This window comes from Pseudomonas poae (genome assembly GCA_028869255.1).
GTDB classification, from domain to species: domain Bacteria; phylum Pseudomonadota; class Gammaproteobacteria; order Pseudomonadales; family Pseudomonadaceae; genus Aquipseudomonas; species Aquipseudomonas poae_C.
This window is the reverse complement of sequence record CP110972.1, coordinates 4,431,602-4,662,287: the sequence shown is the minus strand read 5'-3', so window position 1 is coordinate 4,662,287 and position 230,686 is coordinate 4,431,602. Positions and strand designations below refer to the sequence as shown.

Here is a 230,686-nt window from a genome sequence, read left to right as displayed (position 1 = left end):
CCAACACACCCGCTTCGTCACCAGCACCACCGCCGCGGGCGACCCCTCGCCCCACGCCGCCATGGGGGTATTTGCCGGCATCCGCACCACTGCCATGGCCCGCCTGGGCAGCGACAACCTCGAAGGCTTGCGCGTGGCGGTTCAGGGCCTGGGCAACGTCGGTTATGCCCTGGCCGAACAACTGCACGCGGCCGGTGCCGAATTGCTGGTGAGCGATATCGACCACGGCAAGGTGCAACTGGCCATGGAGCAACTCGGCGCCCACCCCATCGCCAACGACGCCTTGCTCAGCACCCCGTGCGACATCCTTGCACCGTGCGGCGTCGGCTCAGTGTTCAATCGCCAGAGCGTCGGCCAACTGCGCTGCGCCGCCGTCGCCGGTTCCGCCAGTGCGCAATTGACCAACCTGCAAGTGGCCGACCAACTCGAAGGGCGTGGCATCCTTTATGCACCGGACTACGTAATCAACTCTGGTGGCCTGATCTACGTCGCCCTTAAGCACGGCGGCGCCGAGCTGCCGACCATCACCGCGCACCTGTCGAACATCGGCACGCGCCTGACTGAAATCTTCGCCCACGCCCAAGCCGAAAAACGCTCCCCCGCACGGGTTGCGGATGAACTGGCCGAGCGCCTGCTCTACAAATAGACCCGCTATTAAAAAGGCCCTGAATCAATGATTCAGGGCCTGTTCAATTCGGGCTTTATTCCGCGGGTGCATTCAGCAACTCGGACAACGCGTCCGGCTGGCTCTTGAACGCCTTGGCAAATACATCGCGATTCTTCGCCATGTAAATCCCGGCTTCCTCCACCTGCTGCTCGCTCAGGGACGGCACGGCTTTTTGCAACACTTCTGCCAGCAACTCAGCGAGTTCAAGCATCTTGTCATGACGGTCAGCTTCGGCTTTATCCATGAACAAACGCTCCAGATCTCGGCTGCTGCGGTATACCACTTCGACGGCCATTCACCACCTCACATGCCTTCACGATAGTTGTCTTTTGCGACTACTGTATTTATATACAGCAAAAAGAGTAAGCCAAACCGTGGGGTTTGGGTAGCAGTTTTTTAATGTAGCCGGGAAATAGGGGTTTGCTACACCAAATTACACACCGGCTTCATATCCATGAAGAGCGTGGCGAGCGAGCTTGCTCGCGTTGGGCTGCGCAGCAGCCCCAATTCCCCCAGATCAATCCAGGTGCCAGGTTAAGCAGGCGACGGGAAGAATCTGTGCCTCATATCACGCGGCCACCATCTCACTTCCCAGCCTCTGGCCTTTTTTCTGCATGCAGAACAACCGTCACGTCCAACCCGCATTATCCGGTCGAGTCGACCTAAGGAAACATCATCGTGAAAATCAACTGGGCCGAAAGGCTGCGCCAGAATGTCCATGGGCTGGCCGAGTCGCTGGGTAACCTGTTTGTCGAGTCGTTTCACTACCTGGCGCTGTTCGCCATTGGTGCGGTGACCGCGTGGGCGGCGGTCATGGAATTTCTGGGGATGCTGGAGAACGGGCATATCAAGATCGATGACATCTTGCTGCTGTTCATCTACCTGGAATTGGGCGCCATGGTCGGGATTTATTTCAAGACCAACCACATGCCAGTGCGCTTCCTGATCTACGTGGCGATCACGGCGCTGACGCGTCTGCTGATTTCCAACGTGTCGCACCACAACCCGCCAGATGTGGGAATCATCTACCTGTGTGGTGGGATTCTGCTGTTGGCGTTCGCGATTCTGGTGGTGCGGTATGCGTCGTCGGCTTTCCCCTCGGTGAAGGTCGAAGGCCCGCGTCGCAAGGGCGAGGCGAGCCTGGAAACCGAGAAGGGCGAGCTTTAAAGCCCGACGCTGAAGGGCAGGGTAGGGGCCGGCGGGCGCTGCAATATTTTGTGGCTGTCGCCGTCGGTCATCACCGCGAGGATTTCCATGGCGCTGTGGCCCTGCTCGATGGCAATGCCGAATTGAATGCTTTGCACCAGCCTTTTAAGCCGTTGCGGGTCGTTGCGTTGCTCGGCGCTGATCATGCGTTTGGCCACTACGCCCGTCTCATCCGAGAGGGTGAGCATGATGCTGCCGTCGAGCCGTTGAATGCTCAGGTTGACGCGGTATTTTGGGGTGAAGGTGTCGGTGATGATCTGAAAAGGATTGTCCATGGTGCGTTACCGCCTGATAAGAACATGCAGTCATTGACGACCGGTGTCTGGATTAGTTCGCATTGCCTGACCACCGGCCACTCCGTCGCTGAGGGTTTACAAGCTCCGTTTGCCTCATGGGCTGTACAGCAAGGGTCGTGCCGTACAGCCATCCATCTGGCAGTGATCATCCAATGTGGGAGGGGCTTGCCCCCGATAGCGGTGTGTCAGCCAATGAACGTTCAGCTGATACACCGCTATCGGGGCAAGCCCCTCCCACATTTGTTCCAGGGTGTGCTTGGGGCGGTGAGCTATTTCAGGGCAATACCGAGAAAACGATCGCAGACAGCGCAATCAAGCCGATCACCACCACAAACACGTTCGACACCTGGCCCGAATACTGGCGCAGCGATGGCACGCGGCGGATCGCGTACATCGGCATCAGGAACAGCAGGCACGCGATAATCGGGCCGCCCAGGGTCTCGATCATCCCCAGGATGCTCGGGTTGAAGGTGGCCACGGCCCAGCAGGTGAGCACCATGAACAGCGCGGTGCAGCGTTCCAGCCCTTTGGACGACATCGAGCGATTGCGCCCGCGCAGGGATTTGACGATCAGGCCCTGGAAGCCCTCGCTCGCGCCGATGTAATGGCCGAGGAAGGATTTGGTAATCGCCACCAGTGCGATCAGCGGTGCGGCGTAGGCGATCACCGGGGTCTGGAAGTGGTTGGCCAGGTACGACAGGATCGAAATGTTCTGGGCCTTGGCCGCTGCCAGGTCCGCCGGCGACAGTGCCAGTACGCAACTGAAGCAGAAGAACATCACCGTCAGCACCATCATGCCGTGGGCGGTGGCGAGGATGCCGCTGCTTTTGCGCTCGGCCTGAGCGCCGTACACGCGTTTCTGGTCAACCGCGAAGGCGGAAATGATCGGCGAGTGGTTGAACGAAAACACCATCACCGGGATCGCCAGCCACAGGGTCTTGAAGAACAGTGGCAGCGGCATGCCCTCGCCGGCGGAGGCGAAAAACGCGCCGTTCCAGTTGGGGATCAAGCTCACGGCCAGCAACAGCAGGGCGGCGACGAACGGGTACACCAGCACGCTCATGGCCTTGACGATCACGCCCTGGCCGCAATGCACAATGGCCATCAGGCCGAGGATCAGCACCAGTGACAGGATTGCCCGGGGCGGCGGCGTCATGTGCAGTTGGTGTTCCATAAAGCTGCCCAGGGTGTTGGTCAGCGCCACGCTGTACACCAGCAGGATCGGGAAGATCGCAAAGAAATACAGCAGGGTGATCAGCTTGCCTGCGCCGACGCCAAAATGCTCTTCGACCACTTCGGTAATGTCGCCGGATTTGCCCGACAGCACAAAGCGCGTCAGCCCACGGTGGGCGAAGAAGGTCATCGGGAAGGCCAGCAATGCCAGCACGATCAGCGGCCAGAAGCCACCGACCCCGGCATTGATCGGCAGGAACAGAGTGCCGGCGCCGATGGCGGTGCCGTAGAGGCCGAGCATCCAGGTGGTGTCGTGTTGGGTCCAGCCGGTTGTTTCGGTTGTTGCTACAGCAGGATTTTCGGCAGCAGGTGTACGTACATCAGTCATCGGTATTGCCTCGTTATTATTTTTGCGCGGGCTCACGTTGGGGCGGGCAGCAGTGCTCCGATCAGCACTCCACCCAGCTGACCGCCAGGCCGCCCCGTGAAGTTTCTTTGTATTTGTCATGCATATCGGCGCCGGTATCGCGCATGGTGCGGATCACCCGGTCGAGTGAAATAAAGTGTTTGCCATCACCGCGCAGGGCCATTTGCGTGGCGTTGATTGCCTTGACGGCGGCGATGGCGTTGCGCTCGATACAGGGCACCTGCACCAGGCCGCCGACCGGGTCGCAGGTCAGGCCGAGGTTGTGTTCCAGGCCGATTTCGGCGGCGTTTTCCAGCTGTTCCGGGGTGGCGCCGAGGATATCGGCCAGGCCGGCGGCGGCCATGGCGCAGGCTGAGCCGACTTCGCCCTGGCAGCCGACTTCGGCGCCGGAGATCGAGGCGTTTTTCTTGCAGAGAATGCCGACGGCGGCGGCGGCCAGGAAGAAATTGACGACATCATCGTCTGACGCGTCGGCATTGAACTTCATGTAGTAATGCAGCACCGCCGGGATGATCCCCGCCGCGCCATTGGTCGGCGCCGTGACCATGCGCCCGCCGGCGGCGTTTTCTTCGTTGACGGCGAGGGCGAACAGGTTGACCCACTCCATGGCCGACAAGGTTGAGGTGATCACGTTCGGTTTGCCGATTTCCAGCAGGCTGCGGTGCAATTTCGCGGCGCGGCGCGGCACATCCAGGCCACCGGGCAAGATGCCTTCATCGCGCAAGCCTTGCTCCACGCATTCGCGCATCACTGACCAGATATGCAAAAGGCCGCTGCGGATGTCTTCATCGCTGCGCCATGCGCGTTCGTTGGCCATCATCAGTTCGGAAACCCGCAGACCGTGCTTGTTGCACAAGGCCAGCAGCTCGGCTGCGCTGGAAAAGTCGTAGGGCAATTCAACATCGCTGGTCGGCGCGATGCCGGAGGCCGCTTCCGCTGCTTCGATGATGAAACCGCCGCCCACCGAGTAATACGTCTGCTCGCTCAGCAGGCCGTTTTCGCCATAGGCGTGCAGGGACATGGCATTGGGATGGTAGGGCAGGCTTTCGTCCAGCAGCAGGAGGTCGGTGTGCCAGTTGAAGGCAATTTCCTGGGTGCCTGCGAGCAGCAGTCGGCCGGATTCGCGCAGTTGTTGGATGCGTGCGTTGATCGAGGTGGGGTCGACCGTGTCCGGCCACTCGCCCATCAGGCCCATCACGCAGGCGCGGTCGGTGGCGTGGCCGATGCCGGTGGCGGACAGCGAACCGTACAGACGCACTTCGACACGTCGGGTTTGGCTGAGCAATTGGTGGTCGGCCAGGGCCTGGGCAAGGTTGCCGCCGCCCGCATAGGGCCGACGGTATGGGAGCTGGAGGGGCCGATGCCCACCTTGAATAGATCGAAAACACTGATAGCCATGCTAAAGCCTTACAAGCAATGGAGTAAAAATCGCTGCCATGTTTTGTAGGACAAGCGGAATTGGCGCGATACTGAGCCTCTGGAACGGCACTGACCAACGAATTATCCTAAGACACCCTTTAGCAGGACTAAACCCTATGACCCGGCCCCTCCATGGCCAGACGTATGTCTGGCTGCACGTTTTTTCCTGTGCTGCGCGGCATTTGTCGTTCACCCGCTGCGCCGAAGAACTGCACATCACACCCGGGGCGGTGAGCCAACAGATTCGCCAGTTGGAGGAGCGTTTGGGCTTTCGGCTGTTCCATCGACGCGCACGGGGCGTGGAGCTGAGTGCGGAGGGGCAACGGCTGGCGACCACGGTCGGGGAGGCTTACGGCAGCATCGATGCCGAATTGCAGCGGTTGGACGCGGGAATGATCAGCGGCACCCTGCGTTTGCGCTCGATTCCGTCGTTTCTGGGCAAATGGCTGACCCCGCGATTGCCGCGTTTGCAGCAACGTTTCCCGGATATCCAGCTGCGCATGGTCGCCGAAGACAGCAGCATCGCGCTGCACGAGGGGGACTTTGACCTGGCCATCGACTTGAATGACGGCAGCTACCCCGGCCTGTTATCCACAGCCTTGCTCGACGAACAGATTTTCCCGGTGTGTGCCCCCAGCCTGCTGCGCGGTCGGCCGCCGTTGCATGGCCCGGCCGACCTGGTGCATTTCCCGTTGCTGCACGACATCACCGCCTGGCGTGGGAGTTATGAGTATGCCGAGTGGGAGTTTTACCTGAATGCCATCGGCTACCACGATGCCGATGTGCGGCGCGGCCACACCTTCAACCGTAATCACCTGACCATCGAAGCCGCCATTGCCGGCATGGGCGTGGCCATCGCACGGCGGACCTTGCTCAACGATGAGCTGGAGCGCGGCACCTTGATCGTGCCATTCGGCCTGGCCGTACCCAACCACAAACGCTATGTGCTGCTGTATGCGCCGGGCGCTCTGAGCCATCCGGGCGTGCGTGTGGTGCATGACTGGCTGGTAGAGGAAGCGGGGATTTTTCGCGGCTTGCACCCGTTGGGGGAGGGGCAATTGTAAGGATTGTGGGACGTAAGAAGATGTAACTAACTCCCCACCCTAACAGCGTTTTTGCTTGTCGTCAGGGTTAATTTGTAATGTGGGATTTATCTTTGCAAAGGGGTTGAATTGTTCTTCCGAGTGCTCAATTGTGTAATCAAGAGGTCATGGTTTCACCACACCGGTGTTGCAGTTGTGACCTCTCGCGAGCTAGCTGAAATAAGGGAAGAACTATGCAAATCCAAGTCAATAGCGATAACCATATTGAAAGCAGCATCCGACTGGAGGAGTGGGTACGTAATACCATTGAAAGCACGCTCGAACGTTATGAAGAGGACCTGACCCGTGTGGAGGTCTACCTGCGGGATGAGAACGGCGACAAGCCCGGTCCCCACGATTTAAGTTGCCGTCTGGAAGCGCGGCCAAAAGGCCATCAACCGGTTTCGGTGCTGCACAAGGCCGATACCCTGGAGCAGGCGATCGACGGCGCCGCGACCAAGCTGGATCACGCGTTGGAACATCTGTTCGGCAGACTGCAAGGCAAGCCCCGCGCTGCTGCGAAAAATGTGCCGGCCAACAAAGTGAATGATGACGCGCTGGAAGAGGAATTCCTGGAAAACGAAAACGCTGCACTTAATAGCTGACAGTTTTTCAAACCCCACTCAAAACGGGCCTGCATCTGCAGGCCCGTTTTCGTTCAGCGGCGCTGCCTGAAGAAATACCCGCTCAATATCGCCAACCCGCCAGCGCCCACACCCGCAAACAGCATCGCCCAACCGGCGCCGTGGCGCAGAGTCGCCTGGGCCTGTGTGGGGGTCAAGCCCGGTGCGTCCAGCTTGCCTGCCGCAAGGTGTTGGCTGATCGCCGGCCAGTCCAGGGCTGTGGTGGCGGGTAGCAGACTGGCGAGGTGATGGCTGATCCCCAGCAACAGCACCAGGCCCATCAGCGCAATATTCAGTGCCAGGGTGATCAACCGCGCACTGAAGTCGATGCCGGAGGCCATGCCGGCGCGGTCGGCCGAAACCGAGCCGGTGGTGGTGTTGGTGGTGGGTGAGTTGGTCAGTGCCAGGCCCACGCCAGCGATCACACAGCTGAAGAGCACAAAGACGATGCTCGGTTGCTCAACGCTATTGGCTGCCGCCATGGCCATGAACCCCGTACCCATCAGGCCCAGGCCCACCGGGATAATGCGCTCGGCGCCATAGCGCAGGGCCAGGCGTTCGGCCAGCGGCGGCACCAGCAAGGTGGGCAAGGTATAGGCGAGCAGGGCGCCGCCGGTGGTCAGTGTGTCGTAGCCCAGGCCCGCCTGGAAATACAGCGGCAGGTAAATCATGAACGGCCAGAAGCTGAAGTTCATGCCGATCGAGCCCATCAGCGCGCCGTTGAAGCGCGGGATGCGGAACACCGAAAAATCGAACATCGGGTGGGCGCTGCGCCGCTCAATCAGGATAAACAGCAGCATGGCAGCCAGCGACACGCCTGCCCAGCCGAGCATGGCCAGTGTGCCAAAACCGTTTTCGCTGCCTTGGGTGATGAAGTACACCAACGCAAACACCGACAGCGTGAGGGTGAGCATGCCGGCGATGTCGAGGCGATGGCTGGCCGGATCGCGGGATTCCTGCACGCTCAGGCGCAGTAATACCAGGGTGATCAGCGTGAGCGGCACGTGCACGAGGAACACCCAGCGCCAGTCGGCGACGGCCAGAATCAGCGCGCCCACCATCGGCCCGAAGCCCAGGCCCACGCCTGCGATCACGCCCCAAATCGCGAAGGCTCGTGCACGCGCCGCCGGTTCGCGGAACTGGTGCGAAAGAATCGCGAACTGGCAGATCATCATCGCCCCGGCGCCCACGCCCTGAACGAAGCGTGCCGCAATCAGCCAGGAGGCATCGTTTGCCAGGCCACAGGCCAGCGAGGCCAAGCCAAACAGCCACAAGCACACCACCAGCACGCGCCGGCGACCAAAGCGGTCGGCCAGTGTACCTGCGGCCATTAACACGCTGGTGCAGGCCAGGGTGTAGGCGTTCATGATCCATTGCGCATCCTGGAACCCCGTGCCCAGTTGCTGTTCCAGTGTGGGCAGGATCACCGGCACGCTGGAGATTTCCAGGCCGAACATCAGGGCCACGAGGCAGACGGCGGTGAGGGCCATAGCATCTCTGGCGGTGCGAGCGGGGCTGGCGGCCGATAAGGTGGCGGCGGGTGGCATGGGGAATCTCCTGTGAATGGGGGGATCGGTTTATTCTCAGGGGAATCTGGTTCTTGATTCGTGATAAGTTTTCCGCTTATCCGGGAATAAAGAGCGACAATCGCCCCATGACCACTCCGCGTTTTGATGGCGTTGAGCTGTTTTTGCACATCGTCGAAAGCGGCAGCCTGACCGAGGCCGCCGAGCGGCTGAACCTCACGCGCTCCGCCGTCGGCAAGGGGCTGGCGCGCCTGGAGGCACGTTTGGGCACCTGCCTGCTGCAGCGTTCTACCCGGCGCCAGCGGTTGACCGAGGACGGCCAGGCCTACTACGAGCATTGCTTGCGGGCGCTGGCGGAACTGGAAGCCGCCGAGTCGGTGCTGGAAAGCGGGCGCCAACAGCCACGCGGCCGCTTGCGCGCCAGCCTGCCATTGGCCTTCGGCCACCACTACGCGGCGCCGGCGTTGTGGGGGTTGATGGAGCGCTATCCGGGGCTGGAAATCGAGATCAGCTTCGCCGATCGGCTGGTGGACCTGGCACAGGAGGGCTTTGATATTGCCGTGCGGATCGGCCCGCTGCCCGACACTGATCGGCTCAGTGCACGGCGCCTGGGCGAGCAGTCCGTGGGGCTGGCGGCTTCACCGGCGTACGTGCAGCGCACGGGGCCGATTGAATCCATCGAGGACCTCGCCGGCCATCGCGGCATTGCCTACCGCAGCAATACCCCGCACCGTTCCCGCGTGACCTCGCCGTTGCTGATGGACGACCTCCAGGCCGTGGCCGATGCCGCAATTGCGGGCGTGGGCCTGGCCTGGTTGCCGAGTTGGTTGATTGCGCACTATGTGCTGCGCGGGCAATTGCTGGCGGTATTGCCCGAGTTCCGCGAGCAGCCCGCGCCGATCCATGTGATCTGGCCCACGGCGGCACATATGCCGGCCAAGACGCGTTGTGCCATCGACGCGTTGGTGGCCGGCACGCCTTCGTGCCTGGCGGGCAGTTGATCAGAACGCGAGGGAGGTTTGCACGTACACCGTGCGGGGTTCACCGACGTATTTGCCACTGTTGTTGTCGTTGAATGAACGGGTGAAGTACTGCGTATTGAAGATGTTTTTCACCCCGACGGCAACATTCAGGTCCGACAGCTGTGGGCCGAAATCGTACGCGGCGCGGCTGCTGAACAGCATGTAGCCCGGGATGCGTCCGTTGGCACCGTTCGCGGTTTCTTGCACGGTGTTGGCGTTATCGGCGAACTGGCTGCTTTGGTAGCTGCTGTCCAGGTTGAGTTTCCAGCGACCCTCGGTGTAACCCACGCCGAGGGTGCCTTTATGCTTGGACGAGAAGGGCACGCGGTTGCCTTTGTTCGGGCCGTCTTCGCGAATGGTTGCGTCCACATAGGCGTAGGTGGCGTACACATCAAAACCTGCCAGCGCCGGGCTCAGGCCGTCGAGGGCGTAGTTGATGCTGGTCTCGATACCCTGGTGGCGGGTTTCGCCACGGGCGATCACCGAGTCGTCGGTCTGGTTGCTTTCATACTGGTTGTCGAAGTTGATCAGGAACGCGCCGATCTCCGCACGCAAGGTGCCGTCGTCATAGCGGGTGCCCAGCTCCCAGGTGCGGGCTTTTTCCGGTTTGACTTCGCCGCTGGTCACACGGTTTGGCATCTGGCTGTACTGCACGCTGCCGAACGAGCCTTCGGTATTGGCATACAGGTTCCAACTGTCGGAGAGGTGGTAGAGCACGTTGAGCGCCGGCAGTGCGGTGTTGTAGTCGCCTTTGTATTTGACGTTGGTCAGGTTATTGGTCTGTTGGGACTCGATCATCTCGTAGCGGATGCCCGGCGTGATGGTCCACTTGCCGATATCGATCCGGTCATCCACGAAGAACGCGTTGGCTTCAGTGCCGCCACGGGTATCACGGTCGTTGCGGCTGTCGGTGCTGGGGATCTGCTGGTTGGCGCTGATCGGCGTGCGGTAGCGCAGTTCGTGGCCGGCTTCGTTGATGTAGCGATAGCCCACGCCGACTTCATGGCTGGTTGGGCCGAGGTCGAAGCCCTGGGCGAAACGGGTTTCCAGGCCGCGTACCCAATATTCGCGAGGGGACAGCGAGAGGAAGTTGCCCTGATCCAGGTAACCGCTGCGCAGGGTTTTGGTGAAGAAGCTGTTGACGGTGAATTCGCGGCGGTCCTGCTCGTAGCGGTAGCCGACGTTGAACATCGTGCGGCGGCCCCAGAATTTGTCGTAGGGGCGGGTGGACTGATACGGGTTGGCCTTGTAGTCCTTGACGTTCAAACCGCCCGGCATATCGGCCTGGCCTTCGTAGTACTGCGCCATGGCGTTGAAGCTGTTGGCGTCGTCGAGCTGGTATTTACCCTTGAGGATCAGGTCGTCGATGTGTGTATTGCTGTTTTCGCGCCAGTCGCCGCCACGGGTGCCGGAGTACAAAATTGCACCGCCCAGGCCATTCTCGGCGGTGCCGCCGGCCAGCAGGTTGCCGGTGGTCTTGAAGCCGTCATGGCTGGACGACGGGCTGGTTTCGGTCTGCAAGCCGCCTTTGACGGTGGGTGCGTCCGGAATCGCCCGGGTCACGAAGTTGACCACGCCGCCGACGTTCTGCGGGCCATAGCGCACGGCGCCGCCACCGCGTACCACGTCCACCGCGTCCATGTTGCCCATGCTGATCGGCGCGAAGGACAGTTGCGGCTGACCATACGGCGCGAACGGCACGGGGATGCCGTCCATCAGCACCGTGGAGCGCGACGCCAGGCGCGGGTTGAGGCCGCGAATGCCGAAGTTCAGCGCCATGTCGTGGCTGCCGGTGCCGTTGTTTTCCGGCGCGTTGACCCCGGGGATGCGGTTAAGCACGTCGCGGGCCTGGGTGGCGCCCTGGCGTTCGAATTCCTCGCGACGGATCACGTCACGCGCACCGGGGTGCTCGAACACGTTGGTTTGCGCCGCGTCGCCGAGCCAGTCGCCCACCACGCTGGAGGTTGCCAGCTCCACGCTCGCCGGTGCACCCGTCGGTTGCAGGCTGAAGGCGTTGTCACCTTCGGCGCGGGCTTGCAGGCCGGTGCCTTCCAGCAGTTTCTGCAAGCCTTCGGCGGCGCCGTAGTTGCCGGACAAGCCCCGGCTCTGCATGCCCGCCGTGACCTCGGAGCCAAACGAAATCAACACGCCGGCTTCGCGGCCAAACTGGTTGAGTGCCGCTTCCAGCGAGCTGGGGGCGATGTGATACGGCTTGGTGTCGGCCGCCATCACATACGGCAATGCCGTGAAACTGAGGCTGGCGCCCAGTAACAGTTGGCGCAAGGTGCGGGTCAGAAGGGTCGGTTGCTGGGGCATGAAGAGCGGTCCTGAGAAGGAAGGATCAAGGTGGCTTTCCTTCTCTGTCACGCGAGGTTTGGAAAACGGCTCACGGTTATCCAAATTATTTTCAGGCGCGTGCCTGGACGGTCACCCAATAGCGGGTAAAGCGCCGCACTTTCACCGCCAGGCTGACTTCCAGCAGGTCGAGAATGCGCTCGCTGTCATCCAGCGGATAGCTGCCGGAGATCAGCAAGTTGGCGACCTGCGGGTCGCAGTTGAGCTGCCCGCGACGGTAACGGCCGAGTTCGGCGAGGAAGTCTTCCAGGCGCATATGGGCGGCCACCAGCATGCCGTCAGCCCAGGCGCCGCTGTTGGCGTCGGTGGGGCGCGGGGTGTCCCAGCCTTTGCGGGTGAAATTGACCTGGCGCGCCGCTTCGACCGTCAAGGGCAGGCCGCTGTAGGTGTTGGGCATTACGTCCACACGCCCCTCGAATACCGCCAACTGCGTGTGATCGTTGAACTGGCGCACATTCAAGCGCGCCGCGTGGCTGGTGAGCAGGCCCTGGCCGGTCAGCACCTGCAGCGGGGTTGCGCCGGCGCTGCTGGTCAGCAAGATTTCACCCTCGAGCAGGCGGATCAGCCGTTGGCCGCCATCGAACTGCACATCCACCGCGCTGCCAGTGTTGAGCTGCAACTGGCTGCCGTCGGCCAATTGCACCTTGCGCCGCTGGCCCACGGGGCTGCGATAGTCGGCGGTCAGTGGCGGCAGGATATGCTGCTGGCGCAGGCTCCAGGCGGCGGCCGAGCCGGCGCCCAGAATCAACAGCAACTTCAGGGCCTGGCGACGGCTGTTGGATTTCGGTGCGTTCAACGCCGCATGGGCCAGGGGCGAGGGCATGCCGCGCAGGCGCTGGTTGACGCGCTGGATATGCTCCCACGCACGCTGATGCTCACTGTGGGCGTTCAGCCAGTGCTGCCACGCCGCTTGCTGGCGCGGGTTAAGGGCGCCTTGCTGCATTTCCAGCAGCCAATGCACCGCCTGCTCGGCGACCTGGGTCGAGAAATTCATAAGGCAAAGTAGCAGCGCATGGCTGCTTTATTCAGGTGGCGTTTGACGGTGGCGATGGAGATGCCCAGTTCAGCGCCGATTTGTGCGTAGGTCAGACCGTCGAGTTGAGCCAGCAGGAAGGCGCGTTTGACCTGCACCGGCAGGCCGTCGAGCAGTTGGTCCAGCTCGACCAGGGTTTGCAGGATGATGGCGCGTTCTTCTTCCGACGGCGCCACGTGTTCAGGCATTTGCGCGAGGGCGTCGAGGTAGGCGCGCTCCAGGTCCTGGCGGCGATAGAAGTTGAACAGCACGCGCTTGGCGACGGTGGTGAGGAAGGCGCGGGGCTCGACCAGCGTCGGGGCTTCGCGGGCGGTGAGTACGCGGATGAAGGTGTCTTGCGCCAGGTCGGCGGCGCTTTCCGGGCAGCCGAGCTTGCGCCGCAACCAGCCGGTGAGCCAGTGATGATGGTCGTTGTACAGCACTTCGACGGTGTTGGACGGGCTCAACGGGGACACTCCACAAGCATCGCCATGCTTTAGAGAACAAGAATTGTTCGCATTGTAGGGCGCGGCAAGGGCTTCGGCAATCCATCCGGGCAGGCGATTCATCCGTTCTCTTTTGCTTATGAGAATATTTATCATTAATATTGCGTGCTGATGAACCTGGCGCCTCCCGCATGAAAAGCAAAACCTCGCTGCCTGTCTCCTATCGTCTCGCCGTGACCTCACGGGTCCTGGCTGCCGTGGTGGGCGGCTATCTGATGGCTTCCCTGGCCAGTATCTGCCTGGCGCTGTGGCTGCCCACCGCCCGCGCCGATGCGGTGATCACCGGGATGATGAGTTCATTTGTGTTCTATCTGCTGGCCGTTATCTGGTGTTTCGCCTGCCGCAGTGCCGCCCGTGCCTGGTTCGGCGTGATGCTGCCCAGTGCGCTGTTTGCGACCCTGGCAGGCGTGGGATTCTGGATGGTGCGCACATGAAAGAGGGCTTTCGCCAGGCCATGGCATGGTTGCATACCTGGGCCGGGTTGACCTTTGGCTGGCTGCTGTTTGCGATTTTCCTGACAGGCACCCTGTCGTATTTCAAAGACGAAATCAGCCACTGGATGCAGCCCGAAGTGCAGGCCCATGCTCTGGACGATGCGCGCAGCCTGACCGTCGCCCAAACCTATCTGCAGCAAGTGGCGCCGAGCGCCGCCCGCTGGTTTATCACCCTGCCGGACAGTCGCGATCCCGGCCTGTCGGTGATGTGGCAAGACAAGATCGACCCCGGCAAGCGCGGGAACTTCATCCAGAAAACCCTCGACCCGGTCAGCGGCCAGGCCGTGCAGGCCCGTGAAAGCATGGGCGGCGAGTTCTTCTACCGTTTCCACTTCCAACTGCAAATGCCTCATCCGTGGGGCCGCTGGCTGTCGACCATTGCCGCCATGGTGATGTTTGTCGCGTTGATCACCGGCATCATCACCCACAAGAAAATCTTCAAGGACTTCTTCACCTTCCGCCCCCGCAAAGGCCAGCGTTCCTGGCTGGACGGGCACAACGCGGTGGGGGTGCTGGTGCTGCCCTTCCACTTGATGATCACCTACAGCAGCCTGGTGATTTTCATGAGCATGGTCATGCCGGCGCCGATCCTGGCCTCCTATGGCAACGACAGCCGTGCGTTTTTCAATGAAGTGTTTCCGGCGTCCAACAACGCGCCGGCCCTGGGCCAGGCCGCGCCGTTGAAGGCGCTGGTGCCGATGTACGAACAGGCGCGGGCGCAGTGGGCGGGCGGCCATGTCGGGCGGATTGCCGTGAATAACCCGGGCGATGTGAATGCGTCGGTGAATGTGTTCCGCGCCGGTTCCGATCGGGTGGTGCATGATTTCGGCAGCACCGTCTCGTTTAACGGTGCCACCGGTGAGCTGCTGCGGGTGAGTGGCGAGCAGTCGTTGCCGGCGGTGGTCGGCGGCAGTTTCTACGGCCTGCACATGGGCCATTTCGCCGGCCCGGTGTTGCGCTGGTTGTACTTTATCTGTGGCCTGGCGGGCACGGCGATGATCGGCACGGGGCTGGTGATCTGGCTCGGCAAGCGCCAGCTCAAACACGCCAAAAGCGCGGCGATGCCGTTTGAGCTGCGGCTGGTGGAAGTGTTGAATATCGCCAGTATGTCCGGGCTGATGATCGCGATTGGCGGGTTTTTCTGGGCCAACCGTTTATTACCAGTGAGCTTCGCCCAGCGCTCCGACTGGGAGGTGCAAACCTTCTTTATCGCCTGGGGCCTGAGCCTGTTGCACGCCATCTTGCGGCGTGGCCGCCAGGGCTGGGTCGAGCAATTGAGCTTCGGCGCGCTGCTGTTTGTCGCGATTCCCCTGCTCAACGCGCTGACCACCTCCAGCCATCTGGGCGTGTCCCTGGCAACGGGCGACTGGGCCATGGCCGGTTTCGACCTGACCTGCCTGGCCAGCGGCGTGTTTCTCGCCTGGGCAGCCTGGAAGATGCAGCACCGCAGCGTGCCTGTGCCCAAGGCTGAGCGCGCACGGCCCTTGACCCTCAAACGCGAGGCCCACTGAATGCTGCTGGCGCTGTTGATGTGTTACGCAGGCTTCACCGCATTGTGCCTGTCCACCGACCGTCACCATGGCGAATTGCTGCACAGCAAACCCTCGCCACGTCGGCGTTTGGGCCTGCGAGGGCTCGGCTGGTTACTGCTGAGCGTGTCGATCTGGCCGGCCGTGAGCGTTGCCGGGTGGGGCCAGGGCCTGGTGCAGTGGTGCGCGGTATTGATGCTCAGCGCACTGCTGTTGGTGCTGTTGTTGCCGTATCGGCCAAGGCTGGCCTTGATCCTGGCGGGCGTTGGCCTGCTGGCCAGCCCTGTTGCGGCCTTCGCCACCCTCTGAGCCCTCGCCATGATGATCAGCACCCCGCCCGAATCCCAGGACAGCCAGCACGCTGATGCGGCAGGCGGGCGTGCGCATTTTTTGCAGGTGTTCCTGTCCCAGCGTTCGCAGATGGAGGCCCTGGTCAGCCGGCGCGTGGGCTGCCGCGCGACGGCGGCCGACCTGGTACAGGATTTGTTCCTGCGCTTCTGGCGGCGGCCGTTGGTGCAGGTCGAGGAGCTCAGTACTTACCTGTTGCGCTGTGCCGGCAATATCGCCATCGACCACTTGCGCAGTGAAGGTGCGCGGGTGCGCAGCAGCGAAGGCTGGCTGCCCGAACAGCAGGACCATCAGGGCTCCGAACCCCAGGCGGCACTGGAAGCGGGCAATGACCTGCGCCATGTCGAGGCCGCCCTGCGCAGCCTGCCTGAGCGCACCCGGCAGATTTTCCTGCTTAACCGCATCCACGGCCGCAAGTACGCACAAATCGCCAAAGCGATGGGCTTGTCCCAAAGTGCCGTGGAAAAACATATGATGCGTGCCCTCGAAGCCTGCAAAGCCAGCCTTCGCGACCCATCACCCGCACGTAAGCCAGGGACAGCACCGTGAACCGCACCCCAACGCCCGACCAGGAACAAGCAGCACTGGCCTGGCTGAGCCTGCTGCATGACCAGCCGAGCGCCGGCGACCAGGCCACGTTCAGCCGCTGGTTGCGCGCCGACCCCGCACACGTCGAGGCCTATTCCCAGGCCCAGGTGCTGTGGGAGTTGAGCGAGGTGCCTGCGCGCACGCTGGCGGCCGAAGACGCCTTGGCGTTGCAGGGTTACCTCAATGCGATGAACCGCTCGAAACGCTCACGGGTGGTGCGCTGGTCCGGCGCCCTGGCCATGGCCGCGTGCTTGCTGGTGATGGTGTCGATGGGCGCCGGCTGGCAGCCCTCGCGCTGGGTCGATGAATTGGGCGCGGACTACGTGACGGCCCCGGGCGAGGTGAAGACCTTTACCCTGGCTGACCAGTCCCAGGTCACCCTGGATGCCGACAGTGCCATCGCCGTGGATTTCAGCCAGGGCGAGCGGCATATCCAGCTGCGGCGCGGCGCGGGCTTTTTTCACGTGACCCACACCGGCGAGTCGTTTGTGGTGGAGGCGGGCAGTGGCGAAGCACGGGTGCTGGGTACGCAGTTTGAAGTGCGCCTGCAACCGGCAGGGGCACAGGTGACGGTATTGTCAGGGCGGGTTGGCGTGACGCCTTCCCGGCAGGGTACTCAGCAGATTCTTACAGCCGGCCAGCAAGTGGCCTACGCCGATGGTGTGGCAGACCCGCTGCATGCGGTCGACAGCGAATCCCGCCTGGCCTGGCGTGACGGCTGGCTTAATTACTATAAAGCGCCGCTGGCGGAGGTGGTCCAGGACCTGGGCCGCTACTACCCGGGCCGCATCCTGTTGCTTAACGAGGAGATGGGCGCCAGGCGCGTCAGCGGCAGCTTCCCGAGCAAGGACCCGCAGGCGGTACTGAATGCCCTGCAGGCGGTGCTGGGCTTCGAGCAGCACAGTGTGCTGGGGCGGATGATCGTGGTGCGCTGATTACTTCGTCAGCGCCGCCATGATCTTCTCGGGGTCAAAGTCGCGAATCAACGTCCCGTTCACGTCCACAAATGGAATCCCGCCACCGCCCAACGCCTCGTAGGCCTTGCGCCCCTTGGCGTCCTTCTCGATATCAACCACCCCATACGGAATGGCTTTCTGGTCCAGAAAGCGGCGTATCTGCTTGCAGTAGCCACACCATTCGGTGGAATACAGCGTCACCCGCGCCGCGGCGCGGATTTCGATAGGCGCCACTTGCGACGGGTTGAACAGCCGCTCGATCTTGCCCCAGTTCTGGATGACCACCACCACCAGCAATACCAGCAGGACTTTCTTAAAGACCCCGCCGAGCATCAGTTACGGCGCTTGAGCTGGTCGGTCAGCTGGGTCGGCAGGCCCTTGATGATCAAGGTGCCGGCGGCTTCGTCGTACTCGATCTTGTCGCCCAGCAGGTGTGCTTCAAAGCTGATCGACAGCCCTTCGGCGCGCCCGGTGAAGCGACGGAACTGGTTGAGGGTGCGCTTATCCGCCGGGATTTCCGGCGACAGGCCGTAATCCTTGTTGCGGATATGGTCGTAGAACGCTTTTGGCCGATCTTCATCGATCAAACCCGACAGTTCTTCCAGGCCCATGGGCTCGCCGAGCTTGGCCTGGCTGCTGGCGTAGTCCACCAGGGTTTTGGTTTTTTCGCGGGCGGACTCGTCCGGCAAGTCTTCGCTTTCAACAAAGTCGCTGAACGCCTTGAGCAAGGTGCGGGTCTCGCCCGGGCCGTCGACGCCTTCCTGGCAGCCGATAAAGTCGCGGAAGTATTCCGAAACCTTTTTGCCATTCTTGCCTTTGATAAAGGAGATGTACTGCTTGGACTGCTTGTTGTTCTGCCACTCGGAGACGTTGATCCGCGCCGCCAGGTGCAGTTGGCCCAGGTCCAGGTGGCGCGAGGGGGTCACGTCCAGCTCATCGGTCACCGCCACGCCTTCGCTGTGGTGCAGCAGGGCGATGGCCAGGTAATCGGTCATGCCTTGCTGGTAGTGGGCGAAGAGCACGTGGCCGCCGGTGGAGAGGTTGGACTCCTCCATCAGCTTTTGCAGGTGCTCCACGGCCGTGCGGCTGAAGGTGGTGAAATCCTGGCCACCGTCGAAATATTCCTTCAACCAGCCGCTGAACGGGTGCGCGCCGGACTCGGCATGGAAAAACCCCCAGGCCTTGCCTTGTTTGGCGTTGTAGCTCTCGTTGAGGTCGGCAAGCATGTTCTCTATCGCGGCCGACTCGGCAAGTTCGGAGTCACGGGCGTGGAGAACTGCGGGTGTGCCGTCGGGTTTTTTGTCGATCAGGTGGACGATGCAGTGACGGATCGGCATAGGCTTCTCGGCTGGTTGAAGGGGAGCGGTGGGCCTCCCAAAAAGTCGCCCAGTGTACCGCACCCATTGGCCAAGACACGCGTCCAAGGCCATATTGAAGGCTCTCCGACAGGCCATATGCCTTTTTTTCACGGTTTAGAGCGATAAAGCTGACCAAATGGGTAGGTAGAAGCGGATATTTCCCCGTCTCTGTGCTAGTTTTGCCCCGTCTTACGCCAAGACTCGGCGTTAAGCGTGCATTCAGCATCTGTCAGGTCGAACCAATCCCTGTTTCAAGCATCTATAACCCCGATCTCCGTGGTTATAGCCGGGGGTGCCAGGCCATGACGGTCGGGCTCGACGGCTGACACTGCACTCTGCAATCCATATGAATTTGATAGGGAAGGAACACCACAATGGCTATTACTAAAGACCAACTGATCGCTGACCTGGCTGAAGCAGTAGACGCACCGAAAACTACCGTGCGCGCTCTGCTGGACCAACTGAGCCAAGTTGTTGCTGACCAGCTGGAAAACGGCGGCGAAATCACTCTGCCAGGCGTTGGCAAACTGAAAGTGACCGAGCGTCCTGCCCGTACTGGCCGTAACCCTTCGACTGGCGCTGCCATCGAAATCGCTGCCAAGAAAGTTATCAAGCTGGTTGTGGCCAAAGGCCTGACCGACGCTGTTAACAAGTAAGACGCAGCAAAAAAAAACCGTGCTCCGGAGCGATCCGGGCACGGTTTTTTGTTGCCTGCGATTTGTCAGTCGCGAACCCAGCGCTGGCGCCAGATCTGCTGCTCGTTCTTGGTCTGGAAGGTCCAGGCCACGAAACGGCTTTGTTTCTGACCCTGGGACATCTCAACCACCCGGCTTTCCAGCACACCGGCTTTTTTCAGGGCTGTCTCGATTGCGGGCAAGTTCGACGCTTTGGACACCAGGGTGCTGAACCACAACACCTTGTGGGCAAAGTGCGCACTCTCGGCGATAAGCTGCGTCACAAAGCGCGCTTCGCCGCCTTCACACCACAACTCAGCCGATTGGCCGCCGAAATTCAGCACCGGCAATTTGCGCTTGGGATCGGCCTTGCCCAGGGCGCGCCATTTGCGCTCGCTGCCCTTGGTGGCTTCGTCCATGGAGGCATGGAACGGCGGGTTGCACATGGTCAGGTCAAAGCGCTCGCCCGGCTCCAGCAGACCCAACAGGATCTGCTTGGGGTTGCTTTGCTGACGCAGCTGGATGACCTTGCTCAGGTCATTGGACTGCACGATGGCCTTGGCCGCAGCCACGGCGATGGGGTCGACCTCGGAGCCGAGGAAATTCCAGCGGTACTCCATATAGCCAATCAGCGGATAGACGCAGTTGGCGCCCATGCCGATATCCAGCACCTTGACGATGGAACCACGCGGGATCTTGCCGTCGTTGACCTCGGCCAGCAGGTCGGCGAGAAAGTGCACGTAGTCCGCACGCCCCGGTACCGGTGGGCACAGGTAATCGGCCGGAATGTCCCAGTGCTGGATGCCATAGAAGGCTTTGAGCAACGCACGGTTGAACACGCGCACCGCATCCGGGCTGGCGAAGTCGATACTTTCCTTGCCGTACGGATTGATGATCACGAATTGCGCCAGTTCCGGCGTGGTCTTGATCAGCGCCGGGAAGTCGTAGCGGCCGGTGTGGCGGTTGCGCGGATGCAGGGTGGCCTCTTTGCGCGGCACCACGGGTTTGGCTGTGGCTGCGGTTTTAGGCTTCTTGCGCGGAGGTTTTGGCGTGCTGGGGGCGGTCATGATGATTCTGGGGTTGGCTCAAAGTGGTGGGCATTGTCCCACATCCTGAGCCCAATTCGGTCAACTGTGGGAGCTGGCTTGCCTGCGATGGCATCACCGCGGTCTCGCGGGGGTACCGAGTTGTCTGCATCGCAGGCAAGCCAGCTCCTACATTGATCGGGTTTTCAGGCAAAAAAAAGAGGCCCGAAGGCCTCTTTTTTCACACGGCTTACACCTTACAGGCTGGAAATCCGCGCATGTTGCTCCGCCAGCTTGCCCAGGGCCTGTTCCGCCTCGGCCAGTTTGGCGCGTTCTTTGTCGATCACTTCGGCCGGCGCCTTGTCGACGAACGCCGCGTTGGACAGCTTGCCGCCCACTCGTTGCACTTCGCCTTGCAGGCGCAGGATTTCCTTGTCGAGACGGGCCAGTTCCGCGCCCTTGTCGATCAGGCCGGCCATCGGTACCAGCACTTCCATGTCGCCGACCAGTGCAGTTGCCGACAGCGGTGCTTCGGCGCTTGCCGCCAATACGGTGATCGACTCCAGCTTCGCCAGCTTCTTGAGCAGCGCATCGTTCTCGGTGAGGCGACGCTGATCGTCGGCACTGGCGTTTTTCACGAACACCGCCAGTGGCTTGCCCGGGCCGATGTTCATCTCGGCGCGGATGTTGCGCGTGCCGAGCATCAGGGTCTTGAGCCATTCGATATCGCTTTCGGCCGCCTCATCGATGCGTGCTTCGTTGGCCACCGGCCAAGGTTGCAGCATGATGGTCTTGCCTTCGATACCGGCCAGCGGCGCGAGGCGCTGCCAGATTTCTTCGGTGATGAACGGCATGAACGGGTGCGCCAGGCGCAACGCCACTTCCAGTACGCGTACCAGGGTGCGGCGGGTGCCGCGCTGGCGTTCGATTGGCGCGTTTTCGTCCCACAGCACGGGCTTGGACAGCTCCAGGTACCAGTCGCAATACTGGTTCCAGATGAACTCGTACAGGGCTTGCGCGGCCAGGTCGAAGCGGAACTGGTCGAGCTGGCGGGTCACTTCGGCTTCGGTGCGTTGCAGCTGCGAGATGATCCAGCGGTCGGCCAGGCTCAGCTCATAGGCTTCGCCGTTCTGGCCGCAGTCTTCACCTTTATCCAGCACGTAGCGCGCCGCGTTCCAGATCTTGTTGCAGAAGTTGCGATAGCCTTCGACGCGGCCCATGTCGAACTTGATGTCGCGACCGGTGGACGCCAGCGAGCAGAAGGTGAAGCGCAGGGCGTCGGTGCCGTAGCTGGCGATGCCGTCCGCGAACTCGTCACGGGTCTGCTTCTCGATCTTCTTCGCCAGTTTCGGCTGCATCAGACCCGAGGTGCGTTTTTGCACCAGGGTTTCCAGGTCGATGCCGTCGATGATGTCCAACGGGTCCAGGACGTTGCCCTTGGACTTGGACATCTTCTGGCCCTGGCCATCACGCACAAGGCCGTGCACGTACACGGTCTTGAACGGTACTTGCGGGGTGCCGTCCTCGTTCTTCACCAGGTGCATGGTCAGCATGATCATCCGGGCAACCCAGAAGAAAATGATGTCGAAACCGGTGACCAGCACGTCGGTGGAGTGGAATTTCTTGAGGAATTCGGTCTGTTGCGGCCAACCCAGGGTGGAGAAGGTCCACAGGCCGGAGCTGAACCAGGTATCGAGTACGTCGTTGTCCTGCTGCAGCGCAACGTCAGCGCCGAGGTTGTGCTTGGCACGCACTTCGGCTTCGTCACGGCCAACGTAGACCTTGCCCGACTCGTCGTACCAGGCCGGGATGCGGTGGCCCCACCACAGTTGACGGCTGATGCACCAATCCTGGATGTCGCGCATCCACGAGAAGTACATGTTTTCGTATTGTTTCGGCACGAACTGGATACGGCCGTCTTCCACCGCGGCAATGGCAGGTTCTGCCAGCGGCTTGGTGGACACGTACCACTGGTCGGTCAGCCACGGCTCGATCACGGTGCCGGAGCGGTCGCCTTTCGGCACTTTCAGGCCGTGGTCGTCAACGCTGACCAGCAGGCCGGCGGCGTCGAAGGCAGCAACGATTTGCTTGCGCGCTTCAAAACGGTCGAGGCCGGCGTATTCCGCCGGGATCTTGCCATCGATGCTTTCATTCAGCGTACCGTCCAGGTTGAACACCTGGCAGGCCGGCAGCACGGCGGCATTTTTGTCGAAGATGTTCAGCAGCGGCAGGTTGTGACGCTTGCCGACTTCATAGTCGTTGAAATCGTGGGCCGGGGTGATTTTCACGCAGCCGGTGCCGAATTCAGGGTCGCAATAGTCGTCCGCGATGATCGGGATACGGCGGCCCACCAGCGGCAGCTCAACGAACTTGCCGATCAGCGCCTGGTAACGTTCATCGTTCGGGTTAACGGCCACGGCGGCGTCGCCGAGCATGGTTTCCGGACGGGTGGTGGCGACGATCAGGTAGTCGTTGCCTTCGGCGGTCTTGGCGCCATCGGCCAGCGGGTACTTGAGGTTCCACAGGAAGCCTTTCTCGTCGTGGTTTTCCACTTCGAGGTCGGAAATCGCCGTGTGTAACTTGGTGTCCCAGTTGACCAGGCGCTTGCCGCGGTAGATAAGGCCGTCTTCATGCAGGCGCACGAAGGCTTCTTTCACGGCTTCCGACAGGCCATCGTCCATGGTGAAGCGCTCGCGGCTCCAGTCTACGGACGAACCCAGGCGACGGATCTGACGGCTGATATTGCCGCCGGACTGGTCTTTCCATTCCCAGATCTTTTCCAGAAACTTCTCGCGACCCAGGTCATGGCGGTTCTGGCCGGTGGCTTCGAGTTGGCGTTCCACCAGCATCTGCGTGGCGATACCGGCGTGGTCGGTGCCCGGCTGCCACAGGGTGTTGCGGCCCTGCATGCGGCGGAAACGGATCAACGCATCCATGATCGCATTGTTGAAGCCATGGCCCATGTGCAGGCTGCCAGTGACATTCGGTGGCGGAATCATGATGGTGTAGGAATCACCCGCGCCTTGCGGAGCGAAATAATTCTCGGACTCCCAGGTCTCGTACCAGGAAGTTTCAATAGCGTGCGGCTGGTAGGTCTTATCCATGCGCGGCGGGACCCTAGTTGGCATTTATTCAGGAAAGCCGGCAAGTATAACGGGGGAGGGCGTGGAGGGCGAGTTGTAGACGGGCTTAAGGTTGGCGCTGAGCAAATGTGGGAGCGGGCTTGCTCGCGAATGCGGAGTAACAGTCACCGGGTGGATTGACTGAACCACTGCATTCGCGAGCAAGCCCTCTCCCACACGGGATGTGTGTCGGCTTCAGGACTGGTATTGGCTGAGCAACCGCTCCATCCGCGCATCCAGCCGGCGCTTGATCTCGGTTTCGATATGCGGGGCAAAGTCGTCGATCACGTCTTGCATGATCAATTGCGCGGCGGCGCGCAGTTCGTTGTCCAGGTGCAGCAGCAGGGCGTCGGCGGACTTCTCGGCGACAGGTTCTGCGACAGGGGCTGCGGCTGCAGCAACCGGCTGCGTCGCGGCAGGCTTGCCGCCGACCATGTCGAACAACAGTGGAATCTGTACTTCGCCATTGACCGGCTCGGTCAACAGCGGCGGTTGCAAGTCATCATCACCCAGCAACTGGCGGATCGACTCAAGGTCGTCCAGCAGGTGGTCGTCTTTTTTTATAGGGTTGGGAGTGTCCATCATGTACTCAAAGTCGTTGTAGCCGGTGATCCTGCAAAGGATAGCCCTGTTCGCGGTAGAAGCGGAAACTCTCACGCGCGGCCTGACGAATAGCCGGGTCTTCCACCACCACTTCCGCCACACGGGCGAAGGCCTTGGCGAAGGGTGGTACTTTCAGGTCCAGGTTGACCAGCAGGTCATGGTGATCGCCGCAGTTGTCGCCCAAACCCAACACAATCAGGCTGTCGGGTTCAGATTCGGCGGGGCCGTGGGGCACGAAGCTTTCGCCCTTGAAGCGCCACAGGCGTGCATCGAGGTCGTCGCGTTGGGCGGCGTCGCTGCAATGCAGGTAGATGCGGTGGCCCATGCGCCAGGCTTTTTCGGTGAGTTTGCAGGCAAAGTCCAGGCGCGCAGAGGGATCGGCACTGGGCAATATATAGAAGTCAACTTGGGTCATTGCGGTTCCTGAGGCCGGGGCGGCGAGTTCATCACCGCCCCGGCGTCTTCAGTTTCAGGCTTTGGCGCGATCCAGCAGGTACTGGGTCAACAGTGGCACCGGACGGCCAGTGGCGCCCTTGTCCTTGCCGCCGCTGGTCCAGGCCGTGCCGGCGATGTCCAGGTGCGCCCAGTTGAAGTTCTTGGCAAAGCGCGACAGGAAGCACGCCGCGGTGATGGTCCCGGCTTTCGGCCCGCCGATGTTGGCGATGTCGGCGAAGGGGCTGTCCAGTTGCTCCTGGTATTCATCGAACAGCGGCAATTGCCAGGCGCGGTCGTCGGCAGCCTTGCCGGCGCTGAGCAGTTGCTCGATCAGTTCGTCGCTGTTGCCCAGCAGGCCCGAGGTGTGGGAACCCAGGGCGACGATGCAGGCACCGGTCAGGGTAGCGATGTCGATCACGGCTTGCGGCTTGAAACGCTCGGCGTAGGTCAGCGCATCGCACAGCACCAGGCGGCCCTCGGCGTCGGTGTTGAGGATCTCTACGGTCTGGCCGCTGAGGGTGGTGACGATATCGCCAGGACGGGTCGCGCCGCCGCTCGGCATGTTCTCGGCACAGGCCAGGATGCACACCAGGTTGATCGGCAGTTTCAGCTCCAGCACGGCACGCAGGGTGCCGAACACGCTGGCGGCGCCGCCCATGTCGTACTTCATCTCGTCCATGCCCAGGCCCGGCTTGAGGCTGATGCCGCCGGTGTCGAAGGTGATGCCTTTACCTACCAGGGCGTAAGGCTTCTCGGACTTCTTGCCGCCGTTGTATTGCATCACGATCAGGCGTGGCGGCTGGTCGCTGCCCTGGCCCACGGCATAGAACGAGCCCATGCCCAGTTCCTTGATCTTCTTCTCGTCCAGCACTTCAACTTTGAGGCTCTTGAACTCTTTGCCCAGCGCCTTGGCTTGCTCGCCCAGGTAGGTCGGGTGGCAGATGTTCGGCGGCAGGTTGCCCAGGTCACGGGTGAACGACATGCCGTTAGCGATGGCCTGGGCGTGGGTTACGGCGCGCTCGACTTCAGCCTGCGCGGCCTTGATGGTCAGCAGGGTGATTTTCTTGATGGCGCGTGGTTCGGCTTTCTGGCTCTTGAACTGGTCGAAGATATAGCCACCGTCCACCAGGGTTTCGGCCAGCAGGCGGGTCTTGCCGTAGCTGTCACGGCCTTTGACCACGATTTCGTCGAGTGCCAGTGCCGCGTCGCTGCCGCCCAGGCCCTTGAGGGTGCTGAGGATGCCGCTGATGATTTTGCGGAACGGGCGGTCGCCCAGTTCGGTGTCCTTGCCCACGCCCACCAGCAATACGCGGTCGGCTTTAAGGTTAGGCAGGCTTTGCAGCAGCAGGCTCTGGCCGACTTTGCCGGCCAGGTCGCCGCGCTTGAGTACGGCGCTGATGGCGCCGCCGCTCAGTTCGTCGAGTTGCTTGGCGGCGACGCCGAGCTTGCGGCCTTCGCCGATGGCGACCACGAGGGTGGCGGTTTTCAACGTTTCGGGGCTAACGCTTTTTACAACCAATTCCATTTTCGGGTCCCTTATAAAGGTCTGAGAGCCTTGCGTCTGTACGCAGGCTTTAAAGCTTGGCAGCCGTGTAAACCGCCAGCGACAAAGGCCGCAGTTTGAACCTCGCAGGCGAAGCCTGACAACCCTTGGCGCACCCTTTGTGCATGTGCAAGAGGTTGCGCAGTGACAGGCGCGGTCAATCACAGGATAATGCGCCATCTTTTTAGCCGGCCCAGTGCAAACGGGCTGACTCGGTATGCTTGCTTGTTTGGCCGCCTTAGCCTGACAACCCTGGAGTGTCTGGTTTGATTGTCTTCCGTTATCTGTCCCGCGAAGTCCTGTTGACCCTGAGTGCCGTGAGTGCGGTATTGCTGGTCATCATCATGAGTGGTCGTTTCGTCAAATACCTGGCCCAGGCTGCCTCAGGCGCCCTGGACCCGGGCTCGCTGTTCCTGATCATGGGCTTCCGTCTGCCGGGGTTCCTGCAGCTGATCCTGCCATTGGGCCTGTTCCTCGGGATCCTGCTGGCTTACGGCCGCCTGTACCTCGAAAGCGAAATGACCGTGCTCTCGGCCACCGGCATGAGCCAGCAGCGCTTGCTGGGCATGACCATGATCCCGGCCGCCGGCGTCGCGCTGATCGTGGCCTGGCTGAGCCTGAGCCTGGCCCCACAGGGTGCCATGCAGTTCCAGCTGGTACTGAACAAGCAGGACGCGATGACCGAGTTCGACACCCTTGAGCCCGGCCGTTTCCAGGCGCTCAACGACGGCTCACGGGTGACCTATACCGAAACCCTGACCGACGACCGTGCCAATTTGGGCGGGGTGTTTATCTCCGAGAAGCGTCTGGGCCAAGACAAGAAAGACCGTGGCATTTCGGTACTGGTGGCCGATTCAGGGCGCCAGGAAGTGCGTCCGGACGGCAGCCGCTACCTGATCCTGGAAAACGGCTATCGCTATGACGGCAGCCCGGGCCAGGCCGATTACCGTGCGATCAAATACGACACCTATGGCGTGATGCTGGCTCGACCGGATATCAGTGACGAAGTCACCGACCGCGACGCCATCCCGACCACCGATCTGTTCGGCAGCAAGGAACTGCGTTCCATCGCCGAACTGCAATGGCGTATTTCCCTGCCGCTGCTGGTGTTTATCGTGACCCTGATGGCCGTGCCGCTGTCACGCGTCAACCCGCGCCAGGGCCGTTTCCTCAAACTGTTGCCGGCCATCCTGCTGTATATGGCTTACCTGACCATCCTGATTTCCGCCCGTGGCTCCCTGGAGAAAGGCAAGCTGTCGCCGGTCCTGGGGTTGTGGTGGGTGCACGGGATGTTCCTGTTGATCGGCCTGGGGCTGCTTTATTGGGAGCCTATACGCTTGAAAATGATGAGCCGTCGTGGCCAGAAGGAGTTGGCTCGTGGCTAAGCTCGATCGCTACATTGGTAGCAGCGTACTGATCGCCATCCTGGCGGTATTGGGCATCATCCTCGGTTTGGCGTCGTTGTTCGCCTTCATCGATGAAGTGGGCAACGTCAGCGACACCTACACCGTGTGGGACGTGCTGAGCTACGTGGCCCTTACCGCGCCGCGTCGTCTCTACGACATGATGCCGATGGCCGCGCTGATCGGTTGCCTGATCGGCCTGGGCAGCCTGGCCAGCAACAGTGAGCTGACCATCATGCGGGCCGCCGGGGTGTCCATCGGGCGTATTGTCTGGGCGGTGATGAAGCCGATGCTGCTGCTGATGGCTTGCAGCGTGCTGATCGGCGAATACGTCGCGCCACCGGCCGAAACCACGGCCCAGGCCAACCGCGCCCTGGCCCAGGGGTCGGGTGATGCGCAAAGCTCCAAGCATGGCCTGTGGCACCGTCAGGGCGATGAGTTCATCCATATCAACGCCGTGCAGCCAGGCGGCCTGTTGATTGGTGTGACACGCTATACCTTTGACAAAGAGCGTCACCTGCTGGAGTCGAGCTTCGCCAAACGTGCGCAGTACAGCAACGAAAAGTGGCAACTGACCGATATCACCACAACTTACTTCCGCAATATCGGCCAAGGCACCAAGGCCAGCACCGAAGTGATCAATGTGCCGAGCGAAGAGTGGGATATCGCCCTCAAGCCGCAGTTGCTCAATACCGTGGTGATGATCCCGGAAAGCCTGCCGATCTCCGGGTTGTGGGGCTATATCCACTACCTCAAGGATCAGGGCTTGAATAACGGCCGCTACTGGCTGGCATTTTGGGTCAAAGTGTTGCAGCCGGTGGTGACCGCCGCGCTGGTGCTGATGGCGATTTCGTTCATCTTCGGCCCGTTGCGTTCCGTCACCCTGGGCCAGCGTGTGTTTACCGGTGTGCTGGTGGGGTTTACCTTCCGTATCGCCCAGGACCTGCTCGGCCCGTCGAGCCTGGTGTTCGGTTTCTCGCCGCTGTTTGCGGTGCTGGTACCCACCGCCATCTGCGCCCTGGCCGGGTTCTGGCTGTTGCGCCGGGCCGGTTGATGCTGCACTTATGAACAAAAAATGCCCCGGTCGAGAGATCGGGGCATTTTTGTTCTGGTCAGCAAAGATGACGTCTGGCCTGAGCATCAGGTACAATTCCCGGCTATTTTTCAGCGGGCAATCTGCCTGCAGCCTTTTTGAGTGTTGATCCGTGAGTGATTTGAGTCATATCCGCAATTTCTCCATCATCGCCCACATTGACCATGGCAAGTCGACGCTGGCCGATCGGTTCATCCAGATGTGCGGCGGCCTTGCCGAGCGTGAAATGGAAGCCCAGGTCCTGGACTCCATGGACCTTGAGCGCGAACGCGGGATCACCATCAAGGCCCACAGCGTTACTCTGTACTACACCGCCAAAGACGGCATCAAGTACCAGCTGAACTTCATTGACACCCCCGGCCACGTTGACTTCACCTACGAAGTCAGCCGCTCGCTGGCAGCCTGTGAAGGCGCCTTGCTGGTGGTCGATGCCGGCCAGGGCGTTGAAGCTCAATCCGTAGCCAACTGCTACACCGCGATCGAGCAGGGCCTTGAGGTCATGCCGGTACTGAACAAGATCGACCTGCCCCAGGCCGATCCTGACCGCGTGAAAGAAGAAATCGAAAAAATCATCGGCATTGACGCCACCGACGCCGTCGAGTGCAGCGCCAAGACCGGCCTGGGCGTCGACGAAGTGCTCGAGCGCCTGGTCAAGACCATCCCTGCACCTACCGGCAACTACGAAGATCCGCTGCAAGCGTTGATCATCGACTCCTGGTTCGACAACTACCTGGGCGTTGTTTCCCTGGTGCGTGTGCGCCACGGCCGGGTGAAGAAGGGCGACAAGATCCTGGTCAAATCCACCGGCAAGATCCACCTGGTGGACAGCGTTGGTGTATTCAACCCGAAACACACCGCCACCACCGACCTCAAGGCCGGCGAAGTAGGCTTCATCATCGCTGGTATCAAGGACATTCACGGTGCACCGGTCGGTGACACCCTGACCTTGAGCTCCACCCCTGATGTAGACGTGCTGCCGGGCTTCAAACGCATCCAGCCGCAGGTTTACGCCGGTCTGTTCCCGGTCAGCTCCGACGACTTCGAAGACTTCCGCGAGGCGCTGCAGAAGCTGACCCTCAACGACTCGTCGTTGCAGTACACCCCGGAAAGCTCCGACGCCCTGGGCTTCGGCTTCCGCTGCGGGTTCCTGGGCATGCTGCACATGGAGATCATCCAGGAGCGCCTGGAGCGCGAATACGACCTGGACCTGATCACCACTGCGCCGACGGTTATTTTTGAGCTGGCGCTGAAAACCGGTGAAACGATTTACGTCGACAACCCGTCCAAGCTTCCAGACCTGTCCTCCATCGAGGACATGCGCGAGCCGATCGTGCGGGCCAATATCCTGGTACCGCAGGAGCACCTGGGCAACGTCATTACCCTGTGTATCGAAAAGCGTGGCGTGCAGCACGACATGTTGTTCCTCGGGACCCAGGTACAAGTGACCTACGATTTGCCGATGAACGAAGTGGTCCTGGACTTCTTCGACCGTCTCAAATCCACCAGCCGCGGCTATGCTTCGCTGGATTACCATTTCGACCGTTACCAATCGGCTAATCTGGTGAAACTGGATGTGCTGATCAACGGCGACAAGGTTGATGCCCTGGCACTGATCGTGCACAAGGACAATGCGCACTACAAAGGTCGCCAGTTGACCGAGAAGATGAAAGAACTGATTCCGCGCCAGATGTTCGACGTCGCGATCCAGGCCGCCATTGGCGGGCAGATCATTGCGCGAACCTCCGTCAAGGCACTCAGAAAGAACGTACTGGCCAAATGCTACGGCGGTGACGTAAGCCGTAAGCGCAAACTGCTTGAGAAGCAAAAGGCCGGTAAAAAACGCATGAAGCAAGTGGGCAACGTGGAAATTCCACAAGAAGCCTTCCTTGCGGTGCTCAGGTTGGATAGTTAGGTCCTATGTCGCTAAATTTCCCGCTGTTGCTGGTCATTGCCGTAGCCGTTTGCGGCCTGCTGGCGTTGCTCGATCTGGTGTTCTTCGCCCCGCGTCGGCGGGCGGCTATCGCCTCTTATCAGGGCAGCGTCAGCCAGCCCGATACGGTGGTGGTCGAGAAGCTGAACAAAGAGCCTTTGCTGGTTGAATACGGCAAGTCGTTCTTCCCGGTATTGTTCATCGTGCTGGTGCTGCGTTCGTTCCTGGTGGAGCCGTTCCAGATCCCTTCGGGGTCGATGATCCCTACCCTGGACGTGGGCGACTTCATCCTGGTGAACAAGTTTTCCTACGGGATTCGCCTGCCGGTGATCGACAAGAAGGTCATCGAAGTCGGTGACCCGCAGCGTGGCGATGTCATGGTGTTTCGCTTCCCAAGCGACCCGAACGTCAATTACATCAAGCGTGTGATTGGCCTGCCGGGCGATGTGATTCGCTACACCGGCGACAAGCGCCTGTTCATCAACGGTGAGTCGGTGGCCGAGAAGTTGATCGGTTCCGAACCGAACAGCCTGGGCAGCGCCGAGTTGTACCAGGAAAAACTCGGTACGGTAGAGCACCAAATCCGCAAGCAAATGAGCAACTACCGTGCTCAGCCTGATGGCGAATGGAAAGTGCCGGCCGGGCACTATTTCATGATGGGCGACAACCGTGACAACTCCAATGACAGCCGTTACTGGGATGACCCCAACATTCCCAAGGATCTGCTGGGCATGGTTCCCGACCAGAATATCGTCGGCAAGGCGTTTGCGGTCTGGATGAGCTGGCCGGAATCCAAATTCAGCCACCTGCCGAACTTCTCGCGGGTCGGGCTGATCAAGTAATACAAGCGGCGCTGTGAACACAGCGCCGAATGCTTTTCTGGGGCTGGGACAAATCTGTCCTGCCTCATGCGGCACCAACCAGGATTTGAATTTGAACACTGCGTCAATCGTCGATGGCCGCCGGTGCCACCAACTAGAAATGGGTAAACCGTGAGCGTTTCTCTAAGTCGTCTCGAGCGTCAGCTCGGCTACACCTTCAAGGATCAGGAATTGATGGTCCTTGCCCTCACACACCGCAGTTTTGCCGGGCGTAATAACGAACGCCTGGAATTCCTCGGTGACGCCATCCTCAACTTCGTCGCCGGTGAAGCCCTGTTCGAGCGCTTCCCTCAAGCCCGTGAAGGTCAACTGTCGCGCTTGCGTGCGCGGCTGGTGAAGGGCGAGACCCTGGCCGTGCTGGCCCGTGGCTTTGGCCTGGGCGAGTACCTGCGGCTGGGTTCCGGCGAGCTGAAGAGCGGCGGTTTTCGTCGCGAATCGATCCTGGCCGACGCCCTTGAAGCGTTGATCGGTGCCATCTACCTCGATGCAGGCATGGACGCGGCCAAGGAGCGGGTGACCGCCTGGCTGACCTCCGAGATCGAAAGCCTGACGCTGGTCGACACCAACAAAGACCCCAAGACCCGCCTGCAGGAATTCCTGCAGTCGCGTGGTTGCGAACTGCCACGCTACGAAGTGGTGGATATCCAGGGTGAGCCGCATTGCCGCGTGTTCTTCGTGGAATGTGAAATCACCTTACTGAATGAAAAAAGCCGAGGTCAGGGTGTGAGCCGCCGTATTGCCGAACAGGTAGCGGCCGCCGCAGCACTGATTGCCCTGGGCGTGGAGAATGGCCATGACTGATTCAACCGCAACACGCTGTGGCTATGTTGCCATCGTCGGCCGCCCGAACGTGGGCAAGTCCACGCTGCTGAACCACATCCTCGGCCAGAAACTCGCGATCACCTCGCGCAAGCCGCAGACCACCCGCCACAACATGCTGGGTATCAAGACCGAAGGCAGCGTGCAAGCGGTCTACGTCGACACCCCGGGCATGCACAAAGGCGGCGAGAAAGCCCTCAACCGCTACATGAACAAGACCGCTTCGGCGGCGTTGAAAGACGTCGACGTGGTGATCTTCGTGGTCGACCGCACCAAATGGACCGACGAAGACCAGATGGTTCTGGAGCGTGTGCAGTATGTCACCGGCCCGTTGATCGTCGCGCTGAACAAGACCGACCGCATCGAAGACAAAGCCGAACTGATGCCGCACCTGACCTGGCTGCAGGAACAACTGCCGAACGCCCAGATCATGCCGATCTCGGCCCAGCACGGGCATAACCTCGAAGCCCTGGAGCGTGTGATCGCCGGCTACCTGCCGGAGAACGAGCACTTCTTCCCGGAAGACCAGATCACTGACCGCAGCAGCCGTTTCCTTGCCGCTGAACTGGTCCGCGAGAAAATCATGCGCCAGATGGGCGCCGAGCTGCCGTACCAGATCACCGTCGAAATCGAAGAGTTCAAGCAGCAGGGCAAGACCCTGCATATCCACGCGCTGATCCTCGTGGAACGTGACGGCCAGAAGAAAATCATCATTGGCGACAAGGGCGAGCGCATCAAGCGCATCGGCACCGAGGCGCGCAAGGACATGGAATTGCTGTTTGATTCCAAGATCATGCTTAACCTGTGGGTGAAGGTTAAGGGTGGCTGGTCCGATGATGAGCGCGCGTTGCGTTCCCTCGGCTACGGCGACCTGTAAACACCGCAGTATCTCTGTGGGAGCCGGCTTGTGTGGGAGCTGGCTTGCCTGCGATAGCATCACCTCGGTGCAACTGAAAGACCGAGTTGCCTGCATCGCGGGCAAGCCCGCTCCCACATTGGTTTATCGCTGTTCTTAAGTTCTGCGAAGAGACTTCCATGTCCCAATCCCCACCTCCCAGCCAACTCGCCTACGTCCTGCACAGCCGCGCCTACCGCGAGACCAGCGCCCTGGTGGACTTCCTTACGCCTCAAGGTCGCCTGCGTGCCGTATTGCGCAGTGCACGGGGCAAGGCGGGCACATTGGCCCGGCCGTTCGTGGCGCTGGATGTGGAGTTTCGGGGCAAGGGTGAGTTGAAGAACGTCGGTCGCCTGGAAAGCGTCGGCACCTCCGCCTGGCTGAATGGCGAAGCCCTGTTCAGCGGCCTCTACCTCAACGAATTGCTGATTCGTCTGCTGCCCGCCGAAGACCCGCATCCGGCGGTCTTCGATCACTACGCCGCCACCCTGCTGGCCCTGGCCGAAGGCCGCCCCCTGGAGCCGCTGTTGCGTGCCTTCGAATGGCGCCTGCTTGACGACCTGGGCTACGGTTTCGAACTGAGCAACGACCTGAACGGCGATCCCGTCGCCGAAGACGGCATGTACCGGCTACAAGTGGACGCGGGCCTGGAGCGCGTGTACCTGCTGCAACCGGGCCTGTTCCAGGGCTCTGAGCTGTTGGCCATGAGCGAAGCCGACTGGACGGCCCCCGGCGCCTTGTCCGCTGCCAAGCGCCTGATGCGCCAGGCGCTGGCTGTGCATTTGGGCGGAAGGCCGCTGGTCAGTCGCGAGTTGTTTCGAAAGCCCTGACATCCCCGTGTATGCTGTGCAGCGTTTCTTTCCCTTTTCAGGAGCGCTTCCGTGAGCACCAGCAATCGCATTCTTCTTGGCGTCAACATCGACCACGTCGCTACCCTGCGCCAGGCCCGGGGCACCCGTTACCCTGACCCGGTCAAGGCTGCGCTGGACGCCGAAGAAGCGGGCGCCGACGGCATCACCGTGCACCTGCGCGAAGACCGTCGCCACATCCAGGAGCGCGATGTGTTGCTGCTCAAGGATGTGCTGCAAACCCGCATGAACTTCGAGATGGGCGTCACCGAAGAAATGATGGCGTTCGCCGAGCGCATCCGCCCGGCGCATATCTGCCTGGTGCCGGAAACCCGCCAGGAACTGACCACCGAAGGCGGGCTCGACGTGGCCGGCCAGGAAGCGCGGATCAAGGCCGCCGTGGAGCGCCTGTCGAAAATCGGCAGCGAAGTGTCGCTGTTCATCGACGCCGACGAGCGCCAGATCGAAGCCTCGCGCCGAGTTGGCGCGCCGGCCATCGAACTGCACACCGGGCGTTATGCCGATGCCACTACCCCCACCGAAGTGGCTGACGAACTGCAGCGCATTATCGACGGCGTGAAGTGCGGCCTGAATGAAGGGCTGATCGTCAACGCCGGCCATGGCCTGCACTACCACAACGTCGAAGCCGTGGCTGCGATCCAGGGCATCAACGAGCTGAACATCGGCCACGCATTGGTGGCGCATGCGCTGTTTGTCGGTTTCAAAGGTGCGGTGGCCGAGATGAAGGCTTTGATTCTGGCTGCTGCCAAGCACTGAGAAACCAGCAGAAATCCAATTTGGGAGGGGGCTTGCTCCCGAAAGCGGTGGGCCAGTCACCCGATGTATCGGCTGACACTCCGCATTCGGGAGCAAGCCCCCTCCCACATGCGAAGCCTTACTGTTTAGCCGATGCAGGTGTATCGTATCTGCCCTTTGCAGGCCCCGAGCCTGCGGCAGATACGTGAGGTTGTTGTGTCCCGATCCTTTTCCCGTCGACAAATCCTGGGTGGTCTTGCAGGCCTGGCCGTAGTGGGGGTCGGTGCCGGTGGTGCCTATCGCTATTGGCTGGGGAAAGTCGCCGAGGCCGAAGCGGGTCACGATTACGAGCTGATTGCCGCGCCGCTCGACGTGGAACTGGTGCCGGGGCACAAGACCCCGGCCTGGGCATTCGGCCCGTCGGCACCGGGTACCGAATTGCGCGTGCGCCAGGGCGAATGGCTGCGGGTGCGTTTTATCAACCACCTGCCGGTCGCCACCACCATTCACTGGCATGGCATCCGCCTGCCGCTGGAAATGGACGGCGTGCCGTACGTCTCGCAATTGCCGGTGTTGCCTGGCGAATACTTCGATTACAAATTCCGCGTGCCGGATGCCGGCAGCTACTGGTATCACCCCCACGTGAACAGCAGCGAAGAACTCGGCCGTGGCCTGGTCGGCCCGCTGATCATCGAGGAGCGCGAGCCCACGGGTTTCAAGCACGAACGCACCCTCAGCCTGAAAAGCTGGCACGTGGACGAAGAGGGCGCTTTCGTGGCGTTCAGCATTCCCCGTGAGGCCGCACGTGGCGGTACGGCCGGGCGCCTGTCGACGATCAACGGCGTGTCCCAGGCGGTGATCGATCTGCCCGCCGGGCAGATCACCCGCGTGCGCTTGCTCAACCTCGACAACACCCTGACCTATCGCCTCAACATCCCGGACGTCGAAGCGCAGATCTATGCGCTGGACGGCAACCCCATCGAGCCGCGCCCGCTGGGCAAGGAATACTGGCTGGGCCCGGGCATGCGCATCTGCCTGGCGATCAAGGCCCCGCCGGCCGGTGAAGAACTGTCGATCCGCAATGGCCCGGTGCGCCTGGGCACCTTCCGCTCGGTCGCCAATACCGACGCGCCGACCGAATGGCCACCGGCGCTGCCGGCCAACCCGGTTGCCGAGCCGGACCTGGCCAATGCGGAAAAACTCAACTTCAATTTCGAGTGGGTCGGCAGCGTGTCGGTGGATGATGGCAAGCCGCCGAGCCTGTGGCAGATCAACGGCAAAGCCTGGGACATCACCGACAAGACCTGCGCCGACCGCCCGATCGCCAAGCTGGAGAAGGGCAAGAGCTACATTTTTGAACTGAAGAACATGACCCAGTACCAGCACCCGATCCACCTGCATGGCATGAGCTTCAAGGTGATCGCCTCGAACCGCCACAAGGTGATTCCGTACTTCACCGACACCTACCTGCTGGGCAAGAACGAGCGCGCCCGCGTGGCATTGGTGGCCGATAACCCCGGGGTGTGGATGTTCCATTGCCACGTGATCGACCATATGGAAACCGGCCTGATGGCCGCCATCGAGGTGGCGTAATGCGCCAGTTTCGCCCCGCAGCAATTATCGACCGCAGCCGCGACCAGGACTTTATGCGCGAAGCCCTGGCCCTCGCCGCCCAGGGCGCCGCGCTGGGCGAAGTGCCGGTGGGCGCGGTGCTGGTGCAGGACGGTGAAATCATCGGCCGTGGCTTCAACTGCCCGATCAGCGGCAACGACCCCAGCGCCCATGCCGAAATGGTCGCCATCCGCGCCGCCGCGCAAGCCATCAGCAACTATCGCCTGGTCGGCAGCACGCTGTATGTGACGCTGGAACCGTGCAGCATGTGCGCGGGCCTGATCGTGCATTCGCGTGTGGCGCGTGTGGTGTATGGCGCGTTGGAGCCCAAGGCCGGGATCGTGCAAAGCCAGGGGCAGTTTTTTACCCAGGGCTTTCTTAACCATCGGGTGTTGTATGAAGGTGGGGTGTTGGCGGAGGAATGCGGGGCTGTTCTGAGTGAGTTCTTCAAGGCCAGACGAGCCAAGCCAACACTTTAAAGAACACTGAGGGCCAAAATGTGGGAGCGGGCTTGCTCGCGAAGGCGCAGTGTCAGTCACTGCATGTGTTTCTGATACACCGCCTTCGCGAGCAAGCCCGCTCCCACATTTGATCTGCGTTTCCAGGGAGATGGAATTATTTTTTGGCGATGATCACCGCCCGCATCGGCGCCGGCAGCCCTTCGATGGTTTTGCTGTGATCCTGCGGATCGAGGAAATCACTCAGCGACTGATACTTCATCCACTCTGTCCCACGCTGTTCCTCGACCGTGGTGACGCTCACATCCACACACCGCACGTCGCTGAAACCGGCGCGGCGCAGCCACAGCATCAACGCCGGCACCGACGGCAGGAACCACACGTTGCGCATCTGCGCGTAGCGATCTTCCGGCACCAGCACCTGTTGCTGATCGCCTTCCACCACCAGGGTTTCCAATACCAGCTCGCCGCCTTTGACCAGGGTGTCTTTGAGCGCCAGCAGATGCTCGATAGGGGAGCGGCGGTGGTAGAACACACCCATGGAAAACACCGTGTCGAAGCCTTCCAGGTTCGCCGGCAGGTCTTCGAAGGGGAAGGGCAGGTGCCAGGCTTTCGGCTCGGACAGGTAACGCTGCACTGCCTGGAACTGGCAAAAAAACAGCCAGTTCGGGTCCACGCCGATCACGCTGTCGGCACCCGCGCCGAGCATGCGCCACATGTAGTAACCGTTGCCGCAGCCCACATCGAGGATGCGTTTGCCTTTCAAGTTCAGGTGCGGCGCCACCCGTGACCACTTCCAGTCCGAGCGCCATTCGGTGTCCACATGCACGCCGAACAGGTGGAACGGCCCTTTGCGCCAAGGGCTCAGGCCCATCAGCGCGGTGTGCATCTGCGCGCGCGTGGCCTCGTCGCAATCGGTATCGAGGGTCAAGCCGTTGAGCAAGTCGACTTCGCTGGGCTGAATCTTCGGCAGCGCATCCAGCGCGCTCTGCCAACGCTCCAGGTCGCCATGGCCCTTTTCCATCTTGCTGTCGAGTTGCGCTTGCAGGCCCTGGGCCCACACGGCCAGGGGGTGCCGACCAAGTGGCGGGCGAGGGGGGACAAATCAATCATGGCAAGGCAATCAACGAGGCAAAGTTAAGACACTGGAACCACGGCACGACTTTCGAGAACCCGGCCGCCAGCAGGCGTTCGCGGTGTTCTTGGAGGCTGTCGGGCTTCATGACGTTTTCGATGGCGCTGCGCTTCTGGGCGATTTCCAGTTCGCTGTAGCCGTTGGCGCGTTTGAACGCGATATGCAGGTCGGTCAGCAGTGCGTGTTCTTCAAGGTCATTGAAGCGCAGCTTTTCCGAGAGGATCAATGCACCGCCCGGCAGCAGGGCCTGGCGGATGCGCCCGAGCAACGCCAGGCGCTCATCGGGGGCGATAAATTGCAGGGTGAAGTTCAGCGCCACCACCGAGGCCGGTGCAAATTGCAGCGCGAGGATATCGCCCTCGATCACCTCAACCGGCAGCAGCTCCTGGAACATCGAGTCCTGGCCATTGAGGTATTCACGGCAGCGCTCGACCATGGCTGCCGAGTTATCCACCGCGATCACCCGGCAGCCGTCAGTGCGCACATGGCGGCGCAAGGCTTGAGTGACCGCCCCGAGGGACGAGCCCAGGTCGTAGAGCACACTGTTGGGTTGGGCAAACTGCGCCGCGAGCACGCCGAGGTTCTCAACGATGGTCGGGTAACCCGGTACCGAGCGCTTGATCATGTCCGGGAACACCCGCACCACGTCCTCGTTAAAGGCGAAGTCCGGCACCTGGGGCAAGGGCTGGGCGAATAGGCGATCGGGTTCTTTGCTCACGGCTGTTCCGGCGACGATGGGGGAAAGGCCGGCATTTTAGCCAAGTTGGCCCTCGTGTGCGCGGGTTGTCTGATGGAAAGCCGAGGCCGTGATGCCCCACTGGCCGAGCCAGTACATGGTGATCAACAAATACGGCGCCGCTTCGAACGCCAGCACAAACCGATTGATCCCGATCAGCGTGTCGGAAAACACAAACGACACCGCCCCCGCCGCCGCCAGCAGCGCCGACTGCCGGGGTACATCAGTGCCCAGCCGCGCCAGCGCCCGCCAAAGCATCGCGCTGATCACCAGCGCGTAAACCACCACCGGAATCAGCAGGTCGCCCAGGCCGTGGGCAATCAGGATGCTCAGCAGCACCGCGCCCACCCCCAGCGCCAGTACCAGTGGCAGCAACGCCCGGCGTCGGCAGTCGCTGAAATAGGCTTTCAAATACGCCAGGTGCGCAAACAGGAAAGCGCCGAGGCCAAAGATAAACAGGTCGCCCGGCCAGGCGAGCAATACATCACCGACCAGGGAGAAAATCAGCCCCAGGCTGATCCAGCGTCGATATTCGGTGGGCGGCGCATCATGCAGCCAGCCCAGCAGCGCCAGCACCGGCAGCGGCTTGACCAACAGGCACAGCAAGCTGGCATGGGTGGTCAGGCCGTAGATAAAAGTGCCGGCGCCCATCAACGCAAGAATCAGCCATGGCATATCAGTTCACCGTGATGGCGCAGTCGAAGGTTTCGGCGGGTTCGGCTTCCGGCTCCCAGGGTTGCTGGGAGGTCAGGCGCAAACGGCCCTGGCCCGCCGCGAACGCCTGGAAGCGCCAGGTGGATTGGCCACCACCACCGATCACACCCGATTCGGAACTGCTGTAGACCTCGGGACTCAGGGCGCGCAGCACGCCGCCGGCTGAATCCTGGATGGCCCAGCGGTAACCGGTGGTGGGGTTGCTCGGCAGGCTGAGGATCAGGTTTTGCCCGGCTTTAAGCTGAAGCGGGCAGGCGCTCTGGTTTTCCACGGTGATGTTTTGCTTCGGTGCACTGGCGCACGCGGCCAGCAGGGCAAGGCTCAGGGGGAGAAGCAGGCGGGCAGCGGTCATGGGGGCTCCGTTGTTTGACGACGAAGGGCGAGCATAACCGAAGATGAGACAAGGTGTGACAAGAGGGGGGTGTGGTGAATGGTCTGGCCCCATCGCAGGCAAGCCCGCTCCCACATTTTGACCGCATACTCGGTCAGTGTGGGAGCGGGCTTGCCCGCGATGAGGCCAGACCAGGCACTACATAAGGATCAGAACAGCACCTTAGCCACATCCGCAAAGCGCTTGGCAAAATGAACCGTCATGCCTTCTTTCAGGTACTCCGGCAATTCCTCGAAACTGCCACGATTCGGCTCCGGCAGGATCAGCTCGTGAATCTTCTGGCGCCGCGCCGCGATCACCTTCTCGCGCACCCCGCCAATCGGCAGCACATGCCCGGTCAATGTCAGCTCACCGGTCATCGCCACGCCTTTTTTCGGCGGCTGGTTGCGCGCCAGCGACAGCAGCGCGCTGGCCATGGTCACGCCGGCACTCGGGCCGTCTTTCGGCGTGGCACCTTCCGGCACGTGCAAGTGCACAAAGGCTTCATCGAAAAACTTCGGATCGCCGCCGAACGACTTCAGATTCGAGCTGATGTAGCTGTAGGCGATTTCAGCGGATTCCTTCATCACTTCACCCAACTGCCCGGTGAGCTTGAAGCCGCGGTTGAGCGTGTGGATGCGCGTCGCCTCGATCGGCAAGGTCGCGCCGCCCATGCTGGTCCAGGCCAGGCCGGTGATTACGCCGGTGCCGGACAGCACTTGCTCATTGCGGAACACCGGCATGCCCAGGGAGCTTTCCAGGTCCTTGGTGCCGAGTTTGATCACCGAGTCCGGCTCATCCAGCAGCTTGACCACCGCCTTGCGCACCAGTTTGCCCAGCTGTTTCTCCAGCTGGCGCACCCCGGCTTCCCGCGCATAACCGTCGATCAATGCGCGCAGGGCGCCGTCGCTGATGGTCAGGCTGGTTTTTGCCACGCCGGCTTTTTCCAGCTGTTTCGGCCACAGGTGGCGTTTGGCAATGGCGACTTTTTCTTCGGTGATATAGCCCGACAGGCGAATCACTTCCATCCGGTCCAGCAGTGGGCCGGGGATCGAGTCCAGGGTGTTGGCGGTGCACACGAACAGCACTTTGGACAGGTCCAGGCGCAGGTCCAGGTAGTGGTCGAGGAATTCGACGTTCTGCTCAGGGTCGAGGGTTTCGAGCAAGGCCGAGGCCGGGTCGCCCTGGAAGCTCTGGCCCATCTTGTCGATCTCGTCGAGCATGATCACCGGGTTCATCACTTCCACATCTTTAAGCGCCTGCACCAGCTTGCCCGGCAGGGCGCCGATGTAGGTGCGGCGATGGCCCTTGATCTCGGCCTCGTCACGCATGCCGCCGACGCTGAAACGGTAGAACGGCCGGCCCAGGGATTCGGCGATGGATTTACCCACACTGGTCTTGCCCACACCCGGCGGGCCTACCAGCAGCACGATGGAGCCGGCGACTTCGCCTTTGTAAGCGCCCACCGCCAGGAACTCGAGGATACGACTCTTGATGTCGTCGAGCCCCGCGTGGTGTTTATCCAGCACTTTGCGCGCATGTTTGAGGTCGAGTTTGTCCTCGCCAAACACGCCCCACGGCACCGAGGTGGCCCAGTCCAGGTAATTGCGCGTAACCGCATACTCCGGCGAACCCGTTTCCAGGATCGACAGCTTGTTCAATTCTTCATCAATGCGTTTTTTCGCCTGGGCCGGCAGCACCTTGCCTTCCAGGCGCTGCTCGAACTGCTCGACGTCCGCGCTGCGGTCGTCCTTGGTCAAGCCCAGTTCCTGCTGGATCACCTTGAGCTGTTCCTTGAGGAAGAACTCGCGCTGGTGCTCGCCGATCTTGCGGTTCACCTCGGCGGAGAGTTCTTTTTGCAGGCGCGCAACTTCCACCTCTTTGCGCAGCATCGGCAGCACTTTTTCCATGCGTTTGAGCATGGGCACGCAGTCCAGCACTTCCTGCAACTCGTTACCGGTGGCCGAGGTCAGCGCGGCGGCGAAGTCGGTGAGCGGCGACGGGTCGTTGGGGCTGAAGCGGTTGAGGTAATTCTTCAGTTCTTCGCTGTACAGCGGGTTGAGCGGCAACAGCTCTTTGATCGCGTTGATCAGCGCCATGCCGTAGGCCTTGACCTCGTCGGTCGGCTCGGTGGGCTGGTGCGGGTATTCGACTTCCACCAGGTATGGCGGGCGATGGTGCTTGAGCCAGGTCTTGATGCGTACGCGGGTCAGGCCCTGGGCGACAAATTGCAGTTTGCCGTTCTCGCGGCTGGCGTGGTGCACCTTCACCAGCGTGCCGTACAGCGGCAGGCTGGAGGTGTCGAAGTGCCGTGGGTCTTCCGGCGGGGTGTCCATGAAGAACAGGGCCAGGGAGTGGTGGTCGGATTTGCTCACCAGCTCCAGCGTTTCGGCCCACGGCTCTTCATTGACGATCACCGGCAGCACTTGCGCCGGGAAGAACGGCCGATTGTGGATCGGGATGATGTAGACCTTGTCCGGCAGGTTTTGCCCAGGCAGCGCCAGGCCGGTGTTGGACGAAGCCGCATGCTCGGCGTTTTCGGGGTCGGCGTAGTCGTTCAGGTCGTAATCAGGGAATTCTTGCTGGTCGCTCATGGGGCACCTGCATAAGGAAGTATGGAGGTTAGATGGGGCGGCGCAGCGGTGGTTTCAATGGTGGGAGGCAGTTAGCAACAAATTGCATAAAATTATCAGTGTGGGAGCGGGCTTGCTCGCGAATGCGCTGGGTCAGCCAATACATCGCTGACTGACCCAGCGCATTCGCGAGCAAGCCCGCTCCCACATTCTGCACCGCATGGGGTCAGCTGATTTTGTGCAGGTAGGCGGGCAGGGGTTGTTCTGGCAGGACTGAGAGCACCTTCAGCCTCTGCAGCATCCGTTGCCGAGCCCGCTGCAAATGCTCACGCAGGTTCAGCGCCGCGGCATCGAATGCTCCATGTAGCAACAGCTCCAGAATCAGGCGATGTTCGGCAAGCATGGCCGGATCAGCACCGATCCCCAGCAAACGGTAGAAAATCCGACTGATGATCATCGGGCTCTGGCCTTGGCGGATCAGCGCGGCGATCTTGCGGTTTTGCAGACCGGCCAGGCAGCGCTGGTGCAAATCCTCTTCGATCTGCTCGATGGCTTCCAGGCTGCAATGGGGGCTGTCCTGGGCCTCCAGCACGCGCTGTAACATGGCTTCGAGCAGTTCGCGGTCGAGGTTGGGCGCGCTCTGGCGCAAGGCTTCGGGCTCAAGGCAGGCGCGCAGTTCGTAGTCTTCGGTGACTTCCCGCGCCGTCAAAGGCCCGGCCAACCATTGGGAGTAGGGCTCTTTTTCCACCAGGCCACGGTCGCGCAGGCGCATCAGCGCTTCGCGCACCACGGCGCGGCTGACGCCGTAGTGGTCGGCGGCGGCTTGTTCATCCAGACGGTAATGGCCGAAAGCAATGCAGGTGGACAACGCCGCGCCGATTTCCTCGACGATCCGCTCGCCCAGCGGCCGCGTGTCCACCAGCTCATCCTCGCCGTTCAGGCCCAGGTGCGCATGGCTCAGGGGCAGGCGCAGCGGCTCCATGGCCAGGCCGTCGGGGTTGATCAGGTAACCCCGGCCGTTGAAGCGGCAGATCAAGCCTTCTGCGTGCAACAGGTCCAGCGCCTTGCGCACCGGTACGCGACTGGTGCCGAACAATTCGGCCAGCGGCGCTTCCAGCAGCACCAGCCCGTGGCGGGCGGTGCCGTTGACGATCGCGTCACGCAACAGCTGGTGAATCATCGCGTAACGGGAGGCCGAGGCGGACACTGCTTTCATCGGTTTCTCTGAGCGGGGTTGGACGATGGCCGGGGATTCTCTCATAGATGCGCCTGTCACTCTGCGCCACATCGGCGGCACTTTTTTGGGGCCTCAACTACCGGAATGTTACTTTTCTGCACCAAAATGTACTTATTAATAAAAGATACATTATTTCATTGGAGGCTCATGGCCCACGCTGTGCAAGCTTTTTTTCTCAACCTTCAGACCATCTATCCCGTAGCTCTGCGCGCTATCGCTGAAACCCACACATGGGCGCGCTGACAGACTGGCACGAAACCTGCCTTTGTAAAATGTACATTTTATTAATATGTACGTTTTATGAGGATCAACCCGATGTCAGACGCCACTTCAATGGCCGAGGATTTCGCCAGCGGTCGCAGCGACCCGGTGCAAGCCCTCGAACAGGCGCTCGATAAGGCCAGCCAGGTCCCGGCGGTATTTATCAGCCTGACCGCCGAGCGCGCCCGCCGTGAAGCTGAAGCGGCTGCCGCCCGCTGGCGTGCCGGCCAGCCCTTGAGCGTGTTCGATGGCGTGCCCCTGGCCTGGAAAGACCTGTTCGACGTGGCCGGCAGCATCACCACCGCCGGCGCCGCCTACCGCCGCAACGCGCCAGCCGCCCTGCTGGATGCGCCGAGCGTGGGCCTGTTGTGCCGCGCCGGGATGGTCAGCGTCGGCAAGACCAACCTCAGCGAACTGGCCTATTCCGGGTTGGGCCTGAACCCGCATTTCGGTACGCCGCACAACCCGCATGGCACTGACCAACCGCGTATTCCCGGTGGCTCGTCGTCCGGTTCGGCGGTGGCGGTGGCTGCCGATATCGTCCCCATCGCCATGGGCACCGACACCGCCGGTTCCATCCGCATCCCCGCCGCCCTCAACGGTCTGGTGGGGTACCGCAGCAGCAGCCGACGCTACAGCCGCGACGGTGTATTCCCGCTGGCCCGCACCCTCGATAGCCTCGGCCCACTCAGCCGCAGTGTGCGCGATGCGCTGGCCATCGACGACTTGCTCCACGGCCGCACGCAAACCCATAGCGCACGCAGCCTGAAGGGTCAGCGCCTGGTGCTTGAGCAAGGCGCGCTGGAAGATATCGAACCGGCCGTGCGCAACAATTTGCTGCGAGCCATGGAGCAACTCAAGGCCGCTGGCGCGCTGGTCGAGGTGCGCCCGTGCGCGGCCTTCCAGGCCACTCTGGACCTGATCAAGCAGCAGGGCTGGCTCGGTTCCTTCGAGGCTTTCGCCTTGCACGAAGCCTTGCTCGACAGCCGCGATGCGGAGCAACTCGACCCGCGGGTGCGCCGCCGCCTTGAGGCAGCGCGCTCGCTGCCGGCCAGCCAGCTTATCGCCCTGACCGATGCGCGCCGCCGTCTGCAACAACAACTGATCGATGACCTGGATGGCGCGATTCTGATCACCCCCACCGTCGCCCATGTCGCGCCGGCCCTGGCACCGCTGGAAGCCGACGACGGGCTGTTCGTCAGCACCAACCTCGCCACCCTGCGCCTGACCATGCCCGGCAGTTTGCTCGACATGCCCGGCGTCAGCCTGCCCAGCGGCCGCGATGCCCTGGGTTTACCGACCGGCCTGCTGCTCAGCGCCCCCAGTGGTGAAGACGCACGCTTGCTCAGGGCCGCGCTGTCGGTCGAAACCGCACTTATTCTTTAAGGAGAACACCCCATGGCTAAAGACATCCTCTGTGCATTTGGCGTCGACGTAGACGCCGTCGCCGGCTGGCTCGGTTCCTACGGCGGCGAAGACTCGCCCGATGACATCTCCCGCGGCCTGTTCGCCGGTGAAATCGGCGCGCCGCGCTTGCTCAAACTCTTCGAGCGCTATGGCCTGCGCACCACCTGGTTTATCCCCGGCCACTCGATGGAAACCTTCCCCGAGCAAATGAAGGCCGTCGCCGACGCCGGCCACGAGATCGGTGTGCACGGCTATAGCCACGAAAACCCGATTGCGATGACGGCCGAGCAGGAAGAAATCGTCCTCGACAAGTCCATCGAACTGATCACCCAGGTCACCGGCAAACGCCCCACCGGCTACGTCGCGCCGTGGTGGGAATTCAGCAAGGTCACCAACGAGCTGCTGCTGAAAAAAGGCATCAAGTACGACCACAGCCTGATGCACAACGACTTCCACCCCTACTACGTGCGCAAGGGTGATAGCTGGACCAAGATCGACTACAGCCAGCACCCCGACACCTGGATGAAACCCCTGGTGCGCGGCGAAGAAACCGACCTGGTGGAGATCCCGGCCAACTGGTACCTCGACGACCTGCCGCCGATGATGTTCATCAAGAAAGCCCCCAACAGCCACGGCTTCGTCAACCCGCGTCACCTCGAAGAAATGTGGCGCGACCAGTTCGACTGGGTCTACCGCGAGCACGAACATGCGGTGTTCACCATGACTATCCACCCCGACGTGTCCGGCCGCCCGCAAGTGCTGTTGATGCTTGAGCGCCTGATTGAACACATCCAGAGCCATGCCGGCGTGCGCTTCGTCACCTTCGACGAAATCGCCGACGACTTTATCCGCCGCCAACCGCGTACCTGACACTCACCCACCCCCGAGGCGCGATTTATGTCCATCTACAACAAGCTTGACCTGACTGGCTGGAAACCCCGGCAATTGACCTCCCAGGAAGTGCGCTTTGCCACCTGGATCGCGTTTTTCGCCTGGGTGTTTGCGGTGTATGACTTCATTCTGTTCGGCACCTTGCTGCCGGAGATCGGCCGGCATTTTGGCTGGGGTGAGGTGGAGCAAGCTGAGATCGCGACCTGGGTGGCGGTGGGCACGGCGGTGGTCGCGTTTGCCATTGGCCCTGTCGTCGACAAGTTGGGGCGTCGCAAAGGCATTATCTTCACCGTGGCCGGCTCCGCGCTGTGCTCGGCACTGACCGCGATTGGCGGGGCGTGGGGCAAGTCGCCGCTGATTCTGATCCGTTCGTTGGGTGGCCTGGGTTATGCCGAAGAAACCGTCAACGCCACGTATTTGAGCGAACTGTATGGCGCCTCGGAAGATCCGCGCCTGACCAAACGCCGTGGGTTTATCTATAGCCTGGTGCAGGGCGGCTGGCCGGTCGGTGCATTGATCGCCGCCGGTTTGACCGCACTGCTGCTGCCGATCATCGGCTGGCAGGGCTGCTTCATCTTCGCCGCGATCCCGGCGGTGGTGATCGCGATCATGGCGCGCAAGCTCAAGGAGAGCCCGCAATTCCAGATTCACCAGCGCATCAGCCAACTGCGTAAAAGCGGCGCGGTGAAAGAAGCGCAAAACGTCGCCGTGACTTATGGCGTGGACTACGACGAGCACAGCAAGGCCGGTCTCAAAGCTGCCTTCCGTGGCCCGGCCCGCCGCGCCACGCTGGTGATCGGCGCCGCGCTGTTGCTCAACTGGGCGGCGATCCAGGTGTTCAGCGTGCTGGGTACCTCGGTGATCGTCAGCGTGCACCACATCTCGTTCGAGAACTCGCTGATCATTCTGGTGCTGTCGAACCTGGTGGGCTACTGCGGCTACCTGACACACGGCTGGATGGGCGACAAGATTGGCCGTCGCAATGTCATCGGCCTGGGCTGGATGCTTGGCGGGCTGTCGTTTGCCGGGATGCTGTTCGGCCCGAGCAATATGCCGATGGTGGTCGGGCTGTACAGCCTGGGCCTGTTTTTTCTGATCGGGCCGTACTCGGCGGCGCTGTTCTTTATCAGCGAGAGTTTCCCCACCAGCATCCGCGCCACCGGTGGCGCGATCATCCATGCCATGGGCCCGATTGGTGCGGTTGTCGCAGGTTTTGGCGCGACCCAGGTGTTGTCCGCCGGCAGCGACTGGCAGACCGCCGCGCTGTGGTTCGGCGCGCTGCCGTGCTTCCTGTCCGGCGCCCTGATGTTTGCCGCACGCCATGTGCGTCCGGAAACCGTTCAGTAAGGAGTTACCGATGAGCCGTAAAGTTGCCTTGATTACCGGTGCCGCCAGCGGCATCGGCCAGGCCCTCGCCGTGGCCTATGCCAAGGTTGGCGTGGCGGTGGTGGGCGGGTATTACCCGGCCGATCCGCATGACCCGCAAACCACCGTTGCCTTGGTGGAAGAAGCCGGCGGCGAGTGCCTGATGCTGGCGCTGGACGTGGGCGATACCGCCTCGGTAGACGCCTTGGCCGCCCAGGCCGTGGAGCATTTCGGCCGCCTCGATTACGCGGTGGCCAACGCCGGCCTGCTGCGGCGTGCGCCGTTGCTGGAGATGACCGATGAGCTGTGGAACGAGATGCTCAATGTCGACCTGACGGGGGTGATGCGCACCTTCCGGGCGGCGGCTCGGCATATGGGCGAGGGCGGCGCGCTGGTGGCGATTTCATCGATTGCCGGTGGCGTATATGGCTGGCAGGAACACAGCCATTACGCGGCGGCCAAGGCCGGTGTGCCGGGGTTGTGCCGTTCTTTGGCGGTGGAACTGGCGGCCCAGGGAATCCGCTGCAACGCAGTGATTCCCGGGTTGATCGAGACGCCGCAGTCATTGGATGCGAAGAACTCGCTGGGGCCTGAAGGCTTGGCGAAAGCCGCGCGGGCCATTCCATTGGGGCGGGTAGGGCGGGCCGATGAAGTGGCGTCGCTGGTGCAGTTTTTGACCAGTGAGGCGTCGAGTTATCTGACCGGGCAGAGCATCGTGATCGACGGCGGCCTGACCGTGCGCTGGCCAGACTGACTGTACTCAGTCTGAAAATGTGGGAGCTGGCTTGCCTGCGATAGCGGTGGGTCAGCCCCAACTGTATTTACCGACACACCGCTATCGCAGGCAAGCCAGCTCCCACATGGGCGGTGTTTGTTTCAGGAGTTTTTGTATGCCCCAACTCACCCACCGCCGCGCCGTCATCACCGGCGCCGGCAGCGGCATCGGTGCCGCCATCGCCCGGGCGTATGCCGCTGAAGGTGCGCGCCTGCTATTGGCCGACCGCAACGCCGTGAGCCTGGCCGAAACCGCGATCACCTGCCGCAACCTCGGCGCCGAGGTGGTCGAGTGCCTGGCGGATGTAGGCACCGTTGAAGGCGCCCAGGCCAGTGTCGACCGTTGCGTCGAGCACTTCGGCGGCATCGACATTCTGGTCAATAATGCCGGCATGTTGACCCAGGCGCGCTGCGTCGACCTGACCATCGAGATGTGGAACGACATGCTGCGCGTCGACCTCACCAGTGTGTTCGTCGCCAGCCAGCGCGCCCTGCCGCATATGCTGGCGCAGCGCTGGGGGCGGATCATCAACGTCGCCTCGCAACTGGGCATCAAGGGCGGTGCCGAGCTGACCCACTACGCCGCCGCCAAGGCCGGGGTGATCGGCTTTACCAAATCCCTGGCGCTGGAGGTGGCCAAGGACAATGTGCTGGTCAACGCCATCGCCCCCGGCCCGATTGAAACGCCATTGGTGGGCGGGATCAGCGACGACTGGAAACGTGCCAAGGCCGCTGAACTGCCGCTGGGCCGCTTCGGCCTGGCCGATGAAGTGGCGCCCACCGCCGTGCTGCTCGCCAGTGAGCCTGGCGGCAACCTGTTTGTCGGCCAGACGTTGGGCCCGAACTCCGGCGATGTCATGCCATGAGTGAGGTATAGCCATGTGCGGACTCTGCGGATTGCTCGGCGAAGACCTGCACTGGAGCGACCCCCTGGGCGATGAGCTGCCCAGGCGCCGTGAACGCCTGCGCCGGATCGCCGCCATCAACCAGGTGCTGGCGGTGTTCCGGCTCAAGGTCGAAGACTTCCAGGGCGCGTCCTACCTGCTGTTGGGCGCCACCGGCAAACAAGCACTGGCGAGCGGCCTGGATCAACTCTGGCAGGCGGCTGAAAGCATGTTGGGTCGGCCGTTGGATCCTCTCGATCCCCAACTACTCGACCATCTTGAACGGTAAACCCGCCCCCTGTGGAGAGGAAGCACGCGCCCTCGCCACACAAGCAGGTATGGAGCACCACTATGAGCATCGCCCTCAATGTCATCACCGGGTTTCTCGGCAGCGGCAAAACCACGTTGCTCAAGCGCCTGCTGCAAGGCGAAAGCCTCGGCGATACGGCTTTGCTGATCAATGAATTCGGCGATGTCGGCATTGACCATCTGTTGGTGGAGGAAGTGGCGCCGAACACCGTACTGCTGCCCAGCGGCTGCATCTGCTGCTCGATCCGTGGCGAGCTGAAAGACGCGCTGCTCGGCCTGCTGCAACGCCGCGAGCGCGGTGAAATCCCGGCGTTCAAACGGGTGATCCTGGAGACCACCGGCCTGGCCGACCCGGCGCCGATCCTCGCCACGCTGAACAACGACGTGCAACTGCGCGGGCGTTTCCATATCGGCCTGGTGATCACGCTGGTCGACGCCAGCCACGCCGCCCTGCAAGAACGCCTGCACCCGGAATGGCTGGCGCAGGTGGCGGCGGCGGATCGCTTGCTGCTGAGCAAGACCGACCTTGAGGGCGATTGCCCTGAGCTGCGCGCACACTTGCAAGCGCTGAATGCCGGTACGCCGATCCTTGATACCCACGACATCCACAGCGGCGATCAACTGTTGCTCGGCGAAGGCTTGCGCAGCGCGGAACCTGCCGTGGAAGTCAGCCGCTGGCAACTGCATCAAGCCACCAGCGTGACTCACGGCGCCGCGCAGGTGTGCAGCCTGACCTTCGACCAGCCGCTCGACTGGGTGGGTTTCGGGGTGTGGCTGTCGATGCTGTTAAGATGCCACGGCGAACGAATCCTTCGTGTCAAAGGGCTGCTCAACGTGAATGCCAGTAACGCCCCCATCGTCATTCATGGCGTGCAGCATTGCCTGCATGCCCCGGTGCACTTGCCTGCGTGGCCGGGCAACGATCGGCAGTCGCGCCTGGTCTTCATCCTGCGCGGTCTTGACCCTGCCTTGCTGCGGCGCTCCTTTGAAGTGTTCTCACGGCGGTTCGCGGCATGATCACACTGCGCGTTCTCGGTACTTCGGTGACCTTGCTGGAAAGCCTGCGCGTACGCGCCGAACAGGAACTGGGTATCCGCCTGGTGTACCAGGTGCACGACGTTGAACAGGCCCAGCGCATCGCGGTGATGCAGCCCGACAGCTACGACCTGTATGACCAGTGGTTCCACAACGTCGACTTTGTGTGGCCGGCGCGGGCGATCCAGCCTATCGATACGCGGCGCATTGCGCTGTGGCACGAGATCAACGACCTGCCCAAGCGTGGGCGCCTGTCGCCCGATGACCGGTTGGGCAGCGGCAGCGTGCCCAGCGAACGGCTGTTCGTGCAGCACGATGGCAGCCTCGGCAGCACAGTGACCGAGCGCATCAGCATGCTGCCTCTGACCCACAATGCCGACAGTTTTGCCTACCGCCCCGAGCGCTTGCCTGAGGGTTTTTGCCACGGCAATGAAAGCTGGGGGTGGTTGCTGGACCCGGCATGGGGTGCGCGCACCGCCCTGCAGAGCGATGCCGCCATCGGTGCCCTGGACGCCGCGCTGGCGGTGCAGGGGGCGGGGCTGGCGAGCTTCAAGGATATCGGCAATATGAGCATCGAAGAGATCGATACCCTGGCTGACATTCTGGTGCGCAAGCAGAAGCAAGGGCACTTTGCGGCGTTCTGGTCTGATGATGAAGAGGCGGCGCAATTGATGCTCAGCCCGAGCATTGATATTCAGAGTTTGTGGTCGCCGACCTTGATGCGGCTGCATCGTGCGGGGGTGAAGTATCGTCTGGCGGTGCCACGTGAGGGGTATCGCGCCTGGTTTGGTGGGTTGTCCTTGTCGCGCCATGCTCGAGGGCCTGTGTTGGATGCTGCTTATGCGTATTTGAATTGGTGGTTGTCTGGTTGGCCGGGGGCGGTGATGGCGCGTCAGGGGTATTACATCGGCAATCCGGCGCGTAGTCGTGATCATTTGAGCAGTGCTGAGTGGGATTACTGGTATGCCGGGAAGCCTGCGCGGGAGGAGTTGCTTGGGAGTGATGGGTTGCCGTTGATCGATATCGGCGAGGTGCGGGATGGGGGGTCTTATGAGGAGCGCATGGGGCATATTGCGGTTTGGAATTCGGTGATGGATGAGCATAATTATCTGGTGCGTAGGTGGGGGGGATTTTATGCGGGCTCGCTGTGTTTGATTTGGGTGTATATCCGTTGCTGCGGTAACGGCTGAGTAGGGTTCCGCTCTTACAGCGGGTCACTTTTGGAAGGACCCAAAAGTAACCAAAAGGTCCTCGCCCCATCACTCGGCACCTCGCTTAGGCTCGGTGTGCCCTCACTCCGGCTTGAATCCGTGGGCCGCCGCGATGGGCCATCCATGGCCCAGCGCGGCTAACCCGGCGTCCTGCCGGGTTGCCCACGGATTCAAGCCTGCGTTCGGCCATCGTGATTGACGGGGCGTCTCAGATCACGATCAAAAGCCCTGGATCAAAAGATCGCTGACTTCGTCAGCGGTAAGGATGTAAGGGCCACGGCAAAAACAAAGCAAAGCGAGGCGGCCTGACAGCCGACCTGAGCATTGAAGCCTTCCTCGGTTCAAATGTGGGAGCTGGCTTGCCTGCGATGGCATCGACTTGGTTTGCCTGATGCACCGAGGTGTCTGCATCGCAGGCAAGCCAGCTCCCACAGAAAAGCCAATCCACTGCAAGCCCGCTTTTGATCTACACCACTCAGGTCGGCTACTAGGCCGCCGTGCTCTGCTTTTGACTTTGATCTGAGGCGCCCCATTAACCACGCTGGCCGCACGCAGGCTTGAATCCGTGGGTAACCCGGCAGGACGCCGGGTTAGCCGCGCTGGGCCAAGGATGGCCCATCGCGGCGGCCCACGGATTCAAGTCTGCGTGCGGGCACACCGAGCCGGAGGCGAGGTGCCGAGTGGTGGGGCAAGAGCCCTTTGGTTACTTTTGGGGCTCTTTTCCAAAAGTGACTCGCTGTAAGAGCGAAACCAATAGCCGCCATCACCGCAGCAACGGATATGCACACCCACCCACCCACAACCCCAGCCAACCCTCTGTCGCCAATAAACCGCCACCAAAATCCCCGTATTTATTGAATGCGCTCAACCCAACTCCCAGCTAATCTCCTCAAACCAAACTCCCCACAAAAATAGATATTTTTTTGACGCCAGTCCGCAGTTGCCAGGAAAGCATATGACCAAGGGACGTACCGGCAGAGAGAGGCGAACGCTGCCAGAGGGCACTGCAATGAGGTGGCGCCATACGTTTCAAACCCGCATCGCCGGGGTGCTGGCGCTGTTGCTGTTGGTGGTAGTCGCCGCCACATACTTCGCCGTCAAGGCCGCCACCTCCCGCGCCGTGGAAAACCAGGCACAAGTCCAACTGAAAACCGGTAGCCAAGTGTTCGAACGCCTGCTGGACCTGCGCGGGCGCCGCCTGCAATACGGCCTCGACTGGCTGACCGTCGACGGCCCGTTCAAACAGGCCGTGGCCGAAGGCCACACCGTGCCGATCCTGGCCGCCCTGCGTCGGCATGGCACCGGTATTCGCTCCAGTGAAGTGTTTGTGCTGGGCCTGGATGGCAAGGTCATAGTCAGCACCTTGCCCCTGCTCACACGCGGCCAACCGTTTCCTTATGACGCGGCGCTGCGCCACGCACGGCGCAGCGGCCTGCAGATGCTGATTGTGGCCATGGACGGTCGGCCCTATTTGCTGGTGCAGGACGAAGTGCTCGACCCGCTGCCCGTCGCGCGCGTGGTCATGGGCTTTCCCATGGACAAGCTGTTCGCCAATGAACTGCGCTCCATGAGCAACCTTGAAGTGTCGTTCCTCAGCGTGCAAAACGGCCAGCCCGGCCCGTTGTTGAGCACCCAGCCCGACGCCTATCAGGCCGCCACCCTCAGCCTGTTGCGCGAGGGGCACCTGAACCCCGAGCCGCAGATCCAGCAGTTCTATGGCGAGCGCGTGCTCAGCCAGGTAATGCCGCTGGCCAACACCGGTGACGGCGATGAAGTGCGGGTGTTGCTGCAAAGCCCGCTGGACCACGCGCTGGAATCCTTTGCGCCGCTGGACCGGCAGTTCCTCGGGATTGCCCTGGCCGTGCTGGTGGTGTCGTTGGCCGGCGCGTTGTTCCTGGCGCGCCGTGTATCGCGCCCGCTTAACGCACTGGTTGAGGCCGCCGGGCGTATTGGTGCCGGTGATTACCGCACCCCGGTCCGGGTGCGCAGCCATGATGAGTTCGGTTTGCTGGCCCGCGCCTTCAATGCCATGCAAAGCGGCATCGCCGTGCGCGAACGGCAGTTGGCGCACAACGCCCTGCATGATCCGCTCACCGGCCTGCCGAATCGCGCCCTGGCCATGGAGCGCCTGGGCAGCGCGATCAGTGCGCAACGGCCCGTGGTGCTGCTGTACCTGGGGATCGAAAACTATCGGGTCATCAACGAAGGCTTTGGCCCTCAGGGCGTCGAGGAAATGCTGCGTGAGGCCAGCCGCTGTCTGTCCATGAGCCTGTTGGCCAGCGACACGGCAGCGCGCATTACCGGCAGTGAATTCCTGCTGTTGCTGGAAAACACCGAGATCGACCGCGCCGTGGCTCGCGCCGACCGCCTCTACGCGCTGCTCACCGAACCCCAGCGCATCGGCAATGATGAAGTGCGTCATGAAGTGAGCATCGGGATCGCGGCGTACCCCGCCGACGGCCAGCAGGTTGAAGAACTGATCAACCGCGCCGCCATCGCGCGGCACGATGCGGCGACGCTGCCCGGTTATCTGCAGATCTACCAGCAAGACCGCGACTTGGCCCACCAGCGCCAGATCACCCTGATCCGCGACTTGCGCCGCGCCGCCGTCGAGGGCGAGTTGCACCTGTGCTACCAGCCCAAGCTCGACCTCAAGCACGGCCATGTGCGTCAGGCCGAAGCCTTGCTGCGCTGGCAGCATCCGACATTGGGGCTGGTGTCGCCCGCCGAATTCATCCCCCTGGCCGAGCGCACGGGCAGCATGAGCGGCCTGACGCAATGGGTGATCGAAGAAGCCATCCGCCAGATCGGCGAGTGGGCGCAGCGCGGGATGCATATCCAGTTGTCGGTGAATATTTCGGTGGACGACCTGGCCGATGATGACCTGGCGATTCGCGTCACCACCTTGCTGATGGAGTACGGCGTGCTGGCCCAGCAGCTTATTTTTGAAATCACCGAAAGCGCAATCATGCACAACCCCCAGCAGGCCCTGAGCGTGCTGGAGCAACTGCGCGGGTGCGGCATCAGCCTGTCAGTGGATGACTTTGGCACCGGCTATTCGTCGCTGGCGCAACTGCAGCGCCTGCCGGTGCAGGAGCTGAAGATCGACCAGTCGTTTGTGCGCAACCTCGACAGCACCAGTGGCGACGCAGTGATCGTGCGTTCCACCATCGAGATGAGCCACAACCTGGGGCTCAGGGTGGTGGCTGAAGGGGTCGAGTTCGAGCCCAGCCTCAAACTGCTCAAGCAGTGGAACTGCGACACCGCCCAGGGCTATCTGATCAGCCGCCCGCTGAGCGCCATGGCCTTCGAAATGTGGATGCGCCGGGCGGGTGTGCAGGTTTAAGCGCGTTTTTGTCGCCTATAGGTTTCTCCCTTCCGGCCGATAAGCTCTACATCTCCTGACCATTTGCATAGGTTTTTGCCGACCGGCGGTCAGGGCTCAGTGCACTTTAAATGATGGCAATTAGCCTTATTTGCGGCATCATCAGTACTGCTCGTTGCCCCGATTTTGTGCCAAGGCAGGCCGCTCTTTTTCTCTTTTTGCGGACTTTTCATGGTCAGGATTTTCCAGCGGTTTTTCTTTGTCGTGCTGTGGCTGACAATGGCCGGCCCCGCCGCGGCGGCAACGCTTGAGGTGCTGCTGCGCCAGGCCGATGGCAGCCCGGTGGCCGACGCGGTGGTCACCCTGCAAGGTCCCGCCAGCCTGCCGGCCGGTGCGCTCAAGGCCGATATGGACCAGCGCGGCCAGCGCTTCGCACCCCATGTGCTGGCGGTGCATACCGGCACTCAAGTGCGCTTTCCCAACAGCGACAATATCCGTCACCAGGTTTATTCCTTCTCCACCGCCAAGCGCTTCGAACTGCGGCTTTACGAAGGTACGCCTGCCGCTCCGTTGCTGTTCGACAAACCCGGGGTGGTGGTGCTGGGGTGCAATATCCATGACTGGATGCTCGGCTATATCTACGTCACCGACGACCCACGCTACGGCGTCAGCAATACCCAGGGCCGGGTACGCCTGGAGGAACTGCCCCCGGCGACTACCACGCCACCCTGTGGCACCCGCAACTGGTGGGTATGCAGCCGCTGGATGGCGGTACCTTGCACGTGCCGGCTGCCGGCCTCAGCCATTCGGTGGTGCTGAGCCTGGAACCTGCGCCCGCAGACCTGCCACCGGCCCCGACCGCCTTTGGCGACACGTTCAATCGAGCGGCCCATGAAACTGCGCAATAGCTTTCAGGCGCGGGTCGCCTGCGTGCTGATCCTGCTGTCGCTGGTGGTGATCGGCGCGCTGTATTTCAGCGTCAAGGCCGCGACCCGCTCGGCGGTGCACGGCCAGGCCCTGGCCCAGTTGGAGGTGGGCACGCGGGTGTTCGAGCGCTTGCTCGACGTGCGCGGCCGGCGCCTGGCCGATGGCGTGCAACTGCTGGCCGCCGACTTCGGTTTTCGCGATGCGGTGGCCAGTGGTGATTCGGCAACCATGCGCTCGGTGCTGCTCAACCACGGCAAGCGCATCAACGCGAGTGACATGATCCTGCTGGGCATGGACGGCAAGGTCCTGGCCAGCACCCTCGACGAAGTCCCCGAAGGCTCGACCTTTCGCTATGACCCGGCGCTGCGCGAAGCCCGGCGCAACCGCCAGGCCATGCTGATGGTGCCGCTGCAAGGCAAGCCGCACTTGCTGGTGGAGGCTTCGGTGCTGGCGCCGTTGCCGATTGCGCGGGTGGTGATGGGCTTCAGCATGGACGGCGCGTTTGCCGATGAATTGCGGTCGTTGAGCAACCTGGAAGTCTCGTTCCTGGCGATTGATCACGAGCGGCCCGGCGAGTTGGTCAGCACTCAGCCGCAGGTACTGAGGGACAGTATCAGCGCACTGATGCAAGGCGATTCGACGCGTCGCGGGGTCTCAACCACCGATCATCTTGAGCGCAGTTTCCTCAGCCAATCCCTGGTCCTGGCCAGTGATGAAAACGGCAAAGTCCTGGCCCTGTTGCAAAGCCCGCTGGATGCGGCGATGCAGGCGTTTGTGCCGTTGGATGAAAAGATCCTCGGCATCGCGCTGGTCGCGCTGATTGCCTCGTTGATCGGCGCCTTGCTGCTGGCGCGCACCGTGTCGCGGCCGGTGCAGGCGTTGGCGCTGGCGGCCGAACGCATCGGCCAGGGCGACTACCAGACCCCAGTGGTGCTGGCGCGCAGCGATGAACTGGGGCGGCTGGCGCATGCGGTCAATTCCATGCAAAGCGGGATCGCCGAGCGCGAACAACAGCTGGCGCACAATGCCCTGCATGATCGCCTCACCGGCCTGCCGAACCGTGCGTTGGCCATGGAACGCCTGGGCAGTGCGATTGCCCTGAACCGGCCGATGGCGCTGATCTACCTGGGCATCGATAACCTGCGCGCCGTCAGCGAAACCGCCGGGCCCGATGCGGTGGACCAACTTATGTTGGGCGTGAGTCAGCGCCTGCAAGCGACGTTGCGCCCCGGCGACACCCTGGCGCACCTGATCGCCGATGAATTCCTGCTGCTGCTCGAAGGTGCAGGCAGCGACGAAGCGGTGGGCATGGCCGACAAGCTGCAACAACTGCTGCTGCGCCCTCAGCGCTTCAACGGCCATGACCTGGCGCTGGATTGCCGCCTGGGCATTGCGACGTATCCGGCCGATGGCGAAAGCCCGCACACCTTGCTTGAGCGTGCGGCGATTGCGATGAGAGACGCCGCGCAACTGCCTGGCCGCCTGCAAATCTATGAACACGGCCGCGACCTCGCGCACCACCGCCAGATCACCTTGATTCGCGACCTGCGCCACGCGCCCAACCAGGGCCAATTGCTGCTGCATTACCAACCCAAACTGGATATTCGCCAGGGCCATGTGCGCCAGGCCGAAGCCCTGTTGCGCTGGCAGCATCCGCAGTTCGGCATGGTCTCGCCGGCGGAGTTCATCCCCCTGGCCGAGCGCACCGGCAGTATTCGGTTGCTGACCCAATGGGTGATCGAGGAGGGCATTCGCCAGCTGTGCGAATGGAACCGGCGCGGCTTGTATCTGCAGCTGTCGCTGAATATCTCGGCAGACGATTTGCTCGGCGATGAACTGGCCCATCGGGTCTCGGCCTTGTTGCGGCGCTATGGCCTGCCGGCGGAGCAACTGGTGTTCGAGATCACCGAGAGCGCGGTGATGCGCGAGCCGGAAAAAGCCCTCAAGGTCCTGCACCTGCTGCGCGACTGTGGCATCAGCCTGTCGGTGGATGATTTTGGTACGGGGTACTCCTCGCTCGCGCACCTCAAGCGTCTGCCGGTGCAGGAGCTGAAGATCGACCAGTCGTTTGTGCGCAACCTCGATGAAACCAGTGAGGACGCGGTGATCGTGCGTTCTACTATCGAGATGAGCCACAACCTGGGCCTCAAGGTGGTCGCCGAGGGCGTTGAATACGCCCACAGCCTGCGTCTTTTGGAACGCTGGCAGTGCGACACGGCTCAGGGTTACCTGATCAGCCGGCCCCTGGGGGCCGACGCTTTCGAAGCCTGGGTGGCGTTGCCCCTCAGTGCACAAACTTCCATGGTTCATTGAGTGGCATGACGGTGCGTGTTTCTTTTTTGATCGGTTGCCTTGGTGCATTGGCCTTGCAAACGGCGTTGGCCGATAACGGCCGGTTGCTCGCTACCGGCGGCGCCAGCAGCCTTGAGGGCGCGGCAGGTGGCGGCATTACGCCGTGGGCGGTGCTAGCCGGGTATGGCGAGCAGCACGAATGGGGCGCTACGGCGTTCGCCACCACGGTCAACCTGCCGGACTATCGGCTGGATGTGGCTGGGCTGGCGCTGGCCTATGACAATCGGGTCGAGCTGTCTTTCGCCCGCCAGCGCTTTGACCTCGGCACGCTGGTGCATAGGCTCAATCTGCCGCAAGACAACCTCGGGCAGGACGTGCTGGGCCTCAAGGTACGGTTGTTTGGCGATGTGATCTACGACGCGTTGCCGCAGGTGTCCCTGGGGGTGGAATACAAGCACCAGACCAATTTTGATATCCCCAAGCTCGTGGGCGCGAAGCGTGACAGCGACGTCGAGGGCTACCTTGCCGCCAGCCGTTTGTTCATGGGGGCGGCGTTTGGCTACAACGTGTTGGTCAATGGCAGCTTGCGCTACAGCCGGGCCAATGAAACCGGGTTGCTTGGTTTTGGTGGCGACCGTCGTGACAGTCGTAGCTTGCTCAAGGAGGGCTCGGTGGCGCTGCTGTTCAACCCGCGCTGGGCGCTGGGGGTGGAGTATCGCGAGAAGCCCGACAACTTGTCCTTTGCGGGTGAAAGTGACTGGGCGGATGTGTTTGTCGGCTACTTTCCCAATAAGCATGTGTCGTTTGTATTGGCTTATGCGCGACTGGGTGAGATTGCCACGCTGGATAACCAGAACGGCACTTATCTGTCGGTGCAGGGGAGTTTTTGATGCGCTTTTTAGAGGGGGTTCTGGTGTTGCTGCTGAGTGCTTGTGCGCAGCAACCGGTTAAGGATGACAGCCTGTATCGTGACCTTGGTGCGATGCCTGGTATTACGCGCATTGTCGAGGGCATGTTGCTTAACATTGCTCGGGATGAGCGGATTGTTGAACGCTTCCGGCGTGTTGATATTCAGCGCTTGCGTAACAAGCTGATCGAGCAGTTTTGTGTGGAGGCGGGGGGGCCTTGTACTTATACCGGGGATAGCATGGCGGAGAGTCACAAGGGGCAGAATGTGAGCCGCAGTGATTTTAATGCGTTGGTGGAGGATTTGATTAAGGCGATGGACAGCGAGGGGGTTGCGGTTCCGGTGCAGAATCGGTTGATTGGTAGGTTGGCGGTGATGCGGGGGGAGGTGATTGAGCGCTGATTTTGTGGTTGGGGTTGGGGTACATATCCGTTGTTTGGGTAACGGCTGAGTATGGTTCCGCTCTTACAGCGGGTCACTTTTTGAAGAGCGCAAAAAGTAACCAAAAACGCTTCGCCCCATCACTCGGCACCTCGCCTCCGGCTCGGTGTGCCCTCACGCAGGCTTGAATCCGTGGGCCGCCGCGATGGGCCATCCTTGGCCCAGCGCGGCTAACCCGGCGTCCTGCCGGGTTGCCCACGCTCCAAAGCCTGCGTTCGGCCAGCGTGATTGACGGGGCGCCTCAGATCAAAAGCGCAGATCAAAAGATCGCTGACTTCGTCAGCGCAAAGGATGTAAGGGCCAGATCAAAAACAAAGCAAAGCGAGGCGGCCTGACAGCCGACCTGAGCCTTGAAGCCTTCCTCGGTTCAAATGTGGGAGCTGGCTTGCCTGCGATGGCATCAACTGGGTGCCACTGATAGACCGAGTTGCCTGCATCGCAGGCAAGCCAGCTCCCACAGAAAAGCCCCCCACTGCTCACGCCGACCCGCTCTTGATCTACACCACTCAGGTCGGCTACCAGGCCGCCGTGCTCTGCTTTTGACTTTGATCTGAGGCGCCCCATTAACCACGCTGGCCGCACGCAGGCTTGAATCCGTGGGTAACCCGGCAGGACGCCGGGTTAGCCGCGCTGGGCCAAGGATGGCCCATCGCGGCGGCCCACGGATTCAAGTCTGCGTGCGGGCACACCGAGCCGGAGGCGAGGTGCCGAGTGGTGGGGCAAGAGCCTTTTGGTTACTTTTGGGCTCTTTCTGTATAGACCGGACACATGGTTGACGGGTGTGCGGGGACATGGTGGACACTTTTCGGCGAGCCAATTTCGCCGGAAAGCCATCATGCCCTGGGACACGAGAGATGCCATGAGCCTGAAAGAAGAGTTTGTTGCCTTAGCAGGGCAACCCGGCAGCAACAAACGAGAACTGTGCCGACGGTTCGGTATCAGTCCGCAGACGGCCTACAAGTGGCTTAACCGCTACGCGACGCTCGGCCATTCGGGGCTGCAAGATAAATCCCGAAAACCGGCTACCAGCCCCAAGCTGACCACGCCGGCCCTGGAAGCGCAGGTCATATCGCTCAGACAAGACCATCCAGCATGGGGTGGGCGCACGATCAGCAGCCTCTTGAAAAAGCAGATTGCTCCCAGCACCGTTACCAATGTCCTGCACCGGCACGGGCTGATTCAGCCGGCTACGAAGGAGCAAGAGGCAAAGCTGAGATTTGAACACGACGCGCCCAACAATCTTTGGCAGATGGATTTCAAAGGGCATTTCCCGACGCAAGAAGGCAGATGCCATCCCCTGACTTTGCTGGACGACCATTCACGTTTCAGTTTGGCTATTCACGCTTGTGATAATGAGCGTGGAGCCACGGTGAAGGAAAGGTTGACCGAGGTATTCCAGCGCTTCGGATTACCGGCTCGCATCAACGTTGATAACGGACCGCCTTGGGGCTCTCCACGTAACCCTGGTGAAATCACAGAGCTGAGTATCTGGTTGATTCGTCTGGGTATTCGGATCAGTTTCAGCCGTCCTTACCACCCACAAACCAATGGAAAGATTGAGCGTTTCCATCGCTCACTCAAGGCCGAAGTACTTGAAGGGCGTCAGTTTTCCACGCTCAAGGAAGCTCAAGCAGCATTTGATCGGTGGCGTGATGTTTATAACCTGCAACGGCCCCATCAGGCGCTGGACTACAAGGTGCCTATGGACCGGTATAGGGCCAGCCCATGGGCTTATCCGCAACAGTTACCAACCTTTGAGTACGGACCGGACGACGTATTAGCCAAGGCTTATCACAGCCGTTTTCGTTTTCAGAAACGCTACTTCAGCATCGCCAAAGGTTTGGCTGGGCATCACATCGCAATACGGCCCAACACTGAAGGTGATGGACTGTTTGACGTGTTTTTCTGCCATCACTTCCTACGAACGATCGACGTGAGCAAACCTGACTATGGTCCATAATGTGTCAACCATGTCCCCGCACATGTGTCCACCATGTGTCCGGTCTATACAGGCTCTTTCCAAAAGTGACTCGCTGTAAGAGCGAAACCAATATCCGCCACAACAAAAAAACCGGATATACACCCAATCCCCCCCCACAGATCAACACACAACAGACATAAAAAAGGCAGCTACCCAGTGAAGGGAGCCGCCTTTCTCATACCACCAGCAAAGCTTAATCCGGCAGTTTAAACGCCATCACATAGTCACCCTGCTTGGTCCCCAACGACCCATGACCACCCGCCATGACCAGCACATACTGCTTGCCATCCTTGCCGGTATAGGTCATCGGCGTGGTCTGCGCACCTGCTGGCAGGCGGCCTTCCCACAACTGCTTGCCGTTTTTCACATCGTAGGCACGCAGGTACTGGTCAAGGGTCCCGCTGAGAAACGCCACACCCCCCGCCGTGGTAAAGGTCCCGCCCAGGCTAGGCACGCCCATGGTCAGCGGGATCGGCACCGGCGAGCTGTCACGCACGGTGCCGTTCTTGTGCATCCAGATGGTTTGATGGTTGGTCAAGTCGACCGCCGCCACATAACCCCACGCTGGTGCCTGGCACGGCAGGCCCATTGGCGACAGCATGGCTTCGAGGATCACACCGTACGGCGCGCCTTTGTTCGGCTGCACACCTTCGGTTTCGCTGACACGCGGGCCTTGCTTGGCAATGTCGGCCGCCGGGATCAGCTTGGATTTGAACGCCATGTAGCTCGGGTTCACAAAGGCGATCTGGCGTACCGGGTCGACGGAAATGCCGCCCCAGTCGAACACGCCAAAGTTACCTGGGTAAACGATCGAACCTTGCAGCGATGGCGGGGTGAACGGACCGTCGTAGCGCAAGGATTTGAAGTCAATCCGGCACAGCATCTGGTCGAACGGCGTCACGCCCCACATGTCACGCTCTTTGAGGGGCGGTGGCATGAAGTTCAGGTCGGACTTGGGTTGAGTCGGCGAAGTATGGTCGCCGGCGACGGCGCCTTGTGGCACGGCCACTTCGTGGATCGGCACTACCGGCTGGCCGGTTGCACGGTCGAGCACGTAGATGCTGCCTTGCTTGGTCGACGCCATCACCGCTTGCTTCACGCCGGCTTCGGTCTTGATGTCGATCAGCGAAGGCTGGCCGCCCACGTCCATGTCCCACAGGTCGTGGTGAGTGAACTGGAAGGTCCACTTCACGTGGCCGCTGTCGATGTCCAGGGCGGTCAGGCCGGCGCTGTATTTTTCCGAATCTTCGGTACGGTCGCCGCCGTATTGGTCGGGCATCTGGTTGCCCATCGGCAGGTACAGCATGCCGAGTTTTTCGTCCACGGCGAACATGGACCACATGTTCGGCGAGTTGCGGGTGTAGGTCTTGCCCTCGGCCAACGGGGTGGTGTCGTCCGGGTTGCCGCTGTCCCAGTTCCACACCAGCTTGCCGGTGTGCACGTCGAACGCGCGGATCACGCCGCTTGGCTCGTCGGTGGAGACGTTGTCGGTCACGTGGCCGCCGATCACCACCAGGTTTTTGGTCACAGCCGGTGGCGAAGTGGAGTAGTAACCGCCTGGGGCGAAGCTGCCGATATTGGCGCGCAGGTCGATCTGGCCCTTGTCACCGAAGTCTTCACACATCTTGCCGGTGTCGGCGTTCAGTGCGATCAGACGGGTGTCGGCGGTTGGTACGAAGATACGTTTCGGGCAGGCATTCGGCGCGGCGGCCGGGCTGGCGCTGCCGGTAGGGCTCTGTTCGGAAGCGTAGGCGGCGTCATCGTGATACGACACGCCACGGCAGGTCATGTGCGCCCAACCCTTGAAGTTCTCGGCACCTTCGGTGCTGATCTTCGGGTCGAAACGCCAGATTTCCTTGCCGGTGTCCGGGTCCAGCGCAATTACTTGGCTGTGCGGCGTGCACACGTAGAGCATGCCGTTGACTTTCAGCGGGGTGTTTTCCGCGGTGGTTTCACCCGGGTCGCCTGCGCCAGGAATGTCGCCGGTACGGAAGGTCCACGCCGGCACCAGCTTGTGGGCGTTTTCCGGGGTGATCTGCGCCAGTGGCGAGTAGCGATCACCATGCGCGGAACGGCCATAGGAGTTCCAGTCGCCATCGGCCTGGGCCGGGGCTGAGCTGGCCATGCCGGGTACCGCGTCGCGGTCCAGTTGGCCGGTCTTGACCATTTCACCTGGGTGGGTGAATTGGCTGGCAATGGCGGCAGCACCGGCCAGCACCACGGCCACGCTCAGTGCGCCAGTGCCCAACGGGGCAGGCTGGCCGCGCAGTAACGGGCGGCGAAACCACGGGAGCAGCATGACGATGCCCAAGGCGAACAGCAGCGCCAGGCGCGGCACCAACTGCCACCAGTCCAGGCCGACTTCCCACAGGGCCCACACGGTACTGGCGAACAGCACCAGTGCGTACAGGCCCAGCGCGGCGCGGCGGGTGGCCAGCAGCAGAATGCCGGTCAGGGTGATGCCGATACCGGCCAGCAGGTAGTACAGCGACCCGCCGAGCAGGCTCAACTTGATACCACCGGCCAGCAAGGCCAGGCCCATGATCAGCAGCAAGATCCCCAGCAGCCTGGGCAGCAGGCGGCTTGGGCTTGAGGCCCCATCAGTGCTCATAGTGTGTTTCTCCGTTACGTAGGAATTTTGTAACCCCGTGCTTCACTGTAGATGACGATTCGGCGCGGGCTTGGTTCAGCGTTAATTCGGTTTTTCTGGGGATAGCGAGGGTTATCCACAGGCGGGCGATTTATCCCCAGGCGCGGTTGGGTGTAAGACAGCGCTGTCTTTGCAGGCAGGAATAATCAGCAAGATGGGGTCGACCGGGGAGTGAAACGTTTCAGGTTGTTGCGAAGGATAAAGTGCTGAGGCGTTTAGAGAAAGGGCAAATCGCGATATGCATCTTTTCAGATCTGGTAACAGTGACTAAATGTCGCTGCAAAGAGTGTGGGAGCGGGCTTGCTCGCGAATGCGGTAGATCAGTCAGCATCCTCAGTGACTGACACGCCGCATTCGCGAGCAAGCCCGCTCCCACAGGGGATTTGCGGTGTGGGTTAGAAGGTGGTGCGCAGCCCGACCTGCACACTGCGCCCCGGTGCCGGCGCGATATCGCGCAGGATCGAGCTGGCGTAACGCACGGTCTGGTTGGTCAGGTTTTCACCGTTCACAAAGGCCAGCCACTGGCTGCCACCCATGTTGAAGCGGTAGCCCGCGCTTGCGCCCAGGGTGGTATAGCCATCGGTGCCGCTCTCGTTATCCGGTACGCGACCTTGCCCGGCGGCGTGTTCCAGGTCGATGCGCGCCTGCCAGCGGTCAAGTTCCCACAGCAAACCGCTGTTCAAGCGCAGCGGGGCAATGCGCGGCAGGGCTTCACCGGTGTCCAGGTTGGTGGCGCGGGTGTAGTCGCCCGACAGTTCCAGCGCGAACTTGCCGTAGGCGCTTTCTCCGAGCTTCCAGTGATCCTGGGCTTCAAAGCCTGCGAAACGCGCACGCACCCCGGAATATTCGTACTCAGGGATGCCGCCTGCGTCTTCTTCCCCTTCGTCGTTCAATGTACGGCCGGTGCCCAACAAGCCGATGTAGTTGGAGAAGTGGCTGTAGAACACGCCGAAGCTGCCCTTGTGGGTGCCATTGTCAAAGCGTAGGGCCAGGTCGCTGGACACGGCTTTTTCTTTCTTCAGGTTGGCGTTGCCCAACTCGTAGGTGCCGGTGGCGACGTGGGCGCCGTTGGCGTACAGCTCGTAAAAGGTCGGCGCACGCTCGGTGTAGCCCAGGGTTGCTGCCAGCGACCAGATGGGCGTGAGGGTATACACCGCGCCCGACGACAGGCTGCCGGCGGTAAAGTCATTGCGCTTGTCGGCACCGGCAAAACGCGCGTTGCCCTTGGCGTCCGGGTCGACGCTGGTGTGCTCCAGGCGCCCGCCAAGGCTGAGTTTCAGGCGCTCGGTGGCCTGCATTTCTTCGAGCACAAACAGCGCGCCGGCGTTGGTGTCGGTCTGCGGCACAAAGGCCTCTTCACCCAGCGCCGAGAATTCGTTGCGGGTCACTTGGGCGCCGACTACGCCGTCGAACGGGCCGATCGGTTGGTGACGCGCTTCAACCCGCGCCTCATAACCCTTGTTCTTGAAAACGGTGCCGGTTTCGCCGCCTTCGATTTCGCGGTGCTCGTAGTCGGTGTAGCCCGCGTCGAGTTTGACCGAGGTAAACGGGCCCTGCAGGTTGCGAATCTCGGACGCGAAGGCGTAGTGATCCTGCTTCATGCGGATGCGCACATCCTGCTCGGCGGGGGAGCCGTAGTTGGCGTCGTAGTTGCTGTAGGACAACCCGGCATAGCCGTCATCCCAGGTGTAGGACCCGCCCACCGCGCCGCCGTCCTGGCGCCCGTCGCTGTTGCCCAGGCGGCCATTTTTGCCGGGGCCGTCGTCGCTTTCCGCTGCGTGGCGGCTGCGGGCCTGGCCGGGTATTTTCAGGTCGTTGAATTCCCGCGCATTGGCGTCCAGGTGCAAGGCGAAGGTGCCGTTGCCGGCTTCGAGTTTGCCCGCGCTGCTGCGGGTGGTGTCGGCGCCGCCGTAGCGCAATTCGCCCGCGCCGTGGATGCCTTCGATGGCTTCGGTGGGGATGCGGTTGTCGAAAGTGTTGACCACACCGCCGATGGCGCTGCCGCCGTATAGCAGCGCGGCCGGGCCGCGTACGATTTCAATGCGGTCGACGTTGACCGGGTCCAGCGGTACCGCATGGTCGTAGGAGAGCGAGGAGGCATCCAGCGCGCCTACGCCATTACGCAGGATGCGAATGCGGTCGCCATCCTGGCCCCGAATGATCGGCCGACTGGCGCCTGGGCCAAAGTACGAAGACGACACGCCTGGCTGTTTGTTCAGGGTTTCGCCGAGGCTGCCTTTTTGTTGCAGGGTGAGGTCGTCGCCTTCCAGCACGGTGGTCGGCGAGGCGAGTTGCTCGCTGCCCAGCGGGTTGCCGGTGATGACTTGCGGTTGTAGCTCAAGCGCATAAGCTTCGGAGCTGATCAATAGGGCGGCGGCCAGTGGGGTCAAGCGCCACAGAGAGGAGAGGGACATCGGTCATTCCTTGGCAAAACAGCAAAAAGAGAAGGCTTAAGACGGTATCGAACGGATCACTTTGATAAGTATCGTTACAATATAACATCTCTTTTTTCGCTGAGAAGGGGAACTTTATTGCAGGGTCTATATTCAATGCAGTGCTTCCACCGTTAAGCCCCGTGGGCTAAGGTGCGCGGCTGTATTTCCTCCTATTGCAAAAGGCCCGGCATGACCGCGACAAGTAACGACCCCCTCCACGGCGTGACCCTGCAACACGTCCTCACCACCCTGGTGGAGCATTACGAATGGGAAGGCCTGGCCGAGCGTATCGATATCCGCTGCTTCAAGAGCGACCCCAGCATCAAGTCGAGCCTGACGTTCCTGCGCAAAACGCCTTGGGCGCGGGAAAAAGTCGAAGGGTTGTACGTGAAGCTGATGCGCACCAAACGTCCGCTGGGCTGAGCCCATGAAGCGGTATGTGGCAACGGCGGCGCTGGCCGCCTGGGCAGGGTTGGGGATTCAGCAATACCTGATTTTCTATTCGCGCTGGGAAGCCGGCGCCAGCCTGCTGGGCGGGCTGATCAATTTTTTCAGTTTCTTCACGGTGCTGACCAACACGTTGGCGGCGGTGGTGCTCAGTTATGCGCTGATCAACCGGGACTGCGCCGCGAAGCGGGTGTTTCTCGCGCCCGTTGTCAGCAGCGGCATTGCGGTGAGCATCGTGGTGGTCGGCCTGGCCTACAGCCTGTTGCTGCGCCATTTATGGCAGCCCGAGGGCTTTCAGTTGATTGCCGACGAATTGCTGCACGACGTGATGCCGGTGCTGTTTGTCGTGTACTGGTGGCGGTGGGTGCCTAAGGGCCAGCTGCGGCTCAAGCACATTGGGCTGTGGGTGATCTACCCGCTGGTGTATTTCGCTTATGCGCTGCTGCGTGGGGATTTGCTGGGGCAGTATCAATACCCCTTCATTGATGTCGGCACCCTGGGTTATCCACAAGTGTTTGTGAATGCAGGGGGGATTCTGGCGGGGTTTGTGCTGGTTGCGCTGGTGGTGGTGGGGCTGGACAGGCTGCTTTCGGCTCAGCGCTGATCCGTTGTGGCGAGCAGGGTTGTGGTGGCTTCAGGCTTGTGTGGTGAGCAGGCTTGTGTGGCGAGCGGGCTTGCCCGCGTTGGGGCGCGAAGCGGCCCTGAAATCAGGCAGCGCGGCTTGTTCAGAAAAAACGCGGTGGCTTTATTGAGGGCTGCTTCGCATTCCAACGCAGGTTTTGCGTTGTGGCGGATATTGGTTTCGCTCTTACAGCGAGTCACTTTGGAAAAGCCCCAAAGTAACCAAAGGGCTCTTGCCCCACCACTCGGCACCTCGCCTCCGGCTCGGTGTGCCCGCACGCAGACTTGAATCCGTGGGCCGCCGCGATGGGCCATCCTTGGCCCAGCGCGGCTAACCCGGCGTCCTGCCGGGTTACCCACGGATTCAAGCCCGCGTGCGGCCAGCGTGGTTAATGGGGCGCCTAGGATCAAGATCAAGATCAAAAGCAGAGCACGGCGGCCTGGTAGCCGACCTGAGTGGTGTAGATCAAGAGCGGTTCGGCGTGCGCAGTGGGGTGCTTTTCTGTGGGAGCTGGCTTGCCTGCGAAAGCATCAACTCGGTGTGCCTTACAGGTCGAGGTGTCTGCATCGCAGGCAAGCCAGCTCCCACATTTGAACCGAGTGCGTCTTTAATGATTAGGTCGGCTGTCAGGCCGCCTCGCTTTGTTGTTGATCTGCGCTTTTGATCGTGATCTGAGACGCTCCGTCAATCACGATGGCCGGAGTGAGGGCATGCCGAGCCTAGGCGAGGCACCGAGTGATGGGGCGAAGCGTTTTTGGTTGCTTTTGGCTGGGCCGCATTCGGACTCTTCCAAAAGTGACCCGCTGTAAGAGCGGAACCATAAGCTGCGATTGCCGGCTTGTCAGAAAAAGCGCGGTGGTTTTATTGGGGGCTGCTTCGCAGCCCAACGCGGGCAAGCCCGCTTGCCACATAAGCCCGCAAGCCATACAAGCTCGCTCGCCACAACAAGCCCACTTGCCAAATGGGCTTGAGGCTCACTCTTCTTCGCTGCCCTCGGCGCGCCAGTAACCCACGGCCTTGAGGAACTCCTCATTGACCTTGTGCGTGTCCAGCAATACACGCCGCACCTGGCGCGACAGTTTGGTTTCGGTCGCGACAAAGCTGTACAGCGTGCCGCCTGGCAGCGTCAGGTTCTGCACGGTTTGCAGCAGGTCATCCTGGCCACGCACTACCCAGATCACTTGCACATTGGCAGCGCTTTGCAGCGCCTGCTGTTCCGCTGCATTTTCGATTTCGATCACCGCCAATACCTGGCGCCCGGCAGGTAACTCTTCCAGGCGTCGGCCGATGGCCGGCAGGGCGGTTTCGTCGCCGATCAACAGGTAGCTGTCGAAGATGTCCGGCACGATCATCGAGCCGCGTGGGCCGCCGATGTACAGATACTGGCCGACCTTGGCCTGGTCCGCCCAGGTGGAGGCGGGGCCATCGCCGTGCAATACGAAGTCGATATCCAGTTCGCCGATGTCCAGGTCGTACCTGCGGGGTGTGTAGTCGCGCATTGCCGGTTGCGGGCCGTCGCCCTTGATGCTGAAGCTGGGGCTTTCCAGTGCCGCTTGCTCGGCGGCGTTCTGCGGGAACAGCAGCTTGATGTGATCGTCGCTGCCCAGGCTGACAAACCCCGCCAGTTCCGGCCCGCCCAAGGTGATGCGGCGCATGCGCGGGGTAATGTCGACCACGCGCAACACCTGCAGGCGGCGGCGTTTGATTTCGTGGGTAACGCGATGGATGGCTTGAGTATTCATTGAGTTTTCCCGTCGGCAATGGCTTGGGCGGTGCCGTTGAGCAGCGCGGCGACACGCGTGATTTCTTCCGGGCTCCAGCGCCCATGGTGCGAATGCAAGGCGTGGCGCAGGTTGTGCACCGCCTCGTGGATTTGTGGCGGGCGCTCATGGCCGCGCAGCGAACGCTTGCTCACTTCCATGCGCAGGCGAATGCCTTCGAGGGCCACTGCCTGTTCGCTTAAGAAGAGACGACCGGCGTCGGTGATTGTGTAACGTTTTTTTCCGCCCTCGGCGTCGCCGCTGATCAATTCGCTTTCTTCCAGAAAGGTCAACGTGGGGTAGATCACCCCGGGGCTGGGGCTGTAGGCGCCGTCGAACAGGGTTTCGATCTGGCGGATCAGGTCGTAGCCGTGGCACGGCTGTTCGGCGATGAGTGCCGGCAGCAGCAGTTTCAAGTCGCCGGGGGCAAAGACCCGTGGGCCACGGCCGCCGCGCCCGGGGCCTGGGCGTTTTTCGAAGCCGTCGCGGTCGTCACCGTGGTCTCGGTGGGAATGATGGTCTCTCATTTTCAGGGTGCTCTCGTTTGGTTTAGATACAACTTAAGATATATCTTTAATGGAGGGCAACCGGACCAGACGAACGGTCGATCCTGCACCTTCGGCACAGCGAGCATTGCCTCGCTGCCCTCAGACCGCACATGCACTCGACATATTTTTCAACTTACTAGTTGGTTTTACCAAGTAATTGCTGTTGTTTTTTAGAGTCTGTAATCCTATTCTTACGGACTTCTCCTGCTGCAAATCATTCTCATTAGTTGGCGTGTAGTCCTGTTCTTACAGTCCATTTCAAAGTTTTGGCAAAGTGCCATAATTTTCCTATGCATCCTGATGTAACAGGGCTACGCAACTAAGCGAATCGGACGGCTTTCGTATTCACTATCGCCATGGATAATTGCCAGGCGTCGAACGGTTTGCTGAATTGCAATGCAAGTAGTTGGAAAAAACCAAGCACTTCAATGCTGTCAGTAAAGCGTTTAATGCCTAACAAGTCCCGCGCATAACTGCGAACGGGATTCCGTTGTGATTTTAATATTATGTGAGCGTCTGCTAATGAAATCTAAAGTGAAAACTGCACTGTTGACTATCGGCCTGTTGGCGGGTTCGGTATCTGTTGCTCAAGCGGCTGATGGGACCATTACGTTCCTGGGGTCGGTCCACTCGGGTGCTTGCTCCATCAAGCCTGAATCCGTAGATCAGTCGGTTCACCTTGGCGCCATCGCAAAGCATCAGCTGGAAACCGGCGGCCGTTCTGAATCCCGCCCGGTGCGTATCGAGCTCGAAGGTTGCGACCTGACCGGCCTCACCGATAACACCGTGACCACTACCTTTACCGGCGCGCCGTCGGGCTCCGTTCCAGGTGCGATCGGCACCGTCGGCAGCGCGGGTGGTGTGGGCGTCATGATGACCCACGGCGGTCGCCCCGTCGTACTGGGTACGCCTACTGCACCGCAGCTTATTGCCACCGGCAATAACACCCTGGAGTTCGGCGCCTACGTACAAGGCCAGGCTGCGGGCGCAATCGTGCCTGGTGAGTTCAGCGCAGTCACCAACTTCACCTTGGCTTATCAGTAAGGGTTTCCCCCGCCACTCAGGGGTGGCGGGGGGAAACTGGCGGGAGGTTCAGGTGAAAACATTCATAAGTCTCGCTGTTGCCTCTTCTTTGACGATGTTCATCAGCCCTTGGGCATTCGCGCAGGCGCAACCGCAAGGTGATGGCGTCGTCACGCTGGGAGGCACGGTCATTGATTCCGCTTGCGGGCTGGAATCGAGCTCCGTCGATCAAACCATCGAAATGGCTTCAGAACCCATAGGCCGGCTTTTGCGTGACGGGCAGGGGCAGGCACAGTCCTTCCAGTTGCGCTTGATCAATTGCTCACTGAGCCGTCCCGACCCCATGCGCCCCGGTGAAAGCCTGCCGGATTGGGAGCATTTGCGCGTGACGTTCGACGGCGCTACTGATCGGGGAGGGCGCTCATTTGCAGCCTTTGGTGGTTCACAGGGGGTCGCCTTCCACATTGAGGATGCTGCCGGTGAGGCGTGCATGCCAGGTAAGCAACTGGGCCTGTACCCGATCGTTGAGGGGGAGTATGACGCTCAACTACACGGTTCGCTTAATGGGCAACGGAGTGCCGCTGTTAGCCGGCGATCACACTGCCGCAGTGCGGTTCAAGTTGGAATACTTTTGAAGATGATGGGTTGCTTGCATGTGGAATGCCTCGAAAGTCATACATACACTTCGTCCGGGCCTGTTGGGTGGGTTGATAACACTGGCGGGAACTGTAACAGGCGCCGGAGAAATTGAATTCAATACCGACGTTCTTGATCTGACTGATCGCACTAATATTGACTTGTCTCGGTTCGCACGCAGTGGCTTTATTTTGCCCGGCAACTATTCAATGGTCGTGCAAATAAATACTCAGGCCATTTCTGAACACGCCGTGGCGTTCTATCCTCCCGATGACGATCCCAAAGGCAGTCAGGCCTGTTTAACCGCTGAACTGGTAGAGCTGTTGGGCCTGAAAAAGGCCAGCCTTGAAAAACTGCTGTGGTGGAAAGGCGGACAGTGCCTGGACCCTCAGGGTTTGCCAGGCATGGAGGTGAGCGCAGACCTGGCCACTTCCACGCTGAATATCAGCCTGCCCCAAGCCTACCTCGAATACAGCGCCATCAACTGGGACCCACCTTCGCGTTGGGATGAAGGGGTGCCAGGACTGCTGGTGGACTACAACATGACGGCCCAGTCCAGCTACCGTCGGCATAACGGTACTCGCAATGACCTCAGTGGTAACGGCACCGTTGGCGCCAATGCCGGTGCCTGGCGCTTGCGGGCGGATTGGCAGGGACGAGTCGAAAAAGACCGCGAGTCGGCGAACAACCAGCAAAAACTGGAGTGGAGCCGTTACTACGCTTATCGCGCCATTCCCGAGCTGAAAGCGCGCTTGGTCGTGGGTGAGGACTACTTGTATTCCGACCTGTTTGACAGCTTTCGCTTTACTGGCGCGGCGCTCAAGTCGGACGAAAGCCAGCTGCCGCCCAACTTGCGCGGTTACGCGCCGGAAGTGGTTGGCGTGGCCAAGACCAATGCCAAAGTCATCATCAGCCAACAGGGGCGTGTGCTCTATGAAACGCTGGTGGCTGCAGGGCCGTTTCGTATTCAGGATCTGAATGACGCAGTGTCCGGCATGCTGGATGTGCGGGTAGAGGAGCAGGACGGTACGGAACACAAGTTCCAGGTCTATACCGCAGGCGTTCCTTACCTGACTCGCCCAGGGCAAGTGCGTTACAAAGTGTCTGCCGGGCGACCGTCGAATCTTCAGTACCACGCTGACGGTGCATTTTTCGGCACCGGCGAGTTTTCCTGGGGGTCAGTAATGGTTGGTCGCTATTGGGCGGCGCGATAACGGATAACAATTACCGTGCGCTGTCGCTCGGGGTCGGGCGCGATTTGCTGGCGTTTGGGGCCATCTCCGTGGATGTCACGCAGTCCCAGGCAACGCTGTGGAACGACACACTCTCGGGTAAATCCTACCGCCTTCAATACTCCAAGAACTTTGAACAATACGACAGCCAAGTGACCTTCGCCGGTTACCGGTTTTCCGAGAAAAACTTCTTGAGCATGAGCCAATACCTGGATGCCCAGCATTACGGGCTGAACGGCGAGCTGGGCGGGCGCGGCGTATACGACGAGAACGGCGACTACGTTGAGCACTGGAACCCCATCGGCGGCAACAAGGCGCTTTATACGATAACGGTGAACAAGCAGTTCCGTGACCTGGGCGCCACCGTCTACGCAAGCTACAACAAGCAAACCTATTGGAACCGACCAGAGACGCAACGCTGGAACCTGTCGGCTTCGCGCTACTTCAATATCGGCACCGTAAAAAACCTGAACATGGCCCTGAATGTCTATCGCACGCGGGAGTACCACTACAAGGATAACGGCCTGTCGCTGACGGTCAGTCTGCCGTTGGGGCCTAGCGGCACGCTATCGATGGACGCTAACAGAGCCGCCGGCAAAAACAGCTTTTCAACGCGCTTCAACGATCGCATTGATGAGCGCAACAGCTACCAACTCAGTGCCAGCGACGACTCCGCCAGTGGTTACCTGAGCCATATCGGCGACCAGGCCGACATCGACCTGAGCGCCAGTGCACGCGAAGGCAATAACCGCACCCTCAGTGCGTCCGTGCGCGGCGGCGGTACGCTCACGCCTTACGGTGGGGCACTGCACCGTACGATGAGCACGGGCGGCACCCGGTTGATGGTCGACACCGGCGGTGTACCCGATGTGCCCGTACGCGGTTATGGCACACCGACCCGCAGTAACGCCTTCGGCAAGGCGGTCATCGCCGACATCGGCAGCTATCAGCGTACGGCGGCCAGCGTGGACCTGGAGCGCCTGCCGAGCGATGTCGAAGCCACGCAGTCCGTCACCCAACTGACGCTCACCGAAGGGGCTATCGGCTATCGGTCGCTGGAAGTGATTTCCGGTCACAAAGCCATGGCTGTTCTTCGCCTGATGGATGGCAGCTCACCGCCCTTCGGCGCGACGGTGAGGAACATGAAGCAGCAAGACACCGGGGTTGTGAACGATGGCGGGGACGTCTACCTCAGCGGCATTCAGGCCGGCGAGCAGATGGTCGTCAGTTGGGGCGGGACCGAGCGTTGCATCCTCACGCTGCCTGTCGTGTTGCCTGCTGATGGCTTGACCGACGCCCTGCAACTGAGCTGCCAGCCAATGGTCGCCACCGATCAATCCTTACCCGAGCCAGCAGGGCTGACCGGGCAGCGTAACGATATGGAGAACACATCCTCATGATGCTGAATATGCGCCTCACCCCCCCAGGTCTTCGCATTGCTGGCCCTGGCCTTCAGCCAGAGCGCCAACGCTGCGGTGGCGCTGGATCGAACCCGCGTGATTTTCGATGGCGGCAAAGATGCCACCAGCGTGAACATCACCAATAACAACACCCAGCTGCCCTATTTGGCCCAGGGTTGGATCGAGGACGAATCAGGCAAGAAAATCACCTCGCCGTTGATCGTGCTGCCACCCCTGCAACGCCTGGAGCCTGGCAAACAAAGCCAGGTGAAAGTCCAGGCACTGCCGGCGGCCAAGTCACTGCCGCAGGATCGAGAGACGGTCTTCTACTTCAACTTGCGGGAAATCCCGCCGCGCAGCGACAAGGCCAACACCCTGCAAATCGCGCTGCAAACCCGGATCAAATTGTTCTACCGGCCGCAAGCCATTACCCCCAGCCAGCAAGACCTGTCCACCCCTTGGCAGCAGAAGCTGACATTGACCCGCCAAGGCGACAGCTATCAGGTCAATAACCCTACGCCGTACTACGTGACCCTGGTGGATGCGCGCAGCAGCAAGGACGGCAAGACCCTGGAAGGCTTCGAGCCCCTGATGGTTGCGCCCAAAGGTTCACAGGCCTTGGGGCTGACGGTAAAGGCGCTCGGTACAACCCCCTATCTGGCCTACGTGAATGATTACGGCGGCCGACCGGTACTGGCCTTCACCTGCAGTGGCGAAACCTGCACGGTGAATGTGAACGCCTCCGCACCCAATCAGTAGTGCCTGCCGCCGGAGAACATCATGAAGTTGTACAAAGTGAAGGTCTGGGGCTGCCTGTTACTGGCCCTGATGGGGCGGGCACACGCCCAGGATGTCGAAGGCATGATGGGAATGCTGAACATACGGGGGGCCATGCATGAAATGCCGTGCGGCCTGGAGATGACCTCCCTCCATCAAACGATTGACCTGGGGGCGATATCGGCTGGCCAGTTGCAACGGCCCGGCGATCAGGCCACTGCCCTGCCATTTCTGCTGCGCTTTCAGGATTGCCAGCGTACCGCCGGCAAGATCACCAGTGAGCGCACCGGGAACCTGACCTGGAGTGCCCATCAGCCAGTGCTGTCGGTGATGTTTATCGCACCCGCCGATGCCGATGATCCACGCCTGGTCAAAGTGCAGGGCATCACCGGCATGGGCTTGCGATTGACCGACCCCGAGGGGCGGGATGTACAGCTGGGCTCACGGGGCGAGCCGTTGTTTTTGCCCTTGGGCAGCAACACGCAAACCTGGAATGTCCAGCCCACGCGTACCTCCGCGCCATTGACCAGCGGGGCATTCAGGGCCGTGGTGGATTTCAGGCTCAATTATGAGTAAGGGCAGAGCAATGGCTAAGTTAACCGGCTCACGGGCCATTTTAATCATTGGGGGGCTGCTATGGGCGGTCAGCCAGGGCGCGCAGGCCAATGTGAACCTGACGATCCGCGCAGTCATCATTGCGCCGCCACCCTGTGTGATCAACGGCGGCAGCACGCTCAATGTGCCGTTCGGCAACGACCTGCATACCACGCGCATCGACGGCGTCACGTATCGCCGCGATGTGCCGTATACGGTCAGCTGCAGCCCCCCTGTCTACAGCAATGCGATGACCCTGGAGCTGCAGGGCACAGGGGCTTCGTTTGACAGCGGCGTGCTCTCCACCCGCAAGACCGACCTTGGGGTGAAGCTGTTCGTCAATGGCGCCGACTGGCCGCTGAATACGCCCGTCAGGTTCACTCATCCCAACTTTCCAGCCGTGCAGGCGGTGCCGGTCAAGCGCGTGGGCAGCACGCTGACGGGCGGGGCATTCGATGCCTCCGCGACCCTTGTGATCGAGTACCAATGATGAGGAATGATCAATGACTTTTTGGCCGCAGCGAGTCCTGCTCGCCTTGTGTTCAATCGGCTTGTGCAGCGCGGCGTCGGCCAACCTGACGTTCAACGGAACGCTGAACGAGCCGCCACCCTGCACTATAGATTCCGGGCGCAACATTGAAGTCGATTTTGGCGATGTCGGCACCAAGCGCGTCGACGGCGTGAAGTACCGCAGGGCAGTGGGCTACACCATCAACTGCGGCACCTCCCCGCTGCCGTGGTTGCTCAAGTTGAGCATCAACGGCACCGCAACCACGTTTGATGGCGCGGCGTTACAGACCACTGCGCCGGACCTGGGCATTCGCCTGCTGCAAAACAACGTGCCGTTTCTACTCAATACGCCATTGGATATCACCATCGCTGCACCCCCGACATTGGAAGTCGTCCCCGTCAAACGGCCAGGCGCGGTTCTGGCCCCGGCACGGTTTACCGCGGTGGCCACGCTGTTGGCCGAATACCAGTAGGAGTCAGTGTATGCGACATGAAAGCGTTCATAAGGGCTGGTCATGTGCCGGGTTGGCAATGCTGCTCAGCGTTGGCCTGGCGCCTACCGGGCAGGCCGCGGACAACCTGCGGTTCATGGGCAATCTGGTCGAACAGGCCTGCAGCATCCGCCCCGGCGATGAGGCCCTTACGGTGGAACTCTGGGACGTTACCAGCACCCACCTCTACATCAACACGCGCACCGTGGGTAAGGGGTTCAGGCTGCACCTGGACGACTGCAACACCACAATCAGCGAATCGGTTTCCATCACCTTCGCCGGTCGGGAAAACGCCGCGCTGCCTGGGTTGTTCGCCCTGGATGGCGGCAGTGGTGCCAGCGGTATCGGGCTCGGTATCGAGACGCCGAGTAAAAAGCTGGTGCCCGTGAACACCGCCAGCGACGAACAGCGTTTGACCCCTGGCAACAACGTGATCGAGCTCAAAGCCTTTGTGCAGGGCGAGCCGAATGCTATTCGGGATCAGACCATAGGAGAGGGTGCTTACAGGGTGACCTCAATTTTTACGCTGGATTATCCATAGTAGAGATCAACATGAAACGACTATATGCAGCCATTGGGCTTTTCGCTCTGATGGGCATGACAACCACCGTGAGAGCAGCGGATTGCAGTGTCAACGGCGGGCCGTGGCAAAGGATAGGCGCTGGCACGACGTTAACCCTGCAGGTCCCAGTCAATGTCCGGCCGGAAGTGAATACACCGCGTATCCTCCTAGAAGGTGTGAGGCTGAGTTGCCGATTCGAACCTGATAGCTACCCCGGGTATGGGCGGCAAGATTATTGGGCAACCGGAACCAGGGTCGGCCCGGCGTGGACACCGGGCCCAAAATTCACCAACCAAAGCGCTGGCTTGCGAATCAATGGGACGTATCGGGATGTTCCGATCCCGTCAGGTATTCGGATTGCGACCATGACGGATAGTGGCTTCGCCCCTATGCCGATCGAGGTAATACCTTATATTTTACAGCGCAACAATCCGGTGACGCCGATTGATATTCGAGTAGGCGACACCCTTGGCACCTTACGGCTCGATCAGACAAACAATTATGATTCCCTCTCGACGAGCCTCAGCCTTGTATACATCGCCAACAACAACTTCACCGTTTCCCCATCAACCTGCACCATCAGCAATAACAACCCGCTCGAGATCAACTTCAACGACGTGCACCAGCGTGCAATCGGCACCGACCCGCTGACCACGGCCATCCGCACCAACCGCAGGCTTAACTATTCCTGCCCTGGCCCTGGAAGCGTTACCACGCCTATTACCATTACCTACCAAGGCACGCCTTCGTCGTTCAACTCGAACCTGCTGACGATGAGCAATCCGGATGTGGGAACGGGCCTTGTCCGTGGGGGGACGGCGGTACGGGTAAACGGTTCGTTCCTCACCCAGATCACCAACAATGCAGGCGGCGACGACGTGACATTTACCCTTGTCAAACGCGCGGGTACCCTCCCTGCCGCCGGCCCCATCAGCGGCAGCGGTGTGCTCGTGATGGGCGTCCCCTGACCCCCTTCTAACCGTGGCGAGCGGGCTTGCCCGCGTTGGGCTGCGCAGCAGCCCCTCTGCTTGCATGCCGGTTCTGCCTGGCCCGGCGCATCCGGCTTTCCTGGGCCGCTTCGCGCCCCAACGCGGGCAAGCCCGCTCGCCACAAAAGTGTTGTTCAGTCTTCGGCGATGTGTGGTGACCGGAACATCCGTGGCGAGCGGGCTTGCCCGCGTTGGGCTGCGCAGCAGCCCCTCTGCTTGCATGCCGGTTCTGCCTGGCCCGGCGCATCCGGCTTTCCGGGGCCGCTTCGCGCCGCAACGCGGGCAAGCCTGCTCGCCACAAAAGTGTTGTTCAGTCTTCGGCGATGTGTGGTGGCCGGAACATCCGTGGCGAGCGGGCTTGCCCGCGTTGGGCTGCGCAGCAGCCCCTCTGCTTGCATGCCGGTTCTGCCTGGCCCGGCGCATCCGGCTTTCCGGGGCCGCTACGCGCCCCAACGCGGGCAAGCCCGCTCGCCACAAAAGTGTTGTTCAGTCTTCGGCGATGTGTGGTGGCCGGAATATCCGTGGCGAGCGGGCTTGCCCGCGTTGGGCTGCGCAGCAGCCCCTCTGCTTGCATGCCGGTTCTGCCTGGCCCGGCGCATCCGGCTTTCCGGGGCCGCTTCGCGCCCCAACGCGGGCAAGCCCGCTCGCCACAAAGGTGTTGTTCAGTCTTCGGCGATGTGTGGTGGCCGGAATATCCGTGGCGAGCGGGCTTGCCCGCGTTGGGCTGCGCAGCAGCCCCTCTGCTTGCATGCCGGTTCTGCCTGGCCCGACGCATCCGGCTTTCCGGGGCCGCTTCGCGCCGCAACGCGGGCAAGCCCGCTCGCCACAAGAGCGTTGTTTATGGCACTGTGCCTCCTACAAATCTTCATGCTTGAAAAACTTCTCCGTGTAGCGCTGCTCGTTGGATAAGTTCGAATAATGGCTGGAAACCCGAGGCGAATCAGCGGAAAAGTGCGCCTATAAAGCGCATACCTAACACCCGGTTTTCAGCGTGTAGCGCTCGTGGGAAGTGCCAGGCACAGGGTGCTGTCGCCCGGTTGCAGATACGGCGTGAGAATCGGCGCCATGCCCTTGAGCACCTGCACCGGCAGCGCCGAGGTGAACCTGAAACCTTGCGCCGAAGCCCCAGGGACAAACGCGGTCAGCGTGCCGAAATGATGCTCGCCGATATAGAACACGAAGGTCGCCGTGCGGTTGATCGCCTTGGAACTCAGGACCCGCCCACCGGCGCCGATGGCTTCGATGCGGTTGTCGCCGGTACCGGTCTTGCCGCCCATGGCCAACGGTGTGCCGTCTGCCAGTTTGAAACTGCCGGACACGCGGCGTGCGGTGCCGGCGTCGACCACTTGCGACAGGGCTTCACGCAGTGCGGTGGCGACCTCGGCCGGCATCACCCGTTTGCCACGATTAGGGTCGTTGGTCAGCTGGGTTTCATAGGGCGTTTCGGCGGCAAAGCGCAGGCTGTCGATGCGCAAGGTGGGTTGGCGTACGCCGTCGTTGAGGATGATCCCCACCAGCTCGGCCAGCGCGGCGGGGCGGTCGCCGGAACTGCCGATAGCCGTGGCCAGCGACGGCACCAAATGGTCAAAGGGGTAACCGACTTTCTGCCAGCGTTGGTGAATATCCAGGAAGGCTTCGATTTCCAGCATGGTGCGGATGCGGCTGTCGCGGGCGCTTTGATGGCGGCTCTTGAACAGCCAGCTGTAGACCTCCTGGCGTTCGTGTTCACTGGCGACGGTGGCTTGGGTGAAGGTGGCGTCGGGGTGGTTGAGCAGGTAACCCATCAGCCACAGGTCCAGTGGGTGGACCTTGGCGATATAGCCTTGGTCGGGCAAGTCATAGGCGCCGGGGCCGTAGTTCTGGTAGAGCTTGGCCAGGCGCTCGTCGGTGAGTTTTTCGCTGCTTTTTACACTGCTCAGGTGCGACCGCACGAAGCTGTTGAAACTGGTCTGGCTGGCGTTGGGCAACAGGTAGCGATGCACTGCAGCCAGGCGTTGGGCGGTGGGGTGCATGCTGTCAAGGAAGGTGTCGAGCCGCGCCTGGGTGTCTTTGTTGCGGTATTTTTTCCAGAACTTGAGGAGGAAGGTGGTGCCTTCGCGGTCGGCGAATTTGGCCAGGTATTCCTGGCGGCGCGGGTCGTTGTCGTCCTTGAGCAATTGGGCGCTGTTGTTGGGTGCCTGGTAGGTGCTGTAGCGCACCAGATCGCGCATCAGGCGAATGAACGGCAGGTTGATCGATTCACGCAGGGCTTCGCGCAGGGTCGGGTTGCGGCCGTTGTCCTCATTGCGAAAGTTATGGAAGCGATGAATGCCGCCGCCGGTGAAAAAGCTCTCACCGGGGCTGGCGGAGTATTGCCGGTCCAGGGCCGCGCCGAGCATCCTGGGCAGGCTGCGGTCGCTGTTTTGCATCAGGTAATCCAGGGCCCAGCGGGTCAGGCGGTCCTGGTCGTCGACCTGGACCTTTTTCAGCTCGGGGGTGGTTTGGGCGCCGTAGCGCTCGTGCAGTTCGCTGATGATTTGCAGGTAGGTGGTGAGCACCCGCAGCTTGGCGGTGGAGCCCAGCTCCAGCTTGCTGCCTTCATTGATGTCGAAGGGCTGGTCGGTGCTGTCGGTCTGCACGCGCACGCGGGCGCCGTCGGCGGTCATTTCGTAGAGGGTGAAACTGTAGCGCACCTGGGCGGTGCTGGCCGGGGTCAGCAGGCGTTCGCCGAGCAGGCCGATCTGGCCGGCGAAGGCGGGGTCGGCGAGGTGCTTGAGGTAGGCGGAAGCCTGGGCTTGCAGGTCACTTTGCAAGGTGCTGGTGGCCGCCAGGTCGAGGCGGTCCAGGTCGTACAGCGGCCGGTTGAGCAGGGCGGCCAGGCGGCTACGGGCGACGCTGATGCCCTTGTTGGTTTCGATCGGCTGCACCGTCGGCTGTTGCTGCCAGTCGCGGTAAGTGACTTGGCTGGCGAGGGCGGCCTTGGCGAGCGCTGGGTCGATCACGCCGTTCTGTGCCAGCAAGCGCAGGTGGCTGTCGGTGAGGTCGGCCAGTTCCGCGTGACCCTTGGTCAGGTAGTGGGAGGGGCGGCGCTGGGCAATCATCAGCGACAACACCTCGCGCAGGGCCAGGCCTTTTTGCGGCAACTGTGCGGGGTCGGTACTGGTGAGCAGGGTGTTGGTCTGGCTGAAGTCGGCGCCGTACCACACACGCAAGCCTTCGGCCATGCCATGCACTTCGCCATGGCCCGGTACGGCGGACAGCGGCACGCTGTTGAGGTAATCGCGCACGATGTTCTGGCGGGCGGCAAGCGTGTCGGGCCCATCGTGGTAGGCGCGCACGCTGGCGGAAATCATCTGGCGGATTTTTTCGCCGCCCGACAGCGTCAGGCCGTCGGGCGAGTGGCGGTATTTTTCCAGCTGGGTCGCCAGCGTACTGCCGCCGGCGCTTTGGCCTGGCAGGTGCAACACCTTGGCCGCCTGAGACCACGCGGCTTTGGCGAAGCGTGGCCAATCCACGGCGGGGTTGGCCTGGGGAAGGGCCGGGTCGAGCAGGTCACGGTTTTCGATAAACAGCAGGCTGTTTACGACCACCGGTGGGATGGCGGTGAAGCTGGGGTAAAGCTGCTGTGGGTAAGTGAAGGTGTAGAGCGGTTGTGCGCGGCAATCCGTGATGGTCAGGCCGGCCTGGATTTTCTCGTCATAGGGGACGAACAGGCCGTGATCGGTGTAGTCCATCAGCGCGGGTGAGAAGCGCACCTGGCGCTGTATCAGGTAGTCGCGCTTGAGCAGGCGCGGCAGGAACGTGTCGAGGTCGCTATAGCCCAAGCGTTTATCAAAAGGACCGTCGCCGGGATACACCATGGCATCGCTGGGCCCGGGTTGCAGGCGGTAAGTCAGCTGCGCCGCCCAGCGACTGAACTGCTGCGCCTGCCAGGCAGACGTGAGGGTTTCGCGGTGAGCCGCATACGTTACGGCAATCAGCCCCAGCAGCACTACCAGCCCTGCCAGCCGCCACCCGCGCCGCTTGCGGCGTGGGCGTTGTGGCAATGGCGGTTCATCCGGGCTGTCAGTGGGAACTGCAGCCCTGGTGGTACCGGTTTGCCATAAAGCGCCCATAGTCGATTGATCCATTTACTGCGCAGATTGATCGGACTTGGTTGAAGCTTAGACGGTGGTGGGAGCGCCAGCGATTTTGTTGGATTTTTATTGCACTGTGGCGAGCGGGGTCTGTGGCGATCGGGCTTGTGTGGCGAGCGGGCTTGCCCGCGTTGGGCTGCGTAGCAGCCCCCAAAACCTGCGACCCGGTTTTACCTGACATACCGCGTTAACCTTTTTGGGGCCGCTTCGCGCCCCAACGCGGGCAAGCCCGCTCGCCACATAAGCCCGCTCGCCACACAAGCCTGCTCTCCACACAAGTCGGATTGCTACACAGGCCTGTTTGCCAGGCAGGGCCGTCTTCAGAGCACGCAATCGTCCCGCAGCCAGGCTGCATCCCATAGCGGGTAGTCGCCGATATGCTCCACTAAACCCGCACGTAAAGGGTTGGCGATGATGTAGCGGGCAATTCTGCGCAGGTCTTCTTCCGCTCGGACCGCTCGGTCGTGGTAACCCCTCTGCCAGAAAGCACCGCCGCTTTGGCACGCCCTGTTGATGCTCAGCGTGCTGCGCGATTTTGTTCGCCCTATGACCTCGGGGAGGGTGCCATTTCGTAATTCGAGCAGCCAGTGAAAATGGTCCGGCATTACCACCCAGGCCAGGGAGTTGACCCATCCCTGGTCGTGGGTTCTCTTGAGTTCCGCGACCAGCAGCCTGCCGATGTGGAAATCCGCGAAGAGCGGTTTTCGTTGATGAACCACCGCCGTAACAAGGTAGGCGTGACCCACACCCGAGTATCTGCCGCGCCGTAGAAGATGAGAGTTGGGCTGGGGAGGCAATCCTTTGCTCCTTTTGAAATTGATGAAGTGACAAGCTCACGCTAGCAGCAGGCAGGGCTGGTGCTCGGCAGATCAATATCCGGATGTAACCATCATGCTTACGTGGCAAACAGGCTTGTGTGGCGAGCGGGCTTGCCCGCGTTGGGCTGCGCAGCAGCCCCTCTTATTGCCTACCGGTTTTGCCTGACACACCGCGTCAACCTTTTTGGGGCCGCTTCGCGACCCAACGCGGGCAAGCCCGCTCGCCACACAAGCCCGCATGACGATGCACCATTACCGTGCAATACTCGCCGCCCTTACACCCCGCTGATCTGGCTCGGCCAGACGGGTTTGCCCAAAAGGCAGGCCCGCCATCAGGGCGTCGCGGCTTACCCGCTGTGGCCTCCGAGACTCGGTGGCTCATCTCCAATAACAAGACGAGGTTGTACTCTATGCCCGCTGGCAATCACCTGCCCCACGGCGACACCGCTCAAGGCGGCCCGCTGAAACGCGAACTCGGCGAACGGCATATTCGCCTGATGGCCCTCGGCGCCTGTATCGGTGTCGGTCTGTTCCTCGGCTCGGCCAAGGCCATTGAAATGGCCGGCCCGGCGATCATGCTGTCCTACATCATCGGCGGCCTGGCGATCCTGGTGATCATGCGCGCCCTTGGTGAGATGGCCGTGCACAACCCGGTCGCCGGCTCCTTCAGCCGCTATGCCCAGGATTACCTCGGCCCGTTGGCGGGTTTTCTCACTGGCTGGAACTACTGGTTCCTGTGGCTGGTGACTTGCGTCGCGGAAATTACCGCCGTGGCCGTGTACATGGGCGTGTGGTTCCTCGAGACGCCCCGCTGGATCTGGGCCCTGGCGGCGCTGATCAGCATGGGCACCATCAACCTGATCGCGGTCAAGGCGTTCGGTGAGTTCGAGTTCTGGTTTGCGTTGATCAAGATCGTCACCATCATTGCCATGGTGATCGGCGGCGTGGGCATCATCGCGTTCGGTTTCGGCAATGACGGGGTCGCGCTGGGGATCTCCAACCTGTGGGCCCACGGCGGTTTTATGCCTAATGGCGTGCAGGGCGTGTTGATGTCCCTGCAAATGGTGATGTTCGCCTACCTGGGCGTCGAGATGATCGGCCTCACCGCCGGTGAAGCGAAGAACCCGCAGAAGACCATCCCCCGCGCCATCGGCTCGGTGTTCTGGCGCATCCTGCTGTTCTACGTCGGTGCGTTGTTCGTGATTCTGTCGATCTACCCATGGAATGAAATCGGCACCCAGGGCAGCCCCTTTGTGATGACCTTCGAGCGCCTGGGCATCAAGACCGCCGCCGGGATCATCAACTTCGTGGTGATCACAGCGGCGTTGTCCTCGTGCAACGGCGGTATTTTCAGCACCGGCCGCATGCTCTACAGCTTGGCGCAAAACGGCCAGGCCCCGGCGACTTTCGGCACCACCTCCAGCAATGGGGTGCCACGCAAGGCACTGCTGCTGTCGATTTTCGCGCTGTTGCTCGGCGTGTTGCTCAACTATCTGGTGCCGGAAAAAGTCTTCGTCTGGGTCACCTCCATCGCCACCTTCGGCGCGATCTGGACTTGGGTGATGATCCTGCTGGCCCAGCTCAAGTTCCGTCGCGGCCTGAGCCCTGCTGAACGGGCCGGGCTCAAATACCGCATGTGGTTGTACCCGGTCAGCTCGTACCTGGCGCTGGCGTTCCTGGTGCTGGTGGTGGGCCTGATGGCGTACTTTCCGGACACCCGGATTGCGCTGTACGTGGGCCCGGTGTTCCTGGTGCTGCTGACGGTGCTGTTCTACACCTTCAAGCTGCAGCCGACTCAGGCTGGCCAAGGTGAAACGCACGTCGCGTGATACGTTGCCGGTACTGGCCTGTGCCAATACCGGCTACCTTCAAGTGTGGCTCTGGCCGACTTGCTCGGCCTGAGTCAATTGGCGGATCAGGCGTTGGTGCTCAGCCAATTGATGATCGACAAACCATTGGCGCCGCTCCAGGGCTAACTATTTAAGCCGGGTTTACTGAGCCTGGCGGCCTGTGCCGCGTCCAGCCGCTTGTTGAATTCGAGCCACGCCGCGAGCCCGGCCATCAAGGCTGCGCCGATGATCGCCGTCAGCAATTGCATGGCCACGGCATCTTCCGCCAGGGCGTTGACCATGTCCGCCAGCGGCGCGAGCAGCACGCCGAGGCAAAACACCTCCAGGGAATAACGACCCATGCGGCAGGTTTGCTGCCCCAACCAGTTTTTTGTCCAACCGCTGCTGGGCAACAGCTTGGCGGTGACATAGGCCAGGGCCAGAAAATGCAACAGGCGCACCGGCGACAGGTCGGTCTTGCTGATTGGGTACAGCAGGTCGCTGGCCAGCGACGGCATCAGCGCGTCGTGCACCTCGGGCCAGCGCCACGAGAGCGTCAGCACTCCCGCCAGCAGCGTGTACAGCGCCGCCGCCACGAACAACGGTTGGCGCGTCAGTGGCCGGTTTTCCTCCGGGCGCGCCTGCCCGGCATGGATCGCCGCCGCACCACCGAGGATAAACAGAAACTGCCAGGTCACCGGGTTGAAGTACCACACGCCATCGGCAATCGCCCGCAGGTTCCAGCCCATCCAGGGCGCCAGGAAATACACCGTGGCCGATACGGCCACCACCGGCCAGGCCTTGCGCAGCATCAGCGGCAACACCAGCGGCAGGCCTGCCAGCAGCACGATATACAGGGGCAATGGGTCCATCAGGTTAGGTTTGAAGCGTAGCAGCAGCTCGTCGGTGAGGGCTTGTTGCGGGTGGGTGACGAAGTGCGTCAGGCCCATTTCTTCGACCAGGTCGCGGGTTTCCACATGGCTGTTGGCGAAGAACACGATCCCCATCAGCATCGCCAGCAAGAAGATATGCACCACGTAGAGCACCCAGGCGCGGCGCAGGATTTTCAGCGAAGCCATCCAGTAACCGTCGCGTTGCATGACCTTGCCGTAGGCCAGCACCGAGGCGTAACCGGCGAGGAACACAAACACCTCCGCCGCATCGCTGAAACCGAAGTTGCGCAGGGTGATCTGGCCGAGGGGGTTGTGGGGGACGTGATCCCAGAAAATGAAGATCAACGCCAGGCCCCGAAAAAAATCGATGCGCGGGTCGCGTCCGTTCAGCATGGCAGCGGGCTCTTGTACAAAAGGTTTAGTAATGACAGGCGAACGGGCACGTAGTCGTACGCCGCACGTCGGGCGGGCGCAGGTTGGCGGTATTTGTGAGCAATTGCAAAGGTTGGGTATTACTGAATGTCTCTAAACGTCAATGATCACAAGAGTACCTTGGCTACCGGCGAGCACAGCATGTGCGATGCCGGCTTGCACAAGGTACATCTGGCCCGCCTCCACGCGGATTTCACTGCCGCCGATGCTCAGGCGCAAGCATCCGTTGATCACCAGCAGCCCTTCGTTGTAGTCATGGGTTTCTTCTGCATACGCCTGCTCATCCATGCGCAGCACCTTGACCCGCGCCGGGCCGACCTGGCCCAGGCAGGTGGATTTCCAAGTGGCGGGCAGTTGCCCTGCGATGTCGGCGAAGTCCAGTAACGGCATGTGAATCTCCTTGTTTGATCAATGCCGTCGGTGGTCCGGTTCAGCGCGGTGTGGGTATTTTCAAAACGCATCCATCAATAAAAACCGGCAAGGTTTAGCCTGGTATGCGTTGATCTGCGGCACCAGCCGGGTGAAGTGTTCCGTCTGGCAGTGCGCATCCAGCGCGGCCTGATCAGGCCACAGCTCGATAAAAATAAAGTGGCCTGGGTCTTTTTGATCGACAAACAGATCGTAGGCGATACACAGCGGTTCCAGGCGGGTTTTTTCCACCAGTTCGGCGTACCACGGGCGCACGGTTTCCAGGTGTTCGGGCTTGATAAAGTCTTCGGCGATAACTTTCAGCATGGCAACATCCTTTTAGGCGGCAACGGGTTCATGCGGCTCAAAACTGTCCGCCCGCGCCATTTGCCACATGCGCGAATAGAACGCGCCGTTCACTTCGCCGGTGAGCAATTCCCCAGGCTTCAAGAACACATGCAGCTGCGAGAACAGCTTGATCTCGGTCGCCGACATGCGCCGCACCAGGTGTTTGGCCGACAGCTGCGAGGGGTGATCCAGGCCCGCCGCCGCGAGCATCTCGGCCAGGGCCTTGAGGGTGTTGCGGTGGAAGTTGAACACGCGCTGGGCTTTGTCCGGCACCACGAGGGCGCGTTGGCGCAGCGGGTCCTGGGTGGCGACACCGGTCGGGCATTTGTTGGTGTGGCAACTTTGCGACTGGATGCAGCCGATGGCGAACATAAAGCCACGCGCCGAGTTGGCCCAGTCGGCACCGATGGCCAGGACGCTGGCGATATCGAACGCGCTGACGATCTTGCCGCTGGCGCCCAGCTTGATTTTGTCGCGCAGGTTCAGGCCCACCAGGGTGTTGTGCACAAACAGCAGGCCCTCACGCAGCGGCACGCCGATATGGTCGGTGAACTCCACGGGCGCGGCGCCGGTGCCGCCTTCCTTGCCGTCGACCACGATAAAGTCCGGGAGGATGCCGGTTTCCAGCATGGCCTTGGCGATGCCCATGAACTCCCACGGATGACCCAGGCAGAACTTGAAACCTACCGGCTTGCCGCCAGACAGTTCGCGCAGTTGCGCGATGAACTGCATCAGTTCGATCGGCGTGGAAAACGCGCTGTGGCGCGACGGCGAGATGCAGTCTTCGCCCATCATGATGCCGCGGGTTTCGGCAATTTCCCGGGTGACTTTGTGCTTGGGCAGGATCCCGCCGTGTCCGGGTTTGGCGCCCTGGCTCATCTTGATTTCGATCATCCGCACTTGCGGGTTCTGTGCCTGCACGGCAAAGCGTTCCGGGTCGAAACGGCCGTCACTGGTGCGGCAACCGAAGTAGCCGCTGCCCAGCTCCCACGTCAGGTCGCCGCCGTTTTCACGGTGGTAGGGGCTGATGCTGCCTTCACCGGTGTCGTGGGCGAAATTGCCGAGCTTGGCGCCCTGGTTAAGGGCGCGGATGGCGTTGGCACTCAGTGAGCCGAAGCTCATCGCCGAGATATTGAACACCGAGGCCGAGTACGGCTGTGTGCACTGCGGGCCGCCGACCATGACACGGAAGGCGCTCGGGTCACTCAACGGCGCCGGGCGCATGGAGTGGCCGATAAATTCGAAGCCCGACCGGTACACGTCGATCAGCGTGCCGAAAGGTTTGTCGGCGGATTCGTTTTTGGCGCGTGAGTAAACCAGCGAACGCTGGGCCCGGGAAAAGGGCAGGGCGTCGCTGTCGGACTCCAGCAGGTATTGGCGGATTTCCGGGCGGATGCCTTCCACCAGGTAACGTATATTGCCCAGGATCGGGTAGTTGCGGCGTACCGCGTGGGGGCTCTGCAACAGGTCGAACAGGCCTATCAGGCTTAATACGCCGGTGACCAGGGTGATGGGCCGCAGCCATTCATGTTCGATAAACGGCAGGCTGGCGAGGGTGAAAATGACGCACACGGCAAAGAAGGCGTAACGGCTTAGTAACGACAGGCTCATACGGGTTTCCTTGGGTTCACTCATCGGCTAGGCGTTTTGCGCCTGAAGAAAAATCGAGAACAGCTCCGACTGGGATTTGATCCCTAGCTTGCTGTACATGTGTTTCTTATGGACTTTCACGGTTTCAACAGAGATTTCCAGCTTACGAGCGATTTCCTTGCTGGAGCAACCGCTGAGCATCAAGCGGCCTACGTCCAGCTCGCGGGCGGTGAGCTGCGCGCCCCAGCCGTCGTTTTGAATCGGTGGTTGCGGGGCGCTGACCTGGTTGACTTCATAGGGCAGGCGCTGGCGCAGCAAGCTCAGCACCCAGGGCTGGATCAGCGACAGCAGGGCGATCTGCTGCGGGTCAAAACGCTGTTTCGAGCCCAGGGACAGGCATAGCGTACGCCCATCCGGCAGTTGGCAATTAAATTGGATTTCATCCGCCACCACGTTCAGGCGGAAGTAGCGCTGGTAGTACTCGGTGAGTTCAAAATGCTCCGGCGCGACGTCCGCCAGGCGAAACAGGCCGGTGCGCGAGTGTTCGCGGCTGGCGATGTAGAAGGGGTCGAGCAGGTACAGGCCGTTGAGGTAGTCCTGGAACAAGCTGTCCGGGGTGCCGTCGGCGCCCGGGCACTCGGCGAATACCAGCGGGCGGTGTTCGCTGCTGAAGAGCAATACCACCCAACTGTCGAAGGGCACGTACTGGCCCAGCAGCCGCACCAGTTGGGTCCAGAAATTGGCCTGGTCGAGGGCGTCTATCATTTGCCCCACCGAACGGTGCCAGGCGATGTCTTGCAGCGAAACGGTCATTCGTCTACCCCCATAGGGTTACCCCGGCGGCGTGATTTCCCCAGCGGGTGCGCCTGCGCATACTGCGCCACAGATAAAACCACAGGATGTCCCATGAAGGTCGAATTTGCCCAATTGGCGGGTCGCGATAACGACACAGCTTACAACCTTGAGCGGGCTTTGGCGGCGATTGCTGCAACGGCTGCCGATACGCAACTGGTCGTCTTCCCGGAAACCCACCTCACTGGTTTCCCATCGGCCGAGACCGTCGCCGCCATCGCCGAGCCGCTGGATGGCCCTACCGTGCAGGCCATTATCCAGGCTGCACGTGCGCGCAATATCGCCGTGGTGATCGGCATGGCCGAGCACGACGGCGGCCAATTCTATAACAGCACCTTGCTGATCACGCCCGAGGGCATCGCCCTGCGCTATCGCAAGACCCACCTGTGGCCTCTGGAGCGCGGCGTGTTCACCCCGGGTGATCGCTACGCCACCTGCGAGTGGAATGGGCTGCGCGTCGGCCTGTTGATCTGCTACGACATCGAGTTCCCGGAAACTGCCCGCGCTTTGGCGCAATTGGGCGCCGAACTGCTGATCGTCACCAACGGCAACATGGACCCCTACGGCCCCACGCATCGCACCGCGATCATGGCGCGAGCCCAGGAAAACCAGGCGTTTGCGCTGATGGTCAACCGCGTGGAGGAGGGCGATGGCGAGCTGGTGTTTGCCGGCGGCAGCGCCTTGGTCGACCCGTTTGGCACGTTGCTGTTCGAGGCCGGGCGTGAGGAAGGGCAATTCACGGTCGAGCTGGAACTCGAGCAACTGGCAGCGGCTCGCAAAGACTACCGCTACCTGGACGACCAGCGCATGAAGTTGCCGGGTGAGGTGCTTGAGCACAGCAACGGCACGCGCGAGTTGCTGATCCCCAAAGGTTGAAATCGATTCTTTTTGGCTGGCAGGCTTGGTGGTGATCAGGCTTGTGTGGCGAGCGGGCTTGCCCGCGTTGGGGCGCGCAGCGGCCCTGAAACCTGCCACCCCGTTTTGTCTGGAGAAACGCGGTGACTGTATTGGAGCTGCTTCGCAGCCCAACGCGGGCAAGCCCGCTCGCCACAACAAGCCCGCTCGCCATAGCCATAAAAGTGTTTTGACCATAAGAAAAATGACACCAGCTTCACCGACTTCAGTTCTGCCATAAATCTAATAATTGCGCGGAGAATCACTCATGGCTCGTTTGCAACGCACCCTGTCATTAGGGTCGGTGGTGCTGTTTGGCATCGCCTATATGACGCCGATCATTGTGCTCGGCACCTTCGGCATCCTGGCGCAATCCACCGCCGGCATGGTCCCCGCCGCTTACCTCGCCGCGCTGGTAGCGATGTTCTTCACCGCCATGAGTTACGGGCGTATGGCCTCGGCCTTCCCGGTGGCCGGTTCCGCCTACAGCTATGTGCGCAAGGCCATCAGCCCCAAGCTGGGGTTTATCGCCGGTTGGGCGGTGTTGCTCGATTACCTGTTCTTGCCCATGGCCATCTGGCTGATCGGGGCTGCTTATCTTAATTCGGCGTTTCCAGCGGTACCGCAGTGGGTCTGGGTATTGGCGTTTATCGGTGTGACCAGCGCCATCAATATCGTTGGCCTCAAGCTGGCCAACGGCATCAATGCCTTGCTGATGCTGGTGCAGTTTCTGGTGCTGATCGCGTTTGTCGCGCTGTGCATCCACTACATCGGTGGTGATGCGAGCAAACCCCTGTGGACCATCGCCCCCTTCTTCAACGGCCAGATGCACATGCCGCTGATCATGAGCGGCGCGGCCATCGCCTGCTACTCCTTCCTGGGCTTTGACGCGGTCAGTACCTTGACCGAAGAAACCCGCGACCCACGCCGCACCATTCCACGGGCGATCATGCTGATCACCCTGATCGGCGGGCTGATCTTCGTGGCAGTCTCCTACTTTGTGCAGATCGCCCATCCGTCGTTCGAATTCGCCAATGTGGATTCGGCAGCCTATGAAATTGCGCGCAATATCGGTGGCGACCTGTTCGTATCGATCTTCCTGATCGGCCTGATCGTCGGCCAGTTCGCCTCGGGGTTGTCGGCCCAGGCCAGTGGGTCGCGCCTGCTGTTTGCGATGGGCCGCGATGGGGTGTTGCCCAAGTCGTTTTTCGGCACCTTGCATGCGCGGTTTGGTACGCCGGTCAACAGCATCCTGTTGTGCGCAGCGGTGGCGTTGCTGGCGTTGAAGCTGGACGTGACCACCTCCACCTCGTTCATCAACTTCGGCGCATTCCTGGCATTCAGCCTGGTGAACCTGTCGGTGATCTTTCACTACTGGATCGGCGCCAAGCAGCGTGGCGTGCGTGAATTGATCCTGTTCCTGATCTTCCCGGCCATTGGCTTGTTGGCTGATTTGTGGCTGATGGTCAGCCTCGATCACCTGGCGATCTACCTGGGCCTGGTGTGGTTGGCGATTGGCCTGGTTTACCTCGGCGTGCTCACGCGTGGCTTCTCGCAACAACCGCCGGAGATGGACTTCCAGGAAAGCGCATAGAAGCAGCGAGTCTATTCTTATTGCAATCGGTTCTCGTTTGGGCGCATGATTTGTGTTACTGTATAACACTTGTAACGCACCCAGACGCCCCGGAGGCCCTATGAAAGCTGGTATCCATCCCGACTACCGCACCGTGCTGTTCCACGACACTGCCGCCGACGTGTTTTTCCTGATCGGCTCCACCGCCGACAGCGACCGCACGCATCAGCACAGCGACGGCAACACCTACCCTTACATCCCCCTGGACGTGTCCAGCGCTTCGCATCCGATCTACACCGGCCAACAGCGCAAGACCCAGGTCGAAGGCCGCATTGCCGGGTTCAACAAGCGTTTTGCCGCGTTTGGCTCCAGCCCGAAACAAGCCGAGGCGTGAGCACGGCTACAGTGTTTGGCGAATGGGCAGCACCACCCGGAACGTGGTGCCTTTGCCCAATTCGCTGCTGACGGAGATCGCGCCACGGTGTTTTTTGACGATGCCGTAGGAGAGTGACAGCCCCAGCCCCGTCCCTTCGCCCACCGGCTTGGTGGTGAAGAATGGATCGAAGATTTTCTGCACGCTGTCCGGGGCAATCCCGCAGCCGTTGTCTGCGACTTCCAGCCAGATGTTTTCGCCTTCCACCCCGTTGCTGATCGTGATGGTGCCGCGTTCCGGACCCATGGCTTGCGCGGCGTTGATCACCAGGTTCATCACCACTTGGTTGAGCTGTGATGCCAGGCATTCGATGTCGGGCAGCGGCGTGTAGTGCTTGATCACATCGGCCTTGTACTTGAGTTCGCTGGCGACGATGTTCAAGGTCGAGTCGATGCCCTGTTGCAGGTTGGCCCATTGCCAGGTCTGGTCGTTGTCCACTCGCGAAAAGTCTTTCAAATCCTTGACGATCTGCGCTACGCGGCCAATCCCATCCCTGGATTCACGCAGCAGCGTGGGGATGTCTTCCTTGAGGAAGTCCAGGTCCAGGCGCCGCCGCAAGGCTTCTAAATGATCACCGCCCACTGCGGTTTCCGCTTGCCGATAGGCGTCGAGCATTTCCTGCAACTGGTTGAAGTAGCCGCCCAGGGTGCCGAGGTTGGAGGAAATAAACCCTACCGGGTTGTTGATTTCGTGGGCCACGCCGGCCGCCAGTTGGCCCAGGGAGGCGAGTTTTTCTGATTGCACCAACTGGCTTTCCAGTTGTTTGCGCTCGTCGATTTCCAGCTGCAACGCTTGGCCGGCCTGGGTAAGGGCCAGGGTGCGCTGTTCCACTAGGTGTTCCAGGTGGCTGGTTTGCAACGAGGCACGCCGCGCCATATCCCATTTGGCGGCCAGGGTATTGGCCATCTGCTGCACTTCAATATTGTCGAACGGTTTTTTCAGGATCAGCAGTCGGTCATGGGCGTGCAGGCGAAACAGCAACTCTTCCCAGGAATAGTCCGAGTACGCCGTACACACCACCACTTGCAGGTTCGGGTCGACTTTCCAGAGTTCTTCGATGGTCTGGGCGCCGTCCCAGCCCTGAGGCATGCGCATGTCGACGAAGGCCAAGGCATACGGCCTGAGTTCGGCCATGGCCACTTCAAGCAACTTCAACCCTTCTTGGCCGCCGTAAGCCGAGTCCAGCTCGAACGCTGGACCCTGCGGCGCGTCGCAGGTACCGAACAGCGCCGTTTCCATCTCGTCCAGGGCCTGGTTCTGTTCCGGGGGCGGCGTGAGGATTTTGCGGAAGTCTTCGTGGATCGATGGCGTGTCGTCGATCAGCAGAATGCGCCGGTTCGAAGGTTGGTTCATGCTGGGCCTGCCGCATCGTTGAGGGGGATTTGCAAGGTGAACACGGCGCCTTTGCCCGGCCCATCGCTATGGGCGGTGAGGCGGCCATTCATTTCAATGGCGGCCAGCGCACAGCTGTGCAGGCCGAAGCCATGGCCTTCCTTGCGGGTGGTGAAACCGTGGGTGAAGATTCGCGTCATGTTTTCTGCGGGGATGCCTTCGCCTTCGTCCTTGACGCTGATTTGCAGGAGGCTGTCCTCCACGGTCTTGATCGACAAGGTGATCTGCCGCGGGCGGTCGGTGAGGTTCGACATGGCGTACTTGGCGTTGCTGATCAGGTTGACCATGATCAACAGCAGCCGGTGTTTGTCTGCCATTAGTTGCGGTACTTGGGCGTACTCCTTGACCACCGTCACGTGGTGGCGATTCAGCGCCCCGGAGTTCATGCGCAGGGCATCCTCCATCAAGGCACTGATCTGCACGGGCTCCAACAGGCTGGAAACGCCGGCGTAGGATTGCTGGGTGGAGACGATGTCTTTGATGTGGTCCACGCTTTTGCTCAACTGCGCCAGTTCTTCGGTCAGGCCCTGTTGCTCGGTGGCAATCGCGGCCACCAGTTGGTTGAGGTAGCCAGGCAGCAGTTTGCCTTTTTCGTCTTCGCGCAGGTAAGCCCCCAGGTCGTCAGGGTGCTCGTTGATCAATTGCATGGCCTTGCCGAGCCCCAAAGCCTTGCTGGAACGCAGTTTGCGTGTCACCAGTTCGGCGGAAATATTCACGCTGTTGAGTACGTTGCCGACATTGTGCAGCACGTTGGTGGCGATCTCCGCCATGCCGGCCTGGCGAGCGCTGTCGAGCAGTTCGCTCTGGGCATCCTTGAGTTCCTGTGTGCGCGCTTCAACGCGCTGTTCCAGGCTCTCATTCACCGCCTGCAAGGCGCGGTTGACCCGGTTGATCTCGGCAAAACTGCGCAACAGGCGTACCGCCAGGTACACCAGCAGCACCACCAACAGTGTGGAAAACACCAGCAGGTAGCGGTGGTATTTCTGATCGATCAAATCGGCAGCGGTCTGGTCCTGGTTGAGCTGGGTGGTCATGGCGTCCAGCTGGTCGGACAAGGGGATTGCGGCGATACGATCCAGCAGGTCGTTGACCAGCGGTTGTTCGCGCAGAATCAGCGAAATGTGATTGCTGAGAATTTCCACCGGCAACTGAAACGCCTCAGGCAGGCTTTCCTTGTTGATCGCCAGCTTGTTCAGGCCCACGAGGATGTCCGCAGCCTTGTCGTCGCTGGTCACTTGGGCAAACTCCAGCGCGCTGAGCAGCAAGTCGTAAGTGTCGGTGGCGATGTCTTGCAGTTGCAGTTTGTCGGCATCTTTCAGGCGCAGGAAATGCGCCTGTATGTCGTCCTCGGCGGTCGGCAAAAAGGCCAGGGAGTTGCGCAGCACCGCATTGTGCGACTTGAACTGTTCCACCAGCCGGGCCTTTTCCTGGATCGACTGGCGATAAGCTTGCTGCGCGGCCTGCCAATCGGCCGGGCGATCGTGGCGGTGTTGCCCTTCACGGCTTTCCAGCGTGGTCCACAACGTGTGCATCTGTTCGAGCGGCGCCACCAGCGGGTCATAGTTGTGGGTGAGGGCGATCCGCGCCTTGAGCACCTCGACGTCCCATTGGGAGTTGAGTTGCTTGATCTGGCGGATCAGGTCGCGGGACTCGGTGTAGGTGGTGGACTGGTCGCCGAGCGACTTGAGGTACAAAAACACCAACACCGAGGCCAGTACCAGGGCGATGCCGCTGAGCGTAAGCAGGCTGGCGAGACGGGATGATTTCATAGCGGCTTGCCCGCCCATTCACCGGTCAGCGTCTTGAGGAATTGGATGATCAGCGTCTTGTCCTCAGCCGAGGGGATGCGCCCCAGCTGGTACTTGAACATCACATCGACCGCCTCCTCGAGGGTCTTGGCCGAGCCATCGTGAAAGTACGGGGCGGTCACCGCAACATTGCGCAGGCTCGGTACCTTGAACACGTTGCGGTCTTCTTCGTCCTGGGTCAGCAGGTAGCGGCCCAGGTCGGCTTCGGTAGGGTTGCCACGGGCCTTGAAGTAGTCGCCCATCACACCGAATTTCTGGTACATGTTGCCGCCGATATTGGCGCCCTGATGGCAGGCGATGCAGCCATAGTCCTTGAACCGCTGGTAGCCGTATTTCTCTTGGGTGGTGAGGATATCGGTGTTGCCTTGCAAGTACTGGTCGAAGCGCGAATGGGGGGTGAGCAGGGTGCGTTCATAGGTGGCGAGGGCATTTTGCACGTTGGCGGCTGTCACGCCGTCGGCATAGATCTGCCGGAACGCCGCCTGGTAGTTGGGCAGGGCCTGCAAGGTCTGGGTCACGGTCTGCCAGGTGTTGCCCATTTCCATGGGGCTGGTGACCACCTGCTCAACCTGCGCTTGCAGGGTGTCGACCCGGGCGTTCCAGAATTGTTTGAAGTTCAGGCTGGCATTGAACACCGTCGGGGTGTTGAGCCCGACGGGCTTACCCTCGAAGCCCAGGGAAAACGGCCGGTTATCCGCACCGCCCGTTTCCAACTGATGGCAGCTGGCACAGGATTTGGTGTTATTGACTGACAGCCGCGTCTCATTGAACAACTGGCGCCCCAGCTCCACGGTGGCCGCATCCAGCGTCGGCACCGGCGGCAGCGGTTTGAGGGGCTCATCCAGCGGCGCGGCCGCAGTGGGCAGGCAGGCGCCATACCCCAGGGCGACGGCCAGGCCCAGTGCCTGAGGCGACAGGTGAGAAGAACGTTGCGTAGTGCTGCTCAAACGGTCGCTCCTTGGGGCAAAGGGTCAGGGGGCGGGCATCAGGCTGGATTGCCCGGGTTGCAGCAGCCGGGCGAAATCGTCGGCCGCAACGGCTTTGCTGAACAGGAAACCCTGGCCCTCTTCACACTGGTGGGCCTTGAGGAACGCCAACTGTTCAAGCGTCTCCACGCCCTCGGCGATGATGTTCAAGTCCAGGCTTTTACCCAGGCTGATGATTGCGCTGATCAACTGCGCGTCCTGGGTGTTGCTGCTCAAGCCGCGAATGAACGACTGATCGATTTTCAGCACATCAATCGGGAAGCGTCGCAAGTAGCTGAGGCTGGAATACCCGGTGCCGAAATCATCGATGGACAGCCGCACGCCCAGGGTCTTGATCCCGCGCAGAGTGGTCAGCGTGTCTTCGACGTTTTGCATCAGCACCCTCTCGGTGATTTCCAGCTCCAGCAAACGCGGCGCCAGGCCCGTATGCTCAAGGATCGCCGCCAGGTTGGTGACGAAGTTACGCTGGCGAAAATCCAGCGCCGAGATATTCACCGAGATGCAGATGGGGGGTAGGCCGGCGGCCTGCCAGGCGCGTGCTTGCGCGCAGGCCTGGCGCAGCACCCATTGGCTCAACGGCACGATCAGGCCGCTGTCCTCGGCCACGGGAATGAAGGCTGACGGGTAGATCCAGCCATGGTCGGGCTGGTGCCAGCGAATCAGGGCTTCGGCGCCGACGATCTGCCCGCTGTTCAGGTCCAGCTTCGGCTGGTAGTGCAGGATAAATTCGTCGCGCTGCAGGGCCAGGCGGATGGCGCTTTCCAGGCTTTGCTGTTCCTGGGCGCGCAGGTTCATTTCGTCGATGAAAAAACTGAAATCGTTGGGGCCGTGGTCTTTGATGGTACGCATGGCGGTTTCGGCTTTTTTGATCAGCTCCACGGCGCTGTTGCTGTCATTGGGGTAGACACTGATGCCCAGACTGGCGGTGACGCTAAGGTCGTGGCCGGCCACATAGCGGGAAGTGCTCACGGCCGCGAGGAGCTTTTCTGCAAGGTACTGGGTTTGCTGCGGGTGCTTGATGTCGTTGAGGATCAGTACGAACTCATCGGAGCCGTAGCGGAACACGGCGTCCGACTCGCGGACCGTGGCCACCAGGCTCTGGCTGACCCGCTTGAGCATTTCATCGCCGACCGGGTGGCCCAGCGCGTTGTTGATGCGCTTGAAGCGGTCCAGGCCGATAAATATCACGGCCAACTGGGTGTCATGGCGCCGGCACACGGCAATGGCTTGCGTCAGGCGGTCGCCCAGCAGTGTGCTGTTGGGCAGTTCGGTCAGGGCGTCATATTGCAGCAGGTGCGAGACCTTGAGCAGCTCCTGCACGCGTTCCTCAATCGTGCGCTCAAGCCCGATCAATTTGAGTGCCGCGTCCTGTGCCAACTGCCATTTCCAGGTCAGGGCGGTGGCCATCTGGCGGATTTCCAGGTCGTCGAATGGCTTCTTCAGGATCAGCAGTTGGTCGTCGTACTGCAGGCGCGCTTCAATGGCTTCGAAGGAGTAGTCGGAATAGGCGGTGCAGAGGGCAATTTGCAGGTGCGGGTCGACCTTCCACAGATGCTCGATGGTCTCCAGGCCGTCCCAGCCCGGCGGCATGCGCATGTCGATGAATACCAGGGCATACGGGGCGTTGTCGGCCAGGGCTTTGGTCACCAGTACCAGGGCTTCCTCGCCCTGATAGGCGGAGTCCAGCACGAAGGTCTGGCGCAGCGCCGGAGCGCTGCCGAACAGGGTTTCTTCGATGCTGTCCAGGGACTGCTCGCCGTTGGCGTCGGCGCACAGGATCTTGCGAAAATCCGCGTGGATCGAGGCCGTGTCATCGACGATCAGAATGCGTCGATTGGCCCGCTCGGAGCGCGGCGTCATAGCTGATTCTGCGGGGTGCGCAACGGCGATTTCTGGCGCATACGGCTTCCTTACCTTGAATGCTTCGTTAAACAGGAGCGGTCACCAGCTTGTTGCCACAAGCATAGTCGGCTCCCTTGAATAAGTCGGCCAGTTGGCGTCAAATCAACGCCAGTTACCTCGGTGATCATCTAGCGCTCAATGCTGTAGCAAGTACAGCAATGGATTGCACCGGGTCGCAATGAAGCAATTGTGTGTCATTGCCAGGAGGTGTCGCCATGGATGAACAAAGTGCTACGACGTCCGCTTACACCCCCACGATTTTGCTGGTCGACGACGAAGAATCGATCCTCAACAGCCTGCGCCGCCTGCTGCGTGGCCAACCCTATGCAGTGCTGCTGGCCGGCAGTGGGGCCCAGGCCCTGGAAATCATGGCGGCCCAGCCCATTGACCTGGTGATGACCGACGCGCGCATGCCGACGATGGACGGTGCGATGCTGCTCGCCGAGACCCACCGCCTGTATCCGGCCACCACCCGCATCCTGCTGACCGGCTATGCCGACATGAGCATGATGATAAAGGCGATCAACGAAGGTCAGATCCACCGCTACATCAGCAAACCCTGGAACGATGAAGAAATGCTCCTGACGTTGCGTCAGTCCCTGGAGCACCAGCATTCCGAACGCGAACGGCTGCGCCTTGAGCAGTTGATCCGCGAGCAGAACGACCAGTTGAAGGCCCTCAACGCCACCCTGGAAAAACGCGTGATTGCCCGCACCAGCGAGCTGCAGCAAACCGCCGACATGCTCGACCTGGCCTACGATGAACTCAAGCGCAGCTACGTGACCGGCACCGAAGTGTTTTCTCTGCTGGCCAACTTGCGGTTGCCCAAGCAGAAGCAGACCAACCGCCAGTTGATCGAGCTGATACGCGTGTACTGCAAGGCCCAGGTGATGGACGAAGCCAGCGCCCGTGACCTGACCATGGCCGCCGCGCTGTATAACATCGGCAAGCTGAGCTGGAGCGACAGCATGATGGTCGCGCCCTCCGACCTGCTGCACAGCACGGACCGCGAGCGCTATCGGGACTACCCGACCCAGAGCGAATCGCTGCTGATGACCCTGGAGCCGATGAAAGACGCCGCACGCTTGATCCGCCATCACCAGGAGCGCTGGGATGGCAGTGGTTTTCCGGATCACCTCAAGGGCGATTTGATCCCCTCCGGCGCGCGCTTATTGAAGCTTGCCGTGGACTTTATCGAGCTGCAAAAGGGCTTGATCCTCGAGCGCCAGATGAACAGCGATGAAGCGCTGCTCTACATCCGCAAATACGCAGGCAGGCTCTACGACCCGGATATGGTCGAAGACTTCGTGCAGGCGTGCGCCGCGTTCCTCAGTGACGTGACCTTGGGTGACCCGAGCGTGAAGGTGTTGACTACCCGCGAACTGGCCGAGGGCATGGTGCTGGCGCGCAACCTGAATGCGGATAACGGCATGCTGCTGCTCAACGCCGGCAAGGTGCTTAACCTGCCGCTGGTGGATAAGTTGATTGCGTTCGAGGCGATGGAAGGGGCCAAGTATTCCGTGTTTATCAAAGAACCTGATGAGGCGCAGCTTTGCGATTAAGGTGCTTTCTGTGATCCTTGCGTCTTTACCTTCAAGGAAGACCTGTTCATGACCTCGACCATCCGCATCGCCGCCGCGTTCCTGATCGGCAATGACGGCCAGACCCTGTTGGTGCGCAAGCGCGGCACCCAGGCGTTCATGCAGCCCGGCGGCAAGATCGACGCCGGCGAACACCCTGCGCAGGCTCTGGCCCGCGAGCTGCATGAAGAACTCAACCTGCGTATCGACCCGAGCGATGCGATCTACCTCGGCACATTTTCAGCCCCGGCCGCCAATGAACCGGGGTTCACCGTGGAGGCGCAGCTGTTCCAGGTGCAGATCGACGTAGCGGTCAGCCCCGCCGCCGAGATTGAAGAGGTGCGCTGGATCGACCCGGCCGGTGATGGCGGTTTGCACTTGGCGCCGTTGACCCGTGACCTGATCCTGCCGTTTTACCGCGCTTCGCTGACCGCAACGGCCTGACGATGATCCGTGCACTGGGGGCCAACGACGCCGAGGCTTATCGGGCGTTGATGCTTGAGGCTTACGGCGCCTATCCCCAGGCGTTTACCTCCAGCGTGGCGGAGCGCGCCGCGATGCCGTTGAGCTGGTGGGAAAAGCGCCTGGACAACCCGCTGGACCGGTTGCTCGGCGCTTTTGAAGGGCCAACTCTGGCCGGCATTGTCGGCCTGGCGTTCGAACCCCGTGAGAAGGCACGGCACAAAGTGACCTTGTTCGGTATGTACGTGAACGCGGCTTTTCAACGCAAGGGCCTGGGGCATCAGTTGGTGGAGGCAGCCCTGGCCGAAGCGCGCCGGCACTCGCGCCTCAAGGTGATCCAACTGACCGTCACCGCCGGCAACTACGCCGCCATTGCGCTGTACCAGCGTTGCGGGTTCGCCCAGTACGGCCTGGAGCCGCTGGCGGTGCGGGTCGGCGTCGATTACTTCGACAAGCTCCACATGTGGCGCGAGTTGCGAGACGTGTGATGGCCAATGTGGGAGCGGGCTTGCTCGCGAAAGCGGGGGTTCAGTCAGCACATGTGTTGACTGACACAACGCCTTCGCGAGCAAGCCCGCTCCCACATGTTCACCTGCGGCGCTTAACGCACTGCGCTGACCCCATCCAGCGTCGAAAACGAAGTGTCCTTGGCCGTGAGCAAGAAGTCGCGCATATACGGCGCATCCAGCATGTCGGCACGAATCCCCGCATACAACGTCGCAAACAAGCCTTTCTCGCCCAGGCGCTTGGCCTTCACATAACCGCGTGAGCTGTATTCATGCAGCGCCCAATGGGGCATGCCGCAGACGCCACGGCCGCTGGCCACCAGTTGCATCATCATCACCGTCAGCTCCGAGGTGCGCACCTGCGCCGGTTCCACATCGGCCGGTTCCAAAAAGCGCGTGAAGATGTCCAGGCGGTCGCGCTCCACCGGGTAGGTGATCAGGGTTTCGCTCAGCAAGTCTTCCGGCACGATATAGGACTTGTTCGCCAGCGCATGCTGGTTGGCCACGGCCAGCATGGCCTCGTAGGTGAACAGGGGCACATAGGTAATGCCCGGCAGCTCCTGCGGGTCGGACGTCACTACCAGGTCCAGGTCGCCACGGGCCAGGGCCGGCAGCGGCGCGAAGGCAAAACCCGAGGCCAGGTCCAGTTCGACTTCCGGCCAGGCATCGCGGAACTGATCGATGGTCGGCATCAGCCACTGGAAGCAGCTGTGGCACTCGATTGCCATGTGCAAACGCCCGGCGGTGCCGCCGGCCAACCGTGCGATATCGCGCTCGGCCCCGCGCAGCAGCGGCAGGGTCGCGTCGGCCAGTTGCAGCAGGCGCAGGCCGGCGCTGGTGAAGCGCAGCGGTTTGGTCTTGCGCACGAACAACTGCATGCCCAGGCGCTCTTCCAGTTCCTTGAACTGGTGGGACAGTGCCGATTGCGTCAGGTGCAGGCGCTCGGCGGCTTCCACCAGGCTGTCGGCTTCGCGCAGGGCGTGCAGGGTCTTGAGGTGACGGATTTCGAGCACAGGCTCTCCATGAAAACAATTTGTGATGAAGTCGTATAGCGTGAGTTTGTCTCATGTTATAGGTCGTGTCGACCATGACCGCCGGGCACTCTTCATCAAACTGTCACGTAACTGTGGCAGCGCGCTTGAACAAACTTCATCAGACTCGCGCTCTACTGGGGTTCTGCGTTTCGGTGTTTTTCATGCGCGTGTTGCTTTTACTGGCCGCTCTATTGTTCGGCCTGCCGTCTTTTGCGGCTTCTCGATGTGATGTCAATGTCCCGACCCAAACGGTCGACCTGGCTCAGGTGAGCATCGCCTACCAGAGCATCGGCCGTGCGTCCGACCCGGCGTTGCTGCTGGTGATGGGCCTGGGTGGGCAACTGATCCACTGGCCCGATGAGGTGGTGGTTGCCCTGTGCCAACAGGGGTTCCGGGTGATCCGCTATGACAATCGCGATGTCGGCCTGTCCAGTTGGCGCCAGGCGCCGGCCAGCGCCAACCTGACCTTTGAAGTGCTGCGCTACAAGCTCGGCCTGCCGGTATCCGCGCCGTACACCTTGACCGATATGGCCGATGACGCCCTGGGCTTGATGGATGCGTTGCAGGTCCGCCAATTCCACGTGCTGGGCGCGAGCATGGGCGGGATGATCGCCCAGCACCTGGCGGCCATGGCGCCGCAGCGTGTGGAAAGCCTCACGCTGGTCATGACCAGCTCCGGCGCCGAGGGCTTGCCGGCGCCAAGTGCGGCGCTGGTGCAGTTGTTATCGCGGCGCAGCGCGCCCAATCGCGAAGTGGCGCTGGAGCAACAGGCCGATTTGCTCGCTGCGCTGGGCAGCCCCACGGTGAAGGATGATCGCCAGGCGCTGCTGCACCAGGCGGCGCTGTCGTATGACCGCGCGTTCAACCCGGACGGCGTGAAACGCCAGATCATGGCGATCCTCGCCGAGCCGAGCCGCGTGCGGCTGCTCAATCAACTGCGCGTGCCGACCCTGGTGGTGCACGGCACCGCCGACCCGTTGCTGCCGGTGATGCACGGCGTGCACCTGGCGGCGCATATCCAGGGCAGCCAATTGAAGCTGATTCCCGGCATGGCCCATCGTTTCCAGGAGGCATTCAAGGACCCCTTGCTCACGGCGGTGCTGCCGTACCTGCAAGCCCATCGTGAAGATGCAGCGCATTGGGCGCAGATTGACCCGGTCGCGCCTTCGAAGCTGTTGTGACATTGGTGTATCGTGCAACCTTTGCGGCGCATTTTACTGCCAGCGAGGTTGCCTGCCATGAGTACTCCCCTGAAAATCGATTTCGTCAGCGACGTGTCCTGCCCCTGGTGCATCATCGGCCTGCGCGGCCTGACCGAAGCCCTCGACCAGCTCGGCGCCGAAGTCCAGGCCGAGATTCATTTTCAGCCGTTCGAGCTGAACCCGAACATGCCCGCCGACGGGCAGAATATCGTCGAGCACATCACTGAAAAATACGGCTCCAGCGCCGAAGAATCCCAGGCCAACCGTGCGCGCATTCGCGATATGGGCGCCGAGTTGGGCTTTGCTTTCCGTACCGATGGCCAGAGCCGTATCTACAACACGTTCGACGCGCACCGCCTGTTGCATTGGGCCGGGCTGGAGGGCTTGCAGTACAACCTCAAGGAGGCGCTGTTCAAGGCGTATTTCACCGATGGGCAAGACCCTTCCGATCACGCGACCCTGGCAATCATCGCCGAAAGCGTAGGCCTGGATATCAAGCGTGCTGCCGAGATTCTCGCCAGCGATGAATACGCCGCCGATGTCCGCGAGCAAGAGCAGCTGTGGATCTCCCGGGGCGTAAGCTCGGTGCCGACCATTGTGTTCAACGACCAGTACGCGGTGAGCGGTGGCCAGCCGGCCGAAGCCTTTGTGGGCGCGATTCGGCAGATCATCAACGAAGCCCGATCCTGACACTGCTCTAGTGTGGGAGCTGGCTTGCCTGCGATGACGGTGGTAACTGACAGTCCGCCATCGCAGGCAAGCCAGCTCCCACATTTACTTAGCACTGCCCTCAGGACAAACGCTGGCCCGTCCCTTGCATTGCCCCCCTAAAGCCAGCCATTAGGGGGCGTACTGCCTTGAACATTCTTGACCTCGACCACAGCCTCACCGGCCAGGCACCGATTGCCCGGCGTTTGGCCAGCGGCCGTGCAACGCGCATCGACCTGCTGGACCTGGGCCCGAAGCTGCGCCTGTGGTCCACCGAAAAAACCTGGAAACGCTTTGCCGAGCGCCTGGCCAAACGGCCCCGGCCGGTGGATGCGCGCCCGGAAATCCTGTTTGTCGGCTCCGGTGATTATCATCACCTGACACCGGCGTTTCTCGCCGACCTGAAAGAGCCGATCAGCCTGATTCACTTCGACAACCACCCCGACTGGGTGCGCTTCGCGCCCAAGCGCCACTGTGGTTCGTGGGTCAACCGGGCGCTGAAAATGCCGGCGATCAAGCGCATCGTCACCCTCGGCCCGTGCAGCGATGACCTGCATAACCCGCAACTGCGCGGCGGCAACCTCGGCGCCCTCAAGCGCGGGCACTTGCAGTTGTTTCCCTGGCAGCACGCGCCGTCGAAAGTCTGGGGCAGGGTGGGCGATGGTGCCGGCCACCAGCAGCAGGAAAACCACCTGCACTGGCGCAACCTGGCCGAGCTGGACTGGGCCGCGTTTCTTGAGCAGATGATCGGCAGCCTGCCCACTGAAGCGATCTGGATCACCCTCGACAAAGACGTGCTCGCCATCGAAGACGCGGCCACCAACTGGGACCAGGGCGGCATGCGCCTGACCCACTTGCTGCAGGCGCTACGGGCCTTGGCGGCGCGCAAGCGGATTATCGGCATCGATGTGTGCGGCGAATTCGCCCAGCCGGCGTTCAGCAACGCATTCAAACGCTGGGAGGCCAAGTCCGACCAGCCACCGCCCGAACGTTGGAGCGCGCAGGACTTGCAGCGCAACGCGGCCACCAATGAAGCCCTGATCGACCTGTTTGAGGAGCTGTTCCCGTGACCCTGACTGTGGTGTTGCTGGTGGCGTTTTCCATCGTGCTCGATGTGATCGGCCAGCTGTGTTTCAAGATCGGCCTGGACCGCCTGCCGGAGCTGGAGGGCGGCTTTCGCCTGAGTGCGTTCTGGGGCCAGGTGTTCAATGCGCCGTTGCTATGGGCCGGGATCGGCGCGTACGTGATTGAGTTTTTCGTATGGCTCGAAGCCTTGTCCCGTGCACCGTTGAGCCTGTTGTTTCCGGCGGCGGCACTGGCTTATTGCGGGGTGGTGCTGGCGGGCAAGGTGGTGCTGGGCGAGACGGTCAGCCGCCGACGCTGGCTGGGCACTCTGGTGATTACCTTGGGGGTGATGTTGGTGGCGATTGCAGGGAGTCAGGCATGAGTTCGCAAACTTTGAATACGGGGTGGCTGCACGGGCGTCTGGGCACCGTGGTGCTGTGGGCCTTGCTGATTTGCACCGAGAGCGCCGGGCAGTTGTTTACCAAGGTGGCCGGGGATCAACTGGGGCAGATGGATTTCAACTGGCAGTGGCTGGGTGAAGTGGCGCGTAACCCTGGGATCCTGGCGGCGATTGCCAGCTATATCGGCGCGTTTTTCGTGTGGATGCTGATTCTGCGGCGCAGTAGTTTGTCTCTGGCCTTCCCCTTGAGTTCGCTGGTGTTTGTGGTGGTGTTGCTGGGGTCGTGGCTGGGGCTTGGGGAGCATATCAGCCCGCTGCACTGGGTGGGGGTCGCGGTGATTATTGGTGGGATTGCGCTGTTGGCGGAGGGGGAGGAAAACTGAAGCGCGGGGCGGTGGGGGATTGCGGGATTGTCTGTGGGAGTACATATCCGTTTTTTTGGTGATGGCTGAAATGGGTTCCGCTCTTACAGCGGGTCACTTTTGGAAAAGCGCCAAAAGTAACCAAAAACGCTTCGCCCCATCACTCGGCACCTCGCCTCCGGCTCGGTGTGCCCTCACTCCGGCTTGAATCCGTGGGCCGCCGCGATGGGCCATCCATGGCCCAGCGCGGCTAACCCGGCGTCCTGCCGGGTTGCCCACGGATTCAAGCCTGCGTTCGGCCAGCGTGATTGACGGGGCGCCTGGGATCAAAAGCGCAGATCAAAAGATCGCTGACTTCGTCAGCGGTAAGGATGTAAGGGCCAGATCAAAAACAAAGCGAGGCGGCCTGACAGCCGACCTGAGCATTGAAGCTGTACTCGGTTCAAATGTGGGAGCTGGCTTGCCTGCGAAAGCATCAACTCGGTGTGCCTGATGTACCGAGGTGCCTGCATCGCAGCGATGCGGCGACCCGACAAGCCAGCTCCCACAGAGAAGCAGACCACTGCGCACGCCGAACCGCTCTTGATCTACACCACTCAGGTCGGCTACTAGGCCGCCGTGCTCTGCTTTTGATCTTGATCTTGATCTAGGCGCCCCGTTAACCACGCTGGCCGCACGCAGGCTTGAATCCGTGGGTAACCCGGCAGGACGCCGGGTTAGCCGCGCTGGGCCATGGATGGCCCATCGCGGCGGCCCACGGATTCAAGTCTGCGTGCGGGCACACCGAGCCGGAGGCGAGGTGCCGAGTGGTGGGGCAAGAGCCCTTTGGTTACTTTGGGGCTCTTTTCCAAAGTGACTCGCTGTAAAAGCGAAACCAATTCCCGCCCCCACCCAAACAACGGATATTCACCCAACAACCAGACGCAAGAGTGTATCCACCGGTAAGTCAGTCAAACGTATAGCTGATCGCCGTCTGCACCTGGCCCTGGTTCACGTCGCCGGTCTCCTTGACGATGCTGCTGTTGGCCGCCGAGCCCACCAGGTGCACCCAGCTGGCGCTGGTCAGCAGTGACCATTTTGGAGCCAGGGGAAACTCGAAACTCTGTGTCAGCGTCATGTTCTGAAAGCCCCCGCTGGCGTTATACGGGCGAATGCCGGAAGCCTCGGATTCATTGGCGTCCACACCGAAATAAGTCTGGGTTTGGCGGGCATCGGCGAAGTTCGCTGCGAGGCCGCTGCTGCCGATAATCCCACCGCCCAGCGGGTATCCAAGTTCACCGCCGACCTTGCCCAGCGTGCCGCTCTGCGAATGCCCACCGCCCACAGCCTGGCCCAGCCGCGCATACACGCGCCAGAAGTCGGCCGGGGCGTACTGAACGAAACCGCCGATCTCGGCCATGTCCGACACATTGCGCAGCCCCTGAAGCGAGCCGTTGGACGTGCGCCCCTGCAGGTAATTGATATAGGGCCCGGCGGTAAAACCGTTGGTATTCAGGGCGCTCCAGGTCAGGCCGTCATCGGTGCTCAGGCTGACATTGCCCCAGTCCAGGTCCACGTAGGGCACGGGGCGCGTTTCGTAGCGGCTGCCGGTGGGGTCGTGGGGTTGGTAGCTGACGCCCGCGCCGACTTCGCCAGTGATCGGGTCCGCCAGGGCGCTGCCGGCAACCCCCCACAGCCCCAGCAAACCGGCGAATACAGCAGAACTGAGCTTGAGCATGAAGCGGTTTCCTTATCTGGACATGCGCGCATGAACGCGCGAAGAGCCTTCCTCGCGCAAGCACTCATCTTGTTTGTAGCAAGCTACAAAAATTGTAGCTCCCACGACACAAAACCCCGCATATACCCGGCAAAGCCCCAGCCCCGCTGGGCGTCGGCCAGTTGGCACAGTCCCTGCTCTACCCCTTGTGCAAGCGCATACAGCGCGCTCCTTTTAGGTAAACACAGATGATCCACTGGCATATCGTGTGTGACTTCGACGGGACCATTACCCCCACCGATGTCATCGACAACGTCCTCCAACGCTTCGCCGGCCCCGAGTGGGAAACCATCGAACAGGAATGGCTGGACGGGCATATCGGTTCACGCGAATGCCTGAGCCGCCAACTGGCGCTGATCAAGGCCACCCCCTCCGAACTGCTGGCGTATTTCGACAGCGTCGAGATCGACCCGGACTTCCCCGATTTCGTCGATCACGTGATCGGCCTGGGCGCGTCCATCGAAGTGGTCAGCGACGGCATCGAGCAAGGCATCGCACGGATTCTGTCGCGCAACTACGTGACCTTGCTGCCGATCCTTGCCAACCGCCTGCGTCAGGTCGACCAGAACAGCTGGCGCATCGACTTCCCCTACGCCAGCGATGCCTGCCGCGCCGCCTCCGGCAACTGCAAGTGCAAATCCACTCCGCGCAACAAACGCGTGCTGGTGATCGGCGACGGCAAGTCCGACATGTGCGTGGCTTCGACCGCCGATTTCGTGTTCGCCAAGGGCAGCCTCGCCGACTACTGCGTCGCCAACCAGATCCCTCACGCGCGCTTCGACACCTTCGCCGAAGTGCCTGCATTGCTGGCCCAACTGCCTCAGGGCATCGCTGCCAACGCCACCTCCTTTACTGCTGCCGACAATCAGGAACTCTTCCACCATGTCTGATATCCGTATCGCTACCGCCGAAGACCAGGTCCTTCTGGATAAAGAAGCCAAGTATTGCTCCTACGGCGACACCGTTCATTACATCGAGCCGCCGCGCATTTTCAGCCGCTGCGAAGGCTCCTATGTGTGGGACACCGAAGACCAGGCCTACCTCGACCTGCAAATGTGGTACTCGGCGGTCAACTTCGGCTACGCCAACCCGCGCCTGAACAACGCGCTGAAACAACAGATCGACACCCTGCCGCAAATCGCCAGCCAATACCTGCACAAAGGCAAGATCGAGCTGTCGGAAATGATCGCGGTCGACGCCAAGAACAAGTTCGGCCTCGACGGTCGCGTGCACTTCAACGTCGGCGGTTCGCAGTCCATCGAAGACTCCCTGAAAGTGGTGCGTAACGCCACCAACGGCAAGAGCCTGATGTTTGCCTTCGAAGGCGGCTACCACGGCCGTACCCTCGGCGCCTCGTCGATCACTTCCAGCTACCGCTACCGTCGTCGCTACGGCCACTTCGGCGAGCGTGCGCAATTTATCCCGTTCCCGTATCACTTCCGCGGCCCCAAAGGCATGACCAAGGAGGAGTACGGCAGCCACTGCGTGCAGCAATTCGCGCGTTTGTTCGAGACCGAATACAACGGCGTGTGGGACCCGAAAGTCGGCCAGAGCGAATACGCCGCGTTCTACGTGGAGCCGATCCAGGGCACCGGCGGCTACGTGATCCCGCCGATGAACTTCTACCGCGAACTCAAGCAGGTGCTGGACCAGCACGGCATCCTGATGGTGTCCGACGAAATCCAGATGGGCTTCTACCGCACCGGCAAACTCTGGTCGATCGAGCACTTCGATGTGCAACCGGACGTGATCGTGTTCGGCAAGGCGCTGACCAACGGCCTCAACCCACTGGGCGGCATCTGGGCCCGTGAAGAGTTGATCAACCCGAAGGTGTTCCCGCCAGGTTCGACTCACTCCACCTTCGCCTCCAACCCGTTGGGCACGGCGGTGGGCCTGGAAATGTTCAAGATGACCAACGAAGTCGACTATGGCGCGATGGTCATGGCCAAGGGCAAATACTTCCTTGAAGGTTTGCAGGACCTGCAGAAACGTTTCCCGATCATCGGCGACGTCGACGGCCTGGGCCTGGCCCTGCGCTGTGAAATCTGCGGCCCGGATGGCTTCACGCCGGACAAGGCGACCCTGGATTACATGGTCGAAGAGGGCATGAAAGGCGACATGGTGGTGGACGGTCAGAAACTCGGCCTGATCCTCGACGTGGGCGGTTACTACAAAAACGTGATCACCCTGGCACCGTCCCTGGAAATCAGCTACCCGGAAATCGACCTGGGCCTGAAGCTGCTTGAGCAACTGCTGGTGCGGGCGACCAAACGGTGAATAGCCACGAGATCGACCTCGGTGAAGGTACCGCCGGCTTCGTTCTCGGTGAAGGTCCGGTCGGGATCCTGTTGATCCACGGCCTGACCGGCACCCCGACGGAATTGCGCCAGGTCGCCAAGGGCCTGGCCAAAGCGGGCAACTGCACGGTGTACGTGCCTACCCTGGCCGGGCACTGTGGCGACAACAGCGACTTGCAGGCCACCGGCTGGCGCGACTGGTACGAAGGCGTGCGCAAGACCTTCGTACAGGTCAAGCAACGGCACGCGCAGGTGTTTGTCGGTGGCTTGTCCATGGGCGCGGTGATGTCGATGTACGTGGCCGCCGAACATCCGGGGCAAGTCGCCGGGCTGCTGATGTATTCCACCACCTTGAAGTACGACGGCTGGAGCATCAACAAGCTGGCGTTCTTGACGCCGTTGCTGATGACGATTCCATTCGGTGTGCACCTTTGCAGCTTCGAAGAAAAACCGCCCTACGGCATCAAGAATGAACGCCTGCGAGCCATCGTCGAGCGGCAGATGAAGGAAGGGGAGAGCAGCGAGGCCGGCTTGCTGACCATGGAGGGTATCACCGTGCGCGAATTGCACCGGATGAACGCCGTGGTCAAGAAATGCATGCCGCAGGTCAAGGTGCCGGCGCTGGTGTTGCACTCCATCGAAGACGACATCACCAGCCGCTGGAATGCCGATTACGTGGAACGCCACCTCGGCGGGCCGGTGACCAAGATCCTGTTGGACAACTGTTACCACATGATCACCGTCGACCTGCAATACCGTCGGGTGATCGAGTTGAGTGCCGAGTTCGTCGAGCAGCACACCTCTAGCGCTCGCACCGAACCCCTTAGTGGCGAGCGGGCTTGCCCGCGTTGGGTGGCGCAGCCGCCCCAAAACCTGCCGACTGCGGTTTAACCGGGAGACTTTGAGGGGGGCTGCTTCGCAGCCCAACGCGGGCAAGCCCGCTCGCCACAGGGGCCGCTTGCGACCGCCATGAACTTGCTTACGCGTAAGGGATATATGTGATCACCACCCAAGCCTTCCCGACTATCCGGGGCATCCAGCGCAGTGCCTGGAACGACTGCTTTCCCGGTGCCCTGGAGGACTGGGACTATTACATCGCCGTGGAAAACGCCGCCATCGCTGATTTCAAGTGGCGTTACCTGGCGGTTTACCAGGATGGAACGCTGGTGGCCGTGGCCGCCGCGTTCATCACCCATTATCGGCTCGACACCACCGTGTCGGGTGCCGGCAAGCGCTTGACCGAGCGCCTGGAGCGGCTGTGGCCGGGTGTTTTGCAGCTGGGCCTGTATGCCATCGGCTCGCCGGTGGCCGAACGCTGCGACGCCGGGGTGGCCAGCCACGTACCTGCGTCGCGCCGTGCGCTGTTGCTCAAGCACTTGCTGGCGGCCGCACGCCAGGACGCGGATGACTTCGGCATCGGCCTGCTAGCGGTCAAGGACGCTCCTTCTCAAGACCCGCACTGGCTCGACAGCTGCCGGGCGGCAGGCTTTCAAAGCATGCCGAGTTTGCCCACGGGCGTGTTGCCGCTGCCTTACGGTTCGGTGGATGCCTACCTCGGCTCGCTGGGCAAGTCCACGCGCAAGGACCTGCGCCGCAAACTGCGCGCACCGGGGCCTCGGGTAGAATGGCGGCGCAATATCGACGACGTACTGCCCGACGTCATGCGCCTGTACGAAGCCACCCTGACGCGGGCCGAGTTGCAGTTCGAGCGCCTGCCCGCCGGTTACTTCACCGGTGTGCTCGAACGTCTTGAACAGCGCGCCGTTTGTGTTCTTTACTGGGTGGACGAGCAGTTGGTGGCGTTCAACCCGGTCCTGGTGGACGAACACCGGCTGGTCGACAAGTTTTTCGGGCATGACGTGGCATTCACCCGCGACTACAACCTGTACTTCCGCAGTTGGCTGACCAATGTCGACTACTGTATCCAGCACAATATTGCGGTGTATGAGTGCGGGCAGGCCGGGTATGCCAGTAAGCTGCGCCTGGGCTGCGAGTTCCAGGGCAACAGTGTGTTTTTCCGCCACCGCAACCGGCTGGTCAACGGCCTGCTCAAGCTTGTAAAACTGTTTATTCGACCGGATCGTTCCGACCCTGCCATGGCTGCTGCGATAAGCGAAACCTGATGATCACCAAGACCCGCCAGAAAGCCCGTCCCTTTGCCATTTCGCGCTGGAGCGTCCAGCGCAAGCTGGTGCTGGCGTTCTGGTTGGTCAGCGTGATCCCCACCATGATCGCGGCGGAACTGGCCGCCACCACGCTGTCGCAGATTTTCGACAGCAACGTGCGTATCTGGCTGCAAGAGTCGACCAAGATCGTCAAGGACGAGATCGGCGACATCCTTCACGACAATGCACGCATGGCCAAACTGTTCCTGCGCTACACCAGCCCGCCCTCGAGCCGGCAAGCCGCCAAGCACGACCGCCTGACCGCCGACATCGCCGATGCCACCGACATCGACGTGGTGGCACTGATCCGCACCAGCGATAAAAAAGTGGTGTTCAGCACCGCGTCCGATGACATCGTCAAGCAGATCAGCCTGACCAGCAACGCGGTGTTGCAGACCGTTCAGGTGGCGGGCGTGAGCACGGGCATCGTGGTCTCGACCTTCGAAACTACCCAGGACGGCGTCGACTACCTGTTGCTGGTGGCGACCTACCTGGACAGCAGCTTCCTGACCAGCGTGGCCGATGTGCATTCCCTCGACCTGCGTCTTTACCTGGCCAACCCCGACGGCTTCTCGGAGATATTCTCGACCCAGCGCTTTGAAGATCACCCGTCGCGTATTCCAAAAATGTCGAAGCCGCGATGCGCAGCACCAAGCAGCCCAGCGAGCAGTTCACCAATAATTACAGCGGTTTGTACTGGCCGATTTTCAGTGATGCCGGCGACTTGCAAGGCGTGATCTTCAGCGGCCTGCTGCGCCATACCAGCCTGGTGGGGCTGGTGAACCAGAGCAATCTGTTTGTGCTGATTTTCCTGCTCAGTTCGGCGCTGTCGCTGGCGGCCGGAGTGTTGGTGTCGCGGCGCCTGACCAGCCGCTGCGCGACTTGTCCCAAGGCGTGGGCGCGGTGATTTCCGGCAATTACGAGCACCGCGTGCGGGTCACCGGCGGCGATGAACTGGCGCAATTGAGCAGCACCTTCAACCACATGACCGAGCGCCTGGGCGAGCTGCATCACCTCGAAGCCCAGTTGCGTCGGCGTGACCGCCTGCATGCCCTGGGCGAAGTCGCCATGGGCCTGGCCCACGAGATCCGCAACCCGCTGGGCATCATCAAGACCGCCACCCAATTGCTGCACCGCCGCGCCGACCTGCCCGAAGCCGACAAGCGCCACCTGGAATACGTGATCAGTGAAGTCAGCCGCATCAACGACCTGATCACCGAGTTCCTCGACTTCGCCAAGCCCAACCCGCCCTTGCGCGTGCTGCAACCGGCGCGCCCGCTGGTGGAAGAAATCCTCGGCTTCTGCGCGCCGGAACTCGCGACCCATAACATCGACGCCCAGATAGACGACCAGGCGCCGGGCGCGACGATTTACGCGGACGCCAAGCAACTCAAGCAGGCTTGCCTGAACCTGATTCTCAACGCCATCGACGCCATGCCCGAAGGCGGCCGCCTGACCCTGGGCATCCGCAGCCTGGGCGACAACACCCTGATCAGCATCGCCGATACCGGCCAGGGCATTCCGGCGGAGATGATCGAGCGCATCTTCACGCCATTTGTCACCACCAAGGCTTCCGGTACTGGCCTGGGTCTGGCCAAAGTCTATTCGATCATGGAAAGTCACGACGGCAGCATCGAATGTGCCAGCGAGAAAGATGCCGGCGCCACGTTCAGCCTGTACATTCCGGCGATTGGCGAAGACGACGAGGACAGTCATGACGCATAACATTCTGGTAGTCGACGACGAACCCAAGCTCTGCGACCTGCTGGCGTCGGCCCTGGGCCAGAACGGCGTGCAGGTATTTATTGCCGGCAACGGCCTGCACGCGCTCAAGGTGCTGGAGCAGGAAGACATCGACCTGGTGATCAGCGACTGGCGCATGCCCGGCATGGACGGGCCGGCGCTGCTGGCTGAGATCAAAGTGCGTTACCCGCAGGTGCCGGTGATCGTGATGACCGCCTACAGCACGGTGAAAAACGCCGTGCAGTCGATGCGCAACGGCGCCTATGACTACATTGCCAAGCCGTTCGATATCGACGAACTGGACATCACCGTGGCCAAGGCGCTGCAGTTTCGCGACATCATGCGCGACAACGCCCGCATGCGCGCCGAGCTGGATGAACACGCGCAGTTCGACAGCCTGGTCGGCGACAGCCCGGCCTTTCGCAAAGTCCTGCAAGCGGTGGATTCGGTGCGCGACAGCAGCGCCACGATCCTGCTGACCGGCGAAAGCGGCACCGGCAAGGAAATGGTCGCCCGCGCCATCCACAAGCACGGCAGCCGTGCCGACAAGCCGTTTGTGGCGGTCAACTGCGCGGCGATCCCTGAAGGCCTGCTGGAAAGCGAAATGTTCGGCCACCGCAAAGGCGCGTTTACCGGCGCTGTGGCCGACCGGGTCGGGCGCTTTATGCAGGCCGACAAGGGCACGCTGTTTCTCGACGAAGTAGGCGATATGCCGCTGGCACTGCAAGCCAAGATTCTACGGGCGCTGCAGGAGCGGGTGATCGAGCCAGTAGGCGACCCTCGGGAGCGCAAGGTGGATGTGCGGGTCATCGCCGCCACCAACAAGAACCTGCTGGACGCGGTGGCCAACAAGGAGTTTCGCGAAGACCTGTATTACCGTCTCAACGTCTTCCCGATCCCATTGCCGGCCCTGCGTGAACGCGTGGAAGACATCGCGCCTCTGGCTCGCCACTTTGCCCAGACCCTCAGCGCCACCGCCGGCAAACGCATCACCGGCTTCAGCCCGGAGGCGTTGCAGGCCATGGCGGCTTACCACTGGCCGGGCAATATCCGCGAGCTGCAAAACTGCGTGGAGCGTGCGACCATCGTGGCCGCAACGCCTGTGATCGAAGATATCGACCTGCCGGGGTATCTGTTCGCTTCCAGGCCGAGCGAGAGCGGGGTAACGGCTATTCTCAGCGACGGGCCGGGCATTCCCCAGGACCTTGATGCGGCGCTGGCGGAGGTGGAGAAAGCCTACATCCTGGCGGCGTTGCAGGAGAGCAACGGCGTGCAGGCGGCAGCGGCGGCGAAGATCGGGATTTCCGAGAGGAGCTTTTGGTATCGCCTGAAGAAGCTCGGCATCCAGGTCGACAAGATCGTCCGCTGATTTATCTGTCTGTCACCGATCCAAATGTGGGAGCGGGCGTGCTCGCGAAAGCGGTCGGTCAGCCAATATTTAAGTGCCTGATACAGCGCATTCGCGAGCAAGCCCGCTCCCACATGTTTGACCGAGTTGGGTCAGGTATGAACGCGTACCCAAATGCTCACCAAGAGGGTCGCCGCCATCAACCACGCCACCGCCGCCACGGCGAGCGACGCTTCCAGTCGCATCCGATCGACCATCACATACAACGTCGCCAGGTATACAAAGTACGGAATGATCGACCACATCCCAAACACGATAGTGGTCTTCAGGTCGTCTACCGAGCGCCCCTTGCCGACGATGTAGTGCGCGATCAACGCAAAGGTCGGAAACAGCGGTACCAATCCGGCGATGTAATAGTTTTTGGTCTTGGCCAGTGCGGCCAAAATCAACACCACTGCCGCGCCAAGGGCGGCCTTCACTATAAGATCCATCAGTGGTTCAACCCATATTTCTTGACCTTGTCGAACAGCGTGGTCTTGGCCATCCCCAGTTCCTGGCTGGCCTGGGTCAGGTTGCCGCCGCTACGTTGCAGGGCATCCACCAGCAGGTTGCGTTCGAAGGCTTCCACCGCCTCGGTGAAGGCCAGGCCATGGTTGGCGTTGCCGGTGCCGCTTTTCTTGAAGGCCGGCAAGCCCAAGGCAAAACGCTCGGCCACGTTGCGCAGTTCACGCACATTGCCTGGCCAGTCGTGGCTCATCAGGCTCGACACGGTCTGGTTGTCCAGTTCCGGCACGGCGCGGTCGAAGCGTAGCGACGACTGCTGCAGGAAGTGTTCGAACAGTTGCAGGATATCTTCGCGGCGTTCGCGCAGGGGCGGCAGTTCCAGGGTCACCACGTTGAGGCGGTAGTACAGGTCGCTGCGGAACTGATTGGCGCGGCTCAGTTCGTCGAGGTCGGACTTGGTGGCGGCGATCACTCGGCAATCCACCGCCACGCTCTGGTTCGAACCCAGGCGTTCGAGGGTGCGCTCCTGCAAGACCCGCAGCAGTTTGATCTGCAGGTTAATCGGCATGCTTTCCACCTCATCGAGGAACAGCGTGCCTTCGTGGGCGTGTTCGATCTTGCCGATGCGGCGCTTGCCGGCGCCGGTAAACGCGTTGGCTTCATGGCCGAAAATCTCGCTTTCGAAGAGATTTTCCGGCAGGCCGCCGCAGTTCAGGGCGACGAATTGATGCGAATGGCGCCGACTGAAATCATGCAGGCAGCGCGCAACCAGTTCCTTGCCGGTGCCGGTCTCGCCTTCGATCAGCACGTTGGCCGAGGTGTCGGCCACATTGGCGATCAGCTCGCGCAAGTTCTGCATGGCCGGCGAGCGGCCGATGATGCGGCCTTCCAAAGAGTCGCGCTCGGCCAACTGGCGGCGCAGCGACCAGACTTCCCGCGCCAGCCCGCGCTGCTCCAGAGCGCGGCGGGCGACGTCGACCAGGCGCTCGGGGGAGAAGGGTTTTTCCATGAAATCATAGGCGCCGTTGCGCATGGCGCCGACGGCCATCGAGATATCGCCATGCCCGGTAATCAGCACCACCGGCAGGCTTTTATCCAGCGCCTTGAGGCGGGTCAGCAGCTCCAGTCCGTCGATGCCCGGCAGGCGAATATCACTGATGACGATACCGGCAAAATTCTCGCCGATACGCTTGAGGGCTTCTTCGGCACTGGCTACGCCCACGCTGGGAATGTCTTCCAGCGCCAGCGCCTGCTGGCAGCCGAGCAGCACATGCGGGTCATCTTCGACGATCAGCACGGTAAGGTCGTCTTTTGCGGCTGTGGTGTCTGTATTCATGTCGACTCAGCTTTCTGAGTGCCCGCCAGCGGCAGGCACAAGACAAAGGCCGTACCACCACTGGCCGGGTGCTCCACGGCGAGGTTGCCGCCGGTGGCCGCCGCGAGGCTGGCGGACAGGGTCAGGCCCAGGCCCAGCCCTTGTTCGCCGGGTTTGGTGGTGAAGAACGGTTCGAATAGATGTTTGCGCGCCTCGGGGTCGATACCGTGGCCGTTGTCGCGCACGTGCAGGCGGTACTTGCCGTCGGTGCTGTGGCCTTCCAGCCACAGTTCGGGGGCCGGTTGCGCCTGCATCGCATCGAGGGCGTTGCCGATCAGGTTGACCAGGATTTGCTCCAGGCGCGTTTGGTCGATCTGCAACTGCGCATTGTTGAACTCGCGGTGCAGGGTCAGCGGCAGGCCGTCCAGGCGCGCGCCCAGCACCTGGAACGCCGCGTCCACGGCCTTGGCAAGGTTGGCTTCGCCCTGGTTATCGCCGCGCCGGGCAAACGAACGCAGGCTGGCGGTGATACGGCCCATGCGGTCTATCAGCTCGTTGATGGTTTTGAGATTGGCGCTGGCGGTGTCCAGGGCGCCCCGTTCGAGGAAGCGCACGGTGTTACCCGACAGAGTGCGCAACGCGGCCAACGGCTGGTTCAATTCATGGGCGATGCTGGTGGACATCTGGCCGATGGCCGCCAGTTTGCCGGCCTGCACCAGTTCATCCTGGGCGCGGCGCAGGGTTTCTTCGGCCTGGCGCCGTTCGCGGATCTGGCCTTTGAGCCGTTCGTTGCTGGCCCGCAGGTCGGCGGTGCGTTCGGCAATCCGACGCTCCAGCTGGCTGTTGGCTTCCTGCAAGGCTTCGCGGGCGGCGAGGCGGGTGGCGATGACCTTGCGGCGTTCGTTCCAGGCGATCAGCAGGAAGGCCACCAGACCAAAGGCGACGGCCACCAGAATGCCCTGGTTGATCGCAGCGCGGCGCAAGTCATTGAGTGGCGTAAGCAGGGTGAAATTCCACGGGGTGTCGTTGAGTGGGCGGGTTTGCGCCAGGTAGCTCACTTCATGCTCGTCGTTAACCACTTCACTGTTGGCCGGGAAGGTCAGTTTTTCGGTGCCTTCGTTCAAGCGTTCGCGGGCCAGCGGCTCCAGCTCGTTCAGGGTCGCCCAGTAATATTGCAGGCTGTGGGCCAGGCGTTCCTTGGTGTCATCGCTCAAAGGGCGTACGGCCTTGAGGCGGCGGGCCGGGTCGCTGGAGAGGATGATGATGCCGTTTTCATCGCTGACAAACGCTTCGAGACGGGCGCGCTGCCAGCGTTCTTCCAGCGCTTCGAGGCGCACCTTGACCACGGCCACGCCGATGATCTTGCCGTGCTCTTCCAGGCCGTGGGCCAAGTAGTAGCCAGGTTCGCCGTTGGTGCTGCCGATGCCGTAGAAACGCCCGGGCTGGCCGCGCACGGCATTTTGGAAATAGGCACGGAAGGACAGGTCTTCACCCTGATAACTGTCGGCATCGCGCCAGTTACTGGTGGCCAGCACACGGCCGGTGGTGTCCATCACGTAAATGGCCCGACTGCGACTGCGTCGGTTCAGGCCCTCGAGGTAATCGTTGACCGTTTGCCGGGTTTCCTGGTTCGGGTCGGCCAGCAGCGCGGAAACGCTGGACTCCAACTCCAGCAGGCTGGGCAGGTAGGTGTATTTGCTCAGTTCGCTTTCGACGGTGCGGGCGTGCAGTTCCAGCTGGCGTTCGCCAGTGTCGCTGAGGGTGCGGATGCCATAGTACTCACTGACCCAGAAGCCGATATAACCCAGGCCGATCATCAAGGCGATGATCAACGGCGGCAGGAACAGTTGGCGAATCAGACGAGGTTTCACGGCAAGTGATGGCGGTGCGGCGCGAAATTGGTTGGGGTCGCATTTCATCACAGATGCCTTGGGTCAACCAGAGCTTGCCAGCCTGCGCGGTCCAATGTGGGAGCGGGCTTGCTCGCGAAAGCGGTCTGCCAGTTACTGATGTATCAACTGACAGATAGCTTTCGCGAGCAAGCCCGCTCCCACAATGGATCCGGTTTTCACAGTGGAAGCGCTGTAGGGCTTAGTGCTGCAGGATCTTCTCAAGGAAGTGCTGCGCACGCTCGGAGCGGGCGCTGATATCGCCGAAGAACTCCTCTTTCGGGCAGTCTTCGATGATCTTGCCGGCGTCCATGAAGATCACGCGGTCGGCCACTTTGCGGGCGAAGCCCATTTCGTGGGTCACGCACATCATGGTCATGCCTTCGTGGGCCAGTTGCACCATCACGTCGAGCACTTCGTTGACCATCTCCGGGTCGAGGGCGGAGGTCGGTTCGTCGAACAGCATCACGATCGGGTCCATGGCCAGGGCGCGGGCAATTGCCACACGTTGTTGCTGGCCGCCGGAGAGCTGGCCCGGGTGCTTGTGGGCGTGTGCCGACAGGCCTACGCGCTCAAGCAGTTGCAGGCCCTTTTTGGTGGCTTCTTCCTTGCTGCGGCCAAGCACCTTGATCTGCGCGATGGTCAGGTTTTCGGTGATGGTCAGGTGCGGGAACAGCTCGAAGTGCTGAAACACCATGCCCACCCGTGAACGCAGTTGCGGGAGGTTGGTCTTCGGGTCGGCGATGGAGGTGCCGTCGACGACCACATCGCCCTTCTGGAACGGCTCCAGCGCGTTGACGCACTTGATCAGCGTGGATTTGCCCGAGCCGGACGGCCCGCACACCACGATCACTTCGCCTTTTTTAACCTCGGTGCTGCAATCGGTCAGCACCTGGAAGTCGCCATACCACTTGTTGATGTTCTTGATAGAGATCATACGGCAAACCTTTTTTGCAGACGCTTGACCAGCAGCGAGGCGGAAAAGCTGATGATGAAGTAGACGACACCGGCAAAGATCAGGAACTCATTGGAGCGGCCGATGATATCGCCGTTGGAGCGGGCGGAGTTGAGGAAATCCACCAGGCCTACGGTGTAGACCAGCGAAGTGTCCTGGAACAGGATGATCGACTGTTGCAGCAGCAACGGGGTCATCTTGCGGAACGCCTGGGGCAGGATGATCAGGCGCATGGTCTGGCCGTAGGTCATGCCCATCGCTTGTGCCGCCGCCATCTGGCCCTTGGGGATCGACTGCACGCCGGCCCGCACGATTTCACAGAAGTACGCGGCTTCAAACATCATGAAGGCCACGACGCAGGAGGTGAACGCGCCGATCGGCGTGTCTTCGCCGGTGATCCAGCGCAGCACGAACGGCACCGCCAGGTAGAACCAGGTGATCACCAGCAGCAGCGGGATTGAACGGAAATAGTTCACATAGGCGCCGGCCAGGCGTGACAGCAGTTTGCTGGACGACAGGCGCATCAGTGCGAGGAGGGTACCCAGCACGATGCCGCCGACCACGCCCATGACCATCAACTGCAAGGTCATGACCATGCCGTTCCACAGGCCCGGAATGGCGGGGATGATGCCGCTGAAATCGAATTCCATTATTTACCCCCCACGGAGATCAGGCCGGGCACGGCGACTTTCTTCTCGACCACGCGCATGAGCAGCATCAGGCTCATGTTCAGGGTGAAGTAGATCAGCGTAGCCAGGGTGAAGGCTTCAAACAGGTTGGCCGAGAACTCGGCGGTCTGCTTGGTTTGCGCCAGCAATTCCATCAGGCCGATCAAGGACGCCACGGAGGAGTTCTTGAACACGTTGAGGAATTCCGAGGTAAGCGGCGGAATGATGATCCGATAGGCCTGGGGCAGCAGCACGTTCCAGTAGATCTGCGGCAGCTTGAAACCCATGGCGCGTGCAGCGGATTCCTGGCCACGTGGCAGCGCCTGGATACCGGTACGCACTTGTTCACACACACGGGCGGCGGTGAACAGGCCCAGGCACACGACAACGCTCAGGTAAGCCGAGGTGGTCGGGTTGAGGTCCTGTTTGTACCAGTCCTGCAGGTTTTGCGGGAGCATATCGGGTACGAGGAAGTACCAGATAAACAGCTGCACCAGCAGCGGTACGTTACGAAACAGTTCCACGTAGCAGGTCGCGATGCCCGATACGATGCGGTTCGGCACGGTGCGCATGACGCCCAGCACGGACCCCAGCAACAAGGCGATAATCCATGCCACGACAGCGATGGCGATGGTCCAGCCCAAGCCGGCGATATACCAGTCGAGATAAGTCTCGCTGCCAACGCCGGTGGACTTGAAGAACACGCCCCAGTCCCAGTTGTAATTCATTAGGGTCTCCCCTCGAGATCGATCGATGTACAAGCACCCGCTTGGGGAAGATCCTTTCCCGCCCGACGTTGAACGTCAGGCACACGCGATCGGCTCGGAATCCGCCAGGTCGAGTGTTCCAAATTAAAGCCAGCAGGTAGTAACAGACGCCTGAGGGAGTTTGGCTCCCTCAGGACATAAGCTTAGTCAGGTATCAGATTTTTACGTCAGGCGCTGGCTTGTCGCTTGGGTTGGCGATCAGCTCCTTCACCTTGTCGCTCATCGGGAAGTTCAGGTTCAGGCCTTTTGGTGGAATCGGGCTCTCGAACCACTTGCTGTAGATCTTGTTGATTTCGCCGGATTTGAACAGGGCGACGATGGCGCCATCCACGGCTTTCTTGAACGCAGGGTCGTCTTTACGAACCATGCACGCGTAGGCTTCAAAGGATTGTGGAGTACCGGTAATGACCCAGTCATCCGGCTTCTTGGCCTTGGCTTCTTCACCGGCCAGCAGGGCGTCGTCCATCATGAAAGCCACGGCGCGGCCGCTTTCCAGCATTTGGAAGGATTCGCCGTGGTCTTTGGCGGAGATGACGTTCATGCCCATCTGCTTGTCGGCGTTCATCGCCTTGATGATGCGCTCGGACGTGGTGCCGGCGGTGGTCACGACGTTTTTGCCTTTCAGGTCGGCAAAGTCGGTGTAGGACGGCTTGCCATCCTTGTCTTTCTTGACCAGCAGACGGGTGCCGATTTCGAAGATGTTGACGGTGAAATCAACTTGCTGGGCGCGTTCGGTGTTGTTGGTGGTGGAGCCGCATTCCACGTCCGCGGTGCCGTTTTGGATCAACGGGATACGGGTTTGCGAGGTCACCAGGTTGTATTTGACCTTCAGGTCGGGCTTGTTCAGGTCTTTTTTCAGTTGTTCGACGATAGCCAACTGGATGTCGTGGGAGTAGCCCACTGGTTTGCCCGAACCATCCGCGATGTAGGAAAACGGAATGGAGCTGTCGCGGTGAGCGAGAGTGATGGTGCCGGAGTCGTTGATTTTCTTCAGTGTGCCGGTGAGTTCGGCGGCGAAAACTGGAGTGCTGATCAGAGCAGCAGCGATAGCTGCGCCCAGGATATGGGGAACGATGCGCATCAATACTTCCTCGACATTTGTTTTTTTTATGAAGCCGGTTAGACGGCTCTCTTGTACAGCGAATGCCCGTGACGGCTCCTGAGGCGTCTCAGGCAATCGTCAAGGAGTGTAGAGCATGAGTCGTGCCACACCTGGGGTTAAAGGTTAACTGTATGATTTATATAGGTATTAATTTTTTGTGAAGGGAGGGTTTTGGGTGTTGGGTCCGGCTAACCGAATGATATGGGGTGGGGCGTTCGGAAAACCGAATGGGCTGGGGGTGGGGGTATATCCGTTGGTGGGGTAACGGCGGCTTATGGTTCCGCTCTTACAGCGGGTCACTTTTTGAAGAGCGCAAAAAGTAACCAAAAACGCTTCGCCCCATCACTCGGTGCCTCGCTTAGGCTCGGCATGCCCTCACTCCGGCTTGAATCCGTGGGCCGCCGCGATGGGCCATCCATGGCCCAGCGCGGCTAACCCGGCGTCCTGCCGGGTTGCCCACGGATTCAAGCCTGCGTTCGGCCATCGTGATTGACGGGGCGCCTCAGATCACGATCAAGAGCGCAGATCAAAAGATCGCTGACTTCGTCAGCGGTAAGGATGTAAGGGCCAGATCAAAAACAAAGCGAGGCGGCCTGGCAGCCGACCTGAGCATTGAAGCTTTCCTCGGTTCAAATGTGGGAGCTGGCTTGCCTGCGAAAGCATCAACTGGATTTGCCTGATGTACCGAGGTGTCTGCATCGCAGCGATGCGGCGACCCGACAAGCCAGCTCCCACAGAAAGGCACCCCACTGCGCACGCCGACCCGCTCTTGATCTACACCACTCAGGTCGGCTACTAGGCCGCCGTGCTCTGCTTTTGATCTTGATCTTGATCCTAGGCGCCCCATTAACCACGCTGGCCGCACGCGGGCTTGAATCCGTGGGTAACCCGGCAGGACGCCGGGTTAGCCGCGCTGGGCCATGGATGGCCCATCGCGGCGGCCCACGGATTCAAGTCTGCGTGCGGGCACACCGAGCCGGAGGCGAGGTGCCGAGTGGTGGGGCAAGAGCCCTTTTGGTTACTTTTGGGGCTCTTTTCCAAAAGTGACCCGCCGTAAGGGCGGAACCATAAGCCGCCGTCACCCCAATAACGGATATGCCCCCCAAAACCCCACCCCATCAAAACGTCTAATCAGCCGACACAACCCCCGCCCGCTGCCCCGTCGACATTGTCGGCGCAGGTGAAGTTGAAGGGCCCGGCCCCGTAGTACCTCAGGTCACTAAAGCTGACCGGTAGCGGGGTAATCATCAAATGGGGCTGCGCTATCAGCGCCAGTCCCTTGAGATATAAAAAAGCCCCTGAGCCTTACGGCGCAGGGGCTTTTGCAGCGGCGGTCTGATCAGGCCGCTTCGATCTTGCGGTTCTGCTCGACCTTGGACAGGTAACGCTGCACGTTGTCCTGCTCTTCCTGGGTGGTGAACAGCCCGAGCTTGGTGCGACGCCACAGCACGTCCTGCGGTTGAGTCGCCCATTCTTCGGTGCACAGGTAATCGACTTCGCGGGTGTACAGGCCGCCCCCCAGGTGGTCGCCCAGGTCTGCCAGCGATTGCACGCCTTCCAGCAAGCGCCAGGTACGGCTGCCGTAAGTGGTGGACCAGCGACGGGCGATTCCCTCAGGCACCCAGTTGAACTTGGCGCGAATCGCTTCGGCCAACGCTTCTGGCGTGCTCATATCTTCGCCGCCCGGCAGGCTGGCGGTGGCGGTCCAGCTTGGGCGCATCTGCGTGAAGTACGGCGCCAGTTGGGCCATCGCCGACTCGGCGAGTTTGCGGTAGGTGGTCAGCTTGCCGCCGAACACCGACAGGATCGGCGCCTCGCCAGTGCCGCCCGACAGCGACAGTGTGTAGTCGCGAGTGATCGCCGACGGGTTATCCGACTCGTCGTTGCACAGTGGGCGCACGCCGGAATAGGTGTGCACGATATCTTCGCGACTCAGCTGTTTCTTGAAGTGCGCATTCACCACTTTCAGCATGTAGTCGGTTTCACCTTCGGTAATCGCCACTTTCGCCGGGTCGCCGGTGTATTCGCGGTCGGTGGTGCCGATGATGGTCAGGTGGTTCAGGTACGGAATGGTGAAGACGATGCGTTGGTCTTCGTTCTGCAGGATGTGCGCGTGGGCGCCTTCGTACAGCTTCGGCACGATCAGGTGGCTGCCCTGGATCAGGCGGATGCCGTAAGGCGAGTCCAGCTTCAGGTCTTCCTTGATGAACTTGGCGACCCACGGGCCTGCCGCGTTCACCAGGGCACGGGCACGAATCGAGAACAGGCTGCCGTCATCGCGTTCCATGTTCATTTCCCACATGCCGTTGCTGCGGTGCGCGCTGATGCAACGGGTCTGGGTGTGGATATGCGCGCCTTTTTCGCGGGCGGCCATGGCGTTGAGCACCACCAGGCGGGCATCGTCGACCCAGCAATCTGAGTATTCGAAGCCTTTGGTGATTTCGCTTTTGAGCGGGCTGTCGGCGCCGAACTTCAGGCTTTTCGACCCGGCGAGCTTCTCGCGCTTGCCCAGGTGGTCGTACAGGAACAGGCCGGCGCGAATCATCCACGCCGGGCGCAGGTGCGGGCGGTGCGGCAACACAAAGCGCATTTGCTTGACGATGTGCGGGGCCTTGGCCAGCAACACTTCACGTTCAGCCAGGGCTTCGCGCACCAGACGGAATTCGTAATGTTCAAGGTAGCGCAGGCCGCCGTGGATCAGCTTGCTGCTGGCGGAAGACGTGTGGCTGGCCAGGTCGTCCTTTTCGCAAAGGAAAACCGACAACCCACGCCCGGCTGCGTCTGCTGCAATGCCGACGCCATTGATCCCGCCACCGATAACGGCAACGTCATAGACTTCGGCAAGCGGTGGAGCAGGCAAGGTAGAAGGGTTCATCGGCTGGCCTCGCGATCTTTTTCGTATTGGAATTCGAACATTAATGTTCATTTGCGAAAATGGTAGCTGATAAACGCGCGCGCAGCCACCCAAGTTCGATTGAAAAAACTCATCGAAGGGCGGGGAAAGGAAAATTTGTGAACATAAGCCTGGCAAGGCTCAAGGGAAGGGTGCTGGATAAATCGCTTTCGCGGGCAAGCCCGCTCCCACCCTTGACCGAGTTCCAGCATGGGAATGCAGTCGAATGTGGAAGCGGGCTTGCCCGCGAAGGCGGCAGTGCAGACGCTAAACCACTTCCAGCCGAACCTTGTGCTGATTCAACAACTGCACCAGCGCCGGCACCGGTTGCTGATCCGTCACCAAACAGTCCACCAAACTGATCGGCCCCAGGCGAATCATGGCATTGCGCCCGAATTTGCTGGAGTCGGCTGCCAGAATCACTTGGCGCGCATTCGCAATAATCGCCTGGGAAACCCGGACTTCCTGGTAATCGAAGTCCAGCAAACTGCCGTCTTCGTCGATACCGCTGATGCCCACCAGCGCAAAGTCGACCTTGAACTGGTTGATGAAGTCGACACTGGCCTGACCGACCACCCCTCCATCACGGCGCACGTTACCGCCGGTCAGCAACACATCGAAGTCGTCCTTGGCGCTGAGCATCGTGGCGACGTTGAGGTTGTTGGTGATGATCTTCAGGTGATTGTGATTCAGCAGCGCACGCGCAATCGATTCCGTGGTGGTGCCGATATTGATAAACAGCGAGGCGTGATCGGGAATTTGCGCCGCAATGGCTTCACCGATGCGCTGTTTCTCGTCGCGCATCTGGTCGGCACGCATGGCGTACGCGGTGTTCTCGACACTGGAATCATAGGCCGCGCCGCCGTGGTAGCGGCGCAACAGGTTGGCGTCCGCCAGCTGGTTGATATCGCGGCGGATGGTTTGCGGGGTCACAACGAATAACTGCGCCATTTCCTCGATACTGACGTAACCGCGTTCGCGGACCAGTTCGAGGATTTGTTGCTGGCGGGGAGGCAGATTCATGGGGCGTCCTTTGGGCTGCCATACAAAAGTGGCCCATGATGACGCAGCAAGCGGCTCCCCGCCAGTTACAACCCTATAGGGGTCCGGCGCTTGGCTTATTCAGCGCCTTCGTGCGGTTCCCAGTCGCGGGTACGGCTGACTGCTTTTTGCCAGCCGGCGTAGAGCTTCTCCTTCGCCACCTCGTCCAGTTGCGGTTCGAACTCGCGCTCGATCACGGCCTTGCCGCGCAGCTCGTCCAGGCTGCCCCAGAAGCCGCACGCCAGACCCGCCAGGTAGGCGGCGCCGAGTGCGGTGGTTTCGCGCATTTGCGGGCGCTCAACCTGGGTGCCGAGGATATCGGCCTGGAATTGCATCAGGAAGTTGTTGGCTACCGCGCCGCCGTCCACACGCAGGGCCTTGAGGCGTTCGCCGGAATCCTGCTGCATGGCGTCCAGTACGTCGCGGGTCTGGTAGGCAATCGACTCCAGCGCTGCACGAATAATGTGATCCACGCGTACGCCACGGGTCAGGCCGAACAGCGCGCCACGCGCATACGGGTCCCAGTACGGGGCGCCCAGGCCGGTGAAGGCTGGCACCAGGTACACGCCGTTGCTGTCCTTGACCTTGCCGGCGAAGTATTCGGTGTCGGTGGCGTCGGCGATGATTTTCAGCTCGTCACGCAGCCATTGCACGGTAGAACCGCCGTTGAATACCGCGCCTTCCAGCGCGTAAGCCACTTCGCCACGCGGGCCGCAGGCGATGGTGGTGAGCATGCCGTGCTTGGATTTGACTGCCTTGTCGCCGGTGTTCATCAGCAGGAAGCAGCCGGTGCCGTAGGTGTTCTTGGCCTGGCCGGCTTCCACGCACATCTGGCCGAACAGCGCCGCTTGCTGGTCGCCGGCGATACCGCCGATGGCGATGCCGCTTTTGGTGCGACCGTAGATTTCCGAGGAGGACTTCACTTCCGGCAGCATTTCACGCGGCACGTCCAGAATCTCCAGCATCTTCGCATCCCACTCCAGGGTGTGGATGTTGAAGAGCATGGTGCGCGAGGCGTTGGTGTAGTCGGTGACGTGGGTTTTGCCGCCGGTAAATTTCCAGATCAGCCAGCTGTCGATGGTGCCGAACAGCAGTTCGCCATTGCGCGCACGCTCACGGCTGCCTTCGACGTTGTCGAGGATCCACTTGAGTTTGGTGCCCGAGAAGTACGGGTCGGTGACCAGGCCGGTAGCATCGTTGATGTACTGCTCATGGCCATCACGCTTGAGCTGCTGGCAGATCTCGGTGCTGCGGCGGCACTGCCAGACGATCGCGTTGTAGATCGGGCGGCCAGTGACTTTGTCCCATACCACGGTGGTTTCACGCTGGTTGGTGATACCAATGGCGGCGACCTGGTCATGGTGCAGGCCGGCTTGTGCCAGGGCCTCGACCATCACCGCGCTCTGGGTGGCGAAAATTTCCATCGGGTCATGCTCGACCCAGCCGGCCTGCGGGTAATGCTGGGTGAATTCACGCTGGGCGGTGCAAACCACGTTGGCGTCACGATCAAAGATGATGGCGCGGGAACTGGTGGTGCCCTGATCAAGGGCAATGATGTAGTTCTTATTCTGAATGTCGGTCATGTCAATTGCCTTGGACGAAATAAGGAAGTCGGAAATCAGCCTGGGCCACGAAGGGCAGGGGACCAGGCCGGCGCGTTCAGGAAATACGAGTCTTGCCGTTGACAGCCGTGTCAGTGGTTTCATCCGTTGTGGCAGGTACGGCGCTCGGCAGATGACGGGCAATCAGCCCGCGATAGGCCGCAGCACCGAGGCATGCGCCGACAATCGGCGCGAAAATCGGAACCAGGAAGTAAGGAATATCGCGACCGCCAGTAAAGGCTATTTCACCCCAGCCGGCGAAAAAGGTCATCAGCTTGGGCCCGAAATCCCGCGCCGGGTTCATCGCAAAGCCGGTCAACGGGCCCATGGCGCTGCCGATCACGGCGATCAACAGGCCGATCAGCAGCGGCGCCAGCGGGCCACGAGGCAGGCCATTGTTGTCGTCGGTAAGGGCCATGATCACGCCCATCAGGATCGCGGTGATGACCATTTCCACCAGGAACGCCTGCGCGGTGCTCAGCAGTGCATGGGGGTAGGTGGAGAACACCGACGCCAATTCCAGGCTGGCCTGCGAGCCGCGCACCATATGGTGGGTTTGTTCGTAATCGAAAAAAAGATTGCTGTAGAGCGTGTACACCAAGGCCGCCGAGCAGAAGGCGCCGGCGATCTGGGCGAGGATATAGAAGGGCAGTTTGCGTTTTTCGAAATCGGCGAAGATACACAGCGCGATACTGACTGCCGGGTTGAGGTGGGCCCCGGAAATACCGGCGCTCAGGTAGATCGCCATGCTGACGCCAACCCCCCAGATGATGCTGATTTCCCATAAGCCAAAGCTGGCACCCGCGACCTTGAGCGCAGCGACACAGCCTGTACCGAAGAAGATCAGAAGCGCAGTCCCCAGAAATTCGGCCATGCATTGGCTCGAAAGTGAAGGCTGTTGAAGAGCAGTTGTCATGGAAAACCTCAATTGTTGTTCTTGTCTGGCGATTGGCCTCAACGGGCCATGCGCGATTTTCACCGTGAAAAAGATCCCCATCTCTTAAACGGCTTACTGCTACGAATCCGCAGGTCTATTCCTACAGTATTCGGAAACGAAAAAATATAGACAAGAATGACTGCTGTCAAAGGTCGAAAGTGAACCATTAGTCACTTTCAAACTATTGGTCTGGTGAATGATCACGCTGGCGCCATCCGGGCTGGGTTGCGGTAGCGTGCGCACTAGAGCGTTTTGCGTGGGCTTGGCCTAGAATTGGCCATCTGTTTGCTACGCCCGGAGACTCTATGACCCCCGCTTTGGACCTGTTGAAAAAAGTTCGCGCCGAACATCGCATCCACAGCTACGAGCACGACCCCAAGGCGGCTTCGTATGGCCTGGAGGCCGCGGAAAAATTGGGCCTCGACCCGGCGCAAGTCTTCAAGACCCTGCTGGCCAGCAGTGAAAAGGGCGAATTGTTAGTGGCGGTGGTGCCGGTCGTCGGAAGTCTGGACTTGAAAGCCCTGGCGCACGCGGCGGGCGTCAAAAAAGTCGAAATGGCCGACCCGGCTGCAGCGCAGCGTTCAACCGGTTACCTGTTGGGTGGCATCAGCCCCTTGGGGCAGAAGAAGCGTTTGCGCACATTTATCGACGTGACGGCGCAGCCGTTCGCAACAATTTTTGTGAGCGCCGGGAGGAGGGGGTTGGAAGTTGAATTGCCAGCAGCGGTACTGGCGGAGCATACCCAGGCCAAATTCGCGCCGATTGGCCGGGCTTGACCGCATCATCTTGAAGTGCATGAAGATCAAAATGTGGGAGCGGGCTTGCTCGCGAAAGCGGAGTGTCAGGCATCCGATTCGTTGCTGAAAAACCGCATTCGCGAGCAAGCCAGCTCCCACCTGTTTTGATCCGGTTTCGTCAGGTGGCGTGGCTGTAGCGCCGCACACCAGAATCGGATTGAGGAATATGCGCCGCGACGCTGCCCGAAGCCTGGAACAGCACCAGATGTTCGGCGGCCACGCGAATGCCCACCTCCGCTCCGACCGGATGGTCGGCATGGCTGGGGAAAATCGACTCCAGCTGTGCACCCGTTGGCAGTTGCAGGCGATACAGGGTCGAAGCGCCCAGGAAGGTTTTGCCGACAATCCGCGCTTTCAACGCGCTGTCCGGCGCGTAGACAATATCGTCGGGGCGCAGCAACACATCCACCGCGCCGCCCGTAGGCCAGTTGTAGGCGCGATTACCCCGCAGGTCGCCCAGCTCGGTACTGACCGATTCCGGCGAGCTCAGTTGGCCACGGATGAAATAACCCTGGCCGATAAAGCTGGCGACATATGGCGTTTGCGGTTCGTGGTAGAGGTTGTAGGGCGTGTCCCACTGTTCAAGCCGGCCTTCCTTGAACACACCCACCTGATCACTCACGGCGAATGCCTCTTCCTGATCATGGGTCACCAGGATCGCACTGGTGCCGCGAGCCTTGAGAATCTCACGCACTTCGTGGCTGAGCTTGCGCCGCAGTTCGCCGTCGAGGTTGGAGAAAGGTTCATCCAGCAGCAACAGTTGCGGCTCCGGCGCCAGGGCACGGGCCAGGGCCACACGCTGCTGTTGGCCGCCCGAAAGCTCGTGGGGAAAGCGCTTGCCAAGGTTTTTCAGGTTGACCAGCTCCAGCAGCTCAGCGACCACCCGGTCTTTTTGCGGGTGCTTGCGAATGCCGAACGCAATGTTGTCGGCCACGCTGAGGTGGGGAAACAGCGCGTAGTCCTGGAACACCATGCCGATTCGACGTTTCTCCGGTGCCAGGGTGAATCCGGCGGTGGAGATTACTTCGCCGGCCAGGCTGATTTCACCTTCATGCACCGGCTCAAACCCGGCGATTGCACGCAAGGTGGTGGTTTTGCCGCAGCCCGAGGAGCCCAGCAGGCAACCGATGTCGCCGGCGTTGAGGTGCAGGTTGAGGTTCTGCACCACGCGTTGATCTTGATAGCCGCATGCCAGATTGCGCAGGTTCAGCAGGAAGGGCTGGCTCATGCGTGGTGGTACGACGGCGGGACGAGGAATTCGAGCAGGGCCTTCTGCGCGTGCAGGCGGTTTTCAGCCTGGTCCCAGGCCACCGAGCGTTCATCGTCGAGCAGGTCGAGGCTGATTTCCTCGCCACGGTGCGCGGGCAGGCAGTGCATGAACAGCACGTCCGGCGCGGCCAGGTCGAGCAGGGCGCGGGTCACTTGGAACGGCGCGAACAGGGCCAGGCGCTTCGCGGTTTCTTCTTCCTGGCCCATGGAGGTCCACACGTCGGTGCTCACCAGGTGCGCACCGATCACCGCGTCACGCGGGTCGCGCACGATGGTCACGCGATCACCGGCCTGTGCCAGGAAACGCGCATCCGGCTCGTAGCCTTCCGGGCAGGCAACGCGCAGTTGGAAGTCGAACTGGATCGCCGCTTCTATATAGCTGTTGCACATGTTATTGCCGTCGCCGATCCAGGCCACGGTCTTGCCTTGGATCGAACCACGGTGCTCCAGGAACGTTTGCATATCGGCCAGCAACTGGCACGGGTGCAGGTCATCGGACAGGCCGTTGATCACCGGTACCCGGGAGTTGGCGGAAAATTCGGTCACGGTGCTGTGGGCAAAGGTACGGATCATCACCGCATCGAGCATGCGCGACATCACGCGTGCAGCATCGGCGATCGGTTCGCCACGGCCCAGTTGGGTATCACGCGATGACAGGAAGATGGCCTGGCCACCCAGTTGGATCATGCCGGCTTCGAAGGACACGCGGGTGCGGGTCGACGACTTCTCGAAAATCATCCCGAGCACGCGGTTTTTCAAAGGCTCGAACAGTACGCCGCGGTTACGCAGGTCTTTAAGCTCAATGCCTCGACGGATCACGCTGACCAGCTCTTCGGGCGTGCAATCCATCAGGGAGAGAAAGTGCCTTGCGCTCATCATTAACTACCTTTTTGCAACAGACCGCAGATACTCAAAGCCTTGTTTATTGTGACAACGGGCGAGACCTGCGGCGAAAGCCGCACGGGGCGACGAAATAGGGGAAGGCGCGATCTTATAATTAAATGTCGCGTCTTACCAATAGGGCTACGGTTTTTAAGGGTGTTCAAGCAGGGCGCCGGAGCGCTTTTGAAGACGGATTCCAGACAGCAGCGGCCCATTTGTACACTGGCCCCGAGACCTTTTGCAATGTGTGAGGGCGGGCCCAGGCCAGGCTGCGTCGGTTTCAGAGGCCGTGTGCAAGGTTTTGAAACATTTGCACATGGTCTGGCCTATGCCCCTCGATTCACAGGGCTGACGTTGCTGGTGCGCATCCCGGTCGGGGGCCATAGTTGGGCCAAAGCCCATAACAGAGACTGGCCATGACCAAGACTCTCCACCACCGTGCCTGCCATCTGTGTGAGGCCATCTGTGGCCTGACGCTTGAAACCACCCAAGCCGACGACGGCAGCCTGGCGATCACCTCGATCAAGGGCGACCCGCTGGACACCTTCAGCCGTGGGCATATCTGCCCCAAGGCCGTGGCCCTGCAGGATATCCAGAACGACCCGGACCGCCTGCACCAGCCCATGTTGCGCGTCGGCAGCGAATGGCAACCCATCCCGTGGGAAGACGCCTTTGCGCTGGTAGCCGAACGGCTGGCGGGCATCCAGGCGCGCCATGGGCAGAATGCGGTCGCGGTGTATCAAGGCAACCCCAGCGTGCACAACTACGGGCTGATGACCCACAGCAACTACTTCCTCGGCCAGCTCAAGACGCGCAATCGGTTTTCCGCGACCTCGGTTGACCAGTTGCCGCATCACCTCAGCAGCCACCTCATGTACGGCCATGGCCTGTTGTTGCCGATACCGGACATCGATCACACCGATTTCATGCTGATCCTGGGCGGCAACCCGTTGGCGTCCAACGGCAGCATCATGACCGTGCCAGACGTGGAAAAGCGCCTCAAGGCGATTCAGGCGCGGGGCGGCAAAGTGGTGGTGGTCGACCCGCGGCGCAGTGAAACGGCGGCGATCGCCGATCAGCATCTGTTCGTGCGGCCCGGCGGCGATGCGGCGCTGTTGTTCGGCGTGCTCAACACTCTGTTTAGCGAAAATCTGACCCGCGACAGCCATTTGCCGATCGAGGGCCTGGAAGACGTGCGCCTGGCGATTGCCGGATTTACCGCCGAGGCCATGAGCCGCCAGTGTGCGGTGCCTGCCGAGCAGATCCGCCAGCTGGCGCGGGATTTTGCGGCGGCGGACAAGGCGGTGTGTTATGGGCGCATGGGCGTATCGACCCAGGCGTTTGGCACGCTGTGTCATTGGTTGGTGCAGTTGATCAACCTGGTGACCGGCAACCTCGACCGTGTCGGTGGCGCCTTGTGCACCACGCCGGCGGTGGACCTGGTGGCCTCGACCGGCGGCGGGCATTTCAATCGCTGGCAGAGCCGGGTTTCCGGGCGTCCAGAGTACGGCGGCGAATTACCGGTGTCCGCCCTGGCGGAAGAAATGCTCACCGAAGGCGAAGGGCAAATCCGCGCCTTGGTGACCGTGGCGGGTAACCCTGTTCTCTCGACACCGAACGGGCGGCAGCTGGAGCAGGCGCTGGATGGGTTGGAGTTCATGGTCAGCATTGACTTGTACATCAACGAGACCACGCGCTACGCCGACCTGATCCTGCCCTCCACCTCGGCGTTGGAAAATGACCACTACGACACCACGTTCAATATGTTCGCCGTGCGGAACATCACGCGCTTCAATCGCGCCATTTTGCCCAAACCGACGGGGGCGCTGCACGACTGGGAGATTTTCGTCGGCCTGGCCAAGGCGTTTGCCGCGCAGACTGGCGTCGCGCTCAAGCCGACAATGCCTCCGGCGCAGATGATCGACTTCGGGCTTCGCGCAGGCGTGTACGGTGATGCCTCCACGCATAAGCTGTCGGTCGCGATGCTGGCGGATCATCCGCATGGCGTGGACCTGGGGCCGCTCAAGCCCAACCTGGCCGCCCGTTTGAAAACCGCAGACGGCAAGGTGCAGGCCGCACCGGCAGTAATCCTTGCGGACCTGGCGCGGTTCGCGGCGCAGCCGATGCCGGTGGCCGACGAACTGCTGCTGATCGGCCGTCGCCATGTGCGCAGCAATAATTCCTGGATGCACAACTATCACCGGCTGGTGAAGGGCAAGCCTCGGCACCAGTTGCTGATGCATCCCGACGACCTGAGCAGTCGTCAGTTGAGTGATGGCCAGCGGGTGCGTGTGAGTTCGCGCATCGGCATGATTGAGGTGGAAGTCGTCGCCAGCGTGGACATGATGCCCGGCGTGGTCAGCCTGCCCCATGGCTGGGGGCATGGGCGCCCGGGCGTGCAGATGAGCATCGCCAGCGGGCAGCCAGGGGCGAGTGCGAATGACTTGACCGACGAGCGGCAGTTGGATGAATTGTCGGGCAACGCCGCGCTGAACGGGGTGCCGGTGCAGGTGGCCGCTGCATAAGGTGCCCGAGCACCACGCTGGGATTTTGCGTTACAATGCGCCACCGTGCCGACCTGTGAGTCGCAAAGTTCCAGCCGAGGTGTTCCATGGATATCATCGAAACGATCAAAGAGCAGATTGCCAACAACACCATTCTGCTTTACATGAAGGGCGCTCCGAACGCTCCTCAGTGCGGTTTCTCCGCGAAGGCGTCCCAGGCCATCATGGCGTGTGGCGAGAAATTCGCTTACGTGGATATCCTGCAAAACCCGGAAATCCGCGCCAACCTGCCAAAGTACGCCAACTGGCCAACCTTCCCACAATTGTGGGTGGCCGGTGAGCTGGTCGGCGGTAGCGACATCATCACTGAAATGGCAGCTGACGGTTCGTTGCAGGCGCTGATCAAGGATGCAGCGGCAAACGCGGCAGCCAAGACTGACGCGTGATGCACTTGTAAAAAGCCATGCAATAAAAAGCCCCGCTTCTCCAAGGAGAGCGGGGCTTTTTTGTGACTGTTGAACTACGGGTTATTCACCCATCTGCGATTGCAGGTAGTTCTCCAGGCTGACCTTGTCGATCAGGCCCAGTTGGGTTTCCAGCCAGTCGATATGCTCTTCCTGATCTTCCAGGATGTCTTCCAGCAGTTCACGGCTGCCGAAGTCGCCCTTGGTTTCGCAGTGTGCGATGGCGGCCTTGAGGTCGCTGTGGCTCTTGCGTTCAAAACCCAGGTCGCTGCTGATCATTTCCTGGGTGTGCTCGCCGATGTTCAGCTTGCCCAGGTCCTGCACGTTTGGCAGACCTTCCAGGAACAAGATGCGCTTGATCAGCGCGTCCGCGTCCTTCATGGCTTTGATGGATTCTTTGTATTCACGCTTGCCGAGCTTTTCCAGGCCCCAATCGTCATACATGCGTGCATGCAGAAAGTACTGATTGATCGCGACCAGTTCATTGGCAAGGATTTTGTTGAGTTGCTGGATGACTGAGATGTCGCCTTTCATGACTGGGGTCCTGCCCTGTAATAGCTGTGTATAAGGCGGAGTTTGAGCGGCGAAATCCCTAGTGTCAAACCTAAGTTATTGAATAATAAATGAAAATTAATCGGAATAAGAATGTTTGTGTTCCGCGTCTTGGCGCTAACTAATTGAATTGCTGGCATAAAAAAACCGGACACTAAGTCCGGTTCTTTAAAACACGCTGATTTAAGCGTGTGTAAATTCTGCTGAATAGGGTAGCGCGGCCTGGGCTGTCTGCAGCTGCGTCAGGGTTTCGCGTACCACTTGCTTGGCCAGGCAAGCACATTTCCCGCACTGGCTGGCAACGCCGGTGGTTTCACGCACTTCCTTGTAGCTGCAGCAACCTTCATAGATTGCTTCGCGGATTTGTCCGTCGGTGACGCCAGTACAGAGGCACACATACATAAGGGAGAACCGTCGCGGGTTTAAGGCTTAAGTGCGATGGATCTTAATGTTAACGAGAATGATTGTCAAAGTAGATTCGCAGGGTATTGCCGGGGGGCGGCGGGCTCACTGACGAACGGTTTTTTCAGTGTATGATGGTCGGTCTTCACGAAGCGTGACTGCGTCACAGGGCTGTCGCTTATCTGCGCCAGACTTGGTCCGGTCCTTTTACTTCAATCGTCACCCCTATATCAGGAGATATCCAATGAGCGTACTCGTCGGCAAACAAGCCCCGGATTTCGACGTACCTGCCGTCCTCGGCAATGGCGAAATCGTTGACAGCTTCAAACTGTCTGAAGCCATCAAAGGCAAATACGGCCTGGTATTCTTCTACCCGCTGGACTTCACCTTCGTCTGCCCTTCGGAGCTGATCGCTCTGGACCACCGCATGGACGATTTCAAGGCGCGTAACGTTGAAGTGGTAGCCGTTTCCATCGACTCCCATTTCACCCACAACGCCTGGCGCAACACTGCCATCAATGATGGCGGCATCGGCAAAGTCAAATACACCATGGCTGCCGACATGAAGCACGACATCGCCAAGGCCTACGACGTTGAGTCCGAAGGCGGCGTGGCGTTCCGTGGCGCGTTCCTGATCGACGACAAGGGCGTTGTGCGCTCCCAGATCATCAACGACCTGCCGCTGGGCCGTAACATGGAAGAGCTGATCCGTCTGGTTGACGCGCTGCAATTTCACGAAGAGCACGGCGAAGTTTGCCCTGCCAACTGGAAAAAAGGCGACAAAGGCATGAACGCTTCGCCAGAAGGCGTTGCGGCTTACCTGACCGAGAACGCCGGCAAGCTGTAAGCCCGCGTCGAGGTACAAAAAAACCGGCCTGAGAAGGCCGGTTTTTTTATGCGCAGGATTCAACCCTGTGACGAGCATGCTTATTGTGGCGAGCGGGCTTGCCCGCGTTGGGCTGCGAAGCGGCCCCAATAAGACCGCCACAGTTTACTCGGCAAACCGCGGTGTCAGGTTTTGGGGCTGCTACGCAGCCCAACGCGGGCAAGCCCGCTCGCCACAAAGCTTGCCTGGGCCTCAGTCGTTGAAGTCTTCCCAGCCGCCCATTTGCTTCCAGCGGTTGACGATGCCGCAGAACAGCTCGGCAGTCTTCTCGGTGTCGTAGCGTGCCGAGTGAGCCTCGCGCCCGTCAAAGTCGATACCGGCCGCCTGGCAGGCTTTCGCCAGCACGGTCTGGCCATACGCCAGGCCGGCCAGGGTGGCGGTGTCGAAGCTGGAGAAGGGATGAAACGGGTTGCGCTTCATGTCCAGACGCGCCACGGCGGCATTCAGGAAGCCCAAATCGAAGCTGCTGTTGTGGCCCACCAGGATCGCGCGTTTGCAGCCATTGGCCTTCAACGCCTTGCGCACGCCACGGAAGATATCGGTCAGCGCCGCTTCTTCACTCACCGCCATGCGTAGGGGGTGATCGAGCTTGATCCCGGTGAATTCCAGGGCCGCCGCTTCGATATTCGCGCCTTCAAACGGCTCGACGCGGAAGAAGTGGGTATGTTCGGGGAACACAAAACCCTGTTCGTCCATGCCGATGGTGGTCGCGGCGATTTCCAGCAGGGCGTCGGTGGCGCAGTTGAAGCCACCGGTCTCTACGTCGATGACAACCGGCAGATAGCCGCGAAACCGCTCGGCCATCGGGTGACGGGAGCCGCCACCACTGTGCTCGTGTTCGTCGTCGTAATGGTCTTCACTCACTTGCTTTCCTCCAGCAGGCGCCAGCGCAGTGTTTCACCGGCGCGCAGCGGGATAACAGTCAGCTCGCCAAACGGCAGGCTGGCAGGGGCGGTCCAGTCTTCACGGACCAGGGTAATGCGATCGGTATTCGCCGGCAGGCCGTAGAATCGCGGGCCGTTGAGGCTGGCGAACGCTTCGAGCTTGTCGAGGGCATTGCGCTGTTCGAAGGCTTCGGCATACAGCTCGATGGCTGCATAGGCGGTGTAGCAACCGGCACAGCCGCACGCGGCTTCTTTGGCGTGTTGGGCGTGCGGTGCGGAGTCGGTGCCGAGGAAAAACTTCGGGCTGCCGCTGGTGGCGGCATCCAGCAAGGCCACCTGATGGGTGTTGCGCTTGAGGATCGGCAGGCAATAGAAGTGCGGCCGAATCCCGCCCACCAGCATGTGGTTGCGGTTGTACAGCAGGTGATGCGCGGTGATGGTCGCGCCCACATTGGCCGAAGCCTCGTTGACGAACTGCACGGCGTCGGCGGTGGTGATGTGTTCGAACACCACTTTCAGGGTCGGGAACATCTCGACCACGCGGCGCATGTGCTCATCGATGAAGATCTTCTCGCGATCAAACACGTCCACATCGCCACGGGTGACTTCACCGTGGATCAGCAGCGGCATACCGACTTGCGCCATGGCTTCGATCGCCGGCAGGATCTTGTCGATACTGGTCACGCCGGAGTCGGAGTTGGTGGTCGCGCCCGCCGGGTACAGCTTGGCGGCGTGCACGAAGCCAGTCGCCTTGGCTGCGCGAATTTCTTCAGGCTGGGTGCGGTCTGTGAGGTAGAGCACCATCAACGGTTCGAAGCGGCTGCCGGCCGGTCGGGCAGCGAGGATGCGCTGGCGATAGGCGTCGGCTTCAGCGGCGTTACGCACCGGAGGTACCAGGTTAGGCATGATAATGGCGCGGCCAAACGTGCGCGCTACATCGGCCACGGTTTGGGGTAACGCAGCACCATCGCGAAGATGAATATGCCAGTCGTCGGGACGCAGCAGGGTCAGGCGGTCGGACATTGGGGATTCCAGGCGGGTCAATCTGGTGGGAATGCTACCGGAAAAGACTCTTGCAGGCACTCGCTATCAAGTTTTGCAGGATGCATCCGATAGCCTTTTGTATGCCTTATCGATGTATGACGCTTTGAAGTGTTGTAGAAACCAGTGGAGCCTCCCGTGCGCCAGCATTATCTAGCCCTGCTCAGTGTGTTCGCCAGCCTGCCTGCGATGGCCCTCACGTTCCAGACACGTCTGGAGAATATTGAGTGGAAGGTGGAAGGCGACCAGTTCGAGTGCCGCCTGACCCAGCCGATCACCGATTTCGGCTCGGGTGAGTTCGTGCGCCGCGCCGGCGAGCAGGCAACGTTTCGTCTGAAAGCCTACAACGGCTCGCTGGGCGCGGGCTCGGCCACCTTGTTGGCGGCAGCTGCGCCGTGGCAACCGGGGCGCGGTGATATCAACCTCGGCGCGGTGCGTGCCGGCAGTGGCGATGTGCTTTTTAATAGCTCCCAGGCCCAGGCCGGCCGGCTGTTTACCGGCTTGCTGGAAGGGCGCAGCCCGACGGTGCGGCATTACGGGCGCGAAGGGGGTTACTCCGAAATTCGCCTGCTGCCGGTCAAATTCAATAAGGCATTTAACGACTATCAGCTGTGCACCACCAAGCTGCTGCCGATGAATTACGACCAGGTAAAACAGACCGAAGTCGGCTTCCCTGGGGGGGCATCGAGCTGGACGCAGCGGCCAAGAAGAAGCTGGATGTGATTCTGGCATTCATGAAAGCCGACCCTACCGTCAACCACGTCGAATTGAATGGCCATTCGGACAACAGCGGCAACCGCTTGACCAACCGCGACGTCTCGCGCCGCCGTGCCCTGGCGGTCATGGACTACTTCAAGGCCAACGGCATCCAGGAATCGCAGATCACCATGCGCTTTCACGGCGAAAGTTATCCGCTGGCGCCCAACACCAATCCGACGAACCGGGCGCGCAACCGTCGCGTGAATATCCAGCTTGAGCGCGTAGCAGCCCCCGAGAAACCGGCGCCTCAGGCGACGGGCCCGAGCAACCCGGCGCACACTTCTTAAGTGCCGCCATAAGGCGCGACCATCGGTCGCCCGCTCGACATAATCTGTCGCTTTATCTTCATTTGCTGTCGCGCCCCTGTAAATCCACGGTTTTGGTCGGTAGAATCGACGGCTTTCCGTACAACCCCGTGGAGTGATGGCATGGCCGACGTAAACAAGGTCGTTCTCGCGTATTCCGGCGGCCTGGACACTTCGGTGATCCTCAAGTGGCTGCAGGATACTTATAACTGTGAAGTGGTGACCTTCACCGCTGACCTGGGTCAGGGCGAAGAGGTCGAACCTGCACGTGCCAAGGCGCAAGCCATGGGCGTGAAAGAGATCTACATTGACGACCTGCGCGAAGAATTCGTCCGCGATTTCGTCTTCCCGATGTTTCGCGCCAACACCGTCTACGAAGGCGAGTACCTGCTGGGTACCTCCATCGCACGTCCGCTGATCGCCAAGCGCCTGATCGAAATCGCCAACGAAACCGGCGCCGACGCCATTTCCCATGGCGCTACCGGCAAGGGTAACGACCAGGTGCGTTTCGAGCTGGGTGCCTACGCACTCAAGCCAGGCGTGAAAGTGATTGCCCCGTGGCGTGAATGGGACCTGCTGTCCCGTGAAAAGCTGATGGATTACGCTGAAAAGCACGCGATCCCGATCGAGCGTCACGGCAAGAAGAAGTCGCCTTACTCGATGGATGCCAACCTGCTGCACATCTCCTATGAAGGCGGCGTGCTGGAAGACACCTGGACCGAGCACGAAGAAGACATGTGGCGTTGGACCGTCTCCCCGGAGAACGCACCCGACAAGCCGCAGTACCTGGAACTGACCTACCGCAACGGCGACATCGTCGCGCTGGACGGCGTCGAAATGACTCCGGCCACCGTGCTGGCGACCCTGAACCGTATCGGCGGCGAACACGGTATCGGCCGTCTCGACATCGTCGAGAACCGCTACGTGGGCATGAAATCCCGTGGCTGCTACGAAACCCCGGGCGGCACCATCATGCTGCGCGCTCACCGCGCCATCGAGTCCATCACCCTGGACCGAGAAGTGGCTCACCTCAAAGACGAGCTGATGCCCAAGTACGCCAGCCTGATCTACACCGGCTACTGGTGGAGCCCTGAGCGTCTGATGCTGCAACAGATGATCGACGCCTCCCAAGCCCACGTGAACGGCGTGGTGCGCCTGAAGCTGTACAAGGGCAACGTGATTGTTACTGGTCGCAAGTCCGATGAGTCGCTGTTCGACGCCAACATCGCCACCTTCGAAGAAGATGGCGGCGCCTACAACCAGGCGGACGCGGCAGGCTTTATCAAGTTGAACGCACTGCGCATGCGCATTGCGGCCAACAAGGGCCGTAAGTTGTTCTGAGTGATCCAGACGTTGTGAAAAATGGCCCCTTGTTCAAGGGGCCATTTTTTTTTGCCTGTATATATGCATGTCGGCCTTCACGTTTATTAATGTTTAAAGTTTGTTGAGTGCTGAGGGCTCAAGAACTTTGATGCGGGATATTTGACGCTTTTGTTCTCGTGAATGAATTATTTACACCTCAATAGGAACTATGTCTTACAGAAAATTCACACACAGAAGTGCTGAGTTGATATGAAAGTTGAAAGTTCTGTAGGAAATATGGAGTGTGAATGGATATGTCGAATGGAACTGAAATGGTCAGGGCTTTTTTGCCGGCTCGGCCTGGTGAAAGCTGCAAGCAAGCGGCATTTCCTCAAACTGATGTGCGCTACGTTTACAGCCTCTATCTGTATTCGTGGATATTTCGCTCAAAATGTGTGCGACCCCGGAAAGGTCTGAAGTCCTCCATAAAACTCGATACATCTGAGTTTGCGTTTTTTTGTAGGTTAATTCCGAGCTGGTTGTGGGTTGGGTCTCTGCTTGCTCTTACTCGGGGGTGAAAGCTATGCCAACTATGAAACGACTAGGCTATTGTGTTTGCTCTGAATAATTCGAACAGCGAAATTGGACTTTCTCATGAATAAAGTGCTGATCGTGGATGATCATCCCGTCATTCGTCTTGCTGTGCGTATGCTAATGGAACGTCATGGTTATGAGGTCGTTGCCGAGACCGATAACGGTGTCGATGCGTTGCAACTTGCGCGCGAGCATATGCCGGACATTGTCATACTGGATATTGGAATTCCCAAGCTCGATGGGCTGGAAGTTATTTGTCGACTGTCTTCTGTCAAACAGCCGGCGCCGTTCAAGGTGCTGGTGCTGACGTCGCAGGCACCGGGCCATTTCTCCATGCGCTGCATGCAGGCGGGCGCTGCCGGCTATGTGTGCAAGCAACAGGACCTGACCGAGTTGCTGAGTGCCATAAAAGCGGTGCTTTCGGGCTATAGCTACTTTCCGAACCAGGCGCTCAACTCTGTACGTTCCACCATGGGCAACGCCAGCGAGGCCGACATGGTCGAGCGACTGTCAGGCCGCGAGATGATGGTGTTGCAACAGTTGGCGCGGGGTAAAACCAACAAGGAGATCGCTGATGGGATGTTTCTCAGTAACAAGACCGTCAGTACCTACAAGACACGCTTGCTGCTCAAGCTCAATGCGCGTTCGTTGGTGGACCTGATTGAGTTGGCCCAACGCAACGGCTTGGTCTAGAGGAGGCGTCTCTGGATATACCGGCAGAAAAAAGCCTCCGTAAAGGAGGCTTCCGGCCGTACAAGGCTCTATCAGAGGTCGAAGTCGTAATCGGCCAGCTGTTTTTGCAGGCGTCGCTCTTCCAGAAGATTGTCGATAGTGCGGCGTTTGCTCAAATTGGTCTTGGCGACCTCTGCCACAGGTGCTTCGGCCCCTTCGTCATCCGACTCAACGAGGTCGTCTTCCACTTCCAGTTGTTCTTTGCCAGTGCTCATAAGGTTAACTCCGGGCTAAGACTGCCGTTGGCGCTCCTTATAACGATAATCCATGCAAGGGTAAAAAAGATTTTTTCAATCGGCTGATCAAAAAAACCAATGATCCCTCAATCGTCAGAGGTTTTTTCCTTGTATTCGCACAGGTCCTCGATCCGGCAGCTGCCGCAGCGGGGCTTGCGTGCCTGGCAAACATAGCGTCCGTGAAGGATCAGCCAGTGGTGGGAATCGAGCAAATAGGGTTTTGGCACAAACTTCATCAGCTGCTTTTCCACCTCCACCACATCTTTGCCGCGGGCAATGCCGGTTCGGTTGCTGACGCGAAAAATATGCGTGTCCACCGCCATGGTCAGTTGCCGGAACGCAGTGTTGAGCACCACATTCGCGGTTTTACGGCCAACGCCCGGCAGAGCCTCCAGGGCTTCTCGGGTTTGCGGCACTTCGCTGCCATGCAGTTCGACCAGCAGGCGGCAGGTCTCGATAACGTTTTTGGCCTTGCTGTTGTATAGGCCGATGGTCTTGATGTACTCGGACAAGCCTTCCACGCCCAAGGCATGGATCGCCTCGGGCGTATTCGCCACCGGGTACAGCTTCGCCGTCGCCTTGTTGACGCCAACGTCCGTGGATTGGGCCGAGAGGATCACCGCAATCAGCAACTCGAACGGCGTGGTGTAGGCCAGTTCGGTCTTGGGTTCCGGATTGTCTTCGTGAAGCCTGCGGAAAATTTCCAGGCGTTTTGCGGCATTCATGGGGCAGGCGTTTCCTTGCAGGCAGTCAACGTGATTGTGAAATAGGGGCCAGGCTCGGGGCCCTGCGAGCACCCGAGCAGGATAAACCATCACCGCTACATCCGGCAGCGCGTGTCGCGGATCAAGCGCCGAGGTGGGCGTCGACTTGGCGCTGCGCTTCTTCGAGCTTGCGCTGTGCGGCCTTCAGTTCATCTGCGCCGACGCCAGGTTGGCGTTGCAATTTGCTGACATCGGCCCGGGCATACGCCAGAGCGGTTTTCAGCTGACGCAGTTGGGCGTCGATGGGGCGTTTTTCCACACGCTGCAAGTCCGGCCTGGGCTGTTCACTGTCGGCTTCGGCGTTATGCAAGGCTTGCTCTGCGCTACACAGTGCTGCGCTCAAGGTTGCCAACTGCTGTGCGTCAGCGTTCAGGTCCTGCGCTTCTTTCAGTTCGGCGCGGCGCATGGCCAGTTGGATTTTTGCACGTTTGAGCGCCGGATCTTTTTGCGGCGGCAGGGCAGCAGGGCTGGTGATTTCCAGGGCTGCAAGGGCCTGCTCAGCTGCTTCAAACTGCTGTTGCAGGACGATCAACTGAGACTGTTGCTCAAAGGTTGGCGGATGACCAAACGCCTTCAAGGATTTATGCAGTTGGGCGCGACTCATTGCGACCGTGATTTTGGCTTTCTTGACTGCTGCATCCCTGGCTGCTTGAGCGGTATCGGCCTGTTTAGGCGCAACCGGCGCCGTACGCGTGGCGCGTGCCAAGCGTTCGGCGAGCTTGTGTGCTTCCTCTTGCAGTAGGCGTGTGTTGCGGTGTTCATAGCGCCGGCGCGCCCTGTCGCGCTTGAGGTCACGTTCATGGCGCTGGTGATCGTTGGCTGCCAAGTCGCCCACAATCGGCAGCACGGAAGCCGCTGGGCGCATCTCAATGCAGTCGACAGGGCAGGGCGCGACACACAGGTCGCAACCTGTGCACTCATCCATGATCACGGTATGCATCAGCTTGGCGGCACCCACAATTGCATCCACCGGGCAAGCCTGGATGCATTTGGTGCAACCGATGCACTCAGCCTCGCGGATGTAGGCGACCTGAGCCGGAGCTTCTGCGCGGCTCATGTCCAGTGGCAGCACCGGCACACGCAGCAATTGCGCAAGGCCCGCTATGGTCTCCTGCCCACCCGGCGGGCACTTGTTGATCGCCTCGCCCTGGGCGATGCCCTCGGCGTAAGGCTTGCAGCCTGGGTGCCCACACTTGCCGCACTGGGTCTGCGGCAGCAGCGCGTCGATACGTTGAATCAGAGTCATGGGGGTCATTGGCATGCCGGTAAACAAACAGGGCCTGATTATCCGGCTAGCGGGAAGGGGGACTAGCTGAAAAGCCCCATCGCCGAAGCGACAGGGCTATTTTGCAGGGCTTACTTGATACGTTGACCCGGCTTGGCGCCGCTGTCAGGGCTCAGCAGGTAGATTTCTTCGCCACCAGGGCCGGCCGCCATCACCATGCCTTCGGAAATACCGAACTTCATTTTCCGTGGCTTGAGGTTGGCGATCATCATGGTCAGGCGACCATCGAGCTTGGACGGGTCCGGATAAGCGCTCTTGATCCCCGAGAACACGTTGCGTTGCTCGCCACCGAGGTCCAGGGTCAGGCGCAGCAGTTTGTCGGCACCTTCCACGGCTTCGGCCTTGACGATCAGCGCCACGCGCAGGTCCACGGCAGCGAAAGCGTCGAAGTCGATTTCTGCGCTAATCGGGTCCTTGGCCAACTCGCCGTTACCGGCCGGAGCGGATTCGCCGGTGTCGGTCTGGCTGGCGACCAGGTCTTCTTTCGAAGCGTCGGTCATGGCCTGGACTTTCACCGGATCGATACGGGTCATCAGCGGCTTGAACTCGTTCAGCTGGTGGTTGCTGAGTAGGGTGGTGTGATCGTTCCAGGTCAGCGGCGCGACATTGAGGAACGCCTCGGCGTCGGCGGCCAGCAACGGCAGTACCGGCTTGAGGAAGATCACCAACTGGCGGAACAGGTTGACGCCCGTGGCGCAGATCGCCTGCACTTCAGCTTGCTTGCCTTCCTGCTTGTTCAACGACCACGGTGCCTTGTCGGCGATCCAGGCGTTGGCGCGGTCGGCCAGGCCCATGATCTCGCGCATGGCGCGAGCAAAGTCGCGGGCTTCATAAGCGTCGGCAATGCTTGGCGCGGCGGCCAGGAAAGCTTCGGTCAGTTCCGGCGCAGCGTTCTCGGCCACCAGCAGGCCGGCGTTGCCCTTGTGGATAAAACCGGCGCAACGGCTGGCGATGTTGACGACTTTGCCGACCAGGTCCGAGTTGACCTTCTGTACGAAGTCTTCCAGGTTCAGGTCAAGGTCGTCGACGCCACGGCCCAGCTTGGAGGCGTAGTAGTAGCGCAGGTATTCCGGCGACAGGTGGTCCAGGTAGGTGCGCGCCTTGATAAAGGTGCCACGGGACTTGGACATCTTCTGGCCGTTGACCGTCAGGTAGCCGTGCACGGCGATCCCGGTTGGCTTGCGGTAGCCCGAACCTTCGAGCATGGCCGGCCAGAACAGCGCGTGGAAGTTGACGATGTCCTTGCCGATGAAGTGGTACAGCTCGGCGGTGGAATCCTTGGCCCAGAACGCGTCGAAGTCCAGCTCCGGCGTGCGGTCACACAGGTTCTTGAAGCTGGCCATGTAGCCGATCGGCGCGTCCAGCCACACATAGAAGTACTTGCCCGGCTCATCCGGAATCTCGAAACCGAAGTATGGCGCATCGCGGGAGATGTCCCACTGTTGCAGGCCGGCATCCAGCCACTCGGCGATCTTGTTGGCCACGGCGTCCTGCAAGGTGCCGCTGCGGGTCCAGGTTTGCAGCATCTGCTGGAAATCCGGGAGCTTGAAGAAGAAGTGCTGGGAGTCCTTGAGCACCGGGATGGCGCCGGAGATGGCCGAGCGCGGGTTCTTCAGGTCGGTGGGTGCATAGGTGGCACCGCACTTCTCGCAGTTGTCGCCGTACTGGTCTTCCGTACCGCATTTCGGGCAGGTGCCCTTGATGAAGCGGTCGGCCAGGAACATTTTCTTTTCCGGGTCGAAATACTGCGTGATCGAGCGCGTGGCAATGTGCCCGGCGTCGCGCAGGCGCTTGTAGATCTGGCTCGACAGCTCGCGGTTTTCTTCGGAGTGGGTCGAGTGGAAATTGTCGAAATCCACCAGGAACTCGGCAAAGTCGGCGCTGTGTTCAGCCTGCACATTGGCGATCAGTTGTTCCGGGGTAATGCCTTCCTTTTCGGCGCGCAACATGATGGCCGAACCGTGGGCGTCGTCCGCGCAGACGTAAATGCATTGATTGCCGCGATGCTTCTGGAAGCGCACCCACATATCGGTCTGGATGTACTCAAGCATATGGCCAAGATGGATGGAACCATTGGCATAGGGCAGGGCGCTGGTGACGAGGATCTTGCGTGGCTCGGACATGGGGCTCGGCTACTTGATGAAACGGAGGTCGGCCACTATAAAGCGCCGGGAAATTTATTTCACCCCGTGGTGCTGTTTCAGAATCTTCCTCACCTGCGAAAGCATGCCGTAACGCCGCTGGAACGGTTAGGATAGCCGCCTGTTTCAGTCAGTCTTTTTTCGGGAGTAGCCCATGAGCGCCGTCAATCGCGCAGCGGTGGAAGCCGTTCTTCGCCAGTACACCGACCCCTATTTGAACCAGGACCCGGTCAGTGCCGGTTGTGTACGCGCCATCGAGGTCCAGGGCGACCAGGTGTCGGTCCAAATGGAACTGGGCTATGCCGCCGGCCTGTTCAAGAGCGGTTGGGCGCAGATGCTGCAAATGGCCATCGAGGGCCTGGACGGTGTGCGTTCGGCCAAGGTCGACATCCAGTGCGTGATCGCCGCGCACAAGGCCCAGGCGCAGATCCCGGGTTTGGCCAACGTCAAGAACGTGGTCGCCGTGGCCTCCGGCAAGGGTGGCGTGGGCAAATCCACCACCGCCGCCAACCTGGCCCTGGCCCTGGCCCGTGAAGGCGCGCGCGTGGGCATTCTCGACGCCGATATCTATGGCCCGAGCCAGGGCGTGATGTTCGGCATTGCCGAAGGCACGCGGCCCAAGGTCAAGGACCAGAAGTGGTTCGTGCCGATTGAATCGATGGGCGTGGAGGTGATGTCCATGGCCTTCCTCACCGATGACAACACCCCGATGGTCTGGCGCGGGCCGATGGTCTCCGGCGCCTTGCTGCAACTGGTCACCCAGACCGCCTGGGGCGACCTGGATTACCTGGTGATCGACATGCCGCCAGGCACCGGCGATATCCAGCTGACCCTCGCGCAGAAAGTCCCGGTGGCTGGCTCGGTGATCGTGACCACGCCCCAGGACCTGGCGCTGCTGGATGCCAAGAAAGGCGTGGAGATGTTCCGCAAGGTCAACATCCCGGTACTGGGCGTGGTGGAAAACATGGCGGTACACATCTGCTCAAACTGCGGGCATGCCGAGCATCTGTTTGGTGAGGGCGGTGGTGAGAAGCTGGCGACCCAATACGGCGTCGAGCTGCTGGCCTCGTTGCCGCTGTCGATGGACATTCGTGAGCAGGCAGATGGTGGCAAACCCACGGTGGCTGCAGAGCCCGATGGCCAGATTGCGATGATCTATCAGGAACTGGCCCGTCATGTCGGCGCCCGGATCGTCCTGCAGGAAGCGGCTGCGCCGGCAATGCCGACGATTACGGTCAGCGACGACTGATCCCGCTGAAGGAAAAGAAGCCTCGACACTGTCGGGGCTTTTTCTTGCCCGCAGATCGGTCAACGCTTCCCAATGACACTTTTTCTCAATTGCGCGTGTAAGCATTCGCTTACTTTTTCGTAAGTGTTTGGGTTTTTTGCCGGGTGTGGACGTCTCGAATCAGCGAGAGAGTTTTCTATCCTGTTGAAATATAACAATTATTTATATCTGTTGCAGTGCTTGTGCCTGTCAGCCCACAGGTTGGATCCCGTTGAACTTCCTTTGGAACTCTCTAAGATCAGCCCTGTGTCCACGGATTGGCACAGCCATCAAGGAACGATGGTTCGAAGGAACGTCGCAGGATGCGATTCATCAGGATGATGAAAAGGAATACAGGGACTAGGGAAAAAATGTGGGCGGGTCATACCGCCCCTTTTTTTTGCCTGCAGAAAAGTAAAACCCAAGCCGCAGAAACGCAAAAAGGCCCGCAAGGGGCCTTTTCAGGGACGACGGACGCTGTCAGCGTTCCAGGTCGGCGATCTTGCCCTTTTTACCATCCCACTCTTTAGCATCTGGCATCGGGTCTTTGCGTTCAGTGATATTCGGCCAGACTTCCGCCAGCTCGACGTTCAACTGAATAAATTCCTGCATCTCTGCCGGGACTTCGTCCTCGGAGAAAATGGCGACGGCCGGGCATTCTGGTTCACACAGGGCGCAGTCAATGCACTCATCCGGGTGGATAACCAGGAAGTTCGGCCCTTCGTAGAAGCAGTCCACCGGACACACTTCGACGCAGTCGGTGTACTTGCACTTGATGCAGTTGTCGGTAACGACGAAGGTCATTTCTAATTTTCTCCTCAGGCGGCGGCAGCGAAACCCCTTATTGCAGGGCTCGCGAGGTTCGGGAGCGATAGTCTGCAGGCCAGGCTAAAAGCCTGCAGCATCCCAAACCGCGCGAGAGTCTACCAGCTTGCAAGCGTATGCGTTATATCCGAACTTGCAGTGCATATAACATTTCTAATGCTTTGCGCGGCGTCAGGCCGTCCAGGTCAAGCTTTGCCAACTCATCCAGCACCGGATGCGGCAGGCTGGCAAACATATCGCTCTGGTGCGGCGCGGCGGGTTTGCTGCTGGTTTTTTGCGGGCTGGCCACCACGGTTTCATGGGGCAGCGCCGTGGTTTCCAGGCGGCTGAGGTGTTCGCGTGCACGGGTGATTACATCGTTCGGCACACCGGCCAATTGCGCCACGGCCAGGCCGTAACTCTGGCTGGCCGGCCCAGGCAACACGTGGTGCAGGAACACGATGCGCTCGTTGTGCTCGGTGGCATTGAGATGCACGTTGGCCACTAGCGGCTCGCTTTCCGGCAGCACCGTCAGCTCGAAATAGTGGGTGGCAAACAGTGTATAGGCACGCAGATGCGCCAAACGCTCGGCCGCCGCCCACGCCAGGGACAGGCCGTCGAAGGTGCTGGTGCCGCGACCCACTTCGTCCATCAGCACCAGGCTGCGTTCAGTGGCGTTGTGCAGGATGTTGGCGGTTTCGCTCATTTCCACCATAAAGGTCGAACGGCCACCAGCCAGGTCATCGCTGGAACCGATCCGCGTGAAAATCCGGTCCACCAGCGACAATTCACAACTGGCCGCCGGCACGAAGCTGCCGATATGCGCCAGCAGCACGATCAACGCGGTCTGACGCATGTAGGTGGATTTACCGCCCATGTTCGGACCGGTGATCACCAGCATGCGGGTGTCGTCATCCAGCGACAGGTCGTTGGCGACGAACGGTGTGGTCAACACCTGCTCCACCACCGGGTGGCGGCCTTGCACGATGCGCATGCACGGCTCGCTGACAAACCGCGGGCAGTTCAGGTCAAGGTTCAGTGCACGTTCGGCGAGGTTGCTCAGTACATCCAGTTCCGCCAAGGCTGCGGCGGTGTCCTGCAGCGGCGCCAGTTGGCTGATCAAGTCTTCCAGCAAGGCCTCGTAGAGCATCTTTTCCCGGGCCAGGGCACGGCTTTTGGCCGACAGCGCCTTGTCTTCGAACTCTTTCAGTTCTGGCGTGATAAAGCGCTCGGCACCTTTAAGGGTCTGGCGACGCTGATAGTCGATCGGTGCCGACTCGGCCTGCTTGCTCGGCAACTCGATAAAGTAGCCGTGCACACGGTTGTAGCCGACCTTCAGGTTGGCCAGGCCGGTGCGGGCTTTTTCGCGGGCCTCCAGGTCGATCAGGAACTGCCCGGCGTTTTCGCTCAGAGACTGCAGTTCATCCAGCTCGGTGTCGTAACCGGTCTTCAGCACGCCGCCGTCACGGATGATCGCGGGTGGGTTGTCGATGATGGCTTTTTCCAGCAGCGCCGCCAGTTCCGGGTAGGTACCGGCCGTCACGGCCAACTGTTGCAGGTGCGGTGTGTCCAGCTCGGTCATCGCCATTTGCAGTTGCGGCAAAGCGCCGAGGGCGTCGCGCAGGCGCGCCAGGTCACGCGGCCGCGCATTACGCAGGCCGATCCGCGCCAGGATGCGCTCGATGTCGCCGATTTCCTTCAGCTGCGGCTGCAGCTTTTCAAAGCGATAGCCGTCCAGCAGGCAGGTAATCGACGTTTGACGCGCTTGCAGCACCGTCAAGTCGCGCAGCGGACGGTTCAACCAGCGCGTCAGCAAACGGCTGCCCATGGCGGTCTGGCAACGGTCGACCACCGATTGCAGGGTGTTGTCGCGCCCGCCGGCGAGGTTGGTGTCCAGTTCCAAATTGCGACGGCTCGCACCATCGAGCACCACGGTGTCGTCCAGGCGCTCATGGCGCAGGCTGCGCAAGTGCGGCAGGGCGGTGCGCTGAGTTTCCTTGGCATAACCGAGCAGGCAACCCGCAGCGCCGATGGCCAGGGTCAGGGTTTCGCAGCCGAAGCCTTTGAGGTCCTGCACCGAGAATTGCTGGCACAGACTTTTCAGTGCCGAATCACGCTCGAAATCCCACGGTGCACGACGCTTGGTCCCACGACGCTTCTCTGCCGGCAAGTCCTTCGGCCAATCATCCGGGATCAACAACTCCACCGGATTGATGCGCTCCAGCTCCGCCAGCAGGTTCTCCCAGCCCTTGATCTCCAGCACGCTGAAATTGCCGCTGGTGATATCCAGTACCGAAAGGCCGAACAAACGCTCATCACCCAACACGGCGGCGATCAAGTTATCGCGACGCTCATCCAGCAACGCCTCATCACTCACCGTTCCCGGCGTAATAATGCGCACCACCTGACGTTCCACCGGCCCTTTGCTCGTCGCCGGGTCGCCGATCTGCTCACAGATCACCACCGACTCGCCCAGCTTCACCAGCTTGACCAGGTAGCCTTCCAACGAATGGTAAGGAATCCCACACATCGGAATCGACTGCCCCGCCGACTGCCCGCGTGCGGTCAGGGTGATGTCGAGCAACTTGGCGGCCTTCTTCGCGTCTTCATAGAAGATCTCGTAGAAGTCGCCCATGCGATAGAACATCAACTGATCAGGGTGCTGGTTTTTGAGGCGCCAGTACTGCTGCATCATCGGGGTGTGAGAGGACAGATCGGACGTATTTTTACTCATTGGGTAGTAGGCAAATTCGTTGAAAGTGATGGGGCAAAGGGGGCGCTTGGCCCAGCATTTTTTGCGATGGCGGCAAGGTTAACACGCGAGGTCGGGGGTTCGCAGGTCACAAACGGATAGGTAAAACCTGAAAAGGGCGCAGCGCCCAATGGCCACCACTCTTAAGGACGAGCACTACACCTGTGGCGAGGGAGCAAGCTCCCTCGCCACAGGTTAGTGATTGCCGCTCTTTTTCATAAGTTTTGCATCTAAGTGCATAAATAATGCAAATCAGCATTTGCCAACCCAAAAAATTCCATTCACTATCCGCGTTATGCAAAAACGCAACGTTTCTACCGTATTAAGAGAACTGCTGGACCGCGACCGGATCTCCCCCACGGAGCTTCACCGGCGTACCGGCGTGCCTCAATCCACACTCTCACGGATCCTCAGCGGCAAGATCGTTGACCCGTCGGACAAGCACATCTCGCGCATCGCCGAGTACTTCCGTGTCAGCACCGACCACCTGCGCGGGCGCGCGGCGGTGGGCGCTTTGCGCGATGACGGGCGCGACCCGATGCATTCGGAACTCAAGGACATAAGCCTGTGGGACGACGACACGCCCGTTAATGATGACGAGGTGTCGATCCCCTTTCTGCGCGAGGTTGAATTGGCTGCTGGATCAGGAAGATTCGTCATTGAGGAAAGCGAGAAGGCCAGCCTGCGCTTCGGCAAGCGCAGCTTGCGGCATAACGGTGTGCAGTTCGACCAGGCCAAGTGTGTGACGGTGCGCGGCAACAGTATGTTGCCGGTGCTGCGCGACGGCGCCACTGTCGGTGTGAATGCGGGCAAAAGTGGCATTGGCGACATCGTCGACGGTGACCTCTATGCCATCAATCACAACGGCCAGTTGCGGGTGAAACAGCTCTACCGCCTGCCTTCCGGGATTCGCCTGCGCAGTTTCAATCGCGATGAGCACCCGGACGAGGACTACAGCTTTCAGGATATTCAGGATGAGCAGATCAGCATCCTCGGCCATGTGTTCTGGTGGGGCATGTACGCTCGTTAACCTCCCTACGTAAGACAAAGCCCGCCAATGCGCGGGCTTTTTTTCGCCTGTAGAAAATCGGTAAACCCCTGGCTCGCAAGGGTTAAAATGCATTAACGCATTACTCGAGTGAAAATAAATGCGGTTGTGCATTGACTGTATATGCATACATGCATATTCTTCACCTCAAGCCAGCCAACAAGGTGGTGGAGGCGGCAAGGATGCTGCCAGTCAATTCAAGGAAGGCACGCAACATCGGCAAGGATGCCATCAGAGCGATGGCAAGGACGCCAGGCAACACCGGCAAGGATGCCGACGCTCTTTAGTTTCAAGGTTTCACAAGCACAGGCAGCGATGAATCGGCCTAAACGGTTCAGAGGGTTGGCAACTGACCCGGGTGTGCAGCGTAAAGCACCAGAAGCAGTTATCCGGCAGACAGGGATCGTGGTCGGAAAAACATTGAGGAAAGGTCCGTACCGCGCCAGTAGCGCCGAAAGACCGAGGACATCATTACTGAAAAGCCCGGGCAACCGGGCTTTTTGGAATGCCAACCTGTAAATGGATTTACCCAACCCACCGGCCCTTTGCCGGTAATGCTCAGCCAGGAGGCGTGACATGACAAACGAGCAGCAAGCGTTAGCGGAAATGCCTATCTGGCTGGTGATCGCACTGGCCTTGATCGGCGGCGTATCCGGTGAAATGTGGCGCGCCGACAAGGAGGGCGCCCGAGGCTGGTCGCTGGTACGGCGCCTGGCCCTGCGGTCCGGGGCGTGCATGGTCTGCGGGGTCTCGGCATTGATGCTGTGCTACGCCGCCGGCATGTCGATCTGGACCGCCGGCGCCATTGGTTGCCTGACGGCCATGGCCGGCGCGGACGTAGCCATCGGCCTTTACGAACGCTGGGCCGCCAAGCGCATCGGGGTCAACGAGGCCCCGCCCTCTCGCCCGGATCAGCAGTAACCGCTGCAAGGACGCAACGTAATGACTCTTATCGAAAAAACTTCCCAGCTGCCCGTGGCGATAGGGGCGGCGCTCAAGAGCGCCTTCCCACAATTGCGTGTAGGCAGCTACCAGGACTTCAGCGGCGCCGAGGATAAAACCGGCGTGTTGATCAGCGTTGAGCGCAATGGCCCTGGCGTGCGTTCGCTTGAAGGACGCAAGGCGCATGCCTTGTTGGTATCACTCCGGGCCACGGTCGCCAGTGGGTCAGTGCCTTTTGAGGCGTGCGACCTGGCCAGCCAATTGATGGACTTGGCCCTGGATAACCGCTGGGGCCTGCCGCCCGACCAGTGCGACTTGCCCACAGCCATCGTCGCCACGCCCTTCGGTCTCACCAGCGCGCAAACGGACTACGACACCTGGACCGTGTCCTTCACGCAAACCCTCTACCTCGGCCCGTCGCTGCTCGAAGAACCTACAGGCAAGCCGCTGTTTGCCTGCACCTGGGAAGTCTCGAATATCGACGATCCGGATCAATATCGGCCACTGCAGGAGTAGTCCATGTTCGACGCATTGCTACGCATGCAGCAGGGGCCGATCGTCGAGCGCCTGGCGGAACCCTCAGCTGTCTGCCGAAGGGGTGGTGCTGCTGGATGAGACGTGGCCGGTGTACATGCGGGGGCGCTGGTCGATCGACAAGGTGATTCACAGCGGGGATGCCAGGGGGTATCGGAGTTCGATCACCGCCAGTGGCTTGGCCTCTTGAATGAACGGGGGCGTGATGACACTTGAACAGTTGCAGCAGATCCTGCCTGACGCCCGCGCCCAAGCGGGCGTTTTTATAGGGGCGTTGAACAGCGCCATGGCCAATCGCCAAGTCACTACGGCGCGGCGCGCGGCGGCATTTATCGCCCAGATCGCCCATGAATCCGGTGAGCTGCGCTACGTGCGTGAACTGGGCAGCGATCAATACCTGAGCAAATACGACACCGGCCCCTTGGCCGCCCGCCTGGGCAATACTCCCGAAGCCGACGGCGACGGGCAGAAGTACCGGGGCAGGGGGCTGATCCAGATTACCGGGCGGCGCAACTACCTGGCCTGCAGCCGCGCGCTGTTCGGCGATGATCGGTTGTTGCACCAGCCGCAGTTGCTGGAGCAACCGCAGTGGGCGGCCGAGTCGGCGGCCTGGTTCTGGCAAAGCAATGGCTTGAACGAACTGGCCGACAAGGACCAGTTCACCCGCATCACACGGCGCATCAACGGCGGGCTGAATGGGCTGGAAGATCGCTTGCTGCTGTGGGCGCGGGCGAAGGCGGTGTTATGCGTTTCGTAGCAGCTTGCCGGCTGATCGGCGTTTGCTTATTGATGGCGCTGACTTGGCAGGTGCAGGCCTGGCGCTATGGTGCGCAGCTTGAGCGCCAGGCCCTCGTCCAGGCGCAGGCGCTGAGCCGGCAAAGCCAGGCGGCCTTGCACCAGCAACAGGCCGAGCAGGACAAACGGTTGGCTCTGGAGCAACAGCTCAGCGCCGGCGACCAACAACACGCTCGGGAGTTGAGCGATGCCCAACGTCATCAGGCTGTTCTGCGCGACCGCCTGGCCACTGCTGATGTGCGGTTGTCAGTCCTTCTCGACGCCGGCGACCTCGCCTCCGGCTGTGCATTGCCTGCCACCTCCACCGCCGGCGGCGTGGTTCATGCAGCCCCGCGAGCCCGACTTGACCCGGCGCATGCTCAACGAATTATCGGCGTCACCGATGACGGCGATAACGCCTTGATCGCCCTGCGTGCCTGCCAGGCGTATGTGCGGTCCGTCGCCCGTTAGTTTCTTGATGCACTCTGTAACTTGCGTGGCCGATGGGCTCCTGTAGGGTAGGCAAATCCCCCGCCCGCTTCTGGAGACGACCGTGAAGGAAATCACTCAACTTGCCGCTGAACTGGGTCGCCGTTTACAGGTGCTCAATGCCCACGTCACCACTGCCGAATCCTGTACCGGTGGCGGTATTGCCGAAGCCATCACGCGGATCCCGGGGAGTTCGGCGTGGTTTGAGGCAGGGTATGTCACCTATTCCAATCGGCAGAAGACCCGGCAATTGAATGTGCCGGAGAGCTTGTTTCCCAAGGTTGGGGCCGTCAGCCAGGACGTGGTGGAGGCCATGGTGCGTGGCGCCCAGGAAAAAGCCTGGCGCACTTTGCCGTGGCGGTCAGCGGTGTGGCGGGGCCCGATGGCGGTTCGCCGGACAAACCGGTGGGCACCGTGTGGCTGGCGTTCGGCGTCGGGGATGTGGTTACGGCCGAGCTGCAGCACTTTCCCGGCAACCGTGATGAGGTCCGCCGACAGACGGTAAAGGCCGCCCTTGAGGGCTTGATGCGACGAGCTGCAGCAGAAATAGAAAATCAGGGGTAGGCGATCTCCGATCTTTGTGGAACAATACTGTCTACTTATACAGGTGTTGGCCGTCAGGCCTTATTGATTACGTGAGGACTTTAATGGACGACAACAAGAAGAAAGCCTTGGCTGCGGCCCTGGGTCAGATCGAACGTCAATTCGGCAAGGGTGCCGTAATGCGTATGGGCGATCACGACCGTCAGGCGATCCCGGCTATTTCCACTGGCTCTCTGGGTCTGGACATCGCGCTCGGCATTGGCGGCCTGCCAAAAGGCCGTATCGTTGAAATCTACGGTCCTGAATCTTCCGGTAAAACCACCCTGACCCTGTCGGTGATTGCCCAGGCGCAAAAAATGGGCGCCACCTGCGCGTTCGTCGACGCCGAGCACGCCCTGGACCCTGAATACGCCGGCAAGCTGGGCGTCAACGTTGACGACCTGCTGGTTTCCCAGCCGGACACCGGTGAGCAAGCCCTGGAAATCACCGACATGCTGGTGCGCTCCAACGCCATCGACGTGATCGTGGTCGACTCCGTGGCGGCCCTGGTACCCAAGGCTGAAATCGAAGGCGAAATGGGCGACATGCACGTGGGCCTGCAAGCCCGTCTGATGTCTCAGGCGCTGCGTAAAATCACCGGTAACATCAAGAACGCCAACTGCCTGGTGATCTTCATCAACCAGATCCGTATGAAGATCGGCGTGATGTTCGGCAGCCCGGAAACCACCACCGGTGGTAACGCGTTGAAGTTCTACGCTTCGGTCCGTCTGGACATCCGCCGTACCGGCGCGGTGAAGGAAGGTGACGAGGTTGTTGGTAGCGAAACCCGCGTTAAAGTCGTGAAGAACAAAGTGGCCCCGCCTTTCCGTCAGGCTGAGTTCCAGATTCTCTACGGCAAGGGTATCTACCTGAACGGCGAGATGATCGACCTGGGCGTGCTGCACGGTTTCGTCGAGAAGTCCGGTGCCTGGTATGCCTACAACGGCAGCAAAATTGGCCAAGGCAAAGCCAACTCGGCCAAGTTCCTGGCGGACAACCCGGATATCGCTGCCACGCTTGAGAAGCAGATTCGCGACAAGCTGCTGACTGCAGCGCCAGACGTGAAAGCTGCCGCCAACCGCGAGCCGGTTGAAGAAGTAGAAGAAGTCGACACTGACGTCTGAAGCAAACGATGACTGTTGTACTGGATACCCTTGTCGCCGTTAGGCGCACTGCGATGGACCTGCTGGCTCGTCGCGAGCATGGTCGAGTCGAGCTGACGCGTAAACTGCGTCAGCGCGGCGCAGAGCCCGAGATGATCGAAACTGCCCTCGACCGGTTGACGGAAGAGGGGCTGTTGTCGGAAGCCCGTTACCTTGAAAGCTTTGTGTCCTACCGAGCCCGTTCCGGCTATGGCCCTGCGCGGATTCGTGAAGAGCTGAGCCAGCGTGGCCTGCAGCGTGTAGATATCGACCTTGCCCTGCGGGAGTGCGGTATCAGCTGGCAATCACAGCTGGAGGAGACCTGGCGGCGCAAGTTCTCTGGTCATCTTCCAATTGATGCGCGGGAGCGTGCGAAGCAAGGTCGGTTTTTGAGTTATCGCGGGTTTTCGATGGACATGATCAGCCGCCTATTGAGCGGTAAAGATATGGACGACTGAATCGCAGGAACGCCACAAAAAAAGGCCCACTATGAAAATAGTGGGCCTTTTTTTTTTGCCTGAAAAATCACGCCGGCTCCGGCGCCACCCGTAGCTGAGCCTTGCCCTGAGCCTGCGCCCAGTTCTCCGGCAAGTTGATGTAGTCCACCAATTCCCGCAGCCGGCCCTGATCCCGCCCATTGAAGTTGAACACCAGCCGCGTCAAATGGCTGAACCTCGGCTCATCATGCTCCTCGCCCGTATAGGCGAGTTGCTGGAAATCCCCGCTCAATCGCAGGCCGGCAAATTCGCTCTGCAAATGCGCCAGTGCCCGATCACTGAGCGGGTGATTCATGCGCACCACAAACTCGCGTTTCAGCCAGCGTGTGGAATGGAAGTTGGCATAGAACTGATTGATTTCTTCCACCGCCTCTTCAGCGCTGTACACCAGCCGCACCAATTTGAGGTCAGTGGGCAGAATGTAACGATTGGCCTCCAGCTGGCTGCGGATAAAGTCCAGTGCGCCTTGCCAGAACCCGCCCCCGGGTGCGTCCAGCAATACCACAGGCACCAGGGGACTCTTGCCGGTCTGGATCAGCGTCAATACTTCGAGGGCTTCATCCAGAGTGCCGAAGCCGCCCGGGCACAACACCAGCGCATCGGCTTCCTTGACGAAGAACAGCTTGCGGGTAAAGAAAAAATGGAAAGACAGCAGGTTTTCGGTGCCGTCAATGGTCGGGTTGGCGTGCTGTTCAAACGGCAGGGTGATGTTGAACCCCAGGCTGTGCTCCAGGCCTGCGCCTTCGTGGGCCGCCGCCATGATGCCGCCACCGCCGCCGGTAATCACCATCAGGTCAGAGCGCGCCAGTGCAGCGCCCACTTCACGGGCCAACGCGTACAGCGGGCTTTCTGCTGGCGTTCGGGCTGAGCCGAACACGGTGACTTTGCGCCGGCCCTTGAACTGTTCCAGTACGCGGAAGGCATGGTCCAGCTCGCGGATGGCCTGTAAAGTGATCTTGGCGTTCCAGCGGTTGCGGTCGTCCTGGGCCATGCGCAGCACCGTCAGGATCATGTCGCGATACAGGGGGATATTCGGGCTGTCGGGGGCGATCAGCTGGAGTTGTGCTTCGACCTGCTGTGTGAGGTCGGCGCCGTTTTCTTCAAAGTGCCGGAGCAGGCGGTCATTCGGTTCGTAAGGCATTCAACTTCTCCTTCTTCACAGAGGCTGGGCCATCGGCGAGTGATTCGTCCGCGGGCCGCGACACTGCATGTGTCACTGCATGCCCAAGGCAATGCACGTGTTCGCCAGGCGGCAAACGGGCTCTGTATGTTCCTTTTGATTTAAAAACCTTTGCACTGCAAGTTGCAGGAGGGCAACCTTCTTTTGCCCTGAAAATGTTACAGAACGGTGTGAAAACCGTTGTGAACGGGCGGCAGGGATGGCTTGATCATGGGCCGAAAAACCCTTGCCTGGCAACCGCTTATTGGTTGCTCTGAAGGGAGTTTAGCTGTGCTCGGGGAATTGGAGCAGGGCAGTGCGCGCCACCGGGCGGCGGCGCGTGACGTTGGAGCAGTGGTTACTTTTTCTTCTTCGCTGCAGCCGGTGCCGGGCAGTCCGCTTCCACGAACTTCACCGATGCCACAGGACGGTTGGTCTTGTTCTCGGTGATTTCGTAGCGCATCACTGCGCCCTTGGCCATCAACTCGCGGTAACCCGCGTTCAGGCATACGCTTTGCCCCAGCTGGAAATACACCGCCTTGGGGTTGGCGCGCATCTGTTCGGCGCGGTCGGGCATGACGCTCAGGTGATCGATCAGTTGCATGCCTTCAACGGTATAGGCCACTTCCAGGGTTTTTTCGTCGATTTCCCGGGGCAGGTCCTTGTTGCTTTCGGCCGCGACGCTTTGCAGTTTCCTGTTCATTTGGGCCTCCAGCAGCGAGGCCGCCTGGGCGCCCATGGGCAAAACCAGCGCAAGGGCGACGGATGGGACGACAAGGCGCAGCATGGAACGCAGCATGAAACTCTCCTGATTCGGTTACTGGTGCATAGACCAGCCACTGCGCTGTGCGTTCAGTGGCGCGCAATTATAGGTGACCCCTTGCCACTACAGCCAGGCGTATCGCTGGTAAACTGCGGCCACTTCAAGCCTTTCACGAGTTTCCCCGTGTCGATTTACCCCTCTCTACGGCGCATCCGATGAGCCATGCCGTTTCCCGTCTGCGTACCCAGCGCCTCGCCCGCGCCATCCGGCCCTTTCTCAACCGTGGCTCGCGTGCCGAGCGTTGCCCCGGCTGCCGGGTAGTTCCCGAGTATTGCCTGTGTGCCTGGCGCCCTCAGGTGCAGGCCCGGTCCGCGATGTGCCTGCTGATGCACGATGTCGAGCCGATGAAGCCCAGCAACACCGGGTGGCTGATCGCCGATGTGATCGATGACACCACTGCATTCGCCTGGTCGCGCACCGAGGTTGACCCGGATTTGCTCACCTTGCTGGCCGACCCGCAGTGGCAGCCTTACATCGTGTTCCCCGGCGAGTTCGTAGCGCCCGAGCGGGTTGTCAGCGAGGTCAAGGTGCAGGCGGGCAAGCGCCCGTTGTTCATCTTGCTGGACGGCACCTGGAGTGAAGCGCGCAAGATGTTCCGCAAAAGCCCCTACCTCGAGCATCTGCCGGTGTTGAGCCTGGCGCCTGAGCAGCTCTCGCGCTACAAGCTGCGTCGCTCCAAGCGCGATGACCATTTCTGCACCGCCGAGGTCGCGGCCCTGTGCCTGGAACTGGCCGACGATGGCGCCGCCAGTGAAGTGCTGGAGGCCTACCTCGACGTCTTCAGCACTCATTACCTGGCGGCCAAGTTCCAGCTGCCACTGGACCCGAGCGATATCGTCCATACTCGTCTGGCGCCTTATATAACGGCGGTATAACCAGACGACGTTTGCATGATGGCACTGTAAATCCGTACCCCGCTAAAATGCCCGCGGGCGTAGTGCTTGACCCCCAGGCTGCGCTGGGCATGCTGGGCGCCGATTGGGGTGCAACCGTGAATTTTCGACGTTTTTGACGTTGAACGTACCCTGTGGCGATGGCTGCCTGGCCGTCGCCTAGTGTATTGGCGAACCCTGAACCCATCAGGGCTGCCATAAAAAACAGGATCATTTAATCAATGGCCACATACGAAATCCTGATAGCCGATGACCATCCGCTGTTTCGCAGTGCGCTGCATCAAGCGGTCACCCTGGGCCTGGGCCCGGACGTGCGCCTGGTCGAAGTGGCCAGCATTGCCGAACTGGAAGCCCGCCTCACCGAAAAATCTGACTGGGACCTGGTGCTGCTCGACCTGAACATGCCAGGCGCCTACGGTTTCTCTGGGCTGGTATTGCTGCGTGGGCAATACCCGCAAATCCCGGTGGTAATGGTCTCGGCCCAGGAAGAAGCCGACGTGGTGGTGCGCTCCAAGGAGTTCGGCGCCAGCGGCTTCATTCCCAAGTCCAGCGCCATGGAAGATATCCAGAAGGCCGTGCGCACGGTATTGGACGGTGATGTGTCCTGGCCGCCGCAAGCGTTTGAAGAAATCAACGTGTCCGACGAAGCCAAGGCCGCTCGTGATGGCCTCGCCAGCCTGACGCCCCAGCAGTTCCGGGTGCTGACCATGGTGTGCGAAGGCTTGCTGAACAAGCAGATTGCCTACGAGCTGAGTGTGTCGGAGGCGACCATCAAGGCCCACGTCACCGCGATCTTCCGCAAGCTGGGCGTGCGCACGCGTACCCAGGCGGCGTTGCTCTTGCAACAACTTGAGTCAATTTCGCAGCATTAAGCTGCTATCGATTCACGCTTTTTTGACTTGGCGTGACCTAGTTTCCCCACTCCTTCAGTTCAGTTGCCTACGTCTATGTCGCCTTTCAAGGGTCAAACCGGTATCAAACGTATCTTCAATGCAGGGGGTTACTCCTGGACGGCCTGCGCGCAGCGTTCACCGGCGAGGCGGCGTTCCGTCAGTTGGTGTTGCTCAATGTGATCCTGATCCCGCTGAGCTTCTTTCTGAATGTCAGCCGGGTCGAGCGTGCGTTGCTGATCGCCGTGTGCCTGCTGGCGCTGATCGTTGAATTGCTCAATTCGGCGGTAGAGGCGGCGATCGACCGCATTTCCCTCGACCGCCACCCGCTGTCGAAAAACGCCAAGGACATGGGCAGCGCCGCGCAATTCGTGGCACTGACCATGATCACCCTGGTATGGGCCGTGATCCTGATCTAAGGCTCAGGCTATGCTCGGCAACACAATTTCGTCGCTGCGCTGCACCCCGGCGGTAAAGGCGCGGCACAGTTCCAGGAACTCGCGCATCGCCGAGGTCTGGTATTTCTGTTTATGCCAGATGAAGTAAAACTGTCGTGCCAGGTCCAGGTCCGGGGTTTCCACCGGCACCAGGCTGCCACGGCGGAATGCATCACGCAGCGCCAGGCGGGAAATGCAGCCAATCCCCAACCCCGACTCCACCGCACGCTTGATTGCCTCGGTGTGTTCCAGCTCCAGGCGGATATTCAGCGTGCTGCGGTGATGGCGCATGGCTTGGTCAAAGGTCAGGCGCGTGCCCGAACCTTGCTCCCTCAGGATCCACGCCTCATGGGTCAACTCGTCCATGCTGGCCACGCCGCGCTTGGCCAGGTGATGCTGCGGCGCGCAGAACACCACCAGCTCATCTTCGACCCAGGTTTGCACCTCGATGTCCGGGTGGCTGCAGTCGCCTTCGATTAGACCCAAGTCAATTTCGTAGTGCGCGACCTGGTGCACGATATGCGCAGTGTTCTGCACATGCAGCTTCACCTGGCTCTCGGGATGTTGCTGCATGAAGCTGCCGATCAGCAGCGTAGCCAGGTAATTGCCGATGGTCAGCGTGGCGCCGACCGCCAGGGAGCCGAAGCCGGACTTGCCGTTGAGCAGGTCCTCGATCTCCTTGGCCTGGTCCAGCAGCGCCACTGCCTGGGGCAGCAGCTGATGGCCCAGCGCGTTGAGGCTCAGGCGTTTACCCGCGCGGTCGAATAATTGGCAGCTGGATTGGCGCTCCAGCTCGGTGATCGAGGTGCTGGCGGCGGACTGAGATAAGGCCAGAAGGCCAGCAGCGCGGGAGACGCTTTCCTGCTGGGCGACGGCGACGAAGACTTGCAGTTGACGTAGAGTAAATCGCATATCGATATAACCGATAACCCTTATCTTAATAATTCAGTTAACAGATATTGTCGCCGCCATTAGAATGCGGTGCAATTGCGCAACTACATTTGGCGCAGACCCATTTCCAGGAGTCCCCCGTACATGAGCAACATGAACCACGAGCGTGTCCTCAGTGTTCATCACTGGAACGACACTCTGTTCAGCTTCAAGTGCACCCGCGATCCCGGCTTGCGCTTCGAGAACGGTCAGTTCGTGATGATCGGCCTGCAACAGCCCAACGGCCGCCCGCTCATGCGCGCTTACTCGATTGCCAGCCCGAACTGGGAAGAGCATCTGGAGTTCTTCAGCATCAAGGTGCCGGATGGCCCGCTGACTTCCCAGCTGCAGCACTTGAAGGAAGGCGACGAGATCATCATCAGCAAAAAACCGACAGGCACCCTGGTGCTTGACGATTTGAAGCCTGGCAAACACTTGTACCTGCTCAGCACCGGTACTGGCCTGGCGCCATTTATGAGCGTGATCCAGGACCCGGAGACCTACGAGCGTTTCGAAAAAGTGATCCTGTGCCACGGCGTGCGTTACGTCAACGAAGTCGCTTACCGCGAATTCATCACCGAGCACCTGCCGCAGAACGAGTTCTTCGGCGAAGCCCTGCGTGACAAGTTGATCTACTACCCGACCGTGACCCGCGAGCCATTCGAAAACGAAGGCCGCCTGACCGACCTGATGCGCAGTGGCAAGCTGTTCAGCGACATCGGCCTGCCACCGATCAACCCCGAAGACGACCGCGCCATGCTGTGCGGCAGTCCAAGCATGTTGGACGAAACCAGTGAAGTGCTGAACAGCTTCGGTTTGAAGGTTTCGCCGCGTATGCGTGAGCCGGGTGATTATCTGATCGAGCGTGCGTTCGTCGAGAAGTAAGCACCGATCAAAAAAATGTGGGAGCTGGCTCGTGTAGGAGCTGGCTTGCTTGCGATGCAGACACCACGGTCATTCAGATGAACCGAGGTGACGCTATCGCAGGCAAGCCAGCTCCCACATAAGTCGCTCCCACATTTGTTTTGCGGTTTACCCGGCAGGCACCACTTCAAGCACACAGATAACGCCAGCCTCGGGATAGTGCCAACGCACATCCACATCCCAGAACTGCGCGCCGTATTCCTGCTCCGGCCCAGGCGTCTGATACGCCGGCCGCGGGTCCTGTGCCAGGCACTGATCAATCAACTCCACCAAGGGCTCGCCAAGACGCTGTGCATGGCCTTGTGCCTGATGCAGCGCGGTCTTCAGCCACTGCACCGCAATCAGCTGCGGCGCGCCACTGGCGATGCTGTTGGTGGCTGTGTCGATAATGTCGGCATACGGCACATATGGCTTGATATCCAACACGGGCGTGCCATCGAGCAAATCAATCCCGGAGACCCACAAGCGGCCCGGCTCGACCTTGTCCAGCTTCACCACGGACTGGCCGATGCCGTTCGGACGGTGGGTCGCACGGGTAGCGAACACGCCCATGGAGGCGTTGCCGCCCAGGCGTGGCGGGCGCACTTTGAGGCGCGGTTTTTCTTCCAGCGCCTGGTGGAACAGGAACAGCAGCCACACATGGCTGACCTGCTCCAGGCCCTGCACCGCCTCACCCTGGTCAAACGGCGCCACCAGCTCCAGCACGCCGCGGGCAGCCGGTGCCAGTTGCGGTTGGCGCGGGATGGCGAACTTCTCCTTGAAGCAGGAGCGCACGAAGCCAACGGGCGAAACCTGGTAGGTCATTTCTGAAGCCTCAAGTTACAAGCTGCAAGCCACAAGCGTTGAACTTGCAGCTTGAGGCTCGTCGCTGTCCTTAAGCTCTGACGCGCAGCGTCAGGCCCTTGAGGAAGTTACGCAGCAACTGGTCGCCGCACGTGCGGTAGTTGGTGTGGCCGAACTTGCGGAACAGCGCGCTCAGCTCCGGCTTGGACACCGGGAATTCGGCGGCCTTGAGGATGGCGTGCATGTCGTCTTCCTTGAGTTCGAAGGCCACGCGCAGCTTTTTCAGGATGATGTTGTTGGTCACCGGCGTTTCGATCGGCTGCGGCGGGCGGCTTTCGTCCTTGCCGCGCTTGAAGATCACCAGGCCATCAAGGAAGTGGGCCATCACGTCATCCGGGCAGAACACAAAGCCTTCTTCCTCATCTTTCTTGAGGTAGGTCAGTAGATCTTCCTTGGTTACGTCCATGCCGCCGAGCTTGATGATCTCGACCATCTTGTTGTCGCTGATGTCGAGCATGTAGCGCACGCTGCGCAGTACGTCGTTGTGAATCATGGTGGGCAATCCTGGTATTCAACTGAGGACACCGCCTAAGCAGGCGGTGTCGAGAAAAGGGCAGCGGCTTAGAACTTCTCTTTGCCGGACATGTAGCGCCACTGGCCAACGGGCACTTTGCCGATGGACACGCCGCCGATGCGAATGCGGCGGATGGCGATGACTTTCAAGCCAACGGCTTCGCAGAACAGTGCGATCACGCCCGGCTGCGGGTTTTTCATCGCAAAGCGCAGGCGGTTTTCGTTCTGCCAGCTGGCTTTCACGGCCGGCAGCTCTTTGCCTTTGTAGGTCAGGCCGTGATTCAGGCGATTCAGGCCGTGGGCCACCATGTCGCCTTCGACCTCCACCACGTATTCCTGCTCGATCTTGGCGGCATCCGCCGTCAACTTGCGCAGAATTTTCCAGTCCTGGGTAAACACCAACAGGCCGCTGGCCTTGGCCTGCAGGTTGGCGCTGGCCGTCAGGCGCAGGAAATGCCCCTTGAGCGGGCGCTTGCCGAAGCGGTGTTCTTCGGACAGGGTCTCGGCGCTGATCGAGGCCAGTGCCGTTTCAGCATCCATGCCCGCCGGCGCGTGCATCAGGATGGTCACCGGCTCCGGCGCGGTGGCCTTGGCCTCGGGGTCGAGTTCGACCTTCTGGGTGGTGACCTTGAACTGCGGCTCGTCGATCACTTCGCCGTCCACCGAGACCCAGCCGCCTTCGATAAACAGCTCGGCCTCCCGACGGGAGCAACCGACCAGTTCGATAAGGCGTTTGGAGAGGCGTATGGGGTCAGTCATGACAAGGGCCGTAACAAAAGGGGGCGGCTATTGTACCTGCCTGGCGCCGGTTAATCCCGGTCCCATTTCAGCGCATTGGCTTTTTGTGGGAGCTGGCTTGCCGGCGATGGCTATCAGGCCGGCGACAGAGCCTTCTCAGGTGTACTCGGTTTAAGTGTGGGAGCGGGCTTGCTCGCGAATGCGGAGTGTCAGTCACTATATTCGGCGACTGATCTACCGCGTTCGCGAGCAAGCCCGCTCCCACAGTTATTGGGTGTGGTGTCAGCCATTACCTATCTTTTGTTGCTGGCGCAAACGCAGGCGCAGCAACGGATAAGGCTGCCCGAGGCCATCATGCTCCGTGCGTCCGATCACCTCGAAGCCTTGTTTGAAGTAAAAGCCCAGGGCCTGCGGGTTCTGCTCGTTCACATCCAGTTCATCGGCGTTCATGCAGTCGATCGCATACCGCAGCAATTGCCGGCCAAGGCCCTGGCCCCGGTGCTGCGGGTCGATAAACAGCATCTCGACCTTGCCGCACGCCACCCCGGCAAACCCGGTGATGCGTTGGCGGGCGTCCTTGGTGCAGATCAGCATCACCGCATCCAGGTAGCGGGTCAGTACCAGATTCTTGAGCAACTCGATGTAACTGTCCGGCAAAAAATCATGGGTGGCCCGCACCGAAGCCTCCCAGATACGTGCCAGTTCCGCGTAGTCGCTGGTTTTAGGTGTGTGGATAACCGAATGCTGACGCATGCCCGCTGCCCCTTGCCGATGATTGGCACTGATGGGCAAAACGATAGACCTAAAAAAGCCCCGCATCTTGTCCAGAGGCAGGGCTTTTTCAATTCTTTACAGCATGCTTGCGACAATCAGTCGCGCTTTTCAGCCCACAGGTCGTATTCGTCGGCATCAGTCACGGTGCACCAGACCTTGTCGCCCGGCTTCAAGCCGCTGGCGTCGTCGATAAACACGTTACCGTCGATTTCCGGGGCATCGAAGAAGCAACGGCCGACTGCGCCTTGCTCGTCGACTTCGTCGATCAGTACTTCGATTTCCTTGCCGATGCGCAGTTGCAGGCGCGCCGAGCTGATGGCCTGCTGGTGCGCCATGAAACGCTCCCAACGGTCCTGCTTGACGTCGTCCGGCACTACGGCCAGGTCCAGCAGGTTGGCCGGTGCGCCTTCCACCGGCGAGTACTGGAAGCAACCGACGCGGTCCAGCTGCGCTTCGGTCAGCCAGTCCAGCAGGTACTGGAAGTCTTCTTCGGTTTCGCCGGGGAAACCGACGATGAACGTGGAGCGGATGATCAGCTCCGGGCAGATCTCGCGCCAGTTCTTGATGCGCGCCAGGGTCTTGTCTTCGAATGCCGGGCGTTTCATCGCCTTGAGCACTTTGGGGCTGGCATGCTGGAACGGGATGTCCAGGTACGGCAGGATCTTGCCGGCGGCCATCAACGGGATCAGCTCGTCCACGTGCGGGTACGGGTAAACGTAGTGCAGGCGCACCCACACGCCCAGGCTGCTGAGGGCTTCGCAGAGTTCGGTCATGCGGGTTTTCACCGGCGCGCCGTTCCAGAAACCGGTGCGGTATTTCACGTCGACGCCGTAGGCGCTGGTGTCCTGGGAGATCACCAACAGCTCTTTAACGCCGGATTTGACCAGGCGCTGCGCCTCGTCCAGCACATCACCCACCGGGCGGCTGACCAGCTTGCCGCGCATCGACGGGATGATGCAGAAGCTGCAACTGTGGTTGCAGCCTTCGGAAATCTTCAGGTACGCATAGTGACGCGGGGTCAGCTTGATGCCTTGCGGCGGCACCAGGTCGATCAGCGGGTTGTGGTCCTGGCGCGGCGGCACTACGTCGTGCACGGCGTTGACCACCTGCTCGTACTGCTGCGGGCCGGTCACGGCCAGCACGCTTGGGTGCACGTTGCGGATATTGCCTTCTTCCACGCCCATGCAGCCGGTCACAATGACCTTGCCGTTTTCCTTGATCGCTTCGCCGATCACTTCCAGCGACTCCGCTTTGGCCGAGTCGATAAAGCCGCAGGTGTTGACCACCACCACGTCGGCGTCCTGATACGTGGACACCACGTCATAACCTTCCATGCGCAGTTGGGTCAGGATGCGTTCGGAGTCGACCAGAGCCTTCGGGCAACCCAGGGAAACAAAGCCAACCTTGGGGTTGGCTTTTGCGATGGTGGTGGACATGTCTAACCTCGGTATTGAATGACGCCATCCGTCGGGCACGACAGGGCAGCGGACGGGCGCTCGGTGCGCCTCTGATCAAAAAGTGCGCAATTCTATCGACGGGCAGCGCACTTGACCAGCTTTATGCAGGGAAATGCGACGAGTGCTGCGCTATGCTTCGCGCCGTTGCGCACGGGTAAAACTCCTGGGTCAATAAAACGTCTGTTACGAGAAGTAAAACAGCGCATGCTAGGGTCAGCTTAGACGCGTTGTTTATAAAAGACCGCAGGTCAAAGGGCAGGAGTGGTTGATGGGTCACGCGAGTAGTCAGGCAGCAGGTGCCGAGCAGTCAAATGCCAAGCCGATCGGCATGCTGGTGGCAGCGGTCGGGGTGGTTTACGGCGATATCGGGACCAGCCCGCTGTACACCCTTAAAGAGGTGTTCAATGGGGGGTATGGGGTTCAGGTCAACCATGACGGCGTGCTGGGGATCCTGGCGCTGATCTTCTGGTCGCTGATCTGGGTGGTGTCGATCAAGTACATGCTGTTCGTGCTGCGCGCGGACAACCAGGGTGAGGGCGGCATCATGGCGCTCACGGCATTGGCGCGACGGGCGGCGGGTGAGCGCAGGAAGTTACGCAGTTTCCTGGTGGTGTGCGGCCTGTGCGGTGCGGCGCTGTTCTATGGCGACAGCATGATCACCCCGGCGATTTCCGTGTTGTCAGCGGTGGAAGGCTTGGAATTGGCCTTCGACGGCCTGGAAAAATGGGTGGTGCCCATTGCCCTGGTGGTGTTGGTGGCGCTGTTCCTGATCCAGAAGCACGGTACCGATCGCATCGGCAAGCTGTTCGGGCCGGTGATGGTGACCTGGTTCCTGGTGTTGGGCGGCCTGGGTGTGTACGGGATCACCCTGCATCCGGAAGTGCTCAATGCAATGAACCCGATGTGGGGCGTGCGCTTCTTCGAGGCGCACCCCGGCATTGGCGTGGCCATTCTCGGCGCGGTGGTGCTGGCGTTGACCGGTGCCGAGGCGCTGTATGCCGACATGGGTCACTTCGGGCGCAAACCCATTGCCCGCGCCTGGTTCATCCTGGTGCTGCCGGCGCTGGTGCTGAATTATTTCGGCCAGGGCGCAATGCTGCTCGGTGACCCGGAAGCGGCGCGCAACCCGTTCTACTTGCTGGCGCCAAGCTGGGCGCTGATCCCGCTGGTGGTGTTGTCGACCCTGGCCACGGTGATTGCGTCCCAGGCGGTGATTTCCGGCGCGTTCTCGTTGACGCGCCAGGCGATCCAGTTGGGTTACATCCCGCGCATGCATATTCAGCACACCTCCAGTGCCGAACAGGGCCAGATCTACATTGGCGCGGTGAACTGGTCGCTGATGGTCGGCGTGATCCTGCTGGTGCTGGGCTTCGAGTCCTCCAATGCGCTGGCCTCGGCCTACGGCGTGGCCGTGACCGGCACCATGCTGATGACCACTATTCTGGTGTCGGCGGTGATGCTGTTGCTGTGGAAATGGCCACCCATTCTCGCGGTGCCGGTGTTGGTCTGCTGCCTGTTGGTAGACGGGCTGTATTTCGCGGCCAACGTGCCGAAGATCATCCAGGGCGGCGCCTTCCCGGTGTTGGCGGGGATTGTGCTGTTTGTGCTGATGACCACTTGGAAGCGCGGCAAGCAATTGCTGGTGGAGCGCCTCGACGAAGGCGGCCTGCCGCTGCCGATCTTTATCAGCAGCATCCGCGTGCAGCCGCCCCATCGCGTGCAGGGCACTGCGGTGTTCCTCACTGCACGGCCCGACGCGGTGCCCCACGCGCTGTTGCACAACCTGCTGCATAACCAGGTGCTGCATGAGCAAGTGGTGCTGCTCACGGTGGTCTACGAAGACATTCCGCGGGTACCGGCCGCACGGCGTTTCGAGGTGGATTCCTACGGAGAAGGGTTCTTCCGGGTGATCCTGCACTTCGGTTTTACCGATGAGCCGGACGTGCCCGAAGCGCTGAAGCTGTGCCACCTGGACGACCTGGATTTCAGCCCGATGCGCACCACCTACTTCCTCAGCCGCGAAACGGTGATCGCCTCGCGCATCAAGGGCATGGCCCGTTGGCGCGAAGCCTTGTTTGCGTTCATGTTGAAGAACGCCAACGGCAACCTGCGCTTCTTCAAGCTCCCGGTAAACCGGGTGATCGAGCTGGGCACCCAGGTCGAAATGTAAGACTTTGCAGCACGGGAGCCGGCAATCGGCTCCCGCTTTCCTTCTGAACCCTGTGCAATCGGTTGTTGTCGACTAGGCTCTAAGCACTGTTTGAATAGTGCCCACAGAACCCAGAAGAGGTGCGCCATGAGTCAGCTGCTCGAACCCTATACCCTGCGCCAATTGACCCTGCTCAACCGCATTGCCGTGTCGCCGATGTGCCAGTACTCCAGTGTCGATGGGCTGGCCAATGACTGGCACCTCGTCCACCTCGGCAGCCGTGCAGTCGGCGGGGCCGGGCTGATCTTCACCGAAGCCACTGCCGTGACCGCCGATGGCCGTATCACCGCCGAAGACCTGGGGCTGTGGAACGACGCACAGATCGAACCGCTGCAACGCATCACCCGTTTCATTGCCGCCCAAGGCGCCGTGGCGGGCATCCAATTGGCTCACGCCGGGCGCAAGGCCAGCACCCATCGCCCGTGGATCGGCAAGCACGGCAGCGTCAAGCCGCAAGACGGTGGCTGGGTGCCGGTAGGACCCTCGCCGATTGCCTTCGACCCGAATCACACGCAGCCCCAGCCGTTGGACGCAGGGCAAATCCAGCAAGTGATCGCCGACTTTGTGGCTGCTGCCAAGCGCGCACTGACCGCCGGTTTTGAAGTGGTGGAAATCCACGCGGCCCATGGTTACCTGTTGCATCAATTTCTCTCGCCGATCAGCAACCAGCGCCAGGACCACTACGGTGGCTCGTTCGAAAACCGCATTCGCCTGGTGCTCGAAGTGACCCAGGCGGTGCGTGAGGTCTGGCCCCAGGACTTACCGCTGTTTGTACGGGTGTCGGCCACCGACTGGGTGGAGGACGGCTGGAACCCCGATGAAACCGTGGAACTGGCGCGCCGCCTGAAGGACCTGGGGGTGGACCTGATCGACGTGTCCTCCGGCGGCACTGCCGCCAACGCCGAGATCCCCACCGGCCCCGGCTACCAGACGCGCTTCGCCGAGCGGGTGCGCAAAGAGTCGGGTATCGCCACCGGCACCGTCGGCATGATCACTGAGCCGGCGCAGGCCGAGCACATTCTGCGCACCTGCCAGGCCGATATCATCTTCCTGGCCCGTGAGCTGTTGCGTGACCCGTACTGGCCGCTGCATGCCGACGATGACCTGGGCGGGCGCAAGGCCACCTGGCCGGCGCAGTACCAGCGGGCGACTCATCGGGATCAGCCGATTCATGAGTCTGACCTCCGGGACTGACGCTGCCGCATGTTTCACCAGAACCCACCCTGATCCGGTGGGTTTTTTGTTGGCGGATGCCGTGGGAAAAGCCTGTAGGTATTTGTTACCTAAGTAATTTTTTAAGTGAATACTCTAAAAAAATCCCACGCGTGACCAGATTGTTTCTACGCTTAAGGTAAGTCTGATTTCTGGCCCAGGGCATCAGGCTGTTTGCCCACGCAGGCGTTACGCCTCATGGGATGCGGGGATGGGCGCCAGGAGTTTTGATCGTTATCAGGAGAAGCAGTCCATGGCCAAGTCTTATGGTGTTGCGGGTGCGGTGGCGTCTTTTCTGTCGCGCAGGGGCTTGTTGCGTGGCAGCCGGTTGAGTTCGGACGAAGCCGAATTGCTCGCGCAGTATCGCGCCCTGACCGAGAGTGACCAGGTGGCGATGCGGTATCTGATTGGGGCGATGAAGAGTGTTTCGCGCTTTTAGCATGTGAGAGCGGGCTTGCCCGCGATGCAGGCACCTCGGTGTGTCATTCACACCAGGGTGATGCTATCGCAGGCAAGCCAGCTCCCACACAGGCTGCTTTGGGTCAGGGTATCAAGTGTACTTACGCAGCTCCGGCGCCGGCGGGAAGTACTGGTACAGCCAGGTTTCACTCAACGTGCGGTCCTGGGTGCGGATAAACAGCCGCAGCTCAACCGGCTCCACGCTGTCGCTGGTCGGGTACCAGTCGAACAGAATGCGATAGCCCTTGATGTTGTCGAGCACCAGCACGCTGAAGTCTTTCACTTCGCCGTGGGAGCAGGTCACCACCGGCTCGATCCCGGTGCCGGCCGGCAGGCGATCCAGGCCGCCGCCCTTGAAGTCCACGGCAAACCGGCGCGCCCAGACTTGCGGGTAATGCTCGCCCGGGGCCCAGCCTTCGGTGAAGCCGCCCATGCCGGAGCGTGTCGCATCGACTTGCGCCAGTGGCGTGCTCACCGGGGGCAGCGCGCTCCAGTACAGCTTGTAGCCATAGTTGAGCGAGTCGCCTGCGGCCACCGGTTTTTTCGGGGTCCAGAAGGCCACGATGTTGTCCAGGGTTTCGCCGGTGGTGGGGATTTCCAGCAGGTCAATCGAGCCTTCGCCCCACGCGGTAGTCGGTTCTACCCACAGGCTCGGGCGCTTGCTGTACCAGTCCACGGTGTCCTGGTAGCTGGCGAACTCATGGTCGGTCTGCACCAGGCCGAACCCTTTCGGGTCAGTGTCGGCGAACGCGTTGAACTGCAGCTTGGCCGGGTTGTTCAGCGGGCGGCAGATCCACTCGCCGTTGCCGCGCCACATCGCCAGGCGGTCCGAATCGTGGATTTGCGGGTGGATCGTGTCGCACATGCGGCGCTCATGGGTGCCGCAGCTGAACATGCTGGTCATCGGCGCGATGCCCAGTTGTTCGATGGCGGTGCGCGCATTGATATTCGCGTCGATGGCCATCACCACCTGGTTGGCCTGGCAGTCGATATCGAAACGGTAGGCGCCGGTAGCACTTGGCGAGTCGAGCAGGGCGTAGACCACAAAGCGGGTGGCGTTCTTGTCCGGGGTTTCGAACCAGAACTGGGTGAAATCGGGGAATTCCTCGCGCTTCTTCGCGTAGGTATCAATCGCCAGGCCACGCGCCGAAAGGCCGTACTGGCCGGTGGAATCCACGGCACGGAAGTAGCTGGCGCCGAGAAACGACAGCACGTCATGGCGATCCAGCTCCGGCGCCTTGAACAGCTTGAAGCCGGAAAAACCCAGGTCGCCGGTCAGCTGTTTAGTGTCGACCGTGGTTTTTTCGTAGTTGAACAGCGAAGGGCGGAAATGCACCTCGCGCGCCTCACGGGTCTTGGGGTCGACACTGTGCATGCGCACCGGGGTCTTGAAACCCATGCCGACGTGGAAGAATTGCACGTCGAGCTGGCCGTTCAGTTCCTTCCACAGCGAATGGTTGCCGTCGTAGCCGATGGCGTTGAAATTCTGTGGGGTCATGGTCGCCAGGGTCGGCGGCAGCACCTGTTTGGTGTCTTTGTATGCGGTCCCGGCGAGCTGCTTGGCCTGGGCCTTGAGCGTTTCGAAGTCGAACGCCACAGCCTTGCCATCGGCGGCGCGGTTGCCGGCCCACGCCTGTGCTGCCAGCAGGCCGCTGGCCGATAAACCGGTGTAAGCCGCAATGGCCATGGATGCTTTGAGCAAATTCCTGCGGTGCATAGAGACAACCTGTCGTGAGCAAATCCCGCGCCGTTCCTGGCACGTGCTGGATCAGAAATTACGGTTCGGACATGCCTTCGGCCAAACGCTACGGACAATAAACAGACGCCGGATAGCTTAAGCGGTTCGATGACGTAGGAAAAATGATTGATAGCGGGGTGATAGCGCTGCATATGAAACAAGACATTTCCAGCTCTGTGTAGGGGCACTGTACCTGAACATTATGAAGATCAAATGTGGGAGTGGGCTTGCTCACGAATGCGGTGGATCAGTCGGTAAAACCTGTGACTGACATATCGCATTCGCGAGCAAGCCCGCTCCCACAGGGGTAAAGCATCAGTGCTTGAACATCACGTGCCGAACAGTGGTGTAGTCCTCCAAGCCGTACATGGACATGTCCTTGCCATAGCCCGACAGTTTCTGACCGCCGTGGGGCATTTCACTGACGAGCATGAAGTGAGTGTTGACCCAGGTGCAGCCGTACTGCAAACGTGCGGCCAGGCGATGGGCGCGTCCTACATCGGCGGTCCATACGGATGACGCCAGGCCGTAGTCCGAATCATTGGCCCAGCCCAGTACCTGCGCTTCATCGGTGAACTGGGTCACCGACACCACTGGCCCGAACACCTCGCGGCGCACGATCTCATCGTCCTGCTGGGCATCGGCAAGCACTGTCGGTTCAAAGAAGAAACCATTGCCTTCCACCGCCTTGCCGCCCGTGACCAGGCGAATATGCGGCTGCGCCACGGCGCGCTCGACAAACCCGGCCACGCGGTCGCGGTGTTGCGCGGTGATCAGCGGGCCCAGTTCGGTGGCCGGGTCATCCTGCAAACCGTACTTGATGCTGGCGACCGCCGCGCCGAGCTTCTCCACAAACGCATCGTAGATATCCGCTTGCGCATAGATGCGGCACGCGGCGGTGCAGTCCTGGCCGGCGTTATAGAAGCCGAAAGTGCGGATGCCTTCCACGGCCGCGTCGATGTCCGCATCGTTGAAGATGATCACCGGCGCCTTGCCGCCCAGCTCCATGTGCATGCGTTTCACGCTGTCGGCGGTGCTGGAGATGATATTCGCGCCGGTGGCGATGGAACCGGTCAGCGACACCATGCGCACTTTAGGGTGGGTCACCAGCGGGTTGCCCACGGTAGGCCCACGGCCGAATACCAGATTGAGTACACCGGCCGGGAAAATTTCCGCCGCCAGTTCGACCATGCGCAACGCGGTCAGCGGGGTTTGCTCCGACGGCTTGAGCACCACGGTATTACCCGCCGCCAGGGCCGGGGCGATTTTCCAGGCGACCATCATCAGTGGGTAATTCCACGGCGCGATGGATGCAATCACGCCCACCGGGTCGCGGCGGATCATTGACGTGTGGCCGGGCAGGTACTCGCCACCCGCCGAGCCGCTCATGCAGCGGCTGGCGCCGGCAAAGAAGCGAAACACGTCGGCAATCGCCGGGATCTCGTCGTTCAACGCAGCGCTGTAGGGCTTGCCGCAGTTGTCCGATTCCAGCTTGGCCAGTTCTTCGCCGTGGGCTTCGATCACGTCCGCCAGTTTCAGCAGCAACAGCGAGCGATCCTTGGGTGCGGTTTGCGACCAGCTTTCAAAGGCTGCGTCGGCGGCACGCACGGCGGCGTCGACCTGGGCTTCGCTGGCTTCCTTGATTTCCACCAGCACGCGGCCGAGTGCCGGGTTGAAAACGGCTTGGGCCGGGCCTTCGCCTTCGACCAGTTGGCCGTTGATCAAGAGTTTGGTTTGCATGGTTCAGTCCTCCTCAAAACGACAGTTCTATCTCTGGAGAAACCGGCTCAACTGTGGGAGCTGGCTTGCCTGCGATAGCGGTGGTTCAGTCGATACCGCTATCGCAGGCAAGCCAGCTCCCACATTGACCGTGTTTCAACAGTGGCTATGTGTTGTCAGTTATTTACCGCCACTACCGGCCACGCTTTCACCGCCGCGCGTCAGGTAATAGGCACCGAGAATCGGGAACATCGTCACCAGCATCACCAGCATCGCCACCACGTTGGTCACCGGCACATCGCGTGGGCGGCTCAACTGGTTGAGCAGCCACAACGGCAAGGTGCGCTCGTGGCCGGCGGTGAAGGTGGTGACGATGATTTCGTCAAACGACAGCGCAAAGGCGAGCATGCCGCCGGCCAGCAGCGCCGAGCCCAGGTTGGGCATGATGATGTAGCGAAAGGTCTGCCAGCCGTCGGCGCCCAGGTCCATCGAGGCTTCGATCAGGCTGTGGGAAGTGCGGCGCAACCGGGCGATCACGTTGTTGTAGACGATCACCACGCAGAACGTCGCGTGGCCGACGATGATGGTGAACATCCCCGGCTCGATCCCCAGCGTCTTGAAGGTCGCCAGCAGCGCGATACCGGTGATGATCCCCGGCAGTGCAATCGGCAGGATCAACATCAACGACACGCCTTGTTTACCGAAGAACTCGCGGCGATACAGCGCCGCCGAGGCCAATGTGCCGAGCACCATCGCAATCAGGGTGGCGATGGCGGCGATCTGCAGCGACAGCTTGATCGCTTCCAGCACATCCGGTCGGGCGAAGGCCACGCTGAACCACTTCAGGGTGAAGCCCTGGGGCGGAAAGCTGAACGCGGCTTCTTCGGTGTTGAAGGCGTAAAGGAAGATGATCAGGATCGGGAAATGCAGAAACACCAACCCACCCCACGCTGCGATCTTCAAACTCAAACTGGCTTTTTCAGAGTGCATCGAAGGCCCCCAGGCGTTTGACGATGGACAGGTAAACCGCGATCAGCACGATCGGCACCAGGGTGAACGCCGCGGCCATGGGCATATTGCCAATGGCGCCTTGCTGGGCGTAGACCATGCCGCCGACGAAGTAACCGGGCGGGCCCACCAGCTGCGGGACGATGAAGTCGCCCAGGGTCAGCGAGAACGTGAAGATCGAACCGGCGGCAATTCCTGGCACCGACAGCGGCAGAATCACCTGCATAAACGTCTGGCGCGGCTTGGCGCCCAGGTCGGCCGACGCTTGCAGCAACGAGGGCGGCAAACGTTCCAGGGACGCCTGGATCGGCAGGATCATGAACGGCAGCCAGATATAAACGAAGACCATAAACCGCCCCAGGTGCGAGGTGCTCAAGGTACTGCCACCCACGCCAGGAATGCCCAGCACGAACTGCAACACCGGCTCCAGGCCCAGGTGCTGCACGAACCACTGCGCCACGCCGCCCTTGGCCAGCAGCAAGGTCCAGGCGTAGGCCTTGACGATGTAGCTGGCCCACATCGGCATCATCACCGCGATATAGAAAAACGCCTTGGTCTTGCCCGTGGTGTAGCGCGCCATGTAGTAGGCGATGGGGAAGGCCACGATGGCACTGGCGATCGACACCACAATCGCCATGCTCAGGGTGCGCAGGATGATGTCGAAGTTCGATGGCTGAAACAGCGCTGCGAAGTTGGCCAGGGTCAGGTCCGGCGTGACCGCCATGGTGAAGTCGTCAAAGGTATAGAAACCTTGCCACAGCAGGGTCAGCAACGAGCCGAGGTAGATCGCGCCGAACCAGATCAGCGGCGGTATCAGCAGCATCGCCAGGTACAGGTTGGGCTTGCGGTAGAGCAGGTTGGAAAACCTGCGCATCGGCGGTTGGGAAAGGGCCAGGCTCATCTCACACCTCGCCTGCGGTATCGGTCAGCGGGGTCATGGCTTCCCGCGCCCAACGGGCGGTGATCGGCTGGCCGACCTGATGGCTGCTGCTGGTATCCAGCCACTGGTTGTTGGCCTGGCTGATGTTCAGCGCCTGGCCGTTTTCCAGTTTCAGTTCATAGCGGGTCGCGCTGCCCTGGTACTGGATATCGTGCAGCAGGCCGCTGATTTCCACCTCGCCGGAGCCCAACGGGCCTTCGGCAAAACGCACGTGTTCCGGGCGAATCGAGAAGGGCTGGGCACTGCCGCTGAGGCGCTGCGCCAGTTCGCCGCGAATCACGTTGGAGGTGCCGACGAATTCGGCAACGAACGCGGTGGCCGGCTTCATATACAGGTTGCGCGGGGTGTCGACCTGTTCGATGCGGCCTTTGTTGAACACCGCCACGCGGTCGGACATCGACAGCGCTTCGGTCTGGTCATGGGTCACGAAAATAAAGGTGATGCCCAGCTGGCGTTGCAGCTTTTTCAGCTCGCTTTGCATCTGCTCGCGCAACTTGAGGTCAAGGGCGCCCAGCGGCTCATCCAGCAGCAACACCCGCGGGCGATTGACCAGGGCGCGGGCCAGTGCCACGCGTTGGCGCTGGCCACCGGAGAGCTGCACCGGCTTGCGATCGCCGTAACCGCCGAGGGCGACCATGGCCAATGCCTCTTCGGCGCGGTTGAGGCGCTCGGCCTTGGCCACGCCCTTGACCTTGAGGCCGTAGGCCACGTTGTCGCGCACATTCATATGGGGGAACAGCGCGTAATCCTGAAACACAGTGTTTACGTCGCGTTGATACGGCGGCAAGCCGGCGGCTTCCTCGCCATGAATCCGGATCGAGCCTGCGCTCGGCTGCTCGAAGCCGGCAATCAGGCGCAGGCACGTGGTTTTGCCGGAGCCGGAGGGGCCGAGCATGGAAAAGAACTCGCCGTCCTGGATATCGATGGAAACCCGGTCAACGGCTTTCACTTCGCCGAACTGACGGGAAACGTGGGTGAACTGGACTGCAAGCGTCATGGTGCGGTGCTCCAAAAAGGCGCGGGTCGTCGCAGCGGCCCGGCCTGGACTTCTGAAAAATCAAAACAGTGGAAGGCGACTCGATCTGAATGTGGGCGCTTTTCTGTGGGAGCTGGCTTGCCTGCGATGGCATCACCTCGGTCTGGCTGAAACACCGAGGTGCCTGCATCGCAGGCAAGCCAGCTCCCACAGAAACCCTGTCCACATTGGATCTATGCAGCCCGCAAGACCTTACCTGCCACCCATGATCGCGATGTAATCCTGGGTCCAGCGGCTGTACGGCACGAATTTGCCGCCCTCAGCCTGCGGGGTTTTCCAGAAGGCGATCTTGTCGAACTGGTCGAAACCGTTGGTCTTGCACCCTTCGGCGCCCAGCAGTTCGCTTTCCTTGCAGGCCGCAGGCACTGCCGGCAGCGAGCCGAACCAGGCGGCGACATCGCCCTGGACCTTCGGCTGCAGCGACCAGTCCATCCACTTGTAGGCGCAGTTGGGGTGCTTGGCCTCGGCGTGCAGCATGGTGGTGTCGGCCCAGCCGGTGGCGCCTTCTTTCGGAATTGTCGACGCGATCGGCTGCTTCTCGTTCTGCAGGCCGTTGACCTGATAGGGCCAGGCGCTGGAGGCCACCACGCCTTCGTTCTTGAAGTCACTCATTTGCACGGTGGTGTCGTGCCAGTAGCGGTGGATCAACGGTTGCTGGGCGCGCAACAGTTCAAGCACGGCCTTGTACTGGGTTTCGGTCAGCTCGTAGGGGCTCTGGATACCCAGTTCCGGCTTGGTGCTCTTGAGGTACAGCGCGGCGTCGGCGATGTAGATCGGGCCGTCGTAGGCTTGCACACGGCCTTTGTTCGGCTTGCCGTCGGGCAGGTTCTGCGCGTCAAACAGCACGTTCCAGCTGGTGGGCGCGGTCTTGAACACGTTGGTGTTGTACATCAACACGTTCGGGCCCCACTGGTACGGGGTGCCGTAAGTCTGCTGGCCCACCACGTACCACGGCGCGTCTTTGAGGCGCGGGTCGATGTTTTTCCAGTTGGGGATCAGCGCCGTGTTGATCGGCTGTACCCGTTTGCCGGCGATCAACCGCAGCGACGCATCACCGGACGCGGTCACCAGGTCATAGCCGCCCTTGGCCATCAAGCTGACCATTTCGTCAGAGGTGGCGGCGGTTTTCACATTGACCTTACAGCCGGTTTCCTTCTCGAAACCGCTGACCCAGTCGTAGGCCTTGTCGCTTTCGCCACGTTCGATGTAGCCGGGCCAGGCGACGATATCCAACTGGCCCTCACCCGCGCCCACCGCTTTGAGCGGTTCGGCGGCCTGGAGGCTGGCGCTGGCCAGCAGCGCGGTGGTCAAGGCACTGAGCAGTGCGGTCTTGTGCGCAGACATAGGGGTTCCCTCTTCTTTAATTATGGTCGGGGCAGTGTGTGAAGCCGTAACGCATGAGCTTAGTTGTTGTTTTAAAGGTGCTGACCGTGGCGGGCCATGATGTGCCGCACCACGCTGTAGTCCTGCAGCGAATCGCTGGACAGATCTTTCCCATACCCCGAGCGCTTCAAGCCGCCGTGGGGCATTTCGCTGACCAGCATGAAATGGCTGTTGATCCAGGTGCAGCCGTATTGCAGGCGCGCCGCGACCTGCATGGCCTTGTCCAGGTTCTGGGTCCAGACGGAGGAGGCCAGGCCGTATTCGGAGTCGTTGGCCCAGTCCACCGCCTGTTCCAGCTCATCGAAGCGGGTCACGGTGACCACCGGGCCGAACACTTCGCGCTGTACGATTTCGTCGTTCTGTTTACAGCCGGCGAGCAGGGTCGGTTGGTAATAGAAGCCCGCGCCGGAATGCACGGCGGCGCCGGTCACCCGTTCGATATGCGGCTGGCCGAGGGCGCGTTCGACAAAACTGGCGACGCGGTCACGTTGGCGGGTGCTGATCAGCGGGCCGAGTTCATTGTCGGCGTCGCGTTTACCGGCAAAGCGCAGGCTGCTGACGGCGGCGCCGAGGTCGGCGACCAATTTGTCGTGGATACCGGCCTGGGCGTAGATGCGGCAAGCGGCGGTGCAATCCTGGCCGGCGTTGTAATAGCCGTAGGCGCGCACGCCTTCAACCACAGCTTGCAGATCGGCGTCGTTGCATACGATTACCGGCGCCTTGCCGCCCAGTTCCAAGTGCGTGCGTTTAAGGGTTTTGGAGGCGGCTTGCAGGATTTTCTGCCCGGTGACGATATCGCCGGTCAACGACACCATGCGCACCTTGGGATGGCTGACCAAATGGCTGCCGACCCCTTCGCCGCCGCCACACAGAATGTTTATCACGCCCCGTGGTAACAATTCCTTCAGTACAGGCGCCAGGGCCAGGATCGACAGCGGCGTGTGTTCCGACGGCTTGAACACCAACGTATTACCGGCGGCCAGGGCTGGGGCGATTTTCCACGCGGCCATCATCAACGGGTAGTTCCAGGGTGCAATCGAGGCCACGACCCCGATCGGGTCGCGACGCACCATGCTGGTGTAGCCCGGCAGGTATTCGCCGCTGAGCTGCCCGGTCTGGCAACGCACGGCCCCGGCAAAGAAGCGGAACACGTCGACGGTGGCGCTCAGGTCATCCTGACGCGCCAGGTGCAGCGGTTTGCCGCAGTTCAGCGATTCCAGGCGCGCCAGGTAGTCGGCGTGTTTTTCGATGGCCTCGGCGATGCCCAAGAGGATGTTCGAGCGCTGCTGCGGCGTAGTGCGTGACCAGCCGGCAAAGGCGCGGTGGGCGGCGAGGATGGCGCTTTCGACTTGCTCGGTGCTGGCTTCGGCGATCTGGGTGAGGACTTCGCCGGTGGCCGGGTTGAGAATCGGCTCGGCAACACCCTGGCCCTGGACCAGTTCGCCGTCGATCAGCAACGCAGTGAGCAGCGGGGTGGACGCGCCGGACATTTTTCGCGATCTCTTTTCTTGTGTGGCCATGGGCGTTCTCTTACGAGGCGCCAGACCTTCTCTATAGGCGTGAACTGAGAGTAGAGGTCAGGCGCGAGGTCAACAAATACTAAATACTGAATGCGGCATTCGATTAAATAGATGGCTTGCGCGGGTGCGGTTGCTCGCGGGCCACGGTCAGGAACGGGTCCACCAAGGCCGGGCGTGCGGTGCCTCGGCGCCAGGCCAGGCCCACGTCGAGGGTCTGGCTGAGGTCGGCAATCGGCCGCGCTTCAATAATGTCGCCCTCCAGTGACCAGGGGCGGTAGGTCATGTCGGGCTGAATCGACACGCCGAGCCCGGCGGCTACCAGGCTGCGCACGGCTTCGGTTGACGCGGTGCGTAACGTGACCCGCGGCTGTAGGCCGGCGCCAGTCCACATGCGCTGGGCGTTGTGGCCCATTTCATCCACGTTCAGTTGGATCAGCGGTTCGCGGGCGACGTCGGCCAGGTTGATGCTGTCGTGTTCCAGCAGCGGATGTTGCGCCGGCAGCCACAGGCGGTGGGGCGAGTGGGTGAGGACTTCGGTCTGCAGCGCGTGGCGGTCTTCGAGGTTGGACAGGATCAGCACGCCCACGTCAATTTCGCCGCTGACCAGCAAATGCTCGATATACGGGCGCTCGTCCTCCATCACGCGGATTTCCACATTCGGGTAGGCGCGTTGGAAACGGGTGAGCAGGTCAGCGAGGTAATAGCCGGCCACCAGGCTGGTCACGCCGATGATCAACTGCCCGGCCACTTGGTCGGTGCTCTGTTGCAGGCTGCGCTTGGCGTTGTCGACGGTGGCGAGGATCAAGTGCGCCTGGCGCAGGAACTGGTGGCCCTGATGGGTCAGGGTCATGCCCTTGGCATGGCGGTTGAACAGGTTGACGCCGATTTCCTGTTCCAGTTGCTGAATCGCCAGGGTCAGGGTCGACTGGGAAATGAAGGCGGTTTGCGCGGCGGCGGAGATCGAGCCGGTCTCGGCCACGGCGATAAAATGCCGGATTTGACGCAAGGTCATCATGCTGGAATTACCAGTGGGGTGTTTTTATAGATGTATTCGAGTGTATATCGGTTTTAGCGAACGGCAGCGGCGTTACATCTGGAAGCACTCTAGATCGAGGCTTTTTGGCACTTAGTTTTACGCTGGGGGCCTATTGGTCCTATGAACCCAAGTGTCTGGAGGCGATGAATGAATACCCGTGGATTGCTCGATCAGTTGCTTAAATCCGGCCAGGACATGCTGCAGAACAAGGCTGGCGGCCAGCGCAAATCCGACGATAAAGGTGCCCTGGGCGGCTTGCTCGGCGGTGGCGGGCTCGGCAGTTTGCTCGGCGGCGCTGGCGGCGGCGCCCTCGCGGCGGGTGCCATGGGCCTGTTGCTGGGCAACAAAAAGGCGCGCAAGTTTGGCGGCAAGGCCCTGACCTACGGCGGGCTGGCGGCGTTGGGGGTGATCGCCTACAAAGCCTACGGCAACTGGCAGGCGCAACAGGCCGGTGCGCCCCAAGGTGAGCCGCAAACCATCGACCGCCTGCCGCCCGCCCAGGTCGAGCAGCATAGCCAGGGCATTCTCAAGGCCCTGGTCGCGGCAGCCAAGGCCGACGGGCATGTGGACGACCGCGAGCGGGCGTTGATCGAAGGCGAATTCACCAAGCTGGACAACGACCGTGAGCTGCAAAACTGGCTGCACGCCGAACTGAACAAGCCTCTGGACCCCGCCGACGTGGCCCGCGCTGCCGGCACGCCGGAAATGGCGGCCGAGATGTACATCGCCAGCGTGATGCTGGTGGACGAAGAAAATTTTATGGAGAAGGCCTATCTGGATGAGTTGGCGCGCCAACTCAAGCTGGAGCCGGGTTTGAAGCTGGAGCTGGAGAAACAGGTGCGACTGAACCAGTAATCACGGGGTTTATGCAAATCCAAAGGTGGGAGGGGCGGTGCGACGACTCGACTTGCCCCTCCCACATTTGATTGTGTAATGCCTGACTGTGCATTCTGTGAGCATTCCAGCAAAACCCGTTGATTAATGAGGGCTTCTGCTCAGCTATACTCCCCCCATTTGAATGGCCCTTCGAGGAATTACTGTGAAGAACTGGACCTTGCGCCAACGGATTTTGGCGAGCTTTGCGGTCATTATCGCGATCATGCTGCTGATGGTCGTGGTGTCCTACTCACGGTTGCTGAAGATCGAAGCCAGCCAGGAAGCAGTCCGGGATGATGCGGTGCCCGGGGTTTACCTCAGCTCGATGATTCGCAGCGCGTGGGTCGACAGCTATTTGCAGACCATCGACATCATTGGCCTGCGCGAGGACAAAACCTTCACCAATACCGACAAGTCCGACTACAAGGCGTTCGAGGCGCGTATTGAGCAGCAGATGGCCAACTATGAAAGAACCATTCATGGCCAGGCCGACCGCATGGAGTTCGATAACTTCAAGGCGGCGCACATCAACTACAACAAAATCCTTGCCGAACTGTTGGACCGCGTGCAGAACAATGACCTGCCGGCTGCGCGTGAGCTGCTTGAAGAGCAACTCACGCCGGTGTGGACCGAAGGTCGCATGAAGCTCAACGACATCATTACTGAAAACAAAAACGTGTCCGACCGCGCCACGGCGGCCATCGACGAGGCCGTGCTGTCGGCCAAGATCAGCATGGCGGTGTCGCTGCTCATCGCGATCCTCGCTGCCGGCCTGTGTGGCTTGCTGCTGATGCGCGCCATCATGGCGCCGATGCAGCGCATCGTCGACATCCTCGACACCATGCGCACCGGGGACCTGAGCAAACGCCTGAACCTGGAGCGCAAGGACGAATTCGGCGCTGTCGAAACCGGCTTCAATGACATGATGACCGAGCTGACGGCCCTGGTTTCCCAAGCCCAGCGTTCATCGGTGCAAGTGACTACCTCGGTGACCGAGATTGCCGCGACCTCCAAGCAGCAACAGGCCACCGCCACCGAAACCGCCGCCACCACCACCGAAATTGGGGCGACGTCCCGGGAAATCGCCGCCACCTCCAAAGACCTGGTGCGCACCATGACCGAGGTGTCGACCGCCGCCGACCAGGCGTCGGTGGCCGCCGGTTCCGGCCAGCAGGGCCTGGCGCGCATGGAAGAAACCATGCACTCGGTGATGGGCGCCGCCGACCTGGTGAACGCCAAGCTGGCGATCCTCAATGAGAAGGCCGGCAACATCAACCAGGTGGTAGTGACCATCGTCAAAGTGGCTGACCAGACCAACCTGTTGTCGCTCAACGCGGCCATCGAGGCCGAGAAGGCCGGTGAATACGGCCGTGGTTTTGCTGTGGTCGCCACCGAAGTACGCCGCCTGGCGGACCAGACCGCCGTGGCCACCTACGACATCGAGCAGATGGTGCGTGAGATCCAGTCGGCGGTGTCGGCAGGGGTGATGGGCATGGACAAGTTCTCCGAGGAAGTGCGCCGCGGCATGTTCGAAGTGCAGCAAGTGGGTGAGCAGCTGTCGCAGATCATCCATCAGGTGCAGGCGCTGGCGCCACGGGTGTTGATGGTCAACGAGGGCATGCAGGCCCAGGCGACCGGCGCCGAGCAGATCAACCATGCGCTGGTGCAATTGGGCGATGCCAGCAGCCAGACCGTGGAGTCGCTGCGCCAGGCCAGTTTTGCGATTGATGAACTGAGCCAGGTTGCGGTCGGTCTGCGCAGCGGCGTGTCGCGTTTCAAAGTCTGATGAGCGACCTCGCGGCTAAACGCGGCGCCGTCCCGGCAGCGAAAAAGGCGTTGTTCCTGGTGTTTCACATCGGCACCGAACGCTTCGCCCTCAGGGCCACGGAAGTGGCCGAGGTACTGCCGCGCCTGCCCCTCAAACCCATCGCCCATGCACCGCTGTGGGTCGCCGGCATCTTCGCCCATCGCGGTGCGCTGGTGCCGGTCATCGACCTCTGCGCGCTGACCTTCGGCAAACCGGCGCAGGCCCGCACCAGCACGCGGCTGGTGCTGGTCAATTATCAGCCGCAGCCGTGGGTCGAGGCCCGCTGGCTGGGGCTGATCCTGGAGCAGGCCACCGACACCCTGCGTTGCGAGCTGGGCGAGTTCAAGCCCTATGGCCTGGACAACCGCGAGGCACCTTATCTGGGCTTGGTGCGTGAGGATGCCTTGGGGTTGATGCAATGGATCGGCGTGAATGACTTGCTCACCGATGATGTGCGCGCCTTGCTGTTCAGCGCCGAGTTGAGCCAATGAGCAGCGACCCGCGTTTCTTTGCCTTCCTCAAGGAGCGCATCGGCCTGGATGTCGCGTCGGTGGGCGAGGCGATCATCGAGCGCGCCGTGCGCCAGCGCAGCCAGGTAATACAGGCAAGCACGCTCGAGCATTACTGGCAGCACCTGCAAAGCTCCCACGATGAGCAGCAGGCGCTGATCGAAGCGGTCATCGTCCCCGAAACCTGGTTTTTCCGTTATCCCGAATCCTTTGCGACCCTGGCCCGCCTGGCCAAAGCGCGGCTGGCGGACATCAAGCAGATGCGTGCGTTGCGCATCCTCAGCCTGCCGTGCTCCACCGGTGAAGAGCCTTATTCGATTGCCATGGCGCTGCTGGATGCGGGCCTGGCGCCGCACCAGTTCAAGGTGCAGGGCATGGACGTCAGCCCACTGTCGGTGGAGCGCGCCCGGCGCGGGGTGTACGGCAAGAACTCGTTTCGCGGCAGCGACATTGCGTTTCGCGATCGGCATTTCACCGAGTACGGCGACGGGTTCCACATCGCCGACCGGGTGCGCGAACAAGTACGCCTGCAAGTCGGCAACCTGCTCGACCCGAGCCTGTTGGCCAATGAGGCCAGCTACGATTTTGTGTTTTGTCGCAACCTGCTGATCTATTTCGACCAGCCGACCCAGAAGCAAGTGTTCGAAGTGCTCAAGGGCCTGACCCACGTGGACGGTGTGCTGTTTATCGGCCCGGCCGAGGGCAGCCTGCTGGGGCGTCATGGCATGCGTTCGATTGGTGTGCCGCAGTCCTTTGCATTCAGTCGGCACGCCGAACCGGTAACACTCGAGCCGCTGCCGGTGCACATGCCGGTGCCGGCTCCCATGCCCCAGCGCAGCTCGGCCGCGCTGGCGGCCAAGCCGCGCCCGTTCAGCAGCGTCAGTGCCCAGGTGGTGCCGGTGACTGCACCGCCGTCCGATGCAGGCACCCTGCTCAGCCGCATCGCCACGTTGGCCAACGAAGGCAAAAGTGCCGAGGCCCGTGCCGCGTGCGAACAGTATTTGAACAACCACCCGCCGGCCGCCCAGGTGTTCTACTGGCTGGGGCTGCTCAGTGATGTGGCCGGCAGCGCCCTGGAAGCCCAGGGCTATTATCGAAAAGCCTTGTACCTGGAGCCCCAGCATTCGCAGGCCTTGATGCACCTGGCCGCGTTGCTTGAGTCCCAGGGCGATAGCGCGGGGGCGCGCCGGTTGCAGGCGCGGGCCGCGCGTAGCGAGCGAGCTGACAGTGAGCACAAACGATGAGTAGCCCCGACGCGCTCGACACCACTGGCCTGGACCTGACCCTGGCCGACACCCAAGTCATCGACGATTGCTGGAACCGCATCGGCATCCATGGCGACAAGTCCTGCCCGCTGCTGGCGGAGCATATTCATTGCCGCAACTGCTCGGTGTACTCCGCCGCCGCCACGCGCCTGCTGGACCGCTATGCGCTGCAGCAGGACGACCACCGCCCGCAGGCTGCCGTCGAGCGCGGCGAGGAGGTGGTCACCCGTTCGCTGTTGATGTTCCGTCTCGGCGAAGAATGGCTGGGCATTGCCACCCGTTGCCTGGTGGAAGTGGCGCCGTTGCAGCCGATCCACTCCTTGCCGCATCAGCGTTCGCGGGCCTTGCTGGGGGTGGCCAATGTGCGTGGCGCGTTGGTGGCGTGCCTGTCGCTGGTGGAGTTGCTGGGCCTGGACAGCACCAGCACTGGCGCAACGGGCGGGCGGATCATGCCGCGTATGTTGATCATCGCCGCGCAGGACGGCCCGGTGGTGGTGCCGGTGGACGAAGTGGACGGCATCCATGCCATCGATGAGCGCACCTTGAAGGCGGCCTCGGCCTCCGGCAGCCAGGCCAGTGGCCGCTTCACCCAAGGTGTGTTGCAGTGGAAAGGCCGCAGCCTGCGTTGGCTGGATGAGGCGCAATTGTTGTCCGCCGTGACCCGGAGCCTCACATGACCCCCGACCAGATGCGCGATGCCTCGCTGCTGGAACTGTTCAGCCTGGAAGCCGATGCGCAGACCCAGGTACTGAGCGCGGGCCTGTTGGCCCTGGAACGCAACCCGACCCAGGCCGACCAGCTCGAAGCCTGCATGCGCGCCGCGCACTCGCTCAAGGGCGCGGCGCGGATCGTCGGGGTGGACGCCGGGGTCAGTGTGTCCCATGTGATGGAGGATTGCCTGGTCAGTGCTCAGGAAGGTCGCCTGTACCTGCAACCCGAACATATCGACGCGCTGCTGCAGGGCACCGACCTGCTGATGCGCATCGCCACGCCGGGCAATGACGTGGGCCCGGCGGATATCGAAGCCTATGTGGCGCTGATGGAGCGCCTGCTCGACCCATCGCAGCTCACCGCCAAAGTCGCGCCGCCGCCACCCGCGCCAGCCCCGGAGCCCGTCGTCGAAGCGTTACCGCCGGAGCCCGAGCCCGCGCCGCCGGTGACCAGCGAACCGCCGCGCCAAAGCAAGCGTATGACCGAAGGTGGCGAGCGGGTGCTGCGGGTGACCGCCGAACGCTTGAACAGCCTGCTCGACCTGTCGAGTAAATCCCTGGTGGAAACCCAGCGGCTCAAGCCGTACCTGGCCAGCCTGCAGCGCCTCAAGCGTATTCAAAGCCAGAGCGTGCGGGCCCTGGACGCGTTGGACGGCCAACTCAAGACCGTGGAGCTGAACCTCGAAGCCCAGGAAGCCCTGGCCGATACGCGCCGCCTGTTGAGCGAAGCCCAGGCCCTGCTCGCAGAAAAACATGCCGAGCTGGATGAGTTCGGCTGGCAGGCCGGCCAGCGCGCCCAGGTGCTCTACGACACTGCGCTGGCCTGCCGCATGCGCCCGTTTGCCGATGTGCTGGCCGGGCAGGTGCGTATGGTGCGCGACCTCGGCCGCAGCCTGGGCAAGCAGGTGCGCCTGGAAATCGAGGGCGAAAAGACCCAGGTCGACCGCGACGTGCTGGAAAAGCTCGAAGCGCCGCTCACCCATCTGCTGCGCAATGCCGTCGACCACGGCATCGAAATGCCCGAACAACGCATGCTGGCAGGCAAGCCCGCCGAGGGCCTGATCCGCCTGCGTGCGTCCCATCAGGCCGGGTTGCTGGTGCTGGAATTGAGCGATGACGGCAATGGCGTCGATCTGGAGCGCCTGCGCGCCACCATCGTCGACCGGCACCTGTCGCCGCTGGAAACCGCGCTGCGCCTCAGCGAAGAAGAGCTGCTGACGTTCCTGTTTTTGCCGGGTTTCAGCCTGCGCGACAAGGTCACCGAAGTGTCTGGGCGCGGCGTCGGCCTGGATGCGGTGCAGCATATGGTCCGCCAACTGCGCGGCGCGGTGGTGCTGGAGCAGACGGCGGGGCAGGGCAGTCGTTTTCACCTGGAGGTGCCGCTGACCCTGTCGGTGGTGCGCAGCCTGGTGGTGGAAGTCGGCGACGAAGCCTATGCGTTCCCGCTGGCGCATATCGAACGCATGTGCGACCTGGCGCCCGACGACATTGTGCAGCTGGAAGGCCGTCAGCATTTCTGGCATGAGGGCCGGCATGTCGGGCTGGTCGCCGCCAGCCAATTGTTGCAGCGCCCGGCGGGGCAGAACCAGACGGATACGTTGAAAGTGGTGGTGATCCGCGAGCGCGATGCCGTGTACGGGATTGCCGTGGAACGCTTTATCGGCGAGCGCACCCTGGTGGTGTTGCCGCTGGATGATCGCCTGGGCAAGGTCCAGGACATTTCCGCCGGGGCCTTGCTGGACGATGGCTCGGTGGTGTTGATTGTCGATGTGGAAGACATGCTGCGCTCGGTGGACAAGCTGCTCAACACCGGCCGCCTGGAACGCATCGCCCGGCGCAGCCAGCAGGCCAACGAGGCCCCGCGCAAACGGGTGTTGGTGGTGGATGACTCGCTCACCGTGCGTGAGCTGCAGCGCAAATTGTTACTTAATCGTGGTTATGAAGTGGCTGTGGCGGTCGACGGCATGGACGGCTGGAACGCGTTGCGCTCCGAAGACTTTGACCTGTTGATCACTGATATTGATATGCCTCGTATGGACGGTATTGAATTGGTCACACTCTTGCGCCGTGATACTCGCCTGCAGTCGTTGCCGGTGATGGTGGTGTCTTATAAGGATCGCGAAGAAGACCGGTGCCGTGGACTGGACGCCGGCGCCGACTATTATCTGGCTAAAGCCAGTTTCCACGATGACGCCCTGCTGGACGCCGTGGTGGAACTGATTGGAGGCGCGCGGGCATGAGGATTGCGATCGTCAATGATATGCCCCTGGCGGTGGAAGCCCTGCGCCGCGCCCTGAGTTTCGAGCCTGCGCACCAGGTGGTGTGGGTGGCCGGCAATGGCCTGGAAGCGGTGCAGCGCTGCGCCGAGCTGACCCCGGACCTGATCCTGATGGACCTGATCATGCCGGTGATGGATGGCGTGGAGGCCACCCGTCGGATCATGGCCGAGACCCCGTGCGCCATCGTGATCGTCACCGTCGACCGTCAGGCCAACGTGAGTCGGGTGTTCGAAGCCATGGGCCATGGCGCGCTGGACGTGGTGGACACGCCGCCGCTTGGCGTGGGCAACCCCAAGGATGCGGCGGCGCCGCTGTTACGCAAGATCCTCAATATCGGCTGGCTGATCGGCCAGCGCGGCAGCCGTGTGCGCGCCGAAACCACGCCACAGCGGGCTACCGGCAAGCGCCAGAGCCTGGTGGCTATCGGCTCTTCGGCAGGTGGTCCGGCTGCCCTGGAAATCCTGCTCAAGGGCTTGCCCCGGGACTTTCCCGCCGCCATTGTGCTGGTGCAGCATGTGGACCAGGTGTTCGCCGCAGGTATGGCCGAGTGGCTGAGCAGCGCCTCCGGCCTGCCGGTGCGCCTGGCCCGCGAGGGTGAGCCGCCACAAAGCGGCGTGGTGCTGTTGGCCGGCACCAACCATCACATTCGTTTATTGAAGGATGGCACGCTAGCCTATACCGCAGAGCCGGTGAACGAGATTTACCGGCCTTCGATCGACGTGTTTTTTGAAAGCGTGGCCAGCCACTGGAACGGTGATGCCGTCGGTGTACTGCTGACCGGCATGGGGCGCGACGGTGCCCAGGGCCTGAAATTACTGCGTGAACAAGGTTATTTGACCATCGCCCAGGACCAGCAAAGCTCGGCGGTGTATGGCATGCCCAAAGCGGCGGCGGCGATTGATGCTGCTGTTGAAATTCGCCCACTGGATAGAATTGCGCCCCGATTGCTGGAGGTATTTTCCAAATGATCCATACCCTCCGCTGTGCCGGCTTGCAGGTAGTAATTCAGGTGACTGCACATGAATGATTTACAGATCGACGACATCAAGACCGACGAAAATGCCGCCATGGTGTTGCTGGTCGACGACCAGGCCATGATCGGCGAAGCCGTGCGGCGCGGCCTGGCCCATGAAGAAAACATCGACTTCCACTTTTGCGCCGACCCGCACCAGGCAATCGCCCAGGCGATCCGCATCAAGCCGACGGTGATCCTGCAAGACCTGGTGATGCCGGGCCTCGATGGCCTGACGCTGGTGCGCGAATACCGTAACCACCCGGCCACGCAGAACATTCCGATCATTGTGCTTTCGACCAAGGAAGACCCGCTGATCAAGAGCGCGGCGTTTTCGGCGGGGGCCAATGATTATCTGGTCAAGTTGCCGGACAACATTGAGCTGGTGGCGCGTATTCGCTATCACTCGCGCTCGTATATGACCTTGTTGCAGCGGGATGCGGCGTACCGTGCGTTGCGGGTCAGCCAGCAGCAATTGCTCGACACTAATCTGGTACTGCAACGGTTGATGAACTCTGACGGGTTGACCGGGCTGTCCAATCGTCGTCACTTTGACGAATACCTGGAGTTGGAATGGCGTCGGGCCATGCGGGATCAGACGCAGTTGTCGTTGTTGATGATTGATGTGGATTTCTTCAAGACCTATAACGATAGCTTCGGTCATGTCGAAGGTGATGAGGCATTGCGCAAGGTTGCTACTGCGATTCGTGAAGCCAGCAGTCGGCCGTCGGACTTGCCGGCGCGGTATGGGGGGAGGAGTTTGCGCTGGTGTTGCCCAATACCTCGCCGGGTGGGGCGCGGTTGGTGGCTGAGAAGCTGCGGATGGCTGTTGCGGCGTTGAAGATTCCGCATATTGCGCCGGCTGAGGGGGCTAGTCTGACGATCAGTATTGGGTTGTCGACGTTGACGCCGGTGCAGGGGACGGATTGCCGGCAGTTGATTATGGCGGCGGATAAGGGGTTGTATACGGCCAAGCATAATGGGCGTAATCAGGTGGGGATTGAGTAGGTGGGGGTATATCCGTTGTTGTGGTAACGGCTGATATTGGTTCCGCTCTTACAGCGGGTCACTTTTGGAAAAGCGCCAAAAGTAACCAAAAACGCTTCGCCCCATCACTCGGCACCTCGCCTCCGGCTCGTTGTGCCCTCACTCCGGCTTGAATCCGTGGGCCGCCGCGATGGGCCATCCATGGCCCAGCGCGGCTAACCCGGCGTCCTGCCGGGTTGCCCACGGATTCAAGCCTGCGTTCGGCCATCGTGATTGACGGGGCGTCTCAGATCACGATCAAAAGCCCTAGATCAAAAGATCGCTGACTTCGTCAGCGGTAATGATGTAAGGGCCAGATCAAAAACAAAGCGAGGCGGCCTGACAGCCGACCTGAGCATTGAAGCTTTCCTAGGTTCAAATGTGGGAGCTGGCTTGCCTGCGAAAGCATCAACTCGGTGTGCCTGATGTACCGAGGTGTCTGCATCGCAGGCAAGCCAGCTCCCACAGAAAAGCCAATCCACTGTGTTCCCGCTCTTGATCTACACCACTCAGGTCGGCTACCAGGCCGCCGTGCTCTGCTTTTGATCTTGATCTTGATCTTGATCTAGGCGCCCCATTAACCACGCTGGCCGCACGCGGGCTTGAATCCGTGGGTAACCCGGCAGGACGCCGGGTTAGCCGCGCTGGGCCAAGGATGGCCCATCGCGGCGGCCCACGGATTCAAGTCTGCGTGCGGGCACACCGAGCCGGAGGCGAGGTGCCGAGTGGTGGGGCAAGAGCCCTTTTGGTTACTTTTGGGGCTCTTTTCCAAAAGTGACCCGCCGTAAGGGCGGAACCATAGGCGGCCGTTACCGCAGCAACGGATATTCCCCCGGCATTCCTCGTCAACAACCGAGCCTTTTCGCCAAGCGGGCTGCCGCTCCCCCCGTTTGTCGTTATACTCGTCGGCTTTCAAAAGTTCGCCAACGAGTGCTGCCCGCCATGGAAATCAACCCGATCCTTAACACCATCAAGGACCTGTCCGAGCGCTCCGAAACTATTCGGGGGTATCTTTGACTACGATCAAAAGCATGAGCGTCTGACCGAAGTCAACCGCGAGCTTGAAGATCCGAGTGTCTGGAACAAACCTGAATACGCCCAAGAGTTGGGCCGCGAGCGCTCGGCGCTGGCGCAGATCGTCGATACCCTCGACGAACTGAACACCGGTCTGGCCGATTGCCGTGACCTGCTGGACATGGCCGTCGAAGAAAACGACGAAGGCGCAGTGGGCGATGTCGTCGCCGAGCTGGCCCGTCTCGAGGAAAACCTCGCCAAGCTTGAATTCCGCCGCATGTTCAGCCACGAAATGGACCCGAACAACGCCTACCTGGACATCCAGGCCGGCTCCGGCGGTACCGAGGCCCAGGACTGGGCCAACATTCTGTTGCGCATGTACCTGCGCTGGGCCGACAAACGCGGTTTCGACGCGACCATCATGGAACTGTCGGCCGGTGAAGTCGCCGGTATCAAGGGCGCGACCGTGCATATCAAGGGTGAATACGCCTTTGGCTGGTTGCGTACCGAAATCGGCGTGCACCGCCTGGTGCGCAAGAGCCCGTTTGACTCCGGCAACCGTCGCCACACCTCGTTCAGCGCGGTGTTCGTCTCGCCGGAAATCGACGACAAGGTCGAAATCGAGATCAACCCGGCCGACCTGCGGATCGATACCTACCGCTCCTCCGGTGCCGGTGGTCAGCACGTAAACACCACTGACTCGGCCGTACGTATCACCCACGTACCGACCAACACCGTGGTCAGCTGCCAGAACGAACGTTCCCAGCACGCGAACAAGGACACCGCCATGAAAATGCTGCGGGCCAAGTTGTACGAGCAGGAAATGCAGAAGCGCAACGCGGCTTCGCAGGCGCTGGAAGACACCAAGTCGGATATCGGCTGGGGTCACCAGATCCGTTCTTATGTGCTTGATGCGTCGCGGATCAAGGATCTGCGCACTAACATCGAACGCAGCGACTGTGACAAGGTACTCGACGGCGATATCGACGAATACCTGGAAGCCAGCCTGAAATCCGGCCTGTAAAAAGACGATAGGCGATCCCCGGCCTAAGCCGGGGACAACGAACCTGATGGAAAATTTAAAGACATGAGCGACCAACAACTCGACCAGGCCCTGCAACAGGAAGAAAACTCCCTGATCGCCCTGCGCAAGGAAAAGCTTGCTGCCGAGCGCGCCAAGGGCAACGCCTTCCCGAACGACTTCCGCCGTGAAAACTACTGCGATGACTTGCAGAAACAGTACGCGGACAAGACCAAGGAAGAGTTGGCAGAGGCTGCAATCCCGGTCAAGGTTGCCGGTCGCATCATGCTCAACCGTGGCTCGTTCATGGTGATCCAGGACATGACCGGTCGCATCCAGGTTTATGTCAACCGTAAAACCCTGTCCGAAGAAACCCTGGCCTCGGTGAAAACCTGGGACATGGGCGACATCATTGCCGCCGAAGGTACCCTGGCGCGTTCCGGCAAAGGCGACCTGTACGTTGAAATGACCAGCGTGCGCCTGCTGACCAAGTCGCTGCGCCCGCTGCCGGACAAGCACCACGGCCTGACCGACACCGAACAGCGTTACCGCCAGCGCTACGTTGACCTGATCGTCAACGAAGAGGTGCGCCAGACCTTCCGCGTGCGTTCGCAAGTCATCGCGCACATCCGCAGCTTTCTGATGGCGCGTGACTTCCTGGAAGTCGAAACCCCGATGCTGCAAACCATCCCCGGTGGTGCCGCAGCCAAGCCGTTTGAAACTCACCACAATGCGCTGGACCTGGAAATGTTCCTGCGCATTGCGCCGGAGCTGTACCTCAAGCGCCTGGTGGTTGGCGGGTTTGAAAAGGTCTTCGAGATCAACCGCAACTTCCGTAACGAAGGCGTCTCGACCCGTCACAACCCTGAATTCACCATGTTGGAGTTCTACCAGGCTTACGCCGACTACGAAGACAACATGGACCTCACCGAAGAACTGTTCCGCGAACTGGCGCAGCTGGTCCTGGGCAGCACCGACGTGCCGTACGGCGACAAGGTGTTCCACTTCGGCGAGCCGTTCGTGCGTCTGTCGGTGTTCGACTCGATCCTCAAGTACAACCCTGAGCTGACGGCTGACGACCTGAACGACATCGACAAGGCCCGTGCCATCGCCAAGAAAGCCGGGGCCAAGGTCCTGGGTTTTGAAGGCCTGGGCAAACTGCAGGTGATGATTTTCGAAGAGCTGGTGGAGCACAAGCTGGAGCAGCCGCACTTCATTACCCAGTACCCGTTCGAAGTGTCGCCGCTGGCCCGTCGCAACGACGACAACCCGAACGTCACCGACCGTTTCGAGCTGTTTATCGGTGGTCGCGAAATCGCCAACGCCTACTCCGAGCTTAACGACGCGGAAGATCAGGCCGAGCGCTTCATGGCCCAGGTGGCCGACAAGGACGCCGGTGACGACGAAGCCATGCACTACGACGCCGACTTCGTCCGTGCCCTGGAATACGGCATGCCGCCGACCGCAGGTGAAGGTATCGGCATCGACCGTCTGGTGATGTTGTTGACCAACTCGCCGTCGATCCGCGACGTGATCTTGTTCCCGCATATGCGGCCACAAGCGTAAGCGTAGCGAAATCCGAAGCCGCCTTTTATAAGGCGGCTTTTTTATGTGGCGTTTTTAAGCGTCAAGCAAACAGCGCCAGGTTTTGATCTATTCAAGGATGTGAGTCGTGAACCGCGTAACCGCTCAAGAAGGCGCCGCCGGCATTGCCGCTGCCGTGGCTGAAAGCGTCCAGTACCAGGGCCGCAAGGCCAGTCGTCGGGGCAGCGAGCAACGCAGGCAAGATATTCTCGACGCGGCCATGCGCATCGTGGTGCGCGATGGCGTGCGGGCCGTGCGCCATCGGGCGGTGGCGGCCGAGGCGGGGGTGCCGTTGTCGGCCACCACCTATTACTTCAAGGATATCGATGACCTGCTCACCGACACCTTCGCCCAATACGTGGAACGCAGCGCCGCCTTTATGGGCAAGCTGTGGGTGCGCAACGAGGGCCTGCTGCGTGAGATGGTCGCCTATGGCGACGGCAGCCCGGCGTCGCGTTCGCAATTGGCCGATGATATTGCGCGGCTGACCGCCGATTATGTGATGCGCCAACTGGCCAACCGTCGCGAACACCTGATGGCCGAGCAGGCGTTTCGCCAGGAAGCCTTGCTTAACCCGCGTCTGGCTGAACTGGTGCGCTCCCACCAGCAGATCCTGTTGCAGGGCACGGGGCAGTTTTTTCAGGTATTGGGCTCCCGCGAGCCGCAACAGGATGCCAAAGTGTTGACGGCGATAATCGGTCGGATGGAATATCAGGGCCTGTTGGGCGGCGCAGAGCCTCTGACCGCCGACGAGATGCTTGAGATCCTCAAGCGCTACATGCATTTGGTGTTGGCCTCGGTCTAGCCACGCCTATGTGCTATCTGCTTTATGTGGGAGCTGGCTTGCCTGCGATACAGGCACCTCGATGTTTCAGGTAAACCGAGGTGATGCTGTCGCAGGCAAGCCAGCTCCCACACCTGACGGGGAATGTGATGAAAACCTGGCGTGTTGCGGTAATTGCCTTGTCGTTCCTGCTGCTCAGCGGTTGCCTGGTGACCTTCAAGGACCCGCTGCCCGCCCGCGAGGCGGCGCCCGATGGGTTGCTGGGCCAATGGGCCAGCAAAAACGCCTGGGGTGAGCCGCTCAACCTGCAGATCACCCGTGCGGGCAACCACCAATACAAAGCCGTGAGCTACCCTACAGCCAAGCCGGGCCAGCGCGATGAGTACCTGTTTACGGTGTCACGCCATGGCAGTCGCTGGTATTTGTCGGCGCCGTTGCCGGCCAAGCTGGGTGGGCATTTCATCCTGGCGGGATTTGAGATCGACGAAACACACGAATTGGTGGTCTACAACCTGGACCTGGAGCAAATCCACCAAGCCATCGGCCAGAAGTCGCTGCGCGGCCATACCGTGGAAACCGTCGAAGGCGACGGGGTGTTGATCGATAGCCCGATGAACCAGGTATTTGCCTACCTGGATGACCCGGCCAATGCCGATGTGTTCGTTGAAGCCGTGCGCTACCGGCGTGCGGGCAAATAACGTTTAAAGAGGAAGCACCGGGTGGACGATTACCAGCAGACGATACGCACCTTGTCTGATCGCATTGTGCTGGCGCAAACACCGATTCGCGTCCTCGACGCCGTAAAGTGGGACGAGAGTATTCGCCAAGGATTTCTCAAGGCCAAGGGCAAGGAAATGCCCGCCGTGGATCGCGATTACTACCTCCACCGGCCGCTGTCGTTCGACTCCAGCGCGGTGAAGCTGGAGTTTCAGAATATCGAGCGTGACATCACCCGCCGCCTCGGCCAGTTCAGCCCGGTGGGCCAGATCATGCGCCGCATGTGCCGCGAATACCGCATGGTGGTGCGCATGCTCGAGGCGCGAGGTACCGAAGACTTCGGCCTGATCTCCCAGGAACTGTACGGCGCCGCTTCCGATGCGTTTCACGCCGGCGACCCGACCCTGGCCGACCTGGGCCTGATGCTGTCCGACTACCTGAACAATATCGACGGCCGTGGCGACCTCAAGGACGAAGCCAAGACCCTCACCGCCAAGGACGCCGTGGCCCTGCTGCAAACCCGTCTGAACAAAGTGTTTGGCGAGGCCGAAGAGACCATTCGTGTGTTTGAGTCCGACGGTATCGTCGCCGACGCGGCAGCGGGCGCCGACTACATCAAGATCCGCGCCGACGCGATGTTCAACGACCGCGATGTGCGTGCGCTGGAAGTGCACGAGGGCCTGGTGCATGTGGGCACCACGCTCAATGGCCAGAACCAGCCGATCTGCACCTTCCTGTCCAAGGGCCCGCCGTCGTCCACCGTGACCCAGGAGGGCCTGGCGATTCTGATGGAGATCATCACCTTCGCCTCCTACCCGAGCCGCCTGCGCAAACTCACCAACCGCACCCGCGCCATCCATATGGTGGAGGAGGGCGCCGACTTCCTGCAGGTATTTGAGTTCTTCCGCGAGCAAGGCTTTGAAGTTGCCGAAAGCTACGGCAACGCCAGCCGCGTATTCCGTGGGTCGACGCCGACCGGTCTGCCGTTTACCAAGGACCTGTCCTACCTCAAGGGCTTTATCATGGTCTACAACTACATCCAGCTCGCCGTGCGCAAAGGCAAGCTGGAACAAGTGCCGCTGCTGTTTTGCGGCAAGACCACCCTGGAAGACATGCGCACCCTGCGCCAACTGGTGGACGAGGGCCTGGTGGTGCCGCCCAAGTACCTGCCGGAGCAGTTTCGCGACATGAACGCACTGGCGGCGTGGATGTGCTTCTCCAACTTTCTCAACCACTTGAGCCTGGACCGGATCGAGGCGGATTACTCGAATATTCTTTAAATGGATTTTCCGGGCGAAACCGGATCAAAAATGTGGGAGCGGGCTTGCTCGCGAATGCGGTGTGTCAGTCAACCAATGTGTCGGCTGACCCACCGTATTCGCGAGCAAGCCCGCTCCCACATTTGATCTCCCTAGCCTGTAAGATCGTTTTCCAAACCATTCACGAGGCTTCAACGGATGAGAATCCTCGGCATTCTTTGCCTGCTACTCACTTTGAACGGCTGCAGCTCCTTGCTGTTCTACCCCGAACCCGGCCTGCCGTTTACGCCTGAAAAAGCTCACCTGGCCTACCGTGACGTCACCCTGACCACCGCCGACGGGGTAAAACTTCACGCCTGGTGGCTGCCGGTAAAAGCAGGCGTGCCGCTCAAAGGCACCGTGCTGCACTTGCACGGCAACGGCGGCAACCTGGCGTGGCACCTGGGCGGCAGTTGGTGGTTGCCGGAGCAAGGTTATCAAGTGCTGCTGCTGGACTATCGCGGTTATGGCCTGTCTGAAGGCAAGCCGTCGTTGCCGGCGGTCTATCAGGATGTGGACGCGGCGTTCAGCTGGATCGACAAGGCCCCCGAAACCCAGGGCCAGCCGTTGATCGTGCTCGGCCAGAGCCTGGGTGGCGCACTGGCGGTGCATTACCTGGCGGCCCACCCGGAGCGCCAATCCCGACTCAAGGCCCTGGTACTCGACGGCGTGCCCGCCAGTTATCGTGACGTAGGACAATTCGCCCTGAGCACCTCCTGGTTAACATGGCCGTTTCAGGTGCCATTGTCCTGGCTGGTGCCGGACGCCGACAGTGCGATCAATGCCATGCCCCGGCTGACGGGCGTGCCGAAGCTGCTGTTCCACAGCCTCGATGACCCGATTGTGCCGGTTGCCAATGGTATCCGCCTGTACCAGGCCGCGCCGCCACCACGGGTGTTGCAGTTGACCCGTGGGGGCCATGTGCAGACCTTTGCCGACAAGACCTGGCAGACCGTGATGCTGCGTTATCTGGACGACCCGCAGCACTTCAACGGCCTGCGCCGCCTGGGCGAAATCCCGAATTACCCGATTCCTAAAGTTGATCCATCAGAGAGCCCGCAATGAGCGAAGAACGCAACATGATCCCGCTGATCCTCACCGGCATCGGCACCATCATCGGTACCGTCGGTTGCCTTTGGTACTACGGCTACCTGCACTTCGCCAAACCGGAAGACGCGCTATTGCTCAGCGACTTCACCCTGCTCAAGACCGTACCCGGCGAGGACTACAAAATTTCCCTGACGCCGGCCGCGCAAGTGGCGCAGTGCGTCGATGGGGTGCTGGTGATGTTCGATACCGAGCAGAAAGGCCTCAGCGGCGTGCTGGTCAACAACAAGAAGCAGGCTGTGCGCTGCCTGGGCCAGGAAACACCGCAGCTGCAGGATTAACCCGTACCGTATCAAGTTGAACCACTCAGGAAATATTTGGAACCGTCTCCCGTAAGACGCCACTGAAAGGGTTGTCAGCGTTGCTGACACCAACTTATGTGTAGCGAATTTAGGAGTGGATGGCCATGGCAATTCCGGGTATGGATATGGCGCTGCAAGCGGGTATGCAGGCGATTAGCAAGATTATGGAACAGATGAACGCCGAAAAGGGCATAGGCGAGAAAGGCGGCGGGCAGGGATCCAAGGGCGCTGGGGGTGGCGGGCAACAAGACGATATGGACCCGCTGAAAAAACTGGAAATGATGCTGAGCGCTATCGATAAGAAGGACGGTCCAGACATGGCATCAGGCATGCCGAAGGACAACAGCAGTAAAATCGACACCAGTACCGTGTAAATAAAAAACCCACCATAAGGTGGGTTTTTTATTACACGTCAATCAATCAGTTAGCCATGGAAGAACGTGGTTTAACCGGCTGGTTGTCGTTGGAAATGGTCACTTCAACGCGACGGTTCATGGCGCGGCCCGACACGCTGCCGTTATCGGCAACCGGGTATTCCTTGCCATAGCCCTGGGTCACGATGCGCGAAATGTCCACGCCTTGCTGGGCCAGTGCACGCTGCACGGAAGCCGCACGGCGCTCCGACAGGCTCTGGTTGTACGAGTCGGAACCGGTGCTGTCGGTGTAGCCTTCGACAATCACTTTACGGTCCGGGTTGTCACGCAGGAACTGCGCCAGCTTGGTTATGTTCACCAGGCCGCTGGATTTCAGGTCGGACTTGTTGGTGGCGAACAGCACGTCACCAAAGGTCACCAGGGTACCGCGATCGGTTTGCTTGGCGTTCAAGCTGTCTTGCAGCTGCTTGATCTGCGCGTCACGGGCCTGCAGCAGTGCACGGGCACGTTCGTCGCCGGCATTTTTCAGCTTGGCTTCGGATTCACGCAGCACGATGGTGTCTTTGGCCACTTCAACGCGCTGGTTAGTCAGGTAGGCCAACTGGTCGACTTTCTTCTCGTCTTCCTTATCGCGGTAGGCTTTGTCGGCCTTGTCCAGCCAGTCGCTGGCATCCTTGGTTTCCAGTGCCGCGAGCTTGGTAGCTTGCGGGTTGGTTTGCAGGGACGAGTAGTTGGTCCGCGCATTTTCCAGGTTCGCGTTCGGCGGGGTGGAGCAGGCCGCCAAGGCAACGCTCATCGCCAGCAGGGCAGGGATCATCAATTGTTTACGCATAGTCGTGTCGTCCTTTCAATTCGATATCAAGTGCGATTCAGTCAAGGGGCGCGGTTTATTTCTGCTGGATAGCAGCCGGGCGCATGCCTTCCTGACGCAGCTCGTCAACAGCCTTCTGGGAATCTTTCACAGCCTGTTCGGCTTTGGCAGCCTGGGATTTACGCTCAGCAACACGAGCGTCCCACTCGGCTTGTTCGGCCAGGCGACGGGCTTCGTCGTAGTTCTTGTCGTGCATGGCAATCTCGGCTTGCTTGAGCTTGTCCTGAGCCGACTTCATTTCTACTGCTGCGTACTCGGTACCGCCGGCGCTGACCGCGCTGTTTACTGCCGATTGGGTCACGGCGTATTGCTCGGTCGGAGGGTTGCCGGCGCAGCCAGCCAAAACGAAGCTGGTGCCGATTGCCAGCGCGGCCAATTTCAGCCCGCGCAGGTGGTTAAACGAGGATTTGGCAGTGCTGGTCTTCATCGTCTTCAACTCCATTGGGTAACTCCTGGAAAACATCAAAATCCATGTCACTGGTCAGCGGTGAGGGCCCCTGCGGCAAAGCGCCAAGTACCCGTTCAAACGGCCGTTCCAAGTGATGGCTTACTGGCTGTGACCGGAGGCTTTTTTCAAAAGTTCAGAAGAGATGGCGATTTGCCTAAAAAAATAACTGACTGAATGGTCAGCGTTAAAAACTTGGAACTTTTGCTGTGCGCAGCGGTAATCCGGGCCTGTGCAAGGCCCGGATTACAAGGGTTTGGTGGGGAGGTGTCAGTGTTTTTGTTCGTCGGCACTGCGCGACATATCATGCAGATAGCGTCGCGACAACGTTAGAAAACGTGGGGTAGGGCCGACGTCTTCGTACAGCGGGTCGCCTTCTTCATCGGTAGCAACCACCTGTTGCCCCTTGATGTAGGGAAAGCTGGCTTCCAGCTCTTCAAGGGCGGCACCGATCAGTTCGCCGAGCAGTTCTTCCGTGCTGCGCTTGGGGTACATCTCGGCGATGGCCGCAAGCCTTGCGGCAGCTTCCACGTCCAGGTGGATGGCGTACTCGGTTTTGGTCAGGCGACCCTTGGCGTTCTCTTCCCAATGCTGGGCCAGTTCTCTGATTTTCATGGCAACCTCAATAAAGCCCGGGATGGCAGGCGGTGATGAGTGACCAGCCGCCTGCGTGGATAAACGCGGCGACTCAATGTTGAGACTAGCTGCAACTCGCAAGGTTTAAAGTCTTGTCAGAAACTCATGCTGACGGCACTCTGCAAAGCCTGCGCGTCCCGGATTTCTGGCTGGAGATTGGCTGATGAGTGATATCGATGCACGCTTGCGTGAGGATGTTCACCTGCTGGGTGAGCTGTTGGGCAACACCATTCGAGAGCAGTACGGCGATGCTTTTCTCGACAAGATCGAGCAGATCCGCAAAGGCGCCAAGGCTGACCGCCGCGGAGCCATCCCCGAGAAAGCCGCCGGCGACGAACTGAGCGCCAGCCTCAATCAGTTGCAGGAAGACGAACTGCTGCCGGTGGCCCGGGCCTTCAACCAGTTTCTGAACCTGGCCAACATCGCCGAGCAATATCAGTTGATTCACCGGCGCGATGAATCGCAACCGGCGCCGTTCGAGGCCCGTGTGTTGCCGCAGTTGCTTGCCCGCCTGCAAAGCGAGGGCCACAGCAACGAATCCCTGGCCCGCCAGTTGGGGCGCCTGGAGATCGAGCTGGTCCTCACCGCCCACCCCACCGAAGTGGCGCGCCGCACCCTGATCCAGAAATACGATGCGATTGCCGCGCAACTGGCGCTGCAGGACCACCGCGACCTGACCACGGCCGAGCGCGAGCAGATCCGCCAGCGCCTGCAACGGCTGATCGCCGAAGCCTGGCACACCGAAGAAATCCGCCGCACCCGGCCCACCCCGGTGGATGAGGCCAAATGGGGCTTTGCGGTGATCGAGCATTCCCTGTGGCATGCAATCCCCAATTACTTGCGCAAGGCCGACCAGGCGTTGCACGCCGCCACCGGCCTGCACCTGCCGCTGGAAGCCGCGCCCATTCGCTTTGCGTCGTGGATGGGCGGCGACCGCGATGGCAACCCGAATGTCACCGCACCGGTCACCCGCGAGGTGCTGTTGCTGGCGCGCTGGATGGCCGCCGATTTGTACTTGCGCGATATCGATCACCTGGCCTCCGAGCTGTCGATGCAGCACGCCAGTGCGGCGTTGCAGGCCAAGGTCGGCGACAGTGTTGAACCCTATCGTGCGCTGCTCAAGCAGTTGCGCGAACGCCTGCGTGCCACTCGCCAATGGGCCCACACCTCGTTGACCAGCGCCACCCCGGCGCCTGCCGAGGTGTTGCAGAACAACCGCGACCTGCTGGACCCACTGGAGCTGTGTTACACGTCGCTGCACGAGTGCGGCATGGGCGTGATTGCCGATGGCCCGCTGCTGGATTGCCTGCGTCGTGCCGTGACTTTCGGCCTGTTCCTGGTGCGCCTGGATGTGCGTCAGGATTCCAGCCGGCATTCGGCGGCCATGACCGAAATCACCGATTACCTGGGGCTCGGTCGTTATGAGGACTGGGACGAAGACGCACGTATCAGCTTCCTGACCCAGGAACTGGCGAATCGTCGCCCCTTGCTGCCAGGCTATTTCAAACCCTCGGCCGACACCGCCGAGGTCTTGAATACCTGCAAGGAAATCGCCGCCGCGCCAGCCGCGTCGCTGGGTTCGTATGTGATCTCCATGGCGGGCGCCGCGTCGGACGTGCTGGCCGTGCAACTGCTGCTTAAAGAGTCGGGCGTGCAACGGCCGATGCGCGTGGTGCCGCTGTTTGAAACCCTGGCCGACCTGGATAACGCCGGGCCGGTGATGGAGCGCCTGTTGCAACTGCCGGGCTACCGGGTGCGGTTGCAGGGCCCGCAGGAAGTGATGATCGGCTATTCGGATTCGGCCAAGGACGCGGGCACCACCGCTGCGGCCTGGGCGCAGTACCGGGCCCAGGAACGCCTGGTGGATATTTGCCGCGAGCAACAGGTGGAACTGCTGTTGTTCCATGGTCGCGGCGGCACCGTCGGACGTGGCGGCGGCCCGGCCCACGCGGCGATCCTGTCGCAGCCGCCGGGCTCGGTGGCGGGGCGTTTCCGGACCACCGAACAGGGCGAGATGATTCGCTTCAAATTTGGCCTGCCGGATATCGCCGAGCAGAACCTCAACCTCTACCTGGCGGCAGTATTGGAGGCGACCTTGTTGCCACCGCCGCCGCCGGAGCCGGCCTGGCGCCATTTGATGGACGAATTGGCGGCGGATGGTGTCAGCGCTTACCGCGCCGTGGTGCGGGAAAATCCGCAATTCGTCGAATATTTCCGCCAGTCCACGCCGGAGCAGGAATTGGGCCGCTTGCCCTGGGCAGCCGCCCGGCCAAGCGTCGTGCGGGCGGTATCGAGAGTTTGCGGGCGATCCCGTGGATCTTCGGCTGGACCCAGACGCGTCTGATGCTGCCGGCCTGGCTCGGCTGGGAAGCGGCGTTGAGCAAGGCCCTGGAGCGCGGCGAAGGCGAGCTGCTGGGGCAGATGCGCGAGCAGTGGCCGTTCTTCCGAACCCGCATCGACATGCTGGAAATGGTGCTGGCCAAGGCTGATGCCGATATCGCTCGCCTCTATGACGAGCGCCTCGTGCAGCCCGACCTGCTGCCATTGGGTGCGCACTTACGCGACCTATTGTCGCAGGCATGCAGTGTGGTGCTTGGCCTGACCGGTCAGTCGCAACTGCTGGCCCATAGCCCCGACACCCTGGAGTTTATCCGCCTGCGCAACACCTACCTCGACCCCTTGCACCTGCTGCAGGCGGAGTTGCTGGCGCGGTCGCGCCAGCAGGAAGCGGCGCAGGACAGCCCTCTGGAACAGGCGCTGCTGGTGTCCGTGGCCGGTATTGCGGCCGGTTTGCGCAACACCGGATAAGATTTTTTGCATGTTCTCAAAGGCTTGCACCAAACCACGACGGCCGCCCTGAAAAGGGCGGTTGGCGTTTGCGGGGTCGGGTTGCACCCAGGCACACCCTACCTATGACGCATGCACGGCGCGGGTTCCTGCGACTTTCGGCGGCTTGTGTGCTTAAGGCCCGCTGTGTATCTTGATCAGCCTTTGGCCGTTTGGGCGGCCTCGGCTCACATTTTTAAGAGCCATATTTTTACGAGATTGGCCCCACGCGGCGAATCCGAGCGTCATCTCTATAAAAAATTGAGGAGCACATCGATGCGCGTCATTCTGCTGGGAGCTCCCGGGGCCGGTAAAGGTACTCAGGCAAAGTTCATCACTGAAAAATTCGGCATTCCACAAATCTCCACCGGTGACATGCTGCGCGCTGCGGTAAAAGCAGGCACCGAGTTGGGCGTTAAAGCCAAAAGCATCATGGATGCCGGTGGCCTGGTGTCCGATGACCTGATCATCGCGCTGGTCCAGGACCGTATCGCGCAGCCAGACTGCGCCAATGGTTTCCTGTTCGACGGTTTCCCACGCACTATTCCCCAGGCGGAAGCCCTGGTGACGGCCGGTGTCGAGCTGGACGCCGTGGTTGAAATCGCCGTTGAAGACGAAGAAATCGTTCAGCGTATCGCCGGTCGTCGCGTTCACGAAGGCTCGGGCCGCGTGTACCACATCGTCTACAACCCGCCGAAAGTGGCCGGCAAGGACGATGTAACCGGCGAAGACCTGGTGCAGCGCAAGGACGACACCGAAGAAACCGTGCGTCATCGCCTGTCGGTCTACCATTCCCAGACCAAGCCGCTGGTGGACTTCTACCAGAAGCTGTCCGCTGCCCAGGGCAAGCCGAAGTACAGCCATATCCCTGGCGTCGGCTCCGTGGAAGCGATCACCGCCAAAGTACTGCAAGCACTGAGCTGATCTCACCCTCAGCTTCACAACAACGGCCCGCTTGCGGGCCGTTGTTGTTTATGCGTAGTTATAGTGTGTAGAACTACTGTGTAAGATTAATGCTATAGGAAACATCTTCTGACGAAGATGCGGTGGTGTGTTTATTGTAATAAACTTTGCAGAGTTATTAGTATTTCGGCTCAATCTAAGTAGGAAGGATGCCGTGACTAATAATATAGATTCCACCAGGCCGGAACAATTGACTCACTTTGTGGGTAAACAGGTTTTTTATACTTACGATGTAGGTTGGTCGTATGAGATGTATATCAAGAATGACCATACGATAGACTATCGTATCTTCAGCGGAATGGTAGGTGGCCGCTGGGTGCGGGACCAGCAGGTGGATATGGCGCGGATCAGCGATGATGTCTGCAAAATATCCTGGGAAGAACCTACTGGCACCACGGTCAGTGTTTCGATCAACTTTGCTGAGCGCCAGGCGCATGTTGTTATTTTCTTTCCACAATGGATCGCATTGGACCCTAAGAAAACTGCGCTCTTCCAGAATGAACACCTGGAGGCCATGCGTGCGTACCGTGATGCGGGCCCTACGTATCCAAAGTTAGTGGTTAACCAATTCGCCACGGTCACGTTCGTGGAAGATGTCGGCATTAATAACGAGAGTCTTGTGGCCTGCGCGCCCTCCGAATTGCCCGAGGCTTATTATTCGCGACGCAATTGATCAACAGTCTATTCGGCTCGACCGATGGGGTTGTTGCCTGACCCTTGAGGTCGATCGCTTGAAACGGTCGTCAGTCGCAGGACAGCCTATGGAGGCTGTCTGTTTTGCCATTATACTGGCGCACTTTTTTCGATCTGGATGCATACACCCATGAGCACCTTGCTGGCCCTGGACACCGCGACTGAAGCTTGTTCCGTTGCCTTGCTGCACGATGGCAAAGTTACCAGCCACTACGAGGTGATCCCGCGCCTGCACGCGCAGAAGCTGTTGCCGATGATCAAGCAGCTTCTGGAAGACGCCGGCACCACGCTGGCGGCCGTGGACGCCATTGCGTTCGGCCGGGGCCCGGGGGCGTTTACCGGGGTGCGTATCGCCATTGGTGTGGTGCAGGGCCTGGCCTTTGCGCTGGAGCGCCCGGTATTGCCGGTCTCCAACCTCGCGGTGCTGGCACAGCGCGCATTGCGTGAGCACGGCGCAGAGCAAGTCGCAGCGGCCATCGATGCGCGCATGGATGAAGTTTATTGGGGCTGCTACCGCGCCACCGCCGGCGAAATGCGCCTGGTGGGTGCGGAAGCCGTGCAGCCACCCGAATCATCGGCATTGCCTGTTGATGCCAGCGGTGAATGGTTCGGTGCCGGCACAGGCTGGGGGTATGGCGAACGCATTGCTGTGCCGCTGGTGGGCCAGGACGCTGCAATGCTGCCTCACGCCGAGGACCTGCTGACCTTGGCGCGCTTCGCATTCGAGCGAGGTGAGGCGATTCCTGCGGATCAGGCGGCACCCGTGTATTTACGCGACAAGGTTGCTCAAACCAAGGCGGAGCGCGGAATAATTTGACGCCAAAAATGATGGCAATTTGGGCTGAAAGTCGCCAATCGTCAGAATTTGCCGCCGTTTTTAAACCTTTTTCAAATTATGTGTTCTAGTTATCACCAGAGCATTTGCGCGCTACGGATTGCGCCACTAAAATGCCATCACCGATACCGAGTTCGCATCGATGCGTATAGACGGCTTTTCCTCACAGTCCTACCCCCTCAAGCGTAAGCCGCGTAAGGCAAACGTCACGGTAGATGATTCCGTCGAGGATTCGCCGGACTTCATCGAAGTCCAGTCTGAGGCAGCGTCCCATTCACAAGGCTCCTCCGGTGCCCGTATCAGTGGGGTTCCGGCCCGCCAGCAAGATATGGTCTTCCCGCGCTCCATGAGCAAAAGCGTCGCTACCGCCCTGGCCAGTTACCTGACCACCGCCGGTTTTGTCGAATGGGATATGGAAGTGCTGGGCCTCGATATCCACATCTGATGCGTTTGCCTTACTACATCGGTTGCCCGTCCTGGAGCGAAAACGCCTGGCGCGAGTACCTGTACCCCGTCGATGCCCGTTCCAGCGACTACCTCGCCCTGTATTCCCAAGTCTTCAACGCTGTTGAAGGCAACACCACCTTCTATGCTCGACCGTCGGCCGCCACCGTGCAGCGCTGGGCCGAGATCATGCCCGAAGATTTCCGCTTCACCGCCAAATTCCCCGGCGATATCAGCCATGGTGGCGACTTGCGTGAGCAGTTGCCGGCAGCAGAAAGCTTTGTCGGCCTGATGAGCCCGCTGGGTGAACGCGTTTCGCCGCTGTGGTTGCAACTTTCGGCAAGCTTTTCGCCGCAACGCCTGGGCGAACTGGCCGGTTTTATTGATGGATTGGAACGGCCCTTGGCGGTCGAAGTACGCCACCCGGAATTTTTCGCCAAGGGTGATGCCGAGCGCATGCTCAATCGCCTGCTGCGCGACCGTGGCGTCGAACGTATCTGCCTCGACCCCCGCGCCTTGTTCAGTTGCACGTCCACCTCGGCGGCCGTGTTGCATGCCCAATCGAAAAAGCCCAAGGTGCCTCCGCGCCCGGCGGCGCTGACCCAGTTTCCCCAGGTGCGTTTTATCGGCCACCCGGAGCTGGTGGCCAACGACCCGTTCCTTGTCCCTTGGGTGGAAAAAATCGCCGGCTGGATCGAAGAAGGCCGCACCCCCTATATCTTCCTGCACACCTCGGATAACCGCCTCGCCGCACAGCTGGCCCTGCGTTTCCACGAGCAACTGATGGCGCGTTTACCCGGTTTGCCGGCACTGCCGACCCTGCATCGGGAGCCCGCGGTGGAGCAACTGGGGTTACTCTAGGGCTCCTTTTCCCGCCAGGAGTCAGTCATGGATGCCCAAACCGTTCGCGCCGAAACGTTCAAGGCGCTGCATGAGCGTGACCGCGCGTTCGTGATGCCCAACCCGTGGGATGCTGGCTCGGCGATCATGCTCGCCAGCCTTGGCTTTGAAGCCCTGGCCACGACCAGCGCGGGTTATGCGTTCAGCCTGGGGCGCCCGGATGCCGAAGGTGCGCTGTCCCTGGAAGATACCCTGGTCAATGCCGCTATGATCGCGAAGGCGACCGCCTTGCCGGTGGCGGCTGATCTGGAAAACGGCTTCAGCGACACCCCCGAAGGCTGCGCCCAGACCATCCTGCGCGCCGCCACCAGCGGGATTGTCGGTGGTTCCATCGAAGATGCCACTGGCATCGCCGTCGACCCGATCTACCCCTTTGACCTGTCTGTGGAGCGCGTGGAAGCCGCCGTGGCTGCTGCTCGCAGCCTGCCGTTCCACTTCATGCTTACGGCCCGTGCGGAAAACCTCCTGCATGGTCGCCTGGATTTGCCCGACACCATCCGCCGCCTGCAAGCCTACGCCGAAGCCGGCGCCGACGTGCTCTATGCGCCCGGCCTGCGCACCGCCGAGGAAGTGCTGGCGGTGGTCAAGGCCGTGGCACCCAAGCCGGTGAATGTGTTGATGTCCGGCGGCCTGAAACTCAGCGTGGCGCAATTGAGCGAAATGGGGGTAAAGCGCATCAGCGTGGGCTCGGGCATGGCGCTGGCGGCGTATGGCGAGTTCTACCGGGCGGCGCAGGAGGTGTATGAATCGGGCACTTTTACCTTCACCGAGCGTTCAATGCCGTACCGCCAGGCCACTGAATTTTTCAAGGACTAAGCCGTGCGCATGTTCAAAGTGCTGGCTGCGCTGCTGTTACTCGCAGGTGCAGGCGCGCTGGGGGTATGGCGTGGCTGGGTGCCGGTGCCGACGCAATGGAACCCGTGGGCGCCGCTGGACGTGCGCGACAGCCCGAACCTGCTGACCCGCTTCAAACTGGGACGTTTGCAGGACGACCCAACGCTGTGTGATCAGGTGCTGAAAACGTCCGGCCTGCGTGTCAGCCATCAGGCGGATACACCGGCCGATGCCGCGTGCCCATTGAGCAACGTGTTGCGCGTGCAGGGCGCCGCAGTGGGGCTAAGCAGCAGCTTTCTCGCCAGTTGCCGGCTGGCGGTGGCGTTTGCCCTGTTCGAGCGCCACAGCTTGCAGCCCGCAGCCCAGGCGGTGTTTGGCCAGGCGGTGACGCGGGTCGATCACCTGGGCAGCTTTGCCTGTCGCAACATCTATAACCGTGCCGAAGGGCGACTCAGCCAGCACGCTTCGGCGAATGCCCTGGATATCGCCGGTTTTCGCCTGGCGGACGGGCGCAGCATCAGTGTGCTCAAGGATTGGCCGGGGGAGGGAGAGAGTGCGCGGTTCCTGCGTCAGGTGCGCGAGGGTGCTTGTAATGATTTCAACGTGGTGTTGAGCCCGGACTACAACGCCGCGCATCGTAACCACTTTCATCTCGACATGGGGCGATGGTCGGTGTGTCGCTGAGGCTTATGCGGCCAGGCGCAGGTTGTTGGCGATCAGTGGGCGCGCCCAGTAGTAGTCGTAGTCCAGGGCTTTCTGTTGCGCCACCAGCTCTGCTTCGGGATACGGCGTGGCGGCGGGTGGCAGCAGGTCCAGTTCGAATTCGGCAATCGGCAAGTGCAGCGGGCGTGGCTGCGGCGCCGGGCCTGGCTCTGGCACCGGCTGGCCGGCGGTCAGCACGATTGGGCGAACCCAGCCACTTTCAAAATTCTGCTGGCGTTGCTGGGCGACGATTTCTTCTTCCGGGAAAGGGGCGGCGGCCGGTGGCAGCAACTCGGTTTCAAACTCGGCGATCGGCAGGAACAGCGGCTCAGGCGGGGCGATTTCGGTGTCTTTGACGTCGCACTCGCGTTGGGTGAGGATCTGCGACAGCAGGTCCGCACCTTCGCTCGGCTCAACCGTTGGGTCCGCCGGTGCAGGCGTCTTGGCGGCGAGCGCCTGCGGCGTTTCGCCGAGCTGCTCGGCCAGCGCCCGGGCGAAGAAGTCCTGCCACACATGGCTCACCCCGGCCAGCGCTTGAGTATTGCGCAGGCCGTAGTGGTTATGGGTCGGCAGTACACCGATGGTTAGGGGAAGAATGTCTGACATTTTTCTCGGTCGACGCTCAGCTCTGGCAAAATACCTGACTGTTGTTTTTATCGGCCGCCTTTTGCCGATCCTTAATATTTTTGAGCGTAGTGATTGATGAGCGAACAACCAGCGGTCAGCCGCATTCAGGTCGAGGCCTTGACCGAAGGTTTCAAGGATCGCGCCGAGCAGTGGGCTGAACAGCTTGGCTTGCCGTTAACACTGGCCGAGGCGGATTTTTCCCTGCAGGTCGGCGAGCACGGCCTGCAACTGCAACAGCTTGGGCCTGACGCGCCGGGGCCGGTGCGGGTCGACTTTGTGGAGGGCGGTGCCGCGCATCGGCGTTTATACGGCGGTGGCAGCGGGCAGATGATCGCCAAGGCCGTGGGCATCGCCCAAGGCGTGCGCCCACGGGTACTGGACGCCACGGCCGGGCTGGGCAAGGACGCGTTTGTGCTCGCGAGCCTGGGCTGCGACATGAGCCTGATCGAGCGCCAGCCGCTGATCGGCGCCTTGCTCGAAGACGGCCTGGCGCGTGCTGCGCAGGATTTCGACGTGGCGCCGATTGTGGCGCGCATGAAGCTGCTCAAGGGCAATTCCATCGACGTGATGCTCAACTGGCAAGGCGAGCCGCCCCAAGTGATCTACCTCGACCCGATGTTCCCCCACCGTGAGAAAACCGCCCTGGTGAAGAAAGAAATGCGCCTGTTCCGGCCCTTGGTCGGCGATGACCTGGACGCACCGGCGTTGCTGGCGGCGGCCCTGGCGTTGGCCAGCCACCGCGTGGTGGTCAAGCGGCCGCGCAAGGCGCCCTGCATCGAAGGGCCCAAGCCAAGCCATGCGCTGGATGGTAAATCCAGCCGCTATGACATCTATCCTAAAAAAGCGCTCAAGACTTAAGCTGCTTCTCTGCGATACGCCCGCATAAACAACCCCACCACCTCCTGCACATGGGCTTCGGCGGCTTCCTCGCTCAACTGGCCGCCGCAGCCATACAGCAGGCAAAAATTCGCCGTGCCCTTGAGCAGGCAGAAGAAGTGCTCAGCCGCCGTAAAGGGCTTGTCGATGTTCAGGGCGCCGCTCTGGCTGATCTTGCCGAGCAGGCGCTCCATGCCTTGCAGCATGCGCATCGGGCCCGCTTCGAAGAAGATCTGTGAGAGTTTCACGTCCTGATTGCCGGTGGTCATCATCAGGCGGTGCAGGTTCACCGATTCCTCGCTGTTGATCAGCCGATGGAACCCACGGGCGATATTCAACAACACCGTCTTCACCGGCATGCCTTCGGGCAGCTCGAAGTACATCACCGGCAATTGCTCCTCGCACTTGGCCACCACGGCGGCGGTAAATAACGTCTCTTTGTCGGTGAAGTGGCTGTAGACGGTCAGCTTCGACACGCCGGCCTCCAGGGCCACCGCATCCATGCTGGTGCTTGCGTAGCCATTGCTCAAAAACAGGAATTTCGCCGCTTCGAGGATTGCCTGGCGTTTTGCCATGTCCTTGGGACGCCCGGGGCTATTGGTGTTTACAGGATTGTCGGACATTTTCACCTTTAATACTGGACTGGCGAGTTTGGTATTAATAACATACCGGCCAGTATAATTATTCCTAGCACCATTTGCGAAAGGTCCTTCAGCATGCGCAGCACTTTCCTGCCCCTTGCGTTGCCTGTCAGCCTGGTCTTCCTATTGGCCGCCTGCGGCCAGTGAAGAAGCGGCTCAAACCACCATCCGCCCGGCGATGGTGGTGCAACCGCAGCCCTCGGCGCAGTCGATGGACAGCTACCCTGGCGAAGTGCGTGCCCGTTATGAGCCGGACCTGGCCTTTCGCATCGGCGGCAAAGTCAGCAAGCGGCTGGTAGAGGAGGGCGAGCGGGTCAAGGCCAACCAGCCCCTGGCGGAACTCGACCCCCAGGACGTGCGCCTGCAGCTGGAGGCCACCCGCGCCCAGGTGGCGGCCGCCGAGGCCAACCTGAGCCTGGTGCGCGCCGAGCGTGATCGCTACAAGACCTTGATGGACCGTCAGATGGTCAGCCGCTCCCAGTACGACAATTCCGAAAACCTCTACCGCGCAGGCGAAGCGCGCCTCAAACAGATCAAGGCCGAATTCGATGTGTCCAGCAACCAGGCCGGGTACGCCATTTTGCGTGCGCCACAGGACGGTGTGGTCGCCAAGCGTGCAGTGGAGGTCGGCCAGGTGGTCTCCGCCGGTCAAACCGTGTTCACCCTGGCCACCGATGGCGAGCGCGAAGTGTTGATCAGCCTGCCGGAACAAGGCTTCGGGCGTTTCAAGATCGGCCAGCCGGTTGCCGTCGAGCTGTGGAGCCAGCCGGACCAGCGCTTTGCCGGGCGCATTCGTGAGCTGTCGCCCGCAGCCGACCCGAAATCGCGCACCTTCGCTGCACGTGTCGCCTTTACCGGCGGCAAAGTCCCGGCGGAACTGGGCCAAAGCGCCCGCGTATTCATACAGGCCGATGGCGTTATCCCGCTGTCGGTGCCGCTGTCGGCCCTCAGCGCGGAGAACGGTGCGTCCTACGTCTGGCGCGTAGAGCCGGACAACACCCTCAAGCGCACCCCGGTGCGCATCGGCGCCTTCGGTGAAAAGACCGTTCCGGTGCTGGAAGGCTTGCGCCCGACTGATTGGGTGATTGCCGCCGGCGTGCATGTGCTCCACGAGGGTCAGCAAGTGCGCCCGGTGGATCGCTCCAACCGTGTGGTGAATCTGGCGGCCAAGGAGTAGTCCCCGATGGGTTTCAATCTTTCCGAATGGGCGTTGCGTAATCGCCAGATCGTACTGTTCCTAATGATCCTGCTGGCGGTAGTCGGTACTTTGTCTTACACCAAGCTCGGGCAAAGCGAGGACCCGCCCTTCACTTTCAAGGCGATGGTGATCAAGACCAACTGGCCCGGTGCCACGGCCCAGGAGGTGTCGCGCCAAGTCACCGAGCGCATCGAGAAAAAACTCATGGAGACCGGCGACTACGAGCGCATTGTCTCGTTCTCGCGCCCCGGCGAGTCGCAGGTTACGTTTATGGCCCGCGACTCCATGCGCTCGGCGCAAATTCCCGAGCTGTGGTACCAGGTGCGCAAGAAGATCAGCGACATTCGCCAGACCTTGCCACCGGACATCCAGGGCCCGTTTTTCAATGATGAGTTCGGCACCACCTTCGGCAATATCTACGCGCTGACCGGTGACGGCTTCGACTATGCGGTACTCAAGGACTACGCCGACCGCATCCAGATTCAGCTGCAACGGGTGCCGGATGTGGGCAAGGTCGAGCTGCTGGGCCTGCAGGATGAGAAGATCTGGATCGAGCTGTCCAACCTCAAGCTCGCCACCCTGGGCTTGCCCTTGGCGGCAGTGCAGCAGGCGTTGCAGGAACAGAATGCGGTGTCCACCGCCGGCTTCTTTGAAACCCCGAGCGAACGCGTGCAATTGCGCGTGTCGGGTAACTTCAAGACGGTGGAAGAGATCCGCGCTTTCCCGATTCGCGTGGGCGATCGCACGTTCCGCATCGGCGATGTGGCCGATATCCACCGTGGCTTCAACGACCCACCGGCGCCGCGTATGCGGTACATGGGTGAAGACGCTATCGGCCTGGCTGTGGCCATGCGCGACGGCGGCGATATCCTGGTGTTGGGCAAGGCCCTTGAAGGCGAATTCGCACGCTTGCAGAAGAACCTTCCGGCCGGCATGCAACTGCGCAAGGTGTCGGACCAACCGGCGGCGGTGAAAACCAGCGTCGGTGAATTCGTCCAGGTCCTGGCAGAGGCGCTGGCTATTGTCTTGCTGGTGAGCTTCTTCTCGCTCGGCGTACGCACCGGCATGGTAGTAGCCCTGGCGATTCCGCTGGTGCTGGCGATGACCTTTGCCAGCATGTATTACCTCGGCATCGGCCTGCACAAGATCTCCCTCGGCGCACTGGTATTGGCTCTGGGCTTGCTGGTGGACGACGCGATCATCGCCGTGGAAATGATGGCGATCAAAATGGAGCAGGGTTACGACCGGCTTAAAGCCGCGAGTTTCGCCTGGACCAGCACCGCCTTCCCGATGCTCACCGGCACCTTGATCACGGCTGCGGGCTTCCTGCCGATTGCCACCGCACAATCGAGCACCGGCGAATACACCCGTTCGATCTTCCAGGTGGTGACCATCGCGCTGCTGGCCTCGTGGGTTGCCGCCGTGGTGTTTGTGCCGTACCTGGGGGAAAAACTCCTGCCGGACCTGGCGAAGATTCACGCTGCCAAGCACGGCACCGATGGGCCGGACCCCTACGGCACGCCGTTCTATCAGCGCGTAAGGCGTTTGGTGGAGTGGTGCGTGGGGCGGCGCAAAACGGTGATCGTGCTGACCCTGCTGCTGTTTATCGGTTCGGTCGCGTTGTTTCGCTTTGTGCCGCAGCAGTTCTTCCCGGCCTCCGGGCGGCTGGAACTGATGGTGGATCTGAAACTGGCCGAAGGCGCCTCCCTGAGCAGCACTGCAGACCAGGTCAAACGCCTGGAAGCCTTGCTCAAGGAGCACGCGGGTATCGACAATTACGTGGCTTACGTCGGCACCGGTTCGCCGCGCTTCTACCTGCCTCTGGACCAGCAACTGCCCGCCGCGAGCTTCGCGCAATTTGTGGTGCTGGCCAAGACCATCGAAGAGCGTGAAAGCCTGCGCACCTGGCTGATCGGAACCCTCAACGAACAATTCCCCGACCTGCGTTCACGGGTCACGCGCCTGGAAAACGGCCCGCCCGTGGGCTACCCGGTGCAGTTCCGTGTGACCGGCGAACACATCGAAGAAGTCCGCGCCCTGGCTCGGAAAGTGGCGACCAAGGTTCGCGAAAATACCCACGTGGCCAACGTGCACCTGGACTGGGAAGAGCCGAGCAAAATCGTCTACCTCAATATCGACCAGGACCGCGCCCGCGCCCTTGGCGTGAGCACTGCCAACCTGTCGAAGTTCCTGCAGAGTTCTCTCACCGGTTCCAGCGTCAGCCAGTTCCGGGAGGACAACGAGTTGATCGAAATCCTCCTGCGCGGCACCGTGCATGAACGCACCGAGTTGTCGCTGCTGCCGAGCCTGGCCGTGCCGACCGACAACGGCAAAAGCGTGGCACTGTCGCAAATCGCCACCCTTGAATACGGCTTCGAAGAAGGCATTATCTGGCACCGCAACCGCCTGCCGACGGTCACCGTGCGCGCCGATATCTACGGCAAGGAACAACCGGCGACCCTGGTTCAGCAGATATTGCCGACGCTGGAAGGCGTGCGTGCCGAACTGCCGGACGGCTATCTGTTGGAGGTCGGCGGCACCGTCGAAGACTCCGCCCGCGGGCAGAACTCGGTGAAGGCCGGCGTGCCGCTGTTTATCGTGGTGGTGCTGACCTTGCTGATGCTGCAACTGCGCAGCTTCTCACGCACGGCGATGGTATTTCTCACCGCCCCATTGGGCCTGATCGGTGTGACGCTGTTCCTGCTGGTGTTTCGCCAGCCCTTCGGGTTCGTGGCCATGCTGGGGACCATCGCGTTGTCGGGCATGATCATGCGTAACTCGGTGATCCTGGTGGACCAGATCGAGCAGGACATCAAAGCCGGGCTCGCGCCGTGGCAGGCGATCATCGAAGCCACCGTGCGACGCTTCCGCCCGATTGTGCTGACAGCCCTCGCGGCAGTGTTGGCAATGATCCCGCTGTCACGCAGCGTGTTCTTCGGACCGATGGCAGTGGCGATCATGGGCGGCTTGATTGTGGCGACGGCGTTGACCCTATTGTTCCTGCCGGCCCTGTATGCGGCTTGGTTCCGCGTCAGGAAGGAGGCGCAATAGTTTATAGAAAGGGGGGTGTGAAGGCTTTCAGATAAGATTAAAGGGTGTGGGAAAAGCCTGAGATCCGATAACTGCTGTTAAAGCCTGAATATCTCCCACGTGTTTACTTAGAAGGCGGGTAGTTTCTTATCAACTGTTTTAATGATCGATGTATTGGTGTCGGCCAACGGAGTAATGCGTTGCAGTGTATGGTCCAGATGGCTGACCGAGTCGGTATAGAGATGGCAGACGAAACTGTCCTCTCCGGTAATTTTATAGCACACCACACATTCGGCCATTTCTGACAGTAACTGTTCCACCGCTTGAAACTTTCCGGTCAGCGGTTTTACCCGCACCAGCGCCTGTAGCGAAAACCCCAATGCCTGTGCATCTAATTCAACACTGAACCCACTGATAACGCCTGCCACTTCCAGGCGTTTGAGGCGCTCGCTGCAGCCGGGGGCCGACAATCCCACCTGCCGGCCGAGTGCTCGGATCGACGCTCGGGCGTTCTGGTGCAGCGCAACCAGCAACGCGCGGTCAATCGGGTCAAGTGTGTGATCGGTTTTTGTAAGCCTTTTCATTAGATGGACCTTACGAACATTGACGAAATAGCGTGAAAATCTTACATACCACAGTTCCCTGAAAAAAGAATGGCTTTTTCGAAAATCCCTACCTATTGTTTTGCCTGCAGTCATACGCAGTACTGTGATGCTCTTTCAACTTGATCTATTTATCGAGGGATTGAAATGAACTACGTACTTGATGAGGCGCGCTTGCAGCACTACCAGAATAATAACTTTCCTGAAGAACGTATGTTTAACTTGCGTCATGAGTTTGCCCGCAACGGGTTTATAAAGTTGCGCGATATTGTCGATGATGGCCTGCGTGAAACGATAACGGCCGAAGTCAACAGCCTGATCGAACGCCAACTTGAACGCCGCGACCTGCACCTGGCAACCACCGATAATACGCCGCGCTATATGAGTGTGGTGCGTAGCGAATTCATTGCTGAAAACAGTCCACTGATCAACACACTTTCCAAGTCCGAGGTATTGCTCGATACCTTGTCCCGGATCGCCGGTACGCAGATTGTCGCGTCCGTCTCCAAGGACGAGGAGTACCTGATCACCAAGCAGGAGCGCAAAGGTGATACCCACGGTTGGCACTGGGGCGATTACAGCTTCGCGCTGATCTGGATTATCGAAACGCCGCCTGTCGCTAAAGGCGGGATGTTGCAATGCGTGCCTCATACCTCATGGGACAAAACCAACCCGAGGATCCATGAGTTGCTGTGCAGCAACCCGATTGCGACTTACGGCTTCAAGACCGGGGATATTTATTTCCTGCGCACCGATACCACGCTGCACCGCACCATTCCGCTCAATGAGGACGCCACGCGGATCATCCTTAACATGACCTGGGCGGCTGAAAAAGACCTTAGCCGAAACCTTCACGGCAATGACCGTTGGTGGGAAGACCAGCACGCCGAAGCTGCGAAAAGCCTGACCTAGGCACAGTGTTGCTGAACCCACGGGAGGATGATCATGCATGACATTGAATGTCTCCAGCGCGCCAGTGCCTTACTGGAACAGGCGCAATCGCACGCGGCCATGGCCGATCTGGTCAGGGCGGCGGTCGTTCGAAATGAACAGTGGCGCGGGCAGCAGTGCATCAATCTCGTGGCGGCCGAGTCCCCGACCAGCCCGGCGGTGCGCGCATTGCTCGCCAGTGAAGTCGGCACGCGTGCATCGGGTGGGCATATCGGACGTGATAACCGTTTTTTTTCCGGTATGAAGAACATCGACGAGCTGGAATCGCTCTGCGTGGAGCTGTTGAAGACCACGTTGCGCGCCCGGCACGCCGACCATCGGTTGATGGGCGGTATGGCAGCTGTACTCGCGGCGTACACCGCGTTGGCCCGCCCCGAGGACAACGTAATGACCGTGCCGGTGATCAGGGGCGGGGATACCAGCAACCGCACCAATGGGCCGCCCGGTGTGCGTGGGCTCAAGGTCTGGGACATTCCCTTTGTGCACAAAACCGCAGACATCGACCTTACGCATTTCAGCGAAATCGCCCAGACCCTCAAGCCGGCCGTGATCGGGTTAGGCATGACCTTGACCTTGTTCCCGCTGCCGGTGGCCGATATCAAAGGCATCGTCTCGCCCTGGGGTGGAAAGGTCTATTTCGATGCGGCCCACCAAATGGGCTTGATCAGCGCCGGATTGTTTCAGGACCCGCTGGCAGAGGGGGCTGACCTCATGACCGGTTCTTCCGGAAAAACCTTCAGTGGCCCCCAGGGCGGACTGATCGCCTGGAACGATGCAACATTGACCGCGCCGCTGCATGAGGCCATTTTCCCCACGCTGACCGGCAGCCATCAGATCAACCGCGTGGCGGCGCTCGCGGTGGCGGCGACCGAGTTGCTCGAATACGGGCCGACCTATATGAAGCAGGTCGTGACCAACGCACAGGCACTGGCCATGCATCTGGACCACAGGGGCGTGACGGCCTTCTACCGGGAGCAGGGCTACACCCGAACCCATCAGATCGTGATTGATTCAAAGCCTTTCGCCAGTGGCCGCGAAGCGGTGCAGTTGCTGGAGGCGGCCAACATCATCAGCAATGAAATGCCGCTGCCCTGGGATACCGACCCCTACCGGGAAACCGGTATTCGGCTCGGCACCGTCGAGGTCACGCGCCTGGGTATGAAAGAGCCGGAAATGGCCTGGATCGCCGAGCAGATCGCCAAGGTACTGCTGCACAAAGAGGACCCGATGGGCATCGCCAATGGCGTGATTGATTTTATGAAGAACTATCGAACCGTCTATTACTGCCACGAACATGGGCTGCCCGTTTAAGCCGCGACGAACCCGACCCTAGAGGAGGCTTGTATGCCCGACGCCCTGCTATCCGTGTACCAGGCGACGCTCACGTTTACCGTCGCCGCGATCGCCTTGCTCGCCAGCCCAGGCCCCGCAACCCTGGCGCTGGCGGCGAGCGGTGCGGCTTATGGCATGCAGCGCTCGGTTCAGTTTTTTATCGGGATCACACTGGGCCTGACGATTGCCATGGCCTTGGTTGCTACAGGGCTGTATGTGGTCCTGCACAGCTTTCCGATGCTGGCGGCGGCACTGACGGTCATCTCCATTGTTTATATTTTTTGGCTGGCCTATCGCATCGGCACCGCGCCGCCGATCAAGGACGAACTGTCTGTGATCACGCCGGGCTGGGGCGCCGGGTTTGTATTGGGCGTCGCGAACATCAAGGCCTATGCGGCGTTTGCGGCGTTGCTGGGCAGTTTCACCTTGGGCACGGCGCCCGCCTGGGAGCAGAGTGCTAAAGCGTTGATCTGCCTCCTGGTGTGTGTGGTCTTCGATTTTTTGTGGTTGTTCGCGGGCAGCAGGATGCGCAAATTGTTTATCCACCCCGCTTGGAGTCGGCGACTTAACGTAAGCTTCGCGATTTTGATGGTGGCGACGGTCGCGTGGTCATTCACGCTGGCGTAATAGCACTATCGGTGGAAAGCCCATTGATCATTTCCGGTCGAGGATAATCTTTATGTTTGGGACGGTTTCTGCACTGGTATTGCTACTGGTCGTGCCCGGGCCGACGAATACACTGTTAATGCGCGCAGGCGTGTTATTCGGGTTTGCAGCCTCATGGCGTATGGCGTTTATCGAATGCCTGGCTTACCTGCTTCAGGTCACCCTTTGGGGGGTGGCGTTGTTCTATCTGTCCGCCTGGTCACCGTGGGCCGTAAAAGCCACGCAGTTGGCTGCGGTCTGCTACCTGCTCAAACTTTCCTACACGCTGTGGTTACGCAAGAACAGCGCCGTCGATGCGGGCCGGGACCGTTTCAGCGGCCTGTATTTTTTCTGGCTCACCGTGATGAACCCCAAGGGCCTGCTGATCGTTTCTTTTATCGCACCGATCAACGCGTTTGCTTCGCTGCAAGGCTATGCCGGTTTCATGGCCACCCTCGCATTGGTGGTGATACCGGTGGGGGCTGCATGGATTGTGCTGGGCAGTCGCTTCGAAGGCATTCAGAAGGCGTGGCTCACGCCCTTGAAGATCAACCGGGTAACCTCCGTGGCCATCTGCTGTTTCGCGACGATCATGATGGGGCGACTGGCTGAGTCGGTGATTCATTGATTTACATGCTGATGCAACCCGGCAGCGGGGTGTATGGAACGTTCGTATTTTTTACTCCACTCAGAATTGCCTGATGGACAGGCGCAGCGTTCGACCTTGTCAGATGACGGTCGGCGCTATTTCACTGAGTTTATGGAGTGTCACATGTCTATTTTTGATGCCATTGCTGCTTTCAAAGGTGCGTTGCTGGGGTCGTTGCTGGGTAGCAAATTACCCGTTCAAAGGCCTGACCCGTTTGAGTCTTATGCGCGTACAGGCTCACACCTTTCTTATTCATCCCCGTTTGGTTCCGGCCACTCGCTGCCTGAAAGGCCGAGCCAAGGCCACTCGCACCCTTACCCGGTGTGTCAGTACCCGTTGTCCGACAGACCGCTGCGCTCACTGTTTCCGCTGGGTTGATAATACGCTAGCGTAATGCCGGTGCGCCAAAGTCCGTGACAGGGATTCTGGCGCACTGGTTGGAGGGTTTACAGCGCCCCAAACACCTTCTTCGCCAGGCTCGTGGCAGCCGCCGCCGGATTTTTACGAATGGTTTCTTCCTGCTGCGCAATCATCTTGAACAAGCCGTCCAGCGCTTGCTCGGTCACGTAGTTTTCCACGTTGGCGCTCTTGGCATCCACCGCGCCAAAAGCCGCAGCCTTGCCGGCGAGGGCGTTGTACTGTTGGGCCACCCCGACCTTGTCGGTGGCAGCCTTGACGATCGGCAGGAACTTGGCACGGATCTCTTCGCGACTGCTCTTGTTCAGGTATTGCGTCGCCGAATCCTGACCACCGGCGAGGATGCCCTTGGCGTCGGTCACACTCATGTTCTTCACTGCATTGACCAGGATCGGTTGCGCCTGGGTCACGGCAGTTTCTGCCGCTTTGTTCATGCTGGTTTCCAGCTGGGTGACCTGATCACCCATGCCGAACATCTTCAGCTTGTCGGCGACTTTGCCCAGTTTGCCCGGCAGGCCGATCTTCACTTCGGGGTTGTTGCTGAAACCACCGGGTACGCCCAGTTGCTTCACGGCGATCTGTGCGCCTTGGGTCAGTGCGTCCTTGAGGCCGCCGCTGGCGTCGCCCTGGGACAGGCTGCCAAGGTCCAGGGCCATGGCATTGGCGCCGAGCAGCAGGCCGGCACACAGGGCAGTGAGGCGAAGAGACTTACGGAGCATGAGCGCTTCCTTATGTTTGTAAAATCAATGTGCGTAAATTAAGTGTTCGTAAAGTCAGTGAGCCACAGCATCAACCCGCAAGCGCATCGGCTGTGGGTCCTGGCCATTGAGCTGCACAGTGTGCCGTTCGGTGGTAATAAACAGTAGCTTGCCCTCCAGCTCGATGCGAGCACTCACCGAGTAACTGTGGCCAGGTTTGACCTGGGCCGGGTCGTAGCTCAGATGAAACGGCAGCGGCACCTGGCCTTTGACCGGGCCTTTCTGCTCGGCGAGCGTCACGGCCGGGGCGTCCGCCAGGGACACATCCTGCAGGCTGACACTCAAGGTAGCAGTCGGCGGCAGCGCGATGCGTTGCAGGTAGAACACTTCGCCGTCGAGGCTGGCCTTGGGCGCGGGATTCATGGTCTGGCAGGCTCCGAGCAGGGCGGTCAGGCCCAGGAGGATGATTTTTTTCATGGTACAGCTCCTCGTCAACGGCGCCGGCATCCGACCGGCGCCTCATACAATCTAGCGGCTTTCTTCGGGGTCAACCGACGCCTCGGCGGCACCGTCCACCCGGTGCAACGCCACCTGGCGGATCGACAGGCGAATTTCGGCCGGCAACACGCGCTTGGCCGCGCCTTCGGCCAGCTCGCCGAGCAGGTCGTGGTAGCTCAACTTGCCGGCTTCATCGCGGCGCAGCACATCTTGCTCCAGTAAGGTCTGGATAAAATGTCGGAAAAGGCTCTTATCGAAGAATTCCGGCGCATTGAGGCCATGCAGGATCGACAGGCGCTGGGCCATGATCGTGCACAGGTCTTCCAGTTCTTCGGCGCTGATGCTGTTCTGGCCGCTGTTGAGCAGCAGCGAGATCGCCATATAGAAGCGTTGCAGCGTCTGGGCGATGCTCTTGGACAGCAGCGTCAGCAGCACAAAGTGCCGCGAACTCGGGGCCGGGCGCAGGTACACGTTGTTCTCGAAGCGCAGCAGGCCCTGTTCGACAAACGCCTCGAGCCATTGGTCGACCACCGTGTCCAGCTCCTCCAGCGACCAGCGGATAAACAGCTCCGATTGCAGGTACGGGTACAGCGCGTGGGTGTAGCGCAGGATCTGCTCGCGGCTCATGCGCGAGCTGCTCTGGAAGAAGCTCGCGAGCAGCGCGGGCAGGGCGAAAATGTGCAGCACGTTGTTGCGGTAGTAGGTCATCAGCACCGCGTTTTGCTCGCCCAGGTACACGATCTTGCCCAGGGCGTCGCTTTGCTCCGACAGCAGGTCCATATCCTTGACGTGCTTGATCAACGCCAGGCCATCACCTTCCGGCAAGGTGGTGTGCGGCGAGTACGGCACGCGACGCAGCAGCGCCAGGTACAGGTCCAGCTGGCGGGCCATGGCCTGTTCATCCAGGGCCAGGCGGGTGGTGGACAACAGCGCCAGGGCCACAAGGTTTACCGGGTTGACCGCAGCGGCCTCGTTCAAGTGGCGCGCCACCTGTTCGCCGAGGCGGTTGGTGGTTTCGTTGAGCCAGGCCGGCTTGTAGTTCGGGCCCAGCTCCTGATTGCGCCAATCCGGTTGTTCGGCGTCGAGGAATTCCGCCAGTTTGATCGGCTCGCCGAAGTTGACCGCGACCTGGCCAAAGCGCTGCTTGAGCGCGCCGACCACTTTGAAAATATCGAAGATCGACTCTTTCTTCTTGCTCGCACCCCGCAGCTCGCCCAGGTAGGTGCGGCCTTCCAGCACACGTTCGTAGCCGATGTACACCGGCACAAACACGATCGGCATGCGCGAAGAGCGCAAGAAACTGCGCAGGGTGATCGCCAGCATCCCGGTTTTCGGTTGCAGCATGCGCCCGGTACGCGAGCGCCCGCCCTCCACGAAGTACTCCACCGGGAAGCCCTTGGTGAACAGCGTGTGCAGGTATTCATTGAACACCGAGGTATACAGCGGGTTGCCCTTGAAGGTGCGGCGCATGAAAAACGCACCGCCACGGCGCAGCAGGCTGCCGATCACCGGCATGTTCAGGTTGATCCCGGCGGCGATATGCGGCGGGGTCAGGCCATTTTTGAACAGCAGGTACGAGAGCAGCAGGTAGTCGATATGGCTGCGGTGGCACGGCACATAGATCACCTCGTAGCCCTGGGCAACCTTTTGCACACCTTCGATGTTATTGACCTTGATGCCGTCGTAGATCTTGTTCCAGAACCAGCTCAGCACCACTTCCAGGAAACGGATTGCGGTGTAGGTGTAGTCTGAGGCGATCTCGTTGCCGTAGCGCAGGGCCTGGGCCTTGGCTTTTTCCGGGGTGATTTTTTCGCGCTCGGCCTCATCCAGGATGGCCTGGCGCACCAGCGGCATGTTGACCAGGCCCTTCACCAGGTTACGGCGGTGGGACAAATCGGGGCCGATCACCGCCGTCTTCAGGTTACGAAAGTGCACACGCAAGATGCGTTGGGCCATGCGCACGGTGCGTTCGTGACCTTTATTGTGCTCGATCAATTCACGCAGGTTGATTGGCGCGGAGAATTGCACGCGGGTCTTGCGACCCAGGATCAGGATGCTCAGCAACCGACGCAGACGCCCGGTGACCGCCCAGCTGTCGGCAAACAGCAGCTTCCACGGGCTGGACTCGCTCTCGGGCGACTGCCCCCAGAACACGCTGACGGGAATGATTTGTGCATTCTCTTCGGCGTGCTCGGTCAGGGTATCGACCAGACGGGTCAGTGTCGGCGGTGCGCCGCGCTTGTCCTGGCGGCCGAGCCAGTCCGGCTCGGGCGTGAGGTAGAAGAACGCCGCCGGTTCCATCAGCCGGCCCACCGATACCGGCAGCACCGGGCGCGGCAGGCCGGCCTTGGTGCACTCGGCATCGACCACGGCCAATTCGGTGAGGGAGGGCGATTGCAGGACGTAGAACACCGGCCGGCTGCGGTCCAGGTTAAGGGTGAGGGACGACTGGTTGATCGTCTCCGAGCGAACCCAGAGGTACAACAGTCGGCGCAAGGTGCCAAACACCAGACGGCGGAACGGGGAGCGGGTCATAGGCGTGCTGCTTCAAGTGGAAAAAACCGAGCAGGCGCTCGGGCGAGTAGTGTGCCGTATTCGCCGAAAATCGGCAAAAAAGCAGCGATGTAAACTTGAGTTGAACGTTTTTGAGCCTGTCATATACTCGGCAGTTCAACGCGACCGACTCAACAATAACAATCAGGTGGGAGTGAATAGATGGCAACGCGCGAAACCGGCAATGTGAAGTGGTTCAACGACGCCAAGGGCTATGGCTTTATTCAGCGTGAAGACGGCAAGGATGTGTTTGTGCACTACCGCGCCATTCGCGGTGAAGGACACCGTTCCCTGGCCGAGGGCCAGCAGGTGGAATACGCCGTGGTGACCGGCGAGAAGGGGTTGCAGGCGGAGGATGTGGTGGGTCTTTAAAGCGGACTTTGTTACACCGCTGAACCCATGTGGGAGCTGGCTTGCCTGCGATGCAGACACCTCGGTCTATCAGCTAGACCACGGTGATGCTATCGCAGGCAAGCCCGCTCCCACAGTTTGATTGGGTTCACACGTAAGGCTTATGCGGTTTTCCAGGTGATCTGCTCTTCACCGTCTGCGCTGATCCGGATCCAGGTGTCGGCGCTTTCTTCCCCTTCTTCCTCAACCCACGTCCCCGGCGCGCAACGTACTTCCACGTTCAGCGCGGCAAACGCTGCGCGGGCGCAGGCGATGTCGTCTTCCCACGGCGTCTGGTCGCTTTCCAGGTACAGGCTGTTCCATTTACCGACGGCTTTGGGCAGCCAGGTAACGGGCACGTTGCCGGCCTTGCATTTGTAGGTCTGGCCCTTCTGGACCCAATCGGTGCACGGGCCCAGGGCGGCGCCCAGCCAGGCGGCGATGGCCTTGTAGTCGACGTCGGCGTCCTTCAGGTAAATCTCGATATCAGGTTGGCGCATGGATGTTCCTCGTTGCGGGATTCGAAAATCCATTCGCGGATGCTTAAAAGTCGGTTATTGAAGCACGAAATAATCGTAGCGCATGGACACCGTGACCAGCAGCGGCTCGGCGGCCTCGATCACCTCGGCGCGGCGTTCGGCACTGGCGCGCCAGCCATGGGGCGTCATCGCCAGCAGGTTGGCGCGGTCCTGTGGCTCGGCCAGGCTGAGGGTGAACTCAAGGGTTTCGCTGTGCGCCAGGCTCATGCCTTGGGGCACCAGGGCCAGATGCTTGTCGTCGGTGTACTCGCGCACTTCATCGTACAAACGTTCGCGCAGTTCCATCAGGTGACCGCTGGTCGGGCCGACCTTCATCAAGCCGCCGCCAGGGCTCAGCAAGCGTTTGGCTTCGTCCCAATCCAACGGGCTGAAGACGCTGGCGAGAAACTGGCAACTGCCCGACGCCAACGGCACGCGGGCCATGCTGGCGATCAACCAGGTCAGCGCCGGGTTGCGTTTGCACGCACGCTTGACTGCTTCCTTGGAGATATCCAGCGCATAGCCGTCGGCGTGGGGCAGGGCGTCGGCGATTTGCGCGGTGTAGTAACCCTCGCCACAGCCGATGTCCACCCAGCGTTGCGGTGCACGCTCGGCAGCCAGCTCGGCCAGGCGCTTGGCCACCGGGGCGTAGTGCCCGGCGTTGAGAAAGTCACGGCGCGCCTCGACCATGGCGAGGTTGTCGCCCGGGTCGCGGCTGTTCTTGTGCTGCACCGGCAACAGGTTCAAGTAACCCTGGCGCGCACGGTCGAAACGGTGCCCGGCCGGGCACGCCACGCCATTGTCCACCGCGCTCAGCGGTGCGCTGCAAAGGGGGCAGGCGAGCATCAGGCGAGCAACTTGATCAGGGTCTGGTAGTAGATTTCGGTCAGCACATCGAGGTCGCTGGCCAGAATGCGTTCGTTGACCTGGTGAATCGTCGCGTTGACCGGGCCCAGTTCCACAACCTGCGTCCCCAGCGTGGCGATGAAACGCCCGTCGGACGTACCGCCGCTGGTGGACGCCTTGGTCTCCCGGCCGGTAATCGCCTTGATGCTGGCCGACACCGCATCCAGCAACGCGCCTGGCTCGGTGAGGAACGGCAGGCCCGACAGCGCCCATTCCACGTGCCAGTCCAGGCCATGCTTGTCGAGGATCGCCGCAACGCGCTGTTGCAGGCCCTCCACGGTGGACTCGGTGGAGAAACGGAAGTTGAACACCGCCGTCAGGTCACCCGGGATCACGTTGGTGGCGCCGGTGCCGGAGTTGAGGTTGGAAATCTGGAAGCTGGTCGGCGGGAAGAAGGTATTGCCGTCGTCCCAGTGCTCGGCGGCCAGTTCGGCCAAAGCCGGAGCGGCCAGGTGGATCGGGTTCTTCGCCAGGTGCGGGTAGGCCACGTGGCCTTGTACGCCGCGCACGGTCAGGGTGGCGCCGAGGGAGCCGCGACGGCCGTTCTTGACCACGTCACCCACCAGGGTGGTGCTCGACGGTTCGCCGACGATGCACCAGTCCAGGCGCTCCTTGCGGGCGGCCAGGCGTTCGATCACGGCTTTGGTGCCGTGGTGCGCCGGGCCTTCTTCATCGCTGGTGATCAGGAAGGCGACCGAGCCCTTGTGGTCCGGGTAGTCGCTGACGAAACGCTCCGCTGCCACCAGCATCGCGGCCAGGCTGCCTTTCATGTCCGCCGCGCCGCGCCCGCAGAGCATGCCGTTGTCGTCGATCAACGCATCGAACGGGTCGTTCTGCCAGGCTTGCACCGGGCCGGTCGGGACCACATCGGTGTGGCCGGCGAAGCACAGCACCGGGCCTTCGTGCTTGCCATGGGTGGCCCAGAAATTGTCCACGTCCTCGATGCGCATCGGTTCCAGCGCAAAACCGGCGTCGCCCAGGCGCTGCATCATCAGCTTCTGGCAGTCGGCGTCGATCGGCGTCACCGAGGGGCGACGGATCAAGTCGATGGCAAGTTGAAGGGTCGGCGAAAGGTCGGCATGGGCCGTCATTGGGGAACTCCGGAAGCGTGTTATGGGCGCAGGACGAATGTGGGCTTGAAACGGCGTGAATCCAATGTGGGAGCTGGCTTGCCTGCGATAGCATCGCCGCGGTGTACCTGGCAAACCGCAGCGTCTGCATCGCAGGCAAGCCAGCTCCCACAGAAAAAAGGGCTAGGCCAAGTCTCACAAAACGGCCGTTATCTTATAGCAAAACGGCGGCCAGAGGCCGCCGTTTAGTGCATTGCGCAAGTTTTTACTCAACCGTTGCCGGTTCTACCTTCGGTGCCGGTTTGGGCAGCGACGAGAGGAACGCCATGATCAGTGCCGCCACATACGGCAGCGATTGCACCAGCAGCATCACCACCCAGAAGCGCATGTCATTGCTTGGCAGGCCCTGCACCAGGTAAATCCCCAGCGCGGCGCCCCACAACAGCAGCATGATGAACATTTCTTCGCGGGCTTCGGAAATCGCCACCCAGAAGCCGTGGTTATCCGCATTTTTCGGTGTACGAAAGAACGGAATACTGGTGGTGAAGAAGCCATACAGCACCGCCTTGGCGATGGTGTGGGACAACGCCAACCCAGCCAACGCCGCGCAGAACGCATCCTTCAGGTTCACCCCCACCGCACGGCGGTAGAGGAAGATGATCTTGCCCACCTTGAACACGAACAACGCCAACGGCGGGATCGCGAAAATCAGCAGCGGCGGGTCAACCCGGGTCGGCACGATGATCATCGCCGCCGACCACAACAGCGCGCCCACGGTAAAGAAGATGTTCATGCCATCCGCCACCCACGGCAACCAGCCCGCGAGGAAGTGGTAGCGCTGGCCCCGGGTCAGCTCGGTGTCCTTGCCGCGCAACAGGCTGGCGGTGTGGCGCTTGATAATCTGGATCGCGCCGTAGGCCCAGCGGAAACGCTGTTTCTTGAAGTCGATAAAGGTATCCGGCATCAAGCCCTTGCCGTAACTGTCGTGGTAATACGCCGCCGACAGACCTTTCTCGAATACCCGTAGGCCCAACTCGGCATCTTCACAGATGCACCAATCGGCCCAGCCCAGTTCTTCGAGCACCGAGCGACGGGTCATGGTCATGGTGCCGTGCTGGATGATCGCGTCACGGTCGTTGCGGGTGACCATGCCGATATGGAAGAAGCCTTTGTATTCCGCGTAGCAGAGCTTCTTGAAGGTGCTTTCGTTCTGGTCGCGGTAATCCTGCGGCGACTGCACCACGGCGATTTTCGGGTCGGCGAAGTGCGGCACCATGTGCTTGAGCCAGTTCGGCGACACGCAGTAGTCCGAGTCGATCACCGCGATCACTTCGGCGTCCTTGGCGGTGTGCGGAATCAGGTAGTTCAGCGCGCCGCCCTTGAAACCGGCCAGGGGCGCGACATGGAAGAACTTGAAGCGCGGCCCGAGGGTTTCACAGTAATCGCGCACCGGTTCCCACACCGCAGGGTCTTTGGTGTTGTTGTCGATGATCAGGACTTCGTAGTCCGGGTAATCGAGGGCGGCCAGGGCGTCGAGGGTCTGTTTGACCATATCCGGCGGCTCGTTGTAGCACGGCACGTGGATCGACACTTTCGGGCGGTAGTCCGAATCCCCTTCTACCGGCAGGAATTCACGCCGGCGCTTGTGGGTCCACACCGCCTCCGCCAGTTCGTGGGCTTCGGTCAGCAACACGATAAACACGCCGAGGGCGCCGAGGGCCAGCAAGATACCGACGGTCACGCTGAACCAAGTGCTGTATTGCTGGCTGTAGTCGTAGCCGATCCACACCAGCACCGACCCGCACAAGAACGCGATAAAGGTCAGGAACGTGCGGCCACGCTGGCGCAGGGCCGAGCCGTCGATCATCAACAAGGTCAGCGACAACAGCGCCAGCACCACCGAGCCGATAGCCAGTACGCGCCATTGCGGGATCGCAACCACCGGGCCTTCAAAGTTGAATTTCTGCTGGCGTGCGGCGTTGTAAACGCCCCAGTAAGCGCCGGCCGAGCCTTCGTCGCTGACTTTCCAAGGCTGGTCAAAGGCTTCGATCACGAAGTAGTTGAAACCCTGGCGGTTCAGCTTGTTCACCAGCGTACGCAGGTAAATCGCCTGGTCGGCCGGGGACGTTTCATTACCACCGCGCATGCGTCCGTTGCTCGGCCAGCCAACTTCCGACAGCAGCAACGGCTTTTTCGGGAACAGTTTTTTCAGGTCACGGGCGCGGTCGAGTACGTACTGGCCGGCCTTGTCCATCGGGATAAATTCCCAGAACGGCAGGATGTGCGCGGCGATCAGGTCGACGTGCTTGGCCAGTTGCGGGTTCTTTTCCCAGATATGCCATTGCTCGGAGGTGGTCACCGGCACTTTGACGGCGGCGCGCACCCGGTCGAGCAACACGATCAGCGCTTCAGGCGTGATCTCTTCTCGGAACAGCGCTTCGTTACCCACCACCACGCGCACGACGCTGCGCGAACTGTTGGCGATCTCGATGGCGCGCTGGATTTCACGCTCGTTGCGCTCCAGGTCGGGGCTGATCCAGATCCCGAGGGTTACCCGCAGGCCGAACTCTTCGGCCAGCTTGGGGATGTCGCCCAGGGTGCCGTCGACCGAGTAGGTGCGGATGTTGTCCGTCAGCTTGCTCATGATTTCCAGATCGCGACGCATCTGGTCGTCGGTCGGGTATTGGTCTTTCTGCGGGTACTGACCTTGCTGGAACGGCGAGTAGGAAAAACCGGAGATCTGCTCAGGCCAGTTGGGGGTGGTGACCGGGCGGTTGATCAGCGCCCAGAAGCCGGTGAACAGCGCGGCGATTGCCAGCACGACCACCAGGTTGAGTCCAAATTTACGCGATGACATGGCTATTTCGGGTTCCAAAGGGTGTGGAACGAAAAGAGGTGTCGGCCTACGCCGAACGGCGCGCATCCTACACCGGCCTTTCCCTGACCGTACAGCAGACAGAGAAAAGCCGGACTTTAGTCAGCGAAACCCCATCTAAGTTCTTTACTTGTAACTTGTAGCTTAAAACTTGCCGCTGCGTACCCCATAATGCGCGCCGGTTTTTGGGGTAATGGTCATGAGCACAGAAGATCCGCGGTTTGCAGGCGTCGCCCGCTTGTATGGCATTGAGGGGCTGGAACGCTTGAAAGCGGCCCATGTGGCGATCGTCGGCGTCGGCGGCGTGGGCTCGTGGGCGGCGGAAGCCATGGCCCGTTGCGGGGTGGGCGAGATTTCGCTGTTTGACCTGGACGATGTCTGCGTGAGCAACAGCAACCG

General features: G+C 60.9%; 198 protein-coding genes and 13 pseudogenes (2 of these 211 cut by a window edge). 121 read left to right on the top strand and 90 right to left on the bottom strand.

Annotated elements, in window-relative coordinates:
* On the top strand, nucleotides 1-646 hold the 3' portion of the coding sequence (locus LRS56_21170) for an amino acid dehydrogenase (GenBank protein WDU61329.1). It extends 374 nt beyond the left edge of the window; the window shows 646 of its 1,020 coding nt (coding positions 375-1,020); the start codon falls outside the window, past its left edge; it ends in the stop codon at nucleotides 644-646.
* 55 nt (nucleotides 647-701) lie between these two features.
* Here the strand turns inward: LRS56_21170 and LRS56_21165 are convergent, their stop codons facing one another.
* Entirely contained in the window at nucleotides 702-962 is a 261-nt protein-coding gene (locus LRS56_21165; GenBank protein ID WDU61328.1) for a YebG family protein, read from the bottom strand.
* Between the two features lie 383 nt (nucleotides 963-1,345).
* Here LRS56_21165 and LRS56_21160 point away from each other — a divergent pair, with 383 nt between their 5' ends.
* Complete coding sequence (locus LRS56_21160; protein WDU61327.1) at nucleotides 1,346-1,834, top strand: phosphate-starvation-inducible PsiE family protein; 489 nt, start codon at nucleotides 1,346-1,348, stop codon at nucleotides 1,832-1,834.
* Here LRS56_21160 and LRS56_21155 read toward each other — a convergent pair.
* The 3 genes and pseudogenes from LRS56_21155 to LRS56_21145 form a co-directional block, all read right to left on the bottom strand.
* Entirely contained in the window at nucleotides 1,831-2,148 is a 318-nt protein-coding gene (locus LRS56_21155) for a DUF3509 domain-containing protein (GenBank protein ID WDU61326.1), read from the bottom strand. The genes LRS56_21160 and LRS56_21155 overlap by 4 nt on opposite strands.
* 295 nt (nucleotides 2,149-2,443) lie before the next feature.
* Nucleotides 2,444-3,730: a serine/threonine transporter gene (locus tag LRS56_21150; GenBank protein ID WDU61325.1), complete on the bottom strand. Its 1,287-nt coding sequence runs from the start codon at nucleotides 3,728-3,730 to the stop codon at nucleotides 2,444-2,446.
* Nucleotides 3,731-3,791: 61 nt separating this feature from the next.
* Nucleotides 3,792-5,167 (bottom strand): annotated as a pseudogene (locus LRS56_21145) (L-serine ammonia-lyase).
* Nucleotides 5,168-5,304: 137 nt separating this feature from the next.
* Between LRS56_21145 and LRS56_21140 the strand changes: the two are divergent.
* The gene (locus LRS56_21140; protein ID WDU61324.1) at nucleotides 5,305-6,252 is read left to right on the top strand and encodes a LysR substrate-binding domain-containing protein; all 948 of its coding nucleotides are present in this window, start codon (nucleotides 5,305-5,307) and stop codon (nucleotides 6,250-6,252) included.
* A 212-nt stretch (nucleotides 6,253-6,464) separates the two neighbouring features.
* Complete coding sequence (locus LRS56_21135; protein ID WDU61323.1) at nucleotides 6,465-6,875, top strand: HPF/RaiA family ribosome-associated protein; 411 nt, start codon at nucleotides 6,465-6,467, stop codon at nucleotides 6,873-6,875.
* A 53-nt stretch (nucleotides 6,876-6,928) separates the two neighbouring features.
* On the opposite strand, the gene LRS56_21130 is transcribed toward LRS56_21135, so the two are convergent.
* Nucleotides 6,929-8,440, bottom strand: coding sequence for an MFS transporter (locus tag LRS56_21130; GenBank protein ID WDU61322.1), 1,512 nt, complete (start codon nucleotides 8,438-8,440; stop codon nucleotides 6,929-6,931).
* A gap of 107 nt (nucleotides 8,441-8,547) precedes the next feature.
* Here LRS56_21130 and LRS56_21125 point away from each other — a divergent pair, with 107 nt between their 5' ends.
* On the top strand, nucleotides 8,548-9,420 hold the full coding sequence (locus tag LRS56_21125; protein ID WDU61321.1) for a LysR family transcriptional regulator: 873 nt from the start codon (nucleotides 8,548-8,550) through the stop codon (nucleotides 9,418-9,420).
* Here the strand turns inward: LRS56_21125 and LRS56_21120 are convergent, their stop codons facing one another.
* From LRS56_21120 to LRS56_21110, 3 genes are all read right to left on the bottom strand, one after another.
* Entirely contained in the window at nucleotides 9,421-11,757 is a 2,337-nt protein-coding gene (locus LRS56_21120; GenBank protein ID WDU61320.1) for a TonB-dependent receptor family protein, read from the bottom strand.
* Between the two features lie 91 nt (nucleotides 11,758-11,848).
* A complete protein-coding gene (locus LRS56_21115) occupies nucleotides 11,849-12,790 on the bottom strand; it encodes a FecR family protein (protein ID WDU61319.1) in 942 nt (313 codons plus the stop codon).
* Nucleotides 12,787-13,275: a sigma-70 family RNA polymerase sigma factor gene (locus LRS56_21110; protein WDU61318.1), complete on the bottom strand. Its 489-nt coding sequence runs from the start codon at nucleotides 13,273-13,275 to the stop codon at nucleotides 12,787-12,789. Before LRS56_21110 ends, LRS56_21115 begins: the two co-directional genes overlap by 4 nt.
* A 170-nt stretch (nucleotides 13,276-13,445) precedes the next feature.
* Here LRS56_21110 and LRS56_21105 point away from each other — a divergent pair, with 170 nt between their 5' ends.
* From LRS56_21105 to LRS56_21085, 5 genes are read left to right on the top strand one after another with little or no spacing between them, the layout of a single operon-like run.
* The gene (locus LRS56_21105; GenBank protein WDU61317.1) at nucleotides 13,446-13,748 is read left to right on the top strand and encodes a DUF3649 domain-containing protein; all 303 of its coding nucleotides are present in this window, start codon (nucleotides 13,446-13,448) and stop codon (nucleotides 13,746-13,748) included.
* A complete protein-coding gene (locus LRS56_21100; GenBank protein WDU61316.1) occupies nucleotides 13,745-15,319 on the top strand; it encodes a PepSY-associated TM helix domain-containing protein in 1,575 nt (524 codons plus the stop codon). The genes LRS56_21105 and LRS56_21100 overlap by 4 nt, the downstream gene beginning before the upstream one ends.
* Nucleotides 15,320-15,646: a DUF3325 domain-containing protein gene (locus tag LRS56_21095; GenBank protein WDU61315.1), complete on the top strand. Its 327-nt coding sequence runs from the start codon at nucleotides 15,320-15,322 to the stop codon at nucleotides 15,644-15,646.
* Nucleotides 15,647-15,655: 9 nt separating this feature from the next.
* Entirely contained in the window at nucleotides 15,656-16,234 is a 579-nt protein-coding gene (locus LRS56_21090; GenBank protein WDU61314.1) for an RNA polymerase sigma factor, read from the top strand.
* A complete protein-coding gene (locus LRS56_21085) occupies nucleotides 16,231-17,208 on the top strand; it encodes a FecR family protein (protein ID WDU61313.1) in 978 nt (325 codons plus the stop codon). Before LRS56_21090 ends, LRS56_21085 begins: the two co-directional genes overlap by 4 nt.
* Here the strand turns inward: LRS56_21085 and LRS56_21080 are convergent, their stop codons facing one another.
* Both LRS56_21080 and yejK read right to left on the bottom strand, forming a co-directional pair.
* Complete coding sequence (locus LRS56_21080; GenBank protein ID WDU61312.1) at nucleotides 17,209-17,562, bottom strand: glutaredoxin family protein; 354 nt, start codon at nucleotides 17,560-17,562, stop codon at nucleotides 17,209-17,211.
* Complete coding sequence (gene yejK, locus LRS56_21075; GenBank protein WDU61311.1) at nucleotides 17,562-18,566, bottom strand: nucleoid-associated protein YejK; 1,005 nt, start codon at nucleotides 18,564-18,566, stop codon at nucleotides 17,562-17,564. The genes LRS56_21080 and yejK overlap by 1 nt, the downstream gene beginning before the upstream one ends.
* A 395-nt stretch (nucleotides 18,567-18,961) precedes the next feature.
* Here yejK and LRS56_21070 point away from each other — a divergent pair, with 395 nt between their 5' ends.
* Entirely contained in the window at nucleotides 18,962-19,243 is a 282-nt protein-coding gene (locus LRS56_21070) for an HU family DNA-binding protein (GenBank protein ID WDU61310.1), read from the top strand.
* Nucleotides 19,244-19,308: 65 nt separating this feature from the next.
* Here LRS56_21070 and rlmF read toward each other — a convergent pair whose 3' ends face one another.
* The 5 genes from rlmF to LRS56_21045 all read right to left on the bottom strand — a co-directional run bounded on the left by rlmF (nucleotide 19,309) and on the right by LRS56_21045 (nucleotide 25,971).
* Entirely contained in the window at nucleotides 19,309-20,328 is a 1,020-nt protein-coding gene (gene rlmF / locus LRS56_21065; protein ID WDU61309.1) for a 23S rRNA (adenine(1618)-N(6))-methyltransferase RlmF, read from the bottom strand.
* A 215-nt stretch (nucleotides 20,329-20,543) separates the two neighbouring features.
* Entirely contained in the window at nucleotides 20,544-23,390 is a 2,847-nt protein-coding gene (locus tag LRS56_21060) for a valine--tRNA ligase (protein WDU61308.1), read from the bottom strand.
* 213 nt (nucleotides 23,391-23,603) lie between these two features.
* Nucleotides 23,604-23,990 carry a DNA polymerase III subunit chi gene (locus tag LRS56_21055; protein WDU65789.1) on the bottom strand — a complete coding sequence of 129 codons (387 nt, stop codon included), beginning with the start codon at nucleotides 23,988-23,990 and terminating at the stop codon, nucleotides 23,604-23,606.
* A gap of 7 nt (nucleotides 23,991-23,997) precedes the next feature.
* Complete coding sequence (locus tag LRS56_21050; protein ID WDU61307.1) at nucleotides 23,998-24,426, bottom strand: DNA polymerase III subunit chi; 429 nt, start codon at nucleotides 24,424-24,426, stop codon at nucleotides 23,998-24,000.
* A gap of 54 nt (nucleotides 24,427-24,480) precedes the next feature.
* The gene (locus LRS56_21045) at nucleotides 24,481-25,971 is read right to left on the bottom strand and encodes a leucyl aminopeptidase (GenBank protein WDU61306.1); all 1,491 of its coding nucleotides are present in this window, start codon (nucleotides 25,969-25,971) and stop codon (nucleotides 24,481-24,483) included.
* 284 nt (nucleotides 25,972-26,255) lie between these two features.
* Between LRS56_21045 and lptF the strand changes: the two genes are divergently transcribed.
* From lptF to tadA, 10 genes are all read left to right on the top strand, one after another.
* A complete protein-coding gene (gene lptF, locus LRS56_21040) occupies nucleotides 26,256-27,374 on the top strand; it encodes an LPS export ABC transporter permease LptF (protein ID WDU61305.1) in 1,119 nt (372 codons plus the stop codon).
* A complete protein-coding gene (gene lptG / locus LRS56_21035) occupies nucleotides 27,367-28,446 on the top strand; it encodes an LPS export ABC transporter permease LptG (protein ID WDU61304.1) in 1,080 nt (359 codons plus the stop codon). The genes lptF and lptG overlap by 8 nt, the downstream gene beginning before the upstream one ends.
* 151 nt (nucleotides 28,447-28,597) lie before the next feature.
* Nucleotides 28,598-30,397, top strand: a complete 1,800-nt coding sequence (gene lepA / locus LRS56_21030; protein ID WDU61303.1) for a translation elongation factor 4 — start codon at nucleotides 28,598-28,600, stop codon at nucleotides 30,395-30,397.
* Between the two features lie 5 nt (nucleotides 30,398-30,402).
* Nucleotides 30,403-31,257, top strand: a complete 855-nt coding sequence (gene lepB, locus LRS56_21025; protein WDU61302.1) for a signal peptidase I — start codon at nucleotides 30,403-30,405, stop codon at nucleotides 31,255-31,257.
* Nucleotides 31,258-31,407: 150 nt separating this feature from the next.
* Nucleotides 31,408-32,097 (top strand): ribonuclease III, encoded by a 690-nt coding sequence (gene rnc / locus LRS56_21020; protein WDU61301.1) that lies wholly within the window; start codon nucleotides 31,408-31,410, stop codon nucleotides 32,095-32,097.
* Nucleotides 32,090-32,992, top strand: a complete 903-nt coding sequence (era, locus tag LRS56_21015; GenBank protein ID WDU61300.1) for a GTPase Era — start codon at nucleotides 32,090-32,092, stop codon at nucleotides 32,990-32,992. The genes rnc and era overlap by 8 nt, the downstream gene beginning before the upstream one ends.
* Before the next feature lie 158 nt (nucleotides 32,993-33,150).
* Nucleotides 33,151-33,840, top strand: a complete 690-nt coding sequence (gene recO, locus LRS56_21010) for a DNA repair protein RecO (protein ID WDU61299.1) — start codon at nucleotides 33,151-33,153, stop codon at nucleotides 33,838-33,840.
* Between the two features lie 51 nt (nucleotides 33,841-33,891).
* Nucleotides 33,892-34,635: a pyridoxine 5'-phosphate synthase gene (pdxJ, locus tag LRS56_21005; GenBank protein ID WDU61298.1), complete on the top strand. Its 744-nt coding sequence runs from the start codon at nucleotides 33,892-33,894 to the stop codon at nucleotides 34,633-34,635.
* 195 nt (nucleotides 34,636-34,830) lie between these two features.
* The gene (locus LRS56_21000) at nucleotides 34,831-36,207 is read left to right on the top strand and encodes a multicopper oxidase family protein (protein ID WDU61297.1); all 1,377 of its coding nucleotides are present in this window, start codon (nucleotides 34,831-34,833) and stop codon (nucleotides 36,205-36,207) included.
* Entirely contained in the window at nucleotides 36,207-36,704 is a 498-nt protein-coding gene (gene tadA, locus LRS56_20995; GenBank protein WDU61296.1) for a tRNA adenosine(34) deaminase TadA, read from the top strand. The genes LRS56_21000 and tadA overlap by 1 nt, the downstream gene beginning before the upstream one ends.
* Before the next feature lie 136 nt (nucleotides 36,705-36,840).
* Here tadA and cmoB read toward each other — a convergent pair.
* The 6 genes and pseudogenes from cmoB to LRS56_20965 all read right to left on the bottom strand — a co-directional run bounded on the left by cmoB (nucleotide 36,841) and on the right by LRS56_20965 (nucleotide 43,427).
* Nucleotides 36,841-37,796, bottom strand: a pseudogene (gene cmoB / locus LRS56_20990) (tRNA 5-methoxyuridine(34)/uridine 5-oxyacetic acid(34) synthase CmoB).
* On the bottom strand, nucleotides 37,793-38,536 hold the full coding sequence (gene cmoA / locus LRS56_20985; GenBank protein ID WDU61295.1) for a carboxy-S-adenosyl-L-methionine synthase CmoA: 744 nt from the start codon (nucleotides 38,534-38,536) through the stop codon (nucleotides 37,793-37,795). The pseudogene cmoB and the gene cmoA overlap by 4 nt, the downstream one beginning before the upstream one ends.
* A gap of 36 nt (nucleotides 38,537-38,572) precedes the next feature.
* Nucleotides 38,573-39,229, bottom strand: coding sequence for a lysoplasmalogenase (locus LRS56_20980; GenBank protein ID WDU61294.1), 657 nt, complete (start codon nucleotides 39,227-39,229; stop codon nucleotides 38,573-38,575).
* Nucleotide 39,230: 1 nt separating this feature from the next.
* Nucleotides 39,231-39,620, bottom strand: a complete 390-nt coding sequence (locus LRS56_20975; protein WDU61293.1) for a protease inhibitor I42 family protein — start codon at nucleotides 39,618-39,620, stop codon at nucleotides 39,231-39,233.
* A 188-nt stretch (nucleotides 39,621-39,808) separates the two neighbouring features.
* Nucleotides 39,809-42,232 carry an endopeptidase La gene (lon, locus tag LRS56_20970; protein ID WDU61292.1) on the bottom strand — a complete coding sequence of 808 codons (2,424 nt, stop codon included), beginning with the start codon at nucleotides 42,230-42,232 and terminating at the stop codon, nucleotides 39,809-39,811.
* 205 nt (nucleotides 42,233-42,437) lie between these two features.
* A complete protein-coding gene (locus LRS56_20965) occupies nucleotides 42,438-43,427 on the bottom strand; it encodes a GntR family transcriptional regulator (GenBank protein ID WDU61291.1) in 990 nt (329 codons plus the stop codon).
* Nucleotides 43,428-43,763: 336 nt separating this feature from the next.
* Here LRS56_20965 and LRS56_20960 point away from each other — a divergent pair, with 336 nt between their 5' ends.
* From LRS56_20960 to LRS56_20895, 14 genes and pseudogenes are all read left to right on the top strand, one after another.
* Nucleotides 43,764-45,095 carry an amidase gene (locus tag LRS56_20960; protein ID WDU61290.1) on the top strand — a complete coding sequence of 444 codons (1,332 nt, stop codon included), beginning with the start codon at nucleotides 43,764-43,766 and terminating at the stop codon, nucleotides 45,093-45,095.
* Nucleotides 45,096-45,107: 12 nt separating this feature from the next.
* Nucleotides 45,108-45,986, top strand: coding sequence for a polysaccharide deacetylase (locus tag LRS56_20955; protein WDU61289.1), 879 nt, complete (start codon nucleotides 45,108-45,110; stop codon nucleotides 45,984-45,986).
* Nucleotides 45,987-46,013: 27 nt separating this feature from the next.
* A complete protein-coding gene (locus tag LRS56_20950; protein ID WDU61288.1) occupies nucleotides 46,014-47,354 on the top strand; it encodes an MFS transporter in 1,341 nt (446 codons plus the stop codon).
* A 10-nt stretch (nucleotides 47,355-47,364) separates the two neighbouring features.
* The gene (locus tag LRS56_20945; GenBank protein ID WDU61287.1) at nucleotides 47,365-48,126 is read left to right on the top strand and encodes an SDR family NAD(P)-dependent oxidoreductase; all 762 of its coding nucleotides are present in this window, start codon (nucleotides 47,365-47,367) and stop codon (nucleotides 48,124-48,126) included.
* A 136-nt stretch (nucleotides 48,127-48,262) separates the two neighbouring features.
* Nucleotides 48,263-49,012 carry an SDR family NAD(P)-dependent oxidoreductase gene (locus LRS56_20940; protein ID WDU61286.1) on the top strand — a complete coding sequence of 250 codons (750 nt, stop codon included), beginning with the start codon at nucleotides 48,263-48,265 and terminating at the stop codon, nucleotides 49,010-49,012.
* A 13-nt stretch (nucleotides 49,013-49,025) separates the two neighbouring features.
* Entirely contained in the window at nucleotides 49,026-49,319 is a 294-nt protein-coding gene (locus LRS56_20935; protein ID WDU61285.1) for a hypothetical protein, read from the top strand.
* A 62-nt stretch (nucleotides 49,320-49,381) separates the two neighbouring features.
* The gene (locus tag LRS56_20930) at nucleotides 49,382-50,356 is read left to right on the top strand and encodes a GTP-binding protein (protein ID WDU61284.1); all 975 of its coding nucleotides are present in this window, start codon (nucleotides 49,382-49,384) and stop codon (nucleotides 50,354-50,356) included.
* Nucleotides 50,353-51,564 (top strand): extracellular solute-binding protein, encoded by a 1,212-nt coding sequence (locus LRS56_20925; GenBank protein WDU61283.1) that lies wholly within the window; start codon nucleotides 50,353-50,355, stop codon nucleotides 51,562-51,564. The genes LRS56_20930 and LRS56_20925 overlap by 4 nt, the downstream gene beginning before the upstream one ends.
* A gap of 1,030 nt (nucleotides 51,565-52,594) precedes the next feature.
* Entirely contained in the window at nucleotides 52,595-54,931 is a 2,337-nt protein-coding gene (locus LRS56_20920) for an EAL domain-containing protein (GenBank protein ID WDU61282.1), read from the top strand.
* Nucleotides 54,932-55,189: 258 nt separating this feature from the next.
* A pseudogene (locus tag LRS56_20915) lies at nucleotides 55,190-55,818 on the top strand (methylamine utilization protein).
* A complete protein-coding gene (locus tag LRS56_20910; protein WDU61281.1) occupies nucleotides 55,802-58,150 on the top strand; it encodes an EAL domain-containing protein in 2,349 nt (782 codons plus the stop codon). Before LRS56_20915 ends, LRS56_20910 begins: the two are co-directional and overlap by 17 nt.
* A gap of 5 nt (nucleotides 58,151-58,155) precedes the next feature.
* On the top strand, nucleotides 58,156-59,019 hold the full coding sequence (locus LRS56_20905; GenBank protein WDU61280.1) for a DUF3034 family protein: 864 nt from the start codon (nucleotides 58,156-58,158) through the stop codon (nucleotides 59,017-59,019).
* Entirely contained in the window at nucleotides 59,019-59,438 is a 420-nt protein-coding gene (locus LRS56_20900) for a group 1 truncated hemoglobin (GenBank protein ID WDU61279.1), read from the top strand. Before LRS56_20905 ends, LRS56_20900 begins: the two co-directional genes overlap by 1 nt.
* 874 nt (nucleotides 59,439-60,312) lie before the next feature.
* On the top strand, nucleotides 60,313-61,437 hold the full coding sequence (locus tag LRS56_20895) for an IS481 family transposase (GenBank protein ID WDU61278.1): 1,125 nt from the start codon (nucleotides 60,313-60,315) through the stop codon (nucleotides 61,435-61,437).
* Nucleotides 61,438-61,651: 214 nt separating this feature from the next.
* Here the strand turns inward: LRS56_20895 and LRS56_20890 are convergent, their stop codons facing one another.
* Nucleotides 61,652-64,069: a glucose/quinate/shikimate family membrane-bound PQQ-dependent dehydrogenase gene (locus LRS56_20890; protein WDU61277.1), complete on the bottom strand. Its 2,418-nt coding sequence runs from the start codon at nucleotides 64,067-64,069 to the stop codon at nucleotides 61,652-61,654.
* 434 nt (nucleotides 64,070-64,503) lie between these two features.
* Nucleotides 64,504-66,522, bottom strand: a complete 2,019-nt coding sequence (locus tag LRS56_20885; GenBank protein ID WDU61276.1) for a TonB-dependent receptor — start codon at nucleotides 66,520-66,522, stop codon at nucleotides 64,504-64,506.
* 210 nt (nucleotides 66,523-66,732) lie between these two features.
* On the opposite strand from LRS56_20885, the gene LRS56_20880 reads away from it, so the two are divergent.
* The gene (locus tag LRS56_20880) at nucleotides 66,733-66,966 is read left to right on the top strand and encodes a VF530 family protein (protein ID WDU61275.1); all 234 of its coding nucleotides are present in this window, start codon (nucleotides 66,733-66,735) and stop codon (nucleotides 66,964-66,966) included.
* Nucleotides 66,967-66,970: 4 nt separating this feature from the next.
* Nucleotides 66,971-67,594: a Pr6Pr family membrane protein gene (locus LRS56_20875; GenBank protein WDU61274.1), complete on the top strand. Its 624-nt coding sequence runs from the start codon at nucleotides 66,971-66,973 to the stop codon at nucleotides 67,592-67,594.
* A 992-nt stretch (nucleotides 67,595-68,586) separates the two neighbouring features.
* Here LRS56_20875 and LRS56_20870 read toward each other — a convergent pair.
* Together LRS56_20870 and LRS56_20865 are read right to left on the bottom strand one after the other, a co-directional pair.
* A complete protein-coding gene (locus LRS56_20870) occupies nucleotides 68,587-69,354 on the bottom strand; it encodes a siderophore-interacting protein (GenBank protein ID WDU61273.1) in 768 nt (255 codons plus the stop codon).
* Nucleotides 69,351-69,899 carry a PadR family transcriptional regulator gene (locus tag LRS56_20865; protein ID WDU61272.1) on the bottom strand — a complete coding sequence of 183 codons (549 nt, stop codon included), beginning with the start codon at nucleotides 69,897-69,899 and terminating at the stop codon, nucleotides 69,351-69,353. The genes LRS56_20870 and LRS56_20865 overlap by 4 nt, the downstream gene beginning before the upstream one ends.
* A gap of 543 nt (nucleotides 69,900-70,442) precedes the next feature.
* Between LRS56_20865 and LRS56_20860 the strand changes: the two genes are divergently transcribed.
* The 9 genes and pseudogenes from LRS56_20860 to LRS56_20820 all read left to right on the top strand — a co-directional run bounded on the left by LRS56_20860 (nucleotide 70,443) and on the right by LRS56_20820 (nucleotide 78,113).
* Nucleotides 70,443-70,964 (top strand): fimbrial protein, encoded by a 522-nt coding sequence (locus LRS56_20860; protein WDU61271.1) that lies wholly within the window; start codon nucleotides 70,443-70,445, stop codon nucleotides 70,962-70,964.
* Nucleotides 70,965-71,016: 52 nt separating this feature from the next.
* Nucleotides 71,017-71,578, top strand: a pseudogene (locus LRS56_20855) (fimbrial protein).
* Between the two features lie 18 nt (nucleotides 71,579-71,596).
* Nucleotides 71,597-74,211, top strand: a pseudogene (locus tag LRS56_20850) (outer membrane usher protein).
* A gap of 6 nt (nucleotides 74,212-74,217) precedes the next feature.
* Complete coding sequence (locus tag LRS56_20845) at nucleotides 74,218-74,970, top strand: fimbria/pilus periplasmic chaperone (GenBank protein ID WDU65788.1); 753 nt, start codon at nucleotides 74,218-74,220, stop codon at nucleotides 74,968-74,970.
* Between the two features lie 21 nt (nucleotides 74,971-74,991).
* Nucleotides 74,992-75,564 (top strand): fimbrial protein, encoded by a 573-nt coding sequence (locus tag LRS56_20840; GenBank protein ID WDU61270.1) that lies wholly within the window; start codon nucleotides 74,992-74,994, stop codon nucleotides 75,562-75,564.
* Nucleotides 75,565-75,574: 10 nt separating this feature from the next.
* Entirely contained in the window at nucleotides 75,575-76,072 is a 498-nt protein-coding gene (locus LRS56_20835) for a fimbrial protein (protein ID WDU61269.1), read from the top strand.
* Between the two features lie 13 nt (nucleotides 76,073-76,085).
* On the top strand, nucleotides 76,086-76,565 hold the full coding sequence (locus LRS56_20830; protein ID WDU61268.1) for a fimbrial protein: 480 nt from the start codon (nucleotides 76,086-76,088) through the stop codon (nucleotides 76,563-76,565).
* 10 nt (nucleotides 76,566-76,575) lie between these two features.
* On the top strand, nucleotides 76,576-77,124 hold the full coding sequence (locus tag LRS56_20825) for a fimbrial protein (GenBank protein ID WDU61267.1): 549 nt from the start codon (nucleotides 76,576-76,578) through the stop codon (nucleotides 77,122-77,124).
* A gap of 11 nt (nucleotides 77,125-77,135) precedes the next feature.
* Entirely contained in the window at nucleotides 77,136-78,113 is a 978-nt protein-coding gene (locus tag LRS56_20820; GenBank protein ID WDU61266.1) for a fimbrial protein, read from the top strand.
* Between the two features lie 1,006 nt (nucleotides 78,114-79,119).
* On the opposite strand, the gene LRS56_20815 is transcribed toward LRS56_20820, so the two are convergent.
* Both LRS56_20815 and LRS56_20810 read right to left on the bottom strand, forming a co-directional pair.
* Complete coding sequence (locus tag LRS56_20815) at nucleotides 79,120-82,227, bottom strand: transglycosylase domain-containing protein (protein WDU61265.1); 3,108 nt, start codon at nucleotides 82,225-82,227, stop codon at nucleotides 79,120-79,122.
* Nucleotides 82,228-82,568: 341 nt separating this feature from the next.
* On the bottom strand, nucleotides 82,569-83,045 hold the full coding sequence (locus LRS56_20810) for a transposase (protein ID WDU61264.1): 477 nt from the start codon (nucleotides 83,043-83,045) through the stop codon (nucleotides 82,569-82,571).
* A gap of 431 nt (nucleotides 83,046-83,476) precedes the next feature.
* Between LRS56_20810 and LRS56_20805 the strand changes: the two genes are divergently transcribed.
* Entirely contained in the window at nucleotides 83,477-84,895 is a 1,419-nt protein-coding gene (locus tag LRS56_20805; GenBank protein ID WDU61263.1) for an amino acid permease, read from the top strand.
* Nucleotides 84,896-85,038: 143 nt separating this feature from the next.
* Here the strand turns inward: LRS56_20805 and LRS56_20800 are convergent, their stop codons facing one another.
* The 5 genes from LRS56_20800 to LRS56_20780 form a co-directional block, all read right to left on the bottom strand.
* Nucleotides 85,039-86,181, bottom strand: coding sequence for an OpgC domain-containing protein (locus tag LRS56_20800; protein ID WDU61262.1), 1,143 nt, complete (start codon nucleotides 86,179-86,181; stop codon nucleotides 85,039-85,041).
* Nucleotides 86,182-86,313: 132 nt separating this feature from the next.
* On the bottom strand, nucleotides 86,314-86,610 hold the full coding sequence (locus LRS56_20795; protein ID WDU61261.1) for a cupin domain-containing protein: 297 nt from the start codon (nucleotides 86,608-86,610) through the stop codon (nucleotides 86,314-86,316).
* A gap of 60 nt (nucleotides 86,611-86,670) precedes the next feature.
* Entirely contained in the window at nucleotides 86,671-86,955 is a 285-nt protein-coding gene (locus LRS56_20790; protein ID WDU61260.1) for a putative quinol monooxygenase, read from the bottom strand.
* Between the two features lie 12 nt (nucleotides 86,956-86,967).
* Nucleotides 86,968-88,587, bottom strand: a complete 1,620-nt coding sequence (locus tag LRS56_20785) for an FMN-binding glutamate synthase family protein (GenBank protein WDU61259.1) — start codon at nucleotides 88,585-88,587, stop codon at nucleotides 86,968-86,970.
* Between the two features lie 27 nt (nucleotides 88,588-88,614).
* Nucleotides 88,615-89,379 (bottom strand): LuxR C-terminal-related transcriptional regulator, encoded by a 765-nt coding sequence (locus tag LRS56_20780; GenBank protein ID WDU61258.1) that lies wholly within the window; start codon nucleotides 89,377-89,379, stop codon nucleotides 88,615-88,617.
* Nucleotides 89,380-89,472: 93 nt separating this feature from the next.
* Between LRS56_20780 and LRS56_20775 the strand changes: the two genes are divergently transcribed.
* The 3 genes from LRS56_20775 (at nucleotide 89,473) to LRS56_20765 (ending at nucleotide 92,279) form a co-directional block, all read left to right on the top strand.
* Nucleotides 89,473-90,294 (top strand): carbon-nitrogen hydrolase family protein, encoded by an 822-nt coding sequence (locus LRS56_20775; GenBank protein ID WDU61257.1) that lies wholly within the window; start codon nucleotides 89,473-89,475, stop codon nucleotides 90,292-90,294.
* A 286-nt stretch (nucleotides 90,295-90,580) separates the two neighbouring features.
* Nucleotides 90,581-91,906 carry an APC family permease gene (locus tag LRS56_20770; protein WDU61256.1) on the top strand — a complete coding sequence of 442 codons (1,326 nt, stop codon included), beginning with the start codon at nucleotides 90,581-90,583 and terminating at the stop codon, nucleotides 91,904-91,906.
* 100 nt (nucleotides 91,907-92,006) lie between these two features.
* Entirely contained in the window at nucleotides 92,007-92,279 is a 273-nt protein-coding gene (locus tag LRS56_20765; GenBank protein ID WDU61255.1) for a type B 50S ribosomal protein L31, read from the top strand.
* A gap of 6 nt (nucleotides 92,280-92,285) precedes the next feature.
* On the opposite strand, the gene LRS56_20760 is transcribed toward LRS56_20765, so the two are convergent.
* From LRS56_20760 to LRS56_20745, 4 genes are all read right to left on the bottom strand, one after another.
* Nucleotides 92,286-93,671: an ATP-binding protein gene (locus LRS56_20760; GenBank protein WDU61254.1), complete on the bottom strand. Its 1,386-nt coding sequence runs from the start codon at nucleotides 93,669-93,671 to the stop codon at nucleotides 92,286-92,288.
* The gene (locus tag LRS56_20755) at nucleotides 93,668-95,479 is read right to left on the bottom strand and encodes an ATP-binding protein (protein ID WDU61253.1); all 1,812 of its coding nucleotides are present in this window, start codon (nucleotides 95,477-95,479) and stop codon (nucleotides 93,668-93,670) included. Before LRS56_20755 ends, LRS56_20760 begins: the two co-directional genes overlap by 4 nt.
* On the bottom strand, nucleotides 95,476-96,420 hold the full coding sequence (locus LRS56_20750) for a c-type cytochrome (protein ID WDU65787.1): 945 nt from the start codon (nucleotides 96,418-96,420) through the stop codon (nucleotides 95,476-95,478). Before LRS56_20750 ends, LRS56_20755 begins: the two co-directional genes overlap by 4 nt.
* A 69-nt stretch (nucleotides 96,421-96,489) precedes the next feature.
* Nucleotides 96,490-98,364 (bottom strand): EAL domain-containing protein, encoded by a 1,875-nt coding sequence (locus tag LRS56_20745; protein ID WDU61252.1) that lies wholly within the window; start codon nucleotides 98,362-98,364, stop codon nucleotides 96,490-96,492.
* A 257-nt stretch (nucleotides 98,365-98,621) separates the two neighbouring features.
* On the opposite strand from LRS56_20745, the gene LRS56_20740 reads away from it, so the two are divergent.
* The 3 genes from LRS56_20740 to LRS56_20730 are packed head-to-tail and all read left to right on the top strand — an operon-like array spanning nucleotide 98,622 to nucleotide 100,936.
* Complete coding sequence (locus LRS56_20740; protein ID WDU61251.1) at nucleotides 98,622-99,968, top strand: response regulator; 1,347 nt, start codon at nucleotides 98,622-98,624, stop codon at nucleotides 99,966-99,968.
* A gap of 48 nt (nucleotides 99,969-100,016) precedes the next feature.
* The gene (locus LRS56_20735; GenBank protein ID WDU61250.1) at nucleotides 100,017-100,430 is read left to right on the top strand and encodes an NUDIX domain-containing protein; all 414 of its coding nucleotides are present in this window, start codon (nucleotides 100,017-100,019) and stop codon (nucleotides 100,428-100,430) included.
* A 2-nt stretch (nucleotides 100,431-100,432) separates the two neighbouring features.
* Nucleotides 100,433-100,936 (top strand): GNAT family N-acetyltransferase, encoded by a 504-nt coding sequence (locus LRS56_20730; protein WDU61249.1) that lies wholly within the window; start codon nucleotides 100,433-100,435, stop codon nucleotides 100,934-100,936.
* A 113-nt stretch (nucleotides 100,937-101,049) separates the two neighbouring features.
* Here LRS56_20730 and metR read toward each other — a convergent pair whose 3' ends face one another.
* Nucleotides 101,050-101,967, bottom strand: coding sequence for a transcriptional regulator MetR (gene metR / locus LRS56_20725; GenBank protein ID WDU61248.1), 918 nt, complete (start codon nucleotides 101,965-101,967; stop codon nucleotides 101,050-101,052).
* Nucleotides 101,968-102,149: 182 nt separating this feature from the next.
* Between metR and LRS56_20720 the strand changes: the two genes are divergently transcribed.
* The 5 genes from LRS56_20720 (at nucleotide 102,150) to LRS56_20700 (ending at nucleotide 105,746) form a co-directional block, all read left to right on the top strand.
* Complete coding sequence (locus LRS56_20720) at nucleotides 102,150-103,169, top strand: alpha/beta hydrolase (protein WDU61247.1); 1,020 nt, start codon at nucleotides 102,150-102,152, stop codon at nucleotides 103,167-103,169.
* Nucleotides 103,170-103,226: 57 nt separating this feature from the next.
* Nucleotides 103,227-103,880, top strand: a complete 654-nt coding sequence (locus LRS56_20715) for a DsbA family oxidoreductase (GenBank protein WDU61246.1) — start codon at nucleotides 103,227-103,229, stop codon at nucleotides 103,878-103,880.
* Nucleotides 103,881-104,047: 167 nt separating this feature from the next.
* Entirely contained in the window at nucleotides 104,048-104,968 is a 921-nt protein-coding gene (locus LRS56_20710; protein WDU61245.1) for an arginase, read from the top strand.
* Entirely contained in the window at nucleotides 104,965-105,345 is a 381-nt protein-coding gene (locus tag LRS56_20705; GenBank protein WDU61244.1) for a transporter, read from the top strand. Before LRS56_20710 ends, LRS56_20705 begins: the two co-directional genes overlap by 4 nt.
* On the top strand, nucleotides 105,342-105,746 hold the full coding sequence (locus tag LRS56_20700) for an EamA family transporter (protein WDU61243.1): 405 nt from the start codon (nucleotides 105,342-105,344) through the stop codon (nucleotides 105,744-105,746). The genes LRS56_20705 and LRS56_20700 overlap by 4 nt, the downstream gene beginning before the upstream one ends.
* Before the next feature lie 925 nt (nucleotides 105,747-106,671).
* Here the strand turns inward: LRS56_20700 and LRS56_20695 are convergent.
* Entirely contained in the window at nucleotides 106,672-107,442 is a 771-nt protein-coding gene (locus tag LRS56_20695) for a MipA/OmpV family protein (protein WDU61242.1), read from the bottom strand.
* A gap of 227 nt (nucleotides 107,443-107,669) precedes the next feature.
* On the opposite strand from LRS56_20695, the gene LRS56_20690 reads away from it, so the two are divergent.
* The 6 genes and pseudogenes from LRS56_20690 to LRS56_20665 all read left to right on the top strand — a co-directional run bounded on the left by LRS56_20690 (nucleotide 107,670) and on the right by LRS56_20665 (nucleotide 115,055).
* Nucleotides 107,670-108,371, top strand: a complete 702-nt coding sequence (locus LRS56_20690) for an MtnX-like HAD-IB family phosphatase (GenBank protein WDU61241.1) — start codon at nucleotides 107,670-107,672, stop codon at nucleotides 108,369-108,371.
* A complete protein-coding gene (locus tag LRS56_20685; protein ID WDU61240.1) occupies nucleotides 108,364-109,758 on the top strand; it encodes an aminotransferase class III-fold pyridoxal phosphate-dependent enzyme in 1,395 nt (464 codons plus the stop codon). The genes LRS56_20690 and LRS56_20685 overlap by 8 nt, the downstream gene beginning before the upstream one ends.
* A complete protein-coding gene (locus LRS56_20680) occupies nucleotides 109,755-110,669 on the top strand; it encodes an alpha/beta fold hydrolase (GenBank protein ID WDU61239.1) in 915 nt (304 codons plus the stop codon). Before LRS56_20685 ends, LRS56_20680 begins: the two co-directional genes overlap by 4 nt.
* A gap of 107 nt (nucleotides 110,670-110,776) precedes the next feature.
* On the top strand, nucleotides 110,777-111,901 hold the full coding sequence (locus tag LRS56_20675) for a GNAT family N-acetyltransferase (protein ID WDU61238.1): 1,125 nt from the start codon (nucleotides 110,777-110,779) through the stop codon (nucleotides 111,899-111,901).
* Nucleotides 111,901-113,668, top strand: a pseudogene (locus LRS56_20670) (ATP-binding protein). The gene LRS56_20675 and the pseudogene LRS56_20670 overlap by 1 nt, the downstream one beginning before the upstream one ends.
* Nucleotides 113,658-115,055 carry a sigma-54 dependent transcriptional regulator gene (locus LRS56_20665; protein ID WDU61237.1) on the top strand — a complete coding sequence of 466 codons (1,398 nt, stop codon included), beginning with the start codon at nucleotides 113,658-113,660 and terminating at the stop codon, nucleotides 115,053-115,055. Before LRS56_20670 ends, LRS56_20665 begins: the two are co-directional and overlap by 11 nt.
* Nucleotides 115,056-115,186: 131 nt before the next feature.
* Here LRS56_20665 and LRS56_20660 read toward each other — a convergent pair whose 3' ends face one another.
* From LRS56_20660 to LRS56_20610, 11 genes are all read right to left on the bottom strand, one after another.
* Entirely contained in the window at nucleotides 115,187-115,516 is a 330-nt protein-coding gene (locus LRS56_20660; protein ID WDU65786.1) for a GlpM family protein, read from the bottom strand.
* 8 nt (nucleotides 115,517-115,524) lie between these two features.
* Nucleotides 115,525-116,874: a sigma-54 dependent transcriptional regulator gene (locus LRS56_20655; GenBank protein ID WDU61236.1), complete on the bottom strand. Its 1,350-nt coding sequence runs from the start codon at nucleotides 116,872-116,874 to the stop codon at nucleotides 115,525-115,527.
* Entirely contained in the window at nucleotides 116,871-118,772 is a 1,902-nt protein-coding gene (locus tag LRS56_20650; GenBank protein ID WDU61235.1) for a sensor histidine kinase, read from the bottom strand. Before LRS56_20650 ends, LRS56_20655 begins: the two co-directional genes overlap by 4 nt.
* A gap of 172 nt (nucleotides 118,773-118,944) precedes the next feature.
* Nucleotides 118,945-119,679, bottom strand: coding sequence for an amino acid ABC transporter ATP-binding protein (locus LRS56_20645; protein WDU61234.1), 735 nt, complete (start codon nucleotides 119,677-119,679; stop codon nucleotides 118,945-118,947).
* A complete protein-coding gene (locus tag LRS56_20640; GenBank protein WDU61233.1) occupies nucleotides 119,676-120,347 on the bottom strand; it encodes an ABC transporter permease subunit in 672 nt (223 codons plus the stop codon). Before LRS56_20640 ends, LRS56_20645 begins: the two co-directional genes overlap by 4 nt.
* Nucleotides 120,347-121,093: an amino acid ABC transporter permease gene (locus LRS56_20635; protein WDU61232.1), complete on the bottom strand. Its 747-nt coding sequence runs from the start codon at nucleotides 121,091-121,093 to the stop codon at nucleotides 120,347-120,349. The genes LRS56_20640 and LRS56_20635 overlap by 1 nt, the downstream gene beginning before the upstream one ends.
* A gap of 193 nt (nucleotides 121,094-121,286) precedes the next feature.
* Nucleotides 121,287-122,213, bottom strand: a complete 927-nt coding sequence (locus tag LRS56_20630) for a glutamate/aspartate ABC transporter substrate-binding protein (GenBank protein ID WDU61231.1) — start codon at nucleotides 122,211-122,213, stop codon at nucleotides 121,287-121,289.
* 1,360 nt (nucleotides 122,214-123,573) lie between these two features.
* The gene (gene glpD, locus LRS56_20625; protein WDU61230.1) at nucleotides 123,574-125,109 is read right to left on the bottom strand and encodes a glycerol-3-phosphate dehydrogenase; all 1,536 of its coding nucleotides are present in this window, start codon (nucleotides 125,107-125,109) and stop codon (nucleotides 123,574-123,576) included.
* A 285-nt stretch (nucleotides 125,110-125,394) separates the two neighbouring features.
* The gene (locus tag LRS56_20620) at nucleotides 125,395-126,150 is read right to left on the bottom strand and encodes a DeoR/GlpR family transcriptional regulator (protein ID WDU61229.1); all 756 of its coding nucleotides are present in this window, start codon (nucleotides 126,148-126,150) and stop codon (nucleotides 125,395-125,397) included.
* Between the two features lie 95 nt (nucleotides 126,151-126,245).
* Nucleotides 126,246-127,751, bottom strand: coding sequence for a glycerol kinase GlpK (glpK, locus tag LRS56_20615; GenBank protein ID WDU61228.1), 1,506 nt, complete (start codon nucleotides 127,749-127,751; stop codon nucleotides 126,246-126,248).
* 76 nt (nucleotides 127,752-127,827) lie between these two features.
* On the bottom strand, nucleotides 127,828-128,685 hold the full coding sequence (locus tag LRS56_20610) for an aquaporin (GenBank protein ID WDU61227.1): 858 nt from the start codon (nucleotides 128,683-128,685) through the stop codon (nucleotides 127,828-127,830).
* Nucleotides 128,686-129,011: 326 nt separating this feature from the next.
* Here LRS56_20610 and ybaK point away from each other — a divergent pair, with 326 nt between their 5' ends.
* On the top strand, nucleotides 129,012-129,482 hold the full coding sequence (ybaK, locus tag LRS56_20605; GenBank protein WDU61226.1) for a Cys-tRNA(Pro) deacylase: 471 nt from the start codon (nucleotides 129,012-129,014) through the stop codon (nucleotides 129,480-129,482).
* A 139-nt stretch (nucleotides 129,483-129,621) separates the two neighbouring features.
* Here ybaK and LRS56_20600 read toward each other — a convergent pair whose 3' ends face one another.
* Together LRS56_20600 and argF are read right to left on the bottom strand one after the other, a co-directional pair.
* Nucleotides 129,622-130,731: an ABC transporter ATP-binding protein gene (locus LRS56_20600; protein WDU61225.1), complete on the bottom strand. Its 1,110-nt coding sequence runs from the start codon at nucleotides 130,729-130,731 to the stop codon at nucleotides 129,622-129,624.
* The gene (gene argF, locus LRS56_20595) at nucleotides 130,728-131,648 is read right to left on the bottom strand and encodes an ornithine carbamoyltransferase (protein WDU61224.1); all 921 of its coding nucleotides are present in this window, start codon (nucleotides 131,646-131,648) and stop codon (nucleotides 130,728-130,730) included. Before argF ends, LRS56_20600 begins: the two co-directional genes overlap by 4 nt.
* Nucleotides 131,649-132,070: 422 nt before the next feature.
* Between argF and LRS56_20590 the strand changes: the two genes are divergently transcribed.
* Nucleotides 132,071-134,179, top strand: coding sequence for a molybdopterin oxidoreductase family protein (locus LRS56_20590; GenBank protein WDU61223.1), 2,109 nt, complete (start codon nucleotides 132,071-132,073; stop codon nucleotides 134,177-134,179).
* 86 nt (nucleotides 134,180-134,265) lie between these two features.
* A complete protein-coding gene (gene grxD / locus LRS56_20585; protein ID WDU61222.1) occupies nucleotides 134,266-134,604 on the top strand; it encodes a Grx4 family monothiol glutaredoxin in 339 nt (112 codons plus the stop codon).
* 81 nt (nucleotides 134,605-134,685) lie between these two features.
* On the opposite strand, the gene bfr is transcribed toward grxD, so the two are convergent.
* Both bfr and LRS56_20575 read right to left on the bottom strand, forming a co-directional pair.
* The gene (gene bfr, locus LRS56_20580) at nucleotides 134,686-135,156 is read right to left on the bottom strand and encodes a bacterioferritin (GenBank protein WDU61221.1); all 471 of its coding nucleotides are present in this window, start codon (nucleotides 135,154-135,156) and stop codon (nucleotides 134,686-134,688) included.
* 201 nt (nucleotides 135,157-135,357) lie between these two features.
* Nucleotides 135,358-135,576, bottom strand: a complete 219-nt coding sequence (locus tag LRS56_20575; GenBank protein WDU61220.1) for a bacterioferritin-associated ferredoxin — start codon at nucleotides 135,574-135,576, stop codon at nucleotides 135,358-135,360.
* Between the two features lie 244 nt (nucleotides 135,577-135,820).
* Here LRS56_20575 and LRS56_20570 point away from each other — a divergent pair, with 244 nt between their 5' ends.
* Nucleotides 135,821-136,423, top strand: coding sequence for a peroxiredoxin (locus tag LRS56_20570; protein WDU61219.1), 603 nt, complete (start codon nucleotides 135,821-135,823; stop codon nucleotides 136,421-136,423).
* Nucleotides 136,424-136,654: 231 nt separating this feature from the next.
* Here LRS56_20570 and rnt read toward each other — a convergent pair whose 3' ends face one another.
* Both rnt and pyrC read right to left on the bottom strand, forming a co-directional pair.
* Nucleotides 136,655-137,326, bottom strand: coding sequence for a ribonuclease T (rnt, locus tag LRS56_20565; GenBank protein WDU61218.1), 672 nt, complete (start codon nucleotides 137,324-137,326; stop codon nucleotides 136,655-136,657).
* Nucleotides 137,323-138,369, bottom strand: a complete 1,047-nt coding sequence (pyrC, locus tag LRS56_20560) for a dihydroorotase (protein ID WDU61217.1) — start codon at nucleotides 138,367-138,369, stop codon at nucleotides 137,323-137,325. Before pyrC ends, rnt begins: the two co-directional genes overlap by 4 nt.
* 156 nt (nucleotides 138,370-138,525) lie before the next feature.
* Here pyrC and LRS56_20555 point away from each other — a divergent pair.
* From LRS56_20555 to LRS56_20545, 3 genes and pseudogenes are all read left to right on the top strand, one after another.
* A pseudogene (locus LRS56_20555) lies at nucleotides 138,526-139,433 on the top strand (OmpA family protein).
* Nucleotides 139,434-139,574: 141 nt separating this feature from the next.
* On the top strand, nucleotides 139,575-140,792 hold the full coding sequence (locus LRS56_20550) for an argininosuccinate synthase (protein WDU61216.1): 1,218 nt from the start codon (nucleotides 139,575-139,577) through the stop codon (nucleotides 140,790-140,792).
* Between the two features lie 615 nt (nucleotides 140,793-141,407).
* Nucleotides 141,408-142,040, top strand: coding sequence for a response regulator transcription factor (locus LRS56_20545; protein WDU61215.1), 633 nt, complete (start codon nucleotides 141,408-141,410; stop codon nucleotides 142,038-142,040).
* A 71-nt stretch (nucleotides 142,041-142,111) separates the two neighbouring features.
* On the opposite strand, the gene LRS56_20540 is transcribed toward LRS56_20545, so the two are convergent.
* The 4 genes from LRS56_20540 to metG all read right to left on the bottom strand — a co-directional run bounded on the left by LRS56_20540 (nucleotide 142,112) and on the right by metG (nucleotide 146,487).
* On the bottom strand, nucleotides 142,112-142,294 hold the full coding sequence (locus LRS56_20540; GenBank protein ID WDU61214.1) for a hypothetical protein: 183 nt from the start codon (nucleotides 142,292-142,294) through the stop codon (nucleotides 142,112-142,114).
* A gap of 107 nt (nucleotides 142,295-142,401) precedes the next feature.
* Nucleotides 142,402-143,040, bottom strand: coding sequence for an endonuclease III (gene nth, locus LRS56_20535; GenBank protein WDU61213.1), 639 nt, complete (start codon nucleotides 143,038-143,040; stop codon nucleotides 142,402-142,404).
* Nucleotides 143,041-143,161: 121 nt separating this feature from the next.
* Nucleotides 143,162-144,325, bottom strand: coding sequence for an electron transport complex subunit RsxB (rsxB, locus tag LRS56_20530; protein WDU61212.1), 1,164 nt, complete (start codon nucleotides 144,323-144,325; stop codon nucleotides 143,162-143,164).
* A 110-nt stretch (nucleotides 144,326-144,435) separates the two neighbouring features.
* The gene (gene metG / locus LRS56_20525) at nucleotides 144,436-146,487 is read right to left on the bottom strand and encodes a methionine--tRNA ligase (GenBank protein WDU61211.1); all 2,052 of its coding nucleotides are present in this window, start codon (nucleotides 146,485-146,487) and stop codon (nucleotides 144,436-144,438) included.
* Nucleotides 146,488-146,659: 172 nt separating this feature from the next.
* On the opposite strand from metG, the gene apbC reads away from it, so the two are divergent.
* On the top strand, nucleotides 146,660-147,754 hold the full coding sequence (gene apbC, locus LRS56_20520) for an iron-sulfur cluster carrier protein ApbC (GenBank protein WDU61210.1): 1,095 nt from the start codon (nucleotides 146,660-146,662) through the stop codon (nucleotides 147,752-147,754).
* Nucleotides 147,755-148,252: 498 nt separating this feature from the next.
* Here the strand turns inward: apbC and LRS56_20515 are convergent, their stop codons facing one another.
* The gene (locus tag LRS56_20515; GenBank protein WDU61209.1) at nucleotides 148,253-148,576 is read right to left on the bottom strand and encodes a ferredoxin family protein; all 324 of its coding nucleotides are present in this window, start codon (nucleotides 148,574-148,576) and stop codon (nucleotides 148,253-148,255) included.
* Between the two features lie 142 nt (nucleotides 148,577-148,718).
* Nucleotides 148,719-151,310, bottom strand: coding sequence for a DNA mismatch repair protein MutS (gene mutS, locus LRS56_20510; protein WDU61208.1), 2,592 nt, complete (start codon nucleotides 151,308-151,310; stop codon nucleotides 148,719-148,721).
* Between the two features lie 313 nt (nucleotides 151,311-151,623).
* Between mutS and LRS56_20505 the strand changes: the two genes are divergently transcribed.
* The 9 genes and pseudogenes from LRS56_20505 to recX all read left to right on the top strand — a co-directional run bounded on the left by LRS56_20505 (nucleotide 151,624) and on the right by recX (nucleotide 157,297).
* The gene (locus LRS56_20505) at nucleotides 151,624-152,358 is read left to right on the top strand and encodes a helix-turn-helix domain-containing protein (GenBank protein ID WDU61207.1); all 735 of its coding nucleotides are present in this window, start codon (nucleotides 151,624-151,626) and stop codon (nucleotides 152,356-152,358) included.
* A gap of 594 nt (nucleotides 152,359-152,952) precedes the next feature.
* Complete coding sequence (locus LRS56_20500) at nucleotides 152,953-153,297, top strand: pyocin R2, holin (protein ID WDU61206.1); 345 nt, start codon at nucleotides 152,953-152,955, stop codon at nucleotides 153,295-153,297.
* A 21-nt stretch (nucleotides 153,298-153,318) separates the two neighbouring features.
* Nucleotides 153,319-153,834, top strand: a complete 516-nt coding sequence (locus LRS56_20495) for a hypothetical protein (GenBank protein ID WDU61205.1) — start codon at nucleotides 153,319-153,321, stop codon at nucleotides 153,832-153,834.
* A 58-nt stretch (nucleotides 153,835-153,892) separates the two neighbouring features.
* Nucleotides 153,893-154,042, top strand: a pseudogene (locus tag LRS56_20490) (phage late control D family protein).
* 15 nt (nucleotides 154,043-154,057) lie between these two features.
* Nucleotides 154,058-154,609, top strand: coding sequence for a glycoside hydrolase family 19 protein (locus tag LRS56_20485; protein ID WDU65785.1), 552 nt, complete (start codon nucleotides 154,058-154,060; stop codon nucleotides 154,607-154,609).
* Complete coding sequence (locus tag LRS56_20480; protein ID WDU61204.1) at nucleotides 154,597-155,097, top strand: lysis system i-spanin subunit Rz; 501 nt, start codon at nucleotides 154,597-154,599, stop codon at nucleotides 155,095-155,097. The genes LRS56_20485 and LRS56_20480 overlap by 13 nt, the downstream gene beginning before the upstream one ends.
* Nucleotides 155,098-155,179: 82 nt before the next feature.
* Nucleotides 155,180-155,679, top strand: a pseudogene (locus LRS56_20475) (nicotinamide-nucleotide amidohydrolase family protein).
* A gap of 83 nt (nucleotides 155,680-155,762) precedes the next feature.
* The gene (recA, locus tag LRS56_20470; protein ID WDU61203.1) at nucleotides 155,763-156,821 is read left to right on the top strand and encodes a recombinase RecA; all 1,059 of its coding nucleotides are present in this window, start codon (nucleotides 155,763-155,765) and stop codon (nucleotides 156,819-156,821) included.
* Nucleotides 156,822-156,829: 8 nt separating this feature from the next.
* Nucleotides 156,830-157,297, top strand: a complete 468-nt coding sequence (recX, locus tag LRS56_20465) for a recombination regulator RecX (GenBank protein WDU61202.1) — start codon at nucleotides 156,830-156,832, stop codon at nucleotides 157,295-157,297.
* Between the two features lie 67 nt (nucleotides 157,298-157,364).
* On the opposite strand, the gene LRS56_20460 is transcribed toward recX, so the two are convergent.
* Together LRS56_20460 and LRS56_20455 are read right to left on the bottom strand one after the other, a co-directional pair.
* Nucleotides 157,365-158,477 carry a TIGR00730 family Rossman fold protein gene (locus LRS56_20460; protein ID WDU61201.1) on the bottom strand — a complete coding sequence of 371 codons (1,113 nt, stop codon included), beginning with the start codon at nucleotides 158,475-158,477 and terminating at the stop codon, nucleotides 157,365-157,367.
* 376 nt (nucleotides 158,478-158,853) lie between these two features.
* Nucleotides 158,854-159,294, bottom strand: coding sequence for a PA3611 family quorum-sensing-regulated virulence factor (locus tag LRS56_20455; protein ID WDU61200.1), 441 nt, complete (start codon nucleotides 159,292-159,294; stop codon nucleotides 158,854-158,856).
* A gap of 179 nt (nucleotides 159,295-159,473) precedes the next feature.
* Here LRS56_20455 and LRS56_20450 point away from each other — a divergent pair, with 179 nt between their 5' ends.
* The 3 genes and pseudogenes from LRS56_20450 (at nucleotide 159,474) to LRS56_20440 (ending at nucleotide 161,520) form a co-directional block, all read left to right on the top strand.
* Nucleotides 159,474-160,193 (top strand): DTW domain-containing protein, encoded by a 720-nt coding sequence (locus LRS56_20450; GenBank protein WDU61199.1) that lies wholly within the window; start codon nucleotides 159,474-159,476, stop codon nucleotides 160,191-160,193.
* A 239-nt stretch (nucleotides 160,194-160,432) separates the two neighbouring features.
* Nucleotides 160,433-161,083 (top strand): response regulator transcription factor, encoded by a 651-nt coding sequence (locus LRS56_20445; protein ID WDU61198.1) that lies wholly within the window; start codon nucleotides 160,433-160,435, stop codon nucleotides 161,081-161,083.
* A 75-nt stretch (nucleotides 161,084-161,158) separates the two neighbouring features.
* Nucleotides 161,159-161,520 (top strand): annotated as a pseudogene (locus LRS56_20440) (diacylglycerol kinase).
* 3 nt (nucleotides 161,521-161,523) lie between these two features.
* Here LRS56_20440 and LRS56_20435 read toward each other — a convergent pair.
* Nucleotides 161,524-162,450 carry a LysR family transcriptional regulator gene (locus LRS56_20435; protein ID WDU61197.1) on the bottom strand — a complete coding sequence of 309 codons (927 nt, stop codon included), beginning with the start codon at nucleotides 162,448-162,450 and terminating at the stop codon, nucleotides 161,524-161,526.
* Between the two features lie 123 nt (nucleotides 162,451-162,573).
* Between LRS56_20435 and fpr the strand changes: the two genes are divergently transcribed.
* The gene (gene fpr / locus LRS56_20430) at nucleotides 162,574-163,353 is read left to right on the top strand and encodes a ferredoxin-NADP reductase (GenBank protein ID WDU61196.1); all 780 of its coding nucleotides are present in this window, start codon (nucleotides 162,574-162,576) and stop codon (nucleotides 163,351-163,353) included.
* 147 nt (nucleotides 163,354-163,500) lie between these two features.
* Here the strand turns inward: fpr and tsaA are convergent, their stop codons facing one another.
* From tsaA to rimO, 5 genes are all read right to left on the bottom strand, one after another.
* Complete coding sequence (gene tsaA / locus LRS56_20425; protein ID WDU61195.1) at nucleotides 163,501-164,196, bottom strand: tRNA (N6-threonylcarbamoyladenosine(37)-N6)-methyltransferase TrmO; 696 nt, start codon at nucleotides 164,194-164,196, stop codon at nucleotides 163,501-163,503.
* 70 nt (nucleotides 164,197-164,266) lie between these two features.
* Complete coding sequence (locus LRS56_20420) at nucleotides 164,267-164,728, bottom strand: DUF1456 family protein (protein WDU61194.1); 462 nt, start codon at nucleotides 164,726-164,728, stop codon at nucleotides 164,267-164,269.
* Nucleotides 164,729-164,796: 68 nt separating this feature from the next.
* Nucleotides 164,797-165,507, bottom strand: coding sequence for an rRNA pseudouridine synthase (locus LRS56_20415; GenBank protein ID WDU61193.1), 711 nt, complete (start codon nucleotides 165,505-165,507; stop codon nucleotides 164,797-164,799).
* Nucleotides 165,508-165,768: 261 nt separating this feature from the next.
* On the bottom strand, nucleotides 165,769-166,239 hold the full coding sequence (locus tag LRS56_20410; GenBank protein WDU61192.1) for a GNAT family N-acetyltransferase: 471 nt from the start codon (nucleotides 166,237-166,239) through the stop codon (nucleotides 165,769-165,771).
* Between the two features lie 116 nt (nucleotides 166,240-166,355).
* Complete coding sequence (rimO, locus tag LRS56_20405; GenBank protein WDU65784.1) at nucleotides 166,356-167,684, bottom strand: 30S ribosomal protein S12 methylthiotransferase RimO; 1,329 nt, start codon at nucleotides 167,682-167,684, stop codon at nucleotides 166,356-166,358.
* Nucleotides 167,685-167,985: 301 nt separating this feature from the next.
* Here rimO and LRS56_20400 point away from each other — a divergent pair, with 301 nt between their 5' ends.
* The 3 genes from LRS56_20400 (at nucleotide 167,986) to LRS56_20390 (ending at nucleotide 171,577) form a co-directional block, all read left to right on the top strand.
* Complete coding sequence (locus tag LRS56_20400) at nucleotides 167,986-169,887, top strand: potassium transporter Kup (GenBank protein WDU61191.1); 1,902 nt, start codon at nucleotides 167,986-167,988, stop codon at nucleotides 169,885-169,887.
* Nucleotides 169,888-170,013: 126 nt separating this feature from the next.
* The gene (locus LRS56_20395) at nucleotides 170,014-171,120 is read left to right on the top strand and encodes an NADH:flavin oxidoreductase/NADH oxidase (protein WDU61190.1); all 1,107 of its coding nucleotides are present in this window, start codon (nucleotides 170,014-170,016) and stop codon (nucleotides 171,118-171,120) included.
* Between the two features lie 271 nt (nucleotides 171,121-171,391).
* A complete protein-coding gene (locus LRS56_20390) occupies nucleotides 171,392-171,577 on the top strand; it encodes a hypothetical protein (protein WDU61189.1) in 186 nt (61 codons plus the stop codon).
* A 111-nt stretch (nucleotides 171,578-171,688) separates the two neighbouring features.
* Here LRS56_20390 and LRS56_20385 read toward each other — a convergent pair whose 3' ends face one another.
* From LRS56_20385 to LRS56_20350, 8 genes are all read right to left on the bottom strand, one after another.
* Nucleotides 171,689-173,314, bottom strand: coding sequence for a glucan biosynthesis protein D (locus tag LRS56_20385; GenBank protein ID WDU61188.1), 1,626 nt, complete (start codon nucleotides 173,312-173,314; stop codon nucleotides 171,689-171,691).
* Nucleotides 173,315-173,650: 336 nt separating this feature from the next.
* Nucleotides 173,651-175,075 carry a gamma-aminobutyraldehyde dehydrogenase gene (locus LRS56_20380; GenBank protein ID WDU61187.1) on the bottom strand — a complete coding sequence of 475 codons (1,425 nt, stop codon included), beginning with the start codon at nucleotides 175,073-175,075 and terminating at the stop codon, nucleotides 173,651-173,653.
* Nucleotides 175,076-175,234: 159 nt separating this feature from the next.
* On the bottom strand, nucleotides 175,235-176,044 hold the full coding sequence (locus LRS56_20375) for an ABC transporter permease (GenBank protein WDU61186.1): 810 nt from the start codon (nucleotides 176,042-176,044) through the stop codon (nucleotides 175,235-175,237).
* Nucleotides 176,034-176,963 carry an ABC transporter permease gene (locus LRS56_20370; protein WDU61185.1) on the bottom strand — a complete coding sequence of 310 codons (930 nt, stop codon included), beginning with the start codon at nucleotides 176,961-176,963 and terminating at the stop codon, nucleotides 176,034-176,036. Before LRS56_20370 ends, LRS56_20375 begins: the two co-directional genes overlap by 11 nt.
* 1 nt (nucleotide 176,964) lies before the next feature.
* Complete coding sequence (locus LRS56_20365) at nucleotides 176,965-177,999, bottom strand: ABC transporter ATP-binding protein (GenBank protein ID WDU61184.1); 1,035 nt, start codon at nucleotides 177,997-177,999, stop codon at nucleotides 176,965-176,967.
* A 231-nt stretch (nucleotides 178,000-178,230) separates the two neighbouring features.
* Nucleotides 178,231-179,382 (bottom strand): ABC transporter substrate-binding protein, encoded by a 1,152-nt coding sequence (locus LRS56_20360; protein WDU61183.1) that lies wholly within the window; start codon nucleotides 179,380-179,382, stop codon nucleotides 178,231-178,233.
* A gap of 71 nt (nucleotides 179,383-179,453) precedes the next feature.
* Nucleotides 179,454-180,911, bottom strand: a complete 1,458-nt coding sequence (locus tag LRS56_20355; GenBank protein ID WDU61182.1) for a gamma-aminobutyraldehyde dehydrogenase — start codon at nucleotides 180,909-180,911, stop codon at nucleotides 179,454-179,456.
* Nucleotides 180,912-181,044: 133 nt separating this feature from the next.
* Nucleotides 181,045-181,956 (bottom strand): LysR family transcriptional regulator, encoded by a 912-nt coding sequence (locus LRS56_20350; protein WDU61181.1) that lies wholly within the window; start codon nucleotides 181,954-181,956, stop codon nucleotides 181,045-181,047.
* Nucleotides 181,957-182,124: 168 nt separating this feature from the next.
* On the opposite strand from LRS56_20350, the gene LRS56_20345 reads away from it, so the two are divergent.
* From LRS56_20345 to LRS56_20270, 16 genes and pseudogenes are all read left to right on the top strand, one after another.
* Nucleotides 182,125-182,832, top strand: a complete 708-nt coding sequence (locus tag LRS56_20345; protein WDU61180.1) for a tellurite resistance TerB family protein — start codon at nucleotides 182,125-182,127, stop codon at nucleotides 182,830-182,832.
* 184 nt (nucleotides 182,833-183,016) lie between these two features.
* Nucleotides 183,017-184,639, top strand: coding sequence for a methyl-accepting chemotaxis protein (locus tag LRS56_20340; GenBank protein WDU61179.1), 1,623 nt, complete (start codon nucleotides 183,017-183,019; stop codon nucleotides 184,637-184,639).
* Entirely contained in the window at nucleotides 184,639-185,151 is a 513-nt protein-coding gene (locus LRS56_20335; GenBank protein ID WDU61178.1) for a chemotaxis protein CheW, read from the top strand. Before LRS56_20340 ends, LRS56_20335 begins: the two co-directional genes overlap by 1 nt.
* Nucleotides 185,148-186,413 carry a chemotaxis protein CheR gene (locus LRS56_20330; protein WDU61177.1) on the top strand — a complete coding sequence of 422 codons (1,266 nt, stop codon included), beginning with the start codon at nucleotides 185,148-185,150 and terminating at the stop codon, nucleotides 186,411-186,413. Before LRS56_20335 ends, LRS56_20330 begins: the two co-directional genes overlap by 4 nt.
* Complete coding sequence (locus LRS56_20325; protein WDU61176.1) at nucleotides 186,410-187,111, top strand: chemotaxis protein CheW; 702 nt, start codon at nucleotides 186,410-186,412, stop codon at nucleotides 187,109-187,111. The genes LRS56_20330 and LRS56_20325 overlap by 4 nt, the downstream gene beginning before the upstream one ends.
* The gene (locus LRS56_20320) at nucleotides 187,108-189,384 is read left to right on the top strand and encodes a hybrid sensor histidine kinase/response regulator (GenBank protein WDU61175.1); all 2,277 of its coding nucleotides are present in this window, start codon (nucleotides 187,108-187,110) and stop codon (nucleotides 189,382-189,384) included. The genes LRS56_20325 and LRS56_20320 overlap by 4 nt, the downstream gene beginning before the upstream one ends.
* Nucleotides 189,381-190,391, top strand: coding sequence for a chemotaxis response regulator protein-glutamate methylesterase (locus LRS56_20315; GenBank protein WDU61174.1), 1,011 nt, complete (start codon nucleotides 189,381-189,383; stop codon nucleotides 190,389-190,391). The genes LRS56_20320 and LRS56_20315 overlap by 4 nt, the downstream gene beginning before the upstream one ends.
* Nucleotides 190,392-190,442: 51 nt before the next feature.
* A pseudogene (locus LRS56_20310) lies at nucleotides 190,443-191,443 on the top strand (PleD family two-component system response regulator).
* Nucleotides 191,444-192,403: 960 nt separating this feature from the next.
* Nucleotides 192,404-193,499 (top strand): peptide chain release factor 2 gene (prfB, locus tag LRS56_20305; GenBank protein WDU61173.1). Its coding sequence is split into 2 segments (ribosomal slippage): nucleotides 192,404-192,475 and nucleotides 192,477-193,499, totalling 1,095 coding nucleotides; the frame shifts between segments, so codons are not numbered across the junction.
* 63 nt (nucleotides 193,500-193,562) lie between these two features.
* Nucleotides 193,563-195,062: a lysine--tRNA ligase gene (lysS, locus tag LRS56_20300; GenBank protein WDU61172.1), complete on the top strand. Its 1,500-nt coding sequence runs from the start codon at nucleotides 193,563-193,565 to the stop codon at nucleotides 195,060-195,062.
* Between the two features lie 106 nt (nucleotides 195,063-195,168).
* Complete coding sequence (locus LRS56_20295) at nucleotides 195,169-195,885, top strand: TetR family transcriptional regulator (GenBank protein WDU61171.1); 717 nt, start codon at nucleotides 195,169-195,171, stop codon at nucleotides 195,883-195,885.
* A gap of 128 nt (nucleotides 195,886-196,013) precedes the next feature.
* On the top strand, nucleotides 196,014-196,562 hold the full coding sequence (locus tag LRS56_20290) for a hypothetical protein (GenBank protein ID WDU61170.1): 549 nt from the start codon (nucleotides 196,014-196,016) through the stop codon (nucleotides 196,560-196,562).
* 21 nt (nucleotides 196,563-196,583) lie between these two features.
* Nucleotides 196,584-197,861, top strand: a complete 1,278-nt coding sequence (locus LRS56_20285) for a flavohemoglobin expression-modulating QEGLA motif protein (GenBank protein ID WDU61169.1) — start codon at nucleotides 196,584-196,586, stop codon at nucleotides 197,859-197,861.
* Nucleotides 197,862-198,038: 177 nt separating this feature from the next.
* Nucleotides 198,039-198,944: an alpha/beta hydrolase gene (locus LRS56_20280; protein ID WDU61168.1), complete on the top strand. Its 906-nt coding sequence runs from the start codon at nucleotides 198,039-198,041 to the stop codon at nucleotides 198,942-198,944.
* The gene (locus LRS56_20275; GenBank protein WDU61167.1) at nucleotides 198,941-199,267 is read left to right on the top strand and encodes a hypothetical protein; all 327 of its coding nucleotides are present in this window, start codon (nucleotides 198,941-198,943) and stop codon (nucleotides 199,265-199,267) included. The genes LRS56_20280 and LRS56_20275 overlap by 4 nt, the downstream gene beginning before the upstream one ends.
* Nucleotides 199,268-199,392: 125 nt before the next feature.
* Nucleotides 199,393-199,662 (top strand): hypothetical protein, encoded by a 270-nt coding sequence (locus LRS56_20270; GenBank protein ID WDU61166.1) that lies wholly within the window; start codon nucleotides 199,393-199,395, stop codon nucleotides 199,660-199,662.
* A gap of 46 nt (nucleotides 199,663-199,708) precedes the next feature.
* On the opposite strand, the gene LRS56_20265 is transcribed toward LRS56_20270, so the two are convergent.
* The 3 genes from LRS56_20265 to LRS56_20255 all read right to left on the bottom strand — a co-directional run bounded on the left by LRS56_20265 (nucleotide 199,709) and on the right by LRS56_20255 (nucleotide 201,593).
* Nucleotides 199,709-200,494 (bottom strand): OmpA family protein, encoded by a 786-nt coding sequence (locus LRS56_20265; protein ID WDU61165.1) that lies wholly within the window; start codon nucleotides 200,492-200,494, stop codon nucleotides 199,709-199,711.
* Nucleotides 200,495-200,549: 55 nt separating this feature from the next.
* Nucleotides 200,550-200,960 (bottom strand): DUF4398 domain-containing protein, encoded by a 411-nt coding sequence (locus LRS56_20260; protein WDU61164.1) that lies wholly within the window; start codon nucleotides 200,958-200,960, stop codon nucleotides 200,550-200,552.
* A 288-nt stretch (nucleotides 200,961-201,248) separates the two neighbouring features.
* On the bottom strand, nucleotides 201,249-201,593 hold the full coding sequence (locus LRS56_20255) for a pilin assembly protein (protein WDU61163.1): 345 nt from the start codon (nucleotides 201,591-201,593) through the stop codon (nucleotides 201,249-201,251).
* 184 nt (nucleotides 201,594-201,777) lie between these two features.
* Here LRS56_20255 and ppc point away from each other — a divergent pair.
* From ppc to LRS56_20215, 8 genes and pseudogenes are all read left to right on the top strand, one after another.
* A pseudogene (gene ppc, locus LRS56_20250) lies at nucleotides 201,778-204,422 on the top strand (phosphoenolpyruvate carboxylase).
* A gap of 294 nt (nucleotides 204,423-204,716) precedes the next feature.
* Nucleotides 204,717-205,364, top strand: coding sequence for an adenylate kinase (gene adk, locus LRS56_20245; GenBank protein WDU61162.1), 648 nt, complete (start codon nucleotides 204,717-204,719; stop codon nucleotides 205,362-205,364).
* A gap of 193 nt (nucleotides 205,365-205,557) precedes the next feature.
* Complete coding sequence (locus LRS56_20240) at nucleotides 205,558-206,076, top strand: phenolic acid decarboxylase (protein WDU61161.1); 519 nt, start codon at nucleotides 205,558-205,560, stop codon at nucleotides 206,074-206,076.
* A 150-nt stretch (nucleotides 206,077-206,226) separates the two neighbouring features.
* Entirely contained in the window at nucleotides 206,227-206,913 is a 687-nt protein-coding gene (gene tsaB, locus LRS56_20235; GenBank protein ID WDU61160.1) for a tRNA (adenosine(37)-N6)-threonylcarbamoyltransferase complex dimerization subunit type 1 TsaB, read from the top strand.
* Nucleotides 206,914-207,073: 160 nt separating this feature from the next.
* The gene (locus LRS56_20230) at nucleotides 207,074-207,376 is read left to right on the top strand and encodes a hypothetical protein (GenBank protein WDU61159.1); all 303 of its coding nucleotides are present in this window, start codon (nucleotides 207,074-207,076) and stop codon (nucleotides 207,374-207,376) included.
* A complete protein-coding gene (locus LRS56_20225) occupies nucleotides 207,376-208,236 on the top strand; it encodes a DUF72 domain-containing protein (protein WDU61158.1) in 861 nt (286 codons plus the stop codon). Before LRS56_20230 ends, LRS56_20225 begins: the two co-directional genes overlap by 1 nt.
* 27 nt (nucleotides 208,237-208,263) lie before the next feature.
* Entirely contained in the window at nucleotides 208,264-209,091 is an 828-nt protein-coding gene (locus tag LRS56_20220; GenBank protein ID WDU61157.1) for an isocitrate lyase/phosphoenolpyruvate mutase family protein, read from the top strand.
* A gap of 3 nt (nucleotides 209,092-209,094) precedes the next feature.
* Nucleotides 209,095-209,793, top strand: a complete 699-nt coding sequence (locus tag LRS56_20215) for an extensin family protein (GenBank protein ID WDU61156.1) — start codon at nucleotides 209,095-209,097, stop codon at nucleotides 209,791-209,793.
* Between the two features lie 3 nt (nucleotides 209,794-209,796).
* Here the strand turns inward: LRS56_20215 and LRS56_20210 are convergent, their stop codons facing one another.
* On the bottom strand, nucleotides 209,797-210,417 hold the full coding sequence (locus LRS56_20210; protein ID WDU61155.1) for an energy transducer TonB: 621 nt from the start codon (nucleotides 210,415-210,417) through the stop codon (nucleotides 209,797-209,799).
* A 96-nt stretch (nucleotides 210,418-210,513) separates the two neighbouring features.
* Between LRS56_20210 and LRS56_20205 the strand changes: the two genes are divergently transcribed.
* Complete coding sequence (locus LRS56_20205) at nucleotides 210,514-211,296, top strand: class I SAM-dependent methyltransferase (protein ID WDU61154.1); 783 nt, start codon at nucleotides 210,514-210,516, stop codon at nucleotides 211,294-211,296.
* On the opposite strand, the gene LRS56_20200 is transcribed toward LRS56_20205, so the two are convergent.
* A complete protein-coding gene (locus LRS56_20200; protein ID WDU61153.1) occupies nucleotides 211,293-211,937 on the bottom strand; it encodes a TetR/AcrR family transcriptional regulator in 645 nt (214 codons plus the stop codon). The genes LRS56_20205 and LRS56_20200 overlap by 4 nt on opposite strands.
* A gap of 93 nt (nucleotides 211,938-212,030) precedes the next feature.
* Between LRS56_20200 and LRS56_20195 the strand changes: the two are divergent.
* Together LRS56_20195 and LRS56_20190 are read left to right on the top strand one after the other, a co-directional pair.
* Nucleotides 212,031-213,132: pseudogene (locus LRS56_20195) on the top strand (efflux RND transporter periplasmic adaptor subunit).
* 6 nt (nucleotides 213,133-213,138) lie between these two features.
* Entirely contained in the window at nucleotides 213,139-216,204 is a 3,066-nt protein-coding gene (locus LRS56_20190; protein ID WDU61152.1) for an efflux RND transporter permease subunit, read from the top strand.
* A gap of 107 nt (nucleotides 216,205-216,311) precedes the next feature.
* Here LRS56_20190 and LRS56_20185 read toward each other — a convergent pair whose 3' ends face one another.
* The gene (locus LRS56_20185) at nucleotides 216,312-216,881 is read right to left on the bottom strand and encodes an Lrp/AsnC family transcriptional regulator (protein ID WDU61151.1); all 570 of its coding nucleotides are present in this window, start codon (nucleotides 216,879-216,881) and stop codon (nucleotides 216,312-216,314) included.
* Between the two features lie 78 nt (nucleotides 216,882-216,959).
* Between LRS56_20185 and LRS56_20180 the strand changes: the two genes are divergently transcribed.
* The 4 genes from LRS56_20180 to LRS56_20165 are packed head-to-tail and all read left to right on the top strand — an operon-like array spanning nucleotide 216,960 to nucleotide 220,341.
* On the top strand, nucleotides 216,960-217,697 hold the full coding sequence (locus tag LRS56_20180; GenBank protein WDU61150.1) for an ArpA protein: 738 nt from the start codon (nucleotides 216,960-216,962) through the stop codon (nucleotides 217,695-217,697).
* Nucleotides 217,698-217,724: 27 nt separating this feature from the next.
* Nucleotides 217,725-219,047 carry a serine hydroxymethyltransferase gene (locus LRS56_20175; protein ID WDU61149.1) on the top strand — a complete coding sequence of 441 codons (1,323 nt, stop codon included), beginning with the start codon at nucleotides 217,725-217,727 and terminating at the stop codon, nucleotides 219,045-219,047.
* A 33-nt stretch (nucleotides 219,048-219,080) separates the two neighbouring features.
* A complete protein-coding gene (locus LRS56_20170) occupies nucleotides 219,081-219,695 on the top strand; it encodes a LysE family translocator (GenBank protein ID WDU61148.1) in 615 nt (204 codons plus the stop codon).
* Nucleotides 219,696-219,747: 52 nt separating this feature from the next.
* Nucleotides 219,748-220,341, top strand: a complete 594-nt coding sequence (locus tag LRS56_20165; GenBank protein WDU61147.1) for a threonine transporter RhtB — start codon at nucleotides 219,748-219,750, stop codon at nucleotides 220,339-220,341.
* Between the two features lie 467 nt (nucleotides 220,342-220,808).
* Here LRS56_20165 and LRS56_20160 read toward each other — a convergent pair whose 3' ends face one another.
* The 3 genes from LRS56_20160 to plsB are packed head-to-tail and all read right to left on the bottom strand — an operon-like array spanning nucleotide 220,809 to nucleotide 224,510.
* Nucleotides 220,809-221,498, bottom strand: coding sequence for a DUF4197 domain-containing protein (locus tag LRS56_20160; protein ID WDU61146.1), 690 nt, complete (start codon nucleotides 221,496-221,498; stop codon nucleotides 220,809-220,811).
* A gap of 54 nt (nucleotides 221,499-221,552) precedes the next feature.
* Nucleotides 221,553-221,954: a YbaY family lipoprotein gene (locus LRS56_20155; protein ID WDU61145.1), complete on the bottom strand. Its 402-nt coding sequence runs from the start codon at nucleotides 221,952-221,954 to the stop codon at nucleotides 221,553-221,555.
* Between the two features lie 51 nt (nucleotides 221,955-222,005).
* Entirely contained in the window at nucleotides 222,006-224,510 is a 2,505-nt protein-coding gene (gene plsB / locus LRS56_20150) for a glycerol-3-phosphate 1-O-acyltransferase PlsB (protein ID WDU61144.1), read from the bottom strand.
* 180 nt (nucleotides 224,511-224,690) lie between these two features.
* On the opposite strand from plsB, the gene LRS56_20145 reads away from it, so the two are divergent.
* A complete protein-coding gene (locus LRS56_20145; GenBank protein WDU61143.1) occupies nucleotides 224,691-224,900 on the top strand; it encodes a cold-shock protein in 210 nt (69 codons plus the stop codon).
* Between the two features lie 140 nt (nucleotides 224,901-225,040).
* Here LRS56_20145 and LRS56_20140 read toward each other — a convergent pair whose 3' ends face one another.
* From LRS56_20140 to LRS56_20125, 4 genes are all read right to left on the bottom strand, one after another.
* The gene (locus LRS56_20140) at nucleotides 225,041-225,418 is read right to left on the bottom strand and encodes a hypothetical protein (protein ID WDU61142.1); all 378 of its coding nucleotides are present in this window, start codon (nucleotides 225,416-225,418) and stop codon (nucleotides 225,041-225,043) included.
* A 54-nt stretch (nucleotides 225,419-225,472) separates the two neighbouring features.
* Nucleotides 225,473-226,282: a methyltransferase domain-containing protein gene (locus LRS56_20135; protein ID WDU61141.1), complete on the bottom strand. Its 810-nt coding sequence runs from the start codon at nucleotides 226,280-226,282 to the stop codon at nucleotides 225,473-225,475.
* Nucleotides 226,282-227,433, bottom strand: coding sequence for a succinyl-diaminopimelate desuccinylase (gene dapE / locus LRS56_20130; protein ID WDU61140.1), 1,152 nt, complete (start codon nucleotides 227,431-227,433; stop codon nucleotides 226,282-226,284). The genes LRS56_20135 and dapE overlap by 1 nt, the downstream gene beginning before the upstream one ends.
* 244 nt (nucleotides 227,434-227,677) lie before the next feature.
* Nucleotides 227,678-230,269: a glycosyltransferase gene (locus LRS56_20125; protein ID WDU61139.1), complete on the bottom strand. Its 2,592-nt coding sequence runs from the start codon at nucleotides 230,267-230,269 to the stop codon at nucleotides 227,678-227,680.
* Between the two features lie 211 nt (nucleotides 230,270-230,480).
* Between LRS56_20125 and tcdA the strand changes: the two genes are divergently transcribed.
* Nucleotides 230,481-230,686 carry the start of a tRNA cyclic N6-threonylcarbamoyladenosine(37) synthase TcdA gene (gene tcdA, locus LRS56_20120; GenBank protein WDU61138.1) on the top strand. It continues 610 nt past the right edge of the window, so only the first 206 of its 816 coding nucleotides appear in the window; the start codon lies at nucleotides 230,481-230,483; its stop codon lies off the right edge, out of view.

Bases quoted from the DNA above. Each gene is read 5' to 3' on its own strand.
- tsaB (WDU61160.1), top strand. From the start codon at position 206,227: ATGAGCACCTTGCTGGCCCTGGACACCGCGACTGAAGCTTGTTCCGTT.
- tsaA (WDU61195.1), bottom strand. From the start codon at position 164,196: ATGACCTACCAGGTTTCGCCCGTTGGCTTCGTGCGCTCCTGCTTCAAG.
- LRS56_20720 (WDU61247.1), top strand. From the start codon at position 102,150: ATGCGCGTGTTGCTTTTACTGGCCGCTCTATTGTTCGGCCTGCCGTCT.
- LRS56_20550 (WDU61216.1), top strand. From the start codon at position 139,575: ATGGCCGACGTAAACAAGGTCGTTCTCGCGTATTCCGGCGGCCTGGAC.
- era (WDU61300.1), top strand. From the start codon at position 32,090: ATGACTGATTCAACCGCAACACGCTGTGGCTATGTTGCCATCGTCGGC.
- LRS56_21060 (WDU61308.1), bottom strand. From the start codon at position 23,390: ATGGATAAGACCTACCAGCCGCACGCTATTGAAACTTCCTGGTACGAG.
- LRS56_20910 (WDU61281.1), top strand. From the start codon at position 55,802: ATGAAACTGCGCAATAGCTTTCAGGCGCGGGTCGCCTGCGTGCTGATC.
- LRS56_21090 (WDU61314.1), top strand. From the start codon at position 15,656: ATGATGATCAGCACCCCGCCCGAATCCCAGGACAGCCAGCACGCTGAT.
- LRS56_20395 (WDU61190.1), top strand. From the start codon at position 170,014: ATGAGTCAGCTGCTCGAACCCTATACCCTGCGCCAATTGACCCTGCTC.
- LRS56_20830 (WDU61268.1), top strand. From the start codon at position 76,086: ATGACTTTTTGGCCGCAGCGAGTCCTGCTCGCCTTGTGTTCAATCGGC.
- LRS56_20170 (WDU61148.1), top strand. From the start codon at position 219,081: ATGCCCGACGCCCTGCTATCCGTGTACCAGGCGACGCTCACGTTTACC.
- plsB (WDU61144.1), bottom strand. From the start codon at position 224,510: ATGACCCGCTCCCCGTTCCGCCGTCTGGTGTTTGGCACCTTGCGCCGA.
- LRS56_20385 (WDU61188.1), bottom strand. From the start codon at position 173,314: ATGCACCGCAGGAATTTGCTCAAAGCATCCATGGCCATTGCGGCTTAC.
- adk (WDU61162.1), top strand. From the start codon at position 204,717: ATGCGCGTCATTCTGCTGGGAGCTCCCGGGGCCGGTAAAGGTACTCAG.
- LRS56_20880 (WDU61275.1), top strand. From the start codon at position 66,733: ATGACCGCGACAAGTAACGACCCCCTCCACGGCGTGACCCTGCAACAC.
- LRS56_20280 (WDU61168.1), top strand. From the start codon at position 198,039: ATGAGAATCCTCGGCATTCTTTGCCTGCTACTCACTTTGAACGGCTGC.
- LRS56_20790 (WDU61260.1), bottom strand. From the start codon at position 86,955: ATGCTGAAAGTTATCGCCGAAGACTTTATCAAGCCCGAACACCTGGAA.
- bfr (WDU61221.1), bottom strand. From the start codon at position 135,156: ATGAAAGGCGACATCTCAGTCATCCAGCAACTCAACAAAATCCTTGCC.
- LRS56_21125 (WDU61321.1), top strand. From the start codon at position 8,548: ATGACCACTCCGCGTTTTGATGGCGTTGAGCTGTTTTTGCACATCGTC.
- lon (WDU61292.1), bottom strand. From the start codon at position 42,232: ATGAGCGACCAGCAAGAATTCCCTGATTACGACCTGAACGACTACGCC.
- LRS56_21050 (WDU61307.1), bottom strand. From the start codon at position 24,426: ATGACCCAAGTTGACTTCTATATATTGCCCAGTGCCGATCCCTCTGCG.
- LRS56_20745 (WDU61252.1), bottom strand. From the start codon at position 98,364: ATGACGCCGCGCTCCGAGCGGGCCAATCGACGCATTCTGATCGTCGAT.
- LRS56_20590 (WDU61223.1), top strand. From the start codon at position 132,071: ATGACCAAGACTCTCCACCACCGTGCCTGCCATCTGTGTGAGGCCATC.
- LRS56_20330 (WDU61177.1), top strand. From the start codon at position 185,148: ATGAGCAGCGACCCGCGTTTCTTTGCCTTCCTCAAGGAGCGCATCGGC.
- LRS56_21150 (WDU61325.1), bottom strand. From the start codon at position 3,730: ATGACTGATGTACGTACACCTGCTGCCGAAAATCCTGCTGTAGCAACA.
- LRS56_20185 (WDU61151.1), bottom strand. From the start codon at position 216,881: ATGACTGCAGGCAAAACAATAGGTAGGGATTTTCGAAAAAGCCATTCT.
- LRS56_20375 (WDU61186.1), bottom strand. From the start codon at position 176,044: ATGCACTCTGAAAAAGCCAGTTTGAGTTTGAAGATCGCAGCGTGGGGT.
- LRS56_20655 (WDU61236.1), bottom strand. From the start codon at position 116,874: ATGAATACAGACACCACAGCCGCAAAAGACGACCTTACCGTGCTGATC.
- LRS56_20420 (WDU61194.1), bottom strand. From the start codon at position 164,728: ATGATTCACAACGACGTACTGCGCAGCGTGCGCTACATGCTCGACATC.
- LRS56_20760 (WDU61254.1), bottom strand. From the start codon at position 93,671: ATGAACCAACCTTCGAACCGGCGCATTCTGCTGATCGACGACACGCCA.
- LRS56_20290 (WDU61170.1), top strand. From the start codon at position 196,014: ATGAAAACCTGGCGTGTTGCGGTAATTGCCTTGTCGTTCCTGCTGCTC.
- LRS56_20965 (WDU61291.1), bottom strand. From the start codon at position 43,427: ATGAAAGCAGTGTCCGCCTCGGCCTCCCGTTACGCGATGATTCACCAG.
- LRS56_21135 (WDU61323.1), top strand. From the start codon at position 6,465: ATGCAAATCCAAGTCAATAGCGATAACCATATTGAAAGCAGCATCCGA.
- LRS56_20500 (WDU61206.1), top strand. From the start codon at position 152,953: ATGACAAACGAGCAGCAAGCGTTAGCGGAAATGCCTATCTGGCTGGTG.
- LRS56_20365 (WDU61184.1), bottom strand. From the start codon at position 177,999: ATGACGCTTGCAGTCCAGTTCACCCACGTTTCCCGTCAGTTCGGCGAA.
- glpK (WDU61228.1), bottom strand. From the start codon at position 127,751: ATGACCGACATTCAGAATAAGAACTACATCATTGCCCTTGATCAGGGC.
- LRS56_20445 (WDU61198.1), top strand. From the start codon at position 160,433: ATGGCCACATACGAAATCCTGATAGCCGATGACCATCCGCTGTTTCGC.
- apbC (WDU61210.1), top strand. From the start codon at position 146,660: ATGAGCGCCGTCAATCGCGCAGCGGTGGAAGCCGTTCTTCGCCAGTAC.
- LRS56_20905 (WDU61280.1), top strand. From the start codon at position 58,156: ATGACGGTGCGTGTTTCTTTTTTGATCGGTTGCCTTGGTGCATTGGCC.
- glpD (WDU61230.1), bottom strand. From the start codon at position 125,109: ATGAACCCTTCTACCTTGCCTGCTCCACCGCTTGCCGAAGTCTATGAC.
- LRS56_20930 (WDU61284.1), top strand. From the start codon at position 49,382: ATGAGCATCGCCCTCAATGTCATCACCGGGTTTCTCGGCAGCGGCAAA.
- LRS56_20820 (WDU61266.1), top strand. From the start codon at position 77,136: ATGAAACGACTATATGCAGCCATTGGGCTTTTCGCTCTGATGGGCATG.
- LRS56_20410 (WDU61192.1), bottom strand. From the start codon at position 166,239: ATGCGTCAGCATTCGGTTATCCACACACCTAAAACCAGCGACTACGCG.
- grxD (WDU61222.1), top strand. From the start codon at position 134,266: ATGGATATCATCGAAACGATCAAAGAGCAGATTGCCAACAACACCATT.
- rsxB (WDU61212.1), bottom strand. From the start codon at position 144,325: ATGACTCTGATTCAACGTATCGACGCGCTGCTGCCGCAGACCCAGTGC.
- mutS (WDU61208.1), bottom strand. From the start codon at position 151,310: ATGAGTAAAAATACGTCCGATCTGTCCTCTCACACCCCGATGATGCAG.
- argF (WDU61224.1), bottom strand. From the start codon at position 131,648: ATGAGCGCAAGGCACTTTCTCTCCCTGATGGATTGCACGCCCGAAGAG.
- LRS56_20210 (WDU61155.1), bottom strand. From the start codon at position 210,417: ATGTCAGACATTCTTCCCCTAACCATCGGTGTACTGCCGACCCATAAC.
- LRS56_20870 (WDU61273.1), bottom strand. From the start codon at position 69,354: ATGAATACTCAAGCCATCCATCGCGTTACCCACGAAATCAAACGCCGC.
- LRS56_21070 (WDU61310.1), top strand. From the start codon at position 18,962: ATGGCTATTACTAAAGACCAACTGATCGCTGACCTGGCTGAAGCAGTA.
- LRS56_20220 (WDU61157.1), top strand. From the start codon at position 208,264: ATGGATGCCCAAACCGTTCGCGCCGAAACGTTCAAGGCGCTGCATGAG.
- lysS (WDU61172.1), top strand. From the start codon at position 193,563: ATGAGCGACCAACAACTCGACCAGGCCCTGCAACAGGAAGAAAACTCC.
- LRS56_21055 (WDU65789.1), bottom strand. From the start codon at position 23,990: ATGGACACTCCCAACCCTATAAAAAAAGACGACCACCTGCTGGACGAC.
- nth (WDU61213.1), bottom strand. From the start codon at position 143,040: ATGAATGCCGCAAAACGCCTGGAAATTTTCCGCAGGCTTCACGAAGAC.
- LRS56_20730 (WDU61249.1), top strand. From the start codon at position 100,433: ATGATCCGTGCACTGGGGGCCAACGACGCCGAGGCTTATCGGGCGTTG.
- LRS56_20645 (WDU61234.1), bottom strand. From the start codon at position 119,679: ATGATCTCTATCAAGAACATCAACAAGTGGTATGGCGACTTCCAGGTG.
- LRS56_21130 (WDU61322.1), bottom strand. From the start codon at position 8,440: ATGCCACCCGCCGCCACCTTATCGGCCGCCAGCCCCGCTCGCACCGCC.
- LRS56_20270 (WDU61166.1), top strand. From the start codon at position 199,393: ATGGCAATTCCGGGTATGGATATGGCGCTGCAAGCGGGTATGCAGGCG.
- LRS56_20685 (WDU61240.1), top strand. From the start codon at position 108,364: ATGTCTGATATCCGTATCGCTACCGCCGAAGACCAGGTCCTTCTGGAT.
- LRS56_20925 (WDU61283.1), top strand. From the start codon at position 50,353: ATGATCACACTGCGCGTTCTCGGTACTTCGGTGACCTTGCTGGAAAGC.
- LRS56_20715 (WDU61246.1), top strand. From the start codon at position 103,227: ATGAGTACTCCCCTGAAAATCGATTTCGTCAGCGACGTGTCCTGCCCC.
- LRS56_20775 (WDU61257.1), top strand. From the start codon at position 89,473: ATGAAGGTCGAATTTGCCCAATTGGCGGGTCGCGATAACGACACAGCT.
- LRS56_20455 (WDU61200.1), bottom strand. From the start codon at position 159,294: ATGCTGCGTTCCATGCTGCGCCTTGTCGTCCCATCCGTCGCCCTTGCG.
- LRS56_20325 (WDU61176.1), top strand. From the start codon at position 186,410: ATGAGTAGCCCCGACGCGCTCGACACCACTGGCCTGGACCTGACCCTG.
- lepB (WDU61302.1), top strand. From the start codon at position 30,403: ATGTCGCTAAATTTCCCGCTGTTGCTGGTCATTGCCGTAGCCGTTTGC.
- LRS56_20545 (WDU61215.1), top strand. From the start codon at position 141,408: ATGAATAAAGTGCTGATCGTGGATGATCATCCCGTCATTCGTCTTGCT.
- LRS56_20485 (WDU65785.1), top strand. From the start codon at position 154,058: ATGACACTTGAACAGTTGCAGCAGATCCTGCCTGACGCCCGCGCCCAA.
- pyrC (WDU61217.1), bottom strand. From the start codon at position 138,369: ATGTCCGACCGCCTGACCCTGCTGCGTCCCGACGACTGGCATATTCAT.
- recA (WDU61203.1), top strand. From the start codon at position 155,763: ATGGACGACAACAAGAAGAAAGCCTTGGCTGCGGCCCTGGGTCAGATC.
- LRS56_20700 (WDU61243.1), top strand. From the start codon at position 105,342: ATGAGTTCGCAAACTTTGAATACGGGGTGGCTGCACGGGCGTCTGGGC.
- LRS56_20945 (WDU61287.1), top strand. From the start codon at position 47,365: ATGAGCCGTAAAGTTGCCTTGATTACCGGTGCCGCCAGCGGCATCGGC.
- LRS56_20640 (WDU61233.1), bottom strand. From the start codon at position 120,347: ATGGAATTCGATTTCAGCGGCATCATCCCCGCCATTCCGGGCCTGTGG.
- LRS56_20885 (WDU61276.1), bottom strand. From the start codon at position 66,522: ATGTCCCTCTCCTCTCTGTGGCGCTTGACCCCACTGGCCGCCGCCCTA.
- LRS56_20205 (WDU61154.1), top strand. From the start codon at position 210,514: ATGAGCGAACAACCAGCGGTCAGCCGCATTCAGGTCGAGGCCTTGACC.
- recX (WDU61202.1), top strand. From the start codon at position 156,830: ATGACTGTTGTACTGGATACCCTTGTCGCCGTTAGGCGCACTGCGATG.
- LRS56_20460 (WDU61201.1), bottom strand. From the start codon at position 158,477: ATGCCTTACGAACCGAATGACCGCCTGCTCCGGCACTTTGAAGAAAAC.
- LRS56_20765 (WDU61255.1), top strand. From the start codon at position 92,007: ATGAAAGCTGGTATCCATCCCGACTACCGCACCGTGCTGTTCCACGAC.
- LRS56_20805 (WDU61263.1), top strand. From the start codon at position 83,477: ATGCCCGCTGGCAATCACCTGCCCCACGGCGACACCGCTCAAGGCGGC.
- LRS56_20415 (WDU61193.1), bottom strand. From the start codon at position 165,507: ATGACTGACCCCATACGCCTCTCCAAACGCCTTATCGAACTGGTCGGT.
- LRS56_20610 (WDU61227.1), bottom strand. From the start codon at position 128,685: ATGACAACTGCTCTTCAACAGCCTTCACTTTCGAGCCAATGCATGGCC.
- recO (WDU61299.1), top strand. From the start codon at position 33,151: ATGTCCCAATCCCCACCTCCCAGCCAACTCGCCTACGTCCTGCACAGC.
- LRS56_20695 (WDU61242.1), bottom strand. From the start codon at position 107,442: ATGCTCAAGCTCAGTTCTGCTGTATTCGCCGGTTTGCTGGGGCTGTGG.
- LRS56_20230 (WDU61159.1), top strand. From the start codon at position 207,074: ATGCGTATAGACGGCTTTTCCTCACAGTCCTACCCCCTCAAGCGTAAG.
- LRS56_20960 (WDU61290.1), top strand. From the start codon at position 43,764: ATGTCAGACGCCACTTCAATGGCCGAGGATTTCGCCAGCGGTCGCAGC.
- LRS56_20140 (WDU61142.1), bottom strand. From the start codon at position 225,418: ATGCGCCAACCTGATATCGAGATTTACCTGAAGGACGCCGACGTCGAC.
- LRS56_20345 (WDU61180.1), top strand. From the start codon at position 182,125: ATGAATACCCGTGGATTGCTCGATCAGTTGCTTAAATCCGGCCAGGAC.
- LRS56_20920 (WDU61282.1), top strand. From the start codon at position 52,595: ATGAGGTGGCGCCATACGTTTCAAACCCGCATCGCCGGGGTGCTGGCG.
- LRS56_20770 (WDU61256.1), top strand. From the start codon at position 90,581: ATGGCTCGTTTGCAACGCACCCTGTCATTAGGGTCGGTGGTGCTGTTT.
- LRS56_21095 (WDU61315.1), top strand. From the start codon at position 15,320: ATGCTGCTGGCGCTGTTGATGTGTTACGCAGGCTTCACCGCATTGTGC.
- LRS56_21045 (WDU61306.1), bottom strand. From the start codon at position 25,971: ATGGAATTGGTTGTAAAAAGCGTTAGCCCCGAAACGTTGAAAACCGCC.
- fpr (WDU61196.1), top strand. From the start codon at position 162,574: ATGAGCAACATGAACCACGAGCGTGTCCTCAGTGTTCATCACTGGAAC.
- LRS56_20835 (WDU61269.1), top strand. From the start codon at position 75,575: ATGGCTAAGTTAACCGGCTCACGGGCCATTTTAATCATTGGGGGGCTG.
- LRS56_21120 (WDU61320.1), bottom strand. From the start codon at position 11,757: ATGCCCCAGCAACCGACCCTTCTGACCCGCACCTTGCGCCAACTGTTA.
- LRS56_20350 (WDU61181.1), bottom strand. From the start codon at position 181,956: ATGATGACCTTGCGTCAAATCCGGCATTTTATCGCCGTGGCCGAGACC.
- LRS56_20480 (WDU61204.1), top strand. From the start codon at position 154,597: ATGCGTTTCGTAGCAGCTTGCCGGCTGATCGGCGTTTGCTTATTGATG.
- LRS56_20815 (WDU61265.1), bottom strand. From the start codon at position 82,227: ATGGGCGCTTTATGGCAAACCGGTACCACCAGGGCTGCAGTTCCCACT.
- LRS56_20495 (WDU61205.1), top strand. From the start codon at position 153,319: ATGACTCTTATCGAAAAAACTTCCCAGCTGCCCGTGGCGATAGGGGCG.
- LRS56_20145 (WDU61143.1), top strand. From the start codon at position 224,691: ATGGCAACGCGCGAAACCGGCAATGTGAAGTGGTTCAACGACGCCAAG.
- LRS56_20940 (WDU61286.1), top strand. From the start codon at position 48,263: ATGCCCCAACTCACCCACCGCCGCGCCGTCATCACCGGCGCCGGCAGC.
- yejK (WDU61311.1), bottom strand. From the start codon at position 18,566: ATGCCGATCCGTCACTGCATCGTCCACCTGATCGACAAAAAACCCGAC.
- LRS56_20155 (WDU61145.1), bottom strand. From the start codon at position 221,954: ATGAAAAAAATCATCCTCCTGGGCCTGACCGCCCTGCTCGGAGCCTGC.
- LRS56_20735 (WDU61250.1), top strand. From the start codon at position 100,017: ATGACCTCGACCATCCGCATCGCCGCCGCGTTCCTGATCGGCAATGAC.
- LRS56_20360 (WDU61183.1), bottom strand. From the start codon at position 179,382: ATGTCTGCGCACAAGACCGCACTGCTCAGTGCCTTGACCACCGCGCTG.
- LRS56_20895 (WDU61278.1), top strand. From the start codon at position 60,313: ATGCCCTGGGACACGAGAGATGCCATGAGCCTGAAAGAAGAGTTTGTT.
- LRS56_20200 (WDU61153.1), bottom strand. From the start codon at position 211,937: ATGTCCGACAATCCTGTAAACACCAATAGCCCCGGGCGTCCCAAGGAC.
- LRS56_20740 (WDU61251.1), top strand. From the start codon at position 98,622: ATGGATGAACAAAGTGCTACGACGTCCGCTTACACCCCCACGATTTTG.
- LRS56_20800 (WDU61262.1), bottom strand. From the start codon at position 86,181: ATGCTGAACGGACGCGACCCGCGCATCGATTTTTTTCGGGGCCTGGCG.
- LRS56_20190 (WDU61152.1), top strand. From the start codon at position 213,139: ATGGGTTTCAATCTTTCCGAATGGGCGTTGCGTAATCGCCAGATCGTA.
- LRS56_20165 (WDU61147.1), top strand. From the start codon at position 219,748: ATGTTTGGGACGGTTTCTGCACTGGTATTGCTACTGGTCGTGCCCGGG.
- LRS56_20865 (WDU61272.1), bottom strand. From the start codon at position 69,899: ATGAGAGACCATCATTCCCACCGAGACCACGGTGACGACCGCGACGGC.
- LRS56_21105 (WDU61317.1), top strand. From the start codon at position 13,446: ATGAAAAGCAAAACCTCGCTGCCTGTCTCCTATCGTCTCGCCGTGACC.
- LRS56_20825 (WDU61267.1), top strand. From the start codon at position 76,576: ATGCGACATGAAAGCGTTCATAAGGGCTGGTCATGTGCCGGGTTGGCA.
- LRS56_21165 (WDU61328.1), bottom strand. From the start codon at position 962: ATGGCCGTCGAAGTGGTATACCGCAGCAGCCGAGATCTGGAGCGTTTG.
- LRS56_20570 (WDU61219.1), top strand. From the start codon at position 135,821: ATGAGCGTACTCGTCGGCAAACAAGCCCCGGATTTCGACGTACCTGCC.
- LRS56_20975 (WDU61293.1), bottom strand. From the start codon at position 39,620: ATGACCGCTGCCCGCCTGCTTCTCCCCCTGAGCCTTGCCCTGCTGGCC.
- LRS56_20935 (WDU61285.1), top strand. From the start codon at position 49,026: ATGTGCGGACTCTGCGGATTGCTCGGCGAAGACCTGCACTGGAGCGAC.
- LRS56_20950 (WDU61288.1), top strand. From the start codon at position 46,014: ATGTCCATCTACAACAAGCTTGACCTGACTGGCTGGAAACCCCGGCAA.
- LRS56_20840 (WDU61270.1), top strand. From the start codon at position 74,992: ATGAAGTTGTACAAAGTGAAGGTCTGGGGCTGCCTGTTACTGGCCCTG.
- LRS56_20650 (WDU61235.1), bottom strand. From the start codon at position 118,772: ATGAAATGCGACCCCAACCAATTTCGCGCCGCACCGCCATCACTTGCC.
- metG (WDU61211.1), bottom strand. From the start codon at position 146,487: ATGTCCGAGCCACGCAAGATCCTCGTCACCAGCGCCCTGCCCTATGCC.
- LRS56_20435 (WDU61197.1), bottom strand. From the start codon at position 162,450: ATGCGATTTACTCTACGTCAACTGCAAGTCTTCGTCGCCGTCGCCCAG.
- LRS56_20955 (WDU61289.1), top strand. From the start codon at position 45,108: ATGGCTAAAGACATCCTCTGTGCATTTGGCGTCGACGTAGACGCCGTC.
- LRS56_20275 (WDU61167.1), top strand. From the start codon at position 198,941: ATGAGCGAAGAACGCAACATGATCCCGCTGATCCTCACCGGCATCGGC.
- LRS56_20980 (WDU61294.1), bottom strand. From the start codon at position 39,229: ATGCCATGGCTGATTCTTGCGTTGATGGGCGCCGGCACTTTTATCTAC.
- LRS56_20690 (WDU61241.1), top strand. From the start codon at position 107,670: ATGATCCACTGGCATATCGTGTGTGACTTCGACGGGACCATTACCCCC.
- LRS56_20515 (WDU61209.1), bottom strand. From the start codon at position 148,576: ATGACCTTCGTCGTTACCGACAACTGCATCAAGTGCAAGTACACCGAC.
- LRS56_20225 (WDU61158.1), top strand. From the start codon at position 207,376: ATGCGTTTGCCTTACTACATCGGTTGCCCGTCCTGGAGCGAAAACGCC.
- LRS56_20620 (WDU61229.1), bottom strand. From the start codon at position 126,150: ATGAATCTGCCTCCCCGCCAGCAACAAATCCTCGAACTGGTCCGCGAA.
- LRS56_20860 (WDU61271.1), top strand. From the start codon at position 70,443: ATGAAATCTAAAGTGAAAACTGCACTGTTGACTATCGGCCTGTTGGCG.
- LRS56_21100 (WDU61316.1), top strand. From the start codon at position 13,745: ATGAAAGAGGGCTTTCGCCAGGCCATGGCATGGTTGCATACCTGGGCC.
- LRS56_20665 (WDU61237.1), top strand. From the start codon at position 113,658: ATGACGCATAACATTCTGGTAGTCGACGACGAACCCAAGCTCTGCGAC.
- LRS56_20540 (WDU61214.1), bottom strand. From the start codon at position 142,294: ATGAGCACTGGCAAAGAACAACTGGAAGTGGAAGACGACCTCGTTGAG.
- LRS56_21155 (WDU61326.1), bottom strand. From the start codon at position 2,148: ATGGACAATCCTTTTCAGATCATCACCGACACCTTCACCCCAAAATAC.
- LRS56_20785 (WDU61259.1), bottom strand. From the start codon at position 88,587: ATGAGCCTGTCGTTACTAAGCCGTTACGCCTTCTTTGCCGTGTGCGTC.
- LRS56_20755 (WDU61253.1), bottom strand. From the start codon at position 95,479: ATGAAATCATCCCGTCTCGCCAGCCTGCTTACGCTCAGCGGCATCGCC.
- LRS56_20135 (WDU61141.1), bottom strand. From the start codon at position 226,282: ATGCTCGCCTGCCCCCTTTGCAGCGCACCGCTGAGCGCGGTGGACAAT.
- rlmF (WDU61309.1), bottom strand. From the start codon at position 20,328: ATGACCGCCCCCAGCACGCCAAAACCTCCGCGCAAGAAGCCTAAAACC.
- tadA (WDU61296.1), top strand. From the start codon at position 36,207: ATGCGCCAGTTTCGCCCCGCAGCAATTATCGACCGCAGCCGCGACCAG.
- LRS56_20630 (WDU61231.1), bottom strand. From the start codon at position 122,213: ATGCGCATCGTTCCCCATATCCTGGGCGCAGCTATCGCTGCTGCTCTG.
- LRS56_20890 (WDU61277.1), bottom strand. From the start codon at position 64,069: ATGAGCACTGATGGGGCCTCAAGCCCAAGCCGCCTGCTGCCCAGGCTG.
- LRS56_20380 (WDU61187.1), bottom strand. From the start codon at position 175,075: ATGCAAACCAAACTCTTGATCAACGGCCAACTGGTCGAAGGCGAAGGC.
- LRS56_20900 (WDU61279.1), top strand. From the start codon at position 59,019: ATGCGCTTTTTAGAGGGGGTTCTGGTGTTGCTGCTGAGTGCTTGTGCG.
- LRS56_20160 (WDU61146.1), bottom strand. From the start codon at position 221,498: ATGCTCCGTAAGTCTCTTCGCCTCACTGCCCTGTGTGCCGGCCTGCTG.
- LRS56_20125 (WDU61139.1), bottom strand. From the start codon at position 230,269: ATGTCATCGCGTAAATTTGGACTCAACCTGGTGGTCGTGCTGGCAATC.
- LRS56_20315 (WDU61174.1), top strand. From the start codon at position 189,381: ATGAGGATTGCGATCGTCAATGATATGCCCCTGGCGGTGGAAGCCCTG.
- LRS56_20600 (WDU61225.1), bottom strand. From the start codon at position 130,731: ATGAGCCAGCCCTTCCTGCTGAACCTGCGCAATCTGGCATGCGGCTAT.
- LRS56_20875 (WDU61274.1), top strand. From the start codon at position 66,971: ATGAAGCGGTATGTGGCAACGGCGGCGCTGGCCGCCTGGGCAGGGTTG.
- LRS56_20795 (WDU61261.1), bottom strand. From the start codon at position 86,610: ATGCCGTTACTGGACTTCGCCGACATCGCAGGGCAACTGCCCGCCACT.
- LRS56_20505 (WDU61207.1), top strand. From the start codon at position 151,624: ATGCAAAAACGCAACGTTTCTACCGTATTAAGAGAACTGCTGGACCGC.
- LRS56_20335 (WDU61178.1), top strand. From the start codon at position 184,639: ATGAGCGACCTCGCGGCTAAACGCGGCGCCGTCCCGGCAGCGAAAAAG.
- LRS56_20780 (WDU61258.1), bottom strand. From the start codon at position 89,379: ATGACCGTTTCGCTGCAAGACATCGCCTGGCACCGTTCGGTGGGGCAA.
- LRS56_20635 (WDU61232.1), bottom strand. From the start codon at position 121,093: ATGAATTACAACTGGGACTGGGGCGTGTTCTTCAAGTCCACCGGCGTT.
- LRS56_20370 (WDU61185.1), bottom strand. From the start codon at position 176,963: ATGAGCCTGGCCCTTTCCCAACCGCCGATGCGCAGGTTTTCCAACCTG.
- LRS56_20390 (WDU61189.1), top strand. From the start codon at position 171,392: ATGGCCAAGTCTTATGGTGTTGCGGGTGCGGTGGCGTCTTTTCTGTCG.
- LRS56_21115 (WDU61319.1), bottom strand. From the start codon at position 12,790: ATGAATTTCTCGACCCAGGTCGCCGAGCAGGCGGTGCATTGGCTGCTG.
- LRS56_20320 (WDU61175.1), top strand. From the start codon at position 187,108: ATGACCCCCGACCAGATGCGCGATGCCTCGCTGCTGGAACTGTTCAGC.
- dapE (WDU61140.1), bottom strand. From the start codon at position 227,433: ATGACGGCCCATGCCGACCTTTCGCCGACCCTTCAACTTGCCATCGAC.
- LRS56_20255 (WDU61163.1), bottom strand. From the start codon at position 201,593: ATGAAAATCAGAGAACTGGCCCAGCATTGGGAAGAGAACGCCAAGGGT.
- LRS56_20355 (WDU61182.1), bottom strand. From the start codon at position 180,911: ATGTCCGGCGCGTCCACCCCGCTGCTCACTGCGTTGCTGATCGACGGC.
- LRS56_20450 (WDU61199.1), top strand. From the start codon at position 159,474: ATGAGCCATGCCGTTTCCCGTCTGCGTACCCAGCGCCTCGCCCGCGCC.
- LRS56_21080 (WDU61312.1), bottom strand. From the start codon at position 17,562: ATGCTCGGCGGGGTCTTTAAGAAAGTCCTGCTGGTATTGCTGGTGGTG.
- LRS56_20260 (WDU61164.1), bottom strand. From the start codon at position 200,960: ATGAAGACCAGCACTGCCAAATCCTCGTTTAACCACCTGCGCGGGCTG.
- LRS56_21140 (WDU61324.1), top strand. From the start codon at position 5,305: ATGACCCGGCCCCTCCATGGCCAGACGTATGTCTGGCTGCACGTTTTT.
- LRS56_20575 (WDU61220.1), bottom strand. From the start codon at position 135,576: ATGTATGTGTGCCTCTGTACTGGCGTCACCGACGGACAAATCCGCGAA.
- ybaK (WDU61226.1), top strand. From the start codon at position 129,012: ATGACCCCCGCTTTGGACCTGTTGAAAAAAGTTCGCGCCGAACATCGC.
- LRS56_20265 (WDU61165.1), bottom strand. From the start codon at position 200,494: ATGCGTAAACAATTGATGATCCCTGCCCTGCTGGCGATGAGCGTTGCC.
- LRS56_20400 (WDU61191.1), top strand. From the start codon at position 167,986: ATGGGTCACGCGAGTAGTCAGGCAGCAGGTGCCGAGCAGTCAAATGCC.
- LRS56_20175 (WDU61149.1), top strand. From the start codon at position 217,725: ATGATCATGCATGACATTGAATGTCTCCAGCGCGCCAGTGCCTTACTG.